We start from the raw sequence: 193180 nt of genomic DNA on the forward strand, positions 1-193180 counted from the left end.
CCTATTTCTGAAAAAGTAGAATGGTTGGACTAACTAAAGCTAAATAAGTCTCCGGCATACTTTATGGTGATGTAAACATAGAAAATGGCATACATAACCGTGACCACAAATTTCATGAAGGTACCTGTTAAAAAGCCTAAAAACGAACCGAAAGCCGCCTTCATGGCGGTTTTTTTGTTGGCCTTGTTCAATAGTTCACCTACCAAGGCCCCAATAAATGGCCAAATGATAATGCCCAACGGACCGAAAACGGGAACAAAGATGGCTACAAGTAAGCCTATAATGGTACCCCACATGCCCGCTTTGCTGCCACCGAACCGTTTGGTACCCATAGCGGGTATCGCATAATCTAAAATGGTAATAGTAATTGCAATCACAAAAGTGACCCCCAAAATCCACCAATTATCGGGTACTGCTTTGGTTAAATAAAGCAGTAACAATCCAACCCAACTTATAGGTGGGCCTGGCAATACGGGCAAAAAGCTGCCCAGTATCCCGACCAGCATCAAAAGGAACCCTAAAATGAGCAATGCAATATCCATGGTTGTGCTTTATTGTTAGACAAATGTAGCTGACAATTGTTACAAACAAAATCAAAATAAAACCCTACCCATAAAAATTTCGTAAGTAAATTTGAAACCACTTATCAATAGGTCGTGAAAACGAATAAAACACATCCAAAATCAAGGCTCATCCAAATGGGGTGTACTGCGATGTGTATGTTTTACCTATTGGGACTTTTTAATGGCTTGGTACTGGAAACCCTCCACGAAGTATCGCACATTTTGGCTCCAAAATCGCACCATCATAACTTTACATCGGGTCACGAAGCTATCGATTATTCTTCTTTGGAAGCCATTGCGGGACACTCGCACGAAGCTCTGGAAGCTTTAAAGGATTTGTTGGTGGCCAATCAGAAAGATAAGCAGGAATCCAAGGATGAAATCAGTCTTAAACTGGATAAACATGTTGTTGAAGAAACCCATGTTCCATCCAAGATAGATACTTCAATTGCCAGTAAAAGTGATTGGGCATACCAAAGAAAAACTTCTTTTTGGTGCCAAGGTGTTAGTACGCCCCCTCCCCAGCATAGCTGAATCGGCTAGACCAAAATTTTAAGGAACGCGCTTCATCCATACTTCGATGAAGCAAGGTCTAGTGTACGTATTGTTCAGACTTATTTACACAAATCAAATTAAAAGACAACGACATGAAATATTTTATGGCGACATTGTCCATGCTGTTCATGGGCACAATCGCTGCACAAAACATAACCGGAAAACTGGTAGATGAAGCAGGTTCTCCATTGGAAGACGCTGGTATTTTTAACAAGACCAGTGGTCAACACAGCCATACTGATGGCACAGGGCAGTTTGTTCTGGATAGAACCTCGGTAAACGATACGATTTATTTTTCAAGATTAGGATACGCTACTCAAACCCGAGTGGTGAATCAAGCGGATTTACAAAATCCGTTGACCATAGTTTTTGAAGAGAGTTCTATTTCTTTGGACCAAGTAGTTTTGGTGTCAAAGGTGGACGCTTTGAGTAGGATAGTAGATGTGGATGTGAAAACTAATCCCGTAAAATCATCACAAGAAATTTTAAGAAAGGTGCCAGGATTGATTATTGGTCAACACGCCGGAGGAGGAAAAGCCGAGCAAATATTCTTGCGTGGTTTTGATGTGGATCACGGTACCGATGTAGCCATCAATGTGGATGGGATGCCCGTGAATATGGTCTCCCACGCTCATGGGCAAGGCTATGCAGACCTTCACTTTGTGATTCCGGAAACCATTGAAAACGTAAACTTTGGAAAAGGACCTTACTATGCCGATCAAGGGAATTTTAATACGGCGGGTTATGTAAACTTGAAGTTGCGGAAAAGCTTGGACAAAAGCATGTTGTCCACCGAGGTGGGCCAATTTGGTGCGCGTAGGTTTATGGGGATGTTCAATGTGATGGAGAACCAGAACAGCAATGCTTACTTGGCTTCCGAACTGTATTTGACGGATGGCCCGTTTGAGTCGCCGCAGAATTTTAATCGAATCAATATTTTGGGAAGATATCGCTATGCACTACCAGGTAATCAAGAGTTGTTGTTGACCGCCTCGCACTTTTCAAGCAAATGGGATGCATCAGGACAAATACCGCAAAGAGCGGTAGATCAAGGATTGATTGGTCGATTTGGTGCCATCGATGATACTGAGGGCGGACAAACGAGCAGAACCAACTTCGTATTGAATCATAACAAAAACTTGGGTGAGGGGAAATCACTCAATACCATGGCATTTGTGTCCCATTACGACTTTGAACTCTTTTCCAATTTTACCTTTTTCTTGGATGATCCCGTAAATGGAGATCAGATCAGACAATTTGAAGACCGCATGCTGGTGGGTGCCAAGACGGTTTTTCAGAATAGTTCGGCCAGTTTGGGAGACATAGGTTTTAAATACAATGCAGGGATTGGTTTTAGATACGATAATGTGGACGATAACCAATTATCCCGCACCTTGAACCGTCAAGAATTATTGGAGCGTTTGGCCTATGGCGATGTGGATGAGGTAAATGGTTATGCATTTGCCGGAGCCGAATTTAAATCAGGGAAATTTACTTTTGAGCCTGCTGTCCGTTTGGATTATTTTAGGTTCGATTACATTAATAAGATGAGTGAGCGGTTCGATAGTCGAAGCGAGGAAAAAGTCGCTTTTAGTCCAAAGTTCAATACCATTTACAGTCCAACCGAGAACACCCAGTTTTTTTTGAAAACGGGAATTGGTTTTCACTCCAATGATACCAGAGTTGTAGTGGCGAACGGGGGCGAAGAGATACTACCAGCCGCTTACGGTGTGGATTTGGGAACCATAGTTAGACCAGTGGATAAATTGGTCTTGAACGCCACATTGTGGACGTTGTTCCTAGATCAGGAATTCGTATACGTGGGCGATGCCGCAATTGTGGAACCTAGCGGAAAAACCCGTAGAATGGGAATCGAAGTAGGAGCGAGGTATCAGCCTTTGGATTGGCTTTACCTATATACCGATGCCAATTATACGCACGCACGAAGCACCGAAGAGGCCGATGGAGAAGACTACATTCCTCTGGCACCTGATTTTACCATGGCAGGTGGTGTGACTTTAGGTGGAAATCAAGGTTTTTCTGGAGGATTGAATTACCGATATATTGATGACAGACCCGCCAATGAGGACAATTCCATTGTCGCAGAAGGCTATTTTGTCACCGACGCAACCCTTAACTATAGTGTAAACAACTGGACCTTTGGTTTGATTGTGGAGAACCTTTTCGATACTGAATGGAACGAGACCCAGTTTGCCACGGAAAGCCGTTTGTTCAATGAACCGAATTCGTTTGAGGAGATTCATCTTACGCCGGGAACGCCTTTTTATTTAAGAGGAAAGGTTACCGTTACTTTTTAAACAACTATCCCCCAGAATACTACACTGGGGGATTTTTTATCCGTTTTTTAACTAAAAAATTAGTTTAAACTAAATATTTAGTTATATTTGTTTCATATTGAACTAAAAAGTTAGTTAAAAATGAAACAACTCACCAAGGCGGAAGAAGAGGTAATGCAGCTCCTCTGGAAAATTGAAAAGGGGAATGTGGCCGCAATTTTGGAGGAATTGCCAGAACCCAAGCCAGCATATAATACCGTATCCACCATTGTTCGGATTTTGGAGGATAAAGGTTTTGTTTCCCACGAAAAAGTGGGCAAGGGGCATGTATACTTTCCTTTGATGAAAAAAGAAGAATACAGCAATCAGAGCCTGAACAAATTGATGGATGGATATTTTCAAGGATCTTTCTCTAGTATGGTGTCCTTTTTTATGAAGAAGAATGACATCAGCTTAAAGGAACTCGAAGAAATTATGAAGAACATTAAAGACAAAGAGTAATGATTACCTATATATTAGAATCTTTAGCATTTCAACTAGTCTTTTTGCTGGCTTACGACCTTTTTCTAAAGAAAGAGACCTTTTTTCAATGGAACCGAGTATATCTGTTGGGCACGTTTGCCCTTTCCCTAATATTGCCTTGGGTTAAGATTGAGGCTCTAAAGACTCCCATGCCTCAAGAGTTCGAAACCACAACGGTGTTTCTTACACAGTTGAATGGAGTGGTGCTTGGCCCAGGCGTAGAAGAAACTAGTTTTCTGGAACGTATCCCTTGGCCATATTGGGTACTGGGAATTGGAAGTCTTTTGGCAACCCTTTGGTTTATCTATAAGTTGATTCAAATAAGGCAATTGCGTAAAAAAGGTTTGGTAGAGCGTTACCAAGACTTTACAAAAGTCACGGTTCCTAAAAGCACCTCTGCCTTCTCCTTTTTCCGAAATATTTTTATGGGCGAAGACATCAAAAAGGACAAAGAGGCCAATATCATGGCCCACGAACTGGTGCATGTAAAACAATGGCATTCCTTGGACCTCCTCTTTTTTGAGTTGGCTCGAATTGTTTTCTGGTTCAATCCCTTGGTTTATGTCTACCAAATTAGGGTGTCTGAGCTGCACGAGTTCATCGCAGATGCCAAAGCAATCAAAAACAATAAAAAAGAACATTTTGAAATGCTGTTGTCGGAAGCATTCAGTACGCAGAACATCAGTTTTGTCAATCAATTTTTTACTAAATCACTAATCAAAAAACGAATAGTCATGTTACAAAAAAAGAAATCCAAAGCCGTATGGCAGTTAAAGTACGTATTGTTGTTGCCTATGGTATTGGGTATGCTGGTATATACTTCTTGTCAAACTGATTCTAGTATGGATGCAAATTCAAAAGAAGCTTCCCTGGAAGAACGTTTGGTAAAACTTAATAGTGAAATAGAGAGCAAGGACTCCCTTACCATGAATGAAAGGAATGAAATTGCCAAAATGGCTCAGACCATGGTGGACGGAGTGAACAAATCTACCAAAACTGTTGATGGATGGACCGTGAATGTAGGTATAAATACTTCCGGAGGTATCGGAGTTCCCTTTGCGGTTGTTGATGAGGTCCCTATTTTTCCTGGGTGTGAAGATGCCGTTGATAAAAAAGCCTGTTTTCAGGAAAAAATGCAGGCACATATCCGTAAAAACTTTCACTATCCTGATGCTGCTCAAGAACAAGGCATTCAAGGTAGGGTCAGTGCTATTTTCATAATTGATACAGAAGGAAATGTGGTAGATATCAAAATGAGGGGGCCTCACGAAGTTTTGGAAAAAGAAACCGAACGAATTTTATCAAGGTTGCCCAAAATGCAACCGGGCAAGCAAGATGGTGAAGCGGTAAATGTTCCTTTTTCAATACCGATAACGTTCAGGTTACAAGGAAATGATGAGGAAGAAATCAACAAAGAGATTCAAAAATTCGGTGAAAGAGGAAAAGGTTGGGTTCCCTTTACCACCATAGATGAGGCTCCTGTTTTTCCTGGATGTGAAGATGCTACGGACAAGCGAGCTTGCTTTTTGGAAAACGTACAAAATCATGTGCGTAAACATTTTAGATATCCTGAAGAAGCTCAAGAACAGGGGATACAGGGAAGAGTTGCCATAATGTTCGGTATAAACGCAGAAGGGGAGATAGTGGACATCAAATCGAAAGGACCAAGTCCTATTTTGGAAGCGGAAGCCCAACGAATAATTGCTAGATTACCTAAAATGGAACCAGCAAAGCAGGACGGAAAACCTGCCGACGTGATTTTTTCCATTCCTATTACTTTTAAATTAAAATAGGCCTATAATTTGAAGAAGATATTTGTTCTCTTTCTGTTAATATTTTTCAAAGCCGGTGCCCAAACATCGGCTTTGTCCGTAGCCGATAGTCTGTATGCTCTGGGCAATTATGCATCGGCCATTAATGAGTATGCCAAGGCTGGAGACAAAAAAGCGAGCCTTCAAATAGCTAGGGCATATAATGTCATTGGGAATTATGACAAGTCCGTTGCACAATACACCTCCATTTTGGAGAGCAACCCAAAATTTGACTTGGCTAGGTTCGAACTGGGCAAGTTGTTGTTAAAGACCAAAAGCTTTGGACCTGCATTGGATGAATTCAATGTTTTGACAGCTTCAAAACAAGAGAATCCCGAGTATTACTATTATCTAGGGCGCACGTATGAATCCGTGAAGAACGCCGATAAGGCCAACAAAGCATTTAAAGCAGCTGTGGCCATGGACAGCACCCATCTGCGGAGTCTGTATGCTCTCGGAAAATATTATGTGGGACAAGAAATAAAGGATTCCGCACTAGTTTATATCGATAAAGGCCTTCGGTTTTATAAAGATGATGTGGCTATGATTAACTTAAAAGCGTTGGCTTTTTATAATAATGGACAATTCCAACTGGCCATTCCCCATTTTGAACGATTGTTAGAGCTCGGTGAGACAAAACCCTTTGTATTCGAGAAATTGGCCTTTTGTTACTTTCGAAATTGGGAACCAGAAAGGGCATTGGATACCTATCACAAATTAAGCATGTTTCCCGATAAATTAGCAGTCGCCTATGCGGGATTGGGTCAAGTGTATTTTGAGGAAAAGGAGTTGGACAGTGCACAATACTATATTGAAAAATCCATTGAAGAACGAATGGCCTTGTTTCCGCAAGAATACGCAAGTCTTGGTCGCATAGCTCGATTAAAGGGTCAGACAAAAAAGTCCATGGATTACTATGAAAGGGCATGGGAGGAGAACAAGGATGACTATCGAAACTATTATCAAGTCTGCATTTTGGCCGATGAATACTATAAGGACCCCAAAACTCGCTTAAACTATTACGCAAAATTGCTCAAAATGTATCCCGACATTGTTCCGTTCCTAAAGGAACGGGTCAAAAAACGTATCTCGGAGATAAAAGAGGAAATCCATTTTGCCAGCAACTGATTTCTTCAAAATATCGTAATTTCAGCCAAATTATAGGGGCTGTCATGCAGAAGTTTGTTTTGTTAATCATTTTTATGGGGTTGCTCGTATCCTGCGAGCTGTTCGAGTCCAAGGAGGACAAGACCCAAAAATTGGTAAATGAAGAACTTTTGGCCATTGATTGGAATGATGTTGACCAATACCCGCTTTTTGAGGATTGTGACGAAACTGCATCCAAAGATGCGCAGCAAGAGTGTTTTCAAAATGTGATTACCGAGTACTTTTCCGAAGCTTTGGCAGGACTTAAGTTTCAAGTCAGAAATGATATGAACGATACGGTCTATATCGATTTTCTGATTGATGAGCATGGTTTTATTTCCGTGTTGAACGTGGAGGAGAAGACCTCAGTGTTGAATGAAATATCGGATTTCAATACCAAAATCTCCGAACGTTTGAACGATTTGATCACAGTAGCACCCGCATTGAAAAGAGGAAACCCGGTAAGTCTGCGTTTTCGGCTTCCGCTGGTACTAAACACCTACTAATTTGGCAACAGAAAAAATTATATTGGGAATAGACCCTGGAACCACGATTATGGGTTTCGGAATCATCAAGGTGATCAATAAACAAATGTATTTTGTGCAGATGAATGAGCTGATGCTCAAAAAATATGATGACCCCTACGTAAAACTCAAACTTATTTTTGAGCGCACTTTGGAGTTGATCGATACATATCACCCCGATGAAATTGCCATTGAAGCGCCCTTCTATGGCAAAAACGTGCAATCCATGCTCAAATTGGGCCGTGCTCAGGGAGTGGCAATGGCCGCTGGACTGTCCCGAGAAATACCTATTACCGAGTATATGCCCAAAAAGATAAAAATGGCCATTACGGGGAATGGGAATGCTAGCAAAGAGCAGGTGGCCCGAATGCTTCAGAGCGTCCTGAAATTAAAATCTTTGCCCAAAAACCTGGATAGTACCGATGGATTGGCCGCCGCCGTTTGTCATTTCTACAACGAGGGTAGGGTAGAGGTCGGAAAAAGCTACACGGGCTGGGAGGCTTTCATCAAACAAAACCCAAACAAGGTTAAAAAACAATAGACAATGAACAATTGACAATAAATAAGATATCCCCGTTCCCAAACTTATCTACCTATGCAAAAAGAGAATCCCTTGATGAAGAAATCTTATGATTTCGCTTTAGAAACCGTTCGATTGTATAAGACTATTGTGTCTTCAAAACGAGAATATGTGCTGTCCAAACAAATGCTTAGGTCTGGTACATCAATTGGAGCAAATATTAGTGAGGCAAACGGAGCGATTTCAACAGCTGACTTTTCGGCTAAAATTTCAATAGCATACAAGGAGAGTTTGGAAGTAAAATATTGGTTGGCTCTTTTAAAAGATTCCGATTACATTTCAAAGGATATCGCTAAGTCATTAATTTTGAAAGCAGACGAGCTCTCCAAAATAATGTTCTCCATTTTGAAAACCACCAGAATCAAAAAATAATAATTGTTCATTGCTAACTGTTAATTGATCATTGATTGAATGAGCGGAATTTATATTCACATTCCTTTTTGCAAGCAAGCTTGTCATTACTGTGATTTTCATTTTTCCACACAATTGGGAAAAAAGGAAGCTATGGTCAATGCTATTGTCAAGGAACTGGTATTGCGAAAAGCTGAGGTGGATGATGAAGTGGAAACCATTTATTTTGGTGGAGGAACCCCATCAGTATTATCCAATGATGAAATTGAACGTTTGATTCAGGCTGTGTATGACAATTACAGAGTAATTGACCATCCAGAAATTACATTGGAAGCCAATCCAGATGATTTAGTGTCATCTCGAGCGCAGTCGAGAGATCTCTTTTTGGAATACAAAAATGCTGGCATCAATCGTCTCAGCATCGGTATTCAATCTTTCTTTGATGAAGACTTAAAACTGATGAACCGTGCCCATAATGCCGGTGAAGCAGAAAAATGCATTCAAGCAGCTACGCAGTATTTTGACAATATCACCATTGACTTGATTTATGGAATCCCAGGAATGGACAACAAACGATGGAAATCCAACATCCAGAAGGCATTGGATTTTGGCCTGCCTCATATTTCCAGCTATGCATTGACCGTGGAACCCCGAACCGCCCTGAAAAAATTCATAGAAAAAGGAGTTGTCCCCGATGTCGATGATGAGCAGGCCCAGGAGCAGTTTCATATTTTGGTGGATGTGTTGGAAGCCGAAGGTTTTGTGAACTATGAGATTTCCAATTTTGGGAAACTCGGATTTTTCTCCAAAAACAATACGGCATACTGGCTAGGAAAAAAATATTTGGGTGTCGGGCCGTCCGCCCATTCTTTTGACGGTGAACATCGAAGTTGGAACATCAGGAATAACCCAACCTATATCAAAAAAATAGACGAGGATGTTCTGCCTAGCGAAATCGAAACTCTTTCTAAAACTGATAGGTACAACGAGTATGTGATGACGGGTCTTCGAACCATTTGGGGGGTTGATTTGGATAGGGTAGCTAACGAATTTGGAGAGAATTATCTAAAATATCTCAACCAACAAGCGGTTAAATTTCTGGAGCAGGATTTACTGATTTTAGCTAATGGAAAATTGCTCACCACCAAAAAAGGCAAGTTTTTGACCGATGGAATTGCGAGTGATCTTTTTATGGTTAATTTAAAGTAGTAAATTGTCGTTTCTGTGAAAACAGGAATCCATGAAGTAGAATTGATTCCCAAAAATATTGGGAAAGACAAAAAGCAACAAAATTTGATAGCCTCGATAAAACACAACTCTCGAAACTATAAAATAGACCTGACCAAACCTCTTGATATCTCCATTGCTTTGCAGGATGGGGATGAAAATGTAAATGCTTGGTATTTGGACCCGCCTAAAATATCGCCCCACAAACAAGATGGTTTTGTGGGGAAAGTTTCTGAGGGAGCTCCTGTTAATTTCAACGATATTTGGTTTAATCCACATTCGCATGTAACACATACCGAATGCTTGGGACATATATCTGAGGAGTTCAACTCCATCAATAAAAAGTTGAAGCAATTTTTCTTTTTGGCCGAGGTAATTACAGTAGCTCCCGAACAAAAGGGAGACGATTTTGTCATATCCGAAAAGCAAATAAAGTACGCTTTGGGAAATAAAAAAAGGCAGGCTGTGGTCATCAGGACCATACCCAATTTGGATTACAAGCGATCAAAAAAATATTCGGATACCAATCCACCTTATTTAATGGAGGATGCTGCCAAATATTTGGTAAAAAAAGGTGTGGAGCATTTGCTTATCGATTTACCATCTGTGGACAAAGAAAGGGATGACGGAGAACTTTTGGCGCACAAAGCTTTTTGGAATATGGGTGGAAAACGAAGAACAAAAGCTACCATTACCGAGTTTATTTACGTGCCCAACCCAGTGGAGGATGGTACCTATTTTTTAAACCTGCAAGTAGCACCTTTTGAGAATGATGCCAGCCCAAGTAGGCCAGTTCTTTATAAAATTGAGGATAAATAGATGAAAACAACACTTAAGTTAGAAGAGGTTATGATGTTTGCATTGGGCATTTACCTCTTTGGTTTATTGGATTATGCTTGGTGGTGGTTTTTGGTTTTGATATTAACCCCGGATATTGGTATGATTGGTTACCTTTTCGGAAACAAAGTGGGTGCCTTTTCCTATAATTTGTTTCATCATAAAGGCTTGGCCATACTAATTTACCTTGCCGGCATCTACTTTTCAATACCTTTATGTCAGTTAATTGGTGTGATTTTGTTCTCACACTCGTCTTTGGACAGAATATTGGGCTACGGATTAAAATATGATAAAGGATTTAAGTTTACCCATTTGGGTGAAATAGGTAAATAACATGGGGGAAGTTGTAGACATAGTTTTGGGATTAATATTGGGAGCCATATTGATGTATTGGGTCTTTTCTTTGTTCCGAAAAAAGAAGAACAAAGAGATAACCGAGGAGCAATCAACCGTAATCTTGAATAAAATACGGAGCGTGTGCAAATTGGTTTCTGTTGAAGGTGATTTTGCGGAAATCTATCACTACGAGAATACCAAGGACAGTTTTATGAGTCTGTTCCGAAGCAAGAAGAAGGCACTGATCATCATCAAGGCCAAAGCGCACATCGGATACGATCTGAATAAGCTCGATTTGAAGGCAGAAAACGATAAAAAGAAAATCATACTGAGTCATTTTCCAGAGCCAGAGGTGCTTTCCATTGAACCTGATTTACAATTTTATGATATTAAAAATGGTATATTCAACAGTTTTTCGCCTACGGATTTGACCAATCTCAACCTAGAGGCCAAAGAGCATATCAGAAAAAAGATACCAGAAAGCGGATTGATGGAAACTGCAAAAAATGAAGCGCTACAGGCCGTTTTGGTCGTAGAGAAAATCGTGGAAACTATCGGGTGGACATTGGATTATTCTGCCTTGGAAATATCAACTAGTGAAAAACAATCTATAGAAGAGTAAACATGAAAACAAAAATCATAACCTTGCTTTTGGTGGGTGTATTTGCCACCAGTTGTGTACAAATCAAAACCGATATGGACAATAATTTTGACCACACGTATGCGCATGTGGTTTATTTCTGGTTTAAAAATCCGGATAGTCAAGCCGACAGAGCTACTTTTGAAAAATCCTTGACCAAATTTTTGGACAATTCCCAGTATGCCAAAACAAAATTCATTGGTACACCACCAAAGGCCATACGCGATGTGGTGGATGATTCCTTTACCTACTCTTTGATTCTTTCTTTTGAATCTGCCGAAGATCAGGCTGCTTACCAAGAAGAACCACCACATTTGGTGTTTGTCGAAGAATGCGAGGATCTATGGGAAAAGGTAATCGTTTACGACTCTCAGGGCATCAAACAATGAATGTGGAAGAACTTAGGGAGCTTTGCATCTCCAAAAAAGGGGTAACCGAAGAGTTTCCTTTTGATGCTGATACTTTAGTATTTAAAGTAATGGGCAAAATGTTTGCCTTGGTTCCTTTGGAACGGCAACCATCGCAATGCAATCTTAAATGTGACCCTGAACGAGCGGTGGAGCTCCGTGAAGAATATGATGGTGTGATTACCCCAGGCTATCATATGAGCAAAATACATTGGAACACCCTTTACATAGAGCAATTGCCCGAAACATTGATTAAAGAGCTAATCAACCATTCTTATGATTTGGTTGTGGCTAGTCTCACCAAAAAACTACAACAAGAGCTTAAAAATTTAGGCTGACATTTAATGGAAGATTTAAAAGGCTTTTACGAATCCCAACGGAATAGACATCAGCAAGAACATCAGCAGGTAAAAAAGCGATTGGCGCTTTTGGCCACGCTTAGACTTTCTGTTTTTGTGGCTTTTTGGTTGGCAATCTATTTGTTTTGGGGCGCTACCGTTTTATTGTTGACCCTGCCGGTTTTAGTTGTATTATTCCTGTATTTGGTCACACGGTTCAGTAATGTAAAACGTTATAAAAAGTATTTAGAAAGGCTTATAGCCATCAATACCACGGAATTGGAAATCTTGGATCGCCGTTATCAAGATTTACCGGATGGAAAGGAATTTTTAAAACCAAATCACCCATATGCGCAGGATTTGGACCTTTTTGGAAGGGGGTCTTTTTATCAATATGCCAACCGTACCACTTTGGTGCAGGGCAGGCAGGTGTTTTCTGGGCTTTTGTTAGATGGATATCCAAAGGATATAGCTAAAAAACATGAGGCGATTCAGGAATTGGCCAGGTTGCCCGAGTGGCGACAGCATTTCTCGGCCTTGGCCGGGGAGACCCAACCCAAAATATCTCCTGATGTGGTCTCCGACTGGATGAAAAACCACAAATCTTTTATGCCCAAATGGGCTGGAGTTGTCCCTCCGATTTTTGCTTTGCTGTCCATTTTGGCAATCACCTTGGCCGCTATGGGCATAGTACCAGAAAGTTTGGTTTTGTTTTGGTACTTTTTGGGTGTGGGTGTTGTTGGTCGATACGGCAAAAATATTATTGGCTTTACCGCAAAAGTATCAGAGGCACAAGAAACCATTCAGCAACATCAACGGTTGATTTCCGAACTGGAGGAACACACTTTTAGCTCGGAATTGCTACAGGAACTTCAAAAGAAATTAGTGATCGGGGGTGAAAAGACATCAAAAATATTAAAACGCTTCTCCCAAAATATGACGATGTTGGAACAACAATTCAACTTGATCGTGTCATTTTTTGCTCAAGGTCTTGGGTTGTACAGTCTATATTATGCTTACAAGGTAGAATCTTGGATAGCAAAATACGGTAGGGAGGTGGAAAGTTGGTTTTCCGCCATTGCGCAGTTTGATGCTTATATCACATTGGGTACCTATGCCTTTAATCATCCAGAGCATACCTATCCCAGTTTGGTAGGTGGAGATATCGTGATAAGTGGAAAAGAAATTGGGCATCCATTGGTGGACCCTAGGAAAAATATCCTCAACGATTTTGAAATAGGAAAGGGACGCTTTTGCATTGTCACGGGAGCTAACATGGCAGGGAAGAGTACATTCTTGCGGGCTGTAGGCTTGCAAATAGTGATGGCAAATATGGGCTTGCCCGTAAAAGGAAGAGAAGTGCTGTACAATCCGGTTCGTTTGTTGACCAGTATGCGTTCTTCGGATTCTTTGGCGGATGAGACTTCTTATTTCTATGCAGAGCTCAAACGTCTAAAATATATTGTTGAAGAACTGGAAAAAGATGACTGTTTTGTGATTTTGGATGAAATCCTGAAGGGTACCAACAGTGTTGACAAAGCCGAAGGCTCCAAAAAATTTGTGGAGCGTTTGGTGAAGAATGGGTCTACGGGCATGGTGGCAACCCACGATTTAAGCCTGTGTATCCTCGCCGATGAACTTCCGGAGGTGGAGAATCGATATTTTGATGCCCAGATCGTAAACGGGGAACTGTTCTTCGATTACAAGTTCAAGGAAGGGGTTTGCCAAAACATGAATGCATCTTTCCTACTAAAAAATATGGGCATTGTGGATTAGAGTCCTTTTACCTGCACATTGTGAAAAGAGTCGGCCTGCAGTCGAAGCAATTCTTCTGCCTTCTCCTTTTTGTAACGATAGAGCTCTTCCTCATTTTTAATGTCGGCATAGATTTGCTGGTTGATCTCTCCATCGGTGGACAACAATAATTTGCGTTGCTCCACTTTTTGGGTTACCCAAGTAGCGACCACACTTTCTTGTTCTTCAAACTTATAATCGTACTCGCCTTTTGGCGCCAACAATTTGGCAATAATCGGAGCTGTTTCAATGGCCAAGAACAGTAAAAAGATAAAAAATGATGGAAACCAGGGCAATTTGCCCAAGGCATTGATGCGTGCCATCAATCCATCAAAACCATCAATAATGGGTTGGGAGTTGGCAACTGCGGTATCGTAATCGGTCTGCAAGGCTGCAATCTGTGTCTCAATGTTTTCAATTTTTGTAGTGTTGGTTTCTTTTAAGGTGTTAAGTTCGGCCAAGGCAGCATCATGCTTTTCTCGTTTTTCTTTATAAACAGGCCCTTTGCCTAAAAGCCCCGTTCCTGCGGTACCTTCGGCCTCGGAAATATAAGTGTCATATAGTGTGTTTGTTTCGGCTTCTTTGGTCACAATTTCACCTTTTAGGTTGGCAATGTCTTGGTCAAGGCTTTCAATTTTCGGGGTATATTGGAGTGCCAATTGTTCTTTGTTGTCAAGCGTCATTGCATTTTTCTCTTCCAAAAGCACTTGGTTGATTTCCTTTTCAAAAATCTTCATCTCCAAAGGTTTGGAAATCACTACGGCTATGATTAATGCCAAGACTATCCGTGGGGCTGCTTGAAGCAATTCGCCTTTAAAATTGTCTCGCTTTTTAATGGTGGAAACAATATATCGGTCCAGATTAAAAATGAGTAGTCCCCAAATCAAACCAAAGAAAATGGCCGTGTAAACATTATCAAAAACGGTGTAAAGTGCGTAACCTGAAGCAATAAATGCCATTACTGCGGTAAAGAATACGGTGGCACCGATGCCTGCGTATTTATTGCGTTCCCCATTGGAACAAGTGTCTAAAATTTGGGTGTCCGCTCCTGAGCAGAGGATAAAAAAGCGTTGTAACATAGTGTGTTCTCTTTGATTGATAGGTTATTAGAACGCAATTTTTGTGGATTTGTTACATAAAAAGCCCCAATTAAGGGGCTTTTAACATTGCATGGAGTAGAGGTCTAGTTATCTATAACAATGGGATCCGTTGATAGTTTTACAACAGGGTTGTTGCCATTGGCCTCTCTAGAATCTATGTTTATTTTATGGTTGTTTTGTATGATCTCGATTGCTTTCTTGGCGGATATTTCTTTTCCATTGTACATAAAGGTTGCTCCTTTGGCCGCCATTTTCTTTATGTGCTCCATGGGTGTTGGTGGAGTAGGAGGGACAAGGGGTGCGGGGGGGAGGTCGGGTTGTGTTCCCTTTACTTTTTTAACAGCGGAAGGTGCCTTTGGTGGTTTGGTGGCATCCGGTGCTGGCGGTGCTGGCGGGAAGTTTGGAAATGGTTCCGCATCTGCACGTTGCTTTTTGGACATTTTCCCATAAATTACTTTTAACCGCATTACCTCTTTCTTTTTAATGATCATGTTATTTCGGTCCATGTCATTGTATTTTCTGGCCAGGGCATTGTACTCTTTCATTTCTTCGCGCGTAGCGCTTTGTTGTAATTGCACTTTGCTGTCAACAATTGTCATTTTGTTAGCATTCAAAATCGTTGTGGTTGGAGTAATCGGAACATTATCAATGAATTGACCCTTATCCATAACCGCCTCTTCTGCAAATACTTCAATTAGTTCAATACCTGTAGTTCTTATTACCTTGGATAAGTTTGTTAGCGTTTGGTAATGTACTGGTTGAAGCGCATTGATTTCAACTTTGGTTTCTGAAGCATCATAACTTTGCAGATAGTTTTGGTTTAAAATTTTCGGGATTTCTTTAAAATTCAAATTTTTATCTCCCAATACTACACTTCCGTTATCGAGAAGGTCCATTTTAATGATTTGATTTAAAGAACCTTCTCTTTCAATTTGACGCGTTTCTGTAAATCCGAATAGTAATAAGGCTGTGAGCGGCAGAACCAACAAGCTTCTTAGTACAAATGATGTTTTTGATGTGTTTGTTTTCATGACTGTAAAACGTTTTTTGATTGATGAATAATTAATGGCATTTGCAATGCCAATCGACTGATTTTTGTTAAAACTATCGTGTGATAAGTACGATAATATGGTGTTTTGATAATGTGAATGATCATTATTCCTATCTACTACGGCCCTATCCGCCAAAAATTCATGGTTCAGCTTAATGGATGATTTAAATAGGTAGACAATAGGATTGAACCATAATAGTACTTGGGCCAGTTCAATAAAGATAATATCCAGACTATGTCGTTGTTTGGCATGGGTTTCCTCGTGTAAAATGACTTCCTGCGGAATGTTTTGCCCCTCGAATTGTTCTTTGTTCAAAAATATATAGTTGAAAAAAGTATGTGGAGGCAAAGATTGCTTTAAAAGAACCCTTGTAATAAAATTTTCTTTGAACTTGGGATTCAGACGAATACGTGACCAAATTTGTACAAGATGTCCAATAAAACGGAATCCAAATACAATAACTCCCAGTGCATAAATGCTCCAGAGCATGAGCTCCCAGTTAAAGACAGATTCTTTGGCGACTAGGTTTTCAGTATTGATTTCCAACGTTCCGCTTGTGTTTGTTAAGTTTTGAGCTACCGTGTTTTTCGCTATTTCAACATATTCTGTAAATACAATATTGGGAATTAAAAAGGAGGCAATTAAAGCACCTAAAAGAAAGAATCGTTTAAAATTGTGTACACTTTCTTTTTCCAGGACTAACTTGTAGAAGGCCAAAAAAATGGCTAGGCATGCTGTAGATTTTAAAAGGAAGACTAACATAATTACTTCTTTTTGATTTCGTTGTCTATCAATTTTTTCAATTCTTCCAACTCTGTTTTGCTCAAATTTGTCTCTTGGGCAAAGAAGGAGGCAAATTGACTGGCACTATCGTTAAAGAAGTTTTTAATGAGTCCGTTTACATGTTTGGAAAAATAATCTTTCTTCTTTACCAAAGGATAGTATTCCCTACTTCTTCCGATACTGTTGTAGGCTACAAAACCTTTGTCCGTCATACGTTTTAAAAGCGTTGCCACGGTGGTGGTGGCCGGCTTGGGTTCTGGATAGGCATCTAAAAGGTCTTTCATAAAGGCCTTTTTTAATTTCCAAACAATGTTCATTAACTCCTCTTCGGATTTTGACAACTGCATTTTCAAAACTTTTACAATTATTGTTCTACAAACATAGAATTAAAAATTTAATTCTACAAATGTAGAGTTTGTTTTTAATGATAAGAAGTTATTTTGATATTCTAAAATGGTAAATTTGCCGTCAAATTTGAACATCATGGGATTATTAGAGGATTTACAGAACAGAAGTGGAAATACCTGCGAACTATGTGGGTCAACAGAAAATTTACAGGTGTATGAAGTTCCTCCGGTTTCCACAGGGGGCATGGACGGTAGTCTTTTGTGTTGTTCTACTTGCAGTGGTCAGATTGAAAATCCCGATACCACAGATTCCAACCATTGGCGTTGTTTGAATGATAGTATGTGGAGTGAGCACGATGCGGTAAAAGTTGTGGCTTGGCGTATGCTTAACAGGTTAAAATCCGAAGGATGGCCTCAAGATCTTTTGGATATGATGTATTTGGAAGATGAAACCTTGGAATGGGCCAAAGCAACTGGAGAAGGGGAGGAAGAAAGTGAAAAAATCGTCCATCGCGATGTGAACGGAAATATTTTGGAGAATGGGGACAGTGTTGTACTGGTAAAGGATCTAAAAGTAAAAGGTTCCAGCATGGTCGCAAAACAGGGAACCGCCGTTAGACGGATTTCCCTGGATCACGAAAATGCTGAATATATTGAAGGCAAAGTAGATGGTCAACAAATAGTGATTATTACCAAATACGTTAAAAAACTCTAAGCCTTCATTTCAGTATAATATTTATAAAAGTAGGGGATAGTTTCAATTCCCTTTAAAAAGTTCCAAACCCCAAAATGTTCGTTAGGGGAGTGAATGGCATCGCTATCCAATCCAAATCCTAAAAGAATCGTTTTACTGTCAAATACATTTTCAAAAAGCGCAACGATCGGAATACTTCCTCCAGTTCGCTGTGGAACCGGGGTTTTTCCAAAGGTGGTTTCCATGGCTTTGGAAGCTGCTTGGTAGCCAATGCTCTCAATCGGTGTTACGTATGCCTGACCACCGTGGTGAGGAGTCACTTTTACTTTTACGCTTTTGGGTGCAAGTGATTTGAAATGCTTGGTAAACAAATCGGTAATCTCGTGCCAATCTTGGTCGGGAACCAATCGCATGGATATTTTGGCGTAGGCCTTACTTGCGATCACGGTTTTTGCACCTTCGCCCATGTAACCTCCCCAAATACCATTTACATCTAAAGTCGGACGTATTCCGAAACGTTCAGATGTTGAATACCCCTTTTCACCATGGACATCATCAATATCCAGCGCTTTTTTGTACTCTTCCAGATCAAAGGGCGCTTTTGCCATTTCGGCACGCTCCTCATCTGATATGACTTCCACTTTATCATAAAAACCTGGTATGGTGATGTGGTTGTTCTCATCATGCAGCTCCGCAATCATTTTTGCCAAAACATTGATGGGGTTGGGTGCTGCACCTCCATAAATACCTGAATGCAGGTCTCGGTTGGCACCGGTTACTTCTACTTCAACATAGCTAAGCCCACGCAACCCTGTAGTAATGGATGGTGTGTCATTGGCAATCATTCCGGTATCAGAAATTAAAATGATATCGTTTTTGAGTTTTTCGCTGTTTTCCTTTAGGAAATCCTCCAAACTATCGCTTCCAACTTCTTCTTCACCTTCGATCATGAATTTTACGTTGCACGGTAAAGAATTGTTCTTTATCATGTATTCCACCGCTTTAACGTGCATAAAAAACTGACCTTTATCGTCACAGGCCCCACGGGCAAAAATGGCTCCATCGGGGTGCAGTTCAGTTTTTTTGATAACAGGCTCAAAAGGAGGAGAAGTCCATAGATCCATTGGGTCTGGAGGTTGTACATCATAGTGGCCATATACCAATACAGTTGGAAGATTGGGGTCTATGATCTTGTCACCATACACCACTGGGTAACCTTTGGTTTCACAGATTTCGGTGTTTTCACATCCTGCGTCGTCCAATGATTTTTTTACGGCCTTGGCCGCTTCGATTACATCTTTTGCGTAAGCTTTATCAGCACTAATGGATGGGATTTTTAACAGGTCGATCAACTCGTTGATAAATCTGTCCTTGTTGGTACTGATGTAATTATTTATGTCTTTCATATATCTATTAAAAAGGACACTAAAAGTACAAAAAACAAGTTTTTAAAGGGAGTGCATTTGCAAATCGGAAAATTGATTTATATTTGCACTCCAATTCGCGGGTGTGGTGGAATTGGTAGACACGCTAGACTTAGGATCTAGTGCCGCAAGGCGTGGGGGTTCGACTCCCTTCACCCGCACTATTCTCAATTAAAAAAGCTTCTCGGATATGAGGGGCTTTTTTTGTTTGGGCACAATATAGGTGCAACATTTTGCTATGTTATGTGGCAATTTAAATTACAAGCAGATGATTCTTTCTGTAACTAACTTAGAAAAATGAGTTCAAATCTTATATAAGACGTGTCATGGTTTGGGTTTGACTAATCTATAGGACACAATTCATCTTTTGATGCAATTGAAATGTCAAAAGAGGATAAATAACCTGCCCGGTATTTAAAAAAAAGAACTACTTGCGGATATTGCTAGTTTATTGGATACAACATTTTTCTCAATGAAAAAGACGTGCATCGTTTTGTGGGACTGTTATGGGTTTTGAAACCAAAAATGGAATAGACATTAAATTGAAGCAGGTGAGCCGAACCAAATAAGAGATGAAAAAAAAGAACAAGTGTTATTTTCATGAATAAACCTTTTCGATTGGCATATGTAAAAGTGTAAGGAAACGATCTGTTTTTCGATTTTATTTAAGTAAGGTTTGTTAACTAATTTAGAAAGAAAGGGAGCAAAATCATGTCAAACCACGCTGAAAAACCAACGTTCAAAGCACCAGAGTTTTATGTAAAAGACTGGATTGACGCCAATGGAAGCAAGATTGAACCCATCAGGCTTTCAGATTTTGAAGGAAAGTTTAAGATTGTGTACTGTTTTCAGAGTTGGTGCCCAGGCTGCCATAGTAAGGGCCTTCCGGATTTACAAAAGATGGTCAACGCTTTGCAAGGCAATAACAATGTTGTTTTTCTTGCAGTTCAAACTGTTTTTGAAGGATATCATGAAAACACTTATGATAAGATGATGGAAACCCAGAAACAGTATGCCCTAAAGATTCCGTTTGCTCATGATGCGGGCAACGATGGCAAATCGCGTTCCAATATTATGACAAATTATCAAACGGGCGGCACGCCTTGGTTCTTGTTTATTGATAAGAATAATGATGTGGTTTTCGGTGATTTTCATCTAAACCCAGAAGCTGCAATACAATTTTTGAAAGCGCAATAGGTCAAAAAGGCCCATCAATAAAATGACATGGAGCGGGGCATTGTCACAAAACACAGAATTACAAAGAGATGTTGACCTAAACAGGTTTGCTCTTCAGGTTTTTAGATGTGGATAAAGACGAAATGAATGGTTTTTCTGGAGCGCAAGATTTTGAAGTTTTACCAGAAGTAAATTTGAAAGGCTATAAAAGAAAGAACTGTATTGCAGAGCTTATTCGGTAGTGCAAGTGGGAGCAAAACTTTGATATATTTGGAAAGATAGGCTTAAACAGTTGCCTTTAGGCTATTCCGAAGTTAGTTATAACGGCAAAAAATATGGGGTTGTCAAAACGAACTTTAACAATGGAAAGAGCATGAAACTCTATGCTGATGAATTGGGCGGCAACGATTTTATCAGTCTGAATTATTACATGACTTTAAAAGATGAATTGCTCAAACCTTGTGAGATGTCTGTACAAAAGGTGATTCATTTTTTGGAAAAACATAAACTAAAAGAGAAAGGATAAGCTATGGAAAATTACAAGAAAGTATACATCGCAGGGGGCTGTTTCTGGGGTATGGAAGACCTTTTTAGAAAACGACCGGGAATCAATGACACAGAAGTAGGATACATTGGTGGTAAGAATGAGCACCCAACCTATCGAAATCACCCAGGGCATGCCGAAGGTATTGAGTTGACCTACGATGATTCGGAGACAAATTTTAGAGAGATTCTTGATTATTTCTTTAGAATTCATAACCCTACTACTGTTAATAGGCAGGGCAACGATATTGGTTCAAGTTATCGTTCGGCTATCTTTTTTCAAAACGAAGAGGAAAAAAATCTGGCTCAAGAGATGATAGATGTTGTGAATGCCTCGGGCAAATGGGATGGCAAGGTTGCCACTACCTTGGAACCGTATTCCACCTTTTGGCCTGCGGAACCGGAACATCAGGATTATTTGGAAAGAATCCCCAATGGCTATACCTGTCATTTTGAACGTGATTTTGGTAGTTTTCTTGAGAAAGAAAATTCAGATGTATAAAGTAAATTGTTAGCTAAATATAACAGGGAACAAATGACAATCGGTTATTTGTTCCTTATTTTTTACCAATTAAAGTAAACTGAAGCAATTCAATATATACCTATATTCTGTTGGCAAAAATGCAAACTATTAATTTGGAATTGAAGCGAAAACAATTAGACTGTCAAAAAAAATATGTTCCACTTTTTAGTTTAAATTAATGAAAACAATATTTTTAGGTAAACAAGGTACGGATTGAAAAGCTTGAATGGAAAACAAGAGAATATCCTGAGTTCAAGTTTTTTGTTGAAAGCAGAAATGGTTTTTGCAATAAAATTGTAGTATTTAAGTTTTATTAATTAGAAAATATTGATATTTATCAATTTTCTGATAGAAACCAAACTGAACTAACTAAACTAAAAGACCAACAACACAATGTACAAGGAAATATATTTGGTCGATGACGAAGACCTCGTGAATACAGTGAATTCGATTCACTTTAGAAGAATGGGAATGGAAGATAGGGTTAAGAGTTTTACCAACCCTGAATTAGCCCTGGACGATCTCAGATATAGAGATGACCCGAAAGTTAAAACACTTATTTTATTGGATATCAATATGCCCGAAATGAGCGGCTTTGAATTTTTGGAATTCATGATGCTCGAAGATTTTCCAGCATGCAATGAGGTACTTTTGGTAACTTCTTCTGAATCCGATGCGGATAAAGAGGAGGCTAAGAAGTACGAAAAATACGTAAAGGAATTTATTACCAAGCCTTTGAAAATTGAGAATTTGGAGGACTACTTACAAAGTTCCAATAGATAATATCCAGATTTAATTATTGCTCAACCTCTAGAAGTCTCTTAATTTTATTCTGAATAAATTTTAACCTGTGAAACAGAAGCAAGCTATTATTCAAAATGAAATTAAAATCGTTGAGGATAGGAATGACATTGTTTGGGCAATGGATGAAGATTATAAGCTTACCGCTTTTAATACGTCCTTCAAGTCCCTTTTAAAACAAAATGGTTCCGGGGATGCCGAACGAGGTATGGACCTGAAAGAGGTTTACAGGGCAAATTATTTTTTTGACCCTTGTGAAGAAGGTTGCGAGAGGGCACTAAATCGCTACGCAACCACTTCTAAGCATACTTTTGAGGATAATGGCCAAATAGTTGTACATGAGTTTTCCTTTCAACCTTTCATGAACAGTTCGGGAGATGTTGTAGGATGCTGTGTCTGGCAAAAGGACATCACCCAAGAGGTGAACAATAACCATCGATTACGAGAAAGCGAAAGAAAGTATCGCGAGGCCCAAAAAGTAGCCAATGTAGGACATTGGAATTGGGATATGATAAAGAACGAGATAACGTGGTCCGACCAACTTTTTAGAATTTTTGGCCAAAAACCAGAAATGTTTGAAGGGAATTATGAATCGTTGGTAAAGATTATCCATCCAGAAGATCGTGATGCTTTTAACGAAGATGTCGCCAAGTGCATTGAAGAAAAGGGCCAGCATGATATTATCCATAGGATTGTGTTCGATAATGGAGAAATTAGATATGTGCATCAAAAAGGAAGAGCTTTTTATGATAAAGATGGTAAGGCTGTTCGGATGGGGGGCACCACCCAGGATGTTACCAAGGATGTGTTGTCCAACCAGCAGATTGTTGAGCAAAACCACGAACTCCAAAATTTTGTCAGGATTATTTCGCACAATCTTAGAGGTCCCATATCAAACCTTTTAATGTTGTCCAAAATATATGATTGGGGCAAGGATGAAGTAAATGATGATATTGTAAAAAAGATTGAAACTACTACCGAAGCACTTGACCAAACCATAAAGGATTTACATCTGTCACTATCCTTAAAGTCCGCTGATAAGGAAAAATTCAGGGAAATTGCTTTTAAGGATGTGATGAAGGATGTTTATGTGCTATTATCGGAAGAAATCGCCAAGAATAATGCAACGATTCAAACAGATTTTTCAAGAGCAAATATTGTATTTGGAGCAAAGAGCTACGTGGTAAATGTTTTTTACAACCTTATTCTTAACGCAATAAATTATGCCAAGGAGGGAGTTCCGGCTATTATTGAAATAGCTTCGGATAAGAATGATAAAGAAATTGTATTGAAGTTTTCCGACAATGGTATAGGAATGGAGCTTACTCCCGAAAAAGAACGAAAGATTTTTGATATGTATGGCAGACTTAGCGGTGTTACTGAGGGCAAGGGTTTTGGACTTTATTTGGTAAAGACACAAGTGGGGGCCATGGATGGGAGAATCGAGGTTGAGAGCGAGAAAGATGTCGGAACCATTTTTACCATAACTTTCCCCAAAGTTCGTTAATATCTTAAAAGGGCAAATGGCTTAAGTCAACATTTCCGCCAGATATTATAATACCTACTTTTTTGTTCGCTAACTTATCTTTTTTCTTAAGAACGGCTGCTAGGGCTACTGCACTTGAAGGTTCACATACAATTTTGAGTCGCTCCCAAATTAACCGCATGGCCGAAATGATTTCATCTTCTGTTACACGAACGATTTCGTCCACATGCCTTTGAATGATGGGAAAGTTTCTATCCCCCAACTGGGTTTTGAGCCCATCTGCAATCGTATTTGTTGTGGTGTTGGTCTCTATTTTTCCACTTTGCAAGGACCTATAAGCGTCATCCACCTCAAAGGGTTCCCCACCTATGGTTTTGCAGTTGTTTCCGAAATAATAAGCGGACAGGGCTGTTCCAGCAATCAATCCACCACCGCCAATAGGAGTAACTACGTAATCAAGATTTGGTCGGAGTTCCAATAGTTCTTTGCAGGCTGTTCCTTGCCCCATAATCACATGGTCATCATTCGAAGGATGTATAAAAGTTGCGCCATGTTCTTTTACAATACGATCAGATTCACGTTCCCGAGCCTCTAAGGTAGATTCACACTCAATCAAGATGCCACCGTATCCTTTGACTGCTTCTTTTTTAACCTTAGGCGCTGAATTTGGCATTACGATATAGGCTTTTACGCCTAAACTTTGTGCGGAAAGGGATAGAGCTTGGGCAAAATTGCCGGAAGAGTGGGTGACAACACCATTTTGCTTCTGCTCGTCCGTAAGTTGCATTATGGCATTGGCGGCACCACGCATTTTAAAGGCACCCATCCGTTGAAAGTTTTCGCACTTAAAGTACAGATTGGCACCGGCAATCTCGTTGATAAGTCTAGAAGTGAGCACGGGAGTATTATGGATAAAAGGTTTTATCCGTTTGTGGCAGTCAATTAATAGTTGCTTGTTCATAGGTTACCTTATACCGGTTTTAAACAGGTATAAAGATAACAAGGGAACTTTAATTGTGCGACTCTACTTCCTCTTCTTCTTTTGCCTCCTTGGAAACACCTTCCATGCCCAATTCGGGTATTACCAACAAAGGTATCTGGGTGTGGAACGCTGTTCTTTTTATTATGGGTTCACGCGTCATCTTTTCCATATAACTATGCTGATAATTCAACATAGCCAAAAGATGGATGTCCAATTCCTTAGAGAATGTTTCCAAAGTGTGAGAAACCGAATTCAGCTCGGAAACCGTGTGAACATAATGTTCCACATCTCCGAGATAGCGCCGTAGCATGTTTAAATTGAACTGCTGCAGTTCCGTTAATGCTTTGATACCGTATTGCACATGTACAATTCGAATCGTGGCTTTGAACATCTTGGCCATTTCCAGTAAAGGAGATAATTCGGATGAAGTGTAAAATCGATTAAAATCTGTAGCAAAGGCAATTTCCGAAGGTGTTACGTATTCAAAATGATATGGAATGGCCAAAACAGGACATTTTTTGGTGCTTTTTATAATCCGTACCGTATTACTGCCCATAAATACTTCGTCCACACCAGAAGCACCCTTGGTACCTGTGATTACCAAATGGATTCCAAAAGTCTCCACAATATCCTTTACCTCTTCTACCAAAAGATTAAAAGAAGAAATGGTCTCAAAACTGTGGTTGGGGTTACCATATTTGGTTTTTATCCGTTCCACGGTTTTGGTCAATCCTCGTTCAGAATTCTCCCTCACCGCATCAACGATGCGAACTCCATCAATCATTTTTGCCATAAATCGGCTGCTGGGGATAACAGGTGTGTAGGTATTGAGCAGGTAAAAAGTACAACGCCTGTTGCGGAACAATTGCATAGCGTAATCTATTGCATTCCATGCATTTTCCGAAAAATCCGTAGGTATTAAAATCTTTTGCATCTGACTAAGATTATGATGCATAAAATTAGACCTATGGGTCAGGGGATACTATGACAATTGTCAGCTTTTTAAAAATGGGCTAAAAGCCTTCTACCATTTCCAAAAGTTTGCGCTCATCCTTAATGCCAATTTTCTTGCCCGAGGTATGAATCAAGCCTTTCTTTTTGAACTCTGAAATGATTCTAATGGCAGATTCCGTTGCGGTGCCCACAACATTGGAAATATCTTCTCGAGATAGGGTTAGGGCCAAAAAGCCATCGGCATCCTCTCCAAAATTGTTCTTTAGGTATAGAAAAGCTTCCGCCATTCTTTGTTTTACCGTTTTTTGGGAAATATTGACGATTACATCGTCTGCTTCTTTAAGGTCATGGGCCATATGACGCAAAACCTCTAAAGTAAAATTTGGATTTTTTTGAAGGGTATTGTTGATACTTTCCTTGGGAATAAAGCAAACCTCCATGTCATCTACAGCAATGGCGGAAAGATTGGTGCTCTCTTGGGAAATGACCGAACGTTGGCCCAGCACCTCGCCCTTGCTGGCCAACTTCACAATTTGGTCTTTTCCATTGGCGCTGAGTTTGGAAAGCTTGGAAACACCATTTCTAACGCAGTAAACTCCATTAAGCTTGTCACCTTCCTCAAATATGGGCTCACCCTTTTTTATCGTTTTGGTGGTTTTGGAGTCGGAGACTTTTTTCAGCTCTTCTTTGCTCATGGCACGTAATGAGTTGAACTGCCTGATTATACAATTTTCACACCTGCTTTCCATAATGATTAGTTTACCTGATTCAACAAAAATAGTTGATAAACAATCACAATTTACTGATAATTATCATATTTTTAAGGGGAATAGTATTACAAATTTGCATCAGGTAAAGCAAATGTGAAATGGCAGACTCGACCTGTTATCATTGTGGAGACGAGTGCGGTAGGGGTAGTGTAGAGTTTGATGATAAAGACTTTTGTTGTAATGGTTGTAAAACCGTTTACGAGATTTTTACATCAAATGGCCTGTCCACCTTTTATGAAATAGAAGGCAAGGCAGGAACCACACCCAACGAAATCCGCCAGAAATACGATTTTTTGGACAACCAGGAAATTGTACAGCAATTGGTGGAGTTTAACGAAGAAGGCGTACAAGTTATTAGTTTAAGTATTCCTACAATCCATTGTAGTTCTTGTATTTGGGTATTGGAAAACCTGAACAAACTCCATTCTGCCATTACATTTTCGCAAGTAGATTTCCCAAAGAAAACCATTCGAGTTACTTATAAAACCGAAGATTTCTCCCTAAAAGCGTTAGTGCTTTTGTTGGGAAGTATCGGTTACGAACCATACATCTCTTTAGAGGAGTACAACAAAAATGGAAAAAAAGTAGATCGTTCCTTAATTTATAAGTTAGGTGTTGCAGGTTTTGCCTTTGGTAATGTGATGCTATTTTCCTTTCCTGAATATTTCGAGGTAGAAGAGTTCTGGTTGGATCAATACAAGCATGTCTTCCGTTGGTTGATGTTCGCCTTTTCCTTGCCCGTTGTATTCTATGCCGCTCAAGATTATTTTATTTCGGCCTACAAGGGCGTCCGCAGCAAATTATTGAATATTGATGTGCCTATTGCCCTGGGTATTTTTACCCTTTTTATTAGAAGTACAGTAGATATAGTTTTTGATTTGGGCTCCGGTTTTTTTGATAGTCTCACAGGTTTGGTCTTCTTCCTGTTATTAGGGAAGTTTTTTCAGCAAAAGACCTATGCTTATCTATCATTCGAACGGGATTATAAATCCTATTTCCCAATAGCCGTTACCCGTTTGAGGAAAAATGGAGAAGAAGAAAACATCCAGATTTATAATATTGGAGTAGGCGACAGGGTATTGATTCGAAGTCATGAGATTATCCCTGTGGATTGTATCCTTATTAAAGGAACTGCCGAAATCGATTATAGTTTTGTTACCGGTGAGTCCGAACCCGTATTTAAAGAATCTGGTGAAAAACTGTTTGCGGGTGGAAAGCAACTTTCAGGAGTTCTGGAAGTTGAGGTATTAAAATCTGTTTCCCAAAGTTATTTGACCCAGTTGTGGGGGAACTCCATATTTTCCAAAGACAAGGCAAGTCAATTTCAAACCCTTACCGATAGTATTGGCAAGCGGTTTACCGTTGCCGTTTTGAGCATCGCCACCGTAGCCACCATTTTTTGGTTGATATTGGAGCCGAGTTTGGCACTTAATGTATTCACTTCTGTTTTGATCATTGCTTGTCCGTGTGCCATTGCTTTGGCCGCCCCATTTACCTTGGGGAACATACTGCGCATTTTTGGTAAGCATAAATTTTACCTGAAGAATACCAACGTCATCGAAAGATTGTCGAAAATCGATACAGCCATTTTTGATAAAACAGGAACCCTCACCACAAACATAAAAGATACGATCCACTACGAAGGAATGGAACTCACGGAAGAGGAAACAGCACTTTTAAAAACAACCTTAAGGGCATCTAACCACCCGTTGAGCCGTTCGCTCTACAATATTTTAAAGTCAAATGCCATAATGACTCTTGAGGAATTTCAAGAGCATACTGGAAAAGGCATTGAAGGAAAATATAACCATCACTCCATAAAAGTTGGTTCGGCATCTTATGTCGGAGAAAGCAAATCCAATGCGTTGACCAACACTTCGGTTTATGTTAGTGCAGATGAGGACGTTAAGGGGCGTTTTGTTTTTAAGAATACGTATCGGGATGGCATGAGTCAAATTTTTGAGGAACTGGGGACTGATTTAGAACTGGGCATTCTTTCCGGTGATAATGACGGAGAAAAGGAGCAGTTGCAAAAAGTACTTCCTGCTAAAACAAAAATGATGTTCGACCAAAAACCGGAGGATAAGTTGGATTACATCAAAAATCTACAGCAAAATCATAAAGTTTTGATGGTGGGCGATGGATTGAACGATGCTGGGGCTTTGGCCCAAAGTGATGTAGGATTGGCCGTATCCGAAAACATCAACGTGTTTTCGCCAGCTTGTGATGGAATTTTAGATGCGAGCAAGCTGAGAATGCTGCCAAAGTTCGTCAAGCTGTCCAAAAAGTCCATTCGAATAATAAAAATGAGCTTTTTGCTATCGCTCTGCTACAATATTGTAGGATTGTATTTTGCTGTAACAGGTCAATTACAGCCCGTTATTGCCGCTATTCTGATGCCGTTGAGCTCCATAAGTATTGTAGTGTTCACAACCTTGGCAACAAATTATCTTGGTAAAGAATTAAAAATATTAGAAAGCTGATATATGTCATTTTTTGAAGGATATCATCACAGTAGTTTTAACCCAAATCTAACAAGGGTATGAGTGTTATTTATGTGTTGCTGGCCATTAGTATAACGGTGGCCATAGTCTTTTTTATAGCCTTTGTTTTTTCGGTAAAAAGCGGACAATACGATGACACCTATACCCCATCGGTAAGAATGTTGTTTGAAGATGAGGTGGTCAGGGACAAGGATAAATCAAACCTAAATAAAAAGGAAATCAAACAAACTAAAAGTACAAACCAATAAATATGGAAATACAACAGTTCCGCTACGATAACAAAATCGTACAAAAGTTCTTATACGCTACCATTTTATGGGGCGTGGTAGGTATGTCGGTAGGTCTCTTGTTGGCCTTTATGTTTTTGTTCCCCAATGTTACAGAAGGTATCTCATGGTTGAGTTTTGGACGTTTACGCCCATTGCACACCAATGCCGTGATCTTTGCATTTGTGGGGAACGCGATTTTTGCAGGGGTGTATTACTCTTTGCAACGCTTGCTTAAAGCAAGAATGTTCAGTGACGCCTTGAGCAACATCAACTTCTGGGGCTGGCAATTGATTATTGTCGCTGCCGCGTTGACATTACCACTTGGGTACACTACATCCAAAGAATATGCAGAATTGGAATGGCCAATAGATTTAGCCATTGCAGTTGTTTGGGTAGTCTTTGGTTGGAACATGATCGGTACAATTTTAAAAAGAAGACAAAGGCACTTATATGTGGCAATATGGTTCTACTTGGCCACTTTTGTTACCGTAGCCGTGTTGCACATTTTTAACAGCCTGGAGCTTCCGGTAACCGCACTTAAAAGCTATTCTGTGTACGCAGGTGTACAGGATGCCTTGGTACAATGGTGGTACGGTCACAATGCGGTGGCATTCTTCTTGACCACCCCTTTCTTGGGGTTGATGTACTACTTTGTTCCTAAAGCGGCGAACAGACCCATTTATTCCTATAGACTTTCCATTGTCCACTTCTGGTCGCTGATATTCATTTATATCTGGGCAGGACCCCACCACTTGTTATATTCTGCTTTGCCAGATTGGGCACAGAACCTTGGTGTAGTATTCTCTGTAATGTTGATAGCACCTTCTTGGGGTGGTATGATCAACGGATTGTTGACCCTTCGTGGGGTATGGGACAAGGTTCGTACCGATGCCACATTAAAATTTATGGTAGTCGCTATTACTGGTTATGGTATGGCTACGTTCGAAGGCCCGATGCTTTCTTTGAAAAACGTAAATGCCATTGCTCACTTTAGTGACTGGATTATTGCACACGTTCACGTAGGTGCTTTGGCTTGGAACGGGTTCTTGACCTTTGGTATGATCTATTGGTTGGTGCCACGAATGTTCAAAACAGAATTGCACTCCAAAGGATTGGCGAATTTCCACTTCTGGATCGGAACCTTGGGTATTGTACTTTATGCTCTTCCGATGTATGTAGCTGGATTCACCCAAGCTCTTATGTGGAAAGAATTTAATCCAGATGGTACTTTGGTGTACGGTAACTTCTTGGAAACGGTAACCCAAATCATTCCAATGTACTGGATGAGGGCTATTGGAGGTTCCCTTTATATCTTGGGTATGTTTGTTTTGCTTTACAATGTTGTGTTGACCATCAGGTCTGGTAGCAAAGTAGAAGACGAAGTAGCAGAAGCACCAGCATTGGAACGAGTTGCCAAAAGAAGAGTGGCAGGTGAAACTTTCCACAACTGGTTGGAAAGAAAACCTGTTCAGTTGACCATCTTGGCCACTGTGGCCATCTTGATCGGAGGTATTGTTCAAATTATTCCGACCATATTGGTAAAATCCAACATTCCTACCATTACCAGTGTTAAACCCTATACGCCACTGGAACTGGAAGGGCGAGACCTTTATATAAGAGAAGGATGTGTAGGCTGTCACTCACAAATGATCAGACCGTTCCGTAGTGAGGTAGAACGCTATGGTGAATATGCCAAAGCAGGTGAGTTTGTCTATGATCATCCATTCCTTTGGGGTAGTAAACGTACAGGTCCTGATTTACTACGTGTAGGGGGTAAATATTCAGATAGCTGGCACCTAAACCATATGTACGACCCGCAAAGTACTTCTGCAGGCTCGATCATGCCATCATATGAATGGTTGGTTACCGATGAGCACGACCGTAGCGATGTACAGGCAAAAATGGAAACCATGGTCAAACTTGGGGTTCCCTATACTGAAGAGGATATTGCCAATGCTCCGCAATCAATGGCAGAGCAAGCTGAGCAAATCGAAAAGAACCTTTACGCAGATCCAGAATTTGTAAGGACGTATGAAGCGGATAAAAAATACGCCGAGGAAAACGGATTGGATTTTGTGGAAATGCGAGATCGTGAAATCGTATCCTTGATTGCTTATCTACAGCGATTGGGTACCGATATCAAAATTAAAGGAACAGAAGAAACTATATCTCAAAACAAATAACCATGTTGAAATTTGTAAAAGAACATATGGAAACCATTGATGGGGTAGCAAACTATCCCATGGTTTCCCTACTTATCTTCTTTGTGTTTTTCGTTCTATTGTTCTGGTGGGTGTTTACCGCTACCAAAGAACACATAAGGGAGATGTCCGAACTGCCATTGGATAACGAAGATCAACAAAACAAACTATAACATTATGAGCACAAAAACACCTTGGTGGATACGAGTCCCAGTTTTATTCTTTTTGATCTTCGGATTAATGGAATACTTTATCGACTCTGGAGATAAACCGGCAATAATTGAATATCCGATCACGCAGTTTTTTATGCTATTGGTATTGATGATTCTAATTGCCATAGAACTAATTTTAGCTTCCATAGAGAATATCATGTTCCAAACCCTTTCAGAAGAAGGAAAGGAGCGCTACTTGGAAGCCAAAGACAAAAAGTTTGAATGGACATGGGCTAAAAACCTCATGAAAAAGCTCACTAAGAGCCGTTCCATTGAACGCGAAGGCGAAATTGTTTTGGACCATAATTATGATGGAATCCGTGAGTTGGATAACGTACTACCTCCGTGGTGGGTTTATCTTTTCTATGCGACAATCGTTTTTGCAGTAGTGTATTTGGTTCGTTTCCATATTATCGGTGAATACGACCAAGAACTTGAGTACGAACAAGAAGTAGCTGCGGCTCAATTGGCCATTGAAGAATACAAAAGAACTGCCAAAGACTTGGTAGATGCCAGTACGGTTGAATTCCTATCCAATGAATCGGATTTGGCTGCGGGAGAGAAAATCTTCCAGGCCAATTGTGTGGCATGTCACACGCAAGACGGTGGGGGAGCAATTGGTCCGAACCTGACCGATGAATATTGGATATTGGGTGGAGGTATCAAAAATGTCTTTACCACAATTTCCGAAGGAGGTCGTGATGGTAAAGGGATGATTGCCTGGAAGCAAAGCTTAAAACCAGCCGAAATGGCTCAGGTCGCCAGTTATGTCATCTCTTTGGGCGGAACCACACCTGCCAATCCAAAAGAACCAGAAGGAGAAATTTGGGTAGACCCAGATGCTCCTGAAAAATCCAATGGAACAGAATCTGAAACGGAAGAAACTGCACCAGAAGAAATGGAGCAGGCCGTAGATTCAACAGAAGTCGCCATGAATTAGTTCCTTAGGGCACAAGGCGATAAATATTTATCCATAAACTACAAATGCAATGGAAGATAACTTTAGGGATTCCATAGGCACAATCACAGAGGAAGGTAAACGAAATTTTATTTTTCCAAAGAAACCCAGTGGAAGGTATTATGATTACCGGAAGTATGTAAGTTACTTTTTGCTGATTTTTTTGATAGCAGCTCCGTTTGTTAAAATCAACGGGCACCAATTCTTATTGTTCAATGTATTGGACCGACGTTTCAATATATTCGGACTTCCGTTTTGGCCCCAGGATTTTCATTTGGTGGTCGTGTCCATGATTATTGGAGTAATATTCATTGCACTGTTTACGGTCGCTTATGGTCGTATTTTCTGTGGATGGATGTGTCCCCAGACCATATTTTTGGAAATGGTCTTCCGTCGTATTGAATATTGGATAGATGGAGATAGGGGGGCACAAATGCGTTTGGCCAAAGCTCCATGGACGGGTAAAAAGATTAGGAAAAGAGTATTGAAATGGATCATTTTCTTCATCATATCCTTTTTTATAGCCAATGTGTTCTTGGCGTACTTGATAGGAAGTGACCAGCTCTTATCATACATCACAGATGGTCCAATGGCGCACTTGAGTACTATGATCCCCTTGCTGATTTTTACAGGGGTGTTTTATTTCATCTTTGCTTGGTTTAGGGAACAGGTGTGTATTATTGCTTGTCCTTACGGTAGATTGCAAGGAGTACTTTTGGATGATAAATCCATCGTGGTAGCCTATGATCATAAACGCGGTGAAGGTGAAAGCGGACGTAAGAAGTTCAGAAAAAATGAAGATAGGGAAGCGCTTGGACATGGTGATTGTATCGATTGTTTTCAATGTGTGAACGTATGCCCTACCGGAATAGACATTCGTAATGGAACACAGCTGGAATGTGTAAACTGTACAGCTTGTATTGATGAGTGTGATCACATTATGGACAGTATCAATAAACCTAAAGGGTTGATTAGATATGCTAGTGAAGATGAGATAACCAACAACAATAAATTCAAGTTTACGGCACGTATGAAAGGCTATACGGCTGTACTTGCGGTACTAACAGGTATCCTTATCGGAATGTTGTTCATGAGGAACGAGGTCGAGGCCAATATACTTCGTTTACCTGGTCAGTTATATGAACGTAAGGAGAATAATATCATCAGTAACGTGTACACCTATAAATTGGTGAACAAGACCACAAAGGATATTGAAAATGTTCGGTTTGAACTGATGTCCCATAACGGAGAAATTAAAATGGTGTCCCAGGATAGCTTTACTGTTCCAGCAGAAGAAATCGCGGAAGGAACACTGTTTATCGAGATTAACGCCTCTGCATTGAACGGGGACAAAGATAAGTTGAAGATAGGGGTCTACAGTGATGATAAACTCATAGAAACCACGGTGACCCAGTTTTTGGCGCCAAGGAGTTATAATTAAAAAGATTGAAATGAAAATTAATTGGGGAACTGGAATTGTCTTGGCATTTATAGGTTTTATAACCTTCATTTTATACTTCGTCTTCCGGATGAGCACCGATGATCGTGCCAATCACGATTTGGTGACGGAGGAATACTATAAAAAAGAATTGTCCTATCAGCAGGAAATCGATGCATCAAATACAGCATCAGAAATGAATGCCAACCTAAAGGTTGAAAAAACTGAAGAGGGTTTGGTGATTTATTTTCCAGAGCGTTTCGACCCAAAAAAAATAAGTGGAACAGTGTCCCTATATAGACCGTCTAACAAGCACTTGGATACTAACTTTTCTATAAGTTTGTCCAAAACACATTTGCTCATACCTGACAATCGCTTGGTAGACGGTCGCTGGGACATTTCCATAAACTGGGAATACGAAGGTAATTCCTTTTTGCATAAACAAAAATTGATCTACTGATCATGTTAACATCCGCATTGGTTTTGGGGCTTTTGGGGAGCTTGCACTGCTTGGGCATGTGCGGGCCAATAGCCTTTATGCTGCCTTTGGATCAAGAAAATAATCTAAAGAAGACCACACAGTTGTCCATCTACCATTTCGGAAGATTGTTGGCTTATGGTGTTATTGGAATACTATTTGGTCTTCTGGGAAAGGGTTTGTCCCTTTTCGGGATTCAGCAGAAACTATCCATAGGTATTGGTGTACTTATGATTCTTTTAGTACTGATTCCCGGCAAATATTTGAACGGCCATAAATTTTTATCACCCATTTATTCCATTATCGGTAAGGTGAAATCCAAATTGGGTGCTGAACTTAAAAAAAAGACTCCCGATACTTTTTTGACCATTGGGTTTTTGAACGGCTTTTTGCCCTGCGGTCTGGTGTATATGGCCCTTTTGGGCGCCATTGCTATGGGAAGCCCCTTGGAAGGTGGTCTTTACATGATGATTTTTGGTCTGGGAACGGTTCCTTTGATGTCTTTGGTGGTCTATTCCAAAGGAATGTTCAGTAGTTCCATCAAATTTAAGATACAGAAATTGATACCAGTATTTGTGGTCATCATAGGTATTTTGTTTATTGTACGTGGACTGGGATTGGGAATACCTTATGTTTCTCCCAAGTCAGCTCCGGCAGATTCTGTTTCGGCGACCATAGAATGCCATCAACCCTAAAAAAATAAATCCACAATGAAAATAACATCAGCGAAAGAGGCGGTAGGAATTGTTAAATCAGGAGACCGAGTCTTTTTCCAAGGGGCGGCCATGACCCCAAATGAATTGATCGATGCCCTCTGTGAGCGGCATGAAGAACTTGAAAATGTCGAGATTATTTCCATCCACACCGAAGGAGATGCAAAATATACTAGAAAACCCTATTGCGAATCTTTTACTTTGAATGCTTGCTTTGTTGGAGGCAATGTGCGAAGTTATGTGAACACATTTATGGGCGACTATATTCCGGTTTTTTTGAGTGAGATACCTTGGTTGTTTGCCGACGAATATCTTCCGTTGGATGTGGCCTTTGTTCAGGTATCGCCTCCGGACAAACACGGATATTGTTCACTGGGAGTATCCGTTGATGTTGCATTGCCTGCGGTTAGAACCGCCAAAAGAATTGTAGCGCAGATAAATCCACAAGTACCCCGAACACATGGTACAGGTATTGTTCATGTGGATGAAATAGAGTTTGCCATTGAGGTAGATAGGCCCATTCACGAACATAATCCGACCGAAATATCGGAAGTGGAACATGAAATTGGTAGGCATGTGGCATCGTTGATTGAAGATGGCGCTACCCTGCAAATGGGAATCGGTAACATACCCAATGCGGTGTTATCCAATTTGGAAAACCATAAAGACTTGGGTATACATACCGAAATGTTTTCTGATGGGGTGTTGCCTTTGTTGGAAAGTGGGGTGATCAATGGTACAGAAAAAACGGTTAAACGAGGTAAAATTGTAGCTTGTTTCGCCGTAGGTTCCCGAAAACTGTATGATTTTATAGATGATAACCCAATTTGTGATTTTAGGGACTCCGGTTATACCAACGATACGGCCAGAATCCGAAGAAATCCCAAGGCAACCGCCATCAACAGTGCCATAGAAATTGACCTCACTGGTCAGGTTTGTGCCGATACCATTGGAAGGTATCAATTCTCTGGAGTGGGCGGGCAAATGGATTTTATGAGAGGGGCATCTCTTTCAAAGGGAGGTAAGCCCATTATAGCCATGTCATCTACCACAAAAAAAGGTGTTTCCAAAATAACACCCTTTTTAAAGCAAGGTGCTGGAGTAACAACAACTCGTGCCCACATGCACTATGTAGCAACGGAATATGGAGTGGTGAATCTTTTTGGGAAAAACCTGCATCAACGGGCCGAAGCTTTAATTTCCATTGCACACCCAGATCATAGGGAAGCGTTGGAGAAAGCGGCCTATGAAAGATTTCATGGTTAGGATCAATAAAAATTAATTACAATAAAAAAGGGGGCAATTTTAAAATTGCCCCCCTTTTTTTGAATCGCATGAAACCAATCAAAAATGCAATCCATCAAATTTTAAAGGTAATCACAGGTGCTTCGGAATGGTTGGCAATATCTTCACCAATACTTCCCATAAAGAAGTGTGATAAGCCTCTTCTACCATGTGTAGGTATACCTATTAGGTCGGCAGATACCATATTACTAAAATTGAGCACACCTTTTTCCACGGTGTAGTCGTTATAAATTGTTATTTCCAGACCAGCCTTGGCGACATCCAAGAATTTGGAAATTTTGTCATTGGCGTCGGCAGTACTCAAAAACTCATCCCCTGGTGTGTTAATGTAGACTAGGTGTAGTTGAGACCCTAGTAAATCCGCCATTTTACTTGCTTTTTTAAGAGCAGGAACACTTTCTTCTTCAAAATCAGAAGCAAACACAAAATTAGTAGGTTTAAAATCTTCGATATCTCCTTTGATGACCAAGACGGGGACATCGGAAGTTCGAACAACACGTTCCGTGTTGGAACCAATAAAAATTTCTTGTAGGCCATCGGCACCGTGTGATCCCATTACAATAAGGTCCGCATTGTGCTGTTCAGCTACTTCTGCCACTTCACTGAACACTTTATAGTGCTTGATTACCGGAACTACTTTGATATCCTTTAAATAAGGTTTGTCCAAAAAGTCCGTAAATCGTTGTTCTCCAAGTTTTATAAGGTGTACCACTTGCTCTTGGGATATGTATCCCGATTCTCCCATAATGGCTGGGGAAAGCTCCAACATATGGAGGACCAATAGCTCTGCTTCGTGTTGCTTCGCTAGGGAAGCAGCTACTTTAAGGGCTTTTTCGGATTGATTTGAGAAATCAATCGGTACGATTATACTTTTCATTTTTTTTGCTTTTTTAGGTTAAACGGTCATGGAAAATATTCGGGTATTTGGTTTTTTTCGATGCATTTTTAAGTCAAATGCCATACTTATGTTTCTTACAAAAGGTCTTCCTTTGTCGGTCACTTTAATATTTGTGCCGTTAATTTCGACCAATCCATCCGTTTCCAATTCCGATAGGTTGGCCAAAATATTTTCAAAATCAACTGTTTGTTCTTCCTCTACGTCCCATGTAGTCTCAAATTGGCACATGATGTTGAGAATGTGCCTTCTTAAGATTTCGTCTTCTGCATTAAGAATGTGCCCTCTAAAAATAGGTATAACTCCATGCGAAACCAAATTTTCGTATTCTTCTACGCTTTTTACGTTCTGGGCAAAGCCATACCAACTATCGCTAATGCTTGATGCCCCCAGACCTATCATAAGTTTGGTTTTTGAAGGGGTGTAGCCCATAAAATTTCGATGTAGGGTCCCACTTTCCAAAGCTTTGTACAAATTATCTGTGGGCAGGGCAAAATGGTCCATTCCAACATCTTTGTAACCAAAATCGGTAAGCATTCTTTTCCCCATCTCATATTGCGCCTTTTTTTCTTCGGATGAGGGAAGGTCAGACTCTTTATACCCCCGTTGGCCATTTCCTTTTAACCAAGGCACATGTGCATAACTGTAAAAAGCAATTCTGTCGGGTTTTATGGCATTGGTTTTCATTATGGTCTGTTCCACATCTTCAGCGTTCTGAAAGGGCAATCCATATATGATATCGTGTCCAACAGAGGTATATCCAATTTCTCTGGCCCATTCCGTAACGTTTTTTACATTTTCAAAGGGTTGTATCCTGTTAATGGCTCGCTGGACCTTGAGATTGTAATCTTGTACACCAAAGCACACCCTTCTAAACCCTACATCATAAAGCGCCTGTAAATGTTCTTTGGTGGTATTGTTTGGGTGTCCCTCGAAACTGAATTCAATTTCATCTGCTTTTTTACTAAGGCGAACAATGCCCTCAATTAACATTTTCAAGTTTTCCGGGGAAAAGAAAGTGGGTGTTCCGCCACCTAAATGTAGTTCCTTTATAACGGGTTTGGAACCCATAAGGTCGACGTATAGTTCCCACTCTTTTAAAACCGCATTAATATAAGGTCGCTCTACTTCATGTCGTTTTGTAATACGTTTATGGCATCCACAAAAGGTGCACATACTTTCGCAAAAGGGTAGGTGGATATAAACACTGACCCCTTCTTCGGGATTTTCCTCGAAAGCTTTCAGAACACTGGACTTCCATTTTTTTCCTGAAAAAGTTTCCAAATCCCAATAAGGTACTGTTGGATAACTCGTATACCTTGGACCCGGAACATTATATTTTTGAACTAATTCGCACATAAGCTACATACCATTTCATTATAATTCAAAATTACCTTTGTTGGCTTGCAAAAAACATGATAATTGTCAGACTTTTTGTTTAGGTTGATGTAGAATGGCCTTGGGTGGCTGATGAGTATCATATTTTTAGATTGAGCAAAATTCTACATTTATAAGATGGTTTAAATTCAAGTAGAATGGGAGAACATATCAAGAAAAGCTCATTTAGCGAAAAGGAACGAAAAGTTTTTGTCCAAAATCTTATTGATGATATCCAAGCCTTGGAGAGTATGATAAAAGAAGGATTGATTGAGGATGATATCGTTCGTATAGGTGCGGAACAGGAAATGTGTTTAATAAAGGATGATTATAGGCCATCCCCAAACTCCTTGGATGTTCTAAAGGACGTGGATGATAGTCACTTTACTACTGAATTTGCCAAGTATAATATAGAAGCCAATCTTGACCCCTATACATTGGAAAAAGGTTGTTTTACAGATATGGAACAACAATTACGGCAATTGTTGGGTAAGGTAAAAAAGTCTGCCGACAATCATAATGCCAAGGTTATTTTGACAGGAATATTGCCCACCATTAGCAAAGGGGAACTTGGAATGGATTTTATGACTCCAATACCACGATATTACAGGATCAATGAAGTTTTGAAGACATGGAGAGGTGATGATTTTACGGTAAGGATCAAAGGAGCGGATGAGCTCTCTCTCCATCATGATTCGGTACTTTTTGAAGCTTGCAATACGAGCTTTCAACTGCACTTGCAGATACCCCCAGATGATTTTATCAAAAGTTACAATTGGGCCCAGGCCATTTCTGGACCCGTTTTGGGGGTGTGCTGCAATTCCCCTTTATTATTGGGAAAGGAACTTTGGAGAGAGACCCGGATTGCACTATTCCAACAAAGTTTGGATACCCGTATTTGGACAAAGGCAGTAAAGGAACAGGTAGCGAGAGTTGGGTTTGGAGAATCCTGGCAAAAGGATTCCGTGGCCGAAATTTTTAAAAAGGATATTTCCACCCACCGGATTTTGCTGACAAAACCCATTGAAAATAACTCTTTGGACCTTTTACGGCAAGGGAAAATACCAAAGCTTGAAGCATTAAGTCTGTTCAATAGCACTGTATATAGATGGAATCGTCCATGCTACGGAGTGGGTAATGGGAAGCCCCATTTAAGAATTGAAAATCGATATATCCCATCTGGTCCAACGGTGATTGATGAAATGGCCAATTTTGCCTTTTGGGTCGGTCTTATGGCCGGAAGACCTAAGAAGTACGATGATATGTCCGGTATAATGGATTTTAAGATGGCCAAACTCAATTTTATAAGAGCAGCCATGAGTGGAAGACATACCGTATTTTCTTGGATGGACAAGACCATGACTGTAAAAAAAATAATCAAAGAAGAACTCTTGCCCATAGCATATAATGGATTACGAAAATTTAATATTGATGAGGATGACATCAATAGGTTATTAGGGATAATCGAGGCCAGAATAAAAAATGGTACAGGTGCCGAGTGGCAAATCAAAAACTTTAGGGAGCTTAAAAAACAAATGAAACAGGACAGTGCTATTGTTCAACTTACCAAGGCAATGTACAATAACCAAGAGACCGAGGTCCCCGTTCACCAGTGGAAGCCTATAAAGGGTATGGCCAAGACCAAGGAATCGTTCCATTGGGTAAGACAGATTATGTCAACAAAACTATTGAAGCTATATGAGGATGATTATGCCAACTTGGCAATAGCTATTATGCAGTGGAACAACATTCACCACATACCCGTAGAAAACGGTAAAGGGGAATTGGTGGGGTTGCTTACATGGAGCCATATCGAAAAATTTGAAAAACTGGATAAAAAAGAAGCTAGGGTATCGGATATTATGGTTAAAGATGTAATAACTGTTGCGCCTAGAACAGAAATAGAAACTGCAAAAAAAATGATGGAAGAACACCAAATTGGATGTTTACCGGTATGTGTGGATACCCATACGGTGGGAATCATCAGTAAAGTAGATTTATAGCCATGTCTTTAGTTCACAGTATAGCGCTGGATGAAACCCTGGAGGTTGATAGAATTATTGATCATATTCAAGGTGGGGAAGGGGGACCTACCGTTGTGTTTTTTGGTGGTATTCATGGTAATGAAACAGCAGGTGTTTTTGCCTTAAAGGATGTTTTCGAGGACATTAGATCCAAGAAAATACCGATACATGGGGAGGTCTATGCCATTTCAGGAAATCTGGGGGCCTTGGAAAGTAGGCAACGATTTCAAAAAGAAGACCTGAACAGGATTTGGTTCCCGGAACGGATTGAACATATTGTCGAGAATAAAGTAATTCAGCATAATGAGGAAAATGAGCTGAGCCATCTGTATATTTTAATACAGGACATTCTTAAAAAAAGTAGCCCGCCCTTTTATTTTTTTGACCTTCACACTACTTCAAGCGATACAATTCCTTTTATGGTTTTGAACGATAGCTTATTGAACCGAAAATACGCTTCAAACTACCCCTTGCCCATAATATTGGGGATAGAGGAATATTTGAAAGGAGCATTGTTGAGTTATATTAATGAGCTTGGATATGTTTCCATGGGTTTTGAAAGTGGACAACACGATGATGACAAGGCAGTGCAGAGCAGCATTGATTTTATTCGTTACTCCCTGGCATTGACTCAGTCAGTAGATGTTCCCGACAAGGAAAAAAAAGTATTGAAAAACAAAATTGCAGATTACGGGAGGAACACCCATACATTTTATGAAATTTACCACCAACATGATATTGGTCCGAAAGATAGTTTTAAAATGTACCCTGGATTTATCAATTTTCAGGTAGTACCAAAGGGGGTTGGTTTGGCCCAAGTCGATAGTGTTGAATTAAAAACAACAAGAAAACGACAAATTTTTATGCCCCTATATCAAGAGCAAGGTAATGAAGGGTTTTATTTTATAAGGCCAATGCCCACAATATTATTATGGATGTCCAAGAAACTGAGAAGGTTTAAAGTTGATCATTTATTGGAAAAATTGCCAGGAGTACAATGGGAGTCGGACAAGAAGGATGCCTTGGTGGTGGACAAAAAGTTCGCTCGTTTTTTTGCTAAATCCTTTCTTCACTTATTGGGTTACAGGGTAAGAAAGTACGACAGATCACATTTAATCGCCAAAAACAGGGAAAGCGCATCAAAATCTTCCGAATATGCCAATACGGCTTGGTTTCAGAAATAAAAAAAGGCCCAAGAATTAACTTGGACCTCTTTTTATTTAGTTGTTCATTGTTCAGTTTTTCATTATAAAGTTAATTGGGATGCTATATTTCACGTTTACGGCTTTTCCACGCTGTTCTCCAGGTTTTACTTTTGGTAGAGAAGCAATAATGCGCTCAGCCTCATCTTCCAATAATCTATCAGGCCCTCTTTTTTGTATTCCGCTTACACGACCATGTGAGTCTATCACAAACTGTACGTAAACTCTTCCTGTTATGTGCATTTCCAATGCAGATGGTGGATATTTAAAATTCTTTTTAATATGTTCCTGCACTTTTTCGTTAAAACATTCCTTGCGCTCTGCTTGGGTTTGTAAGTCTTCACATCCAGGGAAAACGGGTACATATTCAATAACGGCAAAGGGTACCACTATATCCTCTTCAACCTCTTCAACATCCACATCGTCAATGCTAACCACGGCATCTTCAATATAGGTCTCTTGGCTACTCTCTGTACTTTCGATTACAGTTTCTTCCACATCTTCCACATCTTCCACAATTTCTATCACCTCTGGAGCTGATGGCGGTGGAGGCGGTGGAGCGGTTCTAAGAATTTCCGTGATGGGTACATCTTCCTTAAGCTCATCGGTTACTTGTACGACTTCTGAAACTTTGGATTCCTCTTCATAGAACTTTACTTCGAAGGATTGCCATGTCATGAACAATACCGAAGTTAGTCCTATCATGAAATAAAGACTGCTATTGCGTCCAATTTCGGCGTTTGGGTTCTTTTTTGGTTTCATGACTTTTACTATTTAACTAGGTTAAAGATAGTTTTGTTGAAAATCAAAAAATATGATAATAATCAGGTTTGTCATGGAGGTAAAACAGCTTTGTAATGAGTTGGTTATGGTTTTAGTCCGTATGTAGTGCCATATCCTTTTTGGTGAGGTCTATATTAAAAGTAAGCCCTAATCGAACCATATCTTCACTGGAGTTTTTAAACTTACGGTTCAAGTATCCAATCTCCATCTTTAAGTTGTTCGTAAGTTGACGTCCAATGCCCACAAAGATTCTATTTTGGTTAAAGGCAGTTCCTTTTAGGTTAAGAAATATCTCGTCAAAAACGTTTAGATAAATATCTTTATAAATGGGTTTAAGATATTGGAGGCGATATCTAAGCCTATTGTTAACTTTGTGATTGTCGGTGTTGATCAACCTACGATTCTCCAATCGAAGCCGTTGAGCAATTAGTCCATGATTAAATTTGGACTTTAGGGTGTACTCACCATAGAACCAAATTTGGTTTTGGTTGATTACATCATTGGATTCCAAATAGGAGTTTGAGTTGAGCAAAGCAAAACCACCTGTAAAAGAAGAGGCTTTACTTATGCCATAGGAAGCCCCTGTTCTGAAAAAGAAGAACCCATACTTGTCCAACATATTGTGGTGCCTTACGATACCTACAGTAGGTATGCTCCAATTTTCATGTATTTTGGTGGAGCCACATAGCACTAACCATGAACCATATTCGTTTTCCTCTGAATTCTGGGCATAATTGGATTGGTAAAAAAGGACTAAGAATACTATGGAACAAAGTAATCTGGGACCACACTTTGTATACCCCATAACCAATGGCTTTTGATTGTTGGAATACAAAGTTTTTCAATATAATCAACGGAATAGTATGATACTTGTCATAGATTGGGTTTTTTTAATAATTTTAAGTGTTTATTCCTGTTTTTTCTTTTCCCAGATTAGGGCGGCAGCGCCACAAATGGCAGCTGTTTTTCCGTGCATACTGGAATGCAATAATTTCACTTTTCCCTTGTAAACATCCAATAAAAATCCATTAAAATATTTTTCCAATGGTGTCATGATCCATTTACCACTATTGGTGAGTCCACCCATCAAAATAAATGCTTCGGGTTGGGTGAACGCCGTAAAGTTCGCCAATGCCTGCGCCATAATACGTGCCGTATAGTCAAACGACTTGAGAGCTATTTCATCACCTTCTTCCGCAGCTTGTGTGATGTCTTCTCCATGAAGGTCGTTATAGGCAATGCCCCTGAATCGGCTATCAACCAAATATTTACTCTGCATGTACATCACGGTCCGTTTTAACCCGGTGGCGGATACATAGGCCTCTAATCCTCCTTTTACCCCGAGTCCAGTTAGCCTACCATCGCCAATGGTCATATCAACATGTCCCAATTCACCGGCAAATCCATCAAATCCATCTATGAGTTGGCCATTGGCCACAATTCCTGCCCCAAAACCGGTACCTAGTGTCACTACAATAAAATCGGTCATGTCCTTCGCTCCTCCGAAGAGCATTTCGCCCAATGCAGCCGCACTGGCATCGTTCATAATGCGAATGGGCATGTCCATCCGTTGTTTTAAAAGCTTAACCAAGGGTATACTCCCTTTCCAAACTAAATTGCTTGCACTTTCAATAGTGCCATTTTTACTGGAGGCGTTTGGTGCCCCGATGCCACACCCAATAATGTTGGCACCTTCTCCAAACTGTGCGATAAGCTCATCACAAGTAGATTTTACTTTATCCAGATAAGCATCCAAGTTGGGATATTCTTTGGTTCTAAAAAATGTTTTTTCGTAGCATTCACCATGTTCATCAACCAAGCCAATTTTTGTTTTGGTCCCTCCGATATCTATGCCAATTACTAAATCCATATCTAAAGTCAAGTTGTTTTAAGGATTTTAAATATAGTTATTATGGTGTCAAAAAAATAACATGCCATACTTTTATGGGGTCGTATTTTTTGCTAATATCATGGAAAAGTTAGAAATCCTGACTTCTGTCATGTTTTAGGTCATGGGTCGATTCTACTTTTGAATTGTATATTGAAACCAATAAATAAAATAGGTATGAGCAGTTTTAAAAAAATATTAATTCCCTTTGATTTTTCCGAGGCATCCATGAATGCTTTGGAATATGTGGTCAATTTCGTTGGAACAGAACGTTCCATTGGTATTTTGGGCCTTTATGTGGGCAATATGCCCATTAGTGAAGCTGATAATGAGAAGTTAGATAAGGATTTTTCCAAAGTGATGGATTCATTCGATGTAAAATTGAAAGTCTCACCAGAATTTATTACCGATACAGGTGAGGTAATCAGTACCATTCTTTCAGCACAAGAAAAAAGCAATGCAGATTTGATTATGATGGGCACCATGGGTGATAAAATTACCGATGAGGCCATCACCAATACTTCAAAGTTGGTTTTGAAAGCCAACTGCCCCGTAATATCCATTCCTTATGGAACAAATATTAAGGAGCCGAAGAACATTGCTTTGGTGATGGGGGGAGAAAAAATTGATGATAAAAACGTTTTGGAAACCCTTTTGGATATTGCCCGGACTTTTGATGCACGTGTCCATGCCCTAACCATTTATAAGGATTCCATCTATGATGAGAAGGCTATTAAAGAGTCCAATGAAAACCTATTGGAATATTATTTGGAGCATTTTTATGAGGACCACTCTTTTAGCAAAAATGAGGATGTGGAACAGGGAATATTGGATTATATCACTGAGAAAAACATTGACATGTTAACTATATTGCCACGAAACCATACGGAAAGGAGTGAGCCATCTGAAGGTCGATTGACCAAACTTTTGACCTTGCACTCCGAAATTCCAGTATTGGCTCTGGACTAAATCTTTACCTCTAAGCATGCTGCCACTGCTGATTATTTTAGGTGTTACTATTATCTTATTTGTTTGGGGAAAGTTTCCACCCGATGTGGTGGCCCTTATAGCCATGCTCTCTCTTTTTCTCACTGGTATTTTGGATATCAGTGAGACTTTGGCCGGGTTTAGCAATCCGACGGTGATCATGATTGCCGCCTTGTTTATTATTGGTGAAGGACTTTCCAGAACCGGGTGGACAGCTATGGCTGGACAATTTTTTGTAAAATGGGCACATAGGAACGTTTCACGTTTATTGGTCATTGTGACCTTAGGTTCCAGTTTGTTGTCCGGTTTTGTGAGTAATACAGGTACCGTTGCGGCATTGCTTCCCGTTACGGTTACTGCTGCTTGGAACGCTGGTACGCTGCCGTCCAAATTATTGATTCCCGTGGCTTTTGGCTCAAATACGGGAGGTCTGCTAACATTAACGGGTACGCCACCCAATATTATTGTGAGCAATGCTTTGGTCGAGAATGGGTTCACTGGCTTTTCGTTCTTTGAATTTGGATTGATTGGAGTGCCACTCCTTATCATTTCCGTTCTTTATTTTAGATATATCGGTTACAAATTGTTGCCCACACATAGGACAAACAATAAGCCGATGGCCATTGATCAAGAAATGCATAAATGGATAGAGAATTACAGTATAGGAAATAATCTGTATCGATTACGTATTAGGTCTATGTCGCAATTGATCAATACCAAAATAGGAGACTGGAATTTTGAAGGGGAACATAGAGTTTCCGTTATGCGTTTAAAACGTAGACACCCTAACAAACTTCACAGAATTCCACAATTTGTGGAAATGCCCGGGTTGGATACCGAAATGCGCTATCACGACATTATTACCGTGAAAGGCGAACCAGAAGATGTAGATAAACTTGTACTTAAGTTTCACTTGGGGGTTATACCGCTAAAACCTGAAAAGGACATGCTCAAAAAAGAGCTGATCAACCAAGAGGTGGGTATGGCAGAGATGCTCATTACCCCTAAATCCGTTTTTGTGGGCAAGACCATTAATTTGGGACATTATCTGAGACAAGCGGGAGTGCAACTTTTAGCAGTATCAAGAGATAATGCCCCGCTGACAGGTAAGATAAAGATTAAGGCGGGTGATGCCTTCGTGATTCGTGGACAATGGGAAAATATTATAGCACTGAAATCCATGTACGAAAACTTGGTTATTTCTGGTAGTCCTGAAGCATTGGCCAAAAATGTGGACCAATTGACCACTCGAAGCTATATTGCTTTGGGAACCTTGGTGTTAATGATTCTACTTTTGGTATTCAATATTTTACCAGGTGCTATAGCAGCACTTGTTTGCGCCGGAATTATGATGTTGACTGGCTGCGTACCCATTTCAAAAGCCTACAAAGGGATTAGCTGGACGAGCGTTGTTATGATTGCAGCCATGATCCCGATGGGACTGGCATTACAAAAAACGGGTGTGGCACAATTGGCGGCCAATAGTTTGGTGAATACATTGGGAAGTATACATCCGGTGGCCTTGTTGGCAGGTATATTTTTATTGACAGCAGCCTTTAGTCAAACCATTAACAACTCGGCTACTGCGGTATTAATGGCCCCGATTGCCGTTATGGCTTCTATGACCTTGGGTGTTTCGCCAAAACCATTTATGATCGCTGTGGCGATTAGTGCATCCACTGCATTTTTAACTCCTGTAGGGACCACGACCAACGCCATGGTAATGGCGGCAGGAGGGTATAAATTTATTGATTATCTAAAAGTAGGAAGCCCCTTGCTCTTACTTTTCTTTATAGCAACATTAGTATTGGTTCCATTGATATGGAGCTTCTAATCATTTAAAACCACAATTATGACCACAATCAAAGATCTAAGCAAGTATGGACTAAAAAACGTCCGGGCACAATGGAACCTCGACGCCGAAACTTTGCAAAAACTAACACTTGAAAAAGGCATGGGGGTCGAAACAGAAAACGGTACGCTATGTGTTAATACAGGAAAGTTCACAGGAAGATCTCCAAAGGACCGATTTTTAGTAAAGGATGACTATACTAAGGACAAAATTTGGTGGGGAAGAATAAATAAGCCCGTATCTCCTGAAAACTTCGATAAATTGTATGATGAGGTTACGAATTATCTTGATGGGAAAGAGGTTTTTGTTAGGGATGCCTACGTATGTGCAGATCCAAAATATAGAATGAACGTTAGGACTGTTACAGAGTATCCATGGTCCAATTACTTTATTAAAAACATGTTTTTAAGGTTGGATGAGAGTGAATTGGAAAATTTTGAAGAAGAGTGGCTGGTATTGTGTGCTCCAGGTTATGAAGCACAAAATCCATCGGAATATGGCATATTGAGCGGAAATTTTTCCATTCTCAATTTCACCAAAAAAATTGCGTTGGTAGCAGGTTCTGCCTATACCGGAGAAATGAAAAAAGGTATTTTCTCTGCTCTTAACCTTATCCTTCCAACCGAAAAAGAAGTACTTCCAATGCACTGCTCAGCCAATGTTGGAGAGGATGGAGACACTGCTATTTTCTTTGGACTATCAGGAACGGGAAAAACCACCTTGTCCGCCGATCCTGAACGTAAACTTATCGGGGACGATGAACATGGATGGACCAAGGAAGACACCATTTTTAATTTTGAAGGAGGATGTTACGCCAAGGTAATCGACCTTACCGAAGAAAAGGAACCCGATATTTATAGGGCTATCCGACCAGGAGCATTACTGGAAAATGTGGTGTTTAAGGAAGGAACAAAGGAGGTGGATTATTTTGATAGCACTATCACCCAAAATACAAGAGTAAGTTATCCTATTTTTCATATCGACAATATTCAGGAGCCTTCCTATGCATCCAACCCTAAAAATATCTTTTTCTTAACTTGTGATGCATTTGGGGTATTGCCTCCAGTTTCCAAATTGACGCCCGGCCAAGCGGCTTACCATTTTATATCGGGCTATACGGCCAAGGTTGCTGGAACAGAAGCTGGTATTACCGAGCCCGTTCCATCGTTCTCTGCTTGTTTTGGAGAACCCTTTATGCCATTGCACCCAGCTGTTTATGCTGAAATGTTGAGCGAAAAAATGAAAGCCTCAGGCGTTAATGTATGGTTGATCAACACCGGATGGAGTGGAGGTCCCTATGGAGTAGGGTCAAGGATTAAATTGAAATACACCAGAACGATGATTTCCGCTATTCTAGAAGGTAAATTGGACGATGTAGATTTTGATACGCACCCAATATTTGGTCTGTTTATGCCAAAATATTGTCCAGGGGTTCCAACGGAAATTTTGGATCCGATGAATACTTGGTTGCAAAAAGGCGCCTATGTAAGTAAGGCAATCCAATTGGCACATTCGTTTCACATTAACTTTGATAAGTTTGCGAGTCAAGCTTCTGATGAGATTATGAACGGTGGTCCACTGATTGATTCGCATCACAGTTTGACCGAACATCTTTAAGAATAAATATAGTGAACGACAAAAATAGATTTCATATAGAAAGCTTAGGGGCGCCTAAATTTAAGTCGCCCCTAGAGCTTGGTACACTAAAAGGGGATCACATATTCGATTTTATCAGTGAATCTGATAAGTTGGTTTTTGATCTCTCCATGGAGCATTACCAAAAATGTTTGGAAAAAGGTGAGGAACCACTTTGTTTGGAGAAAGCAGGCCCTCGACAAGACCTATTTTTTGATTCCGAAAATACAACCGCGGCAATTGTTACTTGTGGAGGATTGTGCCCTGGAATCAACAATGTGATTCGAGGCTTGGTTATGGCTTTGCATTATTTCTATGGGGTCAAGAAAATTATTGGAGTACCCTATGGTTATGAAGGGCTTAATCCTGAAAAGGGTCATGAACTTGTAGAATTGACACCGGAAAAAGTGAAGGATATCCATCAATTTGGAGGTACTTTTTTAGGCTCGTCCAGGGGCGGGCAAGATGTTTCGATAATGGTGGATACACTGGAAGCGAACAAGGTAGATATGCTATTTGCCATTGGAGGTGACGGAACTTTGAAAGGCGTAAACGCTTTGGGAGAGGAAATTTCCAAGAGAAACGCCAAAATCAGTGTGGTGGGGATTCCAAAGACCATCGATAATGATATAGACCTAATCGATGAGTCCTTCGGTTTTGAGACCGCTTTTGATGTGGCCAGTCCTATCCTGCGGGATGCCCATAACGAGGCGACCGGAGCCTACAATGGAATTTCCATTATCAAATTAATGGGAAGGGATAGTGGTTTTATTGCAGCTTCGGCCGCTTTGGCCATGCCCGTGGTGAATTTTGTACTGATTCCGGAAATGGATTTTTCCCTTGATGGTGAAGAAGGCTTTTTAAAGGTGTTGGAAAAACGTTTGCAAAAGAAAAAGCACGCGGTTATTGTGGTGGCGGAAGGAGCAGGACAACAACTCTTCGAAGATAGAAAGATTGTTAAAGATGCATCCGGAAATATTCAGCATGAGGATATCGGTGTTTTTCTTAAGGAAAAAATTGCTGAATACTTCGAGGGTAAAAGCCCAGTGACCATAAAATATATTGATCCAAGTTATATTGTGAGATGTGCCCCGGCAAACTCGAGCGATAGTGTATTTTGTAGTAGATTGGCTTATCAAGCAGTGCATGGTGCCATGGCAGGAAAGACCAAATTTGTGGCAAGTAGGGTCAACAATCGTTATGTGTACGTGCCTATTTCCGAAGTCACTAAAAAGAGAAAAAAAATAGACCTGGAAGGAGAGTTTTGGTTCTCAGTTTTACAAAGTACGGGACAACCCTTCTCTTTGGGATAAATAGGTAAAATTTAAACTGACAATTGTCATTAAATTTTATCTTTAGTAGTTATAGATTTGAATATAATCAAAACAATAATCATGGAAGTACATGTTCAATATCAAAAAATGATGACTAGTGAATCATTAACCGAATTGTTAATGAAAAAACTGGAAGGATTGGAAAATAAGTACAGCTGGTTGATCAAAGCCAACGTACTTTTTAAAGAAGAAAATGATAAAGCCGGAGAAGGTAAAATTTGTGAAATAGAATTAAGTGCTCCGGGCCCAAGGATTTTTGCAAAGTCCAACACCGAGGATTTTGAAAAGTCCATGGCCAATACCATAGAAGATTTAAAACGTCAGCTGGAAAAGAGACAAGCTACGTTTGCCACTCATTAAATAGAGAAAAACCTATACTGCGCATCAATCAAAAAAACATAGTGATGAAATCAAAATTAATAGCCATAAGCATGATACTCCTAATGGGATGTTCCTCAACTAGATTGGTAAGTACATGGAAGAATCCCGATATAGTGCTCTTTGATGCATACCAAGTACTCGTTGTGGGTATGGTACAAGATGACAATGCCCGAATGGAGTATGAGACCAAGTTTGTGGAAGCTTTGAAAGAAAAGGGTGTGGATGCGGTGCGCAGTATGGATCTTTTTGATGTGGAATTTACTGCCTCAGAACGATCTGAAGAGGAATTGGAAGAGGTAGAACAACAATTGTTGGATAAAGGTTTTGATGCTATTTTGTTTACCAAAGTAGTGGGTACGGAAAATCGAAGAACATTTAAGGAACATATCAATGATGTTGATAAAATGTTTATGAGGTTTACTAACGATTATTTGGAGCACCAAGAGATTTATTACGACCCCGAATACTACGACACATTTAACATATACCACTCAGAGACTTCGCTCTATTGTATATGTGTTGGAAAGGAAATAGAACTTATTTGGAGAGGAGAGGTGGATGTTACGGAGCCTGCCAATGTAAATAAGGCCATAGACTCCTATATTAAGCTGGTTACAAAATCAATGGGAGAAGAAGATGTAATTTTCTAGGAAGAGAGACCGATGGCTTCCAATACGCCTAAAAGGTCTAAAGCAATTAAAACTGGAATTGCTATTAATATCACGATCAATATAAAAACCATGACCCGCAAAAAACCGACCATGAGTTTGTTCCCAATGCTAATTTCATCTGCCATAAAAGTGTAATTTCTATCAATTTACGGAATTATTTGCGCATTCACTATAAAATTAGATACACTATTCGACTAAAGGATGTGTTTTTGGTATGTACTGTAAACCAACTAATTTGATTTTTCTTTTTTTCTGCTGAGCAGTTTACCCAGCTCTTCCAAAGAGATTCCTTTGGTCTCTGGCATCATAAAAATCACCCATAATAATTGGAGTACCATCATAACCGCAAAAAAGATAAAGATAGGCCATGGGTTATCTTTGAAAATTCCGATTTCAGCATCTAAAAATGTAGGGGTAAGTAGAGTAATTAAAGCGGCGAATACCCAATGTGTTCCAGTCCCCCATGACTGCCCATAGGAACGGACCTTGTTCGGAAATATTTCCGAAATAAAAACCCATATCACCGCACCTTGTCCAATGGCATGGGAGGCAATAAAAATCAAAATAAAGGTGAGAAGTAACACGGAGCTGGCCCCTGAATAAAAACACCAACCCACCATGGCCAAACTTACAATGTAGCCAATGGAACCAATGTACATTAGTTGCTTTCTTCCCAATTTGTCGATTAATGAAATTCCTACAAAAGTGAATATCAAATTAATGACCCCGATGGATATGGAGCTGAAAAGCGATTCGCCAGAAGCAAGGCCGGCACGTTCCAAGATTTCAGGAGCATAATACAGTACAAAATTGATACCCGAAAGTTGGTTAAAAAAAGCAATCAAAAAAGCCAACATCAAAGGTCTGTTATATTTTCCCGAGAACAAGCTTTCTTTCTTCTTTTCAGTAGTATCAAACAGCGCAATTTTTATTTGTTCTAGATGAACCGAAGCCTTGTCTTTTGCAATCCCAAGTAGCGTAATGGATTCTATCACAATAGCATCTGCATGGTTCTTCATCAACAGCCATCGTGGACTGTTGGGTATTTTAAACACCATAATGGTGTAAATTAAAGCTGGAAGCCCTTCTATGCCCAACATCCAACGCCATGCGATGTTCTCATCAAATATAATCCCAATAAGATAATTGGAGATGAAGGCTATCAAAATCCCAAAAACAATATTGAACTGGTACATGGCCGTTAACCTGCCCCGTGTTTGGGCGGTTGAGATTTCGGAGATATAAACTGGTGCGGCAACCGAGGAAGCTCCTACACCGACCCCTCCAATAAATCTAAAAAGTGAAAAACTAAAGGGTTCGGGAGCAACAGCCGAACCCACAGCGGAAGCAAAGTAAAGTACTCCTATCCAGAACAAGGTTTTTTTTCTTCCCAAACGATCAGTGGGAATACCACCAAAAAGCGAACCCAAAACTGTACCCCAAAGTGCCATGGACATAATAAAAATGCCGTGGAAGGTGAAGATGGAATCACCCAAAAACCAATTGGTGTCCCATATTTCTTTTATGGGTTGGTTGGCACCTGAGATTACAACGGTATCAAACCCAAATAAAAAGCCCGCTAGGGCCGCCGTCAAAGAAATTCTGAAAATACGCTTGTCCATGTTGGTTGAATTTTGCTAAAGCTAACCAAATTTTAGATAATCTTGGAGATATACTGCATAATCAAATCGGCAGCACCTTTGTTGGAGTTGATATAGTTCGAATTGATATCTCCAATATTTTTGATGGAAATAGGGTTGTTTAAAAGTTCGCTCATCAAATTGTTAAAACTATCTTGGTTGGAAACAGGTATTATACCACCCTCTTTAACAAGGTCCTTTGCTTCCTTAAATCCTTCAAATTGAGGTCCGATGATGATGGGGATTCCAAAAACTGCAGGCTCCATGGTGTTGTGCAGACCTGTAGCAAAGCCACCGCCCACATAGGCGATATTGGCGTAGCTGTAAATTTTGGTCAGCAAACCAATCGTATCAATAATAAGTATATCGAAATCCTTTAAATTTTGATTGTCTATTTCGGAATAGAGAATGGTTCTTTTTTGCAGGGCGGAGGTAATTTTTTCAATATGGGCAGGCTTTATTTCGTGGGGAGCAATAACAAATTTCACCTTTTCTTCGGTATTGTTGATGTGGTCGATGAGTATCTCCTCGTCCTCGGGCCAAGTGCTGCCAGCCACTAGGCATAGCTGATTGTTCTTGAAGCTGTCCATAAAATCCAATTGGTTGTTTCGTTTCAAAATTTCAGAAACACGGTCCAATCGGGTGTCTCCACCAATAGTTGAGTTGCTGAAACCGATGGATTCCAACAGCTTTTTGGATTTTTCATCTTGAACAAAGAAATGGGAAAATGTCCCAAGGCTTTTTCGCATAAACCCACCATAGGATTTAAAATAAATCTGTCTTTCGGAAAAAATGGCTGACACCAAAATAGTTGGAACCTTACTTTTTTTGAGGTGATACAGATAATTGGGCCATACCTCATACTTTACAAAAATGGCCAACTCTGGGTTGATGAGGTCTAAAAAACGCTTCACTTTGGAATTGCTATCCATGGGAAGATATACTACTACATCAGCAACTATTGTATTCTTTTTTACCTCGTAACCCGAAGGTGAAAAAAAACTCAGGACCAGTTTGTGTTCAGGGTACTTTGTGCGTAACCTTTCCAAAATGGGCAGCCCCTGCTCAAATTCACCCAAGGAGGCCACATGCATCCAGATTGTTTTACTGTTCGAAGGGATTTTTTCTTTCAATATGGGAAAGGAGTTCTTCCGACCTTTTACGAACAATTTTATCTTGGCATTAAAAAGCGCAACCACTTTTAGGCCAAACCAAGCAATGTTAATCAGAATGTTGTAAAGCAAACGCAAGGGCATCATTTTTCGCTAAAATACATTCTTTCGGTCAGAGACCATTATGGCATCTTAATTTCTTAATTTTGACCTATTAATTTATTCGGATGAAAAAAATACAAATGGTTGACCTAAAAGGTCAATATGAAGGTATAAAAACCGAGGTCAATGAGGCCATTTCAGAAATCTTGGATTCTTCAGCATTTATAAATGGCCCGCATGTAAAGGCTTTTCAAAATGAATTAGAGGAGTATTTGGATGTAAAACATGTAATTCCGTGTGCCAATGGAACGGATGCTCTTCAAATATGCATGATGGGTCTTGGGCTCGAGCCTGGTGATGAGGTGATCACTGCCAATTTTACCTTTGCTGCCACAGTTGAGGTGATAGCTCTTTTAAACCTTACTCCTGTGCTAGTGGATGTGGAACCGGACACCTTTAATATTGATGTAAAAGCTATTGAAAAGGCGATTACTCCCAAAACCAAGGCTATTGTGCCCGTGCACTTATTTGGACAATGTGCCAATATGGACGAGATTATGGCATTGGCGAAAAAGCATGATCTATACGTAATTGAAGATAATGCTCAGGCCATTGGAGGGTCATACTATTCCAAAGATGGTACAAAACAAAAGGCAGGGACCATTGGCCATGTTGGTGCAACATCGTTCTTCCCATCTAAAAATTTGGGTTGTTATGGAGATGGCGGGGCCATTTTTACCAATGATGATGATTTGGCCCATACCATCCGAGGTGTTGTTAATCATGGGATGTACGAAAGATATTATCATGATGTCGTGGGGGTAAACTCGCGTCTGGACTCTATTCAAGCTGCCGTATTAAGGGCAAAATTGCCCAAATTGGATTTTTATAATCAAAAGCGTTGGGAAGCTGCGTCAAAATATTCCACTGCATTTAAAGGGCAAGAGCATATAGTGGTTCCAAAAATATCATGCGGCTGTGATATGGAAAAAAGTGTTTGCGATTGTCATGTGTTCCATCAATATACCTTGAGGATTTTGAATGGCAAACGCGACGGTCTTGTACAACATTTGAATGATAATAACGTTCCTTGTGGAGTGTATTATCCAGTTCCGTTGCATAAGCAGAAAGCCTATGCGGACGAACGTTACAACGAAGATGATTTTCCCGTGACCAATCAATTGGTAAAAGAGGTAATTTCCCTTCCTATGCATACAGAGTTGGATGATGAACAAATTGATTTTATAACCAATTTGGTAATCGACTTCGTAAACAAATAAAAGATGAAAATACTCGTAACCGGCGGTCTGGGTTTTATCGGTTCCCATACTGTTGTTGAATTGCAAAATGAGGGCTTTGAAGTAGTAGTTGTGGACAACCTTTCCAATTCTTCCATTGATGTTTTGGACGGCATTGAAGCAATCACTGGTAAAAAACCCATTTTTGAGGAATTTGACTTACGTGAAAAACCAAGGGTCCAAGCATTTTTTCAAAAGCATGATGATATTGCCGGGGTAATCCATTTTGCCGCATCTAAAGCGGTTGGTGAAAGTGTGGAAAAACCATTGCAGTATTACGAGAACAATTTAGGAGTGTTGGTTTACATGCTTCAAGAATTAAAGAAAAAGCATGGGGCCAGCTTTATTTTTAGTAGCTCCTGCACGGTTTATGGTCAGGCTGATAAAATGCCCATTACTGAAGCCGCTCCGGTAAAACCAGCCGAATCTCCTTATGGAAACACCAAGCAGGTGGGCGAGGAGATTATTCGTGATACCTGTAAAGTAAATCAAGATTTGAATGCAATCGCTTTGCGATACTTTAACCCTATTGGGGCCCACCCTTCCGGAAAAATAGGGGAACTTCCCATTGGAGTACCACAAAACTTGGTGCCCTTTATCACCCAAACAGGGATTGGTCTGCGAGAACAACTTTCGGTTTTCGGAGATGACTATCCTACGGAAGATGGCACCTGTATCAGAGACTATATACACGTGGTTGACTTGGCTAAAGCCCATGTGGCAGCTCTGCAACGACTTTTGGCAGGAAAGAATGAAACCAACTACGAAGTTTTTAATTTAGGTACTGGAAAAGGAAGCTCCGTTTTGGAAGTGATTCATAGTTTTGAACGTGTTTCAGGTAAAAAGTTGAATTATAAAATAGTGGATAGGAGAGCAGGAGATGTTATTCAAGCTTATGCGGACACAAAAAAAGCCAATAAAGTCTTGGGGTGGAAAGCCCAATCCAGTCTCGATGATGCAATGAAATCTGCTTGGGAATGGGAGAAAATTGTGAGAAGTTCAAGTTAAAAAATCTCAAATCGAATTTGTAACGTAAATAGAGTATGCTATCCAACTTTAACACTAGTTTGGAGTTGTTGGAAGCTGTCCAGCAAGAGCAACTCTATCAAAAATTGATACATCAACTCAAAAAGGATTTTGAATTGGCCAATGTGCCTATCAATATTCCTTTGGATATTACTCCCGAACAACTTAAAAGTACCATCCACGAAAAGATTTATTACTTGATCGTGGAAAAGTTTCCAGAGTATCTCAACCTATTATATGTTGTGGATATTTCAGAAAAAGAAGTGAAAAAGATAGCTCCCTCCGATGTTGTTGATATTTCGGCGGAGGTATCTTTTTTATTATTGAAGAGAGAATGGCAAAAAGTTTGGTACAAAGCCAAATATAGTAGCTGACCATAGGTTGCTAAACTTTTACATAGACACCTTTTTTGTCCATTATGTAGCCTACAAACCAACAGGTAAGCATAATCCAGAGTGCAAACAACAAAGAGCCCATATAACCACCGGACCACGATATAAAAACGTTGTCCGCTATCCATCGATAAAGGGATTCCCCGTCAATATCCACTGCAAAAAGGGTTATGACAAATACCTCTGACAATAGATAAATAAATAAGGTGTTTTTACCGAACACTTCAAAAAAGTAACTCCAGCTTTTTGCTTTTTTCATATCCAGAACATAGATAAGTATAGCTATAGCAAAAAGGTCGATTCCACAGGTGAGTAACACAAAGGAACTGGTCCAAAGCTTTTTGTTGATAGGCAATATAAGGTCCCATGCCAAACCGGCAAAAATAAGTGCAAACCCAACCATCATCAATTTGGCAACGGTTTCATAGTTTTGACCGTTGTTTTGTATAAATCGTCCAGCCAAGTATCCAATAATCACATTTACAATGGCAGGTAGGGTACTCAATAAACCTTCCGGGTCAAAAGCAATGCCGTTGCCATGGTACATATGACTGGGGCCAATAAGCCACTCATCCAATTTCAGAACCGCATTGCCTGCTAATGTGAGGTCGCCAAACCCAATTAAAATAAGATGGTAGGCAACCAAAAAGGCAACACTTAGCCAAATTGCCGTTTTGGTCTTCACAAAATGAAGGATTATAGAGGCGAACATATAACAAAGTGCAATGCGCTGTAAAACACCAAAAATCCGTGTTTCCGAAAAAGGCTTTAACTGGCCATCATCAAAAAATGGATACCAATACATCAAAAAGCCCAATAAAAAGATAATTGCTGTCCGCTTCAACACTTTCTTAAAAAAAGCTGGGTTGCCCATGCTTTCATATTTTTTCATGCTAAAGCTCATGGAATTCCCTACTACAAACAGAAAAGTGGGGAAAACAAGGTCCGTTAAAGTGAAACCATTCCACTCTGCATGGAGCAAGGGCGAAAATGTGGTTGAACCTCGGCCTGGAGAGTTAACAATGATCATTAAGGCGACATCCAACCCCCTGAAAACATCTAAGGAGAGGTATCTGTTTTTAAGTTTGGACATATTTGATTGGTTTAGCTCGGTGTTCAAGTTAAATTATTTTTAGTTTATCCTGTTAATTTGAGTTAAAAATTTAATTTTTATCGCTTTCCTGTTCGTTCTGTAACGGAGTTGTTATTTTGAACAAGAAATTGAGAAAAACACAAGCATATAAATGGTAAAACCCGTATTTTTGGGGAAATTTTCCATAAAGTTTTGGAGAAACAGAAAGAATGGACAAATATTCATTTTTAAATGCTGCGCACACTTCGTTTTTTGCGGAGCAATACGAAAAATATCTAACGAATCCAGATAATGTTGAGCCCAGTTGGAGGGCTTTTTTTCAAGGATTTGATTTTGGTTTGGAAGGTTCCTTGGAAGATTTGGGAATCGAATCGGACAAAGGTGGAATGGTTGTGCTTTCCAATGGAAGGAAAGTGGAAATGCCGGAGACGCTTCAAAAGGAATTTCAGGTTATCCGTCTTATAGATGGGTATCGTTCCCGAGGGCACTTATTTACCCAAACGAACCCTGTTAGGGACCGAAGGAAATATGCCCCCACTTTGGGCATAGATAACTTTGGTTTGATCCAAGAGGACCTGGACACGGTTTTTGATGCAGGTAAAATACTTGGTATAGGCCCCGCTTCACTAAAGGAAATCGTACGTCATCTGGAGAGTATTTATTGTGATTCCATAGGTGTGGAATACATGTACATACGCACACCGGAACGTATCCAATGGATTCAGGATTGGCTGAACGTTAATGACAACCATCCCAATTTTACTGCCGAAGAAAAGAGGAACATCCTTAGAAAGTTGAATGAGGCCGTCTCTTTTGAAAGCTTTTTGCATACTAAGTATGTAGGACAAAAGCGATTTTCATTGGAAGGCGGGGAATCTTTGATTCCAGCTTTGGATGTAATTATTGAAAAGGCAGCAGATAAAGGGGTAAAACAATTTGTTGTGGGTATGGCCCACAGAGGTCGTTTGAACGTTTTGACCAATATTTTCGGAAAGTCGCCAAAGGATATCTTTAGCGAGTTTGATGGCAAGGATTATGAAGAGACCATCTTTGATGGAGATGTAAAATATCACTTGGGATGGACTTCTAAACGTGAGACGGATTCTGGAAAAATGGTCAATATGAACATTGCTCCGAACCCATCCCATTTAGAAACAGTGAATTCCATCGTTGAAGGGATTACCAGAGCCAAACAAGATCATGACCATGGGAATGATATTTCTGAAGTATTGCCCATTTTAATTCATGGTGATGCCGCCTTTGCAGGACAAGGTGTGGTTTATGAGGTGATTCAAATGGCCCGCTTAGATGGGTATGCTACGGGAGGGACCATCCATATTGTAGTGAACAACCAAATTGGCTTTACTACCAATTATTTGGATGCTAGGTCTTCTACGTATTGTACCGATGTGGGCAAAGTAACCCTTTCACCTGTACTTCATGTAAATGCTGATGATGCAGAGGCTGTGGTACATGCTACAACTTTCGCATTGGAATATAGGATGCGCTACAAACGTGACATCTTCTTGGATTTACTCGGTTATAGAAAGTATGGTCATAACGAGGGAGATGAACCCAAGTTTACACAACCGCTTTTGTATAAATCCATATCCAAGCATAAAAACCCAAGGGATATTTATGCAGAGAAGTTGATTGCCGAAGGTATAATCGATGAGAACTACGTAAAAGAACTCGAAGAAAAATATAAGAAGGATCTAGAGGAAGACCTTTTGGATTCCCGTAAGATTGAGAAGACTAGGATAACCCCTTTTATGCATGATGAATGGGAAGGTTTTGGACAAGTAACCGAAGAGGTTATGCTAAAGCCAATGGATACATCCTACGATTTAAAAAAATTGGACGAAGTCGCCAAGAGTATTACCAAACTTCCGGAGGATAAAAAATTCTTGAGAAAATTGGTGCGATTGGTGGAAGGTCGTCATAAAATGTATTTTGAGGATAACAAGCTCGATTGGGCCATGGGCGAGCTTTTGGCCTATGGATCATTGATCGAAGAGGGTTATGATGTTCGGATGACCGGACAAGATGTGGAAAGGGGAACCTTCTCGCACAGACATGCGGTCATCAAAACAGAAATGCATGAAGAAGAAGTAGTATTGTTGAACGAGATGGGGGATAACCAAAACGGGAAATTCCACATTTACAACTCGTTGCTATCCGAATATGCGGTGATGGGATTTGATTATGGCTATGCCATGGCAAGTCCAAAGACGCTTACAATTTGGGAAGCACAGTTTGGGGATTTCAGTAATGGTGCCCAAATTATTATTGACCAATACTTGTCCTCTGCAGAGGATAAATGGAAAATGCAGAACGGTTTAGTGCTCTTGTTGCCACATGGATACGAAGGCCAAGGAGCAGAACACTCATCGGCACGTATGGAAAGATATCTGCAACTTTGTGCCAAGGACAATATGTATGTGGCCGATGTAACCACGCCCGCAAACCTGTTCCACTTGTTCCGCAGACAAATGAAGGCCAAGTTCCGTAAGCCATTGGTGGTATTTACGCCTAAAAGTTTGTTGAGGCATCCAAAAGTACATTCGACAAAAGAGGAAATGGCCAACGGGAGTTTCCAAATGGTAATCGATGATGCCGAGGCCAAAGCAACCAAGGTAAAGACATTGGTGTTCTGTACCGGTAAATTCTACTATGATCTTTTGGATGAAAAAGAGAAACTTGGTCGGGATGATGTAGCTTTGGTTCGTGTGGAGCAATTGTTCCCATTGCCAGCCAAGGAAATGAGAAGCATTATCAAAAAATATAAGAACGCGGATGACATTGTTTGGGCACAAGAGGAACCGAGGAACATGGGAGCTTGGGGCCATATGTTGATGCATTTGGACGAAGCCAAGCAATTTAGGGTCGCATCCCGTAGATTCTATGGAGCACCTGCAGCTGGTAGTGCCGTGCGTTCAAAAAGACGTCATGCCCAAGTGTTGGACTACGTTTTTGACAAGAGTAAGGACAATATGTTAATAAGATAATTCAAGTATAAACTATAACAGAAATGGTTTTAGAAATGAAAGTTCCCTCACCAGGGGAATCCATTACAGAGGTAGAAATCGCCGAGTGGTTGGTAGAGGATGGAGACTATGTGGAGAAGGACCAGGCCATAGCCGAGGTGGACTCGGACAAGGCAACATTGGAGCTTCCTGCAGAGGAGAGCGGAATTATTACTCTTAAGGCCGAGGTAGGTGACGCCGTGGCCGTTGGTGAGGTGGTTTGCCTTATCGACACCAGTGCGGAAAAACCTGAAGGTTCTGGTGCATCGGACAAAAAAGAAGAACCTAAAAAGGAAGAACCCAAAAAAGAAGCACCAAAGAAAGAAGAGCCTAAAAAGGAAACCTATGCTTCTGGTGCACCATCTCCGGCAGCAAAGAAAATATTGGATGAAAAAGGTATTTCAGCTTCATCCGTATCCGGTACCGGTAGGGATGGTCGTATCACCAAGGACGATGCGGTAAAAGCAGTGCCGTCAATGGGGACCCCAACTGGGGGTAATCGTGGTGAGACCCGTTCCAAACTGTCCATGTTGCGTAGAAAGGTGGCTGAACGTTTAGTATCCGCCAAGAACGAGACTGCGATGTTGACCACCTTCAACGAAGTGGATATGTCCGCAATCTTTGAATTGCGTAAACAATATAAAGAAGAGTTCAAGGAAAAGCATGGTGTAAGTCTAGGATTTATGTCCTTCTTCACCAAAGCCGTAATCCGCGCCTTGGAAATGTATCCGGCCGTTAACTCCATGATAGATGGTAAGGAAATGATCACTTACGAATTCTGCGATATCAGTATTGCAGTATCGGGCCCTAAAGGTTTGATGGTTCCTGTCATCAGAAATGCAGAGAACTTAACTTTTAGAGGTATCGAAGCCGAGGTGAAACGTTTGGCCATCCGAGCCAGAGAAGGTGAAATCACTGTAGATGAAATGACCGGTGGTACCTTTACCATTACCAATGGAGGTGTATTCGGTTCCATGTTATCCACACCAATCATTAATCCACCACAAAGTGGAATCCTGGGTATGCACAATATTGTAGAGCGTGCGATTGTAAGGGACGGAGCCATTGCCATTGCACCAGTAATGTACGTGGCACTTTCTTATGACCACAGAATTATTGATGGTAAGGAATCCGTTGGGTTCTTGGTAGCCGTAAAAGAAGCATTGGAAAGTCCAGAAGAATTGTTGATGGACGGCAACGTGAAAAAAGCATTGGAATTATAAATAAATAATACATGGGCGAGTTGTTCTCGACTGCGCTCGAACTGACAAATGCCTTTACTTTTTTAAGTAGAGGCATTTTTTATTGTAGTCGATTACGGCCTTACCTTTTTTGAGGACATCGGCGCCAATAATGCCATCCACGGGCAATGCATTGTGAGCGACCAAGGCTTTGTTTACGTGGGTGAGGTCAAAAAGGACCACTTTGAGCTTCTTTTTTTTCCAATCCCCAATTTGGATTTTGTTTTTGTTGGAAATCAAAGTTTCCATTTCTGTGGCACCTGCCCCAGCAGCTTTAATGTCCGTTGCTTCGGAAGCCATTTCAAAAAACTCGATTTTGTCCATCCCTACACAGGTGTTGGAGGCTCCGGTGTCCAAGATGAACTTGCCCGTTACACCATTGATTGTTGCTGCGAGTTCAAAGTGGTTGGTTTCGGTAAATACCAAAGGTATTTTAATGTAGTCTTTGGATTTAAGGAATTTTTTGAGTGATGCCATATGGAAATGTGCTCTTGAGGGGCTTTAATCAGAAACAAAGTTTTGGGACATCTAAGATAAACCTATTTTTGCGTTATGAATATTTTCAATTTTAAGAAGATTGCCGTCTTAATTTTTTGCATAGCTGTTGCAATTTCTTGTGGTCAAAAACGCAAGAAAATTGATAAGGCTCAAATTGCTGAAGATTATATCGATGCCTTGAATGCATCCGATTATAACCAAGTAGTTGGATTGTTTTTGGACAGTATACGGTTTAACGAAATGGATTATAAAAGAACCTTCACCAAGAAAGATTACCATTCGTTGTTTCAATGGGACTCGGTATTTGCCCCAAAATATAGGATTTTGGATTTAAGAGAAGATGGTGATGATCTTTACTTGAAGGTGTCAAAAGAGTGTGATAGGATTCTTTTTTTGCAGGACAGCCCATTTATCACCAATGAGATTATGAAAATTAAGCAAGGTGCAATACAAAGTATTGATATTGTCGAATATGTTGATTTTAATGATTCCTTATGGGCTGCTAATCGTAAAAGTTTGGTTTCATGGATAGATGAACATCATCCAGAGTTGGACGGATTTATTTATGACCAAACCAAACAAGGAGCATTAAAATTCCAAAAAGCCATGGAATTGTATAGGAACAAGAAGGATTCAATACCTGTTCAGGAAAACATCAAATAGTAAAAATGATCATAACCGATACCCATACCCATTTATATAGTGAAGCCTTTGATGAGGATAGAAGTGATATGATGCAGCGTGCCCTGGATGTAGGGGTGGAACGCTTTTTTATTCCTGCTATCGATTCAACCTATACCCAATCCATGTTGGATTTGGAATCAAACTATCCAGCCAATATATTTTTGATGATGGGATTGCACCCAACACACGTCAAGGAAAATTATAAGGAAGAGTTGGCGCATGTAGAAGAATGGCTGACCAAGAAAAAGTTCTATGCAGTTGGTGAAATAGGGGTGGACCTGTATTGGGACAAAACCTTTTTAAAAGAGCAACAAGAAGCCTTTGCGTATCAGATTCGGTTGGCGAAAAAGCATCAATTGCCGATAGTGATTCATTGTCGTGATGCTTTTGATGAGGTGTTCGAAGTATTGGAGCAGGAAAAAGGGGAGGGCCTCTTCGGAATTTTTCATTGTTTTACAGGAACCTTGGAGCAGGCCCATCAAGCTATATCTTACAATATGAAGTTGGGCATTGGGGGAGTGGCTACCTTTAAAAATGGCAAAATCGATAAGTTTTTGAATCAAATCGACCTTAAACACATTGTTTTGGAAACGGATGCGCCGTATTTGGCACCGACCCCTTATCGCGGAAAACGGAACGAAAGCTCATACATTGTAAAGGTGTTGGAAAAACTATCGTCCATATATAGTATGCCCGAGGAGGAAATTGCAGAGATCACCACAGAAAACTCCAAAGAAATATTCGGAATCTGATTTCATGAAAAAGAAAACCAACATATTACTGATCTATACCGGAGGAACCATCGGGATGGTTAAGGATTATAAAACAGGTGCGCTCAAAGCGTTCAATTTTGATGAACTCGTCAAAAATATCCCTGAACTGAAACAGCTGGATTGTAACCTCAAAGGAGTTTCGTTCGAAAACCCCATCGATTCTTCGAACATGAATCTCGATTACTGGGTGGTTATTGCATCTATTATTGAAGAACATTATGAGGATTATGATGGTTTTGTGGTGTTGCACGGTAGTGATACCATGAGTTATTCTGCCTCAGCATTGAGCTTTATGTTGGAAAACTTGGAAAAGCCTGTTATTTTCACAGGTTCCCAATTGCCGATTGGGGACTTACGTACCGATGCCAAAGAAAACTTGATTACTTCCATTGAGATAGCTGCGCTTCAGGAAAAAGGAAAACCTGTAGTGCAAGAAGTAGGATTGTATTTTGAGTACAAATTGTACCGAGCCAATCGAACCACTAAGATAAACGCGGAGCATTTCGAAGCTTTTGCATCGTTAAACCATCCACCTTTGGTGGAATCCGGGGTGCATTTAAAGGTGCATCAGAACTATTTATGGAAAAAAGTGGTTAAAAATAAGTCGCTTCAAGTCCATAAAAAGATGGATAATAGGGTGGCCATTTTAAAATTATTTCCAGGACTTAACCAAAATGTGCTCCAATCTGTGTTGAATATACCCGATTTAAAGGCGCTTATTTTAGAAACTTATGGTGCTGGTAATGCTCCAATGGACGATTGGTTTTTGAATGAATTAAAAATGGCCAAAGAAAAAGGATTACATATAATCAATGTAACGCAATGCTCCGGAGGAAGCGTTTTTATGGGGCATTACGAAACCAGTGAAAAGCTCAAAGAGATGCAACTGGTTAACGGCAAGGATATTACAACCGAGGCAGCTATAACAAAGGCGATGTACCTTTTGGGAACTGGGGTTCCCGACAAATTGTTCAAGACAATTTTTGAGACGCCACTTCGTGGTGAAATGGTGTAAAATTAACGCTTCAAATTTCTATAACTAATTATTTTTTTGTTTATTGGTCGCCCTAAATAAAACAATAGAGAGGTGGCCGAGTGGTCGAAGGCGCACGCCTGGAAAGTGTGTATACACCAAAAGTGTATCGAGGGTTCGAATCCCTTCCTCTCTGCAAGGTATTTTAGTTTTTCAATTGTAAAATTTTTATATCTTTATATTATTAACTAACTAAATTTAAGTTTAAGTAAAATGAAAAAAATATCCTTTTCTCTGGCTGCTGCCGGAATGTTTGTGATGGGAACTACAACTGCATCTGCAGCAATGTTGCAAGAAGAAGCTGAAGCCAGCAAAGGTTTCACCCAAGTATTGAAAGAGCAATTTATCCAAGGAGGTCCTGCCTTTATGGGTATCGTACTTCTTTGTTTGATTTTGGGATTGGCTGTGGCCATCGAAAGAATTATTTATTTGAATTTGGCAACTACAAATTCTACTAAGTTGAAGCAACAAGTTGAGGACGCTTTGGCTTCAGGTGGTGTTGAAGCTGCTAAAGAAGTTTGTAGAAACACAAAGGGACCTGTTGCTTCTATCTATTACCAAGGTTTGGATAGAGTAGATGAAGGAATCGAGTCTGCTGAAAAAGCTGTTGTGGCTTACGGAGGTGTACAAATGGGTCAATTGGAGAAAAACGTTTCTTGGTTGTCTTTGTTTATTGCTATTGCTCCCATGCTTGGATTTATGGGTACGGTAATCGGTATGATTGCGGCCTTCCAGAAAATTGCAGCGGTAGGTAACTTGAGTGCTTCCTTGATTGCAGGTGATATTCAGGTGGCGTTGTTGACAACTGTATTTGGTTTGATCACGGCGATTATCCTTCAGATTTTCTATAACTATATTATTGCTAAAATCGATAGTATCGTAAATGACATGGAAGACAGCTCAATTGCATTGATTGACATGTTGGCTGCCCATAAAAAATAATTACGAATTAAAAACTATCGAGAATCATGAATAAAATAGTAAAAATATTACTCATCGTCATCGGATTGCTTGCAGCCGTGCTTTGGTTCTCTCTTCCATCTGCCGATGATCCAAATGCCATTAATAGTGGTTCAATGAACTTTATGTTCATTATTATGTACATCCTATTAGCTATTGCTGTTATAACTTCAGTAGTTTTCGGATTTGCAAAATTGTTTTCCACTAAGGGAAGCTTGAAGAAAGCCTTGTTTGCTATAGGTGGATTGGCTATTGTTGTGGCTATATCCTATGGGCTTTCATCTGATAATATGGCTGTGGTAGAAATAATGTCCGAAAGAGGAGTTGAGACCACGGAAGGAACTGTAAAAAACATTGGAATGGGATTGAATGTGTTTTTCATCCTAACTGCAATTGCGGTTGTTCTAATGGTATTCCCAGGTTTGAAAAGAATGTTTGTTAAGTAAAAAAAATAATTATGCCTAGAAGAAAAGGAGCACCGGAAGTAAATGCCGGTTCCATGGCGGATATTGCCTTCCTCTTGCTTATCTTTTTCTTGGTGACCACCACCATTGAAACAGATGCAGGTTTGGATCGTATGTTGCCGCCGATTGAGCCGCCAGAGAACCCCCCTGTTATCAGACAGAAGAATATTTTTACTGTTAACATCAACAGAAATGGACAACTTTTGGTTGAGGATAATCTAATGAAAATGGAGGATTTAAGAGGAGCTGCAACTGCGTTCTTGGAGAACGGTGCAGATGGGTCTTGTGATTATTGTAAAGGTAAGAAAGACCCTGCCTCATCGGATAACCCGACAAAAGCCATTATTTCATTAAAAAATGATAGGGAGACCAAGTACAGTACCTATATTACAGTTCAAAACGAACTGGTAGGTGCATACAACGACTTGCGTAACCGTGAAGCACAACGTTTGTACGGTAGGGATTTCACTAAAATGGAAGCGGAGTATCTTAATCCAGAAACCCCATCAAACGTAAGGGATGATTTGAAAGATAAGGTGAAGCGTGTCCAAGATATGTTCCCGCAAAAGCTTTCAGAAGCAGAAACAACAACCAATTAAAAACTATTTAATATGGCTAAGTTTACCAAAAAGAAGGATGGCGATTTGCCAGCGGTGTCAACGGCTTCATTACCTGATATCGTTTTTATGCTATTGTTCTTCTTTATGACCGTAACCACAATGAAGGATAGTTCGTTAATGGTTGCCAATACCCTTCCCAATGCTTCGGAAATAAAGAAGTTGGAAAAGAAGGATCGCGTAATTTACATTTTTGTAGGAACGCCTACTCCAGAATATCAAAAGGTTTTCGGTACAGAGCCAAAAATTCAATTGAATGATAAATTTGCCAACGTCGACGAAGTTGGTACATTCATATTGGCAGAACGTGCAAAAAAACCGCAAGAACTTCAAAATGTATTGACTACGGCTTTAAAGGTTGATAAAGATGCGAATATGGGTCTTATCACTGATATTAAGCAACAATTGAGAGAAGTTAATGCCCTTAAAGTGAATTATACCACTTATGAAGGGGATGCTTTTAACAATCTACAGTAGCCAATAGCTTAGATTTAGTGGGAAACGCTCCAAATTTTTAATTTGGGGCGTTTTTTGTTATAATAGAGACATGGTTCGTAACATACATCAATTTTTATTAGGTACGGTTTTTATACTGTTATCCTCTCCTATTCTTGGTCAGTCAACCAATAAAATGCAGGGAGGTGATGATCGATATTTGGAAGATCAATTTTATATTGGTGTTGGCTACAATGTTCTATTGGATAAACCTGATGAACTTGCCCAACGAAACCTATCCTATAATCTTCAAGTTGGTTTTATAAAGGATATTCCTTTTAACCGTAAACGAAATTTTGGTGTAGGTTTAGGGTTTGGATACGCAGTGAATTCATATTATTCCAGTTTGGTGGCTTCACAAGAGAATAGTACTGTTGTTTACCAAATTATGGACCAAATCGATTATAATCGGAGTAAGTTGGGTACCCACGCTATAGAATTTCCTTTTGAATTAAGATGGCGAACATCCAATGCGGAAGAATATAAGTTTTGGAGAATTTATGCGGGGGCTAAATTTGGGTATGTGTTTTCCGGTAGGTCTAAACTGGTAACGGAGGATGGCAATGATTCTTTTTACAACGATGATATTGAAAAGTTTCAGTACGGGCTTATGCTGAACTTTGGATACAACACTTGGAACATTCATGCCTATTATGGATTAAATCCATTGCTTAAAGAAGAAGCTACGCTTAATGGCAATTCCATTGACCTTAGGGTACTTAGGATTGGATTGATTTTCTATATCCTATAACCAGTATTTCAAGATAATCAATTGGGAGCAACAACCCAGTACAAATCCTATTAGTAATTCATTTTTGGTGTGAGCCTTGAGATATAATCTAGAAGTGGCCACCAATCCCGTAAAAAGTGTAAATAAGCTTATGGCTATGGTAATGTTTATTTCAAAATGAATGCTCAAAGCAATCATGAAGGTTAAAATACTTCCCATTCCCAATAGATGCATACTTGTCTTAAACTTAAAGAACAATAAAATTAGTGTTGCGCAAGTGGCGGTCAAAAGCCCCGTAAAATAATAAAAGAGCTCATTTACGTAATTATTGGGTATTACCTTATATAATATCATTAAAAAGATAATACAGCTGATATAAAGGGGGTATTTACGTTCTTTAACGGTAGGCAGAAAGATGGAACTGATCACCCCAAGGTTCTTTAAAATCAAGAAAAAAATAATAGGTATTATTACTGTAAGAATGAAAATAGGAAGAATGTTGCCACTTTGGGTTTCCAAAGTACTATAAGGTGCCACTTTAAAATACACTATTGTACCTCCAATTGGTATAAACAACGGGTGGAAGAGGTATGAAATAATATTGAGTATATGGCGCATCAAATTTCCTTTCTTAACCTTGCCACGGGTATGCCTAACTGTTCCCGATATTTTGCAACGGTTCGCCGGGCTATAGGGTAGCCTCTTTCTTTTAGAATTTTTGCCAATTTCGCATCGGTAAGAGGTTTTTTCTTTTCCTCATCGCGAATAACGGTCTCTAGTATTTTTTTAATCTCTTTGGTTGAAACATCCTCGCCCTGCTCGTTCTTCATGGACTCTGAGAAGAAATCTTTGATAAGCTTTGTGCCATAAGGTGTATCCACATATTTGCTGTTGGCAACTCGGGAAACTGTGGAAACGTCCATATCTATTTTATCCGCAATATCTTTTAAAATCATGGGGCGTAACTTTCTCTCGTCCCCGGTCATAAAATATTCCTTTTGGTATTCCATGATAGTACTCATGGTAATAAACAGGGTTTGCTGGCGTTGTCTAATGGCATCTATAAACCATTTGGCAGCATCCAACTTCTGTTTGATGAACATTACCGTGTCCTTCTGTGATTTTGATTTTTCCTTGGCGTTTTTGTACCCTTCCAACATGTTGCTATAATCTTTGGATACATGTAGCTCCGGAGCATTTCTTCCGTTAAGGGTAAGCTCCAGTTCGCCATCCACTATTTTAATCGAAAAATCAGGCACAATATGCTCGATCATGCGAGTGTTGCCGGAATAGGAACCTCCAGGTTTTGGGTTGAGTTTCTCAATTTCTGAAATTGCCGTTTTGAGTTCTTCCTCGGAAATATGGTGCTTTTGTATAAGTTTGGAGTAATGTTTTTTGGTGAAGTGATCAAACGACCTTTCCAAAATGTTGATGGCCAGTTCAACCGAAGGTTTTTGTTCCTTACGTTTTAATTGAATGATCAAACATTCGTCCAAAGAGCGAGCGGCTACCCCAGGAGGGTCTAAATCTTGGACAATCTTGAGGATTTCCTTGATTTTATCTTCCTCGACATAAATGTTTTGGGTAAAGGCAAGGTCGTCCATTATATCTGGGAGTGGTCTGCGGATATAACCGCTTTCGTCCACACTGCCCACCAAGAACTCGGCGATGGCCCATTCCTGATCGTCCAGATAAGCAGTATTTAATTGATTGATCAAGTATTGGTTGAATGATGTCCCGGCAGCATAGGGAACCCTTTTGTCTTCATCGTCCGCACTATAGTTGTTGGCTTGTGTGCGGTAATCTGGAATTTCATCATCACTTAGGTAATCATCAATATTTATTTCTTCTGTGTCGATATTCTCATTGTCCGAAGAATCGTCATAGGTGTCATCATAAACATCATCCAAAGCATCAACTTCCTCCTTGCCACTCTCCAATGCAGGGTTTTCTTCCAGCTCCTGCTTTAACCTTTGTTCAAAAGCCTGTGTGGGCAATTGAATCAGTTTCATGAGCTGAATCTGCTGTGGAGACAGTTTTTGGGAAAGCTTAAACTGTAGATGTTGTTTCAGCATAGTGATTGATGATTTACAATCTTACTTTCTTAAAATAATAAAATCAAATTAAAACTCTGCATTCTGCGGTGTTCTAGGGTAGGGGATTACGTCCCTTATGTTCCCCATTCCGGTAGTAAATTGAACCATACGTTCAAAACCAAGTCCAAAACCACTATGAACCGCAGTACCAAATTTTCTTAAATCCAGATACCACCAAAGTTCTTTCTCGTCAATATCCAGTTCTTTAATTTTTTGTTGTAATACATCCAAACGTTCTTCCCTTTGGGAACCACCCACAATTTCACCAATGCCTGGAAAGAGAACATCCATGGCCCGTACGGTTTTGCCATCCTCGTTCAAGCGCATATAAAATGCCTTGATATCTGCTGGATAATCAAATAAGATAACAGGACATTTAAAGTGTTTTTCTACCAAGAAACGTTCGTGCTCACTTTGCAGGTCAGCTCCCCATTCGTTGATAGGAAATTGGAACTTTTTCTTTTTATTGGGTTTGCTGTTCTTTAAGATGTCAATGGCTTCGGTATAAGATACTCTTTTGAAATTGTTCCCGACCACAAATTTCAGTTTTTCTATCAATGCCATTTCGGAGCGCTCGTTTTGCGGCTTGGTCTTTTCTTCGTCCAAAAGGCGTTTCTCCAGGAATTCCAGGTCATCTTGGCAATGGTCCAAAACGTACTGTATTATATATTTGATGAAATCTTCCGCAAGGTCCATGTTGGCATCCAGATCAAAGAAGGCCATCTCGGGCTCTATCATCCAGAATTCGGCCAAGTGACGTGATGTGTTGGAGTTTTCAGCCCTAAACGTGGGGCCAAAAGTGTAAACTTTGCCCAGTCCCATGGCATAGGTCTCGGCTTCCAACTGACCTGATACGGTAAGGTTGGTCTCTTTTCCAAAAAAGTCCTCGGAATAATCCACTTCTCCAGAGTCATCCAAAGGCGGTTTCTTGGCGTCTAAAGTGGATACACGGAACATTTCCCCGGCACCTTCGGCATCGGAACCGGTGATGATGGGAGCGTGCATATAGTAAAACCCGTTTTGCTGAAAATAGCTGTGAACGGCAAAAGAAAGTACCGACCTAACCCGCATTACAGCGGAAAAGGTGTTTGTCCTCACTCTAAGGTGTGCTTTTTCCCTTAAAAACTCCAACGAATGCTTTTTAGGTTGAATAGGGTAGGTCTCAGGATCGGCAGTCCCATGGACAAATATATCCGTTGCTTGAATTTCCACACTTTGTCCTCGTCCTTGGCTCTCTTCTAAAGTTCCAGAGATTTTAAGGGCAGCACCAGTCGAAATTTGTTTGAGCAAGGCTTCATCCAAATTTTCAAAATCTACGACGCATTGGAGGTTATGAATGGTTGAACCATCGTTCAAGGCGATAAACCTATTACTTCTAAATGTTTTTACCCATCCATTTACTTCAACGGAATCTCCTACGGGTTGCTTTTCTAGCAATTCTTTTATGGAATAAGACATCATTCTAAAACTATCGTAATTTAGTTGGTAAAGATAGGTTTTTGATAAAAAACGATGGCAATGGAATTGCCTAATTTATGGGCGTTTTGAACACTATTTGTCCTTGAGGTTGTCCTCGTCCATGGGTAAAATGTCGATTTGTGGTTTTTTGAGTACCTGTTTGTTGGCAATACTTCTTTCCAAAGACAGCAGCAATGATGGCAACAAAATCAAATTCGACAACATGGCAAACAGCAAAGTGGCCGAAACCAAACCTCCCAATGCTTTTGTGCCCCCAAAACTTGAGATTATGAATACGGAAAATCCAAAGAACAAGACAATGGAAGTATAGAACATACTAACACCGGTTTCACGCAAAGCGGCATACACCGATCTTTTGATGTGCCAACGATGTGTGGTTAGTTCTTGACGATATTTGGCCAAGAAATGAATCGTATCATCAACCGATATCCCAAAGGCAATACTAAATACCAAGATGGTCGAAGGTTTTATAGGTACGCCTAAATACCCCATAACCCCTGCAGTAATAACCAGCGGCAGTAAGTTGGGCACCAGGGATATGATAACCATTTTAAAGGACCGGAATAGATATGCCATAAAAAGTGAAATCAAACCAATGGCCAGTGCTAAGGACAATAACAGGTTATTGACCAAATACTTGGTTCCTTTTAGGAACAACAATGCTTTTCCTGTCATAAAAACATCGTATTGTTCCGATGGAAATTGCTTTGTTATGGCTTCTTGTACATCTTTTTCAATTTCCTCCATACGGTCGATTTTTACATCGCGCATGTATGTGGTCAAACGAGCAGTTTGGCCTGTACTGTCAACAAAACTTTGCAAAAGCTCAGTTCCGCCAGTGGATGACTTTTGAACGGCATTCATAATAAATGTGTTCTCTTGGCTCGTTGGTAGCTGATAGTATTTTGGAATTCCGTTATAAAAGGCCTGTTTGGAGTATTTTACCAAGTCAACAATAGAAATAGGTCGCGATAGTTCAGGAATTTCATCGATTACCGTACCTAGTCGGTCCATTCGTTTCAATGTGGCGGGTTTTATAACGCCATTTTTACGTTTGGTGTCCACTACAATTTCCATAGGCATTATGCCATCAAACTCGGCCTCAAAAAACTGGATATCCTTGTAAAAGTGACTCTTCTTGGGGAGGTCTTCAATTCTACTTCCTGTTATCCGCATTTGGTAGATTCCAATAATGCTCAATACCAAAACTGCAACTGTGGTAATGTACACAGCAATCCTATGGTTTCGTACTATGTTCTCCATCCAATTGACAAAAATGTCCATCCACTTTTTGTTCAAGTGCTTTAAGTGCTTTGTTTTGGGAAGCGGCATAAAGCTATAGACAATGGGTATGATCAGAAGGGATAGGATGAAAATACCTATGATGTTGATGGAGGCTACGATACCAAACTCCCGCAACAAATCACTGTCCAATATGATAAAGGTGGCAAATCCTGAGGCGGTGGTAATGTTGGTCATTAAGGTAGCATTACCAATCTTGGAAATTACCCTTTGCAGTGATAATGCCTGATTTCCGTGTTTTTTTACTTCTTGCTGATACTTATTGATCAAGAAAATACAATTGGGAATCCCGATTACAATAATTAGAGGAGGAATCAGGGCTGTAAGAATCGTGATTTCGTATTTGAGAAGGCCAAGTATTCCAAAGGCCCACATTACCCCGATGATCACTACGCACATGGAGATAAAAGTGGCCCTAAAGCTTCTGAAAAAGAAGAAGAAAATGAGTGAGGTAACCAAAAGTGCACCTACAATAAACAAACCAATTTCATCTACAATCGATTTAGTGTTCCAAGTACGGATATATGGCATGCCGGAAACGCGTACATCCAATTGTGTTTCTTCCTCAAAATCGTCAACAAGTTCCCCTAGGTCGTTCAAGATAAACTCGTTCCTGACTGCGGTGTTCATTATATCCTTATCCAGATATATCACGGTTTGAATGGTTCCGCTCTTGGGGTTGTAAACTAAATTATCGTAGAAAGGAAGTTCGTTGAAAAGGTGATTTGTAAGTGAGTCTATCTCCAACTTCGTCTTTGGAGGACTTGAAATCAGGGGTTCCATGACAAATGTTTGCGTGTCATTGTCCTTTACAAGTTCCTTTAAATTTTCCAAAGAAATTACATAATCCACTTCTGGGAAAGCTTCCAGCTGTTTGCTAAGGGTGTTCCAGCGGTTAAAGTTTTGAGGGGTAAACAAGGCAGAATCCTTGATGCCCAAAACTATGGCATTGCCTTCCTCACCAAATATTTTGGTAAAGGCATTGTACTGAATGCTTGCTGGGTGGTCGTCGGGTAAAATATTGGCCTCCGTGTTGGAAAACCTCATATTTTTCCACTGTAAAGCCAAGAAAACAGTGAAACCAATAATCCCTAAAAGAATGAGGATTCTATTGCGGAGTATAATACTTGCGACCTTAGGCCAAAATCCTTTAGTGAGCTTTGCTACCATGTGGGTTTTGTTGGGCGCAAAGGTAAAAAATGATATGTTGTGTTCCTAGGAAAGACTCCTGTCAAAATCCAAGTTTTAAACCTTCATGATCTCGGCCTCTTTTGCGGTCAAGATGGCATCCACTTTATCGCTATAGGAGTTGGTTAATTCTTGTACATCAACTTCAGCATTTTTTAATAGGTCTTCGGAGATATCCAATGCTTTTAATTCTTTGTTTGCATCTTGTCTCGCACTTCGGATACTCACTTTGGCATCTTCCGCCTCTCCCTTTGCCTGTTTTGCAAGCTGTATTCTTCTTTCTTCTGTCAAAGGAGGTACGTTAATGATGACCATTTCCCCATTATTCATTGGATTGAATCCCAAATTGGCGTTCATAATTGCAGTTTCGATGTCACCAAGAAGGTTCTTTTCCCAAGGCTGTACGGAAAGGGTCCGCGCGTCGGGAGTATTGATGTTGGATACTTGGGAAAGCGGAGTCTGTGAACCATAGTAATCTACCATTACTGTAGAAAGCATCATGGGGCTTGCTTTGCCTGCCCTAATTTTGGTCAATGCTTTTTGCAAATGGGCAATACTTCCCTCCATGCTTTCTTTTGTACTATCAAGAATAAATTTTACGTCTTCGTCCATAACTTTCAAATTTAAAAAACTAAAACCAAAGTATAGGTCAATTTAAACATTGACCACAGTTCCGATATTTTCTCCAGATACTATTTTCATTAAGTTGCCACGTGTGTTCATATCAAAGACTACAATGGGCAACTCATTTTCTTGACTCAATGTAAATGCTGTAGTGTCCATTACTTTGAGTCCTTTGGAAAGGACATCGTTAAAGGAAATGGAATCAAATTTGGTGGCATTTTTATCTTTTTCGGGGTCCGATGTGTAGATGCCATCAACACGGGTACCCTTTAATATAACATCTGCTTTTATTTCGATGGCCCTCAAAACTGCAGCGGAATCCGTAGTGAAATAAGGATTACCGGTGCCACCTCCAAAAATTACCACTCTTCCTTTTTCCAAATGGCGAATGGCTCTTCTTCGAATGAAGGGCTCTGCTACTTCATTGATTTTTATGGCAGACTGTAATCGGGTTTGAACTCCATTTAGTTCAAGTGCACTCTGTAGGGCAAGACCGTTGATTACCGTGGCCAACATGCCCATGTGGTCACCTTGCACCCTATCCATCCCTTGACTTGCTCCGGCAAGGCCTCTAAAAATGTTTCCTCCCCCTATTACGATGGCTACTTCAACACCTTTCTCAACCACAGATTTTATTTCGTCGGCATATTCGTCCAATCGTTTGGCGTCTATACCGTATTGTTGTTCGCCCATTAAGGCTTCTCCACTTAATTTTAATAAAATTCTTTTGTAATGCATTGAGAGTTTCTTGAAGTCCGGACAAAAATAATCAAAATTATTTACGGGAAATCATAGAAAAATAAGATATGCCCAGAATAAAAAGAATAAAAAAATCCATACATTCTGTAACCTTTTAAAAAAAGTACGGTATATCCTTCAACAGGCCTAAAAAACCAGAAAATTGCAAAACCTAACCGATAATAACCTAATGATGAAAGTAAAGAATGGCGACTTGGATAAGTTGGGTTTACTCTATGAACGGCACAAAAGAAATCTTTTTGGGTTCTTCTACAACTTGGGGAACAATCCTTCGGTAAGTGAAGATTTAGTGCAGAATGTGTTTGTCAGAATTTTAAAATACAGGAAATCTTATAAAGGAGAAGGTTCGTTCACTGCCTGGATGTTCAGTATGGCAAGAAATGTCAATCATGACCACCATATTAAAGTTTCCAAGCAGAAGATATCCCGGGATATTGCTCCAGAAGATACTGAAATAGGTTCGGAGGATAGTCTAAATGAGGCGATAGAAAAAAATGGGAATGCAATTATGTTGAGACGTGCCCTTTCCCTTTTACCGAACGATAAAAGAGAAATTTTGCTATTGAGCAAGTACAGGGAATTAAAGTTGAATGAAATTGCCGAGATACTAGGCTGTACCGAGGGGGCTGCCAAGGTCAGGACGCATAGGGCACTTAAGGATTTAAAAACGATTTTTTTACAATTGGAAACGACATGATGGAAGAAGGAAAATTTGAATTGGAAGCAATGGATTTTATGATGGGAGCCATGTCTTTGGATAAGGCAAGGGAGTTCGAGAAGTTTTTGGATAAAAATCCCAAGTATAAAGAGCGGTATACAGATTTGGTGGATACGTGGAACATGGTTGACGTACTTGACGCTCCGGAACCCTCGGCTAAAATGGACGAAACGTTTTTTGAAATGCTTTCCAATGAAGTGGACAAGAAAAGGAGTAGTTCTATGGGGGGTAATTTTCTTGAAGGATTGTTAGCCACTTTTAGGCCGCAATTGGCATTTGGAATTTTATTGCTGGCCATTGGTTTGGGGGCAGGCTATTATTTGGCACCATCGATGGGACGAGATGAGCCAACACAAATTTCGGTTAATGGGAATGAAACGGCGGAGGTAAGGCAAAAGTTGGTGTTGACCCTCTTAGATCAACCTTCGGCCAACCAAAGATTGCAAGGGGTAGGCGAAGCCAATAAGTTCGAAAATGCAGATGATATTGTGATCATGGCCCTTTTGCAGACCCTTAATCATGATTCCAATGTAAATGTACGATTGGCTGCTGTTGAGTCTTTGACCAATTATGTGGATAGTCCTTTGGTTAGACAAGGTTTGGTGAAGTCCATTCCAAATCAAGAATCTCCAATTTTACAAATTACACTTGCCAATTTAATGGTAGCGTTGCAAGAAAAGGCTTCCATAGAACCTTTCAAGCAATTGCTCAAACAAAAGCAATTGGATACTACGGTAAAAAAGAGAATAGAAAGAAGTATAGAATCGATCATATAGTTTATTTATCAATCGCCCTTTGGGCAAAAATCAAATCACGAACAGTTTAAATTTTTAAAAATGAAAAAACGGTTATTAGTTATGCTATGCCTTTCCCTAGGGATTGGTGTGTGGAGTGCAAAGGCACAACAAAAGGAATTCAAGGAGGTAATTCGAAAAAATATATCTCTTACCAATACATCTGAAAACAGTTTGGTGGTAAAGAATGTATTTGGCTCTGTTACCGTTGAAGGTTATGGTGGCAACGAAGTTGTTTTGGAAGTTGAAAGAATCATTACTGCGGACAATGCCCGCGATTTGGAACAGGGAAAAGAGGAGCTTACACTAGAAGTTGTTCAAGAATCAGATAGGGTCATTCTTTATCCCAATGCCCCGTATATAGAATTTGACAAGGAAAAATTGCGGTATAATTGGTGCAACAATAATGATGATATCCCCTATGGGCATACGTTGAACTTTAAGTTGAAAGTTCCCAATACAGTAAAAATCAATGTTAGTACAGTGAATGATGGAGAATTACTTGTTAAAAATACCAAAGGCGAGTATGTGGAGGCAAATAATGTGAATGGTGGGATTGTCCTTTCAAATATTATGGGAAAAACCAAAGTGCATTGCATTAATGGAGATGTGGATATTTCATATGCAAAAAACCCGAGTATTGACTCTAGATATTATGCATTGAACGGAGACATTAATATTTCGTATCAGGAATCTCTTTCGGCCAAAATTTCTTTCAAAAGCATGAATGGGGAAATGTTCACGGATTTTGACATAGACCAACAGTTTATGAAAACCAATAAAAAAGAGGGCAGCAGGGGTAAGCCCAAATATAAGTATGAGACCAGGCCCGTGGTGCAGATAGGAGGGGGCAAAGTTGATTTTGATTTTGAGACTTTGAACGGAAATGTATTCATCAAAAAAATATAAAGGCATGAGAAGAATAAAAAACCTGGCAATTGTTGGACTAGTTCTTTTTACAGGAATAGTATCAGGGCAGAAAAAGGAAATAGATTTATTTGCGGTTCCACTTAGCAGTCCGGGACAAGAGGGAACATTGAAAATTGGTCAAATTAGCGGATCGATTGCAGTAACGGGTTATGAGGGCAAAGATGTTATTGTGAAAGTTTTTGTTGTTGAGGGTGAAGAAACCTCGAACAAGACTAAAAATGGTATGAAACGAATTGGAAGTTCGGGACTGAACATTAGTGCCGAGGAAGACAACAACGTGGTTACCATTAATAATGAAGCTTGGAACAGAAGAACAGATTTTGACATTAAGGTACCTTACAACTTTTCGCTTAAATTGAGCACGGTAAACGATGGGGATATTGATGTCCAAAATGTTTCCGGGGATATGGAAATCAGTAATGTAAATGGAAGTATAACCTTGGGCAATGTGGAAGGTGCCGTTACCGCCAACACCACCAACGGGGAGGTGAAAGCAGACTTTAAAAGTGTTGGAAATATAGCCGATATGGCTTTTAGTAGCTTTAATGGCGACGTTGAAGTTATCTTTCCCAGTTCAGTAAAAGCCAATGTAAAAGCAAAATCTGATATGGGGGATATTTATACCGATTTTGATATTTCGGTCGTGGAGAATAAACCTGTAGTGGACAAAAAACAAACTTCGGGTAAATACAAAGTGAAGCTGGAGCAATGGTTACGAGGTAAAATCAATGGGGGTGGCCCCGAGCTATTGCTAAAGACTTTTAATGGAGATATTTTGATAAAATCAGAGTAGGGAAATAGGTCAATTGTGTAAAAATAAAAAGCCCCTTTAAAGGGGCTTTTTTTATATGGTAATTTCTTGGAATTAACCCAATGCTACTCTTGAGAAACCAGTAACTTCCAAGCTGGAATCTACAGATTTCACGTATTGAGCAACACTTTGCTTACTATCTTTAATGAAATCCTGGTTTACCAAGGTGTTGTCTTTAAAGAAACGCTTCAATTTACCTTGTGCGATTTTATCCAACATTTCTTCTGGCTTACCTTCTTGACGCAATTGGTCTTTTGCAATTTCGATTTCTTTGTCGATGATTGACTGATCTACACCATTTTCGTTCAAGGCAACCGGGTTCATGGCAGCAGCTTGCATGGCTACATCTTTAGCAGCTTCGGCAGCACCATCAACATTGGCGGACAAACCAACCAAGGTTGCAATTTTGTTTCCAGCGTGGATGTAAGATCCAACAAAAGGAGCATTTAATCTTTCAAAGCTTCCGATTTCGATTTTCTCACCAATAACACCAGTCTGCTCTGTCAATTTATCGGCAACGGTCATTCCCTCAAAGGAAGCAGCAAGAAAATCATCTTTGCTGTCGTAACCTAGTGCTAAATCAGCCAAATCGTTAGCAAGTTTCACAAAGCTATCGTTCTTGGCAACAAAGTCAGTTTCGCAGTTCAAAGAGATAACAACACCTTGAGTGCTATCACTGTTTACTTTTGCGATGGCTGCACCTTCTGAAGATTCTCTATCAGCTCTTTTAGCTGCAACTTTTTGACCTTTTTTTCTTAGGATTTCTATTGCTTTATCAAAATCACCTTCTGCTTCGACCAAAGCCTTTTTACAATCCATCATTCCAGCTCCGGTGGTCTTTCTTAATTTATTTACCTCTGCGGCGGTAATCTTTGCCATTTTCTTTTCTTTTTAAATTTTATGTAAAGTAAAACACTATGAAAGTGTTCTTATTTAGGACAATGTTAAATCAGTGGGTTTACTCAACTCCACCTTTTACGTTGTCTTGCCATTCTTTAAGTTCGTCCCATTTGCCATCGGCAGCCATTTTGGCTTGTTTTGGCCAAGATGTTGGGTCCAAGTGAGCTAAAGTTGAGCTGGCCTCGGTCAAGATTTCCTTAACTTTTTCGGCATCAGCATCAGCTAGCTCAGCGTAAGTACCTACGCCATTGGCAGCCAACGCTTCGGCAGCTTTTGGTCCTATACCTTCAATTTTGGTAAGGTCATCTGGCTTAGCTTCAGCTTCTTTTTTTGCTGGCTTTTCCTCAGCAGCTTTTTCTTCCTTTTTGGGAGCGGCCTCAGCTTTTTCTTCCTCTTTTTTAGGAGCTTCTTCTGTTTTGGCAGCTTTGGCTTCCTCTTTGTCTTTTCCGCCGTTTTTCTCGCTCTTGCGCTCTTCCAAACCTTCGGCAACGGCTTGTGTTACTGATTCCATAATGATTTCAATGGATTTACCAGCATCATCGTTGGAAGGAACTGCAAAGTCAACATCACGAGGGTCGGAGTTGGTATCTACCATAGCAAAAATTGGAATGTTCAATTTTTGAGCTTCTTTAACTGCAATGTGCTCACGCATGGTATCAACAATGAAAAGTGCACCTGGCAAACGAGTCATGTCGGCAATGGAGCCTAAGTTCTTGTCCAACTTGGCGCGCAAACGGTCAACTTGCAATCTTTCTTTTTTGGAAAGGGTGTTGAAAGTACCATCTTTCTTCATGCGGTCGATTGCTGCCATTTTCTTTACAGCTTTACGAATGGTTACAAAGTTGGTCAACATACCACCTGGCCATCTTTCTGTGATGTACGGCATGTTCACTTTGGATACTTTGTCCGCTACAATGTCCTTTGCTTGTTTTTTTGTGGCTACAAAAAGGATTTTTCTTCCTGAGGATGCAATTTTCTTAAGGGCTTCATTAGCTTCCTCAAGTTTTGCTACCGTTTTGTAGAGATTGATCACGTGGATTCCATTACGCTCCATGTAGATGTAAGGAGCCATGTTTGGATTCCACTTTCTTGTTAGGTGTCCAAAATGCACACCTGCTTCCAGTAAGTCTTTTACTTCAATTTTACTTGCCATTTCTTGTACTTAGTTTACGTTCCGTTGTAAGTAGCAATGCATTGGTGGTCACAAAATTTTGTTCGCCCAATCCATTTAGATGCTAAACTAGTTTCCAAAAAGTCGAATACATTATCCTTTTTAGAACAACGACAACTTGGTTAAAAATTTAACCCTGAAAGTATAGTACATAATTTCAGGGTTTTCAATGAACTTATCTATGATTGAATGCCGTAGCACCCAAAGTATATTAACGTTTGGAGAATTGGAATTTCTTACGGGCTTTCTTCTGACCGAATTTCTTCCTTTCCACCATTCTTGGGTCTCTTGTCAACAAACCTTCTGGCTTAAGAACAGCTCTGTTCTCAGCATCTATTTCGCACATTGCTCTGGACAAAGCCAAACGAACAGCTTCTGCCTGACCAGTAATACCACCACCGTAAACATTTACTTTTACGTCGTAGTTACCATCTGTCTCAGTTAAAGTGAAAGGTTGTTTCACTTTGTACTGCAATGTACCAGTGGTAAAGTAATCGTTAAAATCTCTTTTGTTTACTGTGATGTTTCCAGATCCTTCGGAAACATATACTCTAGCCACAGCGGTTTTTCTTCTACCTATCTTATGAACCACTTCCATTATTTGTAGTCGTTTAAGTTTATAGCTTTTGGTTTTTGCGCTTCTTGTCCGTGCTCAGCACCGGCATATACCTTAAGGTTTCTGAACAAGTCGGCTCCAAGTTTATTTTTTGGAAGCATTCCTTTTACAGAGGCTTCAATGATGCGCTCTGGATGCTTTTCCAATACTTCTCTAGCGGAAGCGGAACGTTGTCCACCAGGGTAACCGGTATATCTTTGATATTCCTTCTCATCCCACTTGTTGCCGGTCATGTCGATTTTTTCAGCATTGATGACAATAACATTGTCTCCACAATCAACATGAGGGGTAAAGTTGGTCTTGTATTTCCCTCTAAGTATTTTGGCTACTTTAGACGCCAATCTTCCTAAGGTCTGTCCTTCAGCATCAACCAATAACCATTGTTTGTCAACAGTAGATTTATTGGCGGAAATAGTTTTATAACTTAATGTGTCCACTTCTCGAATATTATTGATTTAAATAACCTATCCCGATTAACGGGCTGCAAATGTACAATTATTAGATTGAAATACAAACGGTTGATTTGGAATATTTTTCCACTTTTTTCAATTTTAATCTTGTGGCTCAAAAAAGAGTGGCGATATAGTCCGTGAAAATGTTAAAAAAAGTTTAAAAAAAAATTTAGCTGTAACTCATTCGTTTTTTGGTGGTCTTTACTGCATCAATCTAATTCAAAAAACGAATCCGTGAGAAACGTAGTTCTGGTTTTCTTTAGTCTTTTCTTTGCTTATAACCTTCAAGCCCAAGACTCCACAGAGGTCATCATCAAAAAAAAATATACCACCAAAGCTTTGGGGGAATATGCCGCTCCAACCATTAATGGTATTTTGGAAGATGAGGCATGGAACCTTGTAGAGTGGGGTGGGGATTATATCGAATGGCAGCCCGACGAGAATACACCACCTTCCCATCAAACCAAATTTAAGATACTATACGATAGCAAGAACCTATATATAGGTGTACGCTGTTATGATACCGAACCAGATAAAATCGTAAAACGGTTATCCCGAAGGGATGGTTTTGATGGAGACTGGATAGAATTCAATATTGATAGTTATTTTGATAAGCGTACAGCATTTTCTTTTACCATAACTGCTGCAGGAGTAAAAGGCGATGAATTTATTTCCAATAATGGCAACAATTGGGATTCTAGTTGGAATCCTATCTGGTATGCCAAGGCTCATGTGGATGATGAGGGGTGGACGGCCGAATTGCGCATTCCATTAAGTCAGTTGAAATTTGGAAGTGCCGAGGAGCAGGTTTGGGGTTTTCAGTCGACCAGACGGTTTTTTAGAAATGAAGAACGCTCCGTATGGCAACGTAAGCCTGTGGACCAGCCTGGTTGGGTAAGTGAGTTTGGAGAACTGCATGGTCTAAAAAATATTGAGCCTCAAAAACAATTGGAGATTCAGCCCTATACGGTAGCAAAGACCGAAACCTACGAAGCGGAAGAAGGGAACCCATTTAGGGATGGTAGCGAAAGCAATATTACAGCTGGACTGGATGCCAAAATTGGAATTACCAACGACCTTACCTTGGATTTAACGGTAAATCCCGATTTTGGACAAGTAGATGCTGACCCTTCGGCCATTGCATTGGACGGGTTTCAGATATTCTTCCAAGAACGTCGCCCATTTTTTGTGGAGAACAAGAATATCTTTGATTTTAGAGTTTCGCAATCCGAAGCTGGGAATACATTCGGTTCCGATAATATTTTTTATTCCCGTAGAATTGGTAGAAGCCCGCAAGGGTATCCGGATACCGCAGACGATGAGTTTGTAGATCAACCAGATAATACTCCGATTATAGGAGCAGCAAAATTTAGTGGTAAAACCAAAGATGGTTGGGCCATTGGTGTGCTCGAGAGCGTTACTTCCCAAAGAACAGCAACTATTCTTAACGGAGAAGGAGATGCCAGAAAGGAAATGGTGGAGCCCCTTACCAATTATTTTGTGGGAAGACTGCAAAAGGATTTCAATCAAAGAAACTCCTATATAGGAGGAATCTTTACGGCGACCAATCGTGAACAGATTCCCGAGCAACTCAATTTTTTACATGATGCCGCATACACGGGGGGTGTTGACTTTAAGCACCAGTGGGCAAACCGAGATTGGTATTTGGGGGGCAATATTACTATGAGCCATGTTCGTGGAAGTGAGGAAGCCATTACCAATACACAGCAATCCATTACGCATTTGTTCAATAGGGTTGGTGCCGATCATGTTGCCGTTGATACAACAAGAACATCATTGACCGGAACAGGAGGTAATGTGCAAATAGGTAAGGTGGGTAACGGTCACTGGAAATTTGAATCTGGTGCTACATGGCGTTCACCGGAATTGGAACTTAACGATATCGGATTTCAGCGACAAGCTGATGATGTGCGCCATTATACTTGGATAGGATATCAAACCCTAAAACCTGATAGCACCTTTAGGCGTGTGGGCATTAATTATAACCATTGGACAGCATGGGATTTTCAAGGCAATCATAATTATTTGCAATTCAATACAAATAGCTGGCAAAACTGGAAAAACAACTGGAGAACCAACATTGGATTCAATTATGCGCCCATTGAATATTCCAATTTTGCTCTACGGGGAGGCCCTAGGTTAAGACAATCCCCTTGGGTGAGTTTTTGGAACAGCATCAATACCGATTATAGAAAGAAATTGCGATTTTCCTTCTTTCATAATGGAAGAAAGGCTCTGGATAATTCCCTAAAGACCTATTATATGGAGGGTGGTTTTGTGTATCAACCTTTAAATGCCTTGCGGATTTCAGTTTTTCCGTCCTTGCAGATCAATCAAGATAAATTGCAGTTCATTGATAATTTTGATGATGTGAATGGTTCGCCCCGCTACCTGAACGGGGAAATCAATCAGCGTACCCTGAGCATGTCGTTTCGATTGAACTATACCATCAACCCGAATTTGACCATACAATATTGGGGGCAACCTTTTATTTCGCGCGGACGCTATTCAAACTTTAAACATATTACGGATCCCGTAGCCAAAACTTTTGACGATCGATTTGTACAGTATAACAATCAACAAACCAGTTTGGTCGATGGAACTTATGCCATTGATGAAGATTTGGATGGTGTGACCGATTTTAGTTTTGATGACCCCGACTTTTCTTTTGTGCAGTTTCGCTCCAACTTGGTAATCCGTTGGGAATATATTCCAGGCTCGGAAATATTCTTGGTTTGGTCTCAGGATGTAACCCAATCCGGAAACCCGACCGAAGGACTGTTGCCGAGCTTGGGAGATAATATTTTTGGACAAAAACCCCACAATATCTTTTTGTTGAAAGCTACTTATCGGTTTGTATTGTAAATATCACATCGAATTGTTATCCTGAGTGCAGTCGAAGGAGCCATTGAGATGTAGCTGAAACTAAACTGTAGTTCCGTATGAATACTGAGCAAAGCCGAAGCATAATGCCGAATCCGTTTTGGTCAAATCGTCAGTTCGAGTTTTTTCCTTTAGGAAAAAGTATCGAGAACTTGTTTCATGTTATTGAAATTCTGATTCTCGATACATTTTTTCCGTTTCACTTCAAAAACCACTCGAATTGGCGAATTTGGATTAAGGCTATTTAATTTTCGAAAGTGCTTTAACCAGTGCCTCATTCGCTTCTGTATCACCTACTGTGATACGTACCTTGCCAGGTGCACCAAATTGTGAAACAGGTCGGACCATAATACCCTCTTCCATCATTTTATCCGTAAATTCCATTTCGGGCAAGGGTGGGTCAATGATAAAAAAGTTGGCTTGACTTGGCCAATATTTGATTCCCAGCTCATCAAATGCCTTGGCAATATAGGTTCTTCCTTCCAAAACAGTTTTCACGGTTTTTTCTATGAATTCAGTATCGTTCAAAGCGCCAATCGCAGCTTCAATCGAGGTCAGTGGTAGTAAAAACGGTTTGTGGATCAAACGAATGTAACTGGCAATAGTTGGTGTGGTGTAACCATAACCAATTCGTTGTCCAGCCAAACCATAGGTTTTGGAAAAACTGTTGAGTCCGATAACGTTGTGCCCTTCTAAAACGTAGGGCAATGCGGTAATATAATCCTCGGCATCGGCAAAGTGGCGATAGACTTCATCGAACACCACCACAATGTTCTTTGGCACGCGGGCCATAAAATCATCCATCACCGATTTTGGAATATAAGTGCCCGTAGGATTGTTGGGACTGGTCAAGAATATCACCTTTGTTTTCTCGTTGATGGCATTCAAGATTCCCTCCACATCCAAATCGTAGTTGGGAGATAGTAAAGGAACATCTACCTGATTTGCACCGTACCATCTTGAAAAAACGGAGTAGGGCAGAAAACAGGGATTCGAATAGATCACTTCGTCCCCTTCGTTGATAAAAGCGCGAAGCAGCATATCAAGAACCTCCGAACCGCTATTGCCACACAGAAATTGGTCGGCACTCAACTGGCCATCAAAATCTTGGACCAAAGCCTCGCGTAAACGGATATCGGTTTGGTCAGGATAAATATCGATGTTGTCCAATGCTGATTTCATAGCGGCAACGGCTTTGGGTGATGCTCCCAAAGGATTTTCGTTGGAGGATAACTTATATATTTTTTTATCGGTGGGAGGAATGTTTTTTCCGCCTTTATATACTTCTTTCGGCACCAAATGGGCCTTGAAAATGGATTCTATGTTATTTTTCATATAGTCTAGCCTCTATAAGGTTTCTGCAAAAAGTAATAACGCCATGGCCTTTTCGGCATCCCCTTCTTCCAAAATATGTTTGGCCAACTCATGGATTTCTTTTTTGGAAAGGTGTTTGGCATGTTCCGCTACACTGGCAATGTCAATCTCCAAGGTAGAGGGCAGGCTTTCCAAATTCCCCAAGCGACCCAAGTTGTTGCCGGTGAGCACCTCGCTTTCACGAATGCCTTTTGGCAATGCATCCACCCCGATACCATGGCTACGGAGCGGTTTTTGGATTTCAAAGAGCGAATCCCTGATCGCCTGTATGTACCAATTGCTTCCCATGCGGCCCACCAAGTCCAATTTTATCGTATCTAGATGCCCATCTGTCAGGTATTTCTCATTAATATGGATGAGTTCCACCCTGGCCAAGATCAAATTTCCGGCACCAGGGGTCTGTGCCAACTCGATTACTTCTTGAACCGTGCATTCAAAGGAAACAGGGGCTTCACCTACTCTGGGCGGTTTTACTTTTTCGCTGGGGATTTCGGTAAACCCTGCCTTTTCAAATTCGTTTACCCCTTTGGCATAGGACGTGCTCGACAAGGACATTTGCTCCACCATATTGTGGTTCACAATATTGATGACCACCTCAGGTACTTCCAGCACATTTTGGTGGGTGTGCTTCAATGAATTGTCCCTCCCGCTTCGCGACGGGGAAAAAATCATAATGGGCGGGTTGGAACTGAACACGTTGAAAAAACTGAATGGGCTCAGGTTCACGTTTCCATTTTTATCTACCGTACTGGCAAAGCAGATGGGTCTTGGAGCCACAGCCGTAAGCAAAATGCTATGCAGCTCAGGCTGTGAAATTTTACTGGGATCTACGGTCTTGATCATTGTTTGTTTTTATTGCTTAGGTGACTGAGCGGAGTCGAAGCCACCAATTTTATTTTGCTGGCAAAACTTTGGTTGAAACGTCTCCAAATCCAACTCTAATATCGTCTTTTTGGGCAAAACCTTTCATGGTCACTGTATCGCCATCGTTGATGAACTTTCGTTCGGAACCGTCTTTTAGTTTAACGGGTTGGGTGCCCATCCAGGCCAATTCAAGCATGGAGCCAAAGGAGTTATCGTCTTTTCCTGAAATAGTTCCGGAAGCCATCATGTCCCCCACGTTGATGTTGCAACCATTCGCGGTATGGTGGGCCAATTGCTGGGCCATGTTCCAGTACATATACTTAAAGTTGCTATGACATACAGGAGTAGTTTCACCATTGTCCGGGGTAATATCCACCTCCAACTTGATGTCGAAGTTCTTCGCCCCCTCATATTCCAGATATGGTAGTACTTTAGGATCTTGGTTTGGTCCTGAAACCCTAAACGGTTCCAAGGCTTCCATTGTCACTACCCATGGTGAAATGGAAGACGCAAAGTTTTTAGCCAGAAATGGTCCAAGAGGTACATATTCCCATTTTTGGATATCCCGCGCTGACCAGTCGTTGAACAATACCAGCCCAAAAATGTAATCTTCGGCATCTTTTGTAGAAACCGAATCGCCCAATTGGGTGTCCTTGCCACAGATGAAGCCCATTTCCAGTTCAAAATCCAACCGTTGGGTAGGTCCGAAAACCGGTGAGGTGGCATCTTTGGGAAGGGTTTGCCCTTTAGGTCGATATATGGGTTCCCCACTCACGATGATGGAACTTGCCCTTCCATGATATCCTACCGGAATGTGTTTCCAATTCGGCAACAGGGCATTTTCCGGGTCGCGGAACATTTTTCCAACATTGGTGGCATGTTCTATACTGGAGTAAAAATCGGTATAGTCGCCCACATAAACGGGCATGTGCATTTGTGCTTCGGACTGTTTTACGAAAAGCTCTGCTTTTCCGGCCAAGACCGAACTATCATCCTGAAGCCAGTATTGGATATTCCTACGAACCCTTTTTGTGAGTTCCTTGCCCAAGGAAATAAAGTCGTTCAGGGTGTCTTTTTCCAAGACAGCCGTATTAAAGTCGAACACATCCAGTTCGGCAACCGCGGCCAGGTCCAAAATATGGTCTCCCACAGCTATGCCGATTCGTGGACTTCGGCCCTCGGTGGAAAAAATCCCAAAAGGAAGGTTATGGATTGAGAAATCTGAGTTTTCGGGTATGTTTATGATCATTGAAATTAAAATTTGTCAGCTCGAGTGCAGTCAAGAACAATAAAGGTCTTCATTCCTCGACTGTATTCGAAAAGATAGAAGGTTTTGATTTTAAAGTTTACTCCAACCAGGATTTATAATACTTGCCATCATCAATTTTGAGGGCGTTCTCTGTCACTTGCAAGGGTTTGAAGGTGTCTATCATCACAGCCAGTTCCTCTGTGCCCTTTTTGCCAATACTCGCCTCGTACGTGCCAGGGTGCGGTCCGTGCGGAATTCCCGCAGGGTGCAACGAAATGTAGCCAGGGCCGATTCCGGTACGGCTCATAAAATCACCATCCACATAGTAAAGCACTTCATCCGAATCTATGTTGGAGTGATTGTACGGTGCAGGAATTGCCTTTGGATGATAATCGTAAAGCCTAGGACAGAACGAACAAACCACAAAAGCACCCGTCTCAAAAGTTTGATGCACTGGTGGTGGTTGGTGAACGCGTCCTGTAATCGGTTCAAAATTGTGAATGGAAAAACCGTATGGGTAGTTGTAACCGTCCCATCCCACTACATCAAATGGATGTGATGCGTAAACCAATTGGTGCAACATGCCTTGTTTTTTGATTTTCATCAAAAACTCTCCTTTTTCATCAAAAGTTTGAAGATCCTGTGGCAATTTGTAATCACGCTCACAGAAAGGGGAGTGTTCCAAAAGTTGTCCAAACCAGTTTCGATACCTTTTTGGCGTATAGATAGGATGGAAGGACTCAGCGTATAAAATGCGGTTGTCCTCTGTATCAAATTCAATTTGATAGATCATCCCGCGTGGAATGATGAGGTAATCCCCATATTCAAATGGAATGTTTCCCAAAAAGGTTTTCAAGGTTCCAGAGCCTTTGTGGATAAAGAGCATCTCGTCCGCATCGGCATTTTTATAAAAATAGTCGGTTACGGATTTTCGGGGCGCCGCCAAGCCCACATGAACGTCGTTGTTGACCAAAAGTGGTTCTCGCGCTTCCAAGAAATCATCTTTGGGGGCCACATCAAAACCGATGAACTTTCGGCTGGTAATATTCTTCTCCACTGCAATCTTGGGGCTCACATCCAATGCTTTCCCAATTTCCTTGACCTGTGTGGGTCGGTGAACGTGATAAGAAAGCGAAGACATCCCATCAAAACCGATAGTGCCAAAAAGCTGCTCGTAATAGAGACTGCCATCGGACTTCTCGAATTGGGTATGCCGTTTTTGCGGAATTTTTCCGAGTTTATGATAAATAGGCATTTTTCTCAGTTTAGGGTTATGAGTTCAGAGTTCGAAAGATTCATAACTCAACACTCTTCACTCATAACTATGATTAATGCAATGTGCCTCGAAGCTCTTGCTCACGCTCTATGGCTTCGAACAATGCTTTAAAGTTACCTTTTCCAAACGATTGTGCACCTTTTCTTTGGATAATTTCAAAGAACATCGTTGGTCTAGGCTCTACAGGCTTCGTGAAGATTTGCAATAAATAACCTTCATCATCACGGTCTACCAAGATGCCTAATTCCTTTAGTGGAGCAATATCTTCGTCTATTTCACCTACACGGTCGGTAACAGCATCATAGTAAGTCGCAGGAACTCTTAGGAATTCCACGCCCCGACTTCTTAAATCACGAACGGTTTTAATGATGTCGTCAGTGGCCACGGCAATGTGCTGCACTCCTTCATCTTCATAAAAATCCAAGTATTCTTCAACTTGCGATTTTTTCTGACCTTCTGCGGGTTCGTTGATGGGGAATTTTATTCGACCGTTCCCGTTACTCATCACTTTACTCATTAATGCAGTGTATTCTGTCGAGATATCATTGTCATCAAACGATAGGATGTTTTTGAATCCCATAACATCTTCATAAAACTTCACCCAATGGTTCATTTTGTTCCATCCTACGTTACCCACCATATGATCCACAAATTTTAACCCTGTTGGTTCCGGGTTGTAATCTGGAGTCTCCCATTTTTTGAAGCCAGGTAGGAAAGTTCCGTTGTAATCTTTACGCTCCACAAAAATATGAACGGTCTCACCATAGGTATAAATTCCAGCACGTACCACTTTTCCATCTTTGTCCTCCTCAACTTTGGGCTCCATGTAGGATGTTGCTCCTCTTTCCATGGCATTGTTGTAGGCTTGGGTCGCATCATCCACCCAAAGGGCCACAACTTTAACACCGTCACCATGTTTGTCGATATGTTTTCCAATTTCGGTTCCACTTTTAAGTGGGGAGGTAAGTACCAATCGAATTTTATCCTGTATTACCACATAGCTCTCGCGGTCCTTTAGTCCGGTTTCCAAACCTGCTTGTGCGTAGGATTGAAAGCCGAAGGCTGTTTTGTAAAAGTGAGCCGCTTGTTTGGAATTGCCCACATATAATTCGACATAGTCGGTCCCATTAATGGGCATAAAATCTTCGGATGTATTTGCGTTTTTTGGAAGTGTTGATGTCTCCATGATTGTTTTTAAGTTTTTATTGTTCAGCTTTATTTTGTTGCACCAACAACAAAAATAATAATTTTGAGATATGAAAGCGATTTTGTTGACTGAAAATTGAGTTAAAGTTTATGCTGTATTTTGATGACTTCGGGCTAACAAAATCGGAATTCCTATTTTTGTGGCTATTCTTAAAAAAATGCTCAATCGTTTAGATGAAATACAGGGGATGGGGTTCCATTTGGATTTGGTACTCCGTAAGATTCAAAAAGCGTATTTACGCAAATTTGATGAGCTTGGCGTGGATACGACCATTGAGCAATGGGTGATTCTTTACCAAATCTATCAATTGGGGGAGAATGCCAGTCAGCGTGACATTGTAAATGAAAACTTTCGGAATAGAGCCACAACCTCGAGGGTTATTGGTGGTCTGGAGCGCAAAGGCTGGATTTCCAAAACCCGTTTTGACGGTGACCAAAAGCGTTTTAAATTGGAACTGACCCCGAAAGGACAGGAAGTTTTGGACTTGACCTTGCCCAGTGCACTTCAGTTGAGAAAATTGGCGTTGAAGAACATTGATGATTCCGAATTTGAAATCTTTTTAAAAGTGTTGGACAAAATTGGGAAGAACTACGAGGAAAATTAGCCCAAATGGTCAAATCCCAATTTGGTAATGGTTGCCAGTCCAATTAACAGAATTAAAATCAAACTAATTTTCCTGAATTTGTCTTGTGGAATGTAATGAAGTATACGCTTTCCCAAATAAGTGCCTACCAATCCAATGACGAACAAAAATGGTAAATAGGTCAATTCTTGTTTTCCAATATATCCATTTTCGTAATAGACAAAGGTTCGCGAAAAATCAATCATAAAATCGATAAAGGCCGAGGTGGCAATAAAAGCACTTTTTTCCAAATTAAAGGCTGCCATGGTAAGTCCTCGTATGGCACCTCCAGTGCCTAAAAGTCCTGCAGAGAAACCTGATAGTGCTCCCCCGATTACAGAATTTCTTTTATTGGGAAGCACTATAATTTCGGTTTTGATGAGGAACAAAAGACTGAACACGACCAGAAAGACCCCCAATACAATTTCTAGGGCACCACTATCTACCACTTTGGATAGAAACCCTCCTACAATTACAAAGATTACCGAAGGAACGCCAATATAGAGCAACAATTTTTTGTCCAATCCTTTTTTGAACAAGAAAATCTTACTGACGTTGCTCGATAAATGAAAAATGGCCGTCATGCCGAGTACCGAGTAGAAATCAAAGTAAAAGTTGCCCAAGGGCACAAAAAATACCGAAGAGCCAAAACCACCAATGGTTCCAATGATTTCGGCGACCAATGCCAACAGCAGAAATATGTAGTTTACTTTCATGCTTATGAAAGATAGCATTGAATAATAATATGTTAGTACAATTATGCCATTTTAACCTAAAAAAATCTTAAAAAGTGTATTTTAGGTTAATTGAGCATATAAACTGGATAATCTATTGGACGTATGGGCGATAAAACCACCTCAATTTTGTACCTGTATAACTTTAGATATACAATTGCTATGAAAAAGATAAATTTTTATCCAACAATATGGTCAACAGCATCTTACACTCCAAGTGTTATGGCAGACTGGTATGGCACCGAAACAAAAGGGGCCGAATTGATCTTGAAAAATGAGGCCGCTATGGCTCTCAGGGTTTCAGAAATGTCCCTTAACATTACCAAGTTCTCTGCAATCGATGAGCAAGGTAATGAGCACTTTATTATAGATTTTCCTGGTCAAAACCCAGTAACCTTAAAAGGAATAGCTTCTGGAAACTTTATACGTTCCAAGAGCGTACTTTCCTTACCCGAAGGTAAATACATCGCATTGCGGTTTTATATAGCGGGTTGGGGAAACCAGTTTAAGTATCAGGATGGGGTAGCGGAATCTGCCAACTCGTTCGAACGTTTGGACTTCCAGATTGAGGACGGTTTTACCGTAGAGAAAGGCAATGCCCCCGAAGTTAAATTGTGGTTTGACTTTTCTCCCTACCAGTGGAAGCGACACTTTAAACCGCTTACGGATTTGTTTATGGGGAGTAAAGGTCAAAAACCACGATTGGCCAATAGTTTTGGCAATTGATTAAGCTATGAAAAGAAATGGAAAAGGCACCGATTGGGTGCCTTTTTTAATTTTCGAAGTTTTCCGCAGCAATTATTACGCTCCACTAAGCCGTTTTATTTTCTCCAAGACCTCATATACCGAAAAACTGCGGGCAAAGCGGTACATTTCCTTATCATTTGCCTTGATGATGACCACAGGCAAAGTAAATACCATGGACTGTCCGGTAAACTCCACTTCTTCCTCCACATCTACCACGCGAATATTGACCTTCGGGAAATTTTCCTGTACGGCTTCCAATAATTTTGGTTTTAGCACTTTGCAAACACCACAGGTTTTGCCCGTAAAATAAATGAGATCTATTGCTTGCGTTTCTGTCATATGGGTTTCTTGCAATTAATAATCCGAGTATTCTGTAGGATACAAAAACCAAATATCGGCATGGGAAACGTTGTTTTCATATTTGGGCAGGGCACTGAGTTCTTTCCATTCGGGGGAATCTACAAAAGCTTCCCAGTTTTTCTCCCTAGTGGCCATATCGGCGTGGGTGGTCATGTACATTAAATTGGGCATTTTGGGCCCGGAAAGGACTTCGCCATAAAAAACGGCATTGAACTCTAATTGGTCAAAAAGTTTCACCTCACCACCTGCATTGAACATATCCACCTTGTTGCGATAGTATTTTTCGGTCGGGGATTCGTAGCTGCGCAGTTCATAAATCCGTTCGGACCTTGGGCTGTCCAAATTGGGAACCTTCATCATGGGCATGTCGGTGAAAGCTTGCAATACAATTGATTCGATATGATCATAGGGAGGATTGTCATAATTGGCATTAATGTATGCGTTGCCTGCTGTCACATATTCTTCATCTTCCATAAGTTTTTGGTCCAACGCTTTGAATTGCTCTAAACTTTCAAAAGGAAGTAGCACGTAGGTTTTTTGTACCGTATCGGTTTCATTGGTGCGGAATTTAAATACGCCGACCTTGTCAATGCCTTGTTTTTTAACGGCAGGCATAAAGGCATTTTTTAGGTAATTGTCCGTGGTCATTATCTGCTCTTCGGAGCTAAAGGAATAGATTTTGAGTTGATAGAATTCCCGTTCCTCTTGAGCGGTTTCTGAGGGCTCCGTAGTTGCTTCTGTTTCGGGGTTTGGGTTGCCACAACTGGTTAAAGCTACTGTGGTCAATAGCAAAAGGAGTTTGATGGTTTTCATTGCAGTGCAGTTTAGTTTGATGTAATGTAAGTAATTGAAGTTGATTCAAAAACGATGTCTCAAGATAGTGATTAATTCGATGATACTTTGATGGATTATTCAGACTTTGAGGCTTTGCTTTTTGACACCAAAGCCAACAAACCTAGAACTGGACCCAAGGCCAAAATCATATAAACCGTGTTGGAATTTGTCCAGATTCGCATTTCATTGAGTAATTGAATGCTGACAATGGTTATGGCAAAACCTATGCAGTTGACAATAGTCAAAGCCGTGCCCTTTATTTCTGCAGATGCATTTTGTGCCACCAAGGTGGAAAATAGGGGAGAGTCTGCGATGACCACCATGCCCCAAAAAATGAGAAATACCACAAATAGCCATTCAGTTTCTTGTGCGAAAAGCAAGGGTGAAATCAAACAGCAAAGTCCGGAAAGTAAGAGTGCCATAAAAGCCACCTTTTTGGTTCCAGCCACTTGTGATACATAGCCGCCCAACACGCAGGCCAAACCTCCAATCGCAATGATCATAAAGGACAACAACGGAATGTTGAAGGTGGTTGCCGGGTGGATGATCTCATAGGTTTGTAGCATGATGGGGACAAAGGCCCAAAACGCATAGAGTTCCCACATATGACCAAAATAGCCGAAGGCCGCCGAGCGGAAAGGTCTATTTTGAAACACTTTTAAAAAAGCGGATAAATGTATTTTTTGACTCGGTTTTCTAAACGGGCCATCGGGAACCAAACTGACCATTAAAGCTCCGCCCAAAACCGCTAAAAATGAAGTGGCCATCAGAACCATTTTCCAAGACAAGGCATGGGTCATCTCTTTTAATAAATGTGGAAATGCAGTGCCGACCACCAATGCGCCTACCAAATATCCCAGGGATTTACCAAGGCCTTTTTCATAATAATCTGCCGCTATTTTCATGCCTACGGGATATATGCCCGCGAGGAAAAAGCCCGTAAAGAACCGGAAGGAAAGGATACTGGCCAACCCATTGCCTTCCCAAATCACCCCTAAATTGAACAAGGCACCCAAAACAGCACACCAAAAAAATACTTTGGATGGGGAAAAGCGGTCGGCAATCGATAAAATGGCAAATACCAAGGTGCCGATTATAAACCCGAATTGAACCGCTGAGGTCAAATGTCCCACAGCACTTTCGCTCAACCCAAAAGTTGTCACAAGGTCTCGCATAACCCCATTGCCTGCAAACCAAAGCGAGGTGCAGCAAAACTGCGACAACACGATTACAGGGAGTATGATTTTGGAGGGTTTTTTTATCAAAAAAATAGAATATTTATTCCAAGATGGCTATGCCGATTTTGGATGAGTTTGTTTTTAATTTTTGGTTGATTTGTTTATTCTATCAACTACTTTTCCGGCTAATCCTTTCTTGTTGTTTTGTGAATTTGAATCCTCTGATTTTAAGTTCTCAATAGGTAAAACAACATAATCCAATTCCAGAGCCTTAAATATTTTCAGCATTACAGATAATGTCATATCAGACTTGAAATTAAAATACCTACTTAAAGAACTTTGTGAGATTCCAGAGGATTTACTTACGTCATAATTGGTAATTTTTAATGAATTCATTCTTTCCTTCATGACCTGAATGATTTCTTTGGCCTCCATAAAATCTGTTTTGTTATAAATATAATCAAACTACTTGCATATATGCAATTTTTTCAAACATACATTGGATTTTACAGAGTATGAATAGTTTGTAAAAAAAACGATTGTTAATAAAAGTGTTGATAACGCACCTTGAATGCATTGAAAATTAGACATTGAAAAGTCTAATTTTAAACTGTTAAACTGTTAAACTGTTAAACTGTTAAACGATGAAAGGAGGTGTTTTGAATATGTTTAACAGTGAAAGAGAGCCCAAAATTAGGCTCTCTATAATCTATCTAATCTTAATATTGGAACTGATATTAGCGGTATCGAGTTTTTTTAATTAAGATTTCTTCAAAGGGCTGGTTTTCCAGCCCTTTCTATTGCTAAAGTAGAAATTTTTTTCAAGAAAACCAGTGGTTCGTTTAAATCCAACATGATATTTTTTCAATTTATTTTACGGCAATGGAAAACTATATGATTTTTATCAATGCGCCTCCAACCAATTCTCGCCAATACCTACTTCCACATCTAACGGCACAGAGAGTTCGTAGGCGTGCTCCATTTCGGATTTGATGAGCTCCTTCATTTCCTCCAGTTCGGGTTTGTAGCAATCGAACACCAATTCATCGTGCACCTGTAGCAACATCTTGGTCTTGTACTTTCCTTCAGAAAGCTTTTTATGGATGTTGATCATCGCAATTTTAATGATGTCCGCGGCACTTCCTTGAATGGGCGCGTTCACTGCGTTGCGTTCCGCAGCTCCGCGCACTACTTGGTTACCTGCATTGATATCTTTTAAATAGCGACGACGCCCCAAAACCGTTTGAACATAGCCATGCTCACGGGCAAAATCTACCTGCTCGCTCATGTAATTGCGCAATTTCGGGTAGGTTTTGTAATAGGTGTCAATGAGTTCCTTGGCCTCGGTACGGTTCAAATCCGTTTGGTTGCTCAACCCAAAGGCGGAAACCCCGTAAATAATCCCAAAGTTTACCGTTTTGGCATTGCTACGCTGTTCGCGGGTCACTTCCTCAATAGGTACGTTGAATACTTTGGATGCCGTGGAAGCGTGAATGTCCTCTCCGTTTTTAAAAGCGGAAATCATGGTGTCTTCCTCACTTAATGCTGCGATAATCCGTAATTCAATCTGGGAGTAATCCGCAGCCAACAATACATAGTTTTCATCCCGGGGAATAAAGGCCTTTCGCACTTGTCGTCCACGCTCCGTTCGGATGGGGATGTTTTGAAGGTTCGGATTGTTACTGCTCAAACGGCCCGTAGCGGCCACGGTCTGCATATAGTCGGTATGTACCCGACCGGTTTTTTGCTGCACCTCGTTGGGCAACGCATCCACGTAGGTGCTTTTTAGTTTGGCCAATCCACGGTAGTCCAACACATTTTTGATAATCTCATGGTCCTTGGCCAAATAGGAAAGTACATCTTCCGAGGTGGAAAACTGACCTGTTTTGGTCTTTTTCGGTTTGTCCACCAGCTTCAGTTTGCCAAAAAGAATCTCGCCCAATTGTTTTGGGGAGGCAATGTTGAATTCCTCGCCCGCCTCTTTATAGATTTTTTGCTCCAGTTCTTTGATGTCTATGTCCAACTGCTCCGAAAGGCCATTCAAATAATCTTTATCCAGATTGATGCCTTCCAGTTCCATATCGGCCAATACGCGAACCAATGGAATTTCAATGTCATCAAACAATGTATCGGTATGGGCCTCTTTGAGTTCCGGGGTAAATTTTAACCCTAGTTGAAAGGTGATATCGGCATCTTCCACCGCATATTCTGTTTGTTTTTCCAAAGGAACATCGCGCATGCTGAGTTGGTTTTTGCCTTTTTTTCCGATGAGTTCCGTGATGGAAATGGGCGTGTAGTTGAGGTAGGTTTCCGCAAGCACATCCATATTGTGGCGCATATCGGGATTGATGAGGTAGTGGGCCAACATGGTATCGAACAATTTGCCTTTGACCTCCACCCCATAGTTTTGCATCACTTTGATGTCATACTTCAGGTTTTGCCCCACCTTCTCGATAGTTTCGGACTCGAAAAACGGATGTAGTTTTTCAATCAGTGGTTGGGCATCGTTTTCATTATCTGGAAAAGGAACGTAGAATCCCTTTCCGGGCGACCAACTAAAGGCAATACCCACCAATTCGGCTTCCAAGGGATTAAGGGAAGTGGTCTCCGTGTCAAAACAGACAGAGGGTTGCTTCATCAACTTCTCCAAAAAGAGTTCCATGTCCAACCCCTCTTTTACATTCTGGTAAAAATGGGAGACGTCGGCAACGGTTTTTCGACTGTTTACATCTTTAATGGTGGCTGCAGCATCCGATGGGTCTCCTCCAAATAGGGTAAATTGACCACTGCCCGCCACTTTTGCCTCTTCTTTGGCCGTTTTGGTACTCGTTACTTGAGTGCTGGTTTCTGCCTCTCCCGAAAATATTTTGATGAATTGGTCTTTCAGTCTACGGAACTCGAGTTCTTCAAATATTTCTTGCACCTTTTCGGCATCTGGAGGACACATTTCGTAATCTTCTGCGTGGAATTGTACATCACAGTCGGTTTTGATCTCGGCCAATTTTCGGGATAAACGACCTAATTCGGCGTTTTCCTCCACTTTCTCTTTCATTTTGCCCTTGAGCTGGTCCGTATTGCTCAACAGTCCTTCCAAAGAATCGAACTGCTCCAAGAATTTTTTGGCTGTTTTGTCGCCCACACCGGGCAATCCAGGAATGTTGTCGCTTGCATCGCCCATCATTCCCAAATAATCGATCACTTGCTCGGGACGTTTTACACCAAAACGTTTTTGAATTTCGGGGATACCCCAAATTTCGATACCGTTGCCCATTCTGGCAGGACGGTACATAAAAATGTTCTCGCTTACCAACTGCCCAAAATCCTTGTCGGGCGTTACCATAAAGACTTTGTAATTCTCCTTTTCAGCCTGTTTGGCCAAAGTTCCGATAAGGTCATCGGCCTCGTAGCCTTCCAATTCCACTACAGGAATCTTCATCGCCTTTAGGATTTGTTGAATATAGGGAACGGCGATACGTATAGCATCGGGTGTTTCGTCACGATTGGCTTTGTAGTCTTCAAAAAGCTCGGTACGCTCCACACTTCCTCCTTTATCGAAAGCCACCGCCAAATGGTCGGGATTTTCCCGTTTGATCACATCAAAAAGGGAATTCACGAACCCCATAATGGCAGAGGTGTCCATTCCCTTGGAGTTGATTCGTGGGTTTTTGATGAGTGCGTAGTAACCTCGAAATATAAGCGCGTAGGCGTCTAAAAGAAACAGTCTTTTTTGGTCAGACATTTTATAATTTTTTTGAAGTACAAAGTTAGAAGTACGAGTTTTTAAATGTACGAATTGCGGATTAAAAGATATAAGATGGCAGATATTGGATTTCAGGAGTCTTCACTCTTGAATCTATATCAAAAGTCTATTCGTAGAAACTGACCACCTCTCGATTCTCGTGCCCATTATCGGAATATTCCCGATAGGTAAATCCTGGGTGTACGCAGTAACCACCTGTTTCTCCATTTTTATTGATGGCCAAGAAGCCAATTTGGAAATCTTTTCGTCCCTTGTTTTTCTTCATAATACGTTTTACGCCTTCCTCACAAGCTTCCTGCGGACTTTTTCCTTGCCGCATGAGTTCCACGATCAAAAAACTGCCCACGGTACGGATGACTTCTTCGCCAACGCCGGTGGCCGTGGCACCGCCCACTTCATTGTCAATAAAAAGTCCAGCACCAATAATGGGGGAGTCCCCAACACGTCCTGCTACTTTGTAGGCCATTCCGCTGGTAGTGCATGCACCGGCAATATCCCCATTGTCGTCAATGGCCAACATGCCAATGGTATCGTGGTTTTCAATATTGATAGTGGTCTCGTATTTGGAGGTCTTTAACCACTCTTCGTATTGTTTTTTGGTACTTTCGGTGAACAAATTCTCTTTTTTAAAGCCTTGTTCGTAGGCAAACTTCTCTGCGCCTTTACCAGCCAAAATAATATGTGGGGTTTCTTCCATTACCTTTCTGGCCACGGAAACGGGATGCACAATATTTTGCATACAAACCACAGCGCCGCAATTACCATCTTTATCCATAATGCAGGCATCCAAGGTCACGTTTCCATCGCGGTCGGGTCTACCACCTTTGCCTACCGTTTCGTTGGTTTCGTCGGCTTCTTCCACCATTACGCCTTGCTCTACGGCATCCAAGGCGTTGCCTCCTTCCTTTAAGACTTCCCAGGCCTTTTCGGATGCATTGAAAAAGTTCCATGTACAAACTACGATGGGCTTTACAGGATTTGTAGTGGGTATCATTGCGGCAAGGGCTGCTTCGGACTTTGGTTCTGTTTTACAGGCGACCAATGTGGAGGCGGAAACCAGCCCGGCTGCAGATAGACTGGAATTTTTTAGGAATTTGCGTCGTTCCATGGTTTGGTATGTTTAATTTTAAGGGTTATAAAGATACAATATGCTGGTAGAAGTTTGTGCCAATTCTTACGAGTCGGCCTTGAACGCTGAAAATGCAGGAGCCGATAGAATAGAACTTTGCTCCGAACTTGGCGTTGGGGGTGTTACCCCATCCGTTGGACTGATTACCTTGGTGAAAAAGGAATTGAATATTCCGGTTCATGTTTTGATTCGTCCGAGGGGTGGTCATTTCACCTATTCCGATACTGAATTTGATGTAATGAAAGCTGATATTTTGGCTTGCAAAGAGCTGGGTGTTGAAGGTATTGTTTCTGGTATTTTGATGGATGATTTTTCGGTGGATGTGAAAAGAACGCAGGCATTGGTGGATTTGGCGAAGCCGATGCATTTCACATTTCATCGGGCGTTTGATTGGGTGGCGAGAACTTTGGAGGCCATCAAGCAACTTGAAGCTATGGGTGTGCAAACCATTTTGACCTCGGGAGGGGAAGCATCAGCAGAACAAGGAATCAACCATCTTGATGCTTGGCAAAAACAAACATCGCTCACCATCATGGCCGGTGGAGGAGTTTCACCTAAAAATGCATCAAAATTTAAGGATATTGGGCTGCGTGCCATTCATTGTTCCGGAACTTCTTTTGGGAATCGATTGAACTTGGAGGGGAAAATCAGTATGAATTCTACAAAACATTTAGTGGAAGATGAGGTGGCCGTTTCAAGTGTAGATACCCTTGCATCGATAGTTGAAGCCGTTAAATAAAGTTTAAATACACTGTTTAATAGCAGATTAGCTCTAATTTTGTAAAAAAATTGTATGTCCCGATTTATCGTTTTGTCAATCCTGTATGTGGTATTGGCCGTTTATGGTTTTCAAGCTTTCAAAACTTTGTTCAAAAGTCCATTGATGCATTGGACCTACATTGTTCTTTTCTTGGGGGCCTTGATTTTTTTGACCATAAAAGTGATTACCTACGATCCTGGGGATGGGTTTAAAGGGACTGCGGCCATCGCCGGAAGTATTTTCGCCGCATTCTTTTTATTGGCCTTAGTGTTGGGATTCTTCCTTTTGTTGGAAGACATTGTAAGGTTGATTGGCTTTGGATACAATAAAATAGCTGGGATTTCCGATGCCGATGCTGGTTTTCTTCCTTCCCGTAGAAAGTTCGTGAGTGGTATTGCCCTAGGTCTGGCAGCTTTGCCTTTTGGTGCTTTGTTATATGGCATGTACCGTGGAAAATACAACTATCAGGTTTTAAAATACGAGTTGGAGTTTGATGACCTTCCCGATGCGTTCCATAATTATCAGATTACCCAGATTTCCGATGTGCACAGCGGTAGCTTTGATGATTATAAGAAGGTTGAATATGGGGTCAACTTGGTCAACGAACAAAACAGTGATGTAATTTTCTTTACTGGAGATATTGTCAACAACCGTTCGAATGAGTTGGAACCATGGAAAGAGGTTTTTTCCCGTTTGGATGCCAAGGATGGGGTATTCTCCATTTTAGGCAATCACGATTATGGGGATTATGCCACATGGGATACCGAAGAAGATAAGGCACAAAACTTGGAGGACCTTAAGGCTATGCAGAAAGAAATGGGCTTTGATTTATTGCTCAATTCCAACCGATTTTTGGAAAAGGATGGTGAAAAAATCGCTTTGGTCGGAGTAGAAAACTGGGGACGTGGCGGATTTAAAAAAGCGGGTGACCTGCAGAAAGCCAAAGAAGGAGTATCCAAAGAAGACTTTAAAATATTATTGAGCCACGACCCTTCGCATTGGGAAGATGTGGTGATACACGATGATTACCATTTTCATTTAACCTTGAGCGGGCACACCCACGGCATGCAGTTTGGGGTCGAAATTCCCGGTTGGGTAAAATGGAGCCCTGTTAAATGGCGTTATAAATACTGGGCGGGCATTTACAAGGAAATGGAACAATTTATTAACGTAAACCGAGGTTTTGGATTTATTGGTTACCCGGGGCGTTTTGGTATTTGGCCAGAGATCTCGGTAATCACCTTGAAGAAAAAAGGAAATGTTGCTTAAAGCAATCATTTCCAATGTTCGGATTTTAATTCCATAGTAGCTTTTAGAATGTCTTTTTGGGATATTTGACCTACAAGTTTACCATTCTCAATAATCGGAAAACGCCGTCTCCGTACTTCAAGGAACTTTTTGGCTGCATCAAAGATGTTCATATTGCCATCAATGGTCTCTACATTTTTGATCATGCGAAGTGCTACTTTTCGTTGTTCCAAAGGCATGTTGTAATAGCGACTATCACTTATGTGCTTAATGCAATCACCTTCGGAAATGATCCCTATTAATTCATTTTTTTCGTTGACCACCGGTCCTCCAGAAATTCTGTATTTGATCAATGCTTCAATAACCTCTTCAACGGGTTGGTCGGGACTAAAGGTGATGAGATTTCGAGTCATATAGTCACTCACTTTTAGTTTTGTCTCTTTTGGAATCTCTTTGACTCTTCTTCCTGTGTAACTTTTGATTGCCATGACGATTTATTTATGTTCCCTATTAAATATACTGAAAATCAGTGATATAAAATCTTAAATAGTTTGATTTAACACATGGAATTTAACCTGTATTGCACTGGAAATATGACCCAATTGCTATCAAAAATTATATTTGGAGAAGTTTATAGGAATCCCATATTAAAGCATGGGATAGGGACCCCTCAGTTTAATTTGCTAAAAATAAAAAAGGCACTGATCAATTCCAGTGCCTTTTTGTCTAAGTTGGTTATTTTGCTTTTAAAGTTTCAATGATGCGCCAAAACCTAACATGGATGTGGTCATATCGTAGGAAACTTCACTTCCGGGAATGGCTCCGTAAGGCGGAAAGTTTTGGATGAACTGTGGGTTCAATACTGGACCCGAAGTTGCATCGCCGCTAGTACCATAGTGATAAAGTATATCCAATTGGAACCTATCACTGACCTCATAACTTAGCCCCACTTGAAAAGCATTTTTAATGATTGCCGTGGCGGGGATGTTAAAGAAAGCTACATCACTGTTAATTGGGTTGGAGCTATAGGTGTATCCCAAACGAATTGGAAGTTTGTTTACACCTTTATACTGGATGCCGGCAGAAACAATATTGATGTTTTCCCATCCAAAACCTGCAACTGAAGCGGTTTGGGTCCAACCCACAGAAGAGAAACCATCTGTATTTTCGTAATCCACCATTCTGTAATCAAGGGCTAGGTCTATGTTTCCTAGGGAGTATCCCAATCCGAGCGAAAGAATAGCAGGGTAATCCATATTAAAGTTGTTGGTACTTGTAGTACCGTCCAAATAGGTGTTATCCAGTTCAAAATCCCCGAAGTATTGGGTTGTTTTATAGGAAACTCCGGCTTTAAATCCAGAATTCGAATTATAGAACAATCCTACTTGGCCGCCAAAACCTAGTGCAGAAGCTTTATCTGTTGAAGGATATCCGGCCTGAGAGGGATTTGCCGTTGGATTCGGCATCAATTCCAATGCGGAATAATTGAAAGTGGGTTGCAATCCAACTGAAAATTCTTCGGTAATTTCATAGGCCCATGCCAATCCAATTTGGAAGAGCATATAATCGGATTCAATCCTACCGAACCCACCATTGGCCTGAGGCATATTTATAGGGTTGGACATATTTTCGGGGAAGGTTACCCCAAATCCGCTAATACCAAACGCAGATGCACCAAAAGTATGCTTGCTGTCCGGTTTGCTCCATACGGCAGCCAATGCTGGCATTGGAGAAATCCCGCGGTCATCCTCAGTAGTTCCACTATAAAAGTTACCTGTAGGTTGCCCTTGTCCATCAAACTCGGGGACGGTAGAGCTTAATTCCGGAGAGGAAAAGAACAATCCAACATCTAATTTGATAATGTCCTCATCGAAAACCGAAATTGTTGCAGGGTTCCAATGTAGGGCACCCGAAATGTCCAAAGGCTGAGCTGTGGCAGCACCACCCATTGACATATTTACCGAGCCCACACCTTGCATAATGTGTCCAGCTTGCGAAAAAATGATAGAGGTCATGAACAGAGCACCAAGTGTAAAAATGAATTTTTTCATTGTTAGAGGTTTTACACAGTAAATGGCTGAATAGTAAGTTAATGGTCAGTCAATCGCTGTTGTGTTAATTCAGGTGTAAACCTATAAACTTAGTGGACTAAAAGTAATGATAAATGTCATAAATCTTACTCTAACGTCAATATCCTGACAATCAATATGAAAGCATTTCAAGTTCTTTTTGATCATTTGTATATTTAAAATAGGTTTGGGAAACAAACAAGGTAAAGGTTTAGGTTTTTGTCCTAGGCACCTTTACCGAGATGATATCATCTTGAGTTTGACTTCAAGTATGAACTGGCTGTAAAAACATTCGCATTTTTTCTTACTTTTGACTGTAAACCTGAGAATACATGTCCAAATTCGGAGAACTTATAGACTTACAAGTCCCTGTACTATTAGACTTTTACGCAGAATGGAATGAACAGTCCACTTCCATGCATCCTGTTTTGAGCGATGTGGCCGCGGCCCTTGGCGATAAGGGAAAGGTTATTAAAATTGATGTGGACAAGAACAAAGAACTTTCACAGGCACTTCGCATAAAGGGATTGCCTACTTTAATGATTTACAAAAAAGGTGAGATGGTTTGGCGTCAAAGCGGTGAGCAGGATGCCAATACACTTATCGGCATCTTAAACGAATATATCCAATAAAAAAAGCGAGGTTTTTACCTCGCTTTTTTTATGCTATTTATTCTTTTGGTAGTATAGAGTCAGGGACATTTTCTATGGTGTCCAACGGAATGGAATCCTCCATATCAGGGTCCAAGGGTATCGGTTCGTCCAATACATCTTCTTCGTCGCCCACAAACTGGGAGAACATATCTATGTATTCGTTAAAAATCACAGTTTCGGATTCTGCGAGTTCCTTGTCGCCATTTTCAATTAGGATATCAATGTTTCTTCGGTAGGCCTGCATATCGGATAGTATGTCATCAATTTTATCGTATTGCTCATCCAAAGGAATATTGGCATAGTACTCTAAATGCTCTTGATACACCTTTTTAAGTTTACCGAATAATTCACGAGCTTTTTCGGTTTCCCCTACTTTGTAGTATCCATCTACAAATGGTTCTACAAAGGCATAGAAGTAATAATGTTCCACAGGCATATTCTCCATGGCAATATTGATAACATCCTTGGCCTTATCAATGTCGTTTTCTTCAATGAGGGTTTCCATCAAACGGGCCAAATTACTTCTGAATGATAGTCCTTGCGAACGTGTTTGCGGGTCATGATAAATTTCATCACTTCCCGAATTGCCCCAATCCCAATCCTTAACAATGTCGTACATCAAATCGGAATCAATACGGCCCATTTCAAAGGAGTTTCGGTTCGGGGTTTTGATGGGCACCAATTTATACACGAGACCATCCAATTGCAGATAATCCTTCATCCAAATGTATTCGGCACTGTCAAAACTACCTCCAGAAAAATATATGGGTCGTTTCCAATCGTTGTTGGCAATCAAATCCAACATCAATATTCTGTTTTTTGGAAGTGCACTCTGCGGCAAATCAATATCAATATAATCCACGATAAGAGCGGAATCTTTTTCCTTGACCAAACCACTTTCCAGTACATTTTTTTTGTTGACGGGAATCCTAATTTTATTGGTTGGATAGTACACAATATCCAAAGTGCTTTCGGAGTAGTTGCTCAAATCGGAACCTTGATTGGCTAAAATATGTCTGAATTTGGTCTGTGGTTTATCGCTGCCAATCCAGTTCATGAAATCTTTAATATTCCAACGATTTTCGGTGATGCCTTGGTAATAAACGGCATCGCGAGTTCCGTAACTATACTTGTCATGGGTCAATTGAGAGGGGATGGGATCGCTCTCGTAAGCCTTACGTTTCATTTGGTCTATATACCAATCTGTGGCAAAAAGGCTGGTATTGACCACTCGAACATCGGTTCTATAGTTTTCGATTTCCTGAGCATACCAAATCGGAAATGTGTCGTTATCCCCTATGGTAAATAATATGGCCCCTGCATCTTCTTGGCAGGAATCTAGATAAGCTTTTGCGGTTGATGGTGCGGTATACCTATCCGAACGGTCATGGTCGTCCCAATTCTGGTATCCCATCAACAAGGGGACGGCCAATAAACATAAAGTTGCGATGGCCGGTGCAGCAATTTTTGGGGACATTATTTTTTTAACTTCTTCAAAGAGTCCGTAGACTCCAATGCCTATCCAAATACAGAATACATAGAAGGATCCCACCAAGGAATAATCCCTTTCCCTAGGTTGGAAGATATAGGGGTTGGTATAAAACTGAATGGCCAGTCCGGTGAACATAAAGAACACGAAAAGCACCCAGAAATGTTTTGGGTTTTTGGAAATCTGAAACACGATGCCCAGAATTCCTAAAAGTAATGGTAGGAAGAAATAGGTGTTCCGTCCTTTGTTGTTTTTCCAGTCGCTAGGTAGATTTTCTTGACTTCCCAGTCGAATACTATCAATAAAATTGATCCCGCTCAGCCAATTTCCATTTTCATCGTATCTACCTTGAAGATCATTTTGCTTTCCGACAAAATTCCACATAAAGTAGCGCATGTACATATAACTGAACTGGAAATCGAACATATATTCCAAGTTTTGCCCTAACGTTGGCGGCTCTACTTCAATATACTCTCCAAACTCCCGTAAAAAGCGGATGTATTGTTCTGAGTCCAATTCTCCTTGGGAATGCGCGGTTTTAAATTGATTTACTGCTTCTCTTAGGTCGTTGTTGGAAATGTATTCCGATTTAATACGGAAATCCAAGGCTCCAAAGTAGCGCATATAGTTTTCGGCATGCTGGTCGCTCCACATTCGAGGTAAAATACCTACGTGTTTTGCATTGGGTCCAGGGATTGCACCTTTGTAGTGGTTTACAATAACGTATTTGCCCAATTCCAAGTCTTTTTCATACTTGGGGCTGTCATCTCTATCTTCTCCCGAAGGAGCAAAAGTATCCGAATAATAAGCGCCATACACAGGACTGTCCACACCAGGATATTGTTCCCTGTTATAATAAGCCAATAAGGCCCTTGCATCAGCAGGATTGTTTTCGTTTACTACGGTTCTGGCGTTTGCTCTAATAGGTAGCATTAACCAAGATGAAAACCCAAGAATCAAGAACATCAAGCAGAGAACAATAATGTTCGCATTGTAATAATTATGTTTTCGGGTATATCTCAATCCAAAATAAAAGGCTGCGACAAAAACTAGCCCCATAATAATGGAACCTGAGTTGAAAGGAAGCCCAATTTCATTGATAAAGAACACTTCGCTCCAACCAAAAAGCTCCAAAACATAGGTCAAAGAGAATTTGTAAACCAAAATAAGAACCGCAATCACGGCAATATTGGCCAATAAGAAGTTCTTGACCGTGGTAGTTTTATATTTTTTGAAATAGTAGAGTAGGCCTATGGAAGGAATCGCCAAAAAGCCCATGAACTGGATTCCGAAGGTAAGACCTATCACAAAACAGATAAGCATGAGCCATCGGTGACCTCTAGGATCCCCCAAGTTGTCCGTCCATTTTAAACCTAACCAAAGCAAAAGAGCCATAATTAAACTGGCCATGGCATATACTTCGGTCTCTACAGCGTTGAACCAAAAACTATCGGAGAAGGTAAAGGCAAGTGCACCAACAAGTCCGCTCCCAAAAATGGCAATAGCTTTGCTATTGGTGATTTCACTTTTTTTGGAGATCATTTTTCCAACAAGGTTGGTAATGGTCCAGAAGGTGAACAATACAGCGAAAGCACTCGAAACTATGGATACGGCATTGACCATAAGCGCTATTTTGGTCTCGTCACCAAAGGCGAACAAGGCAAAAAAGGCACCTATCATTTGTAGCAACGGCGCCCCTGGCGGGTGTCCGACTTGCAATTTTGCTGAGGTGGAAATATATTCCCCTGCATCCCAAAAACTTCCTGTGGGTTCAACGGTCAGGGCATAAACTATAAACGCGATGGCGAAGGAAACCCACCCAAGGATGGTGTCCCATTTTTTGAAGTCTTTTGCAAACATAGAGTTGGTTATTAACCGAATTGTGGCGAATTTAGTAAATATAGAATAGAAGATTAGCCATTTTTGGAAAACCTTTAACACCCATAGTTGAGAAAAATAGCATGTATTCTTGTCAAAAATATTTGTTGAAACCAAACTTTGTTATAAATTTGCACGCTCAAATACGGTACTGGCCTATGGTGTAATTGGCAACACAGCTGGTTTTGGTCCAGTCGTTCTAGGTTCGAGTCCTAGTAGGCCAACGAAAAGCCCCTTAAAAGCGTTTGTTTTTAAGGGGCTTTGTTATTTAGGGATATGATATTTCGTTTCAAACAATCAACGAATAACTGTAAATCATATATTTGTTTTTGGATTATCTTTTCTTTGATCTTCATTTTTGCTTCCTTCTCGTTTTTATTGTTTTTATCCTTTAATAAATCAATTCAATTGCTAAATCCTCAAAGTATTCTGATATACAATTGAGCTATGATGTGTCAGATGATTTGTATTGGTATAAAAATATTTTTATATATTTGTACTAAATGAACTAAAAAAGTACATTTTAAAATGAACGTTCGATCTAGAGTACTACATATTGCCAAACAAAAGTTTCTCAAATACGGCTTCTATAAAGTTTCCATGGACAGTTTAGTGAAGGAACTTAGGACAAGCAAGAGTAGTTTGTACAATCACTTTTCTTCTAAAGAAGAATTGGTAAAGGCGGTTATGGAGAGTGTGAACAATGAAATCAACGCTAAACTCGAGGAAATTTTAAATGATGATGAAAATGACTTTAAAGGTAAACTGGACGCCATCTCTTATTATACCAGAAATTTATTGTTGAACGTTAGCGAGGAGTTTTTAAAGGATTTGGAAATAAACACACCGGATATTTGGGACGAATATCAAAAGAACAGAATAGAGCGAATTAACAAGTATTATAGAAGGTTATTTCAAATCGGAATTGATGAAGGTGTAATCAAACATGAGGTAAATCTAGATGTGATTATCGCAATCTATTTTAATCTTATGGAGTTGCCCTTGAAAAATAGTTACATAGATCTTTTGAACATGAACAGTCAAGACATTTATACTGAGGTAACGGATGTTTTTCTTAATGGTATCATGGTAGACTAGATTTTTTTATTCAAACAGTACTTAAAAAACTAAAATAGTACATAAAAATTATTGAGATGATCGCGCTAAACAATGATATAAATGATGCCCAACTCCAAAAACTGCCCATAGCTATAATTGGGGGTGGTCCCGTTGGTCTTGCGGCAGCCGCACAGTTAAAAAATAGTGGCCAAAACTTTGTGCTCTTCGAATCTGCAAAGGAAGTCGGGGCCAATATCCTTTCGTGGGGGCATGTGAATCTATTTTCTCCTTGGGAATATAATATCGACAAAGTGGCCGAAAAGCTATTAAGAGCTGCAATGGTAGAAATTCCGAACAAAGAACTTGTGCCCAATGGAAATGAAATTGTCCATCAATATTTAAAACCGCTGGCAGAATTAGACGGAATAAAAGAGAACATTCATTTTAACTCCACAGTTTTGGCAATAGGCAGAACAGGATTGGATAAAACAAAAACCCTTGGTAGGGAAAAATTACCTTTTTCCATTCAGGTAACGGAAAATGGTCAATTTAAATCGTATTCAGCAAGAGCGGTAATAGATGCTTCAGGTACATGGCATAATCCAAACCCGGTCGGTTCTGGAGGGATATTTGCCATTGGGGAACTTGAGAATCGCAAATACATCCATTATGGAATGCCCGATATCAAAGGCAAGGCCCTGGAAACATTCGCCAACAAATCCATCTTGGTTGTTGGGGGAGGCCATTCGGCCATTGGGTCCATATTGGCTCTGAACGGGATTGCCAAAGAATTTCCAAATACAAAGATTCATTGGGTCTTGAGAAAAGAACGGGTCGAAGATGTTTACGGTGGTCAAGAGGCCGATGAATTTAAATCCAGGGGAGCTTTGGGTATCGCTATAGAAAAACTGGTCAACAATGGCATTGTGGAAGTTCATACCCCTGTTCACATCAATGAAATACGAAAAACAATAAATGGATTGCTTATTAGGGGAACCAAACAGGACAATCTATTCTTATTGGGTGGAATTGATGAAATAATCAGCTGTACCGGTACACGACCTGATTTTGGTTTTCTAAGGGAAGTTCGATTTGAAGCCGATTCCTTTTTGGAATGCGTTCCGGCATTAACAGAATTAATCGACCCCAATATTCATAGTTGTGGAACTGTTCGACCCCATGGTGAGGCAGAGTTAAGGCAAGTAGAAAAGGACTTTTACATAGTGGGCATGAAAAGCTACGGCAGGGCTCCCACTTTTTTAATGGCTACCGGTTATGAGCAGGTAAGATCGATTGTTGCCCATATAAACGGGGATCATGAAAGCGCCAAAAATGTTGAGTTACATCTGCCAGAAACTGGTGTGTGCAACTCTGGGTTGATTGAAACGGTTAATAAAGAGACCAATTGCGACACCAGTTGTGGGGCCTAGAAATGGTGTCCGAAGAAATAGCCCAAATAGTATTGGAAGTATAAAGATGTAGGTGATGAAAATAGAGAGAATACAAACAGGGAAAGTTAGAATCAAAGAAAACCAAATAAGTAGGGCCAAAGGAATCATCCCTCCAATGGCCAAAGTATTGTTCGGTAAAAAATGGGCCGATTGGGTTCCGATTTATGCATGGGTGATTGAACATGAAGAAGGAATCATAGTGGTGGATACAGGTGAAACCTATAAAACAAGTGTAAAGGGATACCTTCCAAAGTGGCATCCATATTACGCATTGGCCGTGGATTTTGATGTAAAGCCGGAAGATGAAATCGGCCCACAATTGTTGAAAATGGGAATTGATCCTAAAAAGGATGTCGATAAGGTAGTATTAACGCATCTACATACGGACCATGCCGGAGGGTTACATCATTTCCCCAATGCTGATATACTTATTGAAAGGAATGAGTATAAAAATGCATCTGGGCTGAAAGGTATCTTGGCGGGTTATTTACCCCATAGATGGCCCAAATGGCTTCAACCAACACTCATAGATTTACCTGAATCACCTTATTTATCATTTGATAGGAGTTTGCCCATTACCAAGGACGGTAAAGTAATGATTGTTGCCACTCCGGGGCATGTATCCGATCACATTTCTGTCATTGTAGAAATGGATGAGGTATATTATTTTTTGGCAGGAGACACTTCATACACCCAAGAAAACTTACTGAATAAGGTGCCCGATGGCATTGGTACTAATGAAAGTACTCAGACCCTGGAAAACATACTGGCATTTTCAAGGGAAAAACCAACTATTTATTTGCCTTCACATGACCCATTGATTCCGGAGAGAATGAAAAATAAGGGAGTAATCCATTGGTAAGCATAAAATTGCCTTGCTAAGGATGAGAACAATCGAGAAATAACAATAAGTATAACATCAAAAACAAATAGTATGGAACGAATTTCCTATAAGGATATTCCAAAAGGAATGTTCGAAAATTTAATGACGACCGAAAATTTTATCAATCAATCCTCTTTAGAAATTAAGCTATTGGAATTGATAAGATTACGGGTTGCCCAAAAAAACGGTTGCGCCTATTGTGTGGATATGCACCACAAAGAATTGAAACATCTTGGAGAGACCGATTTAAGACTTTCTTCGTTGTGCGTATGGAAAGAAACTCCATATTTCACCGAAAAAGAAGAAGCGGCACTTAACCTGACCGATGCGCTTACTAAGTTGAGCCGAGCTCCGTTGCCCGAAGCGATATTTGATGCATTGACCCCACATTTTAGCAAAGAAGAGATTTGTTATTTAACCCTGGCGATTTCCCAAATCAATACGTGGACCCGCTTGATGAAAACCTTCAGGTTTGTTCCTGGGAATTATCAGGTAAAAGAAACGGTTTAAAGACATCAAATTTGTCAGATCTGTAGTTTACACTGGTTGAAATCTGATTGTTTGTGGTTTAGGGAAGGCGGATACTTTAAGGTTTTGTATTCCCTTCCCTTTTTATAGATGAGTTAAATGAACCATGGTCGATCAATAATAGTTGAACAAAATGAAAAATGTAATTCCCCCCGTCTTTGCCCTATTTATCATCTGGGTATTGGGCACTTTTCGAGTAAATGGACAAGAAAATGTAGAACCCAAAATAGTGGCCTCCATAGATTTGACCATGGTAGTAAATGATAAAGTCCCTGTGACTGTTAATCCTGATAAGTTTGATGCCGATTTGGTTACTTATCGTTTGCCCAAGGTTATTCAGGGAACTTATGCTATTGGTGACTATGGTAGATTTATTGAAGAATTTAAAGCATTTGATTATGATGGCAATGAACTGTTGGCATTACAAAAAGATGCCAATTCCTGGGAAATCCCCAACGCACAAGACCTGGATAAGATTGAGTATTGGGTAAATGATACTTTTGATATTGAAAGATCGGACGCTCCAAATGTTCCGCTTTCACCGTCCGGCACCAACATTGAACCGAATAATTATATATTGAATCTCCATGGTTTTGTGGGTTATTTCGATTCGCTTAAAAACAATCCCTACGAATTGGACATAACAACTCCCGTTGAATTTAAAAATACCTCAGCCTTACAGCATGCAACAAAAGAGCTCTCCGCTGATGGAAAAAAGACAACCTTAAAATATATCGCCCCACGCTATTTTGACCTTACGGACAATCCCATGATGTTTGGCGATGTGGAAATCGAAAAGTTTAAAGTAGGTAATATAGATTTTGAACTCGGTGTTTATTCTCCCAATAAGATGTATTCGGCCTACAAGATAAAAAAGAGCTTGCTGCAAATGCTGAATGCTCAAGTTACTTATCTCGGGAATTTCAAAGGAGCCAAAAACTATAGCATTATAGTGTACTTGTCAGATGGCAAGGAAGAATCTCCGAAAGGGTTTGGCGGATTGGAACACAATACATCCACGGTGATTGTAATGCCCGAATATTGGGAAGAAACAAAGCTTTATAACATCATGTTCGATATGATGGCGCACGAGTTTTTTCATATCGTAACCCCCATGACCATCCATTCTGAGGACATTCATTATTTTGATTACGATACCCCGACATTTTCAAAACATCTATGGTTGTATGAAGGGGTTACAGAATATTTTTCCAAACTGTTCAAAGTGGATCAGCATCTTGTTTCGGAGGAGGATTTTTATGGTAAAATGGCCTATAAGATCAAAGATTCCAAAAGATTCAATGATGCTTTGAGTTTCACCACCATGAGTGAAAACATTCTAACTGATAAATTCAAAGTCAACTACCCCAATGTATATCGAAAGGGAGCCCTAATGGCCATGTGTTTGGATATCCTGATACGGGAAGAGAGCCATGGGAAAAGAAGTTTATTGTCGTTGATAAAGGAGTTGTCCGAAAAATATGGCAAGAACAACCCGTTCATGGACGATGAATTGATTGAAGATATCACCAAGATGACCTACCCTTCCATTGGGTTATTTATGCAAAAACATGTCGTGGGCTCCCAACCGATAAACTATCAAGATTATTTGGATAAAGTGGGGCTGATTATTCAAGATGGGTCCATTAAATCAGTTGAGGACCCGGAACCATCCAAGTTACATTTAAGGAATGTATGGTTGAACAAGGACTCGAGAAAGATTACTTTAATTGAAAATGTCCATGTGATACCAATGAACGAGGAGATTGTTCTTGAACATCAGGATGTATTGATTGAAAATGGTAAAATAGTGGATATCCATGCAACTGATACAATAACTTCAAAAGTTCCTATTGATTTTCGAATTGATGGTACGGATAAATATTTGATACCGGGACTGTCCGAGATGCATTATCATTGGAGAAACAATGATAGGAACATAGCAACGGATTTTAAACTCTTGATAGCCAATGGAATTACCACAGCACGCAATATGGGCGAATATGAAGGGCAGGATCATATCGCAATTAGGGACAAAATCAATAAGGGCCAATTGATTGCCCCAAATTATTATACAACCGGACCGTATTTGCAAGCCGATAAGTTGCAAACTATTGAAGACGCCGTAAAAGTAGTTCAGCAGCATAAGGATAGGGGTTGCGATTTTATTAAAATTGGTGACGGAAGGGAAATTGATAAAGAAGTTTATCTAAAGCTATTGGAAGAAGCACAAAAGGTAAAAATTCCTGTTATAGGGCATGCACAGCATAATTTACCATTGGAGTATTCACTGAGGATGAAATCCATTGAACACGTAGAGGAGTTCATCTATATTTTTAATACATCCGAAGATTTTAAATATTTAAATAATGATTTGGATTTTCTAAACGCAACAGCCAAACAAATTCAGGATAGCGGTATTTATGTGGCCCCCACCTTGGTAATTTTTGAAATGATCACCCAATATCTTGATGAAGAAAAGTTCACTGAATTAAAAGCAAATGGTTTGGCCAAGTATCTTCCCAAAAAGGATGCTACGTATTGGTTATCGGATGAAAATCATTACCGGGCAAATTTTGTTGTGGGAACAGATAAAATTGATTTAGGTATGAAACCTTTGGACTTTTTCAACAGTTATTTTAAATGGATGAAAACCTTCACCAAAATACTATCCGATTATGAGGTGCCCATGCTATCGGGCAGCGATACATTCGGAATGGTTGTTCCCGGATTTTCGTTGCATAAAGAATTCGAATTTCTTCAAGAAGCAGGATTGACACCTTATGAAATTTTAAGATCGAGCACAATTGTTCCCGCCAGATACCTAAATGTTATGGCTTCCGAGGGAACCATCTCTGTGGGTAAAAATGCAAATTTGGTTTTATTGGATAAAAATCCACTTGAGGATATTATCAACACTAAATCAATAGAGGGTGTTATGCTCAAGGGGACTTGGTTTGGAAGGAATAAACTGGATGCCATGTTGTTGGAAGTTGAAATGTCGAATGATTAATTTAAACTACGGTTGAATTGGTAAGCCCCGCAAATTTGCATTTGCGGGGCTTTGTTTTTTCTTATACGAATAAAATATTGCAGATAATTCTGGGAGGTTGTATGACAGGACATCAATTAAAGCGTTTTTTGGCATGATCTAATGAAAATTGAATTTATACAAGTTGATTATCTTTAGAAGATTATTTTATTGAGATGACTCGCGACTTTATAGATATCAACGATTTTACCATTTTGGTCGAGGAGGCCACCAGCAAAAATATTATTGTGGATGCTTGCCGTTTTGATGAGCCTGTGGTTGCCGTTGCATTTTATGGCTCTGGAAATGTGGACCTGAATGTAAAATATGGTTGTAAATCCAAAGCATTCAATTATACAAAAGGTTTGGCCCTATCATTTTATGCTGACTCTAATGTTGAGTTTGAGCATACCGTTTCGCCAGAAAAGCCATTGCGTTGCGTTCTTATAGCAACAGCTTTGAGAAATTTGGAGAATCTGCCCAATGAAGAAGGGGAAATTTTCTTTTCGTTATTGAATGAATTGGTGAATCCATCCGATCATTATGTAGAAGGCCCTCAATTTTTTATGACCCCGGACATGGACCGAATTGTTGATTCGGTTTTCAACATGAAGTACCACGGCAAAACTAAAATGATGTTTTTCCGAAGCCAAATGACTACTTTGTTATCTCATTTTTTTGGGCAATTGGCCACACTGCAAACGGAAAAAATCAATACTACCGAACGGGACAAGTTATATAAGGCCAAGGAAATCTTGATCAATAACTTGGACAACCCACCTTCGCTGTCCGAGCTATCTCTTCAAATTGGCCTTAACAGTTATAACCTTAAGAAGAATTTTAAGGAGCTTTTTGGCGTACCAGTGTTCAAATATCTTCAGAACGAACGATTAAAAACCGCCCATGAACTGATCAGTAGCCAAAAGTCAACCGTACAAGAAGCAGCTTGGCATGTGGGCTACGATAGTTTAAGTTCTTTCTCCAACGCCTTCGAGAAAAAATTCGGGTACAGACCCAGCCAAATCAAGTAAATTCCCTTTGCAACAAATCATACTCCTTTTAGAATAAATAAAGGCTTTACTGTCAATGTAGTTTTGTCCTGTAATCAAAAAAAACAGGAAAAATGAAAACAGTAAAAGCATTGGCGATTGGAACCTTAGTTTGGATTCTTGGAGTTTCTGCCTTTTCAATCCTATACATGTTGCCGATTATGGAAGACCGCTATTTACAGGCCAATATTGGATTGGCATTGGTTGTCCCTCCTTTAGTATGGCTGGGCACATGGATTTATTATAAAAGAGAGAAGTCCACACATGGATTAAAACTTGGCTTGTTAATGCTGATGGCCAGTGCCACATTGGATGCCTTGATCACTGTCCCCATGTTAATTATTCCCTACGGTGGAAGTTATGCCAGTTTTTTTGGTTCTACCGATTTCTGGTTGATAGCATTGGAGTTCGTGGCCGTTGCTACCCTCTATTGGTATGTTAAGATACGTCCTAAGCAAATCGAATCTTTGAACCAATTATAAGACTGCTATGGAATTCTCTATCAATACAGTTACAACGATCAGCACCATCTTGCTTACGGGTTTAACAGCCGGCCTATGCTTTACTTGGACCAATGCGGTAACACCGGGGATAGGTCGTTTGGATGACCTTGGTTACTTACAATCCTTTCAAGAAATGAACAGGGCCATCATCAACCCTCTTTTTATAATAGTGTTTTTTGGTCCCTTATTTGGCCATATTGCTAACATATATCTCAATAGAAATCAGCCCAATACCATTTTCTTGATGCTTTTTGCTGCAGGAATATTATACGTTGCCGGTGTCGTGGTCATCACCATATTTGGTAATGTGCCCCTAAATGAAATGCTGGAAAGTACTGATTTAGAGAACTCTTCCCCAGATCAGTTGAAGGCATTGCGAAACAGCTTTGAGAATAAATGGAACAGATTGCACCTAATAAGGGCCATTGCGTCCACGCTGTCGTTTTTGCTTCTGATACTTACTCTTTTACAAAATCAAATCAATACAAATACATAGTTATAATCATGAAAAAAGACAATTTTTTAATCATCGGAGGAACTGGTAAAACAGGAAGAAAAGTCGTTGAAAGCCTTGAATTGCTTAACCAAAATGTTCGCATCGGTTCAAGATCATCACAACCAGCATTTGATTGGAACAATGAAGATACTTGGGGAGAGGCTCTTGAAGGAGTGGATAAAATGTACATTACCTATCAGCCAGATTTGGCGGTGCCCGGGGCAAAACAGTCCATTGAGAACCTAATCGTTCTTGCGAAGAAAAAGAACTTGAAAAAAGTGGTGCTACTTTCCGGTAAAGGAGAACGGGAGGCAGAACTGTGCGAGCAAGTAGTCATGAGTTCAGGATTGAACTATACCATTGTGCGGGCAAGTTGGTTCAACCAAAACTTTAGTGAAAGCTTCTTTTTGGAACCCATTCAGCAGGGGTTTGTCGCCTTGCCACAAGCAGACGTGCAGGTGCCCTATGTGGATACAGGTGATATTGCCGATGTAGTGGTCGAAGCTTTGCTTCATGAGGTGCATGATGGACAAATTTATCAACTTACCGGTCCGACCACCTTTTCATTTAAAGAAGCTGTAGCGGAAATTGCCAAAGCAACCCATAGGGATATTGCTTTTGTTCCTATTACAATAGAAGAATATGTTGCTGCTATGAAGGAACACGGCGTGCCAGCAGACTTCGTCTGGCTAGTCGAATATTTGTTTACAGAAGTATTGGGGAATTCTATGATGTCCGAAATCAGCAATGATATTGAAAAGGTACTCAAGCGCAAACCCAAGAGCTTTGTTGAGTATGTGCATGAGACGAAGAAAACAGGTATTTGGGAAAGTATGACACAAAACGCTTAGCATTTGTTTTGGTAAATGCTTTTAGCTATTTATTGACTCCGGTTAATATTAATGAATAGGGTTACATGTAAATTTGCACCTTTTTTTAAGACCAATAGAAAATAGCAATCCATGAATACATTTAAAGTAGACATTGTTCAAAAATCGGAATATCCCATCTTGGTAGAGGTGTGGGAAGCGTCGGTACGGGCAACCCACGATTTCTTGAAAGAGGAGGATATTCGATATTTCCGACCCTTGATTCTTAATACCTATCTGGATGCCGTTGAACTTAGATGCGTCAGGGACAATCAAAGAAAAATTCTTGGCTTCATGGGTGTTTCCGATAACAACCTTGAGATGCTCTTTATCCATCCCAACAATAGAGGGATGGGTATCGGGCGAAAATTGTTGGACTATGCAATTTTGGAATTACAGGTACAAAAGGTAGATGTGAACGAACAAAATGAGCAGGCCATTGGTTTCTATTCAAAATATGGGTTCGATGTGGTTGGCCGGTCGGAATTGGATGCATCCGGAAAACCATATCCAATCTTGCACATGAAATTGAAAAGCAACAAATCAAATATGAAATAAGCTACCGGTGCTCGGTAATTTTATAAAAACAGAAGTATGACAAAAGAAGAAAGAAAAGAAATGATAACAACCAGTTGGGAACTGCACAACCAGGTGGAAACTGCGTATTTGAACCACCCAGCAAACAAAAATGATGATGAGTGGTTGGAAAAACAGCGTTTGCTCTTAGCAGACATGGCTTTACATCTTTTGCAAACTTCTATGAACCCCGAGGAGATCAAGTTGGATAGGTTACGGGACAACTTGCATGCGATTTTAACCATTTCCGATCAGTTTTTGCCTGATGCAGGTTTAAAAAAAGCAACAGAAAATCTTTACTAAAAACTTTAAAGTAATGAGAAAAGCAATTATCACATTCAGTATTGTTCTCTATGCTTTTGTAGTTCCATTTTTAGAAATTAATACAACCCATGTATTTAACCCGGATTGGACACCCCATGTTCGTATTCACGAAGTTTGGCAATTGATTGCCAACTCCGGAATTGGACTGCTGTGCCTATGGTTGGTTTGGATAAAAAATGAAACCAAAATCAGTACAATATTAAGTTTGCTTATCACAGGAGGATTTTTATTGGCCTATATACTTCAAGATTTTTATGGAGGTTCTATGAAATACCTTGATGGAAGCGAAAAAACGCTCTTAGGGATTAATATAGGTGTTCTAGGATTCGGGGCAGCCTTTTTACTATTATTTACAATAATGTGTAACGACATTAAATCTTGGACTACTAACTCATCATTATAAAGAAATCAAAATAATGAATATAAAACTATTAATGACTACAAGTGCCATTTTCTTGGCAATTATTGGAGCGTTACTTTCCTTTTTGCCCAATGAAACAGCTGCTTATTTTAATATTGAATCGAATCTTGTTACCATACTCTTTTTGAAAATAATGAGCGCATTATACTTAGGATTTGGTATTTTAAATTGGATGGCAAAAGGAACACTTATTGGAGGTATTTATAATAGACCTATTGCCATTGGAAATCTTATGCATTTTGGAGTTGGGGCAATTGCCTTAGTTAAAGTTGTTTCTAATATCGAAACACACTCTGAAATAATAATTTCTCTCACAGTGGTCTATCTTATTTTTGCGCTACTTTTTGCCTATGTCTTTAAAACTAATCCAACTAATAAATGAAACAAATAAAACTTTTTTCCTTTTTGATCATCCTGCTTGTCATTTTTTCTTCATGTCAGGACAGTAAAAAATCCAACCTGACTTTACTCAGTGACGAAATCCCAACAGATACACCCTTGGTTTTTGGTCAAGGTGTTGTTTCCATTAAAGAAGCGAAGGATTTTGCCATTACCTTCTCCCCAGAAATGGACGAAATCTATTTTACGCGTAGAAAACCAGAAGAGGACAATGAAATTTATGCCATGAAATTAATTGATGGTAAGTGGTCCAACCCAGAACCGGCATTTTTTGCTGCAACCGAAGGATGGGATTTTGAACCCCATATCAACCCTAAAGGCGATAAACTATATTTTGGAAGTTTAAGGCCCCTTAACGATACAATTGGGTCAACAGGGTTACACCAATGGTACAGTAAAAAAAGCGTCAGCGGTTGGAGTGAGCCAAAACCATTGGAAAAACCATTTGTGGATAGGTCTGTAACAATGTACTTGACATCTTCAGAAAATGGTAATTTATATTTTACCACTGGAGAAAAAGGTGACAAACCAGAAGATTGGGTTATTTATAATTCAATTAAGGAAGGTGGTCAATATAAAAGTATCAAAAGAATGGAAGGGGAAATAAACGCTACCGGCAAATGGATAGCTCATTCATATATTGCTCCGGACGAAAGCTATATGATTTATGATTTTAAAAGTGATATGGGGTTTGGGGAAAGTGATTTATACATCAGTTTTAATAAAAATGGTGCATGGACAGCACCTTATAATCTGGGGCCTAAAATAAATACCGATCAAACTGAAATGACGGCAAGTGTCTCGCCCGATGGCAAGTATTTATTCTTCCATAGGGGGGTAGATGATGATGGTGATATTTATTGGGTAGATTTCAGGACTGTAAAAGAAAATATTGAGAAGAATATTAATAGCAACTAAGACAGCTGGTAAAAATTAGTTTACTAGCTCAATTAGAAAACATGATGAACAAAATAATAGGATTACTCCTCAGTACCTTCACTTTAATCTCATGCAAAACCAGTGAGGTTGAAATTTTAGAGGATAATGGATTGCTTATTGAAAATGCCCAAATCATATCCCCCGAAAACCAAACCATATCTGCCGATAGCATTATTATAGTGGATGGAGATAGCACCGTATATGTTGACCAAGTTGTCGTGAATGGTCAATCAATCAACAGAACAAACTCTTATCTGCCAAAAATACAGATGAGTAGTTCTCAATTGAAAACTATGAAAAAGACAAAATTCATCCTTACAATCCTGTGCAATGCTTTATGCTAATTGTATCGGCACAAAGAGATGCAACAAAAACAAATTTGATTGACAGGACAACGTCGTTTATCAACGCTTACAGTGCCAAACAACAACCCAATAGTACTGTTGATGATGTTGATCACTTTCTTTCCTTTTTTGCAGATGATTTTAAGGATGAGCACATTAAATACGGTGTGGTTGTCGAAGATAAAGCGGAGTTCAAAAAGGGGTTAGTGGACAAACTACAGAACAAAGTGTATTTTCATCGGGTAACCATAGAGGATATTATGATGGGAAACAATGTTGCCTTTGTCAAAATAAAAATCTGGGCCAAGGTAAAACCGTACCACATGGATACCATTGTGGAACACACTACAGGTCAAATCATGTCAATTGAATATGATGAAAGTGGATTGATAAAGCACTTGAGACGACATCACAATTGAAAAATCGAATAAGCAGGAAAGATCATGAAATTCAGAAAAGCAACAACTAAGGATGTACCGAACATTGTTGAAATGATTGCTGACGACGCTTTGGGCAGTAAACGGGAAAATTACACCATACCATTGCCCAAAACCTATTATGATGCCTTTGAGTTAATCGATTCGGACTCAAACCAAGAACTAACGGTTGTTGAAAACGAAAAGGGTCAAATAATTGCTGCTTTTCAAATGACTTTCATTCCCTATCTGACTTACCAAGGAGGTATTCGTGCACAAATTGAAGGAGTACGCGTGCACAAGGGCCATCGGGGTCTGGGAATAGGTAAAATTATATTTGAATGGGCCATCCGAAGAGCGAAGGAACGTAACCCCCATTTATTACAATTGACAACCGACAAAAAACGCCCCGATGCCATTCGATTTTATGAGTCCCTTGGATTTAAGGCCACCCACGAAGGCATGAAAATGCATTTTTAAATTACAGCTGTCTTTGCTAAAATTCCAATTGCCCCATATTCTTAAGATAGATTAAGATTGGTCCATTTCATGCCCTATATATTTGCCAAGTACAGAGATTGCTCAATCAATTGGGATTAAAACTTCTTTGATTAAAATGTATTCTATCATCAATCACTAAATAAACCATTAAAATGAGACTGACTACGGCCATAGTATCCATTGTACTTTTTCTAAACTATTCCTGTAATAGTGGAAACAACGATACTCTAGATGGGGGTATGACTTTACGATTGGAGCTATTTACCTCGGACATGAAAAAATCGGTGGATTTTTATACCGGGATATTGGACTTTACAATGGAAGGTAAGCAGATAAATTATTCCTATCAGCCGGTAAAAAGAGGAAATGTCATCTTTGGAATTGGCCCTCTAAGTAAACTTTCCAATGACCATCATTTTAATCCCAACCTAAAGAATATTCAAAAAGGGTATGGGGTGGAAATCGTATTGGAAGTTGATGATGTAGCTGAGGTCTATGAGAATGTCAAATCAAGTGGATATCCTGTGGAGGTACCCTTAGCGACCCAAAGTTGGGGACTAACGGATTTCCGTGTTGTAGACCCCGATGGTTATTACCTGAGAATTACTTCAAAACAAGAATAAACATTGTAAGTATAGTTGTTGATACGCTTGTATTGATGAACATATTTTTTAGCATTTTTAAAGCCTTTATTAGGCACTTGGGCGGGCCATGTCATAAAGGTATAAGGAGTTTGGTTTTAATGGTATGGTTTGATTGTCAAAACTCTTAAAGAATAAGAAGTTGGATAATTTATATATATCAATTTAGCGATATTATTTAATTGGTCAGGTGGATAAATTACTACTTTAGACGTGTTGACTTTCAAAAGTTTCATTTTCAGTTCTTTGAAAATATCATCTAATGGAATGTTACAAACAAACACGCACACAAAAACTATTCAAACTATATTACGATGGCTAAGATCAATTATGAGCAGGAATTCAATCGCTCCATCAAAGATCCTGATAGCTTCTGGATGGAACAAGCCGCCAAAATTAACTGGTTTCAAAAACCACAGAGGGCATTAACAAAAGATGAAAACGGGTTTTACCGTTGGTTTAAAGGTGGGAAATTAAACACATCTTACCTAGCACTCGATTCCCATATTGAGAATGGGCGGGGAAACGACATTGCACTTATTTACGATTCGCCAGTTACGCAAACGATTGAGAAGTTTACCTATTTGGAGCTGCGCGATCAAGTGAGCCGTTTGGCGGGAGGTATGAAGCGTTTAGGGGTCGAAAAGGGCAATACCGTAATCATTTATATGCCTATGATTCCACAGGCTGTGGTCTCTATGTTGGCCTGTGCCCGATTAGGTGCTGTTCACTCTGTTGTTTTTGGCGGATTTGCACCGCACGAGTTGGCCATTCGTATAGATGACGCCAAACCCAAATTGATTATTACTGCCACTTCAGGAATAGAGGTGGATCGGATTATTCCTTACAAACCTATGGTGGACGATGCCGTTAAAATGGCATCACATAAACCCGAAAATGTTATCGTTTATAACCGAAGGCTGGGAGCTGCTCGCCCGGATGGTGAAAATGATATTGATTATGCTACCCTTATGAGGATTGCCGATCCGGTAAGATGCATAGAGGTGGACGCGACCGACCCACTCTATATTTTATATACTTCCGGAACTACTGGAAAACCAAAGGGGATTATTCGTGATAATGGAGGACATGCCGTTGCTATGCATTACAGCATGAAACACGTGTATGGAGTTAACCCAAGAGAAGTTTTTTGGGCTGCCAGTGATGTAGGTTGGGTAGTAGGACACAGTTATATTGTGTATGCATCCTTGATTTATGGATGTACTACCGTACTTTTTGAAGGTAAGCCGGTTCGTACTCCAGATGCATCTACTTTTTGGCGGGTAATCAGTGATCACGAAGTCGATGTTATGTTCACCGCACCAACGGCAATTAGAGCCATAAAAAAAGAAGATCCAGAAGGCCATTTTATAAAGCAATTTGATATGACCCCTCTTCGGTATTTGTTCTTGGCAGGAGAACGTTGTGATGTTTCCACCTTGAACTGGGCGGAAGAAAAATTGAATGTACCCGTGATTGATCATTGGTGGCAAACTGAAACTGGTTGGCCCATTGTTGCCAACATGATGGGCTTTGAAGAACATTTTGATGTTAAGCCAGGTTCTGCAACAAAACCTGTATGTGGGTACGATGTCCAGATTTTGAGAGAAGATGGAAGTGTGGCTGAATTGGGAGAAGAAGGGTATGTAACCGTGAAATTGCCAATGCCACCAGGTACATTGCCCAATCTTTGGGGTGACACGGAAAGATTTATAAAAGGGTACCTTAATAAGTTTAAAGGCTATTATTTTTCCGGTGATGGAGGATATATTGATGAGGACGGTTATGTGTTTATAACTGGTCGTGTGGATGATGTGATTAATGTGGCTGGACATCGATTGTCTACCGCTGAAATGGAAGAAGTGGTTGCCAAACATCCAGATGTGGCCGAATGTTGCGTAGTTGGAATAGAAGATGATCTTAAAGGTCAGATTCCATTGGCCATTACAGTTCTGAAGACAGGTGCCGCCATTGAAAGTTTTCAATTGCAAACCGAAGTAGTAAGTGATGTCAGAAAGGAAATTGGTCCCGTTGCTTCTTTGAAAAAAGTATTGGTGGCAGAACGATTGCCCAAAACTAGATCAGGAAAAATATTGCGCAAAGTGATTCGGGCCATTGCCGATGGAAAGGAGTTTACGCCGCCGTCAACAATAGATGACCCGGCAATATTGACCGAAATTCAGGAACTTTTCGAAGATCAAATGGTCGGTTCCTTTGAAAAGAAAGTAAAGTAGTCAATTTAAATAGGCGAGCACTTAATTTTTGTTTACTCTAAAAGTTACCCCTCTATTGGTGATGACTCTTCCCGTTTTCATGGTTAAGGTTGCTTCATTGGAAGTGATCGGTGTACAGGTTCCACTGCTATTGGAGACGAGCACTCGATATATGTATCCGTTGTAGTTGGTGTCAGGTGTGTTTACAGTGAGATTAGCTGTCTGCGTACCCGAATATTCGAAACCGTCGGTAATAGTAACAAAGTTACTGCCTCCATCCATGCTTACTTCCCATTGGTAGGTATCTACATTGGTAGCGATTACCGAAAAGCTTCCATTATTACCGACCACAACAGTTTGGTCGCTAGGTTGTGTAGATATGGTAAATGGAGTTACGGTAATGGTCTGTTCCACATCCAAGCTGTTTCCTGATGCATCGGTAACTCTATATGTCCTGGTTATAATTTCTGGATTTGTCCCGCCATCACTTACATCACTAACAAAAGTTACCGTTGGACTTGGGTCGCAATTATCTGCTTCATCTGCAATAACCGTGATGTCGGCTGTTGGAACATCGGCTGAACAATAAACCGTTAAAGGTGAAGGTGCACTAGCTGTAGGAGCAACATTGTCCACTGTAATAATAGTCGTGGCCGCAATGTTTGGACCCGCAGGGTCCCCAGGCATTCCTCCATATTCTACCAAATATCCTTTGGGTTGATAGTCTCCACTACCTGCCCCAGTGTTCGAAAGGTCGTTCCAAGATCCAAGCAATCCAACCCCTGGTGCTGTAATGTGTGCATAATCTTCATTACCGGATTGATTTGGTTCGCCCGTATTCCAAAATTCATATCCAAATGCGGTTCCTCCTGCAGTTCCTCTCCAAAAAAGAGTTCCCGCTTCGGGACCTGTTACCCAGTACCAATCTCCTTCGGTAGCTGCATCGCTCGCGCCAATCCAACCTGCACCTGGTGCTTGTGATCCTAAAAGGTCTGATTCATCCTGATTTGAAATAGTAGCTAAATATCCTTGAAGTCCATAAAAAGTCCGTAGGGCGGCGGCATCTCGCGCTGCTGTCCAGGTAATCCCCAAAGAGGGCACATATTCGTAATAATGCCCTGTCGATTCCAGGTAATTAGCTTCGTTCAATACCACGGAAAATGTACGGGTATCCCCAGAGGTTACCGTTGCCGTAGTTTGGAATTCGACCGCGGCAATTGCAGTTTCAAACTCGGCCAATGTAGCTGGTCCGTTCAACAAAAGCCTTCCTTCTGATGTGTCCCAACTTACCGTAATGTTAGGATGCGTGCCCGTTAAGCTTAAAAGATCGCCAGAAACATCGTAGTTGGAAGTGACTTGTATGTAAACAGCATCCAAAGTGGTGCTGTCAGGGTCGGTAATGCTTACGGTTTCCACTACGGGAATAGTATCACCAGGACAAAATATTTGATCTCCTGTTGCAGAAATGGATGGTGGGTCATTGGCGTCAACAATGTCATCTCTAAAATCCAAATCACCCCCAGAACCTAGATCACCATCCGAATCGGGCAGCATAAGTGTTCCTCCTGTAGAGTTCAGTGGATTATCAATATCACCTCCCGGATCATCATAGTCTGTAGTAGTATCTATAGCGTTGTCCAAACCGTCTCCGTCACTATCTGTTCCAGAAAGCGTTAAGGTCGCCTCAGTTGTATCATTGGTCCCATCATTATCACTGTCGGTGTCCATAAAATCGGGAGTGCCATCACCATCGGTATCCACATAGGTAATACCACTAATTTCGTAGGCATTGTCCAGACCATCATTATCGGAATCGCTTCCTGATGGAGCAGTATAGCTTATAGATGTCTGAGCTTCCACATTGTCGGGAATACCATCCCCATCACTGTCCAAATCTTGATAGTTAGGGATGCCATCACTATCGGTGTCCACGGTGGTGCAATTTACAGCACCGCATTCATCGGTATCTAGAATTCCATCGTTGTCATCGTCAATATCCACACTGTCATCAATTCCATCTCCATCCAAATCGGTTGCTGGAGTACTACAACTGGAATACAATACCGAAAAGGGTATGCTTTGTTTGGAGATAGAAGGGCCTTGATATTGAACGGCCAAGGTTTCACCTCCACCGTTTTCAAAGAAAAGCACCCGAATATTATGTAAACCTGTGGTCAATGTTGTGGAGCCAGATCTTTCCTGTGTTCCATGAAGGCCATCATTGCTTACAATTTGCACCCCATCAATATAGAGTTTGGACCCATCATCTGATGAGGTATAAAAGGTATAGGAGCCTGCTGTGTTGATTTGGATATAGCCATCGTATCGAATGCTGAAACTATCAGTATCACCAGGATCTTCTTGATTTTGAAGGGCATCCACATCAAAACTGGTGTAGGTTCCAGTACCCAATGCGCCTGTGGTAGGAATATTGTCCACAGTATTTCCTGAAGGAACACTATCGTAAAACTCAAAATCCAACTCGCCGTTACAAATACCAGAAATACCCTCTACTGTTACGTTGTCTATAAAATATTGTTCGTTATTGTTATTGTTGTCCATTCTTACCCTAACTTCCAAAGTAGTGTTGCCGGCACTAGCAAATCCAAACCCATATGAAGAATTTAAAGGATCGGAGTTGGAGCCAGATGCATTTACAAACTGTTGCCAAGAACCACTATCAATACGGTATTCGCCAATCATGTAATCACTTCCATTTTCCATGTCATTGGGGTCATCCACCCAAGTATCCATGCTGAAGCCAATAAAATCGTATCCAGAAATATCGATAGTGTTTATCTGCCAAATACCTTCCGCATCGAGATTTCTACCTCTTAAAGCGTTGTTTCTGGTGGCTAGTCTACTTCCCCGATTAGTGGTCCAATTGGAGGCAGAGGATCCGGTTGCAGTACCATTTTCGGTCCCATTTCCATAGCTGTTAAAATTTTCGCTCCAAATGGTAGTTTGCGAAAATGTAACCATTGTACCCAAAAAAAAGAAGGCGATAAATGCCGTAACTGGCTGGGTAAATGGTTTTATTGACCATTTAGAAGTTGAGGTCATGCCCATACGTTATGTTGATTGGAAAACAAAAGTAATGGGTAGGTCCTTGGCGCAAAATATTTGTTGTGAAATGGGTTAAAATGATTGTTAACCCTATGAATTCTTTGGAATTTCCGTGTTATTCAGGTCTCTTTGTTTTATTAAATAATAATCTCAGCAAATCGGTATAGCGGTCGCACATTAGTTCCTCGACTATTTATAATGTACTGAAAAATAGATGTGGAAAGCTCAATTTTTGTATTAAAATTGGTTGCACAAGCGATAATATTTGTTGTATATTTGCAAAACTGAACGGATATTAACGTATTCATGAGGGGACCTTGAGTCCCCTCTTTTATTACTGGTTTCTTATGTTGAAGGATAAAGTGGAATCGTTGTTGAACAAGGCTTTGGAGGAATATTCTTCCCTGTTCTTGGTAGATTTTACTGTTGGAGGAGATAATAGTATTAAGGTGGTTTTGGACGGTGATGAAGGTGTAAGTCTTCAAGATTGCATGAATGTTAGTAGAGCTATAGAGCATAATTTGGACCGTGAAGAAGAGGATTTTTCTCTAGAGGTCACCTCTGCTGGCGCTACATCACCATTGAGGTTGCCACGTCAGTACAAAAAAAATATTGGAAGAAAATTAAAGGTGAAAACCAGCTCCGGTGAAATGGAGGGAACGCTGGTCGAAACCTCGACAAATAGTATTACCTTGGAGTGGAAGGCGCGCGAGCCAAAACCAGTAGGTAAAGGAAAAGTTACAGTACAGAAAAAGCAGGAAATCGCATTTTCTGACATTCAAGAGGCAAAAGTTAAATTAAAATTTTAATTGTAGTAGAAAATGGAAAACCTAGCGCTCATCGAATCCTTTTCGGAGTTTAAGGACGATAAGTTTATTGACAGGGTGACCCTTATGGCGATTTTGGAAGAAGTTTTCAGAAGTGCGCTCAAGAAAAAATTTGGTTCTGACGACAATTTTGATATCATAATCAACCCAGATAAAGGGGATTTGGAAATATGGAGAAACCGTATCGTTGTGGAAGATGGCGAAGTGGAAGAACCAAACGAAGAAATATCCTTGTCCGAGGCTAGAAAAATTGAACCTGATTTTGAAGTTGGGGAGGATGTTTCGGAAGAAGTTAAATTGATCGATCTTGGAAGAAGGGCGATCTTGGCATTGCGTCAAAACTTGATTTCTAAGATTCATGAGCATGATAATACCACCATCTACAAGCAATTTAAAGATTTAGAAGGTGAAATTTATACTGCAGAGGTGCATCATATTAGACACCGTGCCGTAATTTTGTTGGATGATGAAGGAAACGAAATCATTTTACCAAAGGAGAAGCAGATTCCATCCGATTTTTTCCGTAAGGGGGACAACGTACGTGGTATTATTGAGAGTGTAGAGCTTAAAGGAAACAAGCCGGCCATTATTATGTCCAGAACATCTCCTATTTTCTTGGAGCAATTGTTCTTCCAAGAAATCCCCGAGGTTTTTGATGGATTGATTTCCATTAAAAAGGCAGTCCGTATCCCAGGAGAGAAAGCGAAGGTGGCAGTGGATTCTTATGATGATAGAATTGATCCTGTAGGTGCCTGTGTGGGTATGAAGGGATCTCGTATCCATGGAATTGTTAGGGAATTGGGCAACGAGAATATCGATGTAATCAATTGGACAAACAATCCGCAATTAATGGTTACCCGTGCACTTAGTCCTGCTAGGGTGTCATCCGTTAAATTGAACGATGAGAAAAAAACAGCTCAAGTATACCTAAAGCCCGAGGAGGTTTCCAAGGCCATTGGTAGAGGTGGGCATAACATACGATTGGCTGGTCAATTGACTGGTTATGAAATAGATGTGTTCCGTGAAGGCGTTGAAGAAGATGTGGAATTGACCGAGTTTTCTGATGAAATAGAAAGCTGGGTTATTGAAGAATTCAAGAAGATTGGATTGGATACAGCACGTAGCGTATTGGAGCAAGATGTGAAAGATTTGGTGAAACGAACCGATCTTGAAGAAGAAACAATCCAAGAGGTCGTTCGCATCCTCAAGGAAGAATTTGAAGATTAGGCTTATATTAGCAGCGAAAATTTAGGGCAAGTAAAATTATTTATGGCAGAAAATCCAACAATACGACTTAACAAAGTTCTCAGAGAATTGAACATTTCACTGGATAGGGCAGTCGATTACCTCTCCTCGGAAGGGCATGAGGTAGAGGCGCGGCCTACCACTAAGATATCCAATGAGGTGTATCAAGTTCTGTTGGATGAGTTCCAAACGGATAAGAGTAAAAAGGTCGCTTCCAAGGAAGTTGGTGAAGAAAAGCGCAAGGAGAAAGAGGCTATCCGAATCCGAATGGAAAAGGAGCAGGAAGAACGCAGGTTGGCCAAGGAGAAAAAGGAGGCGGAACAGCAGGTAGTAAAAGCCAAAGCTGAACTTTCCGGACTTAAGACCGTTGGTAAAATTGATTTGGATAAAAAAACCGAAAAGCCCAAGGAGGAGAAGCCAAAACAAGAAGAAGCGCCCAAACCTGATCCTGTAAAAACACAAAAGGAAGAAAAACCCGAGGTTCCTGCCAAAGAAAAAGGGGAAAAGCCAAAACAGGAAGAAGTTAAAACGGTAGAGGCAAAAGAAGTAGGGGCAAAGGAAGTAGAGGCAAAGGAAGAAAGTAAAGAAAGTTCTGAAGAGACCACTGAGTCTGGAACTATCAAAACCAAATATCAAAAGCTTTCAGGCCCGAAGATTACCGGGGATAAAATTGATCTTTCGCAGTTTAAAAAACCAGCCAAGAAGAAAAAAGAGGATAGTCAAAAACCTAAAGGAGGTTCTTCTGATGGTGCGGATCGTAAGAAACGCAGAAGAAGAATTGTGAAAAATGGCCCACAACCTGGTGGCGGTCGCAATAATAGAGGTGCAGCGGCAGGAAGAAAAGGACAACGTTCTACAGCTCCTAAAGTTGAGCCTACCGAAGAAGAAGTACAAAAACAAGTAAGGGAAACTCTTGAAAAACTTCAAGGGAAATCCAGCAAGGGAAAAGGAGCAAAATATCGTAGGGAGAAAAGAGATCAGCACCGTCAACAAACGGAGAAGGATCTTGAGAAGCAAGAATTGGAGAGCAAGATTCTAAAGGTGACCGAATTTGTTACGGTTAATGAACTTGCTACCATGATGAATGTTTCCACGACCCAAATTATTTCTGCTTGTATGTCGTTAGGTATCATGGTGACGCTCAATCAGCGCTTGGATGCCGAGACACTTTCCATTGTTGCCGACGAGTTTGGTTATGAAGTAGAGTTTGTGACGGCGGAAATCGAGGAAACCATCGAGGAAGTGGAGGACACTCCAGAAGATTTGGTGCCACGAGCACCGATTGTTACAGTGATGGGTCACGTAGACCATGGTAAAACATCTTTATTGGATTATGTTCGTCAAGAGAATGTGATCGCAGGTGAGAGTGGTGGTATTACCCAGCATATTGGGGCGTACGGAGTTTCATTGGAAGGTGGACAAAAAATAGCATTCTTGGATACACCAGGTCACGAAGCGTTTACCGCTATGCGAGCGCGTGGTGCCCAAGTAACCGATATTGCTATTATCGTTATTGCTGCGGATGATGATATTATGCCTCAAACCAAAGAAGCAATAAGTCACGCACAAGCGGCAGGAGTCCCTATAGTATTCGCAATCAACAAAGTTGATAAACCTACGGCAAATCCCGATAAGATTAAAGAAGGCTTGGCCAGTATGAACTTGTTGGTAGAAGACTGGGGAGGAAAAGTTCAATCCCAGGATATTTCCGCTAAAACAGGACAAGGAGTTCCTGAGTTGTTGGAAAAAGTCTTGTTGGAAGCCGAACTATTGGAGCTAAAAGCAAATCCTGACAGATTGGCTATGGGAACTGTGGTAGAAGCTTTCTTGGATAAAGGTAGGGGTTATGTGTCCACAATTTTGGTGCAGACCGGTACCTTGAACATCGGAGATTATGTGTTGGCCGGAACCTGTAGTGGTAAGGTCAAGGCTATGCAAGATGAGAGGGGAAACAATATAGAAAGTGCTGGCCCATCTACGCCAATCTCTATTCTTGGATTGGATGGAGCGCCACAGGCAGGTGATAGGTTCCACGTGCTGGAAGATGAGCGCGAAGCCAAACAAATTGCGGCCAAACGTTCTCAATTGCAACGTGAGCAATCTGTAAGGACACAACGACATATTACCTTGGATGAAATTGGACGAAGAATCGCATTGGGTGATTTCCAAGAACTGAATATTATCCTTAAGGGTGATGTGGATGGTTCTGTGGAAGCTTTGACCGATTCGTTCCAAAAATTGTCCACCGACGAAATCCAAGTGAATATTATTCACAAAGGAGTTGGTGCAATTACCGAATCTGATGTGTTGTTGGCAAGTGCCTCCGATGCGATAATAATCGGATTTAATGTAAGGCCAATGGGTAATGCCAGGACCATAGCAGATAAAGAAGAAATCGATATTAGGACATACTCCATCATCTATGATGCGATTAATGATCTTAAAGATGCGATGGAGGGAATGTTGTCTCCAGTGATGAAAGAAGAAATTACCGGTAACGCCGAAATCAGGGAAACATTCAAGATTTCCAAGATCGGAACCATTGCAGGTTGTATGGTGACCAGTGGTAAGATATTCAGAAACTCACGTATCAGACTCATCAGGGACGGTGTAGTGATCTATACTGGAGAATTGGCTTCGTTGAAACGATTTAAAGATGATGTCAAAGAAGTATCCAAAGGATACGATTGTGGACTTCAGATTAAGAATTACAATGATATTAGGGAGGGTGACATAGTTGAGGCCTTCCAAGAAGTTGCGGTGAAGAAAAAGCTGTAAGAGATAATTCTAGATTGGATATAAAAAAAATCCCGCCTTTTGAGCGGGATTTTTTTATGATTTGGATTCTTTTTCCTCCGGTTTTAGGAGCATGGCATCCGGATATTTTTTTCGAACCTCCAGGTACTTTCTCTCGGCCTCCAATTTTGTTTTGAATTTTCCGAGCCTAACACGGTATGTAGGTGATTCAAACTCTATTTTGGAATACCAGTCAGGAAAATCAACCTCTACCTGGTCTAATAACTCTTGTGCCTTCTTATAGTTCCCAAAACCAACCTGAATTTGGTAAAATCCAGAATTAGCATGAACCGTGGTGTAAAGTTTCACCAATTCATCAATTTTTGAATCTTGTTGGATGGTCACTTGTGCATCCTGGGCCGAAACCTGTGTTGCCAAACCAATCAAAATTGCTGTAAATACAGTGGTTTTCATATTGTTCCAGTGTTGTATAGTTTAAGCTTATTGCAAATGTAGATTATTATAGGTTAATCAAGTTAGGGCCAAGTTATTTAGAATCCTTATAAATTATAAGTTATAAATACCTTAACATTTCAAAAAATGACTGTATGTCTTACTTTTGTTGCCATTCTTGGCAGGGTGAAAGGCTATTGCTCTCAAACTCAATAGAAAGAATCGTGCCAAAGATTTCGATAGAAATTTCACTAATATGAAAAAGGTTTTATACCGCCATCTATTTTCTAAAGTTTTAGGTTTAACTCTCCTATTATTCTCCACATCTTTTTATGCTCAGGAAGAAACTGAAGCTGCTGCCGAGGTAGTTGCAGAAGGGACTGCTGATGCTGCTGGAGCGGATCCAGTAAAGGGGAAGCAACTTTTTAACCAGAATTGCGCCGCATGTCACTCCCTGGATAGGAAGATGACTGGTCCTGCGTTGGCCAATGTGGAAACAAGGCTAGCTGAAGATCAGGGGTTGGATAAAGAATGGATTTATGCATGGGTTAAAAACAGTCCTGGGGTGATTTCATCTGGAGACTCCTACGCTGGTAAAATTTATGCTGAGTACAATCAAGCAGCAATGACACCTTTTCCAACATTGTCAAATGAAGATATTGACAATATTTTGGCCTATACGGCTGCTCCGCCACCGGCACCGGCAGCAACTACTGCTGCAGCGACGGCTGGAGGTGAGGCTACTGGTTCCAGTACTGGAATATCCAATGAGATGATTCTTGGGGCCTTGGCCTTGGTTTTTGCGCTTTTGGTGATTATGCTTGTTTTGGTAAACAAGACGCTTCGTAGAATTGCTGAAGCCAATGGCGTTGTACTTGATCAGGAAAAGGAAAAGCGTTTGCCTATTTGGAAAGCCTTTGCTCAAAACCAATTCTTGGTTTTGGTCAGTGTAATTTTCCTGCTTTTGGGAAGTGCATATTTCGCTTATGGGTACTTGATGCAAATAGGGGTTGACCAAGGTTACGCGCCGGTGCAACCAATTCACTTTTCGCACAAGATTCATGCAGGGGACAATAATGTTGATTGTAAATACTGTCACTCTTCTGCAAGGGTGTCCAAAACGTCAGGGATTCCTTCCTTGAATGTTTGTATGAACTGTCATAAGTCCATTTATGAGTATGCAGGTAATCCAGAGGGGCCATCAGCGGAAGATTTGGCCGCAGGTCACACTAACGAGTTCTACACTGGAGAAATCAAAAAATTATACAAAGCAGTTGGATGGGATGAAGAAAACCAGAGCTACACAGGTGATACGCAGCCGGTGGAGTGGGTGAGAATCCATCAATTGCCTGACTTTGCTTATTTCAACCATTCCCAGCACGTTTCTGTGGCCGGTGTTGAGTGTCAAACTTGTCACGGTCCGGTTGAGGAAATGGAGATAGTGGAGCAGTTTGCTCCATTGACTATGGGATGGTGTATTAATTGTCACCGAGAGACCAATGTTAAGGTTCAGGGCAATGCATACTACGAAGCAATCCATGAGGAATTGTCCAAGAAGTATGGTGTTGAGGAATTGACCGCCGCTATGATGGGTGGTTTGGAATGTGGTAAGTGTCACTATTAAGAATTAAAAGAAGATAATCTCAGATATATCGTATGGCATCAAACAAAAAATATTGGAAAAGTGAAGCGGAGTTGAATCCGAACGATTCCATTGTTGAGGCGCTAAGAAACAACGAGTTTACAGAGGAGATTCCCGTTGATGAATTTTTGGGCGACAAGGAAAGCTTGTCTTCCTCGAACACATCTCGTAGGGATTTCTTGAAATATGTAGGTTTCAGTACGGCGGCAGCTACCGTTGCGGCGTGTGAAGGCCCAGTTCATAAATCTATTCCATATGTAGTGCAGCCGGACAATATTGTTCCCGGTGTGGCAAATTATTATGCTACCACTATTGCGGACGGTTTTGATTTTGCCAGTATTTTGGTGAAGACTAGGGAAGGAAGGCCTATCAAAATTGAAAACAATACCGATGCTAAAATTAATGGTGGTGCCAATGCAAGGGTGCAGGCCTCTGTTTTATCATTGTACGATAGTAAAAGGGTTCAAGGGCCAATGGCCAATGGTGAGCCCGTTGAATGGAAGGTGTTGGATGCTACCGTTAAAGCAAAGTTGAATGCTTTGAAAGGTTCTAGTAAACAAGTGGTGTTATTGACACAGACTTATGCCAGTCCTTCAACTTCTAAATTGATATCCGAGTTTAAGAAAGCTTACGGAGAAAATGTAAATCATGTAGTTTACGATGCCATTTCCGAAGATGCTGCATTGAACGCATACCAAAAAGCTTATGGTGAACGTGCCTTAGCGGATTACGATTTTGAGAAAGCGGATTTGATTGTTTCTTTCGGAGCTGATTTTCTAGGTGATTGGCAAGGTGGTGGATACGACTCAGGGTATGCCAAAGGTCGTGTTCCCAAAAATGGAAAAATGTCCAGACACGTTCAGTTGGAATCTAATATGTCTTTGACAGGTGCCAACGCAGATAAGAGATACCCGATGACGCCGACCCAGCAAAAAATTGCCCTTGCCAAATTGTATGGCAAATTAAACGGTAGTAGTGTTGGGGGTGGAACTTCTGATGTTGATGAAGCCGTGGATAAAGTTGCGGCTGAAATCAGAAAGGCAGGTAGTAAAGCAGTTGTGGTAAGTGGTCTTAATGACGAAAACGCACAGACTGTTGTATTGGCCATTAACAAATTGTTGGCCAGTGAAGCTTTTGATGTCGAAAAACCTAAATATGTACGTCAAGGTGATGTTGCAAAAATGGGCAAGTTGATTGCTGATATGAATGCAGGTCGTGTTGGTGCGTTGATTATGGATGGTGTTAATCCAGTGTATACTTTGCCTAATGCGGAAGAATTCCTTTCTGGATTGGAGCAGGTAGATGTATCGGTTGACTTTGCTTACATTAATGATGAAACTGCGCAAGCGTCCAGCTACGTTGCTGCAGCCTCACATTACTTGGAGTCTTGGGGTGATGCCGAATTCAAAAAAGGAGAATATAGCTTGATGCAACCTACCATTCGTGAGTTGTTTGATACAAAACAGTTTCAAACAGCACTTTTAACATGGATGGGCATCGAGAAAACATATTACGAATACATTAAAGAAACTTGGAGTACAGATGTGCTTCAAGGTGAATCTTGGAACAAAGCATTGCAGGATGGGGTGTTTGCCGCACCAGCTATGATTGTTGAGGAAGAAACAGTAGCTGCTAATGATTCTGGTGAAGAACCAGAGATAGTTCCAATTGCCTCTGCAGTTCGTTCTTTAGTGAATTCAACAAGTCCAGGAACAGAGCTTGTTCTTTATTCCAAAACAGGAATGGGAGATGGCCGTCAGGCCAACAACCCTTGGTTGCAAGAATTCCCTGATCCAATTTCCAGGGTTTCTTGGGATAACTATGTGACAGTTTCTAAAGCTGATGCTGAATCTTGGGGGCTTGAAAATACAATTGAAGCCGATGGTGGTGTCAATGGTAGTTATGTAAAATTGACGGTTGATGGAATGGTATTGGAAAATGTTCCGGTGATTATTCAGCCAGGTCAGGCAGTAGGTACGGTTGGTCTATCATTTGGGTATGGTAAAAAAGCAGGAATGCAAGATGAGATGGCAACGGGAGTCAATGCCTATACTTTGTATAGCAACTTTTCCGATGTTCAGTCTGTAACAGTTGAGAAATCCGCTGGGGAGCACGAATTTGCTTGTATTCAATCTCATAAGACATTGATGGGTAGAGGAGATATCATCAAGGAAACTACCTTGGAAATCTTCAATACCAAAGACCACCAAGAGTGGAACCCAATGCCGCATGTAACTTTGAATCACAATGAAATACCTGTGACTTCACCTGATGCGGATTTATGGGATGAATTTGATAGAAGTATTGGTCATCACTTTAACTTGTCCATAGATTTGAACGCTTGTACCGGTTGTGGTGCTTGTGTTATAGCATGTCATGCAGAGAACAACGTTCCTGTTGTTGGTAAGGCTGAAATGCGTCGTTCCAGGGATATGCACTGGTTGCGAATCGATAGATATTATTCTTCTGAAGAGACCTTTGAAGAGGATAACGAGAAGAAGGAGAATATGGATGGCCTTTGGGGTGATAAAGGTTCTCTTGGAGGATTCAGGGAGATGGAAGATCCGTCTGCCAATCCACAAGTGGCTTTCCAACCTGTAATGTGTCAGCACTGTAACCATGCACCTTGTGAAACGGTTTGTCCAGTGGCTGCTACATCGCACAGTAGGCAAGGTCAAAACCATATGGCTTATAACAGATGTGTAGGTACTAGGTATTGTGCCAACAACTGTCCATATAAAGTTCGTAGGTTCAACTGGTTCTTGTATAGTGACAATGACGAGTTTGACTTTAACATGAACAACGACTTGGGTAAAATGGTTATTAACCCAGATGTTAATGTACGTTCAAGAGGTGTTATGGAAAAATGCTCTATGTGTATTCAAATGACGCAAAAAACCATTTTGGATGCCAAGAGAGATGGAAGAGTGATCAAGGATGGTGAGTTCCAGACGGCTTGTTCTGCAGCTTGTAGCAGTGGTGCAATGGTATTTGGTGATATCAATGACCACGACAGTAAAGTGGCAGAGTTGAAAGAAGATGATAGAATGTACCATTTGTTGGAGCATGTAGGGACAAAACCAAATGTGTTCTACCATGTGAAAGTTAGAAACACCAACGAGGCTTAATCAATAAAAAAAAGAAGTAACTAGAAGATAAATTATGGCGTCGCATTACGAAGCACCTATTCGAAAGCCCTTAGTGGTCGGAGACAAAGGATACCACGATGTAACAGTGGACATTGCCCGTCCGGTTGAGGGAAAGGCCAATAAGCAATGGTGGATTGTATTTTCCATTGCATTAGTGGCATTCCTCTGGGGTCTAGGATGTATCATTTATACCGTTTCCACGGGTATTGGGGTTTGGGGTCTTAACCGAACCGTTAACTGGGCCTGGGATATCACCAACTTTGTGTGGTGGGTAGGTATTGGTCACGCAGGTACACTGATTTCAGCTGTACTCTTGCTTTTCCGCCAAAAATGGAGAATGGCGATTAACCGTTCTGCTGAGGCGATGACCATTTTCTCTGTTGTACAGGCAGGTTTGTTCCCAATTATCCACATGGGTCGCCCATGGTTGGGTTACTGGGTACTTCCTATCCCTAACCAATTTGGTTCCCTTTGGGTAAACTTTAACTCGCCCTTGCTTTGGGACGTATTTGCGATATCAACCTATCTTTCTGTATCACTGGTGTTCTGGTGGACAGGTTTGTTGCCTGACTTCGCTATGATTCGTGATAGAGCGGTAAAGCCATTCCAAAAAAAGATATACGGTATTTTAAGTTTTGGTTGGACTGGTCGTGCAAAGGACTGGCAACGTTTTGAAGAAGTTTCTTTGGTATTGGCCGGTTTGGCAACACCTTTGGTACTTTCGGTACACACCATTGTATCTTTTGACTTTGCTACCTCGGTAATTCCAGGATGGCATACCACTATTTTCCCGCCGTACTTTGTTGCCGGTGCGATTTTCTCTGGTTTCGCCATGGTGAACACACTTTTGATCATTATGCGTAAAGTGTGCAGTTTGGAAGCATACATTACAGTTCAACATATTGAGTTGATGAACATTGTGATCATGATTACAGGTTCCATTGTTGGGTGTGCCTATATCACCGAGTTGTTCATTGCATGGTATTCCGGTGTTGAGTACGAACAGTATGCATTCTTGAATAGGGCAACAGGTCCTTACTGGTGGGCTTACTGGTCCATGATGACCTGTAACGTGTTCTCGCCACAGTTTATGTGGTTCAAGAAATTGCGTACCAGTATCATGTTCTCTTTCTTTATCTCTATAGTGGTGAACATTGGTATGTGGTTTGAGCGTTTTGTGATTATCGTAACCTCATTGCACAGGGATTATTTGCCATCTTCATGGACAATGTTCTCCCCAACCTTCGTGGATATCGGAATATTTGTAGGGACCATTGGATTCTTCTTTGTGTTGTTCCTGTTATATTCGAGAACATTCCCGGTAATTGCACAGGCAGAGGTAAAATCAATCTTGAAAGCTTCAGGAGAGAAATACAAAAAACTAAGGGATGCAGGTAAGCCTTTATATGTTACACCAAGTATTAAAGGTGAAACAAAGGTTGAAGAGGCTCCTAAGGCAGAGGCAAGTGAGGAGCATGTTTCAACTTTATTGGGGGCATTGGGTACTTTCGATGCCGAAACAGAGATAGCTGATGATTTGAAAAAGGTTAAAGGAATTGGTCCTCAAATGGAAGAAACCTTGAACAAGATTGGAATCTATACTTTCGCTCAAGTGAGCAAAATGACCGAAAAAGAATACGATTTGCTGGATTCTATCACTGGTTCTTTCCCAGGAAGGGCGCAACGTGATGATTGGGCAGGTCAGGCTAAAAAATTAAACGAAGAAAAGTAATTATGGCATCAAAAGTTATACAAGCACTTTACAACGATGACGATGTGTTGATGCATGCCGTAAAAAAGGTTAGGGCAGAGCACCATCATATCGAAGAGGTGTACACTCCGTTTCCTGTTCACGGTCTGGACAAGGCAATGGGATTGGCGGATACCCGAATAGCCATTACATCTTTCCTATATGGATGTTTAGGATTGACGGTTGCTGTAGTTATGATGAACTATATCATGATTGAGGATTGGCCTCAAGATATTGGTGGTAAACCAAGTTTCAGCTACTTGGAGAACATGCCGGCATTTGTTCCAATTATGTTTGAGCTTACGGTTTTCTTTGCAGCTCACTTAATGGTAATCACTTTTTATCTAAGAAGTAGAATGTGGCCATTCAAAAAAGCGGAAAACCCTGATAAGCGTACCACCGATGACCATTTTTTAATGGAGTTGGGTGTACACGATAACGAAAATGAACTTGCCGATTTGTTGTGGGAAACAGGTGCGGTAGAAGTAAAAGTTACAGAAAAGGAGTCTTAATAATATGAAACAATTAGGTAAAATAAGTGTTGTTTTGGTACTGGTGATGTTCGCAGCTTCATGCGCGGATAAGAACAGTCCAAACTACCAATTCATGCCAAACATGTACGAACCTGTAGGATATGAAGCCTATCAAGGTGTGGACAACGGATTGTTCCCCGACGGAACTGAGGCCATGTTGCCGCCAGAAGGAACCATTTCTAGAGGATACATGCCCTATGAGTTTGAAAACACTCCAGAAGGTAAAGAACTAGCAAGATTGAATACAAGTCCATTGGATTCCTTAAAAAATGAGGAAAACTTGGCAAAAGGTGCAGAGCTTTATGCTATTTACTGTGCCGTTTGTCATGGAACAAAAGGAAATGGGCAAGGTAATCTTGTGAAGAGAGAAAAAATATTGGGTGTTCCCAGCTATGATGATCCAGCAAGAAATATTACAGTTGGAACTACGTATCACACTATTTATTATGGATTGAACTCCATGGGGTCTTATGCCTCTCAGTTCGCCAATGAAAAAGAAATGTGGCAAGTTTCCGAATACGTAATGAAGTTAAAGGAAGACCTAACAAAATAATTGGATAAGAAGAAACTATGTATACCTTTTCAAACAAACTTAGAATAGGATCTTTCATAGCCATGGGGCTTGGATTTATTTTCCTTGTAATTGGTTTCATGTCTTCCCCATCAACTGTGGAAGAAGCCAAAGCCATGGTGGCAGTGCATGAAGATGGTCATGGTGGAGGACATGCAGAGGCCGCGGCCGAAACCCATGGTGAAGAACAAGGTCATGGTGTGGAAGCTGCGCAAGGAGAAGAGCACGATTCTTCCCACGATACACATTTGTTGCACCAGTTGCAAAACCGACCTTGGTCGGCACTTTACGTAGCTGCATTCTTTTTCTTTATGATTGCTTTGGGCGTGTTGGCATTCTATGCCATACAACGAGCAGCACAAGCTGGATGGTCCCCTTTATTGTTTAGGGTCATGGAGGGAATAACGGCATATTTGATTCCTGGCGGTATTATTTTATTTGTTATACTATTGCTTTCGTCATTGCATATGAACCACATGTTTGTGTGGATGGATGCGGACACTGTAGCCCACGATGAATTATTACAAGGTAAAGCAGGGTATTTGAACCCAACCTTCTTCTTGATAAGAGCGGCTGTATTCTTGGGTGGATGGATTTTCTATCGTCAATATTCAAGAAAACTTTCTTTAGCTCAAGATGAGTCTGACGACAATAGCAATTTTGTAAAAAACTTTAGATGGTCAGCGGCCTTTTTGGTATTCTACCTAATATCAGAATCAATGATGTCTTGGGACTGGATAATGAGTCTAGATCCTCATTGGTTTAGTACGCTATTTGGATGGTATGTTTTTGCCAGTATGTTTGTTTCAGGTATAACTGTAATCGCAATGGTTACCGTTTACCTAAAATCAAAAGGATACTTAGAGGATGTGAATAATAGCCATATCCACGATTTGGCCAAGTTCATGTTTGGTATCAGTATATTCTGGACTTACCTTTGGTTTTCACAGTTTATGCTTATTTGGTATGCAGATATACCTGAAGAAGTAACGTATTACATAGCACGTTTTCAAGATTACAAATTGCCATTCTTCGGTATGTTGGTCATGAACTTTGTTTTCCCATTGTTGGTACTTATGAACAGTGATTACAAACGTGTAAACTGGTTTGTAATAATGACCGGTATAGTGGTTCTTTTTGGCCACTATTTGGATATATTTAATATGGTAATGCCTGCAACGGTTGGTGATCAATGGTATATTGGATTGCCTGAGATTGGCGGTATTTTATTCTTTGGAGGTTTATTTGTGTTCTGGGTATTCACAGCTTTAACAAAAGCCCCATTACAACCCAAAAGAAACCCATTTATTGAAGAGAGTAGACATTTTCATTATTAAACGATTTAAGTCTTAGATAGATAAACGATGACTGCATTATTAACATTTACTGTTTTAGTATTAGTTGCGATAGCTATTTGGCAGATGACCAAGATTTTTGAATTATCGCAAACTAAAACAGAGCGCGCTGAGATAGCCAACGATTCCGATAACAAGAACAATGGGTACCTTTTATTTGCCTTTCTGATTTTTATTTATGGAATCACCATTTTCAGTTTTGCGAAGTATTCCAAAATGCTTTTGCCAGAAGCTGCATCCGAACATGGTTTTGAATATGACCAGTTGATGTGGGTGTCCATGGGAATCATTTTCTTTGTTCAAACAATTACCCAAGCGCTATTGCATTACTTTGGTTATAAGTACAGAGGACAAAAAGGAAGAAAAGCGTTGTTTTTTGCCGATAATGACAGGTTGGAGTTTATATGGACCATTATACCCGTAATTGTATTGGCTGGTTTAATTCTTTGGGGATTGTATACTTGGACCAACATAATGGACATTAATGAAGATGATGACCCATTGGTGGTGGAACTTTATGCACAACAGTTTAACTGGACAGCTAGATATAGCGGAGAAGATAACGTTCTCGGTGATGCCAATGTAAGGTTGATAGATATAGCAAAAGCCAATGTGCTTGGATTGGATGAATCCGATCCTAATGCTGAAGACGATATCATAGTAAAAGAACTGCACTTGCCTGTAGGAAGAAAGGTTAACTTTAAAATGAGGTCTCAAGATGTATTGCACTCTGCTTACATGCCTCACTTTAGAGCACAAATGAACTGTGTACCTGGAATGATTACACAATTCTCTTTTACCCCCACGGTAACTACTGAGGAAATGCGTTTAAACCCTGATGTAGTGGACAAGGTAAAAAGGACCAATGCCATTAGAGCTCAAAAAGCAGCAGAGGGTATACCGAATAACGATCCATGGGAGTTCGATTATATATTACTGTGCAATAAAATATGCGGAAAATCACACTATAACATGCAGATGAAGATTATAGTGGAAACCGAAGAAGAATACAATAAGTGGATTGCTGAACAGAAAACATTCAAAGAATCTGTTATGGTTGATGAAACCGAGCAAGCCTTCAACACTAACGACGGTGTTGATATTGAATTGGAAGACACCACTTCGGAGGAATAACAAACAACTTAAAAGAATAACGAAAAAAATTAATTGGAATATGTCTGAAGTAGCCCATGTAAATCACGATGATCACCACGATGATCACGGACATCACCATAAGGAAACTTTCATAACAAAATACATTTTCAGTCAGGACCATAAGATGATATCCAAGCAATATCTGATTACTGGTCTGATTATGGGATTCATCGGTATAGCCATGTCATTATTGTTTAGAATGCAATTGGCTTGGCCAGGAGAATCTTTCGGGATTTTTGAAGCTGTTTTGGGCAAGTGGGCCCCAGATGGGGTAATGGATGCCGACATCTATTTGGCATTGGTAACCATTCACGGTACTTTAATGGTATTCTTTGTATTGACTCAGGGCTTGAGCGGTACCTTTAGTAACCTTTTAATTCCATTACAGATTGGAGCCAGGGATATGGCGTCAGGATTTATGAACATGATTTCCTACTGGATGTTCTTTGTTTCATCTGTTATCATGATTATCTCATTGTTTGTAGAGGCTGGACCTGCGGCAGCAGGATGGACCATTTACCCACCCTTGAGTGCATTGCCAATGGCTCAGCCAGGTTCTGGTATGGGTATGACACTCTGGTTGGTGTCTATGGCAATATTCATCGCTTCTTCTCTTTTGGGTTCGTTGAATTACATTGTTACAGTTATCAATCTTAGAACAAAGGGAATGTCCATGACACGTTTGCCTTTGACTATTTGGGCGTTCTTTGTAACTGCAATTATCGGTGTAGTTTCTTTCCCGGTATTACTTTCAGCAGCCTTGTTGTTGATTATGGATAGAAGTTTCGGAACATCGTTCTTCTTGTCCGATATCTTTATTCAAGGTGAAGTATTGCACTACCAAGGAGGTTCCCCGGTATTGTACGAACACTTGTTCTGGTTCTTGGGACACCCTGAGGTATACATCGTATTGTTGCCAGCTTTGGGTATTACATCCGAAGTAATGTCAACAAACGCTAGAAAACCTATTTTTGGATATAGGGCAATGGTAGCATCTATCTTAGCGATTGCATTCCTATCTACAATTGTATGGGGTCACCACATGTTCGTATCCGGTATGAACCCTTTCTTGGGATCAGTATTTACGTTTACAACATTGTTGATTGCAATTCCATCAGCGGTAAAAGCATTTAACTATATCACAACCCTTTGGAAAGGTAACCTGCAGCTCAACCCCGCAATGTTGTTCTCCATTGGTTTGGTGTCAACCTTCATTACAGGTGGTTTAACAGGTATCATTTTGGGAGATAGTACTTTGGATATCAACGTTCACGATACGTACTTTGTTGTAGCTCACTTCCACTTGGTAATGGGTATTTCAGCCTTGTATGGTATGTTCGCCGGTATTTATCACTGGTTCCCAAAAATGTTCCAAGGAAGAATGATGAACAAGAACTTAGGTTACGTTCACTTCTGGATTACTGCAGTTTGTGCCTACGGGGTATTCTTCCCAATGCACTTTGTAGGTATGGCAGGTGTACCTAGACGTTACTACGAGAACACTGCATTTCCAATGTTTGATGAGTTGACGAACGTACAAGTATTGATGACCGTATTTGCGATAATTGCAGGTTTGGCACAGTTGATATTCGTTTACAACTTTATCTCCAGTATTTTCTACGGTAAAAAAGGACCAGTTAACCCTTGGGGCTCCAATACATTGGAATGGACAACTCCTCAAGAGCACATTCACGGAAACTGGCCAGGAGAAATTCCACACGTTTACCGTTGGGCTTACGATTACAGTAAAACATACGAAAATGGTGAGTATATTATAGCAGGACAGGATTTTGTTCCTCAAAACGTTCCGCTTCAGGAGAACGAGGAAGAGCTCAACCATTAAAAACATATTATTATTATTATTATTAGAGAAAAAGCCTGTCCATTTGGATGGGCTTTTTTGTTGGAATAGATTTTGAAGTGAATTGTATATCTTTAAACAACATTCCCCTGTCAAAATAGATTGCTCATGAAAAAATTACTTATTCTATTATTGGTGTTATCTCCGATAGTATCGTTGGCACAACGTAAACCCAAAATAAAAGGCAGCCGTATTGTTACCGAAGTAAGTGAAGAACTTCCACCGTTCAATGCTTTGGTTTTAAACGATGATCTGGAGATTGTTCTGGAAAAATCTTTTGGCCCGGGGTACCGCGTTATTGCGGACGATAACCTTATTGATGTGCTAAAATTTGAAGTGGTAGATGGTACTTTGGTTATAAGCTCGTATTATAATATTACCGCCAAAAAGCAATTGGATATTACGGTAAACTACACCGAACTTGAGGCAATTTCATTAAAAAATGGAAGTATTGGCACCAAAGATGTGATTGATGCCGACGAGTTGTTCATTGATGGCTTTAACAATTCCAAAATGGATATAAAGGTCAAGGCGGGTGTAATGGACATTAATTTAGAGGATACCAGTAAAGGTGATTTTAATGTAGAGGTGGATTCGTTGAACCTTAGTCTAAACAAAAGGGCCGAAGCCTATGTGTATGCGCAAATTGATACAGGTTCATTGGAGTTGGAGGGAAATTCTTCTTTGAGCATGGAAGGTACATCCGATACTATGCAGGCGACGATATTAGATTATTCAAAATATAAGGGAGAGAGTATGGAAATAGGCTCTTTTCAACTAAAAATATCAGGGAACACCAGTGCGCGTACCTATGCGTTTAGGGATGTTGATATTGCTGCTTCAGGAAATGCTAGTATATACCTTTACGGAACACCACATATTACGATTCAAGAGTTTCTCGATACCGCTCAGCTCATTAAAAAGGAGTAAACTTGTTTTGAACTTACACATGGTTTCCTGTAGCGGGGCTTTTCAATTATATTTGTTGAACAATGAACGAAAACTTAGATCCATCAGCCGAAAATTTTTCCCCTGAAGAGTTCGATATAGAAAGAGCTTTGCGCCCCATTAGTTTTGATGACTTTACCGGGCAGGCCCAAGTACTCGAAAATTTGAAGATTTTTGTGCAGGCTGCTAACCTTAGAGGGGAAGCTTTGGATCATACACTTTTTCATGGTCCCCCAGGGTTGGGCAAGACCACCTTGGCTCATATTTTGGCCAACGAACTTGGTGTGAATATAAAGGTTACATCCGGTCCCGTTTTGGACAAACCAGGTGACTTGGCCGGGCTTTTGACCAATCTAGAAGAACGCGATGTTCTTTTTATTGATGAAATACATAGGTTGAGCCCCATCGTGGAAGAATATTTATATTCTGCCATGGAGGATTATAAAATCGATATCATGATTGAGACGGGACCCAATGCCCGTACAGTCCAAATCAACCTAAGCCCTTTTACTTTAATAGGAGCAACAACCAGATCAGGGATGCTTACTGCGCCCATGCGCGCCAGATTTGGTATCCAGAGCCGATTGGAATATTATGATACAGAACTATTATCCACCATTGTGGAGCGTAGTTCGGAAATACTTAAAGTACCAATTACCAATGATGCCGCTATAGAAATTGCAGGTCGGAGTAGGGGAACTCCAAGAATATGTAATGCATTGTTGCGCAGGGTTCGCGATTTTGCCCAGATCAAGGGTACTGGAAATATTGATTTGGAAATTTCTCAATTTGGACTTAAAGCCTTAAACGTGGATGCCCACGGTCTGGATGAAATGGACAATAAAATCCTGAGCACCATTATTGATAAATTTAAAGGAGGTCCCGTTGGGATAACAACTTTGGCGACGGCGGTATCTGAAAGCGCCGAAACCATAGAGGAAGTTTACGAACCATTCTTGATTCAACAAGGATTTATAATGAGAACCCCAAGGGGGCGGGAGGTAACCGAACTTGCTTATAAACATTTGGGCAGGGAAAAAGGAGGTGTCCAAGGAGGACTTTTCTAATTACTATCAGTTCAATTTTTCGATCTCACCATCTAACTTATTAGGCAATATTTAAATACTTTTTGTATCTTGATGTATTGCTTTGGTTTACAGAGGGTTGTAGGTTTACGATTTTTGTGGGAAATATCTCCGCAATCATAGACTCCATAAATTCAAGATTTTACTCCCAAATTTTACCCATGGGAATTTAATTCCCTACCGAGGCTTTTCTATTAATACTTATTGAAATCATGGGGGATAACCTTAAAAACTCAGGAACATCCGAAATGGGAGATGTTCAGCTTGTGACTGGTCAAATACGTAAATTGGTGATGTATATCGGATTTTTTTCAGCATTGATGATCGTGATAGCCTTTGGCATTATGATGATGCGCTTCGGTTTTGATTTTGGAGGGCCCGACAAGGGGCTTGCCACGATTCCGGACGGTGTGTACTATATGGATTACAATGTGAACAATCTGCCCCTGACCGAAAAAAACATACTTGTAAAAAAAGGATTTGAGATTTTCAGAAATACACCATTGCACATTGGCCCCAAACAAAAGGATTCGACACAAGCATATGCGGGCAATAACCTTGCCTGTGCAAGTTGCCATTTAGATGGGGGTACAAAACCTTATGCTGCACCATTGATTGGGGTGGTCAAAAGATTCCCACAGTTTAGAGGGCGTGAGAATAAAATTGGCACCATTGAAGAAAGAGTCAATGGATGCATGGAACGAAGTATGAACGGAAGAAAATTACCGGAAAATAGCGATGCCATGGTGGCAATGGTCGCTTATATGGATTGGTTGGGCCGTGCTGCTCCTTCAAACGGAAAAATTGAAGGACAAGGATTTTTGAAAGTAAAAATTCCGGAAAGAGCGGTTGATTTAGCACATGGGGAAACCGTTTATCAAAAACATTGCGTTATCTGCCATGGTGCCGATGGTCAAGGCCAACGTTTACCACAAAATGAATTGTATCTGTACCCACCACTGTGGGGAAACGATTCTTATAATAATGGAGCCGGTATGACACGTGTGATTACCGCTGCTCAATTTATCAAAGGAAATATGCCCTTCGGTATCACCTTTGATAACCCTACACTTACCGATGAGGAGGCTTATGATGTAGCAGGCTACATCAACCAAAAACTTCGACCTACAAAGCCCAATAGAGAGGCAGACTTTCCAGATCTGGTCAAAAAGCCCGTATCCACTCCCTATGGTCCCTACATTGACCCTTTTACTGAAGAACAACATCAGTTAGGACCTTTCCAGCCTATTATGGATTATTACCAAAAAGAATATCAACTGAGTAAATCCAAATAAACACAAGTAACAATGAAAACAACACAATCCACATCACGACGGAATTTTATGGGAGCGATGATGCTGGGTGCTACGGCATCCACATTGTCGGCTTTTACCAGCACTGCATTTGCAGGAATGACCGATTTTACAGATTTAGAAATGGGCGATGCCGAAGCCTGGATGAAAACAATAAAGGGAAAGCATAGGGTAGTTTATGATGGGAATTATCCACACAAAGGATTTCCAATTATTTGGAACTGGGCATACTATCTATCCAACAACGAAATGGGTTCTACAGATGATCAAATTACGGCAATGACCGTACTTCGACATGATGCAATTCCCTTTGCATTGCACGACGACCTTTGGAAAAAGTATCCCTTGGGCGAAATGTTCCACGTTAAAAAAGCAGATGGAACCCCGTATGATCGTAATCCATTTTATGAGCCACAAGAAGGCGATTTCCCACTTCCAATGATTCAGGGGATTAAAGACATGCAAAGTAGAGGAGCCATGTTCTGCGTTTGTAATCTGGCACTGAATGTCTACAGTGGTGCAGTTGCCCAACAAATGGGAAAGGAGCCAACTGAAGTTTACGAAGAGTGGAAAGATGCTGTGCTGCCTGGAATTCAGTTAGTGCCCTCTGGAGTGTGGGCCTTGGGTAGAGCACAAGAAGAAGGATGCGGTTACATTTTTGCCGGAGAATAATAGCAAACAATGAAAAAACTAATCGTATTGTTTATGTTGATGGTGTCGGGCATTATGCTGGCACAAACCGAACCTATCAAAGTAGTATTTGATGTAACTAGTAGCAATCCCGATGTACATAGGTCAGCGGCCAAACACTTAAGATTGATGGCCGAAGCCTATCCGCAATCGGAGTTTGAATTAGTGATTTATAGCGGAGCCTATAAAATGGTGGACAGGAAATCATCCGTAGCAGGAGAAACTTTGTCAGATATTGTTAAAAGGGACAATGTGGCCATAGTCATTTGCGAACAGACCATGAAAAGACATAAAATGACCATGGACGGCCTTATTCCTGGAGTAGGTTCTGTACCGGATGGTATTTATGAAATCATCATGAAGCAAAAGGAAGGCTGGGGCTATATCAAAGAAGCTCAATAACCCATAAGCCAAAATTGAAAAATTATGGTTTAACTTTATGGCATGAATACCGCCAAAAGAACACAATTAATCAAAACCGAGGCCAAACGCCTCGGTTTTTTATCGTGTGGTATTTCCAAAGCAGCGTTTCTGGAAGAGGAAGCTCCTCGACTGGAAAATTGGCTCAACCAGAATATGCATGGCGAGATGCAGTATATGGAAAATCACTTTGATAAACGTTTGGATCCAACAAAATTGGTCGAAGGTTCCAAGTCGGTCATTTCGCTGTTACTTAATTATTTTCCCTCTGAAAATCAGGATCCAGATTCGTATAAAATTTCCAAATACGCCTATGGGATGGATTATCACTTTGTGATAAAAGACAAGCTTAAAAGTCTGCTCCATTATATTCAAGAGGAAATAGGGGAAGTGCACGGAAGGGCATTCGTGGATTCCGCTCCTGTTCTGGATAAAGCTTGGGCCGCTAAAAGTGGATTGGGGTGGATTGGCAAACATAGTAACTTATTGACGCAGCAAGTCGGCTCTTTTTACTTTGTAGCCGAACTGATTGTTGACTTGGAGCTGGATTATGATTCCCCAGTAACAGACCATTGTGGCACCTGTACCGCATGTATTGATGCTTGCCCAACCGAAGCCATTGTACAACCTTATGTGGTGGATGGAAGCAAATGTATTTCGTACCTCACCATTGAATTAAAGAATGAAATTCCCTCTGAATTTGATGGGAAACTGGACCAATGGATGTTTGGTTGCGATGTCTGTCAGGATGTGTGTCCTTGGAACCGCTTTTCCAAATCACATAATGAGCCCCTTTTTAATCCCAATCCAGAGCTTCTGTCCTTCACTAAAAAGGATTGGGAGGATATTACGGAAGATGTCTTTAAAAAAGTATTTAAAAAGTCTGCGGTAAAAAGAACAAAGCTGTCAGGACTGAAGCGCAACATCGATTTTTTGAAGAAATAGCTGAATTTTTAAGAATTCAAGACATACCGATTGTTTTACTCGAGGAGAAAAAACATTATATTGAGCAATATTCTTGTAAGAATCATATTTTTCCAAGGACTATATTGATGACTAGCTAAACAAACAGGATGATTAAAATCAAAAAACCCAAATTAAGCTTTTGGCAAATTTTTAATATGAATGTTGGATTTCTTGGAATCCAATATAGTTTTGGGCTTCAACAAAGTGCCATAAACCCAATCTTTCTTTTTTTGGGCGCAAAAGAAGAAATACTTCCAATTTTGAATATAGCCGGACCCATAACCGGGTTGATTGTGCAACCCATAATCGGTGCCATTTCTGATAAAACATGGTCTCCGCGTTGGGGAAGGCGAAAACCCTTCTTTTTAATAGGGGCTTTAATGGGAAGCTTGTGTTTGTTTGCCTTTCCGTTGAGCCCGGCGTTATGGTTCGCAGTAGGTTTATTGTGGATTTTGGATGTTGGAAACAATATGGCCATGGAACCGTATCGGGCATTTGTGGGAGATAAGCTTCCTGAATCACAATTCAGTATAGGATATCAGATGCAGAGCCTTTTTGTTGGAGCGGGTATTCTTTTGGCCAATGCCTCCATATTTTTATTTCAAGACTGGTTTGGTGGAGGACAAGAAGTAGAGGGGACAGTCCCCAAATGGTTGTATTATTCCTTTTTTATTGGATCGTTCCTTTCTGTGGCCACTATTTTATGGTCGGTCTTAAAAACACCGGAAATTCCTCCAACAGATGAAGAATTGGCGGAAATCAATAAACATAAAGCGCTTCCATTTGCCGCAAGATTTAAGGTGCCTTTTGTAGAGATAGCCCATGCCGTAAAAGAAATGCCCAAATTTATGTGGAAACTATCGGCAGTATATCTGTTTCAATGGTATGCCCTTTTTGTATACTGGCAATTCATAACACCCTTGTTTAGGGTGTCATTGGGATACGACACTTCCGAGGCTGCCGCCCAAGCAGCAAAAATGAGCACGACTTATAATGTGGTTACCGCAGTAGTGGCACTGGTATTGGTGCCGCTGACCATGAGGTTTGGAGGTAAAAAGGTATATGCACTGAGCCTCTTGGGAACAGCAGCAGCACTATTTACCATACCTTATATTCAAGATCCAGTTTATGTCTTGTTCCCAATGGTACTGTTCGGTATTGGATGGGCTGCCATGATGGGGATTCCCTATAGCATGGTTTCAAAAATTGTGCCCCAAGAAAGGAGAGGGGTTTATATGGGAATCTTGAATATGATGATTGTAATTCCGATGGGGATTCAAACATTGTCTTTCGGCCCTATATTTAAAAACCTACTGGGCGCCAACTCAGTAAACGCAATGCTGTTCGCGGCTGTATTTTTTGCAATTGCTGCTGTTTTGGCCATGCGACTTAATGTAACCAAGGCAAAAAAAGAGTATCCTCTGGATTCATAATCAATGCTACAGCAGTGTTTTAGGAATTTACTTTTCTGCTTTTATCCTTTGGTTAAAATTGATTCTTAAGATTTTAAGATAAAAGCAGCGAATACCCTAACTTTACCAATTCATTTTCGACGATATGAGCAAGGAAAAGCAAAGACGGGAAGCGTTACTATATCACGCAAAACCACAGCCAGGAAAAATAAAGATTGTACCAACAAAACCTTATTCCACACAAAGGGATTTGGCATTGGCATATTCCCCTGGGGTTGCAGAACCCTGTTTGGAAATCGAAAAGAACAAGGACGATGTGTACAAGTATACCGCAAAAGGAAACATTGTCGCAATAATTTCGAATGGAACTGCAGTTTTGGGCTTGGGTAATATTGGGCCGGAGGCATCAAAACCGGTAATGGAAGGTAAAAGTCTTCTCTTCAAGATTTTTTCGGATATCGATGGAATCGATATTGAACTTGATGCCACCGATGTAGATAAGTTTGTTGAGACCGTTAAGGCCATTGCCCCAACATTTGGAGGTATTAACCTTGAGGATATCAAAGCTCCCGAAGCATTTGAGATAGAACGCAGATTAAAGGAAGAACTCGATATTCCGGTAATGCACGATGATCAGCATGGGACAGCCATTATCTCAGCGGCAGCTTTACTGAATGCATTGGAGATTGCAGGCAAAAAAATAGAAGAAGTCAAAATAGTAGTGAGTGGCGCAGGAGCAGCAGCAATTTCGTGCACTCGATTATATAAATCTTTCGGGGCAAAAGCTGAAAATATTGTGATGCTGGATAGCAAAGGAGTTATCCGGAGCGATAGGGACAGCCTAACTTCCCAAAAAGAGGAGTTTGCAACCGATAGAAAGATTGATACTTTGGAGGATGCGATGAAAGATTCCGATGTGTTCATTGGACTTTCCATTGCGGATATTGTTTCTCCTGAAATGCTAAAATCCATGGCCAAAAACCCGATTGTTTTTGCTATGGCGAACCCTGATCCGGAGATTGAGTACAGTTTGGCCTGTAAGACAAGAAAGGATATAATTATGGCGACCGGTCGTTCCGATCATCCCAACCAAGTGAACAATGTGTTGGGCTTTCCTTTCATCTTTAGGGGAGCACTGGATGTTAGGGCAACCAAGATTAATGAGGAAATGAAGAAAGCCGCCGTTTTGGCGTTGGCAGACCTTACTCGTGAGCCTGTTCCAGAGCAGGTGAATATAGCCTACGATGCCACAAGATTGACTTTTGGCAAAAATTATATCATTCCAAAACCTTTTGATCCCCGCCTGATCACAAAAATCCCGCCCGCAGTAGCTAAAGCAGCTATGGAAAGTGGAGTGGCTCGATTGCCTATCCAAGATTGGGAAAAATATGAAGAGGAACTATATCAAAGGTCCGGTAACGACAACAAAGTTGTCAGGTTGTTGCACAATAGGGCAAAAGTGAACCCTAAGCGTATTGTTTTTGCCGAAGCTGAGTTATTGGATGTAATGAAAGCGGCTCAAATTGTGCATGATGAAGGCATTGCTATCCCAATACTTTTGGGAAACAAGGAAACCATTGAGAATTTAAAGAAAGAACTTGAATTTGATGCTGAAGTACCAATTATAGACCCTCGTTCGGATGAATTTAAGGAAATGAGGGCTACATATGCACTGAAGCTATGGGAATTAAGAAAGCGGAAAGGGGAAACAAAATATAGTGCTCGGGTCAATATGGGCAAGCGTAACTATTTTGGGGCCATGATGCTTAAAGAGGGCGATGCAGATGGTATGATATCTGGTTATTCAAGAGCTTACCCGAAAGTGCTAAGGCCTGTGTTTGAAGTTTTAGGAAGGGCAAAAAATGTGCAAAATGCCAGTACGGTAAACATTATGATCACAGATCGTGGACCACTGTTTTTAGCAGATACCTCTATTAATATTGACCCAAATGCTGAAGAATTGGCCGAGATTGCTCAGATGACGGCCAATGTGGCCAAAACCTTTGGTTTTAAGCCCGTAATGGCACTACTTTCCTATGCCAACTTTGGATCATCAAGTCATCCCAATGCCCAAAAGGTAAGGGAAGCCGTCAAAATTCTACACGAGAGAAATCCAGATTTGGTCGTGGATGGGGAGATTCAAACCGATTTTGCATTGGATCCCGAGTTGAGCAACAATAACTTTCCGTTCTCCAAAATTTCTGGAAAAAAAGTAAATACATTGGTTTTTCCTAACTTGGAATCCGCCAACATTACCTATAAATTGCTAAAAGGCCTGAACAATGCAGATTCCATTGGACCAATTATGGTTGGTTTAACACGGGCCGCCCATATTTTGCAGTTAGGGGCCAGTGTTGACGAAATGGTGAATATGGCCGCCGTAGCGGTGATAGATGCCCAAGAACGGGAAAAAAGGAGAAAGGCAAAGATGCAAGGGGAGTAACCAAAATCAAAGAACTTAATAATGATTACCCATTTAAGAGGAAAGCTGGTTGAGAAAAACCCAACGCACGCTATTGTGGAATGCAATGGGGTAGGTTATTTTTTGAATATTTCCCTGCATACATTTTCCTTGCTTTCTGATGAGGAAAATATATTCATTTACACCGATTTATTGGTCAAGGAGGATTCTCATACCCTGTTCGGATTTGCCGAGAGAGCGGAGCGAGAAGTGTTCCGTTTATTGATATCGGTTTCTGGGGTCGGAGCTAGTACAGCACGTACCATGTTATCTTCCTTGTCCCCATCCGATGTTAGGGATGCCATAGCCAATGGCGATGTACCTGCAATCCAGTCTGTAAAAGGGATTGGAGCCAAAACAGCACAGCGTGTAATCTTGGACTTAAAAGACAAGATTTTAAAAGTTTACGACATAGGCGAAGTTTCACAACAATCAAACAATACAAATAAAGAAGAAGCGTTATCTGCATTAGAGGTTCTTGGTTTTACCAGAAAGCAATCTGAAAAGGTAGTTGACAAGGTACTTTCCCAAGATACTTCGTTGAGCGTAGAGAACATTATTAAACAAGCGCTGAAAAATTTGTAACTAGTTTGAAAAGAGGGGCAAAACCAATACTTAAACCAACGCGCTTTAAGTACATTTTCTTTGTTGTTTGTTTACTGTCCATATCCACTATTATGGCGCAGGAGACCAACGAACAGGCTCAGGATTCCGTAAAGACGGGAGTTGAGCTCGGTCGCCTCATTATGGACGATCCGGATAGCATTGTTGCCAAATATACCTACGACCCAAAAACAGATAGATATATCTACACTGAGAGCATTGGCGATTTCAATGTTAATTATCCAGTTATTCTTACCCCGGAACAATACTACGATCTTGTTCAAAAAGAACAGATGAAATCTTACTTTAAGCAAAAGGCGGATGCCTATGCGGGGAAAAAAGAGGGGAGTGAAGAGGCACGTAAAAATCTATTGCCCAACTTTTATGTAAACAACAATTTTTTTGAAACCATTTTTGGAGGAAACACTATCGAAGTGATTCCGCAAGGTTCCGTTGCCATGGATTTAGGAGTTTTATGGCAGAAGAATGATAACCCTGCACTATCGCCAAGAAACAGAACCAATCTTTCTTTTGATTTTGATCAACGAATCAGTTTGAGTTTGCTGGGGAAAGTAGGAGAGCGTCTTCAGGTAACGGCAAATTATGATACCGAGGCCACATTCGATTTCCAGAATTTGGTAAAACTCGACTATACTCCAACAGAAGACGATATCATTCAAAAAATAGAAGTGGGTAATGTGAGCATGCCACTCAACAGTTCATTGATTACGGGTGCCCAAAGCTTATTCGGTGTTAAGACGCAACTTCAGTTTGGAAAAACAACGGTGACCGCGGTTTTTTCTGAACAACGATCACAAAACAATACCGTAGTGGCACAAGGAGGAGGTACTATAAATGAATTTGCCCTTACAGCCTTGGATTATGATGAGGACAGACACTTTTTTCTCTCACATTATTTTCGGAACAATTACGACCGAGCATTGGAGTTTTACCCTTTTATCCAAAGTCAAGTACAAATCACCCGTTTGGAGGTTTGGGTGACCAATAGAAACCAACAAACCCAAAATGTTAGAAACATTGTTGCTATTCAGGATTTGGGAGAAGCTCTGGATAATAACACTCGAATCGGAGTTAACAATGGAAATCCACCTGGATTTTTTAACCCTTCCGCAATAGCGACCGGATTGCCTCAAAATGCAGCCAATGCATACGACCCAAATCAAATTGGAAGTGGAGCATTGACACAATCTATTCGGGACATTGCGACTGTGGAATCTGGGTTCAATATTCCAGGGTATACCGTAAACCAAGGGTTCGATTATGCCATTCTGGAAAATGCCAGAAAATTGGAACCGGGCCGGGATTATGAATTTGATTCCCAATTGGGGTATATTTCATTGAGCCAGAGCTTGAGCAATGATGAGGTTTTGGGGGTGGCTTTTCAGTATACTTACAACGGACAGGTGTTCCAGGTAGGAGAGTTTGCCAATGGCGGTGTAGACGCCACAACAATTCCGCCAAACTCCAACTTGATAGAGAACAATGCGTTGATTTTGAAGTTGTTGAAAAGTAATATTACCAATGTTCAAGATCCTATTTGGGATTTGATGATGAAAAACATCTATTCCACGGGAGCCTATCAATTGAATGAAGAAGATTTTAAACTGAACATCCTTTATTCCGATCCAACACCAAGAAACTATATTACTCCAGTTGACCCCAATGCAGGATGGCCGGCAGGTTTGCAGGATCAGATATTGTTAAACGTGTTTAATTTTGACCGCCTGAACACCTACGATGATGTACAGCCAGGAGGAGATGGATTTTTTGACTATGTGGAGGGAATTACTGTTGACTCTCAATCGGGGCGTATCATTTTTACAAAGGTTGAGCCATTTGGAGAGTATCTTTTTGAAAAATTAGGTGGTGGAGTATATGATGTTGATAATGATCAGGGTTACAACCCCAATCAACAACGTTATGTGTTTAGGAACATGTATGCCAAAACTAAGGCAGCTTCGTTACAGGATGCTGAAAAGAATCGTTTTCAGATAAAAGGAAGATACACATCTCAATCCAACAATGGTATTCCAATTGGGGCATTCAATGTGCCACAAGGCTCCGTTACGGTTACCGCAGGAGGACGCCAACTACAAGAAGGTATTGATTATACAGTGAACTATCAGGCAGGAACCGTACAAATACTAGATCCAAGTTTGCAGGCTTCGGACACGCCAATAAATATTTCTGTTGAGAACAATGCGGTATTTGGTCAGCAGACAAGGAGATTCGCAGGTGTGAACGTCGAGCACAAATTCAATGATAAATTTGTTTTGGGCGGGACCTTCCTAAATTTAAATGAGCGGCCCCTAACCCAAAAATCCAACTATGGTGTGGAACCGGTGAACAATACTATTTACGGTTTAAACGGAAATTTTAGCACCGAAATTCCATTCTTAACAAGATTGGCGAATAAACTGCCAAATATAGATACTGATGTGCCGTCTAACCTGAGCCTGCGTGGTGAGGTGGCTTTTTTGAAGCCAAACTCTCCTAAAAATGCGGATTTTCAAGGGGAAACAACAACGTATTTAGACGATTTTGAAGGAGCGCAAGCCTTGATTGATATTCGTTCTTCCTTAGGATGGACCTTAGCTAGTCCACCAGTTGAATTTGTAGATGATAGAACTGGTATAGATGTAGGTTACGAAAGGGCGAAAATGGCATGGTACACTATCGATCCTATTTTTTATACCAATCAAAGGCCAACGGGAATGTCGGATAATGATATTTCCTTGAACAGTACCCGTAGGGTTTTTATTGATGAAGTATTTACCGAGACGGATATTGCTCAGGGACAAACGCAAGTACAAAGTACATTGGATATTGTTTACTATCCCAATCAAAAAGGGCCTTATAACGCTAACCCAAGTTTTGATTCTGAGGCTCCAGAAAATAAGTGGGGTGGTATTATGCGACCGTTGAGCAGTACCAACTTTGAACAATCCAATGTGGAATTTGTTCAGTTTTGGGTATTGGACCCATACATTGATGGAGAGACAACCGATGCAAATGCAGGAGAGCTCGTGCTTAACTTGGGTAATATTTCCGAAGACATATTAAAAGATGGTCGAAAGCAATATGAAAACGGATTGCCCGCAAGTACCAATAATGAAATACCGAGGGAAACCATTTGGGGTCAAGTTCCATCTACACAATCTTTAGTGTATGCCTTTGATGCCGATGAGGCCAACAGAGCAGTACAAGACCTTGGTTTGGATGGATATGATGATGCTGCAGAAGCTGCCATTTATAATGGTCCGGCAGAGGACCCTGCCTTGGACAATTACCAATATTACTTAAACAGGGATGGAGGAGTTTTGGAGCGGTACTCGGATTTTAACAATACACAAGGGAACTCTCCTGTCGCCGTTACCGACACCAATCGAGGCTCCACTACCTTACCTGATGTGGAGGATATAGACAGGGATTTGACCATGAACACGGTCAATAGTTATTACGAATATAGAATTCAGATAAAGCCCAATACCACTATTGATGATAAGTATGTAACGGATATTCGTGAAGGTCTTACGCCAACATTGCCCAATGGAACCCAATTGAACAGAAGGTGGATACAATATAAAATACCATTGAGTGATTTTACCGATGCTGTTGGTGGAATTTCCGATTTTAGGTCCATTAGTTTCATGCGAATGTACCTTACAGGATTTTTGGATGATGTAGTACTTCGTTTCGCCACTCTGGATTTGGTTCGTGGGGATTGGAGAACTTACACGAGTTCTCTTCAGCCAGATGTTGATAATGATCCCTCCGATGATGCCACAGCGATTGATGTAAATACAGTAAATATTGAAGAAAACTATGGGAGACAGCCAATACCTTATGTGTTGCCTCCGGGGGTGTTTAGGGAGCAATTGAATAATAATAATACCATTATTCGTCAAAATGAGCAGTCCTTATCCCTAAAAGTAGAAAACTTGGAGCCGCAAGATTCTCGAGGGGTATTTAAAAATCTTAGTATAGATATGCGTCAATATGAACGTATTAAAATGTTTATGCATGCCGAGAAAATATTTAATTCAGATTATGGGGATGATGATACGCCTTTAGTTGGGTTTCTTAGGTTGGGAACAGATTTTAAAGAAAACTTTTATCAAATAGAGTTACCTCTTCAATTTACACCTTTTGGTTCGTCGACATCAGAAGAAATATGGCCAGATGTCAATCAGCTGGAAGTGGCAATGAGCGACCTGCGAAAGGTTAAGTCTAAAGGTATTTCGGATGAAACATTGACAGATATCAAATATTACGAAATTATTGATGGAGAACCGGTTCTTGTAGATGAGTTTGCGCCAAGGACTTTGGGAACCATTCGTATTGGAATTCGTGGTAATCCATCTTTAGGCAGTATTCGAGGTATGATGCTGGGAGTTAAAAATATTGATGCCCTTCCTGCTAGGGGAGAAATATGGTTCAATGAGTTGAGGTTGGCCGGTTTGGAGAATAATGGTGGATGGGCTGCCACGGCTGCTTTGGATGCTAACATGGCCGATTTCGCTAATGTAACGGCGACAGGAAGTAGAAGTACATCTGGATTTGGCTCAATAGATCAATCTCCAACACAACGTGCTTTGGAAGATGCTATTTCTTATGATGTGGTAACCAATGTAAATGTAGGACAGTTGTTTCCAAAAAAATGGAACCTTCAACTTCCGTTCAATTATGGAATATCTGAAACATTGATTACTCCGGAGTTTGACCCTGTGTATGATGATTTAAGGTTAGATGATAGAATAGCTGCGGCATCGACAGCCGAAGAGGCCGAGTCCATAAAAGAACAGGCCGAAGATTATACAAAGCGTACAAGTATCAATTTGATCGGTGTTAGAAAAAATAGAGGAGAGGAAGCTGAGGAGAATTTCTTTGACGTAGAGAACTTTACCTTCAATTATTCTTACAACGAAACGGACCACAGGGATTTTGAAGTCGCCGAACTTAGGGATCAAAGTGTTTCCACCGGATTTGTGTACAATCACAATTTTAGACCCGCTCCGGTGGCGCCCTTTGCTAAAAAGGATTCCTTGTTCACAGGAAAATATTGGCAATGGTTAAAAGACTTGAACTTTAATGCGTTGCCGACCAGTTTTTCGGTAAACGCCAACTATAACCGCTCCTTTAACCAACAAAGGTATAGGGATGTATTGGAGCCGGGGGTGGATGCATTGGAATTGCCATTGTTACAACAACGCAATTATATGTTTAATTGGCAATACGCGCTTAACTACAGTATTACAAAATCGCTGAGATTGAATTTGACCGCATCCAACAACAATATTGTTCGTAATTATTTTAATGTGGACGATGATCGTGATTCTGGTATCAACCCAGCCTTGGATCTATGGGATGGTTTTTTTGATATCGGTGAGCCCAATAGGCATGCACAACAAATGCAGTTAAATTACGAACTGCCTTTTAGTAAAATACCTTTTCTCAATTTTATAAATGCACAGTACACCTACACCAGTAATTTTGATTGGCAACGTGGAGGTGATGCCTTGTTTGAGGTTGCAGGGGAAAATATCAATACGGTTCAGAATGCAAGTACACATAATCTTACGGCAAATATGAGCATGCAACGTTTTTATGACTTTTTAGGTCTTAAGAAACGGGACGGTAAAGTAACCGCCAACCAAGTAGCTGTAAGAAGGGATAAAGCAGGGAATCCTGCAGGTGGTGAAGATATCGATGGGCCAAGAAAAACAAGTAAAGGATTTAATACCTTGGTGGATATCTTGACCATGGTAAAACGGGTAAATGTAAACTATAGCGAGAACAATGGAACAGTATTACCGGGATATACACAATCCATAGGCTTTATTGGTTCTACTCGCCCAACATTGGGCTTTGTGTTCGGAAGTCAGGCCGATGTGCGTTTTGAAGCGGCACGTAACGGATGGTTGACCAATTATCCCGAGTATAGCACGCAGTTTATGCAAAATACCAATAAACAATTGAACATCACCGCAACGGCACAGCCTACACAGGACTTGACCATTGATTTGAGTGCCGATAGGAATTATATGAGTTCGTCACAAGAAAGCTATAGTCCAGAAGAATGGATAAATGGTCAAGATGGCCTTATCAACGAGATGGGGAATTTTAGTATTTCTACGGTGATGATTGGAACCGTGTTCAGTAAAAGTGATGAATTCGATTCCGAAACCTTTGAGCAATTCAAGCAAAATAGAATCACTATCGCCAATAGATTGGTGGCCGATAGAGGGCAAAGCCCAGGCGAACTGGATGAGGACGGTTTTCCGGAACGTTATGGTAAAACACAGCAAGAAGTATTGCTCCCAGCGTTCTTTGCGGCTTATACAGGACAAGATGCAGAACGGGTTAATATGGATGCCTTCCGTGAAATCCCGATTCCCAATTGGAACATTAAGTACACTGGGTTGATGAAAAACAGGTGGTTCAAAAAGAAATTTAAACGTTTTTCATTGAGTCATGGCTATCGAGCAGCCTATAGCGTCAACTCGTTTCAGACCAATTTGGAGCGTCAGAATACCACATTTGATACGGAAACGGGTGATTTGCTTCCAAAAACATTGATCAATAACGTAGTACTTACCGATGAGTTCAGTCCATTAATGCGAGTTGATTTTGAGATGCAGAATTCTTTTAGTTTATTGGCTGAAGTAAGAACAAGTAGAACATTGTCACTAAGTTTTGATAATAATCTTTTGACGGAAATCAACGGAAATGAGTATACCCTTGGATTGGGATACCGTTTTAAGGACGTAAAATTTGTGACCAATATTGGTGGAGAGAAAACCAGACTAAAAGGAGATTTAAACCTGAAGGCGGACATATCACTACGTGATAATATCACAATAATCCGTAATTTGGATATCGACAATAACCAGATTACTTCGGGGCAACGGTTAATGTCCGTAAAGTTCACCGCAGATTATGCGTTGAGCAAAAGTTTGAATGCGCTGTTCTTCTATGATCATTCCTTTTCAGAATTTGCCGTTTCCACTGCTTTTCCGCAAACAACAATCAATACAGGCTTTACGTTGAGGTACAACTTTGGAAACTAATCAGTAAGGCAAACCACTTTTCTTTCATTTTGTCGCAAAGTTTCTTTGAAAAGCTTTCCGCAATCTGTTACATTTGTCCATCGACTAATTCAAACATATAGTAATGAACATACCATCAGAATTAAAGTACACAAAAGACCATGAGTGGGTCAAGATAGATGGAGATATCGCAACCGTAGGTATTACCGATTTTGCCCAAAGTGAACTAGGGGATATAGTTTACGTTGAAGTGGAGACCGTTGACGAAACCTTGGATAAAGAAGAGGTGTTTGGAACCGTTGAAGCGGTAAAAACAGTTTCTGATTTGTTTTTGCCCTTGAGCGGAGAGATTGTAGAGTTTAATGAGGCATTGGAAGATGAGCCTGAAAAAGTGAACTCTGACCCGTATGGTGATGGTTGGATGGTAAAGATAAAAATGAGCGAAGCCTCTGAGGTGGACGATTTAATGAGTGCCGATGACTACAAGGCATTGATCGGTGCTTAGAAAATATTTATACACCTTATTATTTATAGGCTGGGTAGTTTTTATAACAATGCTCAGCTTATTTTCTTTCTCAAGCATGAATTTGGATACAGGGAGTTTGGATATTCCTTATGCAGACAAAATCACACATTTTATTTTTTATACGGTGTTCGCTTTTACGGGTTGTCTAAGTTTTCGAGAAAGAACCAGCGGAAGCTGGGGGTTGGTCAAAACAATGAGAATGGTTTTGGTTTTGGCCATAATCTATGGTATAATAATTGAGGTGTTACAATATACGATCACAACAGATCGCATGGCCGAATTTGGAGATGTTTTGGCAAATACTTTAGGAGCATTTGCAGGAATTGGTCTAATTCAATGGGTATTTTCTAAGAAAAACCCGTTAAAATGGAAATTTTAATTGTTTATTTAGCCAATTAATAATTAAATTAGCAAACACTAAATTTAGAAAAGGAGAAAAGGATGGAACCAAAAAAGAACCCGAAAGCAGACGTAGGAAGAAATAGCGCACTATATTTTGTTATAGGATTGGCTGCTGTTTTGGCATTGGTCTACGGAGCCATGGAGTGGAAAAAATATGACAAGGTCAATAACTACGACATTTCTCTGAATGTCGAAGATCAATTGGACGAAGAAGTTCCAATGACCGAGCAAATTAAGACTCCGCCACCGCCACCGCCACCTGCTGCCCCCGAAGTTATCGAGGTTGTAGAAGATGAAGAAGAAGTGGAAGAGACCGTAATCGAGTCTACTGAAACTAGCCAAGAGGAAGAGGTAATCGAAATCGAGGAAGTTGAAGTGGAAGAGGTAGAAGAGGATATATCTGTTCCTTTTGCCGTAATTGAGGATGTGCCGGTATTTCCAGGCTGTGAAGGAGCTAGTGATAAAAAAGCTTGTTTCCAAGAAATGATGCAGAAACATATCCGTAAAAACTTCCGTTACCCAGAAATCGCTCAGGAAATGGGTGTTCAAGGTAGGGTAAGTGTTATTTTCGTTATCCAGAAGGATGGAAGTATCGGAAACATTAGAATGCGCGGACCAGATAAAAACTTGGAAGCCGAGGCATTGCGTATTATTGAAAAATTGCCTAAAATGACTCCTGGAAAACAAAGAGGTAGACCGGTAAAAGTACCTTTCAGTATTCCGATTACTTTTAAACTACAGTAAGATTTATACAATTCCTGTCGAGGCAGGAATGGAAAAAGCCCTGATTCAAACGTCAGGGCTTTTTTTATTTTAATCTTTAATCGGTGAGGTGAGGCTCACATATACGATTTCGCGGATTCTTTCTGGACTAATGAAGCCGGTTCCGTATTGGTCATCATACTTTGATGTCAAACCATTGTTGTTCTTTACTTCCGCCAAAGATTTTCCTGCTGATATTTCGTCTTGAATGATTTGTTTGATATCCTCCAGGATTTTCACATAATTTTCCAGCTCTGATTTGTTCGATGGTCTTCCATGACCGGGTATTATTTTAGTTTCTGAATCAATTACAAGCAAAGCTTTTTTATGGGCATTGATGTATCCATTAATACTTCCACCACTATTTAAGTCTATATAGGGGTATCGTCCGGAAAAATAAGTATCTCCCATGTGCAGTACATTTTCATTTACAAAATAGATCATTGAATCTCCGTCAGTGTGGGCATTGTGTACATGGAACAGCATTACGGTCTCTTCCCCATCATAAAAAGTTAGGTCGTCGGAAAAGGTGATTTCAGGGAGCAATTTTTCATAATCTTGCTCATCCATTTCGTTGGCCGATACTTTCTCCGCTCCATTGATTTTAAGGCGTTTTCTAACATTTTGTTGGGCCACAAGTACAGTTTGGCTCGTGTTAAAATTAGGGTTGCCCCCAGTATGGTCGCCGTGCATATGGGTGTTTACCAAATAACTGATAGGCTTGTCGGTAAGAGTTGTGATGGTTGCTTTTATTTTATTGCTGAGCGGTGCAAACTGGTCATCGATCATAAAGACCTTTTCCTTGCCTACGTAAATCCCAATATTTCCACCGCTTCCGGTGAGCATATAGGTATTCTGGGCGAGCGTGTCAATTGTAATGTCAACTTCATTGCTTTGGGCTTGAGCTGTCAAGAGAGACAATAAGAGCAAAAAACTTGGGATATTACGCATAATTTGAGGTTTTAAATTTTTTTGGTAAGGTAGGGTATTATTCAAAAATAATACAAAGACCGTCAATAGGTTGCAAAAGATATATGCTGACGTTATCTTTGCCAGCCAATAAAGATGTGGATGAAATCTGCCGTAGGTTCCGTTAAAAATAATACCCTTTCCTTACTATTTTCTGATTTTAAGGAGATTACTAAGGCCAGACTGGCCATTAGCGTAGTTTTCTCATCCATTGCAGGGTACTTGTTGGGGGCTTATCAAATTGACCTGGTTTCTTTATTGCTATTGATGTTCGGTGGTTACTGTATGGTGGGGGCATCTAATGCCTACAATCAAATTATAGAAAAAGATTTGGACGCTTTAATGAAGCGTACCAAAAATAGACCGATTCCCTCAGGTAGAATGTCTGTGAAAACTGCGTTGATTATTGCAGTAACGCTAACGGTTTTGGGAGTACTGTCGCTTTTTGCCCTTAGTCCCAAAACGGCCATGTTCGGTGCTATATCCATATTTTTATATACCAGTGTTTATACGCCTTTAAAAACAAAGTCACCATTATCTGTTTTTGTTGGGGCTTTTCCTGGAGCCATACCATTCATGTTAGGTTGGGTGGCGGCAACGGATGATTTTGGAATCGAGCCCGGTACTTTGTTTATGATTCAGTTTTTTTGGCAGTTCCCACATTTTTGGGCATTGGGATGGATGTTGGACGAAGATTACAAACAAGCAGGCTTTAAAATGTTGCCAACGGGAAAAAAGGATAAGGGGACTGCAATGCAGATTATCCTTTATACCATTTGGATGATCGTTATCTCCATAATTCCAGTGTTTGGTTATACAGGACGTTTGCACCTTTCCATTCCTGCAGCAGCAATTGTGTTGTTGTCTGGATTGGTGATGTTGTTTTTTGCCTTCAAATTATATGAAAACAGGGACAACGCATCAGCGCGAAAGCTAATGTTGGCCAGTGTTACCTATATATCATTGATTCAAATAGTGTACGTAATAGATAAGTTTATAAACTAAAATGGATTTAACCCAAGGAACAGCAGAGGAAAAGAACAGGCGGGCAAAAAAGATGATGCTCTGGTTCGGTATAGTGAGTTTGATCATGGGCTTTGCCGGTTGGACCAGCGCCTATATAGTGAGTAGTAAACGGGAAGATTGGGTGAGCGATTTGGAGCTGCCAAGCGCATTCTTCATAAGTACCGCCATGATAATCTTGAGTAGTATTACCTATTTTATTGCGAAAAAGTCTGTAGCCAAGGACGATCAAAGGATGGGGACCATATTTTTGCTCATCACGTTGGCACTGGGAATCACATTTGTATCACTACAATTTGTAGGTTTTTCTCAAATGTTGGAAAATGGATATTATTTTACCGGTCCTACTAGCAATATAAAAATGTCCTATGTATTTTTGATTGCAGCTGTACATATAGCTCACGTAGTGGCGGGTTTAATATCACTTTTAGTGGTTTTGGTTCAGCAAGTAAAAAATAAATATGCCCCAGAAAATATGCTGGGAATGGAATTAGGTGCCACATTCTGGCATTTTTTGGATTTTATTTGGGTATATCTTATTCTATTTATGTATTTCGTGAAATAAAACTTGATTGGAGCAGTTTTCAATCAACTTTGTCTTTTACAATACGTCAAAAAATGTAAATTTGTGAAAGTTTTAATAAAACGACCTTTTATATGGATGCAACGGTAAGTACCGGTACAGAAGACAGCGTTTGGGGAGGCGGGAATAGACCCCTCGGCGCTAGCTATGGAAAAATGATGATGTGGTTTTTTATCATGTCGGATGCCTTGACCTTTTCAGGATTTTTGGTGGCGTATGGTTTTTCAAGATTTAAGTTTATAGAACTATGGCCAGTTGCTGATCAGGTATTTACCCACGTTCCCTTCTTCCATGGAAATTACCCTATGTATTATGTAGCCTTTATGACCTTTATCTTGATCATGTCCTCCGTGACCATGGTATTGGCTGTGGATGCAGGTCATAAATTAAAGCAAAACAAGGTTATCCTTTATATGTTCCTTACCATTATCGGTGGTGCAATCTTCGTTGGGTCACAGGCTTGGGAATGGGCAACTTTTATAAAAGGTGATTACGGAGCGGTAGAAACAAATTCAGGTAGAATCCTTCAGTTTGTAAATGCAGAAACTGGTGAAAGAGCCGCTTTGGCCGATTTTGCAGAAACGCTACCAGAAGAAAGAGTAAAACACCAAGCAAGTGAAGGTATTTGGTTCGAAGGAGAAGGTTACAAAACTTCTTACTCATTAAACGAAGTGGTTGAAGGTTTCAAAGCAACACCAAATATTCTTATCCGTACCGAGCAGCTAAACGAAGATGGTGAAAAAACCCTTTTGGATAGAAAAGAATCCTTGTCCAAAATATTAGAAGCAAATCAAGTAGTGGAAGGAGCCAATCTTGTCCATAACGAATACGGTCACCGATTGTTTGCCGATTTCTTTTTCTTCATCACAGGATTCCACGGATTCCACGTATTTTCTGGTGTAGTGATCAACATTATCATATTCTTTAATGTGATTCTTGGTACATACCAGCGAAGAGGCCATTACGAGATGGTTGAGAAAGTTGGGCTGTACTGGCACTTTGTGGATTTGGTATGGGTATTCGTATTTACATTCTTTTATTTGGTATAAAAACATTGATTATAAATGGCACACGAACATAAACTTGAGATTTTTAGAGGACTATTAAAATTTAAGTCGAATACCCAGAAGATTTGGGGAGTACTTATTTTCCTCTCTATTGTTACCACAATTGAAGTTGCTTTGGGTATTGTTAAACCAAGGGCCCTGACCCATAGTCATATTTTGGGCATGAAAATACTTAACTGGATTTTTATCATTTTAACCTTGGTTAAGGCCTATTACATTGCATGGGATTTTATGCACTTAAGGGATGAAAAAACTTCACTGAGAAGGGTAATAGTATGGGTTCCACTTTTTCTAATTGGTTATTTAATATTTATTTTACTGTTCGAAGCAGATTATATTCATAATGTGTATCGGGATGGATTTATAACTTGGAGCTTCTAAGAAAGCATTTAACAAATTAAAAAGACGGTTTTCCAACCGTCTTTTTTTATTTTTGTACGGTTTAAACACTATGAAAAAGAAAATCGTATTAGGACTCCTTTTTATACTTCCGGTGGTAGTATACTTATTTTTTGCTTCCGGGGTCAACAATTTTGGACGGTTGCCCATACTTAGCGAGAATGTTTCAGATATTTCTATAATAGATTCTGGCCTCCAATTAAAAAACAAGATTACCATTTTAGGTTTTTTAGGGAACAGTGTGGAAAAAATGCAAGGCAACGCCTTTAACCTTAACCAGAAGATATATAAGAGGTTTGGTAAGTTCAACGATTTTCAGATAATTATGCTAGCTCCCGAAGGAAATCAGGAGCAGGTGAATGAATTGAAGAATGAGTTGGGTAAACTCTCCAATGTAGATAAATGGCACTTTGCTTTTGGTTCTGAGGAAGAAATAAAGAGCTTCTTCAAATCACTAAAAACAAATATTGAATTGAACGATGACCTATCGACCCCAAATGTATTTATAATAGATAAGGACCTTAGCCTCCGAGGACGAACCGATGACGAGGATGAAGGGGTAAAATACGGATTCGATACCTCGTCTGTTGCCGAACTGAATAATAAAATGGTAGACGATGTCAAGATAATCTTGGCAGAATATCGTCTGGCCCTAAAAAAGAACAATGCCGACAGGAGCAAATAACAAGAAAAAACACACCTACATTTGGGTATCCGCAATCATTTTGATTTTTGGAATCTTTGCCGTTTATGAAATCACAAAACGGGTCAAGGGTGGTACAGTTGTGGAAAATGATCGTATGAGTGTTAGTGCTCAAGATAGCAAAGTTGGTTTTGTAGTCAACCAAGGAGAAAAACGTAGGGTGCCTGATTTTTCATTTTATGATCAAGACAGCGTATTGGTTACCAATGAAGATTATTTAGGGAAGGTGTATGTAGTGGAGTTTTTCTTTACCACTTGCCCAACCATTTGTCCTATTATGACGGAGAACTTGGTAGAGCTCCAGGAAACTTTTAAGGCGGATGAGGATTTTGGGGTGGCATCCTTTACTATCAACCCACGATATGATACCCCATCCGTTTTGACAAAATATGCCGAGAAATATGGGATTACGGATAAAGATTGGCATTTAATGACCGGTGATCAAGATAAAATTTACCAACTGGCCCAAGAAGGATTTTACATTTTTGCCAGTGAAGATCAAGCTGCTCCGGGCGGGTTTGAACACTCCGGCATGTTCGCATTGGTTGACAAAAATGGGTATATTCGTTCCCGTGAAGATGAATTCGGTAACCCGTTCATTTATTACCGAGGAACCATTACCCAAGAAAAAGGGGTGAATTCTGATGGTGAAACCGAGCAAATTACCATTTTAAAAGAGGACATTAAAAAATTATTGGCAGAATGACCGAGGAAATTTCTTTGAAGGAAAAACGGTTCAATAAATTAATAACCGTAATATCCGTAGCTGTACCCTTAGTAGTGGCTCTGCTGTTTGGTTACAAGATTCCAAACGCAAAACCATTATCTTTTTTACCACCTATCTATGCGGGAATTAACGGCCTTACGGCAATTTTATTGATTGCTGCGGTGGTGGCTATTAAAAATGGCCGACAATTAATACATCAAAGGTTGATGACTACCAATATTGTGCTTTCCGCATTGTTTTTGGTAATGTATGTGGCCTATCACATGACATCCGAAACTACCATTTTTGGAGGAGAAGGGCCTATCAAATATATCTACTACTTTATTTTGTTGACGCACATTGTGTTGTCTATTTCCGTTATACCTTTGGTATTGATCACGTATTCAAAAGTGTATTTGGACGATTTTGAAAGCCATAGACAATGGGCTAAATTTACTTTCCCAATATGGCTGTACGTTGCCATAACCGGAGTTTTGGTGTATCTGATGATTTCACCATATTACCAATATTAATTTTTCATGAAAACAAAACTACTGTTTATTTTACTTATCCTATTGGTTCTCCCAACTGTGTCGGAAGCACAATGCGCCATGTGCCGTGCGGTGGTGGAAAGTGAGTCCGATGGAAAAACTGCAGAAGCAATCAATAACGGGATTGTTTACCTCATGGCCGTGCCCTATATTTTGGTGGCCGGACTCTTCTACTTTATTTATCGGAAAATGAGAGGCTAAATAAGCCTTTTTTTTGCCTCAAACTGTAACATTTAGCGAGTTTAATTGTCTTATAGGTGAACACTTACGTCACTCATCAATCAAAATCGCTAACCTATGTTCGACCTGGAACGGTGGCAAGAAATATTTGACACCATACGAAAGAACAAACTCCGTACTTTTTTAACCGGGCTTTCCGTGGCTTCGGGTATCTTCATTTTGGTTATTTTGCTTGGTTTTGGCCAAGGTATGCGCAATGGTATCGAAAACGAGTTCAAGGAAGATGCATCAACAAGCGTTTGGGTTTGGCCTGGTGTTACTTCCAAAGAATATAAAGGGCTCAATCCAGGAAGACGTATTCAACTCGTTAATGAAAACTATAGCAAGGCAACTGCAATGTTCAAGGAGGATATTGAATATGGTTCTGCCAGAATATTTGTTCGTGGTGTTAGTGTCAATTATGGAAAAGAAGCACTGATATATAGCGTTCAAGGTGTTGCTTCCGGTTTTCAGTTTATAGAAAATGCCAGAATGTTAGAGGGAAGGTTCATCAATTACCAAGATGAAGTTTCCAATGGGAAGGTTGCCATTATCGGGAACAAAATAAAAAAAGATGTTTTTGGAGAAGTAGATACCCCAATTGGTGAGTTTATTGATATCTCAGGAATACCATTCAAGGTGATTGGTGTGTTTAAGGAGATGGAAGACCGCGAAGAAGAAAGAATATATATACCAATAACAACAGCACAAAGAACTTTTAATGGAGGAAACAGACTCAACAACTTGTCTTTTACCTTGCCACCAATGGAAAACTTTGATGAAGCCGTAGTCCAGGCGGTTGATTTTAAAAACGGACTTCGGGAATATCTCCAACAAACCCATACCATTGCTCCGGATGATACTGGGGCTATAGAGGTTTGGAGCGCGATGGAAGAGGCCAAGCGTTACTACGGTCTAACCAATAACATAAAGTTGTTTTTCTGGTTCGTAGGTGTTTGTACGATCATAGCTGGAGTTGTAGGTGTAAGTAATATTATGATGATCGTAGTGAAGGAACGTACCCGCGAAATAGGAATACGAAAAGCATTGGGAGCCAAGCCATGGTCCATTATCGGTATGATATTGCACGAAGCCATTTTTGTTACGGCAATTTCCGGATTTGGAGGACTCATTTTTAGTATGGCCCTTCTGGAAATTGTGGGTCCAAATATTGAAGTGGATTACATTATGAATCCATCCGTAAATTTTAATGTTGCTTTTTCCACAGTAATTGTTTTGATAGTCGCAGGGACCCTGGCAGGTTTTGTGCCTGCGTACAGGGCGGCAAAAGTTAAAGTAATCGAATCTCTTAAAGATGAATAACCCTTAAGCTGATATGTTCAATAAAGATAGATGGCGGGAAATTATAGAGGTGCTTACGACCAATGTATGGCGTACCATCTTTACGGCTTTTGGGGTTTGCTGGGGTATTTTTATCCTTATTGTACTTCTTGCTGCCGGAAAAGGATTGGAGAACGGTATTAAGCAGGATTTTGGGAACATTGCCACCAATACTATGTTTATGTGGACCAGGGCTACGACCAAGGGTTACGAAGGTTTGCCCAAAGGCAGAAGCTTCGAGTTCAAGATAAATGATGTTCAAGCCCTAAGGGATAATGTGCCCAATCTTCGGTTTATTTCGCCAAGAAATCAACTTGGTGGTTTTGGGGGCAACAATAATGTGGTTCGAGGCATTAGAACCGGAGCCTATAATGTGTATGGTGATTATCCAGAGATTATTAACCAGGACCCTATGGCGGTGACTTCGGGAAGATTTTTGAACTACAACGATATTAACGAAAAAAGAAAAGTGGCCATAATTGGCCAAGGGGTGAAAAATGACCTGTACGATAAGGATGAAGATGCACTCGGGACCTATATCAAAATACAAGGCGTAAACTTTATGGTTATTGGAACCTATAAAAAGAATACCAGCGGGGGTGGTGAAGAGGGTCAAAAAGAAATATTTGTGCCCTTTACTTCATTTTCCCAAGCATTTAATCGCGGGGAAGATGTGGGGTGGATGGCCATTACGGCAAACGACGGTAGTTCCATTTCCCAACTCAAGGATAAAATTGTCGATGTAATGAAGAAACGTCACAAAGTACATCCCGAAGACACAAGAGCCGTTGGTTATTTTGACCTCTACGAAGAATACAATCGAGTAGAAAGTCTCTTTGGGGCATTAAAGGCAGTAGCCTATATCGTAGGTATTATGGTATTGCTTTCGGGCATTATCGGAGTGAGCAATATTATGCTCATTGTGGTGAAGGAACGCACCAAGGAAATTGGAATACGCAGAGCTTTGGGCGAACAACCCTGGTCCATAAAAAAACAGATTTTGATGGAGTCCATTTTTTTAACCTTGATTTCGGGTATGGTGGGGGTCATATTGGGGTCATTGGTCATATTTGGAATCAACTCCCTGTTGGACAGTGTTGGGCCGGTGGACATGTTTATGAGTCCAAGTGTAAGTGTAGGTGTGGTAACGGGAGCCTTGACCATTTTAATGGTATCCGGCCTTTTAGCTGGCTTCATACCGGCACAAAGCGCTATACGGGTACGACCAATTGAAGCATTGCGAACAGAATAATAAGTAAAGAATCAATCAATAACATCAATTAAAATGAAAAAATCGGTAACCATTGTTATCTTGTTGCTCATCCTAATAGTTTTCGGTGGCTCCATGTATTACCTGTACCAGAAAAACTCTGAGGACCCGGTAGTATATCAGACAGAAACACCTTCCACACAGACCATTGTTAAAAAGGCCGTGGCGACGGGTAGCATTCTTCCTTTGGAGGAAGTATTGATAAAACCCAACATCTCAGGAGTAATTGAGGAAATCTTTGTTGAAGGAGGAGACTATGTAAAATCGGGCGACCTTTTGGCTAAAATCAAGGTAGTACCCAATTTATCTGCTCTCAATGATGCAAAAAATGCTATTGACGAGGCCAAAATCAATCTTAACGATCAAAAGCGTAATTACGAACGCCAATCCACACTATATGGAAAAGGGGTGGTTCCCAAAACTGATTTGGAACGGGCCCAAGTAGCCTACGATCAAGCAAAACAGGCCTATGCCGCAGCCAATAAACGCCACGACATTGTAAAAACAGGAACCACAAGTGGATTGAGCAGTTCGGCCAATACCATGATCAGGGCCACGGTGAGCGGAATGGTTTTGGAAGTGCCAGTGGAAGTTGGAAACCAGGTGATTGAAAGTAATACCTTTAACGAAGGAACCACCATAGCTGCCATTGCCGATGTGGACAAAATGATTTTTGAGGGAAAGGTAGATGAATCCGAAGTTGGGAAAATAAAAGAGGACCTTCCTTTGGAAATTACGGTTGGAGCCATAGAAAATCGTGTTTTTGATGCAGTGTTGGATTATATCGCTCCGAAAGGAAAAGAAGAAAACGGCGCCATTCAATTTGAAATAAAGGGAACTTTAAAAAAGAACGATACGGTATTTATAAGAGCGGGACTAAGTGCAAATGCCTCCATTATTTTGGCTCGTGCCGATAGTGTTCTGGCCATAAAAGAAGCCTTGGTGCAATTTGATGACGACACTAAAAAACCTTTTGTGGAGGTTCAAACAGCTGATCAGCAATTCGAAAGAAAAGAGGTTGAGCTTGGTGTTAGTGACGGTATCTTTGTAGAGATAAAGTCAGGAATATCATCCAATGACAAGGTGAAGGTATGGAACGCTTTGGCAGAAGAATAGTCCATAAAAATCACCTTAAAGAAAAAAAGTAAAAAAATCTTGTAACATTTTAACAACATATATGTCTTACTAGCAGAGGTAAAAGTAAGATAGCTAACATCACCAATCATGATAGAAATCAAAGATCTTCATAAATCCTATAAAATGGGGAGTAATGTCCTTCATGTTTTAAAAGGGATAAATTTTAAAGTAGAAGAAGGCGAGCTTGTAGCCATTATGGGGTCTTCAGGATCAGGAAAATCTACCTTGTTGAACATTTTAGGAATGTTGGATGGCGCAGATTCCGGTGAGTATACCTTGGATGGTGTGCCAATCAAAAACCTGAGTGAAACCAAAGCGGCCCAATATAGAAACAAGTTCTTGGGATTCATTTTCCAATCATTCAATTTGATAAATTATAAAAGTGCTTTAGAGAATGTGGCGCTTCCATTGTATTATCAAAAAGTACCAAGAAAGGAGCGTCAGGAAAAAGCAATGAAATATTTGGAGAGAGTAGGCCTGAAACCATGGGCCGACCACTTACCAAGTGAGCTTTCTGGCGGACAAAAACAAAGGGTGGCTATTGCACGGGCCATGGCTGCTGAGCCCAAAGTTCTTTTGGCCGATGAGCCTACAGGTGCACTGGACAGTACCACTTCTTACGAGGTAATGGACCTTATCCAGAAAATTAACGATGACGGGAATACCATTTTGGTGGTTACCCACGAGGAGGATATAGCACATATGTGCAAACGTATAGTACACTTAAAAGATGGTATTATCGTAGAAGATAAAAAAATCGAACAAGTAAGAGCAGAACAATATGTTTGATAGGGACGTTTGGCAGGAAATATTCAATACATTGAAGACCAATAAGCTCAGAACATTTCTGACGGGTTTCTCTGTTGGATGGGCCATATTTATATTAGTGATGCTCCTCGCATCCGTAAATGGCATGGAAAATGGCTTTTACAACCAATTCAACGATGACGCCACCAACTCTATTTTTATACGTCCGGGAACTACTTCCAAAGCCTATGGCGGTTTTGAGGAAGGAAGGCGAATCCAATTGAAAAACGATGATATTGAATACATTAAACAAAGCTTTCCCGAGGATGTTGAGTATATCAGTGCTAGATATTATACCAACACAACTGCAAGGTACAAGGATGAGACCGGATCATATTCCGTGCAGGCAATCCATCCCGACCATCAGGCAATAGAAAAAACAATGGTGGTTGCTGGTAGGTATATTAATGAGGCAGATATTGTTAACAAAGCCAAAGTTGCGGTTATTGGCAGAAAAGTGGCAGAAGACCTTTTTAAAGATGAAGATTCTTTGGGCAAATTTGTTGAATTCAATGGGCTGCCCTTTCGGGTCATCGGAATCTTTACAGACGATGGTGATGATAATGCCGAAAGAAGAATATATGCTCCTATAAGCACTTATCAGCGCATTTATGGGAATACCAATAATATCAACATGATTGCCCTTACCTATAATCCAACCTATGACATTTCTACATCATTGGAATTTTCAAGTAGATTGGAGGATTTAATGAAGAGACGACATAAAATTGATCCAGAGGATCAATCCGGCCTTTATATATTTAATTACGCTGAGGCATTTGACAACATCAGCAGTTTTACAGCTGTTTTAAAAGGAGTCAGTATAGGTGTCGGTTTTTTAATAATCATTGCCGGTATCGTGGGCATAGGTAATATCATGGTGTTTACCATCAAGGAGAGAACAAAAGAAATTGGAGTGCGAAAAGCCCTCGGTGCAAGGCCTAGTCAAATTATCAACTTGGTATTGTTGGAGTCAGTTTTTATTACGTCAATTTCAGGTTTTATGGGATTGTTGTTTGCTTGGATGATATTGGCTGCCATAGGCCCTACGATACAGACACCGGCCTTTAGTAATCCATCGGTCAGTGCTTCTGTGGTGATTACTGCTACCATTGTTTTGATAATTGCAGGAGTATTGGCGGGCTTGTTGCCGGCTATGAAGGCCGCTAACGTTAAACCCATTGTTGCACTAAGTGATAAATAATTATGTGGTTATTTGATAAAGATTTGTGGATAGAGATTTTTCATACACTTGGCAAGAATATGCTGAGGACCTTCTTGACCATGCTTGGAGTTATCTTCGCTATGATCATCTTGGTGTTGTTGTTGGGCTCGGCCAATGGCATGAGCAATGGATTTAATAAACTTTTTGCTGGAACAGCTTCGAACAGCCTGTTTGTTTGGGGACAGTCAACCTCCGAACCTTACAAAGGTTTTGAGCGGGGAAGAAGAATCCGATTCAAACTTGAAGATGCGAACATCCTGAAAACACAGATTCCGGAAATTGAGGTATTGGCCCCTCGAATCGAATTGGGTAACCATCGAGGTGTTGTAACCGTTTACAGAAATGGACAAACCAGTGGTTCGGCAGTATATGGTGACTTTCCGGAAATAGATAATATCACCAAAAAGAAATTAGTGGAAGGTAGGTTTTTGAACCAGACGGATATTGAAGGTTCAAAAAAAGTATGTGTGATTGGGGAGGAAACCTATAAACTCCTATTTGATAAAGGTGAAAAAGCCATAGGTGAAGACATTCGTATAAACGGTATTTATTTCTCGGTAGTTGGAATTTATAAACCAAACAATAACATCAATATTGATGGGGAAAATGCAGTTTTTATTCCCTTTACGACCTTTCAAAAAGCATTTAATACCGGGGATAGAATGGGTTGGATGGCCATAGCTGTGGAAGAAAGCACTCCAGTGAAAGTCGTTGAAAAACAAATAAAAGACATTTTAAAGGCCAAATACGATATCCATCCAGATGATGAACGTGCTATTGGTAGCTTCGATTTGTCCGAAATATTCAACAATATCTCTGCGTTTACCATGGTTCTAAAAGGATTTTCATTTTTTGTTGGAATCTTTTCATTATTGGCCGGTGTAATTGCCATCAGTAATATTCTTTTGATTACTGTAAAAGAGCGCACACAGGAGATAGGAGTAAGAAGGGCCTTGGGGGCAACACCCAAAATAGTAAAACGTCAGATTGTTGTGGAGGCCATTGTATTGACGGCGTTTGCTGGCCTAGTTGGTTTTGCCATTGCGGTAGGGATATTGTCCATTGTAAATGCCATGTGGGGCAGTGGGGATGATTTTCCATTTGTAAAACCAATGATCAGTGTACCTCAATTTGTCGTATCATTTGTTTTAATGGTGGGACTGAGTGTTCTCATTGGTCTATTGCCGGCCAATCGAGCTGTAAGAATAAAACCCATAGACGCATTAAGAGAAGAATAATAATCAACACAATTAAATAACGAAATCAAATAAGCAATAATGAACAAGTATGTAAAATACGGATTGATAGGGGTAGTGGTCATAGGTATTTTGGCCGCGGTAGTCTACTTTTTAAAGCAGAACAGTACTCCTGCAGAGCTGTATAAGACCGAAACAGCCGAACGGAAGGATATAGTAAATAAGGTAATTGTTACCGGTAAAGTTATTCCTGAGGATGAAATTAACATCAAACCTCAAATATCCGGGATTATTGATAAAATCCTTTTGGAAGAAGGAGTACGGGTACAATCCGGAGATCTTATCGCGGTAATTAAGGTAGTTCCCAATGAGCAATCCTTGAACCAAGCAGCAGGTAGGGTTCGTAATGCTGAATTGGCCCTGAGCAATGCCAAGTTGGAATACGACAGGAACAAAACATTGTTCGATAAAGGTGTGATTTCAAACCAAGATTTCAACAACCTGAAATTGACCTACGAACAAGCTTTGCAAGAGTTAAAAAATGCGCAGGCCGATTATCAGATTATCAGAAAAGGTTCTGCTGGTGGTTCAGCAAGTGCAAACACCAATATTAGGGCCACGGTTTCCGGAACTATCTTGGAGATTCCTGTAAAAGAGGGAGACCAAGTAATCCAAAGTAACAACTTTAATGAAGGTACCACAATTGCAACCATCGCTGACATGTCCAAAATGATATTTGAAGGAGAAGTTGACGAAGCTGAGGTTGGAAAACTACATGTTGGAATGCCTTTGGAAATTAGTTTAGGAGCTTTGGAGGAACAAAAATTTGATGCTAACCTTAAGTTTATTGCACCAAAAGGTGTAGAGGAAGAAGGGGCTGTTCAGTTTAAAATCGAAGGTGATTTAGCTGTGAAGGATACCGATAGTACTTCATATGTAAGAGCGGGTTACAGTGCCAATGCCTCCATTGTTTTAGAGGAGAAGAAAGATGTACTTTCCTTAAAAGAGGCCTTGCTTCAATTTGACAAAGAAACGGAAAAACCTTACGTAGAGATAGAAGTGGGGGAGAACGAGTTTGAGCGTAGAGATCTTGAGTTGGGTGTAAGTGACGGTATAGATGTTGAAATAGTTTCAGGGATTGGTGAAGATGATAAAATCAAAGTTTGGAACAAGCTTGAGAAAAAATCTGACGAAGATTAAGCCATGTTGACCATCATTTTAACAACCAAAATCAAAAAACGAATGAAAAATAGCATAACGATAGTATTACTGTTGTTCGCCGTTACCTTTTCCAGTGCACAAATGCGTAAATGGACACTTTTGGAATGTGTGGAATATGCAGTAGAGAACAACTTGACCGTAGAACAATTTGAACTAGATCTGGAGAATGCCAAAATTGATAAATCCGATGCCGTGGGAAATTTTCTTCCTAACCTAAATGGTTCAACATCGGTGTCGAGCAATACCGGTTTCTCCATTAATCCAACAAATAACTTACCCACCAATAGTACCGCTTTTAATGTGAATATGGGGGTCAGCTCCAACATTACGTTGTTTGATGGGCTCCGCAATATTCACCAATTGAACAGGGCCAAGATGACCGCTATAGCCAACCAATACCGTTTGGATAATTTAAAGGACGATATTCGGTTGAATGTGGCCAATGCGTATTTGCAGGTGGTTTCCAATAAAGAACAACTTAAAACCTTTAGAGCACAATACGCAGTTACGGAACAAGACCTAAAAAGAACAAAGGAGTTGGTGGAATCTGGAGTTGTTCCACAGGGTGATTTGTTGGAGATTGAGGCAACCGCAGCCAATCAGGAACAGCAAATAATCAACGGTGAAAGCTTAGTGCTGATCGCAAGGGTAAATCTGGCACAATTGCTTCAGATTACCGATTACGAGAACTTTGATATCGCAGAAGAGGATTTCGATATTCCACCTTCCGATATTCTTAAAAACTCACCAAAGGTAATTTTTGATAAGGCATTGGGCTTTAGGAAAGATATCAAATTCTCTGAATCCAATGTAGATTTGGCCGAAGAAGATCTCAAGATTGCTAAAGGCGCTTACCTGCCTACTTTATCGGGATTTTTTCAATACGGAACACGATATTCCGATGTTACCTCTATACCTGATGGAAATGGTGGGGTCTATACGCCCAATTTTACGGACCAGTTATGGATTTTTGATGGTATTAGTTACGGTGCACAGTTGAACATTCCCATTTTTAATGGGTGGAGTACGCGCAACAACGTAATGCGATCTAAAATCAGTTTAGAGAAGGCACGGCTGCAGTTGGAGCAAGATAAACTTGATCTAGAGAATACCATTCAGCAGGCTTATGTAGATGTAGGTACTTTTGAAAAGGCTTATACTGCAGCGGAAAAAACTTTGGAAGCTAGGCGTTTGTCTTATGAATATGCCAAAGAACGTTATGATGTTGGATTAATGAACGCATTTGACTTTAGTCAGGCACAAGCTAGGGTCGAAAATGCACAGGCAGAAGTAATCCGTACCAAGTACAACTACATTTTCCGATTAAAAATATTGGAGTTCTACTTTGGTATACCCATTGCTTTAAACTAGTATCTTTGTGGCCGCTATGGCCATAATACTACATTTAGAAACTGCAACAACCAATTGCTCTGTGAGCATCTCAAGGGATTATGAAATCATTGTCCTAAAAGAAAATAACGCAGCGAGTTATTCGCACTCGGAACAACTACACGTATTTATAAAAGAAGCCTTGAAAGAGGCTTCTTTGTCATTTTCGGACCTCGATGCCGTCGCCATAAGCAAAGGGCCGGGCTCTTATACCGGACTCCGTATCGGAGTGTCAGCGGCAAAGGGAGTTTGTTTTTCCTTGGACATACCGTTGATTTCCATACCCACCTTGCAGAGCATAGCACATCAAGTGGATTTAAAACCTGGGGAATTGGTAATACCAGTGCTCGATGCCCGACGTATGGAAGTGTATTCCTGTGTTTACGATTTCAATTATCAAGAAGTACGGGAAACCCGTGCAGAGATTATCAATGAGGAATCCTTTGTTGAATATCTTGGCGAGGACAAGGTGTATGTAGTGGGTAGTGGTGCAGAAAAATGTAGGGGTGTCTTGCAACACCCCAATTTTATTTTTGATGAATCTATGGTTCCTTCAGCTAAGGATATGGTTACTATGGCTTCAAAAAAGTATGAATCCAGACAATTTGAGGATGTGGCCTATTTTGAACCTTATTACCTCAAAGATTTTGTTCTTCAGCAAAAAAAGAAGAAAAATTAATCCATTTCAGCTTTATGCATTACCCGTTGTGGGAATGGAATCTCAATTCCTGCAGCATCAAAACGTAGTTTTGTTTGTTCAATCACATAAAAATGTGCTGGCCAAAAAACATCGGTATTTGCCCAAAAGCGCAATGTCAGATTTACAGAACTATCACCCAATTCACCTACGTATACTTCGGGGGCAGGTTCGGTATTAATGCTGGGATTTTCGGCACAAATCTTTAAAAGAATTTCTTTAGCCTCTTTAATATTGGACCCATAGCCGATGCCTACATCAAATTTATCCCTTCGGGTATTCTCCATATTATAATTGATTACGTTCCCATTGGAAAGCTGTCCATTTGGGATAATGGCAATTTGGTTACCGAACGTACTCAGCTTGGTATTGAAAATAGAAATCTCCTTTACGGTTCCGTCCACTCCTTGGGCGGAAATAAAATCACCCACCTTAAAAGGTTTAAAGATTAAAATGAGCACACCTCCGGCAAAATTGGCCAACGATCCCTGTAGGGCCAAGCCAATGGCAAGACCAGCAGCACCGACCAGGGCAACCAATGATGAGGTTTTGACGCCCAATTGTGTGACCACTAAGACAAACACCAAAGCTTTAAGTATAACACTTATAAAACTCTGTAAAAATGATTCCAAGGTTTCATCATAATCCTTCTTGGCAAAAAATCGGCGGACCATTTTATTGATCAATCGGATAACCCAAACACCGACAAAAAAAGTAATGATTGCCGTAATAAGGTTTGGCAATACACTAAAGGACCATTCTACTGCTTGGTCTATGTAATCTTGATAATTTTCTAATTCTTCCATAATAGTTTTATTGTTTAAATAACAACGTAGTTAATATTCAAATGAAATAAAAGAAAAGGTTTTTAAACAAATTTTAATTCGCTAGCTGTTTCAGAACTTCTTCAGGGTTTGATACGGGTAGTTTGCAGGCCCCTTCAATGCATACATAGATAAGTGTTTTTCCGGGTACGTCCCTGTTTTCCAGTAGTTCTATGTTTGCATCTTTTTGGGTACCCACCAAAATGCTATTGGGGATGTATACTTTACTGATTTCTTGTCCTATGGATTTGTAATCTTCGCCAACAATTGCTATTTCATAAAAGTTTTGGTTAAGGTATAGCGCCAAATGCAACCAGTTGGAAAAGCTTTGAGCCCTACCTTCAAAATCCTTTTGAACGTTTTTGAGCATTTGTTTGGCGGTTTCCCCATAGGTTTCGTCTGGATACAGTTTATGGAATTTATATAGATTATTGGCCATCAAAGAGTTGGAGGATGAAATCACATTATCATCGACTTCTATGGTTCTTCTGATCAATGATTGGTCTTCATCCGAAGTATAAAAGAACATACCTGATTCCACATCCCAAAAGTGTTTTTTGGTATAATCCAGTAGGTTTTTGGCCAAATTGAGCCATTTTTCATCAAAAGTAATCTCATATAATGAAAAGTAGGAATCAATTACGGTGGCATAATCATCTAGAAAGGCATTGATGGTACTATTTCCTTCTTTATGGTTTCTGTAGAGCGAACCATTCTTCTTCATCATTTCCCGTTCAAGAAACTCTGCATTTTTAATGGCCAAAGTCAAGTATCCTTTCTCGCCCAAATAGCGATGCGCATCTACAAGTCCTTTCAGCATTAAACCGTTCCAAGAAGTCAAGATTTTATCATCCAATCGTGGTTTGGCACGTTTGTTCCTTGCTTTTTTGAGCAGGGCAAGGTTCTCGTTTATTTTAGCTTTTAATTCAGGAACTGCAATCTTGAATTTTTCCGCTATTTCTTCATTGGATTTGTCTCTGATGAGCACATAGTTTTCTTCCTCCCAATGTCCATAAGAGTTGATATTAAAATAATCCTGAAAAACCTCAAAATCATCACCCAATAAATGGGTGAGTTCCTCTTTTGTCCAAACGTAATAGGCGCCCTCCTCTAGATTACCGTTATCATCAAGGCTATCTGCATCCAGGGAGGAATAAAATCCACCGCTCTCGTCCAAAAGTTCTTCTTGAACAAAGTTTATGGTTTCGGTGACCACATTTTTGTACAATTCGTTTTTAGTCACCGCATAAGCCTTGGCATATAAGCTTGCCAATTGGCCATTGTCATACAACATTTTTTCAAAATGGGGTACATGCCATTTGGTATCTACAGCATATCGGGAAAATCCACCACCTAAATGGTCATAAATACCACCGTAGGCCATTCGGGTAAGGGTAGTGTCCACAAACTCCATGATCTCGGCATTGTCGGTCGATGTAGCATAGTGTAATAAAAAGTCCCAATTGTTTGGCATCATAAATTTTGGTGCCTGTTTATAACCTCCCAAAAAGGTGTCGAAATATTGCGTCCAAGTATTTACTGCGGTATCCAATTGCGTTAGGGAATAAAGCTCACTATCCGTATCGTTTTCCACCAAGTTGATGGCTTGGAGTCCATTGGCCAGGTCATTGGCATATTGGGTAATCTTTTGTTTGTCCTTTTTATAAAGGTCAGCCAGTTGTTCCAAGGATTTTACCCAGTTGTCCTTGGGAACATAAGTGGCGCCCCAAAAAGGCCTTCCATTGGGCAAGGCAACTATGTTCAAGGGCCATCCTCCCTGACCGGAGATCATTTGAATGGCATCCATATAAATCTGGTCCACATCGGGACGTTCCTCTCGGTCAATTTTTATATTGATAAAATTCTCGTTCATCAATTGGGCTACTTGCTTATCTTCAAAACATTCTTCTTCCATCACGTGGCACCAATGGCAGGCAGCATACCCAATACTTATAAGTAAAAGCTTGTCCTCTTTTTGAGCCCGTTCCAACACATCGGGGTGCCATGCCTCCCAATTAACGGGGTTATGGGCATGTTGCAGTAAATATGGACTTGTTTCGTTAATTAGTGCGTTGGTATGTTCGTGGATCACTTCGTCTTTTTTTTGTTTGCAGCCCAGTATTACGGTTCCAATAAGAATGAAGAAAAGCGCTTTTTTCATAAGTTCGGCATTTTGGACATAAAAAAAAGCGCCCACTGAGGGACGCATTTCCTTTTATTTAAATTTTTACTGTACTTCAAAGGTAATCTTTACGTTTACCCTGTAGTCATCAATTTTTCCATCTTTAACCGTAGCACTTTGCTCGTTGATATAGATGGAACGAATGTTTTTAACGGATTTTGAGGCTTGCTCCAATGCTTTGTTTGTTGCATCTTCCCAGCTTTTACTAGAATTCGCCAATACTTCAATAACTTTTAAAACTGCCATGGTCAATGTTTTTTTGATTCCCTATAAAGTAACAAATTTTGATGGGAATATGGTAGTAAAACGAAGTTAATTATCCGTTTAACGCAACAACTTCCTTGATTTTATCGCCCATCATGTTTTTTAGCATGGTCTCGATACCATTTTTAAGGGTAAAGGTGGACGATGGGCAGCCACTGCAAGCTCCTTGAAGGATAACGCTCACCGTGCCACTTTGCTCTTCATAAGACTGGAAACGAATGTTTCCACCATCGCTGGCAACGGCAGGCTTTACATATTCTTCCAAAATGTCTATGATTTGTTGGGAAGTATCATCGTAATTGGTTTGGGTGGCCTTCTGCTCCACAGTTTCCTTGCTTTTTTGGATGGATTCAGCCGTAACCACTTCCTTTCCATCGGCTAAGTAATCCCTAATAAACTCACGTAGCTGCATGTTGATTTCTTCCCAATCAGCAACCTCGTATTTGGTGACGGAAACATAGTTTTCGTCCATAAAAACTTCCTTCACAAAGGGGAGGTGGAACAATTCGATGGCTAAAGGAGAATCCTTGGCTTCGTCAATGTTCTTAAACTCGTAGGTATTGGGAACAATTCGTTTATTGGAAACAAATTTCATCACCGCAGGATTAGGGGTAACCTCTGCATAAACGGTAATAGGTTGCTTCTTTTTAACCTCACCTTCATTTACTACCGGTTCACCGACATTTAAGTATTCCACCAATTGCTGGGCTACCTCGTCTTTTACGTCATCCCACTCCACAATATCAAAACGTTCCAAGGCCACAAAATTACTGGCAATGTAAACGGTTTTTACAAAAGGTAGGTAGAAAAGTTGTTGAGCCAATGGCGATTCTTTGGCCTCATCTATGTTCTTATATTCGTAGTTGCCCTTGACCAAAAAATGGTTGGCTTCAAACTTTATTATCTTGGGGTTGTTCGTTGCAACAACCGTAATATTGTATTCTTTCATCTTGAATATTTAATGCAAAAATACCAATAGTTAAGATGTGTAGCAAAATATTATAATAATGTGTGAAGCATACCGTTATGTTATTGTTTTATTGAATTCAATAACCATTAGCCCCAGTCGTCAAATGAGACGTATCTTAACCTCAATTATTATAACCCTGTTTTTTGGGTCCATGGTCCGGGCACAGGAAGGTATTCCCGTGTATTTTGATTACTTGGCGGACAATTATTATTTGGTATACCCATCCATGGCAGGTATTGCTGAGGGAACCAAAATTCGTCTTACGGCGAGGAAACAATGGTTTAATGTGGACGAGGCACCAAGCTTGCAAACCTTGAACATTAATTCCAGGATTGGCGAGCGTAGTGGAATAGGGGGCATACTTTTTAACGATTCCAACGGCTACCATTCACAAACAGGTTTTAAAGCAACCTATGCGCACCATTTACAAATGGGAGGCGATTTTAGAACCCTCAACCAACTATCTTTTGGGTTGAGTGCAGGCGTTATTTTAAGCAGTTTGGATGAAAGCGAATTTAGATCTGTAATTCCGGATCCCGTGGTGACTGGAGTAAAAAACACTACAAGTTATTTTAATGTAGACCTTGGAGTTTCTTATAACTTATTTGAATTCTACGCCCATGCCGCCATTTTAAATGTTTTGGGTAGTGGCCGCGATTTATATACCGCTGCAGAGTTTGATAACTTAAGGCGTTATTTATTCTCCGTAGGATATGTTTTTGGCAGGGAAACAAGAATAGAGCCATCCATTTTGTTCCAAATGACGGATTTTACCAAAGAGAAGACCGTGGACCTGAATGCCAAAGTATATCGTGATGTGAGTTTCGGTACCGTTTGGGCCGGATTGTCTTACCGTCGTAGTTTTGATGGAGCGCAGTTCCAATCCAATGGCCAGTTTGGAGAGCAACGTTTACAATTGTTCACTCCGATTATTGGGGTGAATGTAAACAGGTTCATGTTCTCTTATAACTATTCCTACCAATCAGGGGATATTCGTTTTGATAATGGCGGTTTTCATCAAATTACCTTGGGCTACGAATTTGGACAGAGCGATCAAGGTAAGCGCTACGATTGTTATTGCCCGGCGGCCAATAATTAATTTTTGGAAGCATGTTGAATGTTCAGATGTCAGTTCGAGCGCAGTCGAGAACTTTTAAGACATCTCGACTTCGCTCGATGTGACACACTTTCATACTAATCCCAAGTAAAATTTTTCTTTGAAGCCTGGGCCTTTATGGCCGATAGCATGGCATTTTCAAGCTCTCCTGTTTCTTCTTTTTGATGCTCGGCAATGTAAACCTCGCGTTTAGCATTGAGTTCTTGTATCTTCTTTTGGATTTCTTGGCGTTCCGCTTTCTTTTTGTTTATGTAGGCCTTGATTTCGTTTTCGGATTTCCCTTGAAGTTCCTCAGGTAGTTCTTTATCCTTCAATTCTGAAATAATGGATTCGTCGTCCTCTGCAGCATCCACTAAATCCCATTGAGAGTTTTTATACAATCTGGAACTTTTGCTAACAGCACGTTTTACGGCCACAACCTCTTCCAATTCGGCGGCATTGGCATCTTGCCTGGATTGAAGCTCCTTTTTTTGCCTCCCAATAGAACCATAAGAGATATAAGTGTTGTTCAATTTGGAGTTCAATTGGATAATGATATCGTCATAAGGCGTGTTTATGTGAACCACTTGCCTGTTGTGGTCAATGGCCATATACTCCCCACCTGTTAGCATAGCACCTTTTTTCCACATGGTGGAGATGCCTTGGTCGTAATTGCCACAAAAAATAGTGTTTACGATCACATCTTTTTCTTGTGCATTGGTGGCAGCATCTTTATAATCCAATTTTCCTTGGGTAAAAGGTTCATTGCCTGCAATAAAAATCATTTTAAGGTCATCGGCGTTTTTGCCCCAATCCAATTGTTTTAATGAAGTATGGATTACTTGTCCGCAATATTCTTCACCGCCATTGGTAGACAAAGAGAAAAGTTTCTCGGAAATTTCATCCAAGTCATTACTGAAACCTAAAACCTGTCTAATGTACCCTTCCTGTGATGAAAGGTTGTCGTTCCCGTACTCATAAAGTGCAATTTGAAGGGTGGGTCTAATATTGGTGCCACATTTTGCATGGGTAAATTCGTTTACAATATCCCATAATTGAGCTTTGGCCTGATTGATGAGACCATCCATGCTGTTACTGGTATCCAATAACAGTGCAATTTTAACATATTGCTCTGCTGGTTTCTTGACAATATAGATGGTTGTTAATGTTGTTCTCTCTTTGGTATGGGCCTTTAGGTTACAACCATAGCTCGTTCCTGTCATAAATAGTAGGAGTGCTGTGCCCAATATGTAATTCATATGTTTCATGATGCAATAATTTTTAATGTTGAGGTAAATGTATCTGCAACTTTTATCAATAAAAACCTAGAATGAGCAACACGGCGTTTTAAATGAGTAACCTTGCCCGATTACTTCGTGAGGAGGTAAAACCGTACTGTTTTTCAGCATAATTAGACAATGCCCTATTTTTTAAAATGCTTGGGAAGCAGTATGTTTACCTAAGTTATGATTCACAAGGCCTACATTTTAGTATTGGTATTGATGACCTCCCTGAGCACATGGGCGCAAGTTGGAAATGCGCAAGGGCAGATGGAAATCAAGGGTTCCGTTAAGGGAAAGGAAAACTATATCCCCATTTCTGGAGTTCAGGTTTCTACTGATAAGGGACAATATACCAGAACCAACGGCCTGGGGGAATTTACCATTAAGGCATCCATAGGTGATATGTTAATTATTGAGGGGCCGGAACTGGAAACCGTTCGTTACCGAATCAAGTCAGGGGAGGATGTGGATGTATTGGTTGAGGGCTATGACGGTTCAAGGTCGGAACAAAAGCAAAAGCGTGTAGCTTCCAGTTCAAGAAGTGCCCGTATGGATCACCAGCGCTTTTTGGATTCGGCCAACTTTTATAAAAAAACGGATTTCGAGAAAAGCATTGATTTTATCGCCCGTTCCATGGAACCTCTCGGAAGTACGGGAAACAAACGAGAACTGTCATCCTCGCTGCGAACCCTTGGTGAAATTTATTTGTATCATGAACAGTATGATTTGGCTATCACCAATTTCAAGGATGCTTTGGCCGCTCAAGAATCCAACAGAACCAAATTGTTGTTGGGTAAAGCGTATGTACGGAATGGCAATTATGAAAGTGCGATTTCCATTTTGAAACCATTGGTTGAAGTAAAAAACATGGTGCCTTATCAACGAGTGGAACTTTACGAAACACTGGGCGATGCCAATAAAGAATTGTCCAACCTTAAAGAAGCGCAAGACTATTATCAAGAGGGGCTTCTTATTGCAGAAAAAAATCAGATATCTCCAAAGGAAATAGATTTAAGTTCCAAAATAGCTGATGCCTTTGCTAGTGAGGACCGAGTAATTGAGGCGGAAGGTTTTTATCAAAATTCTTTGAACCTTTCCAAAAAAGTGGCACCGGAAAGATTGATTCAGGAAAGCGAAAAGGTAGCGGATTTTTACAATCAAAAAAATCGATACAATGACGAGATCCAACTGCGTAAAAAAAACTTGGATGAGCTGGAACAACTCTCAAAATCTAGTGTTGCTTCCGTGGGACAGGGAATCTCTGCAAGGGATACCGTAACCTCACAGCGTATCAATTATAAAATAGCCAATGCCTATATCGCCCAGGATAAATTGGACGAGGCCATACCATATCTCGAAAAAAGTATTGTTGAGGCAGATAAGGATGATGATTTGGTGGTTCAAAAGGATGCGACACGAAAATTATCTGAAGTGTATCGTTATAAGGGCGATTACACCAAAGCCTTGGAGTCCTATCAGGATTATGTGGCCGTGGTGGATAGTTTGTATGTGCGAAAAGAACAAGAAATATCAAGAGCGGCACGTTTTAATCGTGAGATAGCAAATACTCAAAACCGTATCTCCAGTTTGGAGCAAGAACGGGAACTCAGTCAGAGTAAATACAGCTTGGCTGTAACCGAACAACAATTGTACGAAGAGACCAGCAAGCGTCAAAAATGGATTATTTATTCACTGATATTCGGGATAACCCTTATGGCACTGACAGCTTTTTTGTATTATCGAAGTAACAAGCAGCAAAAACTGGCCAACAATCTTTTGGCATTGAAGTCGCTGCGTACTCAAATGAACCCTCATTTTATTTTTAATGCCCTCAATTCCGTGAACAATTTCATCGCCAAGAGCGACGAGCGGAGTGCCAACCGTTTTTTGAGCGAGTTCTCTGTGTTGATGCGCAGTGTACTCGAAAATTCCGAAGAGGATTTTATTCCGTTGGTCAAAGAATTGGAGCTGTTGGAGCTCTACGTTAAATTGGAGCATTCACGATTTTCGGATAAGTTTGATTATGAAATCGAGGTGGATAAAAAAATAGATGTCGATGCATTCCAAATCCCACCGATGCTGCTTCAGCCTTATATCGAAAATGCGATTTGGCACGGACTCCGTTACAAGGAAGAAAAAGGATTTTTAAAGATCAAGGTTCGGCAAGTGACGAACGATATGCTTGAAATCTGTATTGAGGACAATGGTATCGGAAGGAAAAAATCAGCTGAGTTAAAAACTACAAATCAGCGTAAACAAAAATCCAAGGGAATGGGCAATATTCAAAAGCGAATCCAAATCTTGAACGATATGTATAAGAATAGAGTGGAAGTATCCATTGCTGACCTAAATGAGGACAAAACAGGAACCAAAGTATCCCTAAAACTTAAAAAACAATGATGGAACTTAAAGCGGTCATTGTGGAAGATGAAGCCAATAGTCGGGAAATCCTTCGGAACTATCTGGCGAAATATTGTGAAAACATCACTTTGCTTGGTGAAGGAGCAACCATTGAAGAGGGTTTGAAAGAAATTAAAAAGCATCAACCGGATTTGGTGTTTTTGGATGTGGAAATGCCTTTTGGCAATGCTTTTGACCTGTTGGATAAAATACCGGACCGAACCTTCGAAACCATTTTTGTGACGGCTTATAATCAATATGCGATGGATGCCTTGAACCATCATGCTGCCTACTATTTAATGAAACCCATCAATATTGATGAATTGATCAGAGCAGTGGATTATGTTAGGGCCATTAAAGAAAAAGAAAATGCCCTGGAAGGCCAAGTGCTCCAAGCCAAACATGTAGGTGCAGAAGGAAAAATAACCCTGCCCCAACAAGATGGTTTCCAAGTGCTGGATGTATCGGATATCTATTTCTGCAAGGCAGATGACAATTACACCGAAATCTATCTGGAAAAGAAAAAAATAGTGGTGAGCAAAACCCTAAAATATTTTGAGGAAGCCTTACAGCCCTATTCTTTTGCCCGTATCCATAAATCCTATTTGGTCAATGTTACCGAAGTGATAAAATATAAAAAAGGGAAGGGAGGAAGTGTAGTACTTTCCAACGGTAAGGAACTTTCCGTTTCTGCTTCCAAAAAAGCAGATCTATTGTCGTATTTTCAATAAATTGTCACATCGACCAAGGTCGAGTGTGCTTTTACAAAATCTCAAAACACATCAGAATGATTATCAAACCCGTGAGGGGAAAATCCCCAGAAATAGGAAAAGATTGTTTTATCGCCGAAAACGCCACCATCGTAGGCGAGGTGAGCATGGGCGACCAATGTAGTGTATGGTTTAACGCCGTGGTACGTGGCGATGTCCATTTTATTAAAATGGGCAATAAGGTCAATGTGCAGGACGGTGCGGTAATTCATGGTACCTATCAGAAATCTCCGACTACCATTGGCAATAATGTTTCCATTGGTCACAATGCCATAGTGCATGGTTGCACCTTAAAAGACAATGTGTTGGTGGGCATGGGAAGCATAATTATGGATGGTTGTGTGGTGGAAAGCAACTCGATTATCGCTGCTGGAGCCGTGGTTACTGCGGGCACCCATGTGGAGGCCGGGAGTATTTATGCCGGTATGCCCGCCAAGAAAATAAAGGACATCAGCCCCGAACTATCATCTGGAGAAATAGATCGGATTGCCAATAATTATGTGAAATATTCCAGTTGGTTCAAAGAAGAGTAATGGATTTGAGGTTCTGAGGAATCCAATCAATCAACCAAGTATTCCAACCATCCAACCATTCAAAAAGCCATCGAAGAATATTCCCTATTTTTGTCCCACTCAAAAAAACTCGACAATTATGAACGCATATATTTTTCCAGGACAAGGAGCTCAATTTGTAGGTATGGGCTTGGACCTTTACGAAAACCACTCCGAAGCACAGGAACTTTTTGAAAGAGCCAACGAAATTCTTGGGTTTTCCATAACCGATATCATGTTCGAAGGAACTGCCGAAGATCTAAAGCAGACCAAGGTGACCCAGCCGGCTATCTTTTTGCACTCCGTAATTTTGAGCAAGGTGTTGGGAGATACGTTTAAACCAGATATGGTTGCTGGTCATTCTTTGGGTGAATTCTCTGCATTGGTTGCCAATGGCACCCTAAATTTTGAAGACGGTTTAAAATTGGTTTCGCAACGAGCACTTGCTATGCAAAAGGCCTGCGAAATCCAACCGAGCACTATGGCTGCCGTTTTAGGTTTGGAAGATGAAGTAGTTGAAAAAATCTGTGCTGAGGTTGAAGGTATTGTGGTTCCAGCGAACTATAACTGCCCAGGGCAATTGGTAATTTCAGGTGACGTTGACGCTGTGAACGTAGCCTGTGAAAAAATGAAGGAAGCCGGAGCCAGAAGAGCATTGTTGTTGCCCGTTGGAGGAGCTTTCCATTCTCCATTAATGGAGCCTGCTCGTGAAGAATTGGCCGCTGCCATAGAATCCACGGAATTTAAGGCACCGAGCTGTCCTATTTACCAAAATGTGACCACCACGGCGGTGTCCGATGCCGAGGAAATAAAAAAGAATTTAATATTGCAATTGACCGCCCCCGTAAAGTGGACGCAAAGCGTACAACAAATGGTAAAAGATGGGGCGACATCTTTTGTGGAAGTGGGGCCAGGCAAGGTGTTGCAAGGTTTGGTGAAAAAAATTCATCGCGAGGCCGAAACCAGTTCTGCCACAGTTTCTTAAAAAAGAAAAACAGTTTATCCGAATAAATAGAGATTTAAACTAATAGGCAAGGAACTTCCTTGCCTTTTTTGTAATATTGGTAGTTCCCAGATCACCTACTTAAGCATTGCGTTTAACCCAACTGAAACTGATTATATTGGTGATGTCGACCTTGTGTAAAAAAACCTCAAATCTACCGCAGACCACTTCGGGTCGTGCATACATTTTCTTTGTTCTTTTTTTTCTTTTAGGCATTGGTTTAGGGTTTGGGCAGGCCCCTTCGGGCTACAGTGTGACGATCGACCAGGACCCAATCGGCACGGGGAACGAGACAGCGGTGGGCTTCACCTTTGCGGGTGCGGAGGTTGGAGCGGACTACGACTATACCTTCAGCAGTGATGGCGGGGGCACTAACGTCACCGGCAACGGTACCATAGCAACTGCGACGGACCAGATAACGGGCATCGACCTTAGCGGCCTTGGCGACGGCACGATCACCCTTAGCGTGACCCTGACCAACGGGAACGGTACAGGTGGTGCGGTCACGGATACTGCAACAAAGAATACAGCTGTCCCTTCGGGCTACAGTGTGACGATCGACCAGGACCCAATCGGCACGGGGAACGAGACAGCGGTGGGCTTCACCTTTGCGGGTGCGGAGGTTGGAGCGGACTACGACTATACCTTCAGCAGTGATGGC

At 40.5% G+C, this 193180-nt stretch carries 178 protein-coding genes, 3 tRNA genes and 1 pseudogene (1 of these 182 running past the window's edge); 131 read left to right on the top strand and 51 right to left on the bottom strand.

What is annotated here, in order from left to right; all coding sequences use genetic code 11:
• Positions 1-33: the 3' end of a nitroreductase family protein gene (locus ACQQ5U_RS10145; protein ID WP_437397243.1), read on the top strand. The gene continues 522 nt to the left of window position 1, outside the view; the window shows 33 of its 555 coding nt (coding positions 523-555); the start codon falls outside the window, past its left edge; its stop codon occupies positions 31-33.
• Here the strand turns inward: ACQQ5U_RS10145 and ACQQ5U_RS10150 are convergent.
• The gene (locus tag ACQQ5U_RS10150) at positions 30-542 is read right to left on the bottom strand and encodes a DUF456 domain-containing protein (protein ID WP_437397245.1); all 513 of its coding nucleotides are present in this window, start codon (positions 540-542) and stop codon (positions 30-32) included. The genes ACQQ5U_RS10145 and ACQQ5U_RS10150 overlap by 4 nt on opposite strands.
• Positions 543-656: 114 nt before the next feature.
• On the opposite strand from ACQQ5U_RS10150, the gene ACQQ5U_RS10155 reads away from it, so the two are divergent.
• From ACQQ5U_RS10155 to ACQQ5U_RS10225, 15 genes are all read left to right on the top strand, one after another.
• A complete protein-coding gene (locus ACQQ5U_RS10155) occupies positions 657-1097 on the top strand; it encodes a hypothetical protein (protein ID WP_437397247.1) in 441 nt (146 codons plus the stop codon).
• Between the two features lie 113 nt (positions 1098-1210).
• Positions 1211-3436: a TonB-dependent receptor gene (locus ACQQ5U_RS10160; RefSeq protein WP_437397249.1), complete on the top strand. Its 2226-nt coding sequence runs from the start codon at positions 1211-1213 to the stop codon at positions 3434-3436.
• A gap of 120 nt (positions 3437-3556) precedes the next feature.
• A complete protein-coding gene (locus ACQQ5U_RS10165; RefSeq protein WP_437397251.1) occupies positions 3557-3916 on the top strand; it encodes a BlaI/MecI/CopY family transcriptional regulator in 360 nt (119 codons plus the stop codon).
• Positions 3916-5730, top strand: a complete 1815-nt coding sequence (locus ACQQ5U_RS10170; RefSeq protein WP_437397253.1) for a TonB family protein — start codon at positions 3916-3918, stop codon at positions 5728-5730. Before ACQQ5U_RS10165 ends, ACQQ5U_RS10170 begins: the two co-directional genes overlap by 1 nt.
• Before the next feature lie 9 nt (positions 5731-5739).
• The gene (locus ACQQ5U_RS10175) at positions 5740-6876 is read left to right on the top strand and encodes a tetratricopeptide repeat protein (RefSeq protein ID WP_437397255.1); all 1137 of its coding nucleotides are present in this window, start codon (positions 5740-5742) and stop codon (positions 6874-6876) included.
• 44 nt (positions 6877-6920) lie between these two features.
• Complete coding sequence (locus ACQQ5U_RS10180) at positions 6921-7400, top strand: hypothetical protein (RefSeq protein ID WP_437397257.1); 480 nt, start codon at positions 6921-6923, stop codon at positions 7398-7400.
• Position 7401: 1 nt separating this feature from the next.
• A complete protein-coding gene (gene ruvC, locus ACQQ5U_RS10185; RefSeq protein WP_437397258.1) occupies positions 7402-7959 on the top strand; it encodes a crossover junction endodeoxyribonuclease RuvC in 558 nt (185 codons plus the stop codon).
• Positions 7960-8013: 54 nt separating this feature from the next.
• Positions 8014-8370: a four helix bundle protein gene (locus ACQQ5U_RS10190; RefSeq protein WP_437397261.1), complete on the top strand. Its 357-nt coding sequence runs from the start codon at positions 8014-8016 to the stop codon at positions 8368-8370.
• Positions 8371-8409: 39 nt separating this feature from the next.
• A complete protein-coding gene (hemW, locus tag ACQQ5U_RS10195) occupies positions 8410-9558 on the top strand; it encodes a radical SAM family heme chaperone HemW (protein WP_437397262.1) in 1149 nt (382 codons plus the stop codon).
• Between the two features lie 84 nt (positions 9559-9642).
• Positions 9643-10395, top strand: coding sequence for a cyclase family protein (locus ACQQ5U_RS10200; protein ID WP_437397506.1), 753 nt, complete (start codon positions 9643-9645; stop codon positions 10393-10395).
• Positions 10396-10746: a DUF4260 domain-containing protein gene (locus ACQQ5U_RS10205; protein WP_437397263.1), complete on the top strand. Its 351-nt coding sequence runs from the start codon at positions 10396-10398 to the stop codon at positions 10744-10746.
• A gap of 1 nt (position 10747) precedes the next feature.
• Positions 10748-11371, top strand: a complete 624-nt coding sequence (locus ACQQ5U_RS10210) for a DUF4230 domain-containing protein (RefSeq protein WP_437397264.1) — start codon at positions 10748-10750, stop codon at positions 11369-11371.
• Positions 11372-11373: 2 nt separating this feature from the next.
• Positions 11374-11778, top strand: coding sequence for a Dabb family protein (locus ACQQ5U_RS10215; RefSeq protein WP_437397265.1), 405 nt, complete (start codon positions 11374-11376; stop codon positions 11776-11778).
• The gene (locus ACQQ5U_RS10220; RefSeq protein WP_437397266.1) at positions 11775-12134 is read left to right on the top strand and encodes an MmcQ/YjbR family DNA-binding protein; all 360 of its coding nucleotides are present in this window, start codon (positions 11775-11777) and stop codon (positions 12132-12134) included. Before ACQQ5U_RS10215 ends, ACQQ5U_RS10220 begins: the two co-directional genes overlap by 4 nt.
• A gap of 6 nt (positions 12135-12140) precedes the next feature.
• Positions 12141-13910 (top strand): MutS-related protein, encoded by a 1770-nt coding sequence (locus ACQQ5U_RS10225; RefSeq protein WP_437397268.1) that lies wholly within the window; start codon positions 12141-12143, stop codon positions 13908-13910.
• Here the strand turns inward: ACQQ5U_RS10225 and ACQQ5U_RS10230 are convergent.
• The 3 genes from ACQQ5U_RS10230 to ACQQ5U_RS10240 form a co-directional block, all read right to left on the bottom strand.
• Positions 13907-15007, bottom strand: a complete 1101-nt coding sequence (locus ACQQ5U_RS10230) for a DUF4407 domain-containing protein (protein WP_437397269.1) — start codon at positions 15005-15007, stop codon at positions 13907-13909. The genes ACQQ5U_RS10225 and ACQQ5U_RS10230 overlap by 4 nt on opposite strands.
• 104 nt (positions 15008-15111) lie before the next feature.
• On the bottom strand, positions 15112-16842 hold the full coding sequence (locus ACQQ5U_RS10235; protein WP_437397270.1) for a M56 family metallopeptidase: 1731 nt from the start codon (positions 16840-16842) through the stop codon (positions 15112-15114).
• A 2-nt stretch (positions 16843-16844) separates the two neighbouring features.
• Entirely contained in the window at positions 16845-17210 is a 366-nt protein-coding gene (locus tag ACQQ5U_RS10240) for a BlaI/MecI/CopY family transcriptional regulator (protein ID WP_437397271.1), read from the bottom strand.
• 136 nt (positions 17211-17346) lie between these two features.
• Between ACQQ5U_RS10240 and ACQQ5U_RS10245 the strand changes: the two genes are divergently transcribed.
• A complete protein-coding gene (locus ACQQ5U_RS10245; RefSeq protein WP_437397273.1) occupies positions 17347-17925 on the top strand; it encodes a PhnA domain-containing protein in 579 nt (192 codons plus the stop codon).
• Here ACQQ5U_RS10245 and ACQQ5U_RS10250 read toward each other — a convergent pair.
• Positions 17922-19310: a dipeptidase gene (locus ACQQ5U_RS10250; RefSeq protein WP_437397275.1), complete on the bottom strand. Its 1389-nt coding sequence runs from the start codon at positions 19308-19310 to the stop codon at positions 17922-17924. The two genes, ACQQ5U_RS10245 and ACQQ5U_RS10250, sit on opposite strands and share 4 nt — an antisense overlap.
• Positions 19311-19407: 97 nt before the next feature.
• On the opposite strand from ACQQ5U_RS10250, the gene ACQQ5U_RS10255 reads away from it, so the two are divergent.
• From ACQQ5U_RS10255 to ACQQ5U_RS10280, 6 genes are all read left to right on the top strand, one after another.
• A tRNA-Leu gene (locus tag ACQQ5U_RS10255) sits at positions 19408-19489 on the top strand.
• A 550-nt stretch (positions 19490-20039) separates the two neighbouring features.
• A complete protein-coding gene (locus ACQQ5U_RS10260; RefSeq protein ID WP_437397276.1) occupies positions 20040-20525 on the top strand; it encodes a peroxiredoxin family protein in 486 nt (161 codons plus the stop codon).
• Between the two features lie 352 nt (positions 20526-20877).
• Positions 20878-21030, top strand: coding sequence for a hypothetical protein (locus tag ACQQ5U_RS10265; protein ID WP_437397278.1), 153 nt, complete (start codon positions 20878-20880; stop codon positions 21028-21030).
• Positions 21031-21033: 3 nt separating this feature from the next.
• On the top strand, positions 21034-21549 hold the full coding sequence (gene msrA, locus ACQQ5U_RS10270) for a peptide-methionine (S)-S-oxide reductase MsrA (protein ID WP_437397280.1): 516 nt from the start codon (positions 21034-21036) through the stop codon (positions 21547-21549).
• 414 nt (positions 21550-21963) lie between these two features.
• Positions 21964-22353 (top strand): response regulator, encoded by a 390-nt coding sequence (locus tag ACQQ5U_RS10275; RefSeq protein WP_437397281.1) that lies wholly within the window; start codon positions 21964-21966, stop codon positions 22351-22353.
• 67 nt (positions 22354-22420) lie between these two features.
• On the top strand, positions 22421-23878 hold the full coding sequence (locus ACQQ5U_RS10280) for a sensor histidine kinase (RefSeq protein WP_437397283.1): 1458 nt from the start codon (positions 22421-22423) through the stop codon (positions 23876-23878).
• A gap of 4 nt (positions 23879-23882) precedes the next feature.
• Here ACQQ5U_RS10280 and ACQQ5U_RS10285 read toward each other — a convergent pair whose 3' ends face one another.
• From ACQQ5U_RS10285 to ACQQ5U_RS10295, 3 genes are all read right to left on the bottom strand, one after another.
• A complete protein-coding gene (locus tag ACQQ5U_RS10285; RefSeq protein ID WP_437397285.1) occupies positions 23883-24818 on the bottom strand; it encodes a pyridoxal-phosphate dependent enzyme in 936 nt (311 codons plus the stop codon).
• A 49-nt stretch (positions 24819-24867) separates the two neighbouring features.
• On the bottom strand, positions 24868-25773 hold the full coding sequence (locus tag ACQQ5U_RS10290; protein ID WP_437397286.1) for a universal stress protein: 906 nt from the start codon (positions 25771-25773) through the stop codon (positions 24868-24870).
• Positions 25774-25852: 79 nt separating this feature from the next.
• Complete coding sequence (locus tag ACQQ5U_RS10295) at positions 25853-26488, bottom strand: Crp/Fnr family transcriptional regulator (RefSeq protein ID WP_437397287.1); 636 nt, start codon at positions 26486-26488, stop codon at positions 25853-25855.
• Positions 26489-26661: 173 nt separating this feature from the next.
• On the opposite strand from ACQQ5U_RS10295, the gene ACQQ5U_RS10300 reads away from it, so the two are divergent.
• Genes ACQQ5U_RS10300 through ACQQ5U_RS10340 form a run of 9 tightly spaced genes read left to right on the top strand, consistent with a single transcriptional unit; the run spans position 26662 to position 36602 of the window.
• The gene (locus tag ACQQ5U_RS10300; protein ID WP_437397289.1) at positions 26662-29046 is read left to right on the top strand and encodes a heavy metal translocating P-type ATPase; all 2385 of its coding nucleotides are present in this window, start codon (positions 26662-26664) and stop codon (positions 29044-29046) included.
• Positions 29047-29105: 59 nt separating this feature from the next.
• The gene (gene ccoS, locus ACQQ5U_RS10305; protein ID WP_414458491.1) at positions 29106-29315 is read left to right on the top strand and encodes a cbb3-type cytochrome oxidase assembly protein CcoS; all 210 of its coding nucleotides are present in this window, start codon (positions 29106-29108) and stop codon (positions 29313-29315) included.
• A gap of 2 nt (positions 29316-29317) precedes the next feature.
• Positions 29318-31519, top strand: coding sequence for a cytochrome-c oxidase, cbb3-type subunit I (gene ccoN / locus ACQQ5U_RS10310; protein WP_437397291.1), 2202 nt, complete (start codon positions 29318-29320; stop codon positions 31517-31519).
• Between the two features lie 2 nt (positions 31520-31521).
• Entirely contained in the window at positions 31522-31710 is a 189-nt protein-coding gene (locus ACQQ5U_RS10315; protein WP_437397293.1) for a CcoQ/FixQ family Cbb3-type cytochrome c oxidase assembly chaperone, read from the top strand.
• A gap of 4 nt (positions 31711-31714) precedes the next feature.
• The gene (locus ACQQ5U_RS10320; RefSeq protein ID WP_437397294.1) at positions 31715-32689 is read left to right on the top strand and encodes a cbb3-type cytochrome c oxidase N-terminal domain-containing protein; all 975 of its coding nucleotides are present in this window, start codon (positions 31715-31717) and stop codon (positions 32687-32689) included.
• A gap of 49 nt (positions 32690-32738) precedes the next feature.
• A complete protein-coding gene (ccoG, locus tag ACQQ5U_RS10325) occupies positions 32739-34148 on the top strand; it encodes a cytochrome c oxidase accessory protein CcoG (protein WP_437397296.1) in 1410 nt (469 codons plus the stop codon).
• 10 nt (positions 34149-34158) lie between these two features.
• Positions 34159-34605: a FixH family protein gene (locus ACQQ5U_RS10330; RefSeq protein ID WP_437397297.1), complete on the top strand. Its 447-nt coding sequence runs from the start codon at positions 34159-34161 to the stop codon at positions 34603-34605.
• A gap of 2 nt (positions 34606-34607) precedes the next feature.
• Complete coding sequence (locus ACQQ5U_RS10335) at positions 34608-35318, top strand: sulfite exporter TauE/SafE family protein (RefSeq protein WP_437397298.1); 711 nt, start codon at positions 34608-34610, stop codon at positions 35316-35318.
• Positions 35319-35333: 15 nt separating this feature from the next.
• Entirely contained in the window at positions 35334-36602 is a 1269-nt protein-coding gene (locus ACQQ5U_RS10340) for an acetyl-CoA hydrolase/transferase family protein (RefSeq protein ID WP_437397299.1), read from the top strand.
• A gap of 94 nt (positions 36603-36696) precedes the next feature.
• Here ACQQ5U_RS10340 and ACQQ5U_RS10345 read toward each other — a convergent pair whose 3' ends face one another.
• Positions 36697-37518: a universal stress protein gene (locus ACQQ5U_RS10345; protein ID WP_437397300.1), complete on the bottom strand. Its 822-nt coding sequence runs from the start codon at positions 37516-37518 to the stop codon at positions 36697-36699.
• Positions 37519-37536: 18 nt separating this feature from the next.
• Positions 37537-38895: an oxygen-independent coproporphyrinogen III oxidase gene (gene hemN, locus ACQQ5U_RS10350; RefSeq protein WP_437397301.1), complete on the bottom strand. Its 1359-nt coding sequence runs from the start codon at positions 38893-38895 to the stop codon at positions 37537-37539.
• A gap of 176 nt (positions 38896-39071) precedes the next feature.
• Here hemN and ACQQ5U_RS10355 point away from each other — a divergent pair, with 176 nt between their 5' ends.
• Both ACQQ5U_RS10355 and ACQQ5U_RS10360 read left to right on the top strand, forming a co-directional pair.
• Positions 39072-40916: a CBS domain-containing protein gene (locus ACQQ5U_RS10355; protein ID WP_437397303.1), complete on the top strand. Its 1845-nt coding sequence runs from the start codon at positions 39072-39074 to the stop codon at positions 40914-40916.
• Positions 40917-40918: 2 nt separating this feature from the next.
• On the top strand, positions 40919-42121 hold the full coding sequence (locus tag ACQQ5U_RS10360) for a succinylglutamate desuccinylase/aspartoacylase family protein (protein WP_437397305.1): 1203 nt from the start codon (positions 40919-40921) through the stop codon (positions 42119-42121).
• Positions 42122-42172: 51 nt separating this feature from the next.
• On the opposite strand, the gene ACQQ5U_RS10365 is transcribed toward ACQQ5U_RS10360, so the two are convergent.
• The 3 genes from ACQQ5U_RS10365 to ACQQ5U_RS10375 form a co-directional block, all read right to left on the bottom strand.
• Positions 42173-42901 (bottom strand): energy transducer TonB, encoded by a 729-nt coding sequence (locus ACQQ5U_RS10365; protein WP_437397306.1) that lies wholly within the window; start codon positions 42899-42901, stop codon positions 42173-42175.
• 112 nt (positions 42902-43013) lie between these two features.
• Entirely contained in the window at positions 43014-43727 is a 714-nt protein-coding gene (locus ACQQ5U_RS10370) for a DUF2490 domain-containing protein (RefSeq protein WP_437397308.1), read from the bottom strand.
• 102 nt (positions 43728-43829) lie between these two features.
• Positions 43830-44792 (bottom strand): ROK family protein, encoded by a 963-nt coding sequence (locus tag ACQQ5U_RS10375; RefSeq protein ID WP_437397309.1) that lies wholly within the window; start codon positions 44790-44792, stop codon positions 43830-43832.
• 195 nt (positions 44793-44987) lie between these two features.
• On the opposite strand from ACQQ5U_RS10375, the gene ACQQ5U_RS10380 reads away from it, so the two are divergent.
• From ACQQ5U_RS10380 to ACQQ5U_RS10405, 6 genes are all read left to right on the top strand, one after another.
• Entirely contained in the window at positions 44988-45779 is a 792-nt protein-coding gene (locus ACQQ5U_RS10380; RefSeq protein WP_437397310.1) for a universal stress protein, read from the top strand.
• A 16-nt stretch (positions 45780-45795) separates the two neighbouring features.
• Positions 45796-47631 (top strand): SLC13 family permease, encoded by a 1836-nt coding sequence (locus ACQQ5U_RS10385; protein WP_437397311.1) that lies wholly within the window; start codon positions 45796-45798, stop codon positions 47629-47631.
• Between the two features lie 18 nt (positions 47632-47649).
• Positions 47650-49266, top strand: a complete 1617-nt coding sequence (gene pckA, locus ACQQ5U_RS10390; RefSeq protein WP_437397313.1) for a phosphoenolpyruvate carboxykinase (ATP) — start codon at positions 47650-47652, stop codon at positions 49264-49266.
• Positions 49267-49277: 11 nt separating this feature from the next.
• Positions 49278-50597 (top strand): ATP-dependent 6-phosphofructokinase, encoded by a 1320-nt coding sequence (locus ACQQ5U_RS10395; protein ID WP_437397315.1) that lies wholly within the window; start codon positions 49278-49280, stop codon positions 50595-50597.
• Between the two features lie 81 nt (positions 50598-50678).
• Complete coding sequence (locus ACQQ5U_RS10400; RefSeq protein WP_437397316.1) at positions 50679-50978, top strand: HPF/RaiA family ribosome-associated protein; 300 nt, start codon at positions 50679-50681, stop codon at positions 50976-50978.
• A gap of 44 nt (positions 50979-51022) precedes the next feature.
• Positions 51023-51649 (top strand): hypothetical protein, encoded by a 627-nt coding sequence (locus ACQQ5U_RS10405; RefSeq protein WP_437397318.1) that lies wholly within the window; start codon positions 51023-51025, stop codon positions 51647-51649.
• On the opposite strand, the gene ACQQ5U_RS10410 is transcribed toward ACQQ5U_RS10405, so the two are convergent.
• The 3 genes from ACQQ5U_RS10410 to ACQQ5U_RS10420 all read right to left on the bottom strand — a co-directional run bounded on the left by ACQQ5U_RS10410 (position 51646) and on the right by ACQQ5U_RS10420 (position 54566).
• A complete protein-coding gene (locus ACQQ5U_RS10410; RefSeq protein ID WP_182835504.1) occupies positions 51646-51795 on the bottom strand; it encodes a hypothetical protein in 150 nt (49 codons plus the stop codon). The two genes, ACQQ5U_RS10405 and ACQQ5U_RS10410, sit on opposite strands and share 4 nt — an antisense overlap.
• 105 nt (positions 51796-51900) lie before the next feature.
• A complete protein-coding gene (locus ACQQ5U_RS10415; protein WP_437397319.1) occupies positions 51901-53292 on the bottom strand; it encodes a sugar porter family MFS transporter in 1392 nt (463 codons plus the stop codon).
• A 32-nt stretch (positions 53293-53324) separates the two neighbouring features.
• Positions 53325-54566 carry a 3-deoxy-D-manno-octulosonic acid transferase gene (locus ACQQ5U_RS10420; protein WP_437397508.1) on the bottom strand — a complete coding sequence of 414 codons (1242 nt, stop codon included), beginning with the start codon at positions 54564-54566 and terminating at the stop codon, positions 53325-53327.
• Between the two features lie 83 nt (positions 54567-54649).
• Between ACQQ5U_RS10420 and ACQQ5U_RS10425 the strand changes: the two genes are divergently transcribed.
• The 3 genes from ACQQ5U_RS10425 to ACQQ5U_RS10435 are packed head-to-tail and all read left to right on the top strand — an operon-like array spanning position 54650 to position 57222.
• On the top strand, positions 54650-55804 hold the full coding sequence (locus ACQQ5U_RS10425; RefSeq protein WP_437397320.1) for a DegT/DnrJ/EryC1/StrS family aminotransferase: 1155 nt from the start codon (positions 54650-54652) through the stop codon (positions 55802-55804).
• Positions 55805-55807: 3 nt separating this feature from the next.
• On the top strand, positions 55808-56830 hold the full coding sequence (galE, locus tag ACQQ5U_RS10430) for a UDP-glucose 4-epimerase GalE (RefSeq protein ID WP_437397321.1): 1023 nt from the start codon (positions 55808-55810) through the stop codon (positions 56828-56830).
• Between the two features lie 35 nt (positions 56831-56865).
• On the top strand, positions 56866-57222 hold the full coding sequence (locus tag ACQQ5U_RS10435) for a hypothetical protein (protein ID WP_437397323.1): 357 nt from the start codon (positions 56866-56868) through the stop codon (positions 57220-57222).
• 10 nt (positions 57223-57232) lie between these two features.
• Here ACQQ5U_RS10435 and ACQQ5U_RS10440 read toward each other — a convergent pair whose 3' ends face one another.
• The gene (locus ACQQ5U_RS10440) at positions 57233-58333 is read right to left on the bottom strand and encodes an acyltransferase family protein (protein ID WP_437397324.1); all 1101 of its coding nucleotides are present in this window, start codon (positions 58331-58333) and stop codon (positions 57233-57235) included.
• Positions 58334-58542: 209 nt separating this feature from the next.
• On the opposite strand from ACQQ5U_RS10440, the gene ACQQ5U_RS10445 reads away from it, so the two are divergent.
• Both ACQQ5U_RS10445 and odhB read left to right on the top strand, forming a co-directional pair.
• Complete coding sequence (locus tag ACQQ5U_RS10445) at positions 58543-61341, top strand: 2-oxoglutarate dehydrogenase E1 component (RefSeq protein WP_437397326.1); 2799 nt, start codon at positions 58543-58545, stop codon at positions 61339-61341.
• A 23-nt stretch (positions 61342-61364) separates the two neighbouring features.
• Positions 61365-62582 carry a 2-oxoglutarate dehydrogenase complex dihydrolipoyllysine-residue succinyltransferase gene (gene odhB / locus ACQQ5U_RS10450; protein WP_437397328.1) on the top strand — a complete coding sequence of 406 codons (1218 nt, stop codon included), beginning with the start codon at positions 61365-61367 and terminating at the stop codon, positions 62580-62582.
• Between the two features lie 54 nt (positions 62583-62636).
• Here the strand turns inward: odhB and ACQQ5U_RS10455 are convergent, their stop codons facing one another.
• Entirely contained in the window at positions 62637-63077 is a 441-nt protein-coding gene (locus ACQQ5U_RS10455) for a retropepsin-like aspartic protease family protein (RefSeq protein ID WP_437397330.1), read from the bottom strand.
• A gap of 75 nt (positions 63078-63152) precedes the next feature.
• Between ACQQ5U_RS10455 and ACQQ5U_RS10460 the strand changes: the two genes are divergently transcribed.
• From ACQQ5U_RS10460 to ACQQ5U_RS10500, 9 genes are all read left to right on the top strand, one after another.
• Complete coding sequence (locus ACQQ5U_RS10460) at positions 63153-63761, top strand: hypothetical protein (RefSeq protein WP_437397332.1); 609 nt, start codon at positions 63153-63155, stop codon at positions 63759-63761.
• 5 nt (positions 63762-63766) lie between these two features.
• Complete coding sequence (locus ACQQ5U_RS10465; RefSeq protein ID WP_437397334.1) at positions 63767-64534, top strand: TatD family hydrolase; 768 nt, start codon at positions 63767-63769, stop codon at positions 64532-64534.
• A 4-nt stretch (positions 64535-64538) separates the two neighbouring features.
• Positions 64539-65570 carry an asparaginase gene (locus ACQQ5U_RS10470; RefSeq protein WP_437397336.1) on the top strand — a complete coding sequence of 344 codons (1032 nt, stop codon included), beginning with the start codon at positions 64539-64541 and terminating at the stop codon, positions 65568-65570.
• Positions 65571-65636: 66 nt separating this feature from the next.
• Positions 65637-65724: transfer RNA gene (locus ACQQ5U_RS10475), tRNA-Ser, on the top strand.
• A 77-nt stretch (positions 65725-65801) separates the two neighbouring features.
• Positions 65802-66530 carry a MotA/TolQ/ExbB proton channel family protein gene (locus ACQQ5U_RS10480; protein WP_437397338.1) on the top strand — a complete coding sequence of 243 codons (729 nt, stop codon included), beginning with the start codon at positions 65802-65804 and terminating at the stop codon, positions 66528-66530.
• 26 nt (positions 66531-66556) lie between these two features.
• Positions 66557-66994, top strand: coding sequence for a hypothetical protein (locus ACQQ5U_RS10485; protein ID WP_437397340.1), 438 nt, complete (start codon positions 66557-66559; stop codon positions 66992-66994).
• Between the two features lie 11 nt (positions 66995-67005).
• The gene (locus tag ACQQ5U_RS10490) at positions 67006-67611 is read left to right on the top strand and encodes an ExbD/TolR family protein (RefSeq protein ID WP_437397341.1); all 606 of its coding nucleotides are present in this window, start codon (positions 67006-67008) and stop codon (positions 67609-67611) included.
• A gap of 12 nt (positions 67612-67623) precedes the next feature.
• The gene (locus ACQQ5U_RS10495; RefSeq protein ID WP_437397343.1) at positions 67624-68106 is read left to right on the top strand and encodes an ExbD/TolR family protein; all 483 of its coding nucleotides are present in this window, start codon (positions 67624-67626) and stop codon (positions 68104-68106) included.
• Between the two features lie 70 nt (positions 68107-68176).
• Positions 68177-68875, top strand: coding sequence for a porin family protein (locus ACQQ5U_RS10500; RefSeq protein WP_437397345.1), 699 nt, complete (start codon positions 68177-68179; stop codon positions 68873-68875).
• Here ACQQ5U_RS10500 and ACQQ5U_RS10505 read toward each other — a convergent pair.
• The 6 genes from ACQQ5U_RS10505 to pyrH all read right to left on the bottom strand — a co-directional run bounded on the left by ACQQ5U_RS10505 (position 68870) and on the right by pyrH (position 76281).
• Complete coding sequence (locus ACQQ5U_RS10505) at positions 68870-69472, bottom strand: hypothetical protein (protein WP_437397347.1); 603 nt, start codon at positions 69470-69472, stop codon at positions 68870-68872. The two genes, ACQQ5U_RS10500 and ACQQ5U_RS10505, sit on opposite strands and share 6 nt — an antisense overlap.
• Complete coding sequence (gene rpoN, locus ACQQ5U_RS10510) at positions 69472-70929, bottom strand: RNA polymerase factor sigma-54 (RefSeq protein ID WP_437397348.1); 1458 nt, start codon at positions 70927-70929, stop codon at positions 69472-69474. The genes ACQQ5U_RS10505 and rpoN overlap by 1 nt, the downstream gene beginning before the upstream one ends.
• Positions 70930-70977: 48 nt before the next feature.
• Positions 70978-72411, bottom strand: coding sequence for an asparagine--tRNA ligase (asnS, locus tag ACQQ5U_RS10515; RefSeq protein ID WP_437397350.1), 1434 nt, complete (start codon positions 72409-72411; stop codon positions 70978-70980).
• Between the two features lie 90 nt (positions 72412-72501).
• Positions 72502-74901, bottom strand: coding sequence for an efflux RND transporter permease subunit (locus ACQQ5U_RS10520; RefSeq protein WP_437397351.1), 2400 nt, complete (start codon positions 74899-74901; stop codon positions 72502-72504).
• Positions 74902-74976: 75 nt separating this feature from the next.
• Entirely contained in the window at positions 74977-75531 is a 555-nt protein-coding gene (gene frr, locus ACQQ5U_RS10525; RefSeq protein ID WP_437397352.1) for a ribosome recycling factor, read from the bottom strand.
• Positions 75532-75573: 42 nt separating this feature from the next.
• A complete protein-coding gene (pyrH, locus tag ACQQ5U_RS10530; protein WP_100817168.1) occupies positions 75574-76281 on the bottom strand; it encodes a UMP kinase in 708 nt (235 codons plus the stop codon).
• A gap of 190 nt (positions 76282-76471) precedes the next feature.
• Between pyrH and ACQQ5U_RS10535 the strand changes: the two genes are divergently transcribed.
• Genes ACQQ5U_RS10535 through ACQQ5U_RS10550 form a run of 4 tightly spaced genes read left to right on the top strand, consistent with a single transcriptional unit; the run spans position 76472 to position 79537 of the window.
• Entirely contained in the window at positions 76472-76999 is a 528-nt protein-coding gene (locus ACQQ5U_RS10535; protein ID WP_437397353.1) for an RNA polymerase sigma factor, read from the top strand.
• Entirely contained in the window at positions 76996-77796 is an 801-nt protein-coding gene (locus ACQQ5U_RS10540; RefSeq protein WP_437397354.1) for a HEAT repeat domain-containing protein, read from the top strand. Before ACQQ5U_RS10535 ends, ACQQ5U_RS10540 begins: the two co-directional genes overlap by 4 nt.
• 60 nt (positions 77797-77856) lie before the next feature.
• Entirely contained in the window at positions 77857-78723 is an 867-nt protein-coding gene (locus ACQQ5U_RS10545; protein ID WP_437397356.1) for a DUF4097 family beta strand repeat-containing protein, read from the top strand.
• 4 nt (positions 78724-78727) lie between these two features.
• Entirely contained in the window at positions 78728-79537 is an 810-nt protein-coding gene (locus ACQQ5U_RS10550; RefSeq protein WP_437397358.1) for a DUF4097 family beta strand repeat-containing protein, read from the top strand.
• Positions 79538-79609: 72 nt separating this feature from the next.
• Here ACQQ5U_RS10550 and tsf read toward each other — a convergent pair whose 3' ends face one another.
• From tsf to rplM, 4 genes are all read right to left on the bottom strand, one after another.
• Complete coding sequence (tsf, locus tag ACQQ5U_RS10555; protein ID WP_437397359.1) at positions 79610-80434, bottom strand: translation elongation factor Ts; 825 nt, start codon at positions 80432-80434, stop codon at positions 79610-79612.
• 79 nt (positions 80435-80513) lie between these two features.
• The gene (rpsB, locus tag ACQQ5U_RS10560; protein ID WP_437397361.1) at positions 80514-81608 is read right to left on the bottom strand and encodes a 30S ribosomal protein S2; all 1095 of its coding nucleotides are present in this window, start codon (positions 81606-81608) and stop codon (positions 80514-80516) included.
• Positions 81609-81837: 229 nt separating this feature from the next.
• The gene (gene rpsI, locus ACQQ5U_RS10565; protein ID WP_437397363.1) at positions 81838-82224 is read right to left on the bottom strand and encodes a 30S ribosomal protein S9; all 387 of its coding nucleotides are present in this window, start codon (positions 82222-82224) and stop codon (positions 81838-81840) included.
• The gene (gene rplM, locus ACQQ5U_RS10570) at positions 82224-82679 is read right to left on the bottom strand and encodes a 50S ribosomal protein L13 (protein ID WP_437397365.1); all 456 of its coding nucleotides are present in this window, start codon (positions 82677-82679) and stop codon (positions 82224-82226) included. The genes rpsI and rplM overlap by 1 nt, the downstream gene beginning before the upstream one ends.
• A gap of 249 nt (positions 82680-82928) precedes the next feature.
• Between rplM and ACQQ5U_RS10575 the strand changes: the two genes are divergently transcribed.
• Complete coding sequence (locus ACQQ5U_RS10575) at positions 82929-85580, top strand: DUF5916 domain-containing protein (RefSeq protein ID WP_437397367.1); 2652 nt, start codon at positions 82929-82931, stop codon at positions 85578-85580.
• A gap of 258 nt (positions 85581-85838) precedes the next feature.
• Here ACQQ5U_RS10575 and ACQQ5U_RS10580 read toward each other — a convergent pair whose 3' ends face one another.
• The 5 genes from ACQQ5U_RS10580 to hppD form a co-directional block, all read right to left on the bottom strand.
• Entirely contained in the window at positions 85839-86933 is a 1095-nt protein-coding gene (locus ACQQ5U_RS10580; protein WP_437397368.1) for a pyridoxal phosphate-dependent aminotransferase, read from the bottom strand.
• A gap of 12 nt (positions 86934-86945) precedes the next feature.
• On the bottom strand, positions 86946-87815 hold the full coding sequence (locus ACQQ5U_RS10585) for a flavin reductase family protein (protein WP_437397369.1): 870 nt from the start codon (positions 87813-87815) through the stop codon (positions 86946-86948).
• Between the two features lie 49 nt (positions 87816-87864).
• Positions 87865-89091 (bottom strand): fumarylacetoacetase, encoded by a 1227-nt coding sequence (gene fahA / locus ACQQ5U_RS10590; RefSeq protein WP_437397510.1) that lies wholly within the window; start codon positions 89089-89091, stop codon positions 87865-87867.
• Positions 89092-89182: 91 nt separating this feature from the next.
• Positions 89183-90340 carry a homogentisate 1,2-dioxygenase gene (locus ACQQ5U_RS10595; protein WP_437397370.1) on the bottom strand — a complete coding sequence of 386 codons (1158 nt, stop codon included), beginning with the start codon at positions 90338-90340 and terminating at the stop codon, positions 89183-89185.
• A 73-nt stretch (positions 90341-90413) separates the two neighbouring features.
• On the bottom strand, positions 90414-91547 hold the full coding sequence (hppD, locus tag ACQQ5U_RS10600) for a 4-hydroxyphenylpyruvate dioxygenase (protein WP_437397372.1): 1134 nt from the start codon (positions 91545-91547) through the stop codon (positions 90414-90416).
• Positions 91548-91725: 178 nt separating this feature from the next.
• Here hppD and ACQQ5U_RS10605 point away from each other — a divergent pair, with 178 nt between their 5' ends.
• Entirely contained in the window at positions 91726-92172 is a 447-nt protein-coding gene (locus ACQQ5U_RS10605; RefSeq protein ID WP_437397373.1) for a MarR family winged helix-turn-helix transcriptional regulator, read from the top strand.
• On the opposite strand, the gene ACQQ5U_RS10610 is transcribed toward ACQQ5U_RS10605, so the two are convergent.
• Complete coding sequence (locus tag ACQQ5U_RS10610) at positions 92169-92906, bottom strand: sulfite exporter TauE/SafE family protein (protein WP_437397374.1); 738 nt, start codon at positions 92904-92906, stop codon at positions 92169-92171. The genes ACQQ5U_RS10605 and ACQQ5U_RS10610 overlap by 4 nt on opposite strands.
• A 180-nt stretch (positions 92907-93086) precedes the next feature.
• On the opposite strand from ACQQ5U_RS10610, the gene ACQQ5U_RS10615 reads away from it, so the two are divergent.
• On the top strand, positions 93087-93650 hold the full coding sequence (locus tag ACQQ5U_RS10615) for a hypothetical protein (protein ID WP_437397376.1): 564 nt from the start codon (positions 93087-93089) through the stop codon (positions 93648-93650).
• Positions 93651-93725: 75 nt separating this feature from the next.
• Here ACQQ5U_RS10615 and ACQQ5U_RS10620 read toward each other — a convergent pair whose 3' ends face one another.
• The 6 genes from ACQQ5U_RS10620 to ACQQ5U_RS10645 all read right to left on the bottom strand — a co-directional run bounded on the left by ACQQ5U_RS10620 (position 93726) and on the right by ACQQ5U_RS10645 (position 100911).
• The gene (locus tag ACQQ5U_RS10620) at positions 93726-94010 is read right to left on the bottom strand and encodes a thioredoxin domain-containing protein (protein WP_437397377.1); all 285 of its coding nucleotides are present in this window, start codon (positions 94008-94010) and stop codon (positions 93726-93728) included.
• A 15-nt stretch (positions 94011-94025) separates the two neighbouring features.
• Complete coding sequence (locus ACQQ5U_RS10625) at positions 94026-94844, bottom strand: NIPSNAP family protein (RefSeq protein WP_437397378.1); 819 nt, start codon at positions 94842-94844, stop codon at positions 94026-94028.
• 95 nt (positions 94845-94939) lie between these two features.
• Positions 94940-96127 carry an MFS transporter gene (locus ACQQ5U_RS10630; protein ID WP_437397512.1) on the bottom strand — a complete coding sequence of 396 codons (1188 nt, stop codon included), beginning with the start codon at positions 96125-96127 and terminating at the stop codon, positions 94940-94942.
• Between the two features lie 57 nt (positions 96128-96184).
• Positions 96185-96478, bottom strand: a complete 294-nt coding sequence (locus ACQQ5U_RS10635; protein WP_437397380.1) for a helix-turn-helix domain-containing protein — start codon at positions 96476-96478, stop codon at positions 96185-96187.
• Between the two features lie 469 nt (positions 96479-96947).
• Positions 96948-99782, bottom strand: a complete 2835-nt coding sequence (gene polA / locus ACQQ5U_RS10640; RefSeq protein WP_437397381.1) for a DNA polymerase I — start codon at positions 99780-99782, stop codon at positions 96948-96950.
• A 127-nt stretch (positions 99783-99909) separates the two neighbouring features.
• Complete coding sequence (locus tag ACQQ5U_RS10645; protein ID WP_437397383.1) at positions 99910-100911, bottom strand: isoaspartyl peptidase/L-asparaginase family protein; 1002 nt, start codon at positions 100909-100911, stop codon at positions 99910-99912.
• A gap of 40 nt (positions 100912-100951) precedes the next feature.
• On the opposite strand from ACQQ5U_RS10645, the gene ACQQ5U_RS10650 reads away from it, so the two are divergent.
• Positions 100952-101671, top strand: a complete 720-nt coding sequence (locus tag ACQQ5U_RS10650) for a copper homeostasis protein CutC (RefSeq protein WP_437397385.1) — start codon at positions 100952-100954, stop codon at positions 101669-101671.
• Positions 101672-101725: 54 nt separating this feature from the next.
• On the top strand, positions 101726-102961 hold the full coding sequence (locus ACQQ5U_RS10655; protein ID WP_437397387.1) for a metallophosphoesterase: 1236 nt from the start codon (positions 101726-101728) through the stop codon (positions 102959-102961).
• Positions 102962-102966: 5 nt separating this feature from the next.
• Here the strand turns inward: ACQQ5U_RS10655 and ACQQ5U_RS10660 are convergent, their stop codons facing one another.
• Together ACQQ5U_RS10660 and ACQQ5U_RS10665 are read right to left on the bottom strand one after the other, a co-directional pair.
• Positions 102967-103428, bottom strand: coding sequence for a CBS domain-containing protein (locus tag ACQQ5U_RS10660; protein ID WP_437397388.1), 462 nt, complete (start codon positions 103426-103428; stop codon positions 102967-102969).
• A gap of 258 nt (positions 103429-103686) precedes the next feature.
• Complete coding sequence (locus ACQQ5U_RS10665; RefSeq protein ID WP_437397389.1) at positions 103687-104991, bottom strand: OmpP1/FadL family transporter; 1305 nt, start codon at positions 104989-104991, stop codon at positions 103687-103689.
• 350 nt (positions 104992-105341) lie between these two features.
• On the opposite strand from ACQQ5U_RS10665, the gene ACQQ5U_RS10670 reads away from it, so the two are divergent.
• On the top strand, positions 105342-105641 hold the full coding sequence (locus ACQQ5U_RS10670) for a thioredoxin family protein (RefSeq protein ID WP_100817192.1): 300 nt from the start codon (positions 105342-105344) through the stop codon (positions 105639-105641).
• A 37-nt stretch (positions 105642-105678) separates the two neighbouring features.
• Here the strand turns inward: ACQQ5U_RS10670 and ACQQ5U_RS10675 are convergent, their stop codons facing one another.
• Positions 105679-109011: a glycosyltransferase family 117 protein gene (locus ACQQ5U_RS10675; RefSeq protein ID WP_437397390.1), complete on the bottom strand. Its 3333-nt coding sequence runs from the start codon at positions 109009-109011 to the stop codon at positions 105679-105681.
• A 170-nt stretch (positions 109012-109181) separates the two neighbouring features.
• Between ACQQ5U_RS10675 and ACQQ5U_RS10680 the strand changes: the two genes are divergently transcribed.
• The 20 genes and pseudogenes from ACQQ5U_RS10680 to ACQQ5U_RS10775 form a co-directional block, all read left to right on the top strand.
• Positions 109182-109253 (top strand) — tRNA-Gln (locus ACQQ5U_RS10680).
• A 304-nt stretch (positions 109254-109557) separates the two neighbouring features.
• The gene (locus ACQQ5U_RS10685; protein WP_437397391.1) at positions 109558-110127 is read left to right on the top strand and encodes a TetR/AcrR family transcriptional regulator; all 570 of its coding nucleotides are present in this window, start codon (positions 109558-109560) and stop codon (positions 110125-110127) included.
• Between the two features lie 56 nt (positions 110128-110183).
• A complete protein-coding gene (locus ACQQ5U_RS10690) occupies positions 110184-111518 on the top strand; it encodes an NAD(P)-binding domain-containing protein (RefSeq protein ID WP_437397392.1) in 1335 nt (444 codons plus the stop codon).
• A gap of 55 nt (positions 111519-111573) precedes the next feature.
• Positions 111574-112401 carry an N-acyl homoserine lactonase family protein gene (locus ACQQ5U_RS10695; RefSeq protein ID WP_437397393.1) on the top strand — a complete coding sequence of 276 codons (828 nt, stop codon included), beginning with the start codon at positions 111574-111576 and terminating at the stop codon, positions 112399-112401.
• Between the two features lie 72 nt (positions 112402-112473).
• Positions 112474-112932, top strand: a complete 459-nt coding sequence (locus tag ACQQ5U_RS10700; RefSeq protein WP_437397394.1) for a carboxymuconolactone decarboxylase family protein — start codon at positions 112474-112476, stop codon at positions 112930-112932.
• A gap of 151 nt (positions 112933-113083) precedes the next feature.
• Positions 113084-115963: an amidohydrolase family protein gene (locus tag ACQQ5U_RS10705; RefSeq protein ID WP_437397396.1), complete on the top strand. Its 2880-nt coding sequence runs from the start codon at positions 113084-113086 to the stop codon at positions 115961-115963.
• A gap of 194 nt (positions 115964-116157) precedes the next feature.
• Positions 116158-117012 (top strand): helix-turn-helix domain-containing protein, encoded by an 855-nt coding sequence (locus ACQQ5U_RS10710; RefSeq protein WP_437397398.1) that lies wholly within the window; start codon positions 116158-116160, stop codon positions 117010-117012.
• Between the two features lie 92 nt (positions 117013-117104).
• Entirely contained in the window at positions 117105-117512 is a 408-nt protein-coding gene (locus ACQQ5U_RS10715; RefSeq protein ID WP_437397400.1) for a DUF5367 family protein, read from the top strand.
• A 7-nt stretch (positions 117513-117519) separates the two neighbouring features.
• Positions 117520-118029 carry an anthrone oxygenase family protein gene (locus tag ACQQ5U_RS10720; protein ID WP_437397402.1) on the top strand — a complete coding sequence of 170 codons (510 nt, stop codon included), beginning with the start codon at positions 117520-117522 and terminating at the stop codon, positions 118027-118029.
• Positions 118030-118037: 8 nt separating this feature from the next.
• Positions 118038-118880: an NAD(P)H-binding protein gene (locus tag ACQQ5U_RS10725; protein WP_437397404.1), complete on the top strand. Its 843-nt coding sequence runs from the start codon at positions 118038-118040 to the stop codon at positions 118878-118880.
• A gap of 111 nt (positions 118881-118991) precedes the next feature.
• Complete coding sequence (locus tag ACQQ5U_RS10730; protein ID WP_437397406.1) at positions 118992-119456, top strand: GNAT family N-acetyltransferase; 465 nt, start codon at positions 118992-118994, stop codon at positions 119454-119456.
• Positions 119457-119492: 36 nt separating this feature from the next.
• Positions 119493-119777 (top strand): hypothetical protein, encoded by a 285-nt coding sequence (locus ACQQ5U_RS10735; protein ID WP_437397408.1) that lies wholly within the window; start codon positions 119493-119495, stop codon positions 119775-119777.
• 13 nt (positions 119778-119790) lie between these two features.
• Positions 119791-120201, top strand: a complete 411-nt coding sequence (locus ACQQ5U_RS10740) for a hypothetical protein (protein ID WP_437397410.1) — start codon at positions 119791-119793, stop codon at positions 120199-120201.
• 13 nt (positions 120202-120214) lie between these two features.
• On the top strand, positions 120215-120601 hold the full coding sequence (locus tag ACQQ5U_RS10745; RefSeq protein WP_437397412.1) for a hypothetical protein: 387 nt from the start codon (positions 120215-120217) through the stop codon (positions 120599-120601).
• Positions 120598-121536: a hypothetical protein gene (locus tag ACQQ5U_RS10750; RefSeq protein ID WP_437397413.1), complete on the top strand. Its 939-nt coding sequence runs from the start codon at positions 120598-120600 to the stop codon at positions 121534-121536. The genes ACQQ5U_RS10745 and ACQQ5U_RS10750 overlap by 4 nt, the downstream gene beginning before the upstream one ends.
• 41 nt (positions 121537-121577) lie before the next feature.
• Positions 121578-121901 (top strand): hypothetical protein, encoded by a 324-nt coding sequence (locus tag ACQQ5U_RS10755; RefSeq protein WP_437397416.1) that lies wholly within the window; start codon positions 121578-121580, stop codon positions 121899-121901.
• A complete protein-coding gene (locus ACQQ5U_RS10760; RefSeq protein ID WP_437397417.1) occupies positions 121895-122320 on the top strand; it encodes a hypothetical protein in 426 nt (141 codons plus the stop codon). The genes ACQQ5U_RS10755 and ACQQ5U_RS10760 overlap by 7 nt, the downstream gene beginning before the upstream one ends.
• Positions 122321-122344: 24 nt before the next feature.
• Entirely contained in the window at positions 122345-122797 is a 453-nt protein-coding gene (locus ACQQ5U_RS10765; protein WP_437397418.1) for a GNAT family N-acetyltransferase, read from the top strand.
• A gap of 173 nt (positions 122798-122970) precedes the next feature.
• On the top strand, positions 122971-123441 hold the full coding sequence (locus ACQQ5U_RS10770; protein ID WP_437397420.1) for a VOC family protein: 471 nt from the start codon (positions 122971-122973) through the stop codon (positions 123439-123441).
• A 320-nt stretch (positions 123442-123761) separates the two neighbouring features.
• Positions 123762-125693: pseudogene (locus tag ACQQ5U_RS10775) on the top strand (propionyl-CoA synthetase); the annotation flags it as partial.
• 21 nt (positions 125694-125714) lie between these two features.
• Here the strand turns inward: ACQQ5U_RS10775 and ACQQ5U_RS10780 are convergent.
• The gene (locus ACQQ5U_RS10780; protein ID WP_437397422.1) at positions 125715-128735 is read right to left on the bottom strand and encodes a PA14 domain-containing protein; all 3021 of its coding nucleotides are present in this window, start codon (positions 128733-128735) and stop codon (positions 125715-125717) included.
• A 350-nt stretch (positions 128736-129085) separates the two neighbouring features.
• Between ACQQ5U_RS10780 and rimP the strand changes: the two genes are divergently transcribed.
• Genes rimP through infB form a run of 3 tightly spaced genes read left to right on the top strand, consistent with a single transcriptional unit; the run spans position 129086 to position 133588 of the window.
• On the top strand, positions 129086-129547 hold the full coding sequence (gene rimP, locus ACQQ5U_RS10785) for a ribosome assembly cofactor RimP (RefSeq protein ID WP_437397424.1): 462 nt from the start codon (positions 129086-129088) through the stop codon (positions 129545-129547).
• A 12-nt stretch (positions 129548-129559) separates the two neighbouring features.
• On the top strand, positions 129560-130792 hold the full coding sequence (gene nusA, locus ACQQ5U_RS10790) for a transcription termination factor NusA (protein ID WP_437397426.1): 1233 nt from the start codon (positions 129560-129562) through the stop codon (positions 130790-130792).
• A gap of 42 nt (positions 130793-130834) precedes the next feature.
• Positions 130835-133588, top strand: coding sequence for a translation initiation factor IF-2 (gene infB / locus ACQQ5U_RS10795; RefSeq protein WP_437397428.1), 2754 nt, complete (start codon positions 130835-130837; stop codon positions 133586-133588).
• 54 nt (positions 133589-133642) lie between these two features.
• Here the strand turns inward: infB and ACQQ5U_RS10800 are convergent, their stop codons facing one another.
• The gene (locus ACQQ5U_RS10800) at positions 133643-134020 is read right to left on the bottom strand and encodes an SPOR domain-containing protein (RefSeq protein ID WP_437397429.1); all 378 of its coding nucleotides are present in this window, start codon (positions 134018-134020) and stop codon (positions 133643-133645) included.
• 235 nt (positions 134021-134255) lie between these two features.
• Between ACQQ5U_RS10800 and ACQQ5U_RS10805 the strand changes: the two genes are divergently transcribed.
• From ACQQ5U_RS10805 to ACQQ5U_RS10905, 21 genes are all read left to right on the top strand, one after another.
• A complete protein-coding gene (locus ACQQ5U_RS10805; protein ID WP_437397430.1) occupies positions 134256-135623 on the top strand; it encodes a cytochrome c3 family protein in 1368 nt (455 codons plus the stop codon).
• Positions 135624-135655: 32 nt separating this feature from the next.
• Complete coding sequence (locus tag ACQQ5U_RS10810; protein ID WP_437397432.1) at positions 135656-138769, top strand: TAT-variant-translocated molybdopterin oxidoreductase; 3114 nt, start codon at positions 135656-135658, stop codon at positions 138767-138769.
• Positions 138770-138803: 34 nt separating this feature from the next.
• Complete coding sequence (gene nrfD / locus ACQQ5U_RS10815; RefSeq protein WP_437397433.1) at positions 138804-140522, top strand: NrfD/PsrC family molybdoenzyme membrane anchor subunit; 1719 nt, start codon at positions 138804-138806, stop codon at positions 140520-140522.
• Positions 140523-140524: 2 nt separating this feature from the next.
• A complete protein-coding gene (locus ACQQ5U_RS10820) occupies positions 140525-141052 on the top strand; it encodes a DUF3341 domain-containing protein (RefSeq protein ID WP_437397435.1) in 528 nt (175 codons plus the stop codon).
• A 4-nt stretch (positions 141053-141056) separates the two neighbouring features.
• Entirely contained in the window at positions 141057-141626 is a 570-nt protein-coding gene (locus ACQQ5U_RS10825; RefSeq protein ID WP_437397437.1) for a c-type cytochrome, read from the top strand.
• 17 nt (positions 141627-141643) lie between these two features.
• Complete coding sequence (locus ACQQ5U_RS10830; RefSeq protein ID WP_437397439.1) at positions 141644-142981, top strand: quinol:cytochrome C oxidoreductase; 1338 nt, start codon at positions 141644-141646, stop codon at positions 142979-142981.
• 27 nt (positions 142982-143008) lie between these two features.
• Positions 143009-144133: a cytochrome c oxidase subunit II gene (locus ACQQ5U_RS10835; protein ID WP_437397440.1), complete on the top strand. Its 1125-nt coding sequence runs from the start codon at positions 143009-143011 to the stop codon at positions 144131-144133.
• 40 nt (positions 144134-144173) lie between these two features.
• Complete coding sequence (locus ACQQ5U_RS10840; protein WP_437397442.1) at positions 144174-145997, top strand: cytochrome c oxidase subunit I; 1824 nt, start codon at positions 144174-144176, stop codon at positions 145995-145997.
• Between the two features lie 126 nt (positions 145998-146123).
• Positions 146124-146945 carry a GIN domain-containing protein gene (locus ACQQ5U_RS10845; protein WP_437397443.1) on the top strand — a complete coding sequence of 274 codons (822 nt, stop codon included), beginning with the start codon at positions 146124-146126 and terminating at the stop codon, positions 146943-146945.
• 62 nt (positions 146946-147007) lie between these two features.
• On the top strand, positions 147008-148030 hold the full coding sequence (gene ruvB / locus ACQQ5U_RS10850) for a Holliday junction branch migration DNA helicase RuvB (protein ID WP_437397445.1): 1023 nt from the start codon (positions 147008-147010) through the stop codon (positions 148028-148030).
• A 230-nt stretch (positions 148031-148260) separates the two neighbouring features.
• Positions 148261-149343 carry a c-type cytochrome gene (locus tag ACQQ5U_RS10855; RefSeq protein ID WP_437397447.1) on the top strand — a complete coding sequence of 361 codons (1083 nt, stop codon included), beginning with the start codon at positions 148261-148263 and terminating at the stop codon, positions 149341-149343.
• 12 nt (positions 149344-149355) lie between these two features.
• Positions 149356-150033, top strand: a complete 678-nt coding sequence (locus tag ACQQ5U_RS10860; RefSeq protein WP_437397449.1) for a Tat (twin-arginine translocation) pathway signal sequence containing protein — start codon at positions 149356-149358, stop codon at positions 150031-150033.
• A 9-nt stretch (positions 150034-150042) separates the two neighbouring features.
• Positions 150043-150453 (top strand): DsrE family protein, encoded by a 411-nt coding sequence (locus ACQQ5U_RS10865; RefSeq protein WP_437397451.1) that lies wholly within the window; start codon positions 150043-150045, stop codon positions 150451-150453.
• 42 nt (positions 150454-150495) lie between these two features.
• Positions 150496-151416: a tRNA epoxyqueuosine(34) reductase QueG gene (queG, locus tag ACQQ5U_RS10870; RefSeq protein WP_437397453.1), complete on the top strand. Its 921-nt coding sequence runs from the start codon at positions 150496-150498 to the stop codon at positions 151414-151416.
• A 176-nt stretch (positions 151417-151592) separates the two neighbouring features.
• A complete protein-coding gene (locus tag ACQQ5U_RS10875; RefSeq protein WP_437397455.1) occupies positions 151593-152870 on the top strand; it encodes an MFS transporter in 1278 nt (425 codons plus the stop codon).
• A gap of 124 nt (positions 152871-152994) precedes the next feature.
• Positions 152995-155292, top strand: a complete 2298-nt coding sequence (locus ACQQ5U_RS10880; RefSeq protein ID WP_437397457.1) for an NADP-dependent malic enzyme — start codon at positions 152995-152997, stop codon at positions 155290-155292.
• A gap of 21 nt (positions 155293-155313) precedes the next feature.
• Complete coding sequence (gene ruvA / locus ACQQ5U_RS10885; RefSeq protein ID WP_437397458.1) at positions 155314-155895, top strand: Holliday junction branch migration protein RuvA; 582 nt, start codon at positions 155314-155316, stop codon at positions 155893-155895.
• A 5-nt stretch (positions 155896-155900) separates the two neighbouring features.
• Positions 155901-163004, top strand: coding sequence for a cell surface protein SprA (gene sprA, locus ACQQ5U_RS10890; protein ID WP_437397459.1), 7104 nt, complete (start codon positions 155901-155903; stop codon positions 163002-163004).
• 103 nt (positions 163005-163107) lie between these two features.
• Positions 163108-163488, top strand: a complete 381-nt coding sequence (gene gcvH, locus ACQQ5U_RS10895; RefSeq protein ID WP_437397461.1) for a glycine cleavage system protein GcvH — start codon at positions 163108-163110, stop codon at positions 163486-163488.
• Positions 163481-163888: a VanZ family protein gene (locus ACQQ5U_RS10900; RefSeq protein WP_437397463.1), complete on the top strand. Its 408-nt coding sequence runs from the start codon at positions 163481-163483 to the stop codon at positions 163886-163888. The genes gcvH and ACQQ5U_RS10900 overlap by 8 nt, the downstream gene beginning before the upstream one ends.
• Positions 163889-163950: 62 nt before the next feature.
• Entirely contained in the window at positions 163951-164655 is a 705-nt protein-coding gene (locus ACQQ5U_RS10905; protein WP_437397465.1) for an energy transducer TonB, read from the top strand.
• 69 nt (positions 164656-164724) lie between these two features.
• Here the strand turns inward: ACQQ5U_RS10905 and ACQQ5U_RS10910 are convergent, their stop codons facing one another.
• A complete protein-coding gene (locus ACQQ5U_RS10910; protein ID WP_437397467.1) occupies positions 164725-165624 on the bottom strand; it encodes an MBL fold metallo-hydrolase in 900 nt (299 codons plus the stop codon).
• Positions 165625-165744: 120 nt separating this feature from the next.
• Between ACQQ5U_RS10910 and cyoE the strand changes: the two genes are divergently transcribed.
• The 17 genes from cyoE to tsaB all read left to right on the top strand — a co-directional run bounded on the left by cyoE (position 165745) and on the right by tsaB (position 181158).
• A complete protein-coding gene (cyoE, locus tag ACQQ5U_RS10915; protein WP_437397469.1) occupies positions 165745-166647 on the top strand; it encodes a heme o synthase in 903 nt (300 codons plus the stop codon).
• Between the two features lies 1 nt (position 166648).
• A complete protein-coding gene (locus tag ACQQ5U_RS10920; RefSeq protein ID WP_437397471.1) occupies positions 166649-167230 on the top strand; it encodes a cytochrome c oxidase subunit 3 in 582 nt (193 codons plus the stop codon).
• 92 nt (positions 167231-167322) lie between these two features.
• Entirely contained in the window at positions 167323-168297 is a 975-nt protein-coding gene (locus ACQQ5U_RS10925) for a cytochrome c oxidase subunit 3 (protein ID WP_437397472.1), read from the top strand.
• A 15-nt stretch (positions 168298-168312) separates the two neighbouring features.
• Entirely contained in the window at positions 168313-168696 is a 384-nt protein-coding gene (locus ACQQ5U_RS10930) for a cytochrome C oxidase subunit IV family protein (RefSeq protein WP_437397473.1), read from the top strand.
• Positions 168697-168766: 70 nt separating this feature from the next.
• Positions 168767-169399 carry a hypothetical protein gene (locus ACQQ5U_RS10935; protein ID WP_437397475.1) on the top strand — a complete coding sequence of 211 codons (633 nt, stop codon included), beginning with the start codon at positions 168767-168769 and terminating at the stop codon, positions 169397-169399.
• Positions 169380-170123, top strand: coding sequence for an SCO family protein (locus tag ACQQ5U_RS10940; RefSeq protein WP_437397476.1), 744 nt, complete (start codon positions 169380-169382; stop codon positions 170121-170123). Before ACQQ5U_RS10935 ends, ACQQ5U_RS10940 begins: the two co-directional genes overlap by 20 nt.
• Complete coding sequence (locus tag ACQQ5U_RS10945; RefSeq protein ID WP_437397478.1) at positions 170120-170656, top strand: DUF420 domain-containing protein; 537 nt, start codon at positions 170120-170122, stop codon at positions 170654-170656. Before ACQQ5U_RS10940 ends, ACQQ5U_RS10945 begins: the two co-directional genes overlap by 4 nt.
• Positions 170657-170662: 6 nt before the next feature.
• Positions 170663-170875, top strand: coding sequence for a hypothetical protein (locus ACQQ5U_RS10950; protein ID WP_437397479.1), 213 nt, complete (start codon positions 170663-170665; stop codon positions 170873-170875).
• A 96-nt stretch (positions 170876-170971) separates the two neighbouring features.
• Entirely contained in the window at positions 170972-172216 is a 1245-nt protein-coding gene (locus ACQQ5U_RS10955) for an ABC transporter permease (RefSeq protein ID WP_437397481.1), read from the top strand.
• A gap of 13 nt (positions 172217-172229) precedes the next feature.
• A complete protein-coding gene (locus ACQQ5U_RS10960) occupies positions 172230-173486 on the top strand; it encodes an ABC transporter permease (RefSeq protein WP_437397483.1) in 1257 nt (418 codons plus the stop codon).
• A gap of 33 nt (positions 173487-173519) precedes the next feature.
• The gene (locus ACQQ5U_RS10965) at positions 173520-174620 is read left to right on the top strand and encodes an efflux RND transporter periplasmic adaptor subunit (RefSeq protein ID WP_437397484.1); all 1101 of its coding nucleotides are present in this window, start codon (positions 173520-173522) and stop codon (positions 174618-174620) included.
• Positions 174621-174728: 108 nt separating this feature from the next.
• Positions 174729-175430, top strand: a complete 702-nt coding sequence (locus ACQQ5U_RS10970) for an ABC transporter ATP-binding protein (RefSeq protein ID WP_100817242.1) — start codon at positions 174729-174731, stop codon at positions 175428-175430.
• Complete coding sequence (locus ACQQ5U_RS10975; protein ID WP_437397485.1) at positions 175423-176652, top strand: ABC transporter permease; 1230 nt, start codon at positions 175423-175425, stop codon at positions 176650-176652. Before ACQQ5U_RS10970 ends, ACQQ5U_RS10975 begins: the two co-directional genes overlap by 8 nt.
• Before the next feature lie 2 nt (positions 176653-176654).
• Positions 176655-177911, top strand: a complete 1257-nt coding sequence (locus tag ACQQ5U_RS10980; RefSeq protein WP_437397486.1) for an ABC transporter permease — start codon at positions 176655-176657, stop codon at positions 177909-177911.
• Between the two features lie 39 nt (positions 177912-177950).
• Positions 177951-179069, top strand: a complete 1119-nt coding sequence (locus ACQQ5U_RS10985; protein WP_437397487.1) for an efflux RND transporter periplasmic adaptor subunit — start codon at positions 177951-177953, stop codon at positions 179067-179069.
• A 42-nt stretch (positions 179070-179111) separates the two neighbouring features.
• Positions 179112-180461, top strand: a complete 1350-nt coding sequence (locus tag ACQQ5U_RS10990; protein WP_437397488.1) for a TolC family protein — start codon at positions 179112-179114, stop codon at positions 180459-180461.
• 16 nt (positions 180462-180477) lie between these two features.
• On the top strand, positions 180478-181158 hold the full coding sequence (gene tsaB, locus ACQQ5U_RS10995) for a tRNA (adenosine(37)-N6)-threonylcarbamoyltransferase complex dimerization subunit type 1 TsaB (RefSeq protein ID WP_437397489.1): 681 nt from the start codon (positions 180478-180480) through the stop codon (positions 181156-181158).
• On the opposite strand, the gene ACQQ5U_RS11000 is transcribed toward tsaB, so the two are convergent.
• The 4 genes from ACQQ5U_RS11000 to ACQQ5U_RS11015 all read right to left on the bottom strand — a co-directional run bounded on the left by ACQQ5U_RS11000 (position 181155) and on the right by ACQQ5U_RS11015 (position 185395).
• Positions 181155-181982, bottom strand: a complete 828-nt coding sequence (locus tag ACQQ5U_RS11000) for a mechanosensitive ion channel family protein (RefSeq protein ID WP_437397490.1) — start codon at positions 181980-181982, stop codon at positions 181155-181157. The genes tsaB and ACQQ5U_RS11000 overlap by 4 nt on opposite strands.
• A gap of 73 nt (positions 181983-182055) precedes the next feature.
• A complete protein-coding gene (locus ACQQ5U_RS11005) occupies positions 182056-184161 on the bottom strand; it encodes a thioredoxin domain-containing protein (protein ID WP_437397491.1) in 2106 nt (701 codons plus the stop codon).
• 66 nt (positions 184162-184227) lie between these two features.
• On the bottom strand, positions 184228-184428 hold the full coding sequence (locus ACQQ5U_RS11010) for a dodecin family protein (RefSeq protein ID WP_127136558.1): 201 nt from the start codon (positions 184426-184428) through the stop codon (positions 184228-184230).
• 70 nt (positions 184429-184498) lie between these two features.
• Positions 184499-185395: a NifU family protein gene (locus tag ACQQ5U_RS11015; RefSeq protein ID WP_437397493.1), complete on the bottom strand. Its 897-nt coding sequence runs from the start codon at positions 185393-185395 to the stop codon at positions 184499-184501.
• A 124-nt stretch (positions 185396-185519) separates the two neighbouring features.
• On the opposite strand from ACQQ5U_RS11015, the gene ACQQ5U_RS11020 reads away from it, so the two are divergent.
• Positions 185520-186515 carry a PorP/SprF family type IX secretion system membrane protein gene (locus ACQQ5U_RS11020; RefSeq protein WP_437397495.1) on the top strand — a complete coding sequence of 332 codons (996 nt, stop codon included), beginning with the start codon at positions 185520-185522 and terminating at the stop codon, positions 186513-186515.
• Positions 186516-186610: 95 nt separating this feature from the next.
• On the opposite strand, the gene ACQQ5U_RS11025 is transcribed toward ACQQ5U_RS11020, so the two are convergent.
• Positions 186611-187780, bottom strand: a complete 1170-nt coding sequence (locus ACQQ5U_RS11025; protein ID WP_437397497.1) for a VWA domain-containing protein — start codon at positions 187778-187780, stop codon at positions 186611-186613.
• A gap of 198 nt (positions 187781-187978) precedes the next feature.
• Here ACQQ5U_RS11025 and ACQQ5U_RS11030 point away from each other — a divergent pair, with 198 nt between their 5' ends.
• The 5 genes from ACQQ5U_RS11030 to ACQQ5U_RS11050 all read left to right on the top strand — a co-directional run.
• The gene (locus ACQQ5U_RS11030; protein ID WP_437397499.1) at positions 187979-190195 is read left to right on the top strand and encodes a tetratricopeptide repeat-containing sensor histidine kinase; all 2217 of its coding nucleotides are present in this window, start codon (positions 187979-187981) and stop codon (positions 190193-190195) included.
• On the top strand, positions 190195-190926 hold the full coding sequence (locus tag ACQQ5U_RS11035; protein WP_437397514.1) for a LytR/AlgR family response regulator transcription factor: 732 nt from the start codon (positions 190195-190197) through the stop codon (positions 190924-190926). Before ACQQ5U_RS11030 ends, ACQQ5U_RS11035 begins: the two co-directional genes overlap by 1 nt.
• A 56-nt stretch (positions 190927-190982) precedes the next feature.
• Positions 190983-191498, top strand: a complete 516-nt coding sequence (locus tag ACQQ5U_RS11040) for a gamma carbonic anhydrase family protein (RefSeq protein WP_437397501.1) — start codon at positions 190983-190985, stop codon at positions 191496-191498.
• 118 nt (positions 191499-191616) lie between these two features.
• On the top strand, positions 191617-192501 hold the full coding sequence (gene fabD, locus ACQQ5U_RS11045) for an ACP S-malonyltransferase (RefSeq protein ID WP_437397503.1): 885 nt from the start codon (positions 191617-191619) through the stop codon (positions 192499-192501).
• Positions 192502-192607: 106 nt separating this feature from the next.
• Positions 192608-193180 (top strand): hypothetical protein (locus tag ACQQ5U_RS11050; protein WP_437397505.1); only part of this gene is annotated, 573 nt, incomplete at its 3' end.

It is taken from the genome of Flagellimonas lutimaris (genome assembly GCF_051494225.1).
Taxonomy (GTDB): Bacteria; Bacteroidota; Bacteroidia; order Flavobacteriales; family Flavobacteriaceae; genus Flagellimonas; species Flagellimonas lutimaris_A.

Coding starts and splice junctions, on each gene's coding strand:
- ACQQ5U_RS10620 (WP_437397377.1), bottom strand. CDS start 94,010: ATGACAGAAACGCAAGCAATAGATCTCATTTATTTTACGGGCAAAACC.
- ACQQ5U_RS11010 (WP_127136558.1), bottom strand. CDS start 184,428: ATGGCAGTTTTAAAAGTTATTGAAGTATTGGCGAATTCTAGTAAAAGC.
- ACQQ5U_RS10810 (WP_437397432.1), top strand. CDS start 135,656: ATGGCATCAAACAAAAAATATTGGAAAAGTGAAGCGGAGTTGAATCCG.
- ACQQ5U_RS10930 (WP_437397473.1), top strand. CDS start 168,313: ATGGCACACGAACATAAACTTGAGATTTTTAGAGGACTATTAAAATTT.
- ACQQ5U_RS10975 (WP_437397485.1), top strand. CDS start 175,423: ATGTTTGATAGGGACGTTTGGCAGGAAATATTCAATACATTGAAGACC.
- ACQQ5U_RS10585 (WP_437397369.1), bottom strand. CDS start 87,815: ATGATCAAGACCGTAGATCCCAGTAAAATTTCACAGCCTGAGCTGCAT.
- ACQQ5U_RS10770 (WP_437397420.1), top strand. CDS start 122,971: ATGAGACTGACTACGGCCATAGTATCCATTGTACTTTTTCTAAACTAT.
- ACQQ5U_RS10290 (WP_437397286.1), bottom strand. CDS start 25,773: ATGCAAAAGATTTTAATACCTACGGATTTTTCGGAAAATGCATGGAAT.
- ACQQ5U_RS10675 (WP_437397390.1), bottom strand. CDS start 109,011: ATGTTTGCAAAAGACTTCAAAAAATGGGACACCATCCTTGGGTGGGTT.
- ACQQ5U_RS10455 (WP_437397330.1), bottom strand. CDS start 63,077: ATGGCATCACTCAAAAAATTCCTTAAATCCAAAGACTACATTAAAATA.
- ACQQ5U_RS10645 (WP_437397383.1), bottom strand. CDS start 100,911: ATGGAACGACGCAAATTCCTAAAAAATTCCAGTCTATCTGCAGCCGGG.
- ACQQ5U_RS10730 (WP_437397406.1), top strand. CDS start 118,992: ATGAATACATTTAAAGTAGACATTGTTCAAAAATCGGAATATCCCATC.
- ACQQ5U_RS10690 (WP_437397392.1), top strand. CDS start 110,184: ATGATCGCGCTAAACAATGATATAAATGATGCCCAACTCCAAAAACTG.
- ACQQ5U_RS10905 (WP_437397465.1), top strand. CDS start 163,951: ATGGAACCAAAAAAGAACCCGAAAGCAGACGTAGGAAGAAATAGCGCA.
- ACQQ5U_RS11030 (WP_437397499.1), top strand. CDS start 187,979: ATGATTCACAAGGCCTACATTTTAGTATTGGTATTGATGACCTCCCTG.
- tsf (WP_437397359.1), bottom strand. CDS start 80,434: ATGGCAAAGATTACCGCCGCAGAGGTAAATAAATTAAGAAAGACCACC.
- ACQQ5U_RS10340 (WP_437397299.1), top strand. CDS start 35,334: ATGAAAATAACATCAGCGAAAGAGGCGGTAGGAATTGTTAAATCAGGA.
- ACQQ5U_RS10220 (WP_437397266.1), top strand. CDS start 11,775: ATGAATGTGGAAGAACTTAGGGAGCTTTGCATCTCCAAAAAAGGGGTA.
- ACQQ5U_RS10970 (WP_100817242.1), top strand. CDS start 174,729: ATGATAGAAATCAAAGATCTTCATAAATCCTATAAAATGGGGAGTAAT.
- ACQQ5U_RS10295 (WP_437397287.1), bottom strand. CDS start 26,488: ATGAGCAAAGAAGAGCTGAAAAAAGTCTCCGACTCCAAAACCACCAAA.
- ACQQ5U_RS10655 (WP_437397387.1), top strand. CDS start 101,726: ATGTCCCGATTTATCGTTTTGTCAATCCTGTATGTGGTATTGGCCGTT.
- tsaB (WP_437397489.1), top strand. CDS start 180,478: ATGGCCATAATACTACATTTAGAAACTGCAACAACCAATTGCTCTGTG.
- ACQQ5U_RS10495 (WP_437397343.1), top strand. CDS start 67,624: ATGGCTAAGTTTACCAAAAAGAAGGATGGCGATTTGCCAGCGGTGTCA.
- nusA (WP_437397426.1), top strand. CDS start 129,560: ATGGAAAACCTAGCGCTCATCGAATCCTTTTCGGAGTTTAAGGACGAT.
- ACQQ5U_RS10925 (WP_437397472.1), top strand. CDS start 167,323: ATGGATGCAACGGTAAGTACCGGTACAGAAGACAGCGTTTGGGGAGGC.
- frr (WP_437397352.1), bottom strand. CDS start 75,531: ATGGACGAAGACGTAAAATTTATTCTTGATAGTACAAAAGAAAGCATG.
- ACQQ5U_RS10545 (WP_437397356.1), top strand. CDS start 77,857: ATGAAAAAACGGTTATTAGTTATGCTATGCCTTTCCCTAGGGATTGGT.
- ACQQ5U_RS10825 (WP_437397437.1), top strand. CDS start 141,057: ATGAAACAATTAGGTAAAATAAGTGTTGTTTTGGTACTGGTGATGTTC.
- ACQQ5U_RS10540 (WP_437397354.1), top strand. CDS start 76,996: ATGATGGAAGAAGGAAAATTTGAATTGGAAGCAATGGATTTTATGATG.
- rpsB (WP_437397361.1), bottom strand. CDS start 81,608: ATGGCAAGTAAAATTGAAGTAAAAGACTTACTGGAAGCAGGTGTGCAT.
- ACQQ5U_RS10180 (WP_437397257.1), top strand. CDS start 6,921: ATGCAGAAGTTTGTTTTGTTAATCATTTTTATGGGGTTGCTCGTATCC.
- ACQQ5U_RS10765 (WP_437397418.1), top strand. CDS start 122,345: ATGAAATTCAGAAAAGCAACAACTAAGGATGTACCGAACATTGTTGAA.
- ACQQ5U_RS10335 (WP_437397298.1), top strand. CDS start 34,608: ATGTTAACATCCGCATTGGTTTTGGGGCTTTTGGGGAGCTTGCACTGC.
- ACQQ5U_RS10535 (WP_437397353.1), top strand. CDS start 76,472: ATGATGAAAGTAAAGAATGGCGACTTGGATAAGTTGGGTTTACTCTAT.
- ACQQ5U_RS10160 (WP_437397249.1), top strand. CDS start 1,211: ATGAAATATTTTATGGCGACATTGTCCATGCTGTTCATGGGCACAATC.
- ACQQ5U_RS10685 (WP_437397391.1), top strand. CDS start 109,558: ATGAACGTTCGATCTAGAGTACTACATATTGCCAAACAAAAGTTTCTC.
- ACQQ5U_RS10370 (WP_437397308.1), bottom strand. CDS start 43,727: ATGGGGTATACAAAGTGTGGTCCCAGATTACTTTGTTCCATAGTATTC.
- ACQQ5U_RS10265 (WP_437397278.1), top strand. CDS start 20,878: ATGAAACTCTATGCTGATGAATTGGGCGGCAACGATTTTATCAGTCTG.
- rpsI (WP_437397363.1), bottom strand. CDS start 82,224: ATGGAAGTGGTTCATAAGATAGGTAGAAGAAAAACCGCTGTGGCTAGA.
- ACQQ5U_RS10490 (WP_437397341.1), top strand. CDS start 67,006: ATGCCTAGAAGAAAAGGAGCACCGGAAGTAAATGCCGGTTCCATGGCG.
- ACQQ5U_RS10375 (WP_437397309.1), bottom strand. CDS start 44,792: ATGGATTTAGTAATTGGCATAGATATCGGAGGGACCAAAACAAAAATT.
- ACQQ5U_RS10225 (WP_437397268.1), top strand. CDS start 12,141: ATGGAAGATTTAAAAGGCTTTTACGAATCCCAACGGAATAGACATCAG.
- ACQQ5U_RS11015 (WP_437397493.1), bottom strand. CDS start 185,395: ATGAAAGAATACAATATTACGGTTGTTGCAACGAACAACCCCAAGATA.
- ACQQ5U_RS10605 (WP_437397373.1), top strand. CDS start 91,726: ATGCTCAATCGTTTAGATGAAATACAGGGGATGGGGTTCCATTTGGAT.
- ACQQ5U_RS10170 (WP_437397253.1), top strand. CDS start 3,916: ATGATTACCTATATATTAGAATCTTTAGCATTTCAACTAGTCTTTTTG.
- pyrH (WP_100817168.1), bottom strand. CDS start 76,281: ATGCATTACAAAAGAATTTTATTAAAATTAAGTGGAGAAGCCTTAATG.
- ACQQ5U_RS10665 (WP_437397389.1), bottom strand. CDS start 104,991: ATGAAAAAATTCATTTTTACACTTGGTGCTCTGTTCATGACCTCTATC.
- ACQQ5U_RS10595 (WP_437397370.1), bottom strand. CDS start 90,340: ATGCCTATTTATCATAAACTCGGAAAAATTCCGCAAAAACGGCATACC.
- ACQQ5U_RS10860 (WP_437397449.1), top strand. CDS start 149,356: ATGAAAACAACACAATCCACATCACGACGGAATTTTATGGGAGCGATG.
- ACQQ5U_RS10865 (WP_437397451.1), top strand. CDS start 150,043: ATGAAAAAACTAATCGTATTGTTTATGTTGATGGTGTCGGGCATTATG.
- ccoS (WP_414458491.1), top strand. CDS start 29,106: ATGAGTGTTATTTATGTGTTGCTGGCCATTAGTATAACGGTGGCCATA.
- ACQQ5U_RS10285 (WP_437397285.1), bottom strand. CDS start 24,818: ATGAACAAGCAACTATTAATTGACTGCCACAAACGGATAAAACCTTTT.
- ACQQ5U_RS10835 (WP_437397440.1), top strand. CDS start 143,009: ATGACTGCATTATTAACATTTACTGTTTTAGTATTAGTTGCGATAGCT.
- ACQQ5U_RS11025 (WP_437397497.1), bottom strand. CDS start 187,780: ATGAAACATATGAATTACATATTGGGCACAGCACTCCTACTATTTATG.
- ACQQ5U_RS10660 (WP_437397388.1), bottom strand. CDS start 103,428: ATGGCAATCAAAAGTTACACAGGAAGAAGAGTCAAAGAGATTCCAAAA.
- ACQQ5U_RS10945 (WP_437397478.1), top strand. CDS start 170,120: ATGACCGAGGAAATTTCTTTGAAGGAAAAACGGTTCAATAAATTAATA.
- ACQQ5U_RS10415 (WP_437397319.1), bottom strand. CDS start 53,292: ATGGACAAGCGTATTTTCAGAATTTCTTTGACGGCGGCCCTAGCGGGC.
- ACQQ5U_RS10260 (WP_437397276.1), top strand. CDS start 20,040: ATGTCAAACCACGCTGAAAAACCAACGTTCAAAGCACCAGAGTTTTAT.
- ACQQ5U_RS11000 (WP_437397490.1), bottom strand. CDS start 181,982: ATGGAAGAATTAGAAAATTATCAAGATTACATAGACCAAGCAGTAGAA.
- ACQQ5U_RS10360 (WP_437397305.1), top strand. CDS start 40,919: ATGTCTTTAGTTCACAGTATAGCGCTGGATGAAACCCTGGAGGTTGAT.
- polA (WP_437397381.1), bottom strand. CDS start 99,782: ATGTCTGACCAAAAAAGACTGTTTCTTTTAGACGCCTACGCGCTTATA.
- ACQQ5U_RS10460 (WP_437397332.1), top strand. CDS start 63,153: ATGAATATTTTCAATTTTAAGAAGATTGCCGTCTTAATTTTTTGCATA.
- ACQQ5U_RS10780 (WP_437397422.1), bottom strand. CDS start 128,735: ATGACCTCAACTTCTAAATGGTCAATAAAACCATTTACCCAGCCAGTT.
- ACQQ5U_RS10470 (WP_437397336.1), top strand. CDS start 64,539: ATGAAAAAGAAAACCAACATATTACTGATCTATACCGGAGGAACCATC.
- ACQQ5U_RS10320 (WP_437397294.1), top strand. CDS start 31,715: ATGAGCACAAAAACACCTTGGTGGATACGAGTCCCAGTTTTATTCTTT.
- ACQQ5U_RS10965 (WP_437397484.1), top strand. CDS start 173,520: ATGAAAAAATCGGTAACCATTGTTATCTTGTTGCTCATCCTAATAGTT.
- ccoN (WP_437397291.1), top strand. CDS start 29,318: ATGGAAATACAACAGTTCCGCTACGATAACAAAATCGTACAAAAGTTC.
- ACQQ5U_RS10215 (WP_437397265.1), top strand. CDS start 11,374: ATGAAAACAAAAATCATAACCTTGCTTTTGGTGGGTGTATTTGCCACC.
- ruvA (WP_437397458.1), top strand. CDS start 155,314: ATGATTACCCATTTAAGAGGAAAGCTGGTTGAGAAAAACCCAACGCAC.
- ACQQ5U_RS10840 (WP_437397442.1), top strand. CDS start 144,174: ATGTCTGAAGTAGCCCATGTAAATCACGATGATCACCACGATGATCAC.
- ACQQ5U_RS10250 (WP_437397275.1), bottom strand. CDS start 19,310: ATGAAAGACATAAATAATTACATCAGTACCAACAAGGACAGATTTATC.
- fabD (WP_437397503.1), top strand. CDS start 191,617: ATGAACGCATATATTTTTCCAGGACAAGGAGCTCAATTTGTAGGTATG.
- ACQQ5U_RS10610 (WP_437397374.1), bottom strand. CDS start 92,906: ATGAAAGTAAACTACATATTTCTGCTGTTGGCATTGGTCGCCGAAATC.
- cyoE (WP_437397469.1), top strand. CDS start 165,745: ATGAAATCTGCCGTAGGTTCCGTTAAAAATAATACCCTTTCCTTACTA.
- ACQQ5U_RS11035 (WP_437397514.1), top strand. CDS start 190,195: ATGGAACTTAAAGCGGTCATTGTGGAAGATGAAGCCAATAGTCGGGAA.
- ACQQ5U_RS10550 (WP_437397358.1), top strand. CDS start 78,728: ATGAGAAGAATAAAAAACCTGGCAATTGTTGGACTAGTTCTTTTTACA.
- ACQQ5U_RS10410 (WP_182835504.1), bottom strand. CDS start 51,795: ATGGCAGATGAAATTAGCATTGGGAACAAACTCATGGTCGGTTTTTTG.
- ACQQ5U_RS10820 (WP_437397435.1), top strand. CDS start 140,525: ATGGCATCAAAAGTTATACAAGCACTTTACAACGATGACGATGTGTTG.
- asnS (WP_437397350.1), bottom strand. CDS start 72,411: ATGATGTCTTATTCCATAAAAGAATTGCTAGAAAAGCAACCCGTAGGA.
- ACQQ5U_RS10355 (WP_437397303.1), top strand. CDS start 39,072: ATGGGAGAACATATCAAGAAAAGCTCATTTAGCGAAAAGGAACGAAAA.
- pckA (WP_437397313.1), top strand. CDS start 47,650: ATGACCACAATCAAAGATCTAAGCAAGTATGGACTAAAAAACGTCCGG.
- ACQQ5U_RS10485 (WP_437397340.1), top strand. CDS start 66,557: ATGAATAAAATAGTAAAAATATTACTCATCGTCATCGGATTGCTTGCA.
- ACQQ5U_RS10635 (WP_437397380.1), bottom strand. CDS start 96,478: ATGGAGGCCAAAGAAATCATTCAGGTCATGAAGGAAAGAATGAATTCA.
- ACQQ5U_RS10695 (WP_437397393.1), top strand. CDS start 111,574: ATGAAAATAGAGAGAATACAAACAGGGAAAGTTAGAATCAAAGAAAAC.
- ACQQ5U_RS10845 (WP_437397443.1), top strand. CDS start 146,124: ATGAAAAAATTACTTATTCTATTATTGGTGTTATCTCCGATAGTATCG.
- ACQQ5U_RS10580 (WP_437397368.1), bottom strand. CDS start 86,933: ATGAAAAATAACATAGAATCCATTTTCAAGGCCCATTTGGTGCCGAAA.
- ACQQ5U_RS10705 (WP_437397396.1), top strand. CDS start 113,084: ATGAAAAATGTAATTCCCCCCGTCTTTGCCCTATTTATCATCTGGGTA.
- odhB (WP_437397328.1), top strand. CDS start 61,365: ATGGTTTTAGAAATGAAAGTTCCCTCACCAGGGGAATCCATTACAGAG.
- ACQQ5U_RS10855 (WP_437397447.1), top strand. CDS start 148,261: ATGGGGGATAACCTTAAAAACTCAGGAACATCCGAAATGGGAGATGTT.
- ACQQ5U_RS10935 (WP_437397475.1), top strand. CDS start 168,767: ATGAAAAAGAAAATCGTATTAGGACTCCTTTTTATACTTCCGGTGGTA.
- ACQQ5U_RS10910 (WP_437397467.1), bottom strand. CDS start 165,624: ATGCGTAATATCCCAAGTTTTTTGCTCTTATTGTCTCTCTTGACAGCT.
- ACQQ5U_RS11005 (WP_437397491.1), bottom strand. CDS start 184,161: ATGAAAAAAGCGCTTTTCTTCATTCTTATTGGAACCGTAATACTGGGC.
- ACQQ5U_RS10300 (WP_437397289.1), top strand. CDS start 26,662: ATGGCAGACTCGACCTGTTATCATTGTGGAGACGAGTGCGGTAGGGGT.
- ACQQ5U_RS10245 (WP_437397273.1), top strand. CDS start 17,347: ATGGGATTATTAGAGGATTTACAGAACAGAAGTGGAAATACCTGCGAA.
- ACQQ5U_RS10345 (WP_437397300.1), bottom strand. CDS start 37,518: ATGAAAAGTATAATCGTACCGATTGATTTCTCAAATCAATCCGAAAAA.
- ACQQ5U_RS10380 (WP_437397310.1), top strand. CDS start 44,988: ATGAGCAGTTTTAAAAAAATATTAATTCCCTTTGATTTTTCCGAGGCA.
- ruvB (WP_437397445.1), top strand. CDS start 147,008: ATGAACGAAAACTTAGATCCATCAGCCGAAAATTTTTCCCCTGAAGAG.
- ACQQ5U_RS10750 (WP_437397413.1), top strand. CDS start 120,598: ATGAAACAAATAAAACTTTTTTCCTTTTTGATCATCCTGCTTGTCATT.
- ACQQ5U_RS10385 (WP_437397311.1), top strand. CDS start 45,796: ATGCTGCCACTGCTGATTATTTTAGGTGTTACTATTATCTTATTTGTT.
- ACQQ5U_RS10880 (WP_437397457.1), top strand. CDS start 152,995: ATGAGCAAGGAAAAGCAAAGACGGGAAGCGTTACTATATCACGCAAAA.
- ACQQ5U_RS10435 (WP_437397323.1), top strand. CDS start 56,866: ATGCTATCCAACTTTAACACTAGTTTGGAGTTGTTGGAAGCTGTCCAG.
- ACQQ5U_RS10230 (WP_437397269.1), bottom strand. CDS start 15,007: ATGTTACAACGCTTTTTTATCCTCTGCTCAGGAGCGGACACCCAAATT.
- galE (WP_437397321.1), top strand. CDS start 55,808: ATGAAAATACTCGTAACCGGCGGTCTGGGTTTTATCGGTTCCCATACT.
- ACQQ5U_RS10980 (WP_437397486.1), top strand. CDS start 176,655: ATGTGGTTATTTGATAAAGATTTGTGGATAGAGATTTTTCATACACTT.
- ACQQ5U_RS10950 (WP_437397479.1), top strand. CDS start 170,663: ATGAAAACAAAACTACTGTTTATTTTACTTATCCTATTGGTTCTCCCA.
- ACQQ5U_RS10955 (WP_437397481.1), top strand. CDS start 170,972: ATGTTCGACCTGGAACGGTGGCAAGAAATATTTGACACCATACGAAAG.
- ACQQ5U_RS10440 (WP_437397324.1), bottom strand. CDS start 58,333: ATGTCCAAACTTAAAAACAGATACCTCTCCTTAGATGTTTTCAGGGGG.
- nrfD (WP_437397433.1), top strand. CDS start 138,804: ATGGCGTCGCATTACGAAGCACCTATTCGAAAGCCCTTAGTGGTCGGA.
- ACQQ5U_RS10960 (WP_437397483.1), top strand. CDS start 172,230: ATGTTCAATAAAGATAGATGGCGGGAAATTATAGAGGTGCTTACGACC.
- ACQQ5U_RS10650 (WP_437397385.1), top strand. CDS start 100,952: ATGCTGGTAGAAGTTTGTGCCAATTCTTACGAGTCGGCCTTGAACGCT.
- ACQQ5U_RS10720 (WP_437397402.1), top strand. CDS start 117,520: ATGGAATTCTCTATCAATACAGTTACAACGATCAGCACCATCTTGCTT.
- ACQQ5U_RS10805 (WP_437397430.1), top strand. CDS start 134,256: ATGAAAAAGGTTTTATACCGCCATCTATTTTCTAAAGTTTTAGGTTTA.
- infB (WP_437397428.1), top strand. CDS start 130,835: ATGGCAGAAAATCCAACAATACGACTTAACAAAGTTCTCAGAGAATTG.
- rpoN (WP_437397348.1), bottom strand. CDS start 70,929: ATGCTGAAACAACATCTACAGTTTAAGCTTTCCCAAAAACTGTCTCCA.
- ACQQ5U_RS10875 (WP_437397455.1), top strand. CDS start 151,593: ATGAATGTTGGATTTCTTGGAATCCAATATAGTTTTGGGCTTCAACAA.
- ACQQ5U_RS10800 (WP_437397429.1), bottom strand. CDS start 134,020: ATGAAAACCACTGTATTTACAGCAATTTTGATTGGTTTGGCAACACAG.
- ACQQ5U_RS10625 (WP_437397378.1), bottom strand. CDS start 94,844: ATGAAAACCATCAAACTCCTTTTGCTATTGACCACAGTAGCTTTAACC.
- ACQQ5U_RS10735 (WP_437397408.1), top strand. CDS start 119,493: ATGACAAAAGAAGAAAGAAAAGAAATGATAACAACCAGTTGGGAACTG.
- hppD (WP_437397372.1), bottom strand. CDS start 91,547: ATGGAGACATCAACACTTCCAAAAAACGCAAATACATCCGAAGATTTT.
- ACQQ5U_RS10210 (WP_437397264.1), top strand. CDS start 10,748: ATGGGGGAAGTTGTAGACATAGTTTTGGGATTAATATTGGGAGCCATA.
- ACQQ5U_RS10500 (WP_437397345.1), top strand. CDS start 68,177: ATGGTTCGTAACATACATCAATTTTTATTAGGTACGGTTTTTATACTG.
- ACQQ5U_RS10190 (WP_437397261.1), top strand. CDS start 8,014: ATGCAAAAAGAGAATCCCTTGATGAAGAAATCTTATGATTTCGCTTTA.
- ACQQ5U_RS10480 (WP_437397338.1), top strand. CDS start 65,802: ATGAAAAAAATATCCTTTTCTCTGGCTGCTGCCGGAATGTTTGTGATG.
- rimP (WP_437397424.1), top strand. CDS start 129,086: ATGTTGAAGGATAAAGTGGAATCGTTGTTGAACAAGGCTTTGGAGGAA.
- ACQQ5U_RS10205 (WP_437397263.1), top strand. CDS start 10,396: ATGAAAACAACACTTAAGTTAGAAGAGGTTATGATGTTTGCATTGGGC.
- ACQQ5U_RS10615 (WP_437397376.1), top strand. CDS start 93,087: ATGAAAAAGATAAATTTTTATCCAACAATATGGTCAACAGCATCTTAC.
- ACQQ5U_RS10920 (WP_437397471.1), top strand. CDS start 166,649: ATGGATTTAACCCAAGGAACAGCAGAGGAAAAGAACAGGCGGGCAAAA.
- ACQQ5U_RS10330 (WP_437397297.1), top strand. CDS start 34,159: ATGAAAATTAATTGGGGAACTGGAATTGTCTTGGCATTTATAGGTTTT.
- ACQQ5U_RS10165 (WP_437397251.1), top strand. CDS start 3,557: ATGAAACAACTCACCAAGGCGGAAGAAGAGGTAATGCAGCTCCTCTGG.
- ACQQ5U_RS10990 (WP_437397488.1), top strand. CDS start 179,112: ATGAAAAATAGCATAACGATAGTATTACTGTTGTTCGCCGTTACCTTT.
- ACQQ5U_RS10830 (WP_437397439.1), top strand. CDS start 141,644: ATGTATACCTTTTCAAACAAACTTAGAATAGGATCTTTCATAGCCATG.
- ACQQ5U_RS10740 (WP_437397410.1), top strand. CDS start 119,791: ATGAGAAAAGCAATTATCACATTCAGTATTGTTCTCTATGCTTTTGTA.
- ccoG (WP_437397296.1), top strand. CDS start 32,739: ATGGAAGATAACTTTAGGGATTCCATAGGCACAATCACAGAGGAAGGT.
- msrA (WP_437397280.1), top strand. CDS start 21,034: ATGGAAAATTACAAGAAAGTATACATCGCAGGGGGCTGTTTCTGGGGT.
- ACQQ5U_RS10670 (WP_100817192.1), top strand. CDS start 105,342: ATGTCCAAATTCGGAGAACTTATAGACTTACAAGTCCCTGTACTATTA.
- ACQQ5U_RS10235 (WP_437397270.1), bottom strand. CDS start 16,842: ATGTTAGTCTTCCTTTTAAAATCTACAGCATGCCTAGCCATTTTTTTG.
- ACQQ5U_RS11020 (WP_437397495.1), top strand. CDS start 185,520: ATGAGACGTATCTTAACCTCAATTATTATAACCCTGTTTTTTGGGTCC.
- ACQQ5U_RS10985 (WP_437397487.1), top strand. CDS start 177,951: ATGAACAAGTATGTAAAATACGGATTGATAGGGGTAGTGGTCATAGGT.
- ACQQ5U_RS10150 (WP_437397245.1), bottom strand. CDS start 542: ATGGATATTGCATTGCTCATTTTAGGGTTCCTTTTGATGCTGGTCGGG.
- queG (WP_437397453.1), top strand. CDS start 150,496: ATGAATACCGCCAAAAGAACACAATTAATCAAAACCGAGGCCAAACGC.
- ACQQ5U_RS10715 (WP_437397400.1), top strand. CDS start 117,105: ATGAAAACAGTAAAAGCATTGGCGATTGGAACCTTAGTTTGGATTCTT.
- ACQQ5U_RS10400 (WP_437397316.1), top strand. CDS start 50,679: ATGGAAGTACATGTTCAATATCAAAAAATGATGACTAGTGAATCATTA.
- ACQQ5U_RS10700 (WP_437397394.1), top strand. CDS start 112,474: ATGGAACGAATTTCCTATAAGGATATTCCAAAAGGAATGTTCGAAAAT.
- ACQQ5U_RS10275 (WP_437397281.1), top strand. CDS start 21,964: ATGTACAAGGAAATATATTTGGTCGATGACGAAGACCTCGTGAATACA.
- ACQQ5U_RS10315 (WP_437397293.1), top strand. CDS start 31,522: ATGTTGAAATTTGTAAAAGAACATATGGAAACCATTGATGGGGTAGCA.
- hemW (WP_437397262.1), top strand. CDS start 8,410: ATGAGCGGAATTTATATTCACATTCCTTTTTGCAAGCAAGCTTGTCAT.
- ACQQ5U_RS10405 (WP_437397318.1), top strand. CDS start 51,023: ATGAAATCAAAATTAATAGCCATAAGCATGATACTCCTAATGGGATGT.
- ACQQ5U_RS10445 (WP_437397326.1), top strand. CDS start 58,543: ATGGACAAATATTCATTTTTAAATGCTGCGCACACTTCGTTTTTTGCG.
- ACQQ5U_RS10725 (WP_437397404.1), top strand. CDS start 118,038: ATGAAAAAAGACAATTTTTTAATCATCGGAGGAACTGGTAAAACAGGA.
- ACQQ5U_RS11040 (WP_437397501.1), top strand. CDS start 190,983: ATGATTATCAAACCCGTGAGGGGAAAATCCCCAGAAATAGGAAAAGAT.
- ACQQ5U_RS10420 (WP_437397508.1), bottom strand. CDS start 54,566: ATGCCCTTGCGTTTGCTTTACAACATTCTGATTAACATTGCTTGGTTT.
- ACQQ5U_RS10465 (WP_437397334.1), top strand. CDS start 63,767: ATGATCATAACCGATACCCATACCCATTTATATAGTGAAGCCTTTGAT.
- ACQQ5U_RS10760 (WP_437397417.1), top strand. CDS start 121,895: ATGCTAATTGTATCGGCACAAAGAGATGCAACAAAAACAAATTTGATT.
- ACQQ5U_RS10505 (WP_437397347.1), bottom strand. CDS start 69,472: ATGCGCCATATACTCAATATTATTTCATACCTCTTCCACCCGTTGTTT.
- gcvH (WP_437397461.1), top strand. CDS start 163,108: ATGAACATACCATCAGAATTAAAGTACACAAAAGACCATGAGTGGGTC.
- ACQQ5U_RS10940 (WP_437397476.1), top strand. CDS start 169,380: ATGCCGACAGGAGCAAATAACAAGAAAAAACACACCTACATTTGGGTA.
- hemN (WP_437397301.1), bottom strand. CDS start 38,895: ATGTGCGAATTAGTTCAAAAATATAATGTTCCGGGTCCAAGGTATACG.
- ACQQ5U_RS10710 (WP_437397398.1), top strand. CDS start 116,158: ATGACTCGCGACTTTATAGATATCAACGATTTTACCATTTTGGTCGAG.
- ACQQ5U_RS10755 (WP_437397416.1), top strand. CDS start 121,578: ATGATGAACAAAATAATAGGATTACTCCTCAGTACCTTCACTTTAATC.
- ACQQ5U_RS10365 (WP_437397306.1), bottom strand. CDS start 42,901: ATGAAACCAAAAAAGAACCCAAACGCCGAAATTGGACGCAATAGCAGT.
- ACQQ5U_RS10240 (WP_437397271.1), bottom strand. CDS start 17,210: ATGCAGTTGTCAAAATCCGAAGAGGAGTTAATGAACATTGTTTGGAAA.
- ACQQ5U_RS10745 (WP_437397412.1), top strand. CDS start 120,215: ATGAATATAAAACTATTAATGACTACAAGTGCCATTTTCTTGGCAATT.
- ACQQ5U_RS10425 (WP_437397320.1), top strand. CDS start 54,650: ATGAAAAAAATACAAATGGTTGACCTAAAAGGTCAATATGAAGGTATA.
- ACQQ5U_RS10520 (WP_437397351.1), bottom strand. CDS start 74,901: ATGGTAGCAAAGCTCACTAAAGGATTTTGGCCTAAGGTCGCAAGTATT.